Annotated in this window: 209 protein-coding genes, 2 tRNA genes and 6 pseudogenes (2 of these 217 only partly in view); 111 read left to right on the forward strand and 106 right to left on the reverse strand. The window is 56.5% G+C overall.

The features are described from left to right. Positions 1-1,399, reverse strand: the 5' portion of a protein-coding gene (gene gshA / locus ACQE3E_RS10400; protein ID WP_313728096.1) for a glutamate--cysteine ligase. The gene continues 188 nt to the left of window position 1, outside the view; 1,399 of the gene's 1,587 nt are visible here — the first part of the coding sequence; its start codon is at positions 1,397-1,399; the stop codon falls past the left edge of the window. A gap of 199 nt (positions 1,400-1,598) precedes the next feature. Between gshA and recQ the strand changes: the two genes are divergently transcribed. Further along, on the forward strand, positions 1,599-3,773 hold the full coding sequence (gene recQ, locus ACQE3E_RS10405; protein WP_313728095.1) for a DNA helicase RecQ: 2,175 nt from the start codon (positions 1,599-1,601) through the stop codon (positions 3,771-3,773). Here recQ and ACQE3E_RS10410 read toward each other — a convergent pair. The 3 genes from ACQE3E_RS10410 to ACQE3E_RS10420 are packed head-to-tail and all read right to left on the reverse strand — an operon-like array spanning position 3,761 to position 4,945. Further along, entirely contained in the window at positions 3,761-4,204 is a 444-nt protein-coding gene (locus tag ACQE3E_RS10410) for a DUF1249 domain-containing protein (protein WP_071160660.1), read from the reverse strand. The genes recQ and ACQE3E_RS10410 overlap by 13 nt on opposite strands. 1 nt (position 4,205) lies before the next feature. Next, on the reverse strand, positions 4,206-4,610 hold the full coding sequence (locus ACQE3E_RS10415) for a 6-pyruvoyl trahydropterin synthase family protein (RefSeq protein WP_064024828.1): 405 nt from the start codon (positions 4,608-4,610) through the stop codon (positions 4,206-4,208). A gap of 35 nt (positions 4,611-4,645) precedes the next feature. Beyond that, positions 4,646-4,945, reverse strand: coding sequence for a PilZ domain-containing protein (locus ACQE3E_RS10420; protein WP_064024826.1), 300 nt, complete (start codon positions 4,943-4,945; stop codon positions 4,646-4,648). A gap of 238 nt (positions 4,946-5,183) precedes the next feature. Between ACQE3E_RS10420 and ACQE3E_RS10425 the strand changes: the two genes are divergently transcribed. From ACQE3E_RS10425 to ACQE3E_RS10455, 7 genes are all read left to right on the forward strand, one after another. After that, positions 5,184-6,197, forward strand: coding sequence for a tryptophan--tRNA ligase (locus ACQE3E_RS10425; protein WP_313728093.1), 1,014 nt, complete (start codon positions 5,184-5,186; stop codon positions 6,195-6,197). A 41-nt stretch (positions 6,198-6,238) separates the two neighbouring features. Further along, positions 6,239-6,994 (forward strand): YdcF family protein, encoded by a 756-nt coding sequence (locus ACQE3E_RS10430; protein WP_313728092.1) that lies wholly within the window; start codon positions 6,239-6,241, stop codon positions 6,992-6,994. A 73-nt stretch (positions 6,995-7,067) separates the two neighbouring features. Next, the gene (locus ACQE3E_RS10435; RefSeq protein WP_427501603.1) at positions 7,068-8,882 is read left to right on the forward strand and encodes an ABC transporter ATP-binding protein; all 1,815 of its coding nucleotides are present in this window, start codon (positions 7,068-7,070) and stop codon (positions 8,880-8,882) included. 418 nt (positions 8,883-9,300) lie between these two features. Beyond that, positions 9,301-9,531, forward strand: a complete 231-nt coding sequence (locus ACQE3E_RS10440) for a hypothetical protein (RefSeq protein ID WP_313728090.1) — start codon at positions 9,301-9,303, stop codon at positions 9,529-9,531. A 13-nt stretch (positions 9,532-9,544) separates the two neighbouring features. Beyond that, positions 9,545-10,075: an REP-associated tyrosine transposase gene (locus tag ACQE3E_RS10445; RefSeq protein WP_313728089.1), complete on the forward strand. Its 531-nt coding sequence runs from the start codon at positions 9,545-9,547 to the stop codon at positions 10,073-10,075. Positions 10,076-10,176: 101 nt separating this feature from the next. Next, complete coding sequence (locus tag ACQE3E_RS10450) at positions 10,177-10,386, forward strand: type II toxin-antitoxin system VapB family antitoxin (protein ID WP_427501604.1); 210 nt, start codon at positions 10,177-10,179, stop codon at positions 10,384-10,386. Continuing rightward, entirely contained in the window at positions 10,383-10,766 is a 384-nt protein-coding gene (locus ACQE3E_RS10455) for a type II toxin-antitoxin system VapC family toxin (protein ID WP_427501605.1), read from the forward strand. Before ACQE3E_RS10450 ends, ACQE3E_RS10455 begins: the two co-directional genes overlap by 4 nt. Before the next feature lie 27 nt (positions 10,767-10,793). Here the strand turns inward: ACQE3E_RS10455 and ACQE3E_RS10460 are convergent, their stop codons facing one another. The 6 genes from ACQE3E_RS10460 to ACQE3E_RS10485 all read right to left on the reverse strand — a co-directional run bounded on the left by ACQE3E_RS10460 (position 10,794) and on the right by ACQE3E_RS10485 (position 14,043). Next, a complete protein-coding gene (locus tag ACQE3E_RS10460; protein WP_427501606.1) occupies positions 10,794-11,078 on the reverse strand; it encodes a hypothetical protein in 285 nt (94 codons plus the stop codon). 105 nt (positions 11,079-11,183) lie between these two features. Continuing rightward, entirely contained in the window at positions 11,184-11,714 is a 531-nt protein-coding gene (locus ACQE3E_RS10465; protein WP_071160651.1) for a hypothetical protein, read from the reverse strand. A gap of 52 nt (positions 11,715-11,766) precedes the next feature. Next, a complete protein-coding gene (locus ACQE3E_RS10470; protein ID WP_427501607.1) occupies positions 11,767-12,657 on the reverse strand; it encodes a DUF4747 family protein in 891 nt (296 codons plus the stop codon). A gap of 47 nt (positions 12,658-12,704) precedes the next feature. Next, complete coding sequence (locus tag ACQE3E_RS10475) at positions 12,705-13,142, reverse strand: hypothetical protein (protein WP_427501608.1); 438 nt, start codon at positions 13,140-13,142, stop codon at positions 12,705-12,707. Between the two features lie 242 nt (positions 13,143-13,384). After that, positions 13,385-13,780 (reverse strand): type II toxin-antitoxin system VapC family toxin, encoded by a 396-nt coding sequence (locus tag ACQE3E_RS10480; protein WP_427501609.1) that lies wholly within the window; start codon positions 13,778-13,780, stop codon positions 13,385-13,387. After that, positions 13,777-14,043: an AbrB/MazE/SpoVT family DNA-binding domain-containing protein gene (locus ACQE3E_RS10485; protein ID WP_197471828.1), complete on the reverse strand. Its 267-nt coding sequence runs from the start codon at positions 14,041-14,043 to the stop codon at positions 13,777-13,779. Before ACQE3E_RS10485 ends, ACQE3E_RS10480 begins: the two co-directional genes overlap by 4 nt. 174 nt (positions 14,044-14,217) lie before the next feature. On the opposite strand from ACQE3E_RS10485, the gene ACQE3E_RS10490 reads away from it, so the two are divergent. Then, complete coding sequence (locus tag ACQE3E_RS10490; RefSeq protein WP_313728081.1) at positions 14,218-14,382, forward strand: hypothetical protein; 165 nt, start codon at positions 14,218-14,220, stop codon at positions 14,380-14,382. A gap of 217 nt (positions 14,383-14,599) precedes the next feature. On the opposite strand, the gene ACQE3E_RS10495 is transcribed toward ACQE3E_RS10490, so the two are convergent. Both ACQE3E_RS10495 and ACQE3E_RS10500 read right to left on the reverse strand, forming a co-directional pair. Beyond that, positions 14,600-16,906 carry a TOTE conflict system archaeo-eukaryotic primase domain-containing protein gene (locus ACQE3E_RS10495; protein ID WP_409521086.1) on the reverse strand — a complete coding sequence of 769 codons (2,307 nt, stop codon included), beginning with the start codon at positions 16,904-16,906 and terminating at the stop codon, positions 14,600-14,602. Positions 16,907-16,950: 44 nt separating this feature from the next. Beyond that, entirely contained in the window at positions 16,951-17,496 is a 546-nt protein-coding gene (locus ACQE3E_RS10500) for a hypothetical protein (RefSeq protein WP_313728079.1), read from the reverse strand. Positions 17,497-17,730: 234 nt separating this feature from the next. Between ACQE3E_RS10500 and ACQE3E_RS10505 the strand changes: the two genes are divergently transcribed. After that, the gene (locus tag ACQE3E_RS10505) at positions 17,731-17,964 is read left to right on the forward strand and encodes a helix-turn-helix transcriptional regulator (protein WP_313728078.1); all 234 of its coding nucleotides are present in this window, start codon (positions 17,731-17,733) and stop codon (positions 17,962-17,964) included. Beyond that, complete coding sequence (locus tag ACQE3E_RS10510) at positions 17,961-19,223, forward strand: type II toxin-antitoxin system HipA family toxin (RefSeq protein WP_313728077.1); 1,263 nt, start codon at positions 17,961-17,963, stop codon at positions 19,221-19,223. Before ACQE3E_RS10505 ends, ACQE3E_RS10510 begins: the two co-directional genes overlap by 4 nt. Positions 19,224-19,369: 146 nt before the next feature. On the opposite strand, the gene ACQE3E_RS10515 is transcribed toward ACQE3E_RS10510, so the two are convergent. The 3 genes from ACQE3E_RS10515 to sbcB form a co-directional block, all read right to left on the reverse strand. Further along, positions 19,370-19,456 (reverse strand) — tRNA-Leu (locus tag ACQE3E_RS10515). Between the two features lie 88 nt (positions 19,457-19,544). Beyond that, a complete protein-coding gene (locus tag ACQE3E_RS10520; protein WP_313728076.1) occupies positions 19,545-20,726 on the reverse strand; it encodes a pyridoxal phosphate-dependent aminotransferase in 1,182 nt (393 codons plus the stop codon). Positions 20,727-20,809: 83 nt separating this feature from the next. Next, positions 20,810-22,261: an exodeoxyribonuclease I gene (gene sbcB, locus ACQE3E_RS10525; protein ID WP_313728075.1), complete on the reverse strand. Its 1,452-nt coding sequence runs from the start codon at positions 22,259-22,261 to the stop codon at positions 20,810-20,812. A 114-nt stretch (positions 22,262-22,375) separates the two neighbouring features. Here sbcB and ACQE3E_RS10530 point away from each other — a divergent pair, with 114 nt between their 5' ends. From ACQE3E_RS10530 to ACQE3E_RS10540, 3 genes are all read left to right on the forward strand, one after another. Continuing rightward, positions 22,376-22,969, forward strand: coding sequence for an SRPBCC family protein (locus ACQE3E_RS10530; RefSeq protein WP_281023122.1), 594 nt, complete (start codon positions 22,376-22,378; stop codon positions 22,967-22,969). A gap of 87 nt (positions 22,970-23,056) precedes the next feature. Further along, entirely contained in the window at positions 23,057-24,010 is a 954-nt protein-coding gene (locus tag ACQE3E_RS10535) for a YncE family protein (RefSeq protein WP_313728074.1), read from the forward strand. A gap of 62 nt (positions 24,011-24,072) precedes the next feature. Further along, the gene (locus ACQE3E_RS10540) at positions 24,073-24,357 is read left to right on the forward strand and encodes a hypothetical protein (RefSeq protein WP_064029855.1); all 285 of its coding nucleotides are present in this window, start codon (positions 24,073-24,075) and stop codon (positions 24,355-24,357) included. A 128-nt stretch (positions 24,358-24,485) separates the two neighbouring features. Here ACQE3E_RS10540 and ACQE3E_RS10545 read toward each other — a convergent pair whose 3' ends face one another. The 4 genes from ACQE3E_RS10545 to lexA are packed head-to-tail and all read right to left on the reverse strand — an operon-like array spanning position 24,486 to position 30,454. Next, complete coding sequence (locus tag ACQE3E_RS10545) at positions 24,486-27,773, reverse strand: error-prone DNA polymerase (protein ID WP_313728073.1); 3,288 nt, start codon at positions 27,771-27,773, stop codon at positions 24,486-24,488. Further along, entirely contained in the window at positions 27,757-29,238 is a 1,482-nt protein-coding gene (locus ACQE3E_RS10550) for a Y-family DNA polymerase (RefSeq protein ID WP_313728072.1), read from the reverse strand. Before ACQE3E_RS10550 ends, ACQE3E_RS10545 begins: the two co-directional genes overlap by 17 nt. Next, positions 29,238-29,849 (reverse strand): translesion DNA synthesis-associated protein ImuA, encoded by a 612-nt coding sequence (gene imuA / locus ACQE3E_RS10555; RefSeq protein ID WP_313728071.1) that lies wholly within the window; start codon positions 29,847-29,849, stop codon positions 29,238-29,240. Before imuA ends, ACQE3E_RS10550 begins: the two co-directional genes overlap by 1 nt. Further along, positions 29,846-30,454 carry a transcriptional repressor LexA gene (gene lexA, locus ACQE3E_RS10560; protein ID WP_064029881.1) on the reverse strand — a complete coding sequence of 203 codons (609 nt, stop codon included), beginning with the start codon at positions 30,452-30,454 and terminating at the stop codon, positions 29,846-29,848. The genes imuA and lexA overlap by 4 nt, the downstream gene beginning before the upstream one ends. 340 nt (positions 30,455-30,794) lie before the next feature. Between lexA and ACQE3E_RS10565 the strand changes: the two genes are divergently transcribed. After that, positions 30,795-33,407 (forward strand): bifunctional diguanylate cyclase/phosphodiesterase, encoded by a 2,613-nt coding sequence (locus ACQE3E_RS10565; protein ID WP_313728070.1) that lies wholly within the window; start codon positions 30,795-30,797, stop codon positions 33,405-33,407. Between the two features lie 89 nt (positions 33,408-33,496). On the opposite strand, the gene ACQE3E_RS10570 is transcribed toward ACQE3E_RS10565, so the two are convergent. Next, positions 33,497-34,645 (reverse strand): GGDEF domain-containing protein, encoded by a 1,149-nt coding sequence (locus ACQE3E_RS10570; protein WP_313728068.1) that lies wholly within the window; start codon positions 34,643-34,645, stop codon positions 33,497-33,499. Beyond that, on the reverse strand, positions 34,638-35,786 hold the full coding sequence (locus ACQE3E_RS10575) for an FIST N-terminal domain-containing protein (protein WP_427501610.1): 1,149 nt from the start codon (positions 35,784-35,786) through the stop codon (positions 34,638-34,640). The genes ACQE3E_RS10570 and ACQE3E_RS10575 overlap by 8 nt, the downstream gene beginning before the upstream one ends. Positions 35,787-36,220: 434 nt before the next feature. On the opposite strand from ACQE3E_RS10575, the gene ACQE3E_RS10580 reads away from it, so the two are divergent. Then, the gene (locus tag ACQE3E_RS10580; RefSeq protein ID WP_427501611.1) at positions 36,221-36,487 is read left to right on the forward strand and encodes a hypothetical protein; all 267 of its coding nucleotides are present in this window, start codon (positions 36,221-36,223) and stop codon (positions 36,485-36,487) included. A gap of 86 nt (positions 36,488-36,573) precedes the next feature. Here ACQE3E_RS10580 and ACQE3E_RS10585 read toward each other — a convergent pair whose 3' ends face one another. The 4 genes from ACQE3E_RS10585 to ACQE3E_RS10600 form a co-directional block, all read right to left on the reverse strand. Next, positions 36,574-37,053, reverse strand: a complete 480-nt coding sequence (locus tag ACQE3E_RS10585) for a peroxiredoxin (protein WP_071160709.1) — start codon at positions 37,051-37,053, stop codon at positions 36,574-36,576. Positions 37,054-37,276: 223 nt separating this feature from the next. Continuing rightward, positions 37,277-37,954, reverse strand: coding sequence for a ribose-5-phosphate isomerase RpiA (rpiA, locus tag ACQE3E_RS10590; protein WP_427501612.1), 678 nt, complete (start codon positions 37,952-37,954; stop codon positions 37,277-37,279). A 68-nt stretch (positions 37,955-38,022) separates the two neighbouring features. Next, positions 38,023-39,051 (reverse strand): UDP-3-O-(3-hydroxymyristoyl)glucosamine N-acyltransferase, encoded by a 1,029-nt coding sequence (lpxD, locus tag ACQE3E_RS10595; protein WP_071160625.1) that lies wholly within the window; start codon positions 39,049-39,051, stop codon positions 38,023-38,025. Between the two features lie 8 nt (positions 39,052-39,059). Then, on the reverse strand, positions 39,060-41,288 hold the full coding sequence (locus ACQE3E_RS10600) for a spermidine synthase (RefSeq protein WP_313728061.1): 2,229 nt from the start codon (positions 41,286-41,288) through the stop codon (positions 39,060-39,062). A 237-nt stretch (positions 41,289-41,525) separates the two neighbouring features. Between ACQE3E_RS10600 and ACQE3E_RS10605 the strand changes: the two genes are divergently transcribed. Next, positions 41,526-42,971, forward strand: a complete 1,446-nt coding sequence (locus tag ACQE3E_RS10605; RefSeq protein ID WP_313728059.1) for a hypothetical protein — start codon at positions 41,526-41,528, stop codon at positions 42,969-42,971. A gap of 21 nt (positions 42,972-42,992) precedes the next feature. Here the strand turns inward: ACQE3E_RS10605 and ACQE3E_RS10610 are convergent, their stop codons facing one another. Then, positions 42,993-43,628, reverse strand: coding sequence for an NUDIX domain-containing protein (locus tag ACQE3E_RS10610; RefSeq protein WP_313728058.1), 636 nt, complete (start codon positions 43,626-43,628; stop codon positions 42,993-42,995). Beyond that, positions 43,625-44,734, reverse strand: a complete 1,110-nt coding sequence (locus tag ACQE3E_RS10615) for a PQQ-dependent sugar dehydrogenase (RefSeq protein WP_313728057.1) — start codon at positions 44,732-44,734, stop codon at positions 43,625-43,627. The genes ACQE3E_RS10610 and ACQE3E_RS10615 overlap by 4 nt, the downstream gene beginning before the upstream one ends. 113 nt (positions 44,735-44,847) lie before the next feature. Here ACQE3E_RS10615 and htpX point away from each other — a divergent pair, with 113 nt between their 5' ends. Both htpX and ACQE3E_RS10625 read left to right on the forward strand, forming a co-directional pair. Continuing rightward, the gene (gene htpX / locus ACQE3E_RS10620; protein WP_313728056.1) at positions 44,848-45,723 is read left to right on the forward strand and encodes a protease HtpX; all 876 of its coding nucleotides are present in this window, start codon (positions 44,848-44,850) and stop codon (positions 45,721-45,723) included. 40 nt (positions 45,724-45,763) lie between these two features. Next, complete coding sequence (locus ACQE3E_RS10625) at positions 45,764-45,994, forward strand: DUF2835 domain-containing protein (RefSeq protein ID WP_313728055.1); 231 nt, start codon at positions 45,764-45,766, stop codon at positions 45,992-45,994. On the opposite strand, the gene ACQE3E_RS10630 is transcribed toward ACQE3E_RS10625, so the two are convergent. The 7 genes from ACQE3E_RS10630 to ACQE3E_RS10660 all read right to left on the reverse strand — a co-directional run bounded on the left by ACQE3E_RS10630 (position 45,991) and on the right by ACQE3E_RS10660 (position 54,897). Continuing rightward, positions 45,991-46,836, reverse strand: a complete 846-nt coding sequence (locus tag ACQE3E_RS10630; protein WP_313728053.1) for a hypothetical protein — start codon at positions 46,834-46,836, stop codon at positions 45,991-45,993. The two genes, ACQE3E_RS10625 and ACQE3E_RS10630, sit on opposite strands and share 4 nt — an antisense overlap. A gap of 341 nt (positions 46,837-47,177) precedes the next feature. Beyond that, positions 47,178-48,389 (reverse strand): glycolate oxidase subunit GlcF, encoded by a 1,212-nt coding sequence (glcF, locus tag ACQE3E_RS10635; RefSeq protein WP_313728052.1) that lies wholly within the window; start codon positions 48,387-48,389, stop codon positions 47,178-47,180. A gap of 3 nt (positions 48,390-48,392) precedes the next feature. Then, on the reverse strand, positions 48,393-49,448 hold the full coding sequence (gene glcE, locus ACQE3E_RS10640; RefSeq protein ID WP_313728051.1) for a glycolate oxidase subunit GlcE: 1,056 nt from the start codon (positions 49,446-49,448) through the stop codon (positions 48,393-48,395). Then, positions 49,448-50,905: an FAD-linked oxidase C-terminal domain-containing protein gene (locus ACQE3E_RS10645; protein WP_313728050.1), complete on the reverse strand. Its 1,458-nt coding sequence runs from the start codon at positions 50,903-50,905 to the stop codon at positions 49,448-49,450. Before ACQE3E_RS10645 ends, glcE begins: the two co-directional genes overlap by 1 nt. A gap of 222 nt (positions 50,906-51,127) precedes the next feature. Then, positions 51,128-52,894 (reverse strand): tetratricopeptide repeat protein, encoded by a 1,767-nt coding sequence (locus ACQE3E_RS10650; protein WP_313728049.1) that lies wholly within the window; start codon positions 52,892-52,894, stop codon positions 51,128-51,130. Continuing rightward, positions 52,884-54,236 carry a hypothetical protein gene (locus ACQE3E_RS10655; RefSeq protein WP_313728048.1) on the reverse strand — a complete coding sequence of 451 codons (1,353 nt, stop codon included), beginning with the start codon at positions 54,234-54,236 and terminating at the stop codon, positions 52,884-52,886. The genes ACQE3E_RS10650 and ACQE3E_RS10655 overlap by 11 nt, the downstream gene beginning before the upstream one ends. Before the next feature lie 460 nt (positions 54,237-54,696). Beyond that, complete coding sequence (locus ACQE3E_RS10660; protein ID WP_168030604.1) at positions 54,697-54,897, reverse strand: hypothetical protein; 201 nt, start codon at positions 54,895-54,897, stop codon at positions 54,697-54,699. Positions 54,898-55,343: 446 nt separating this feature from the next. On the opposite strand from ACQE3E_RS10660, the gene ACQE3E_RS10665 reads away from it, so the two are divergent. The 3 genes from ACQE3E_RS10665 (at position 55,344) to hflC (ending at position 58,016) form a co-directional block, all read left to right on the forward strand. Beyond that, complete coding sequence (locus ACQE3E_RS10665; RefSeq protein WP_168030605.1) at positions 55,344-55,946, forward strand: hypothetical protein; 603 nt, start codon at positions 55,344-55,346, stop codon at positions 55,944-55,946. Positions 55,947-56,067: 121 nt separating this feature from the next. Further along, the gene (gene hflK, locus ACQE3E_RS10670; RefSeq protein WP_313728046.1) at positions 56,068-57,066 is read left to right on the forward strand and encodes an FtsH protease activity modulator HflK; all 999 of its coding nucleotides are present in this window, start codon (positions 56,068-56,070) and stop codon (positions 57,064-57,066) included. After that, positions 57,063-58,016 (forward strand): protease modulator HflC, encoded by a 954-nt coding sequence (hflC, locus tag ACQE3E_RS10675; protein WP_281023144.1) that lies wholly within the window; start codon positions 57,063-57,065, stop codon positions 58,014-58,016. The genes hflK and hflC overlap by 4 nt, the downstream gene beginning before the upstream one ends. Before the next feature lie 195 nt (positions 58,017-58,211). Here hflC and ACQE3E_RS10680 read toward each other — a convergent pair whose 3' ends face one another. From ACQE3E_RS10680 to ACQE3E_RS10710, 7 genes are all read right to left on the reverse strand, one after another. Then, entirely contained in the window at positions 58,212-58,706 is a 495-nt protein-coding gene (locus ACQE3E_RS10680; RefSeq protein ID WP_313728045.1) for a YchJ family protein, read from the reverse strand. Positions 58,707-58,753: 47 nt separating this feature from the next. Beyond that, positions 58,754-60,253: a B12-binding domain-containing radical SAM protein gene (locus tag ACQE3E_RS10685; protein ID WP_427501613.1), complete on the reverse strand. Its 1,500-nt coding sequence runs from the start codon at positions 60,251-60,253 to the stop codon at positions 58,754-58,756. Between the two features lie 43 nt (positions 60,254-60,296). After that, the gene (locus tag ACQE3E_RS10690) at positions 60,297-61,853 is read right to left on the reverse strand and encodes a B12-binding domain-containing radical SAM protein (RefSeq protein WP_071160607.1); all 1,557 of its coding nucleotides are present in this window, start codon (positions 61,851-61,853) and stop codon (positions 60,297-60,299) included. Then, the gene (locus ACQE3E_RS10695; protein ID WP_313728043.1) at positions 61,850-62,611 is read right to left on the reverse strand and encodes a WecB/TagA/CpsF family glycosyltransferase; all 762 of its coding nucleotides are present in this window, start codon (positions 62,609-62,611) and stop codon (positions 61,850-61,852) included. Before ACQE3E_RS10695 ends, ACQE3E_RS10690 begins: the two co-directional genes overlap by 4 nt. Then, positions 62,604-63,599 (reverse strand): NAD-dependent epimerase/dehydratase family protein, encoded by a 996-nt coding sequence (locus ACQE3E_RS10700; RefSeq protein WP_313728042.1) that lies wholly within the window; start codon positions 63,597-63,599, stop codon positions 62,604-62,606. Before ACQE3E_RS10700 ends, ACQE3E_RS10695 begins: the two co-directional genes overlap by 8 nt. A gap of 357 nt (positions 63,600-63,956) precedes the next feature. Continuing rightward, positions 63,957-64,577 (reverse strand): PIG-L deacetylase family protein, encoded by a 621-nt coding sequence (locus ACQE3E_RS10705; protein ID WP_427501614.1) that lies wholly within the window; start codon positions 64,575-64,577, stop codon positions 63,957-63,959. Beyond that, positions 64,577-65,743: a glycosyltransferase family 4 protein gene (locus tag ACQE3E_RS10710; RefSeq protein ID WP_313728039.1), complete on the reverse strand. Its 1,167-nt coding sequence runs from the start codon at positions 65,741-65,743 to the stop codon at positions 64,577-64,579. The genes ACQE3E_RS10705 and ACQE3E_RS10710 overlap by 1 nt, the downstream gene beginning before the upstream one ends. A gap of 98 nt (positions 65,744-65,841) precedes the next feature. On the opposite strand from ACQE3E_RS10710, the gene ACQE3E_RS10715 reads away from it, so the two are divergent. Together ACQE3E_RS10715 and ACQE3E_RS10720 are read left to right on the forward strand one after the other, a co-directional pair. After that, positions 65,842-67,065 carry a M20 aminoacylase family protein gene (locus ACQE3E_RS10715; protein WP_313728038.1) on the forward strand — a complete coding sequence of 408 codons (1,224 nt, stop codon included), beginning with the start codon at positions 65,842-65,844 and terminating at the stop codon, positions 67,063-67,065. A gap of 29 nt (positions 67,066-67,094) precedes the next feature. Then, on the forward strand, positions 67,095-67,793 hold the full coding sequence (locus tag ACQE3E_RS10720) for an SDR family oxidoreductase (protein WP_313728037.1): 699 nt from the start codon (positions 67,095-67,097) through the stop codon (positions 67,791-67,793). A 75-nt stretch (positions 67,794-67,868) separates the two neighbouring features. Here the strand turns inward: ACQE3E_RS10720 and ACQE3E_RS10725 are convergent, their stop codons facing one another. Next, positions 67,869-68,441 carry a hypothetical protein gene (locus ACQE3E_RS10725; protein ID WP_313728036.1) on the reverse strand — a complete coding sequence of 191 codons (573 nt, stop codon included), beginning with the start codon at positions 68,439-68,441 and terminating at the stop codon, positions 67,869-67,871. Between the two features lie 451 nt (positions 68,442-68,892). On the opposite strand from ACQE3E_RS10725, the gene ACQE3E_RS10730 reads away from it, so the two are divergent. From ACQE3E_RS10730 to ACQE3E_RS10745, 4 genes are all read left to right on the forward strand, one after another. Further along, a complete protein-coding gene (locus ACQE3E_RS10730; protein ID WP_313728035.1) occupies positions 68,893-70,785 on the forward strand; it encodes an SEFIR domain-containing protein in 1,893 nt (630 codons plus the stop codon). Between the two features lie 6 nt (positions 70,786-70,791). Continuing rightward, positions 70,792-71,796, forward strand: coding sequence for a MoxR family ATPase (locus ACQE3E_RS10735; protein WP_313728033.1), 1,005 nt, complete (start codon positions 70,792-70,794; stop codon positions 71,794-71,796). A gap of 194 nt (positions 71,797-71,990) precedes the next feature. Continuing rightward, entirely contained in the window at positions 71,991-74,672 is a 2,682-nt protein-coding gene (locus ACQE3E_RS10740) for a formylglycine-generating enzyme family protein (RefSeq protein ID WP_313728032.1), read from the forward strand. A gap of 48 nt (positions 74,673-74,720) precedes the next feature. Then, positions 74,721-75,545, forward strand: a complete 825-nt coding sequence (locus tag ACQE3E_RS10745; protein ID WP_313728031.1) for a formylglycine-generating enzyme family protein — start codon at positions 74,721-74,723, stop codon at positions 75,543-75,545. A gap of 96 nt (positions 75,546-75,641) precedes the next feature. On the opposite strand, the gene dtd is transcribed toward ACQE3E_RS10745, so the two are convergent. Genes dtd through greB form a run of 4 tightly spaced genes read right to left on the reverse strand, consistent with a single transcriptional unit; the run spans position 75,642 to position 77,175 of the window. Next, positions 75,642-76,097: a D-aminoacyl-tRNA deacylase gene (dtd, locus tag ACQE3E_RS10750; RefSeq protein ID WP_313728030.1), complete on the reverse strand. Its 456-nt coding sequence runs from the start codon at positions 76,095-76,097 to the stop codon at positions 75,642-75,644. Then, entirely contained in the window at positions 76,094-76,507 is a 414-nt protein-coding gene (locus ACQE3E_RS10755; RefSeq protein ID WP_313728029.1) for a gamma-glutamylcyclotransferase family protein, read from the reverse strand. Before ACQE3E_RS10755 ends, dtd begins: the two co-directional genes overlap by 4 nt. Positions 76,508-76,510: 3 nt before the next feature. Beyond that, the gene (locus tag ACQE3E_RS10760; protein ID WP_281023158.1) at positions 76,511-76,678 is read right to left on the reverse strand and encodes a hypothetical protein; all 168 of its coding nucleotides are present in this window, start codon (positions 76,676-76,678) and stop codon (positions 76,511-76,513) included. Positions 76,679-76,683: 5 nt separating this feature from the next. Further along, positions 76,684-77,175, reverse strand: a complete 492-nt coding sequence (gene greB / locus ACQE3E_RS10765) for a transcription elongation factor GreB (protein WP_168030642.1) — start codon at positions 77,173-77,175, stop codon at positions 76,684-76,686. A 61-nt stretch (positions 77,176-77,236) separates the two neighbouring features. On the opposite strand from greB, the gene ACQE3E_RS10770 reads away from it, so the two are divergent. The 5 genes from ACQE3E_RS10770 to ACQE3E_RS10790 all read left to right on the forward strand — a co-directional run bounded on the left by ACQE3E_RS10770 (position 77,237) and on the right by ACQE3E_RS10790 (position 82,481). Next, complete coding sequence (locus ACQE3E_RS10770; protein WP_313728028.1) at positions 77,237-77,713, forward strand: FKBP-type peptidyl-prolyl cis-trans isomerase; 477 nt, start codon at positions 77,237-77,239, stop codon at positions 77,711-77,713. A gap of 246 nt (positions 77,714-77,959) precedes the next feature. Continuing rightward, positions 77,960-79,591, forward strand: a complete 1,632-nt coding sequence (locus ACQE3E_RS10775; RefSeq protein WP_064031793.1) for a methyl-accepting chemotaxis protein — start codon at positions 77,960-77,962, stop codon at positions 79,589-79,591. 117 nt (positions 79,592-79,708) lie between these two features. Then, positions 79,709-80,512, forward strand: a complete 804-nt coding sequence (locus ACQE3E_RS10780) for a ferritin-like domain-containing protein (protein WP_064031809.1) — start codon at positions 79,709-79,711, stop codon at positions 80,510-80,512. Next, positions 80,505-81,680: an NnrS family protein gene (locus ACQE3E_RS10785; RefSeq protein ID WP_064031792.1), complete on the forward strand. Its 1,176-nt coding sequence runs from the start codon at positions 80,505-80,507 to the stop codon at positions 81,678-81,680. Before ACQE3E_RS10780 ends, ACQE3E_RS10785 begins: the two co-directional genes overlap by 8 nt. Positions 81,681-81,755: 75 nt before the next feature. Continuing rightward, positions 81,756-82,481 (forward strand): pseudouridine synthase, encoded by a 726-nt coding sequence (locus ACQE3E_RS10790; protein ID WP_064031791.1) that lies wholly within the window; start codon positions 81,756-81,758, stop codon positions 82,479-82,481. 240 nt (positions 82,482-82,721) lie between these two features. Here ACQE3E_RS10790 and ACQE3E_RS10795 read toward each other — a convergent pair whose 3' ends face one another. From ACQE3E_RS10795 to ACQE3E_RS10810, 4 genes are all read right to left on the reverse strand, one after another. Then, entirely contained in the window at positions 82,722-83,108 is a 387-nt protein-coding gene (locus ACQE3E_RS10795; protein ID WP_064031790.1) for a RidA family protein, read from the reverse strand. 1 nt (position 83,109) lies between these two features. Continuing rightward, positions 83,110-85,293, reverse strand: coding sequence for a RelA/SpoT family protein (locus ACQE3E_RS10800; protein WP_064031789.1), 2,184 nt, complete (start codon positions 85,291-85,293; stop codon positions 83,110-83,112). A 5-nt stretch (positions 85,294-85,298) separates the two neighbouring features. Then, positions 85,299-85,538 (reverse strand): DNA-directed RNA polymerase subunit omega, encoded by a 240-nt coding sequence (gene rpoZ, locus ACQE3E_RS10805; protein ID WP_064031788.1) that lies wholly within the window; start codon positions 85,536-85,538, stop codon positions 85,299-85,301. A gap of 473 nt (positions 85,539-86,011) precedes the next feature. Continuing rightward, positions 86,012-87,463 (reverse strand): M48 family metalloprotease, encoded by a 1,452-nt coding sequence (locus tag ACQE3E_RS10810; protein WP_281023162.1) that lies wholly within the window; start codon positions 87,461-87,463, stop codon positions 86,012-86,014. A 121-nt stretch (positions 87,464-87,584) separates the two neighbouring features. Between ACQE3E_RS10810 and tusD the strand changes: the two genes are divergently transcribed. From tusD to ACQE3E_RS10845, 7 genes are all read left to right on the forward strand, one after another. Next, a complete protein-coding gene (gene tusD / locus ACQE3E_RS10815; RefSeq protein WP_281023163.1) occupies positions 87,585-87,971 on the forward strand; it encodes a sulfurtransferase complex subunit TusD in 387 nt (128 codons plus the stop codon). 5 nt (positions 87,972-87,976) lie between these two features. Beyond that, positions 87,977-88,336, forward strand: coding sequence for a sulfurtransferase complex subunit TusC (gene tusC, locus ACQE3E_RS10820; RefSeq protein WP_168030653.1), 360 nt, complete (start codon positions 87,977-87,979; stop codon positions 88,334-88,336). Between the two features lie 83 nt (positions 88,337-88,419). Next, positions 88,420-89,004, forward strand: a complete 585-nt coding sequence (locus tag ACQE3E_RS10825) for a PilZ domain-containing protein (protein WP_064031785.1) — start codon at positions 88,420-88,422, stop codon at positions 89,002-89,004. 33 nt (positions 89,005-89,037) lie between these two features. Next, positions 89,038-90,027, forward strand: a complete 990-nt coding sequence (birA, locus tag ACQE3E_RS10830) for a bifunctional biotin--[acetyl-CoA-carboxylase] ligase/biotin operon repressor BirA (RefSeq protein ID WP_427501615.1) — start codon at positions 89,038-89,040, stop codon at positions 90,025-90,027. Continuing rightward, positions 90,024-90,758 (forward strand): type III pantothenate kinase, encoded by a 735-nt coding sequence (locus ACQE3E_RS10835; protein ID WP_313728025.1) that lies wholly within the window; start codon positions 90,024-90,026, stop codon positions 90,756-90,758. Before birA ends, ACQE3E_RS10835 begins: the two co-directional genes overlap by 4 nt. A gap of 80 nt (positions 90,759-90,838) precedes the next feature. Next, entirely contained in the window at positions 90,839-91,507 is a 669-nt protein-coding gene (locus tag ACQE3E_RS10840; RefSeq protein ID WP_427501616.1) for a hypothetical protein, read from the forward strand. A gap of 256 nt (positions 91,508-91,763) precedes the next feature. Continuing rightward, the gene (locus ACQE3E_RS10845) at positions 91,764-92,336 is read left to right on the forward strand and encodes a hypothetical protein (RefSeq protein WP_064031782.1); all 573 of its coding nucleotides are present in this window, start codon (positions 91,764-91,766) and stop codon (positions 92,334-92,336) included. A gap of 39 nt (positions 92,337-92,375) precedes the next feature. Here the strand turns inward: ACQE3E_RS10845 and ACQE3E_RS10850 are convergent, their stop codons facing one another. The 4 genes from ACQE3E_RS10850 to dksA are packed head-to-tail and all read right to left on the reverse strand — an operon-like array spanning position 92,376 to position 96,596. Continuing rightward, positions 92,376-93,308 (reverse strand): DMT family transporter, encoded by a 933-nt coding sequence (locus tag ACQE3E_RS10850; RefSeq protein WP_313728022.1) that lies wholly within the window; start codon positions 93,306-93,308, stop codon positions 92,376-92,378. Continuing rightward, entirely contained in the window at positions 93,305-95,245 is a 1,941-nt protein-coding gene (gene acs / locus ACQE3E_RS10855; protein WP_313728021.1) for an acetate--CoA ligase, read from the reverse strand. The genes ACQE3E_RS10850 and acs overlap by 4 nt, the downstream gene beginning before the upstream one ends. 14 nt (positions 95,246-95,259) lie before the next feature. Beyond that, positions 95,260-96,168: a tRNA glutamyl-Q(34) synthetase GluQRS gene (gene gluQRS, locus ACQE3E_RS10860; protein ID WP_313728020.1), complete on the reverse strand. Its 909-nt coding sequence runs from the start codon at positions 96,166-96,168 to the stop codon at positions 95,260-95,262. Beyond that, complete coding sequence (gene dksA / locus ACQE3E_RS10865) at positions 96,165-96,596, reverse strand: RNA polymerase-binding protein DksA (RefSeq protein WP_064031780.1); 432 nt, start codon at positions 96,594-96,596, stop codon at positions 96,165-96,167. The genes gluQRS and dksA overlap by 4 nt, the downstream gene beginning before the upstream one ends. 108 nt (positions 96,597-96,704) lie before the next feature. Here dksA and ACQE3E_RS10870 point away from each other — a divergent pair, with 108 nt between their 5' ends. The 3 genes from ACQE3E_RS10870 to ACQE3E_RS10880 all read left to right on the forward strand — a co-directional run bounded on the left by ACQE3E_RS10870 (position 96,705) and on the right by ACQE3E_RS10880 (position 99,063). After that, complete coding sequence (locus ACQE3E_RS10870; RefSeq protein WP_313728019.1) at positions 96,705-97,865, forward strand: pyridoxal phosphate-dependent aminotransferase; 1,161 nt, start codon at positions 96,705-96,707, stop codon at positions 97,863-97,865. Beyond that, entirely contained in the window at positions 97,856-98,179 is a 324-nt protein-coding gene (locus ACQE3E_RS10875; protein WP_071160583.1) for a rhodanese-like domain-containing protein, read from the forward strand. Before ACQE3E_RS10870 ends, ACQE3E_RS10875 begins: the two co-directional genes overlap by 10 nt. Positions 98,180-98,328: 149 nt before the next feature. Beyond that, on the forward strand, positions 98,329-99,063 hold the full coding sequence (locus ACQE3E_RS10880; RefSeq protein ID WP_064031777.1) for a DUF3581 domain-containing protein: 735 nt from the start codon (positions 98,329-98,331) through the stop codon (positions 99,061-99,063). Positions 99,064-99,119: 56 nt separating this feature from the next. On the opposite strand, the gene ACQE3E_RS10885 is transcribed toward ACQE3E_RS10880, so the two are convergent. The 3 genes from ACQE3E_RS10885 to ACQE3E_RS10895 form a co-directional block, all read right to left on the reverse strand. After that, positions 99,120-100,445 (reverse strand): sensor histidine kinase, encoded by a 1,326-nt coding sequence (locus ACQE3E_RS10885; RefSeq protein WP_313728018.1) that lies wholly within the window; start codon positions 100,443-100,445, stop codon positions 99,120-99,122. Then, positions 100,442-101,107 (reverse strand): response regulator transcription factor, encoded by a 666-nt coding sequence (locus ACQE3E_RS10890; protein WP_064031775.1) that lies wholly within the window; start codon positions 101,105-101,107, stop codon positions 100,442-100,444. Before ACQE3E_RS10890 ends, ACQE3E_RS10885 begins: the two co-directional genes overlap by 4 nt. Positions 101,108-101,662: 555 nt before the next feature. Next, the gene (locus ACQE3E_RS10895) at positions 101,663-101,824 is read right to left on the reverse strand and encodes a hypothetical protein (RefSeq protein ID WP_168030662.1); all 162 of its coding nucleotides are present in this window, start codon (positions 101,822-101,824) and stop codon (positions 101,663-101,665) included. A 200-nt stretch (positions 101,825-102,024) separates the two neighbouring features. Between ACQE3E_RS10895 and ACQE3E_RS10900 the strand changes: the two genes are divergently transcribed. From ACQE3E_RS10900 to ACQE3E_RS10935, 8 genes are all read left to right on the forward strand, one after another. Further along, entirely contained in the window at positions 102,025-102,303 is a 279-nt protein-coding gene (locus tag ACQE3E_RS10900; RefSeq protein ID WP_064031774.1) for a hypothetical protein, read from the forward strand. Between the two features lie 57 nt (positions 102,304-102,360). Beyond that, positions 102,361-103,848 carry a phenylacetate--CoA ligase family protein gene (locus tag ACQE3E_RS10905; RefSeq protein WP_313728017.1) on the forward strand — a complete coding sequence of 496 codons (1,488 nt, stop codon included), beginning with the start codon at positions 102,361-102,363 and terminating at the stop codon, positions 103,846-103,848. A 212-nt stretch (positions 103,849-104,060) separates the two neighbouring features. Next, positions 104,061-105,038 carry a cysteine synthase A gene (gene cysK, locus ACQE3E_RS10910; protein WP_071160580.1) on the forward strand — a complete coding sequence of 326 codons (978 nt, stop codon included), beginning with the start codon at positions 104,061-104,063 and terminating at the stop codon, positions 105,036-105,038. Continuing rightward, positions 105,035-105,973, forward strand: coding sequence for a serine O-acetyltransferase EpsC (gene epsC, locus ACQE3E_RS10915; protein WP_313728015.1), 939 nt, complete (start codon positions 105,035-105,037; stop codon positions 105,971-105,973). The genes cysK and epsC overlap by 4 nt, the downstream gene beginning before the upstream one ends. A gap of 461 nt (positions 105,974-106,434) precedes the next feature. Further along, complete coding sequence (locus ACQE3E_RS10920) at positions 106,435-107,352, forward strand: family 2A encapsulin nanocompartment shell protein (protein ID WP_313728014.1); 918 nt, start codon at positions 106,435-106,437, stop codon at positions 107,350-107,352. Beyond that, on the forward strand, positions 107,339-108,991 hold the full coding sequence (locus ACQE3E_RS10925) for a family 2A encapsulin nanocompartment cargo protein cysteine desulfurase (protein WP_313728013.1): 1,653 nt from the start codon (positions 107,339-107,341) through the stop codon (positions 108,989-108,991). The genes ACQE3E_RS10920 and ACQE3E_RS10925 overlap by 14 nt, the downstream gene beginning before the upstream one ends. A 432-nt stretch (positions 108,992-109,423) precedes the next feature. Continuing rightward, positions 109,424-109,990 (forward strand): BON domain-containing protein, encoded by a 567-nt coding sequence (locus ACQE3E_RS10930; protein ID WP_168030669.1) that lies wholly within the window; start codon positions 109,424-109,426, stop codon positions 109,988-109,990. Continuing rightward, complete coding sequence (locus tag ACQE3E_RS10935; RefSeq protein ID WP_427501617.1) at positions 109,987-111,114, forward strand: DUF1207 domain-containing protein; 1,128 nt, start codon at positions 109,987-109,989, stop codon at positions 111,112-111,114. The genes ACQE3E_RS10930 and ACQE3E_RS10935 overlap by 4 nt, the downstream gene beginning before the upstream one ends. A 198-nt stretch (positions 111,115-111,312) precedes the next feature. On the opposite strand, the gene ACQE3E_RS10940 is transcribed toward ACQE3E_RS10935, so the two are convergent. From ACQE3E_RS10940 to mgtA, 14 genes are all read right to left on the reverse strand, one after another. Continuing rightward, a complete protein-coding gene (locus tag ACQE3E_RS10940; protein ID WP_313728010.1) occupies positions 111,313-111,756 on the reverse strand; it encodes a DUF2383 domain-containing protein in 444 nt (147 codons plus the stop codon). 141 nt (positions 111,757-111,897) lie between these two features. After that, complete coding sequence (locus tag ACQE3E_RS10945; protein WP_313728009.1) at positions 111,898-112,710, reverse strand: Crp/Fnr family transcriptional regulator; 813 nt, start codon at positions 112,708-112,710, stop codon at positions 111,898-111,900. A gap of 154 nt (positions 112,711-112,864) precedes the next feature. Next, on the reverse strand, positions 112,865-113,053 hold the full coding sequence (locus tag ACQE3E_RS10950; protein WP_168030675.1) for a hypothetical protein: 189 nt from the start codon (positions 113,051-113,053) through the stop codon (positions 112,865-112,867). 233 nt (positions 113,054-113,286) lie between these two features. Further along, complete coding sequence (gene gorA / locus ACQE3E_RS10955) at positions 113,287-114,651, reverse strand: glutathione-disulfide reductase (protein WP_313728008.1); 1,365 nt, start codon at positions 114,649-114,651, stop codon at positions 113,287-113,289. Positions 114,652-114,666: 15 nt separating this feature from the next. Beyond that, on the reverse strand, positions 114,667-115,215 hold the full coding sequence (locus ACQE3E_RS10960) for a peroxiredoxin (RefSeq protein WP_175463685.1): 549 nt from the start codon (positions 115,213-115,215) through the stop codon (positions 114,667-114,669). A gap of 93 nt (positions 115,216-115,308) precedes the next feature. Further along, positions 115,309-115,752 (reverse strand): DUF2383 domain-containing protein, encoded by a 444-nt coding sequence (locus tag ACQE3E_RS10965; protein WP_313727944.1) that lies wholly within the window; start codon positions 115,750-115,752, stop codon positions 115,309-115,311. A gap of 46 nt (positions 115,753-115,798) precedes the next feature. Further along, complete coding sequence (locus ACQE3E_RS10970; protein WP_313727943.1) at positions 115,799-116,284, reverse strand: hypothetical protein; 486 nt, start codon at positions 116,282-116,284, stop codon at positions 115,799-115,801. 493 nt (positions 116,285-116,777) lie between these two features. Then, complete coding sequence (locus ACQE3E_RS10975) at positions 116,778-117,599, reverse strand: alpha/beta fold hydrolase (protein ID WP_064031194.1); 822 nt, start codon at positions 117,597-117,599, stop codon at positions 116,778-116,780. Positions 117,600-117,651: 52 nt separating this feature from the next. Further along, positions 117,652-117,828: a hypothetical protein gene (locus ACQE3E_RS10980; protein WP_157197981.1), complete on the reverse strand. Its 177-nt coding sequence runs from the start codon at positions 117,826-117,828 to the stop codon at positions 117,652-117,654. A 16-nt stretch (positions 117,829-117,844) separates the two neighbouring features. Beyond that, entirely contained in the window at positions 117,845-118,228 is a 384-nt protein-coding gene (locus ACQE3E_RS10985) for a four-helix bundle copper-binding protein (protein ID WP_064031195.1), read from the reverse strand. Between the two features lie 183 nt (positions 118,229-118,411). Next, entirely contained in the window at positions 118,412-118,690 is a 279-nt protein-coding gene (locus tag ACQE3E_RS10990; protein ID WP_231883745.1) for a CsbD family protein, read from the reverse strand. A 58-nt stretch (positions 118,691-118,748) separates the two neighbouring features. Continuing rightward, complete coding sequence (locus ACQE3E_RS10995) at positions 118,749-118,931, reverse strand: CsbD family protein (protein WP_064031196.1); 183 nt, start codon at positions 118,929-118,931, stop codon at positions 118,749-118,751. A 163-nt stretch (positions 118,932-119,094) separates the two neighbouring features. Further along, the gene (locus tag ACQE3E_RS11000; protein ID WP_313727942.1) at positions 119,095-119,655 is read right to left on the reverse strand and encodes a PRC-barrel domain-containing protein; all 561 of its coding nucleotides are present in this window, start codon (positions 119,653-119,655) and stop codon (positions 119,095-119,097) included. 205 nt (positions 119,656-119,860) lie between these two features. Continuing rightward, on the reverse strand, positions 119,861-122,437 hold the full coding sequence (gene mgtA / locus ACQE3E_RS11005; protein WP_313727941.1) for a magnesium-translocating P-type ATPase: 2,577 nt from the start codon (positions 122,435-122,437) through the stop codon (positions 119,861-119,863). A 699-nt stretch (positions 122,438-123,136) separates the two neighbouring features. On the opposite strand from mgtA, the gene ACQE3E_RS11010 reads away from it, so the two are divergent. Beyond that, entirely contained in the window at positions 123,137-123,505 is a 369-nt protein-coding gene (locus tag ACQE3E_RS11010; RefSeq protein ID WP_313727940.1) for a DUF4870 family protein, read from the forward strand. 67 nt (positions 123,506-123,572) lie between these two features. On the opposite strand, the gene ACQE3E_RS11015 is transcribed toward ACQE3E_RS11010, so the two are convergent. Further along, a complete protein-coding gene (locus ACQE3E_RS11015) occupies positions 123,573-124,286 on the reverse strand; it encodes a Crp/Fnr family transcriptional regulator (protein ID WP_168030693.1) in 714 nt (237 codons plus the stop codon). A 388-nt stretch (positions 124,287-124,674) separates the two neighbouring features. Here ACQE3E_RS11015 and ACQE3E_RS11020 point away from each other — a divergent pair, with 388 nt between their 5' ends. Beyond that, positions 124,675-125,013 carry a small metal-binding protein SmbP gene (locus ACQE3E_RS11020; protein WP_313727939.1) on the forward strand — a complete coding sequence of 113 codons (339 nt, stop codon included), beginning with the start codon at positions 124,675-124,677 and terminating at the stop codon, positions 125,011-125,013. Positions 125,014-125,141: 128 nt separating this feature from the next. On the opposite strand, the gene ACQE3E_RS11025 is transcribed toward ACQE3E_RS11020, so the two are convergent. Next, positions 125,142-125,879 (reverse strand): Crp/Fnr family transcriptional regulator, encoded by a 738-nt coding sequence (locus ACQE3E_RS11025; protein ID WP_313727938.1) that lies wholly within the window; start codon positions 125,877-125,879, stop codon positions 125,142-125,144. A gap of 493 nt (positions 125,880-126,372) precedes the next feature. Here ACQE3E_RS11025 and shc point away from each other — a divergent pair, with 493 nt between their 5' ends. The 3 genes from shc to ACQE3E_RS11040 all read left to right on the forward strand — a co-directional run bounded on the left by shc (position 126,373) and on the right by ACQE3E_RS11040 (position 130,212). Next, complete coding sequence (gene shc / locus ACQE3E_RS11030) at positions 126,373-128,346, forward strand: squalene--hopene cyclase (RefSeq protein WP_313727937.1); 1,974 nt, start codon at positions 126,373-126,375, stop codon at positions 128,344-128,346. 240 nt (positions 128,347-128,586) lie between these two features. Continuing rightward, positions 128,587-128,823 carry a hypothetical protein gene (locus ACQE3E_RS11035; RefSeq protein ID WP_313727936.1) on the forward strand — a complete coding sequence of 79 codons (237 nt, stop codon included), beginning with the start codon at positions 128,587-128,589 and terminating at the stop codon, positions 128,821-128,823. Positions 128,824-128,898: 75 nt separating this feature from the next. After that, entirely contained in the window at positions 128,899-130,212 is a 1,314-nt protein-coding gene (locus ACQE3E_RS11040; RefSeq protein ID WP_427501618.1) for a YihY/virulence factor BrkB family protein, read from the forward strand. Positions 130,213-130,216: 4 nt separating this feature from the next. On the opposite strand, the gene ACQE3E_RS11045 is transcribed toward ACQE3E_RS11040, so the two are convergent. Beyond that, positions 130,217-130,768 carry a PAS domain S-box protein gene (locus ACQE3E_RS11045; RefSeq protein WP_427501619.1) on the reverse strand — a complete coding sequence of 184 codons (552 nt, stop codon included), beginning with the start codon at positions 130,766-130,768 and terminating at the stop codon, positions 130,217-130,219. A gap of 263 nt (positions 130,769-131,031) precedes the next feature. On the opposite strand from ACQE3E_RS11045, the gene ACQE3E_RS11050 reads away from it, so the two are divergent. The 9 genes from ACQE3E_RS11050 (at position 131,032) to smbP (ending at position 143,376) form a co-directional block, all read left to right on the forward strand. Continuing rightward, complete coding sequence (locus ACQE3E_RS11050; protein WP_427501620.1) at positions 131,032-131,412, forward strand: DUF4398 domain-containing protein; 381 nt, start codon at positions 131,032-131,034, stop codon at positions 131,410-131,412. A gap of 14 nt (positions 131,413-131,426) precedes the next feature. After that, positions 131,427-132,314, forward strand: a complete 888-nt coding sequence (locus ACQE3E_RS11055; RefSeq protein ID WP_427501621.1) for an OmpA family protein — start codon at positions 131,427-131,429, stop codon at positions 132,312-132,314. 113 nt (positions 132,315-132,427) lie between these two features. After that, positions 132,428-132,835: a carboxypeptidase-like regulatory domain-containing protein gene (locus tag ACQE3E_RS11060; RefSeq protein ID WP_313727931.1), complete on the forward strand. Its 408-nt coding sequence runs from the start codon at positions 132,428-132,430 to the stop codon at positions 132,833-132,835. Between the two features lie 83 nt (positions 132,836-132,918). Then, entirely contained in the window at positions 132,919-133,206 is a 288-nt protein-coding gene (locus tag ACQE3E_RS11065) for a hypothetical protein (RefSeq protein ID WP_064031208.1), read from the forward strand. A gap of 143 nt (positions 133,207-133,349) precedes the next feature. Next, complete coding sequence (locus tag ACQE3E_RS11070) at positions 133,350-133,481, forward strand: DUF3096 domain-containing protein (RefSeq protein ID WP_083385865.1); 132 nt, start codon at positions 133,350-133,352, stop codon at positions 133,479-133,481. Positions 133,482-133,662: 181 nt separating this feature from the next. Next, positions 133,663-133,821, forward strand: coding sequence for a DUF3309 family protein (locus ACQE3E_RS11075; protein ID WP_427501622.1), 159 nt, complete (start codon positions 133,663-133,665; stop codon positions 133,819-133,821). 137 nt (positions 133,822-133,958) lie between these two features. Then, positions 133,959-142,649, forward strand: a complete 8,691-nt coding sequence (locus tag ACQE3E_RS11080; protein WP_427501623.1) for a GH36-type glycosyl hydrolase domain-containing protein — start codon at positions 133,959-133,961, stop codon at positions 142,647-142,649. A 153-nt stretch (positions 142,650-142,802) separates the two neighbouring features. Then, positions 142,803-142,994: a hypothetical protein gene (locus tag ACQE3E_RS11085; protein WP_313727929.1), complete on the forward strand. Its 192-nt coding sequence runs from the start codon at positions 142,803-142,805 to the stop codon at positions 142,992-142,994. A 64-nt stretch (positions 142,995-143,058) separates the two neighbouring features. Continuing rightward, entirely contained in the window at positions 143,059-143,376 is a 318-nt protein-coding gene (gene smbP, locus ACQE3E_RS11090) for a small metal-binding protein SmbP (protein WP_313727928.1), read from the forward strand. 386 nt (positions 143,377-143,762) lie between these two features. On the opposite strand, the gene ACQE3E_RS11095 is transcribed toward smbP, so the two are convergent. Continuing rightward, positions 143,763-144,329: a hypothetical protein gene (locus tag ACQE3E_RS11095; RefSeq protein ID WP_064031212.1), complete on the reverse strand. Its 567-nt coding sequence runs from the start codon at positions 144,327-144,329 to the stop codon at positions 143,763-143,765. A gap of 942 nt (positions 144,330-145,271) precedes the next feature. On the opposite strand from ACQE3E_RS11095, the gene ACQE3E_RS11100 reads away from it, so the two are divergent. The 6 genes from ACQE3E_RS11100 (at position 145,272) to ACQE3E_RS11125 (ending at position 153,313) form a co-directional block, all read left to right on the forward strand. Next, a complete protein-coding gene (locus ACQE3E_RS11100) occupies positions 145,272-145,628 on the forward strand; it encodes a hypothetical protein (protein ID WP_427501624.1) in 357 nt (118 codons plus the stop codon). Continuing rightward, a complete protein-coding gene (locus tag ACQE3E_RS11105) occupies positions 145,588-146,730 on the forward strand; it encodes a TonB-dependent receptor plug domain-containing protein (protein ID WP_313727926.1) in 1,143 nt (380 codons plus the stop codon). Before ACQE3E_RS11100 ends, ACQE3E_RS11105 begins: the two co-directional genes overlap by 41 nt. 22 nt (positions 146,731-146,752) lie before the next feature. Beyond that, on the forward strand, positions 146,753-147,373 hold the full coding sequence (locus tag ACQE3E_RS11110; RefSeq protein ID WP_313729444.1) for a TonB-dependent receptor: 621 nt from the start codon (positions 146,753-146,755) through the stop codon (positions 147,371-147,373). A 196-nt stretch (positions 147,374-147,569) separates the two neighbouring features. After that, positions 147,570-149,669 (forward strand): TonB-dependent receptor plug domain-containing protein, encoded by a 2,100-nt coding sequence (locus ACQE3E_RS11115; RefSeq protein WP_313727925.1) that lies wholly within the window; start codon positions 147,570-147,572, stop codon positions 149,667-149,669. Between the two features lie 59 nt (positions 149,670-149,728). Continuing rightward, complete coding sequence (locus ACQE3E_RS11120) at positions 149,729-150,640, forward strand: ABC transporter substrate binding protein (protein WP_427501625.1); 912 nt, start codon at positions 149,729-149,731, stop codon at positions 150,638-150,640. A 12-nt stretch (positions 150,641-150,652) separates the two neighbouring features. Continuing rightward, positions 150,653-153,313 (forward strand): ATP-binding protein, encoded by a 2,661-nt coding sequence (locus ACQE3E_RS11125; RefSeq protein WP_313727924.1) that lies wholly within the window; start codon positions 150,653-150,655, stop codon positions 153,311-153,313. Positions 153,314-153,815: 502 nt separating this feature from the next. Here ACQE3E_RS11125 and ACQE3E_RS11130 read toward each other — a convergent pair. The 4 genes from ACQE3E_RS11130 to ACQE3E_RS11145 are packed head-to-tail and all read right to left on the reverse strand — an operon-like array spanning position 153,816 to position 155,316. Beyond that, positions 153,816-154,292, reverse strand: a complete 477-nt coding sequence (locus ACQE3E_RS11130; RefSeq protein ID WP_313727923.1) for a hypothetical protein — start codon at positions 154,290-154,292, stop codon at positions 153,816-153,818. Continuing rightward, a complete protein-coding gene (locus ACQE3E_RS11135; protein WP_313727922.1) occupies positions 154,292-154,741 on the reverse strand; it encodes a phage holin family protein in 450 nt (149 codons plus the stop codon). The genes ACQE3E_RS11130 and ACQE3E_RS11135 overlap by 1 nt, the downstream gene beginning before the upstream one ends. A gap of 15 nt (positions 154,742-154,756) precedes the next feature. Continuing rightward, positions 154,757-154,987, reverse strand: coding sequence for a DUF883 family protein (locus ACQE3E_RS11140; RefSeq protein WP_064031217.1), 231 nt, complete (start codon positions 154,985-154,987; stop codon positions 154,757-154,759). 14 nt (positions 154,988-155,001) lie between these two features. Further along, a complete protein-coding gene (locus tag ACQE3E_RS11145; protein WP_071157548.1) occupies positions 155,002-155,316 on the reverse strand; it encodes a BON domain-containing protein in 315 nt (104 codons plus the stop codon). A gap of 419 nt (positions 155,317-155,735) precedes the next feature. On the opposite strand from ACQE3E_RS11145, the gene ACQE3E_RS11150 reads away from it, so the two are divergent. The 3 genes from ACQE3E_RS11150 to ACQE3E_RS11160 all read left to right on the forward strand — a co-directional run bounded on the left by ACQE3E_RS11150 (position 155,736) and on the right by ACQE3E_RS11160 (position 159,390). After that, a complete protein-coding gene (locus ACQE3E_RS11150; protein ID WP_313727921.1) occupies positions 155,736-156,791 on the forward strand; it encodes an OmpA family protein in 1,056 nt (351 codons plus the stop codon). A gap of 689 nt (positions 156,792-157,480) precedes the next feature. Then, a complete protein-coding gene (locus tag ACQE3E_RS11155; protein WP_168030730.1) occupies positions 157,481-158,377 on the forward strand; it encodes a hypothetical protein in 897 nt (298 codons plus the stop codon). A gap of 311 nt (positions 158,378-158,688) precedes the next feature. Next, positions 158,689-159,390: a PA14 domain-containing protein gene (locus ACQE3E_RS11160; RefSeq protein ID WP_313727920.1), complete on the forward strand. Its 702-nt coding sequence runs from the start codon at positions 158,689-158,691 to the stop codon at positions 159,388-159,390. Between the two features lie 380 nt (positions 159,391-159,770). Here ACQE3E_RS11160 and ACQE3E_RS11165 read toward each other — a convergent pair whose 3' ends face one another. The 6 genes from ACQE3E_RS11165 to ACQE3E_RS11190 form a co-directional block, all read right to left on the reverse strand. Then, a complete protein-coding gene (locus ACQE3E_RS11165) occupies positions 159,771-159,989 on the reverse strand; it encodes a hypothetical protein (protein ID WP_313727919.1) in 219 nt (72 codons plus the stop codon). Then, complete coding sequence (locus ACQE3E_RS11170; protein WP_313727918.1) at positions 159,986-160,564, reverse strand: zeta toxin family protein; 579 nt, start codon at positions 160,562-160,564, stop codon at positions 159,986-159,988. Before ACQE3E_RS11170 ends, ACQE3E_RS11165 begins: the two co-directional genes overlap by 4 nt. Before the next feature lie 53 nt (positions 160,565-160,617). Beyond that, positions 160,618-163,692 (reverse strand): HD domain-containing protein, encoded by a 3,075-nt coding sequence (locus ACQE3E_RS11175; RefSeq protein WP_313727917.1) that lies wholly within the window; start codon positions 163,690-163,692, stop codon positions 160,618-160,620. 153 nt (positions 163,693-163,845) lie between these two features. Beyond that, a complete protein-coding gene (gene vapC, locus ACQE3E_RS11180) occupies positions 163,846-164,253 on the reverse strand; it encodes a type II toxin-antitoxin system tRNA(fMet)-specific endonuclease VapC (protein WP_427501627.1) in 408 nt (135 codons plus the stop codon). 969 nt (positions 164,254-165,222) lie between these two features. Next, complete coding sequence (locus ACQE3E_RS11185) at positions 165,223-165,678, reverse strand: hypothetical protein (RefSeq protein ID WP_313727915.1); 456 nt, start codon at positions 165,676-165,678, stop codon at positions 165,223-165,225. Between the two features lie 224 nt (positions 165,679-165,902). Beyond that, positions 165,903-166,238, reverse strand: a complete 336-nt coding sequence (locus ACQE3E_RS11190) for a phage integrase N-terminal SAM-like domain-containing protein (protein ID WP_313727914.1) — start codon at positions 166,236-166,238, stop codon at positions 165,903-165,905. A 131-nt stretch (positions 166,239-166,369) separates the two neighbouring features. Here ACQE3E_RS11190 and ACQE3E_RS11195 point away from each other — a divergent pair, with 131 nt between their 5' ends. Continuing rightward, positions 166,370-166,759 carry a hypothetical protein gene (locus ACQE3E_RS11195; protein WP_313727913.1) on the forward strand — a complete coding sequence of 130 codons (390 nt, stop codon included), beginning with the start codon at positions 166,370-166,372 and terminating at the stop codon, positions 166,757-166,759. A gap of 284 nt (positions 166,760-167,043) precedes the next feature. Here ACQE3E_RS11195 and ACQE3E_RS11200 read toward each other — a convergent pair whose 3' ends face one another. Continuing rightward, positions 167,044-167,370, reverse strand: a complete 327-nt coding sequence (locus ACQE3E_RS11200) for a group II intron maturase-specific domain-containing protein (RefSeq protein WP_427501649.1) — start codon at positions 167,368-167,370, stop codon at positions 167,044-167,046. After that, a pseudogene (gene ltrA, locus ACQE3E_RS11205) lies at positions 167,365-168,192 on the reverse strand (group II intron reverse transcriptase/maturase); the annotation flags it as partial. The pseudogene ltrA and the gene ACQE3E_RS11200, both read right to left, overlap by 6 nt. Before the next feature lie 560 nt (positions 168,193-168,752). Here ltrA and ACQE3E_RS11210 point away from each other — a divergent pair. Both ACQE3E_RS11210 and ACQE3E_RS11215 read left to right on the forward strand, forming a co-directional pair. After that, positions 168,753-169,169 carry a hypothetical protein gene (locus ACQE3E_RS11210; protein WP_313727912.1) on the forward strand — a complete coding sequence of 139 codons (417 nt, stop codon included), beginning with the start codon at positions 168,753-168,755 and terminating at the stop codon, positions 169,167-169,169. A 611-nt stretch (positions 169,170-169,780) separates the two neighbouring features. Continuing rightward, on the forward strand, positions 169,781-172,195 hold the full coding sequence (locus ACQE3E_RS11215) for a hypothetical protein (RefSeq protein WP_313727911.1): 2,415 nt from the start codon (positions 169,781-169,783) through the stop codon (positions 172,193-172,195). 57 nt (positions 172,196-172,252) lie between these two features. Here ACQE3E_RS11215 and ACQE3E_RS11220 read toward each other — a convergent pair whose 3' ends face one another. The 4 genes from ACQE3E_RS11220 to ACQE3E_RS11235 form a co-directional block, all read right to left on the reverse strand. Further along, the gene (locus tag ACQE3E_RS11220) at positions 172,253-172,795 is read right to left on the reverse strand and encodes a M15 family metallopeptidase (RefSeq protein WP_313727910.1); all 543 of its coding nucleotides are present in this window, start codon (positions 172,793-172,795) and stop codon (positions 172,253-172,255) included. Between the two features lie 259 nt (positions 172,796-173,054). Further along, positions 173,055-173,480 carry a desulfoferrodoxin family protein gene (locus ACQE3E_RS11225; RefSeq protein ID WP_071159400.1) on the reverse strand — a complete coding sequence of 142 codons (426 nt, stop codon included), beginning with the start codon at positions 173,478-173,480 and terminating at the stop codon, positions 173,055-173,057. Between the two features lie 93 nt (positions 173,481-173,573). Then, complete coding sequence (gene hypD / locus ACQE3E_RS11230) at positions 173,574-174,698, reverse strand: hydrogenase formation protein HypD (RefSeq protein ID WP_313727909.1); 1,125 nt, start codon at positions 174,696-174,698, stop codon at positions 173,574-173,576. Beyond that, positions 174,695-174,922 carry a HypC/HybG/HupF family hydrogenase formation chaperone gene (locus ACQE3E_RS11235; RefSeq protein WP_313727908.1) on the reverse strand — a complete coding sequence of 76 codons (228 nt, stop codon included), beginning with the start codon at positions 174,920-174,922 and terminating at the stop codon, positions 174,695-174,697. Before ACQE3E_RS11235 ends, hypD begins: the two co-directional genes overlap by 4 nt. Before the next feature lie 302 nt (positions 174,923-175,224). Here ACQE3E_RS11235 and ACQE3E_RS11240 point away from each other — a divergent pair. The 5 genes and pseudogenes from ACQE3E_RS11240 to ACQE3E_RS11260 form a co-directional block, all read left to right on the forward strand. After that, a pseudogene (locus ACQE3E_RS11240) lies at positions 175,225-175,656 on the forward strand (FecR domain-containing protein); the annotation flags it as partial. A 192-nt stretch (positions 175,657-175,848) separates the two neighbouring features. Continuing rightward, positions 175,849-178,614 (forward strand): tetratricopeptide repeat protein, encoded by a 2,766-nt coding sequence (locus ACQE3E_RS11245; RefSeq protein ID WP_427501650.1) that lies wholly within the window; start codon positions 175,849-175,851, stop codon positions 178,612-178,614. A gap of 29 nt (positions 178,615-178,643) precedes the next feature. Next, positions 178,644-179,114, forward strand: coding sequence for a hypothetical protein (locus ACQE3E_RS11250; RefSeq protein ID WP_313727906.1), 471 nt, complete (start codon positions 178,644-178,646; stop codon positions 179,112-179,114). Positions 179,115-179,205: 91 nt separating this feature from the next. Next, a complete protein-coding gene (locus ACQE3E_RS11255) occupies positions 179,206-181,356 on the forward strand; it encodes a CHASE2 domain-containing protein (protein ID WP_427501628.1) in 2,151 nt (716 codons plus the stop codon). A gap of 766 nt (positions 181,357-182,122) precedes the next feature. After that, positions 182,123-182,770, forward strand: a complete 648-nt coding sequence (locus ACQE3E_RS11260; RefSeq protein ID WP_427501629.1) for a TonB family protein — start codon at positions 182,123-182,125, stop codon at positions 182,768-182,770. 128 nt (positions 182,771-182,898) lie between these two features. On the opposite strand, the gene ACQE3E_RS11265 is transcribed toward ACQE3E_RS11260, so the two are convergent. Then, positions 182,899-182,985 (reverse strand) — tRNA-Leu (locus ACQE3E_RS11265). A gap of 422 nt (positions 182,986-183,407) precedes the next feature. Here ACQE3E_RS11265 and ACQE3E_RS11270 point away from each other — a divergent pair. From ACQE3E_RS11270 to ACQE3E_RS11285, 4 genes are all read left to right on the forward strand, one after another. Then, the gene (locus tag ACQE3E_RS11270; RefSeq protein WP_064031688.1) at positions 183,408-184,307 is read left to right on the forward strand and encodes a LysR substrate-binding domain-containing protein; all 900 of its coding nucleotides are present in this window, start codon (positions 183,408-183,410) and stop codon (positions 184,305-184,307) included. Positions 184,308-184,508: 201 nt separating this feature from the next. Further along, a complete protein-coding gene (locus ACQE3E_RS11275) occupies positions 184,509-185,015 on the forward strand; it encodes an RNA polymerase sigma factor (RefSeq protein WP_313727903.1) in 507 nt (168 codons plus the stop codon). A 57-nt stretch (positions 185,016-185,072) separates the two neighbouring features. After that, positions 185,073-186,023, forward strand: a complete 951-nt coding sequence (locus ACQE3E_RS11280; protein WP_313727902.1) for a FecR family protein — start codon at positions 185,073-185,075, stop codon at positions 186,021-186,023. Positions 186,024-186,104: 81 nt separating this feature from the next. Beyond that, positions 186,105-188,510, forward strand: coding sequence for a TonB-dependent siderophore receptor (locus ACQE3E_RS11285; protein WP_313727901.1), 2,406 nt, complete (start codon positions 186,105-186,107; stop codon positions 188,508-188,510). 48 nt (positions 188,511-188,558) lie between these two features. Here ACQE3E_RS11285 and ACQE3E_RS11290 read toward each other — a convergent pair whose 3' ends face one another. The 6 genes from ACQE3E_RS11290 to ACQE3E_RS11315 all read right to left on the reverse strand — a co-directional run bounded on the left by ACQE3E_RS11290 (position 188,559) and on the right by ACQE3E_RS11315 (position 195,299). Next, positions 188,559-190,133, reverse strand: coding sequence for a peptide chain release factor 3 (locus tag ACQE3E_RS11290; protein WP_064031684.1), 1,575 nt, complete (start codon positions 190,131-190,133; stop codon positions 188,559-188,561). Positions 190,134-190,414: 281 nt separating this feature from the next. Next, positions 190,415-190,639, reverse strand: a complete 225-nt coding sequence (locus ACQE3E_RS11295) for a FeoC-like transcriptional regulator (RefSeq protein WP_313727899.1) — start codon at positions 190,637-190,639, stop codon at positions 190,415-190,417. After that, entirely contained in the window at positions 190,636-192,942 is a 2,307-nt protein-coding gene (gene feoB / locus ACQE3E_RS11300; protein ID WP_313727898.1) for a Fe(2+) transporter permease subunit FeoB, read from the reverse strand. Before feoB ends, ACQE3E_RS11295 begins: the two co-directional genes overlap by 4 nt. Further along, positions 192,939-193,172 carry a FeoA family protein gene (locus ACQE3E_RS11305; RefSeq protein ID WP_064031681.1) on the reverse strand — a complete coding sequence of 78 codons (234 nt, stop codon included), beginning with the start codon at positions 193,170-193,172 and terminating at the stop codon, positions 192,939-192,941. Before ACQE3E_RS11305 ends, feoB begins: the two co-directional genes overlap by 4 nt. A gap of 83 nt (positions 193,173-193,255) precedes the next feature. Then, positions 193,256-193,714: a hypothetical protein gene (locus ACQE3E_RS11310; RefSeq protein ID WP_313727897.1), complete on the reverse strand. Its 459-nt coding sequence runs from the start codon at positions 193,712-193,714 to the stop codon at positions 193,256-193,258. Beyond that, on the reverse strand, positions 193,695-195,299 hold the full coding sequence (locus ACQE3E_RS11315) for a SulP family inorganic anion transporter (protein WP_313727896.1): 1,605 nt from the start codon (positions 195,297-195,299) through the stop codon (positions 193,695-193,697). Before ACQE3E_RS11315 ends, ACQE3E_RS11310 begins: the two co-directional genes overlap by 20 nt. Positions 195,300-195,640: 341 nt before the next feature. On the opposite strand from ACQE3E_RS11315, the gene ACQE3E_RS11320 reads away from it, so the two are divergent. Both ACQE3E_RS11320 and ACQE3E_RS11325 read left to right on the forward strand, forming a co-directional pair. Continuing rightward, positions 195,641-197,029 carry an OpgC family protein gene (locus ACQE3E_RS11320; protein WP_427501630.1) on the forward strand — a complete coding sequence of 463 codons (1,389 nt, stop codon included), beginning with the start codon at positions 195,641-195,643 and terminating at the stop codon, positions 197,027-197,029. A 552-nt stretch (positions 197,030-197,581) separates the two neighbouring features. Continuing rightward, on the forward strand, positions 197,582-199,219 hold the full coding sequence (locus tag ACQE3E_RS11325) for a glycosyltransferase (RefSeq protein ID WP_427501631.1): 1,638 nt from the start codon (positions 197,582-197,584) through the stop codon (positions 199,217-199,219). Positions 199,220-199,307: 88 nt separating this feature from the next. On the opposite strand, the gene ACQE3E_RS11330 is transcribed toward ACQE3E_RS11325, so the two are convergent. Then, positions 199,308-200,396, reverse strand: coding sequence for an IS5 family transposase (locus ACQE3E_RS11330; protein ID WP_427501641.1), 1,089 nt, complete (start codon positions 200,394-200,396; stop codon positions 199,308-199,310). A gap of 135 nt (positions 200,397-200,531) precedes the next feature. Here ACQE3E_RS11330 and ACQE3E_RS11335 point away from each other — a divergent pair. The 6 genes and pseudogenes from ACQE3E_RS11335 to ACQE3E_RS11360 all read left to right on the forward strand — a co-directional run. Further along, positions 200,532-201,101: pseudogene (locus ACQE3E_RS11335) on the forward strand (HAD family hydrolase); the annotation flags it as partial. A gap of 15 nt (positions 201,102-201,116) precedes the next feature. Next, on the forward strand, positions 201,117-201,968 hold the full coding sequence (locus tag ACQE3E_RS11340; protein ID WP_313727893.1) for an HAD-IIB family hydrolase: 852 nt from the start codon (positions 201,117-201,119) through the stop codon (positions 201,966-201,968). After that, on the forward strand, positions 201,961-202,398 hold the full coding sequence (locus ACQE3E_RS11345) for a hypothetical protein (protein ID WP_313727892.1): 438 nt from the start codon (positions 201,961-201,963) through the stop codon (positions 202,396-202,398). The genes ACQE3E_RS11340 and ACQE3E_RS11345 overlap by 8 nt, the downstream gene beginning before the upstream one ends. A gap of 12 nt (positions 202,399-202,410) precedes the next feature. After that, a pseudogene (locus ACQE3E_RS11350) lies at positions 202,411-202,755 on the forward strand (GGDEF domain-containing protein); the annotation flags it as partial. Between the two features lie 301 nt (positions 202,756-203,056). Further along, on the forward strand, positions 203,057-205,012 hold the full coding sequence (locus ACQE3E_RS11355; RefSeq protein WP_313727891.1) for an alpha-amylase family glycosyl hydrolase: 1,956 nt from the start codon (positions 203,057-203,059) through the stop codon (positions 205,010-205,012). A 179-nt stretch (positions 205,013-205,191) separates the two neighbouring features. Then, a complete protein-coding gene (locus ACQE3E_RS11360) occupies positions 205,192-206,514 on the forward strand; it encodes a glycoside hydrolase family 5 protein (RefSeq protein WP_168030943.1) in 1,323 nt (440 codons plus the stop codon). Positions 206,515-206,576: 62 nt separating this feature from the next. On the opposite strand, the gene ACQE3E_RS11365 is transcribed toward ACQE3E_RS11360, so the two are convergent. The 4 genes and pseudogenes from ACQE3E_RS11365 to ACQE3E_RS11380 form a co-directional block, all read right to left on the reverse strand. Continuing rightward, on the reverse strand, positions 206,577-207,740 hold the full coding sequence (locus ACQE3E_RS11365) for a cation:proton antiporter (RefSeq protein ID WP_064031672.1): 1,164 nt from the start codon (positions 207,738-207,740) through the stop codon (positions 206,577-206,579). 55 nt (positions 207,741-207,795) lie between these two features. Further along, positions 207,796-209,178 (reverse strand): H(+)/Cl(-) exchange transporter ClcA, encoded by a 1,383-nt coding sequence (gene clcA, locus ACQE3E_RS11370; protein WP_231883771.1) that lies wholly within the window; start codon positions 209,176-209,178, stop codon positions 207,796-207,798. A gap of 737 nt (positions 209,179-209,915) precedes the next feature. Further along, positions 209,916-210,398 (reverse strand): HAD family hydrolase, encoded by a 483-nt coding sequence (locus tag ACQE3E_RS11375; protein ID WP_313727890.1) that lies wholly within the window; start codon positions 210,396-210,398, stop codon positions 209,916-209,918. Between the two features lie 571 nt (positions 210,399-210,969). Beyond that, positions 210,970-211,407 (reverse strand): annotated as a pseudogene (locus ACQE3E_RS11380) (glycosyltransferase); the annotation flags it as partial. Between the two features lie 661 nt (positions 211,408-212,068). Between ACQE3E_RS11380 and ACQE3E_RS11385 the strand changes: the two are divergent. The 5 genes and pseudogenes from ACQE3E_RS11385 (at position 212,069) to ACQE3E_RS11405 (ending at position 217,233) form a co-directional block, all read left to right on the forward strand. Then, positions 212,069-212,605: a MarR family winged helix-turn-helix transcriptional regulator gene (locus ACQE3E_RS11385; protein ID WP_064031670.1), complete on the forward strand. Its 537-nt coding sequence runs from the start codon at positions 212,069-212,071 to the stop codon at positions 212,603-212,605. A 95-nt stretch (positions 212,606-212,700) separates the two neighbouring features. Further along, positions 212,701-214,134 (forward strand): annotated as a pseudogene (nhaD, locus tag ACQE3E_RS11390) (sodium:proton antiporter NhaD). Between the two features lie 497 nt (positions 214,135-214,631). Beyond that, on the forward strand, positions 214,632-216,011 hold the full coding sequence (pabB, locus tag ACQE3E_RS11395) for an aminodeoxychorismate synthase component I (protein WP_313727888.1): 1,380 nt from the start codon (positions 214,632-214,634) through the stop codon (positions 216,009-216,011). Next, entirely contained in the window at positions 216,008-216,568 is a 561-nt protein-coding gene (locus tag ACQE3E_RS11400; RefSeq protein WP_313727887.1) for a uridylate kinase, read from the forward strand. The genes pabB and ACQE3E_RS11400 overlap by 4 nt, the downstream gene beginning before the upstream one ends. Beyond that, the gene (locus ACQE3E_RS11405; protein ID WP_064031666.1) at positions 216,565-217,233 is read left to right on the forward strand and encodes a DUF2959 domain-containing protein; all 669 of its coding nucleotides are present in this window, start codon (positions 216,565-216,567) and stop codon (positions 217,231-217,233) included. Before ACQE3E_RS11400 ends, ACQE3E_RS11405 begins: the two co-directional genes overlap by 4 nt. On the opposite strand, the gene ACQE3E_RS11410 is transcribed toward ACQE3E_RS11405, so the two are convergent. After that, positions 217,234-217,668: a DUF6694 family lipoprotein gene (locus ACQE3E_RS11410; protein WP_064031665.1), complete on the reverse strand. Its 435-nt coding sequence runs from the start codon at positions 217,666-217,668 to the stop codon at positions 217,234-217,236. A gap of 111 nt (positions 217,669-217,779) precedes the next feature. On the opposite strand from ACQE3E_RS11410, the gene ACQE3E_RS11415 reads away from it, so the two are divergent. Together ACQE3E_RS11415 and ACQE3E_RS11420 are read left to right on the forward strand one after the other, a co-directional pair. Continuing rightward, positions 217,780-219,516, forward strand: coding sequence for a GTPase domain-containing protein (locus tag ACQE3E_RS11415; protein WP_313727886.1), 1,737 nt, complete (start codon positions 217,780-217,782; stop codon positions 219,514-219,516). Further along, entirely contained in the window at positions 219,497-221,086 is a 1,590-nt protein-coding gene (locus ACQE3E_RS11420; protein ID WP_427501632.1) for a GTPase, read from the forward strand. Before ACQE3E_RS11415 ends, ACQE3E_RS11420 begins: the two co-directional genes overlap by 20 nt. Before the next feature lie 18 nt (positions 221,087-221,104). On the opposite strand, the gene ACQE3E_RS11425 is transcribed toward ACQE3E_RS11420, so the two are convergent. Next, the gene (locus ACQE3E_RS11425) at positions 221,105-222,199 is read right to left on the reverse strand and encodes a 5-(carboxyamino)imidazole ribonucleotide synthase (protein ID WP_313727884.1); all 1,095 of its coding nucleotides are present in this window, start codon (positions 222,197-222,199) and stop codon (positions 221,105-221,107) included. Then, on the reverse strand, positions 222,196-222,693 hold the full coding sequence (gene purE, locus ACQE3E_RS11430; RefSeq protein ID WP_064031661.1) for a 5-(carboxyamino)imidazole ribonucleotide mutase: 498 nt from the start codon (positions 222,691-222,693) through the stop codon (positions 222,196-222,198). The genes ACQE3E_RS11425 and purE overlap by 4 nt, the downstream gene beginning before the upstream one ends. Before the next feature lie 141 nt (positions 222,694-222,834). On the opposite strand from purE, the gene ccmA reads away from it, so the two are divergent. The 10 genes in view from ccmA to hemN are tightly spaced (at most 3 nt apart) and all read left to right on the forward strand, a layout consistent with a single transcriptional unit that may run on beyond the window. Next, positions 222,835-223,467 (forward strand): cytochrome c biogenesis heme-transporting ATPase CcmA, encoded by a 633-nt coding sequence (ccmA, locus tag ACQE3E_RS11435; RefSeq protein WP_064031660.1) that lies wholly within the window; start codon positions 222,835-222,837, stop codon positions 223,465-223,467. Beyond that, complete coding sequence (ccmB, locus tag ACQE3E_RS11440) at positions 223,458-224,132, forward strand: heme exporter protein CcmB (protein ID WP_071156953.1); 675 nt, start codon at positions 223,458-223,460, stop codon at positions 224,130-224,132. The genes ccmA and ccmB overlap by 10 nt, the downstream gene beginning before the upstream one ends. A gap of 3 nt (positions 224,133-224,135) precedes the next feature. Beyond that, a complete protein-coding gene (locus tag ACQE3E_RS11445; protein ID WP_168030926.1) occupies positions 224,136-224,897 on the forward strand; it encodes a heme ABC transporter permease in 762 nt (253 codons plus the stop codon). Continuing rightward, positions 224,894-225,061 carry a heme exporter protein CcmD gene (gene ccmD / locus ACQE3E_RS11450; protein ID WP_168030924.1) on the forward strand — a complete coding sequence of 56 codons (168 nt, stop codon included), beginning with the start codon at positions 224,894-224,896 and terminating at the stop codon, positions 225,059-225,061. The genes ACQE3E_RS11445 and ccmD overlap by 4 nt, the downstream gene beginning before the upstream one ends. Further along, positions 225,058-225,492, forward strand: a complete 435-nt coding sequence (gene ccmE / locus ACQE3E_RS11455; RefSeq protein ID WP_313727882.1) for a cytochrome c maturation protein CcmE — start codon at positions 225,058-225,060, stop codon at positions 225,490-225,492. The genes ccmD and ccmE overlap by 4 nt, the downstream gene beginning before the upstream one ends. Then, positions 225,489-227,435 carry a heme lyase CcmF/NrfE family subunit gene (locus tag ACQE3E_RS11460; protein WP_168030920.1) on the forward strand — a complete coding sequence of 649 codons (1,947 nt, stop codon included), beginning with the start codon at positions 225,489-225,491 and terminating at the stop codon, positions 227,433-227,435. Before ccmE ends, ACQE3E_RS11460 begins: the two co-directional genes overlap by 4 nt. Beyond that, positions 227,432-227,962: a DsbE family thiol:disulfide interchange protein gene (locus ACQE3E_RS11465; protein ID WP_313727881.1), complete on the forward strand. Its 531-nt coding sequence runs from the start codon at positions 227,432-227,434 to the stop codon at positions 227,960-227,962. The genes ACQE3E_RS11460 and ACQE3E_RS11465 overlap by 4 nt, the downstream gene beginning before the upstream one ends. Next, entirely contained in the window at positions 227,959-228,417 is a 459-nt protein-coding gene (locus tag ACQE3E_RS11470) for a cytochrome c-type biogenesis protein (protein ID WP_168030916.1), read from the forward strand. The genes ACQE3E_RS11465 and ACQE3E_RS11470 overlap by 4 nt, the downstream gene beginning before the upstream one ends. Then, positions 228,414-229,619: a c-type cytochrome biogenesis protein CcmI gene (gene ccmI, locus ACQE3E_RS11475; protein WP_313727880.1), complete on the forward strand. Its 1,206-nt coding sequence runs from the start codon at positions 228,414-228,416 to the stop codon at positions 229,617-229,619. Before ACQE3E_RS11470 ends, ccmI begins: the two co-directional genes overlap by 4 nt. Then, positions 229,619-229,737: the 5' portion of an oxygen-independent coproporphyrinogen III oxidase gene (gene hemN / locus ACQE3E_RS11480; RefSeq protein ID WP_313727879.1), read on the forward strand. 1,261 nt of this gene lie beyond the right edge of the window; only the first 119 of its 1,380 coding nucleotides appear in the window; it begins with the start codon at positions 229,619-229,621; its stop codon lies off the right edge, out of view. The genes ccmI and hemN overlap by 1 nt, the downstream gene beginning before the upstream one ends.

Below are 229,737 nucleotides of genomic sequence, written 5' to 3' on the forward strand. Positions count from 1 at the left end.
ATTCCTGGCCGTTCTCGCGCATGCAGGCCAGGATGCGCGCCGACGGCGTCAAGGCCGGATTGTCCACCACCGCCAGTTGCTGTTGCAAGGCCAATTGATAGGGTCTATCCAGGCTGCCTCGGTCCAGCACCGCGCAGATTGCTTGCATCGCGTAGAGAATATCGTGGGCCCATTGTTGCAAGGTCAGGGTTTGGCCGTTGCGGCTCAGCTCCAGTCCGGGGCGGCGGCCTTGATTGGCTACCAACAACTGGTTGCTATTGTTGACCTGAAACTCGTCCGGGCATTGCGGCGGGCTGTCTTGGAGCAGACAGTACAGCAAAAACGCTTCCACGAAGCGGGCGGTGCTTTCGTCGATGCCGATCGGATTCAGCAGATTCAAATCCAGCGAGCGCATTTCCACGTAAAGCACCCCGCGTCGCTTCAGCGCCAGCGTCGGTTTTTCGCCGGATTGGGCGATTTGCTTGGGCCGCATCGTGCTGTAAAACTCGTTCTCGATTTGCAGGATGTTGGCGTTTAGTTGTTGATACTCGCCGTCGACCTTGACGCCGATTTTTTCGTAATCCGGGTAGGGGGTGCTGATCGCGGCCGTCAAACTGTCGACGTAACCGTCCAGCGAGTTGTAGTCGATTTTCAAGCCCGCCTGGTTTTTGCTCTTGTAGCCGATGTCGCTCATTCGCAGCGAGGTGGCGTAGGGATGAAATAGCGTGTGTTCGTCGAATTCCTTGAATTGCTCCATCAACTGCGGGCGGCTTTTAAAGAAGCTTTTGCAGATGGCCGGCGATGCGCCGAACAAGTATAAAATCAGCCAGCCCTGGCGGTGGAAATTGCGGATCAGCCCGAAGTAGGCCTTGGAAATAAACTCTTCCAACGTGGCGCCGTTGCCGGCGTAGCTATATAAGGCCGGCCACAGGGCTTCCGGAACCGAATAATTGAAATGAATGCCGGCGATGGCTTGCATCGTGCGGCCGTAACGGTGCCATAAACCCTTGCGGTATACGTGCTTCATCTTGCCGATATTGGAGCGGCCGTATTCGGCGATCGGGATACTCAAGTCGCCGTCGATACCGCAGGGCATGCTGGTGGCCAGCAACATCTCGTCGCCCAGATGCGGGTAGACGAACTGGTGCAACTGGTGCATGTAATGCAAGGTTTGCTTGATGTCGGAGAACGGCGGCGTGATGAATTCCAGCAGCGCTTCCGAATAATCGGTGGTCAGGTAAGGGTGGGTCAGCGCCGAACCCAAGGCCCGCGGATGCGGGGTTTGGGCAATCACACCGTGTTCGGTAATGCGCAGGCTTTCCTTCTCTATGCCTTTCAGCCCCTGTTTTAGTAGATATTGTTGATCGTTGTCGATCAGGTACTTCAGGCGGTCGGGTAACTCGCAATAGGTGATGTTCATCGAATCAGTGATTAAGCGCCGAGGCGTCTCCAAGAAGCCCGGCATTATATAGGGGGAGGGGGATTTGTTGAAATCGGTCGACCGTTCGGCGCGAATTGCTGTTTGGGATCGGAGGCGCGAGCCGGGCGGCCGCCGGCGCCAACTATGTTTTAATATGGCGATGCTTTCGTTCCGATCTATCCATTTCTAATATCGATTCATGACCGCCAATCCCGCCTTGGACGTCCTGCGCAACGTGTTCGGCTATGCCAGTTTTCGCGGCCCGCAGCAGGCCATCATCGATAGCGTCGTCGCCGGGCAAGATGCGTTGGTGCTGATGCCGACCGGCGGCGGCAAGTCGCTGTGTTACCAGGTGCCGGCCTTGGTCAGGGACGGCGTCGGCATCGTCATTTCGCCGCTGATCGCGTTGATGCAGGATCAAGTCAGCGCCTTGCACCAGCTCGGCGTGCGCGCGGCGTATTTGAATTCGACGCTGGATTTGGAACAGGTTCGCGCCACCGAGCAGGCCTTGCTGAACGGCGAACTGGATTTGCTCTACATCGCCCCGGAACGGTTATCCAATGCCCGAACTCAGGCCTTGTTCGGCCGCTGCCGGATTGCGTTGTTCGCGATCGACGAAGCGCATTGCGTCTCTCAATGGGGCCACGATTTTCGCGCCGATTACCTGCTGCTGTCGGTGTTGCACCAACAATTTCCGCAAGTGCCGCGCATCGCGCTGACCGCCACCGCCGACGAGCGCACCCGCCAGGAAATCATCGTCCGCTTGGGCTTGGAGCAGGCGCGGGTTTTCGTCAGCGGCTTCGACCGGCCCAATATTCGCTACCGCATCGTTCAAAAAGACAATGCCCGCCAGCAACTGTTGAACTTCATCCGCACCGAGCATCCCGGCGATACCGGCATCGTTTATTGCTTGTCGCGCAAAAAAGTCGAGGAAACCGCCGACTGGCTGAATCAGAAAGGTTTGCGGGCGCTGCCCTATCATGCCGGCATGGACCATGCTCTGCGCCAAAAAAACCAGCATCAGTTTTTGATGGAGGATGGCCTGATTATCGTCGCGACCATCGCTTTCGGCATGGGCATAGACAAACCCAACGTGCGCTTTGTCGCTCATCTGGACTTGCCTAAAAGCGTCGAAGCCTACTATCAGGAAACCGGTCGGGCCGGCCGCGACGGCTTACCGGCCAACGCCTGGATGGCTTACGGCTTGCAAGACGTGTTGACGTTACGGCAAATGCTGGCGTCGTCGAATGCCGACGAGGCGCATAAGCGGGTCGAGTACCACAAACTGGATGCGATGTTGGCGTTATGCGAGATGGTCGGCTGCCGGCGCCAGGCGCTGCTGGCCTACTTCGGCGATGTACAGGGATGTACAAGTGTCGTGGAAGGCACGACGCCGGGAGCGACCGACGGTCCTAAGTACTATTGCGGAAACTGTGATACTTGCCTGGAACCGGTGGCGACCTGGGACGGCAGCGTGGCCGCCCAGCAGGCCCTGTCTTGCATTTACCGCACCGGCCAACGCTTCGGCGCGACTTATTTGATCGACGTATTGCTGGGCAAGAGCGACGAGAGGATTCGCAGCAACGGCCACGACCGGCAATCGACCTTCGGTATCGGCAAGGCGCTGGACGAAAAAACTTGGCGTTCGGTGTTTCGCCAGTTGGTCGCCAAGTCCTTGGTCGAAGTCGATTTCGAAGGTCACGGCAGCCTGAAACTAACCGATGCTTGCCGGCCGGTATTGCGCGGCGAACAAACCTTGATGCTGCGCAAGGATGCGCAAACCGCGAAGGTTGGCCGCGATCGCGTTGAAAAGCGCCAACCCGGCGGCGCGGCCGACAGCGCGCTGTGGGAAGCCTTGCGCGCCAAGCGCCGCGAATTGGCCGATGCCCAGGACGTGCCACCCTACATCATTTTCAACGACGCCACCTTGATGGCGATGGTGGAAAACCGGCCGCGCGATCACCAGCAGTTGGCGCGCATCTCCGGCGTCGGTCAGCGCAAATTGGCATTGTACGGCGACGATTTCCTGGCCGTGTTGGCCGAGTTCGACGACCGTCCGGCAGGCGACACCGTTGGGGAAAGTTTGGCCTTGTTCCGCTTGGGCTACAGCGTCGAGCAGGTGGCCGGCCAGCGCGGTCTGACGGCGGAAACCGTTTACAGCCACATGGCTAAGGCCCTGGAAGCGGGGCTCGTCGCGCTGGACGAAGTATTGAGTTTGGGTTCGGCCGAAATCGCCGAAATCGAGCAAGCGATATTGGCTCTGCCGGAGGCGCAACGCAACGCGCTAAAACCGGTTTACGAACAATTGGGTGGGGCTTACGGCTACGGCGTGCTGCGCTGCGTGCGGGCAGCCTTGCAGCGTCAGACGGCGTGAGGCCTGGAATCGAAGCGGTATTCGGTTTTCAGGCAGTGGTCCAGCCACTTTTCCAGGAAGTAATTCAAGCGCCATTTGTAATTCTGGATTTCCAGTAATCGGCCCGGATTGGGGAACACCTGATCGACGGCCGGCCGTTCATGATCGCGGATCGCTTCGGCCAGTTTGGCGTCCAGATAAATGCGGATTTTGACCGCCGGTACCATCAGCTCGCTCAAATGGGTACCGAAGCAATGGCTGAGTTCTATCGTCAAGGTATAGGGATTGCGCTCCAACACTTCCAGATGCAGGGCCGGCTTGTTGCCGGTGATGCCGACCGCGGTCTTATCGAAGGCGCTCAGATTGGGAATCAGCCGGAACAATTTCTGGTAGTTGGATTCGCACAGCTTTTCCAGGCACAGCGAGGTATTGACCGGATGCACCAAGCTCATGTCAGTCTTCCCGGTAGCAGGCGCAGGCGCTGGATGTTTCCCACAGTACCACCTGATCGACGTCGAAGCCGCGTTGCTTGACGTATTGGTAAATCATTTTACTCAGCACTTCGGCGGTCGGATGCTCGTCCAGCGCTAGAAATTGCTCGTTGTGGGCGGTCAGGGCCGGAATCAGCGGATCGTCCTTGTGTAACAGAAAATTGTGGTCCAGCACGTCGTCGATAAAGGTTTCCACGCAGGCCTTGACGTCGGAAAAGTCGCAGACCATGGCTTGTTCGTTCAACTGGGCGGCGCGGATCGAGATACTGGCCTTGACGCTGTGGCCGTGCAGGTTGCGGCACTTGCCCGGATGGTTCATCAGCCGGTGGCCGTAGCAAAAATAAACTTCTTTGGTGATGACGAACATAGATTTGAGTTTACATCCCTGTCGGGGCGAGGGTGTCAGTTGCCCTTGATGCTTTTGATCGAGGCGGCGATTTCATAGCTGGCATCGGCTTGCCGAACGCTACGCACCACCTCGATGAAGGCCGTCATCGGCGGGGTGATCGAGGTTTTCGGGATAATGCTGACTTCCATCGCCGCGCCGATGTCGAAGGACCGTTCCGCGATAAACGACACGCCGGCTCCGCTCAAGGTCAAGCAACGGCCCACCTTGATCTCATCGGAATCCGCCGCCCGGTAAGTGATGTCACAGTCCACATCCATCCGGATGTAATCGCGTTTTTCGTCATGAGTCAGCATGGGCCCTCCGCGTGGTTCCAGCAGTGATAGTAAATAAACCGGATTGAGTGTACATAAAAACGGGCGATTCTGCTTGGCAAATAGCCCTGAGTTCGCGGCCGCGCCCGGCCTTTTTGTCCGGCTTGTGACGGCTCCGACAACCCGGCTAGTAACGGCTTGCCCCGCGTTTTGCGCCTGACGCGGCGGGGCGATTTGTGTAAAATCCCGCCACTTTTCTCGACAGTCTTTAGGCATACGCATGAGCAAATCCATCGTTCTGACCGGCATCACCACCACCGGCACGCCGCATCTGGGCAATTACGCCGGGGCGATTCGGCCGGCCATCCAGGCCAGCAAGGACGAGCAAGTCCGGCCGTTTTATTTTTTGGCCGACTATCACGCGCTGATCAAATGCAGCGAGCCGGCCAGGGTCAAGCAATCCAGCCTGGAAATCGCCGCCACCTGGCTGGCGCTGGGCTTGGATACCGCCAACGCGGTGTTCTACCGCCAATCGGACGTGCCGGAAATCCTGGAACTGACCTGGATGCTGACTTGCGTGACCGCCAAGGGTTTGATGAATCGAGCGCATGCCTATAAAGCCGCCGTCGCCGAAAACGAAGAAACCGAGGGCAACGATCCGGACAAAGGCATCACGATGGGCTTGTTCAGCTACCCGATCCTGATGGCGGCCGACATCTTGATGTTCAACGCCAACAAGGTGCCGGTCGGCAAGGATCAAATCCAGCACATCGAAATGGCCCGCGACATCGCCAGCCGCTTTAATCATATCTACGGCGAGCACTTCGCGTTGCCGGAAGCGGTATTGGACGACAACGCCGCCACCTTGCTGGGCCTGGACGGCCGCAAGATGAGCAAGAGCTACAACAACACGATACCGCTGTTCGAGCCGGAAAAGAAACTGCGCAAGCTGATCAACAAGATCAAGACCAATTCGCTGGAGCCGGGCGAACCCAAGGATACCGAAGGCTGCACGCTGTTCGGTATTTATCAGGCCTTCGCCAATCATCACGAAGTCGAGGCGATACGCCAGCGCTACGCCGAAGGCATAGGCTGGGGCGAAATGAAGCAAGTGCTGTTCGAAAAAATCAACGACGAAATCGCCCCGGCCCGCGAGCGCTACGAAGCCTTGCTGGAAGCGCCCGAGCATATCGAACAGCAATTGCGGGAAGGCGCCGAAAAAGCCAGAGCCATCAGTCGGCCGTTTATCGAACGCTTGCGCGAAGCGGTGGGGATTTCCCGGTTGCACGGCTAAGCGCGGCGTCGGCGGTGGCGGGTTAACGGACACCGGCGCCGATGTCGTTCATCGCGCTCTATATCGCCAAAGCTTTGTTGTTGCCGCCGTTGGGCTTGCTGTTGGCGGCGATCCTGGCGCTGGCCGGCAAACGTAAATCGGGAGGACGCGTGGCGCTGATTTGTCTGATCTTGCTGTTGCTGTTGAGCTTGCCTGCGGTCGTCAACCGGCTGGCGCTGGCTTGGGAACGCTTTCCGCCGTTGGCACGGGATGCTTACGCGCAAGTTCAACCCCAAGCCCTGGTAGTGATCGGCGGCGGCTTGCTGTACGGCGAAAGCGAATACCCCGACGGCGTGACCCTGCATCCGCGCAGCCTGATTCGGGCGCGGTACGCCGCCAAATTGGCGCTGGCCTTGAATCTGCCGGTGTTGGCCTCCGGCGGCGGCAGTCCGGAAGCGCCGGAGATCAGCGAAGCCGGCTTGATGGCGGAGATGCTGGAAAGCGAATACGGCGTCCCACAACCCTGGCGGGAAACCGCCAGCCGCAACACCGCCGAAAATGCCCGCTTCAGTTACGCGCTTTTGCACGAACTCGGCATCGACCGCATCGTGCTGGTGACTCAGGCCTACCACATGCCGCGCGCCGAGCTGGAGTTTCGCAAGGCCGGGTTTAGGGTTGTACCGGCGCCGACCGCCTTCATCGGCCGCGAAGGTCCGTTGACCTGGGCCGATTGGCTGCCGTCGGTTTCGGCGTGGTCGAATGTGTTCTTGCTGGCCCACGAAGCGGTTGGCATGTTCTGGTACCGTTTACGGTACTGATTCGAATCCCGCCAACCGGGCGCGGGTCGGCCGATTCGTTATAATGGCCCTTGCTTCGTTCCCCGTTTCCGTCATGCTCAAATCCCAGTCTCCGTCGGACTTGCGACGTTCCGCCGACGCGCCCGCGCTGCCCACCGGCTTGTTTCGTTTCGTATTGTTTTGTCTGCGGCCGTATCGTTGGTTACTGTTGCTGATGTTGATCCTGGAAACCGGCCAAGCCGCCGGCGGTATCCTGGTGCCTTACGCGGTGAAGGCCTTGATGGATGCGGTGGCCGCCGCGCCACCGGGCGGCGATTGGTGGGCGGTGTTCCGCGACCCCTTGATTCTACTGGCGGCGCTGAATGTCGGCGAAATCGTTTCCAGCCGGGCCAGCGGCGCGGTGCTGATTCTGATCGGTCCGCGTTTGCGCCAGAACACCACCCGGATGTTGTTCGCCTATCTGCAATGCCACGCGCCGCGCTACTTCGCCAACCACTTCGCCGGCGGCCTGGCGCACCGGATCAGCGAAACCGCGATCAGCGTCAATCACACCACTTGGTCCGTCATCTGCGATTTCTGGCCGATCGGCGTGACCTTCGCGGTATCGATCGGCCTGTTGCTCAACGCCCATCAAGGCTTGGGCGGCTACGTCGCCGGCTGGGTCGGCGTGTACGTGCTGATTTCCTATTGGCTGGCGACCCGTTGCCAGCCTTACGCGCAAAACTACGCGGCCACCCGCAGCCTGGTCAACGGCAAGATCGTCGATGCCGTGACCAATATCCTCAACGCCAAGTTGTTCGCCCGCCTCGGCGCCGAGCGCGAATACCTGGACGGCTATCTGGATACCGAATTGAAAACCGCCCGCCGCACCTTCTGGTACATGGAGCGGGTGCGCTGGTTTCAATTCACCGCCGCCGCGATCCTGAAGATCGGCACGATCGCCTATGCCTTGCAGTTGTGGCGGGACGGCGCGATCGGCGTCGGCGACTTCGCGATGGCGACCGGTTTGGCCTTGCTGATCATCAACGACGCCCGCAACCTGAGCCGGCGCTTTCTGGAGTTCTTCGAATACGTCGGCAACGTCGCCAACGGCGTCGAGACCATTGTGCAAAGCCACGAAATCGTCGATGCGCCGGACGCGCAAGCCTTGCAAGTCAGCCAGGGACGGATCGAGTTTCGCCAGGTCTGTTTCGGGTACGAGCCCGAGCGCCGCGTGTTCGATCGGCTTAACGTCACGATAGAACCCGGTCAGCGGGTTGGGCTGGTCGGCTTCTCCGGCTCCGGTAAATCGACGTTCGTCAACCTGATTTTGCGCAACTTCGAGCCGCAATCCGGCCAAATCCTGATCGACGGCCAGGACATAGGCGCGGTGACCCAGGCCTCCTTGCACAGCCAGGTCAGCTTGATCCCGCAAGACCCCAGCCTGTTCCACCGCAGCCTGCGCGAGAATATCGGCTACGGCCAGCCGGGCGCCGACAGCGCAGCCATCGCCGCCGCCGCCCGCCTGGCCCACGCCGATGGCTTCATCGACGCGATGCCGGAAGGCTACGAATCGTTGGTCGGCGAGCGCGGCGTCAAACTCTCCGGCGGCCAGCGTCAACGCATCGCCATCGCCCGCGTCATGCTCAAGGACGCGCCGATTCTGATCCTGGACGAAGCCACCTCCAGCCTGGACTCGGTCACCGAAAAAACCATCCAGGAAAACCTGGAGCGGGTGATGGGCCAGAAAACCGTCATCGCCATCGCCCACCGTCTTTCCACGATCGCCCATCTGGACCGCATCCTGGTGTTCGACCAAGGCCGCATCGTCGAAGACGGCAGCCATCAGGAATTGCTGGACCGGCAAGGCTTTTACCACCGCTTGTGGACGATGCAAGCCGGCGGGTTTTTGCCGGAGGACGTGGTTTAGTTGATTCAAATACAAAGTCCAGAAGGGTAGGCAATGCTGTTCTGCTCACCAGTTCAGCGAAGTAACGTTAACCCCGCGTGGGCACAAAAAAGCGTGCCAACAAGTCTTGGTGTCCGACCAAGGCCGCATCGTCGAAGACGGTAGCCCTGTAGGGTAGGCACGGTCTTTGTGCCCACGTGGAATTCTTCCTGCCCCATCAATTGAAAAAATGTCTCGCTTGATGGGCGCGGAAAATCGGCCCGACGGCGCCAACTTTTTGGTCCACCGCGTGTGATTTTCGACGGTTGGCGCCAACGGCCGGATGGTTGGCGCGTTCCGGTGAGCCGTTGGCGCCAACGGCTGAATTTTCATCGTTCCCACGCTCCGCGTGGGAATGCAGCCCCGGACGCTCGGGCGTTTTTATGAATCAAGGTAAAGCATGGGAAGAAGCCGTTATCTCATCACCGAAGCCGACAAACCCCATTTCATGACTTGCACCGTCGTGGAATGGCTGGCCGTGTTTACCCGCCCGGAAACCGTGCAAATCGTCCTCGACAGTTGGCAATACCGACGCCAACACACAGATTTAAAACTCTACGGTTACGTGGTTTATCATCGTTCCCACGCTCCGCGTGGGAATGCAGCCCCGGACGCTCGGACGTCTTTATGAATCAAGGTAAAGCGTGGGAAGAAGCCGTTATCTTATCACCGAAGCCGACAAACCCCATTTCATGACTTGCACCGTCGTGGAATGGCTGGCCGTGTTTACCCGCCCGGAAACCGTGCAAATCGTCCTCGACAGTTGGCAATACCAACGCCAACAAACAGGTTTAAAACTCTACGGCTACGTGATTTTGGAAAACCATCTGCACTTTATCGCCCAAGCCCCAGAACTCGACAAATGCGTTGCCAGCTTCAAAGCTTATACCGCCCGCCGGATCATCGACCACCTCCAGCAACAACAAGCCGAGCGCCTGCTGCAACGCCTGCATTTTGCCAAAGTCGCACATAAACGGGATCGCGAATACCAGTTCTGGCAAGAGGGCGTACATGCCGAAATGATTTTGAACGAAGCGATGATGCGGCAGAAGCTGGACTACATCCACGCTAACCCGGTCAAGCGCGGTTATGTCAACGTACCGCAGCATTGGCGTTATTCCAGTGCCGCCAACTATGAAGGCTTGGCGGGGGTGATGGAGATAGACGTTTGGTGATGGACGCTGGAGCGTCCGAAGCTGCGTTCCCACGCGGAGCGTGGGAACGATTAAAAATATTTGATACAGTACATCATCAGAATTGATGTCGAGAAAACACCATGAGAACCACCGTAACCATTGACGACACCTTGTATCAAAAAGCCCTGGAAATGGCCGATCCGGACATGGACAAGGCCGAAATCTTCCGGGAAGCGATGAAAACCTTCGTGCGGATTCAGGCCGCCAAACGCTTGGCCGCCTTGGGCGGGAGCCTACCGGAGATGGCCGATATTCCCCGAGAACGCGGCCAAACCGAACCGTCTGCATGATATTGGTCGATACCTCGGTTTGGGTTGATCATTTCAAAAATCGCAACGAAGACCTGGTGCGTTTGCTTGTTTCCGATTCGGCGTTGATTCACCCGCTGATCGTTGCCGAATTGGCTTGCGGTACGCCGCCCGCGCCGAGAACCCAAACCCTGAACAACCTGCGTCAGCTAAGGTATTGCAATCAAGCTGGTTTGCAGGAAGTGGAAGACTTTATCGAACGTGAAGCGCTATATGGCTTGAGTTGCGGGCTAATCGATTTGCAGTTGCTAGCCTCGGTTTTGATCACGCCCGGCGCCAAGCTGTGGACGTTGGACAAGCGGTTGGCGAAACTTGCCGAGCGGTTTGGTGTGGCTTATCAGGCTTCGCCGACTACGAATTGATTTACATGTTCCGTGCGGTTCGTTACCTCACCGCACGCCACGAGCTACGGCTACGTGGTTTTGGAAAACCATCTGCACTTTATCGCCCAAGCCCCGGAACTCGATAAATGCGTTGCCGGCTTCAAAGCTTATACCGCCCGCCGGATCATCGACCACCTCCAGCAACAACAAGCCGAGCGCCTGCTGCAACGCCTGCATTTTGCCAAAGCCGTACATAAACGGGATCGCGAATACCAGTTCTGGCAAGAGGGCGTACATGCCGAAATGATTTTGAACGAAGCAATGATGCGGCAGAAGCTGGACTACATCCACGCCAACCCGGTCAAGCGGTTATGTCAACTTACCGCAGCATTGGCGTTATTCCAGTGCCGCCAACTATCAAGGCTCGGCGGGGTTGATGGAGATCGATGTTTCAAATTATTTATCAGATTTATTTTCTTGATGAAATTCATACCAAGAACAGGTTCTGAACACAGCCATGGTTGCTGCTAGCATGGCTGTTATCGAATACAGAAACGTTAAGTAGCCAACACCATTGCCAAAACAAATGATCCAAAAAAAATACGGCGGAAGATCGGCATGGAAGTCAAAAGACTTCGCTACGATAGCGGACAACAACGCAATAAACTGAACAATAATGAAATGGACAAATGAAGCGCATAAGCTCATATATGGCGTCACATTCCCATCCTCATCTTTTTCAGCAAGGACAGCTCTAAATTTTTCATCGCCAAAACCTAAAAACATCGCAAATCCACCAAGGGAGAAGCCAAGCAGGTTTGGAAGCACAGATATGCTTTGCTCCCACCATTTTTCATTTATCCAAAAATGATTGGTTAAGATCAGCAGCAATAGAGCAAGATGTAAATAGGGCGACTTTATTAGCAATGAAAAGCCGCCATATGAAGCCCAATACCGCTTAAAAATATTAAACGTGCCAGAATACATGATTATACAAAAGTGAATTGTATGTTTTTCATTCTAACATAGAGATAAGTTCTCAATATTTTCTTTTCCAAAATTTATCGCTATGCAATTCTTCGGCTTTATCCTTCAAAGCGCTGTAAGCAGTTTGAGTTTCTTTACTGTATGGTACCCTTATTTTTAAGGGAGACTCTTTTGTGGCCAAAATTACGGGCTTTTCGTGAACATCTCGGCCTTTAGCCTCAACATATCCGTTGGATGCAGCGACGTTAACCAGTATTTTCGTTTCGTTGTCTGGTTCAATAGTGGAGTGCTTGGTTGCAACTAAAGATACATGCATCTTTTTTGCATTTTGCGTCCTTAGTCTCTCTAACAATCTCTTTTCATCTTCTTCATGATCGTCTGGATTTGGCCTTACCAACTCAATATCTAGCTTGTCCAGCCGGTGTAATTTAAATATTTCTTCAACTTTGTTACGGTCTGGTTCTATCGTAACCTCTACAACTCCATATTCGAGCTCAATGTCTATATTGCAAAAAAAATTTTCAAATATTTTTTTTGCAACGTTAACGCCAATCGATGACTCATCGGTTCTGATAGATATATATAAGCGATGGTCGTGTGGAAAGAAAATAAATGGAAATCGTTTTAAGTGAGGTTTTAAGTGTTCAGGAATAATTATTTCATCCAAATCATTTTTTTCAGCTTCTTTATTGCTATTTAAGTTCAACCAAGGCTCATTGGTATCTAACTCGATAAATTTAAATACTTCTCCGTAGTAACATACTTCATCGCTTTCCGGTAACTGATAAAGTCTGCCGAGTATGGCTGATCGATCCCCGTGAGCATGCGCTTTTACTTTTTTTCTGTAAATTTCATTAAATAGTGACGCATACCTTTCGGAATGATGTGGATCATGCAAGGCAATATTCAAAACGCTTAATTCTATGCTGGCTTCTCTTGGCATGTTTTTCCTTAAAGTTGTTATGATTTAGAAGTAAATGATCCTAGAATTTAATAAATACTTATCAGCACGTAGGGGATGCCGGAGCGGCTGTCTTCGCCTTGCTCGGCGCCCATCGCCAATCCTTGTTCGGTGACCAGCCAGCCTTTCAGGCCTTTTTTGATCCAGCCCAATTCGGACAGGATGTAGTTTATTTTGTTGGCGGTAAGATCGAACTGTTGCCCCAGCACGGTGGCGGTCAACAGTTTCGGTGCGTCGGGTTTGGCTGGCGGCGCTTCGATGGCCAAATCTTCAGGCCAGGCGACGTATTGGCCGTACTTGCCGTTAAGATAGACGCCACCGGCGGCACTTCCGGCGTTGGTCAGTTGCCATTTGTCGTCTTTTTTTTCGATCAATCCCAAAGCCGTCAGTTGCCCAAATATCTGTTCCTGGGCGATGCCGCGCAATTTGGCGAGTTGGGTGGTGGAAAGCTGTTTTTCGTCGTTCATCGCGCAAGTCGTTTCGTTAGACCGGGCGAATTGTAGACCAAGGTCGGAGAAGTATGGCGGAGAACCTTAACGATGTGCAGTGCGGGGATGCTGTGTGTTCCAGGCAAGGCCATAAGCCGCAATAACTAACGGGCATTGCCCCGTATTGGGCCATGTTGTTTTGGTGATGTTCTTATTGGACTGACGAGTCGTATCTGCCCGGTTTATTGAAAGGGTATTGCCGTCGGACGTATGTCAGCGCTTCAAATCGGTAAAACCCGCACTTCCGGCGTGATATCGGCGTCGCGCGCGGACTTGCAAAAATCGCGGTCGAAGGTATGCATCACCGCTTTACCGCAAGCCGCCAGATGCAGGGCATCGGCAAAATCGGCGCCTTGTGCGTACCATTCCAGCGCATGACTGACGGCTTCGGCATCCTCGACCACCGTGTTGTCTACTTCCAGCAATGCCGAGAAAAATGCGCTGAGTTGGTCGCGGGTTTTCTTGTAGCGGGCGCGCAGCACCCATTCGGTTTCCAGCAGAACAGTGCGCGAGATAAAAATACTGTCGCTGGCAATCAGTTGCCGAACCACGGCGACCTGTTCCGGATGATCGTCCACCAGCGCCCGTACCAGCAGGTTGGTGTCAAAGGCGATCATGAGGCATCCGAACTGTCTTCTTCGTTGAGGTCTACCGGCTGGCATAAGGCTTCGGTAGATAGCGGCGGCCCGTCATGTTTGAGCATACCAATCAAGTCGGCCAAATTACGGCCGGTTTTCTTCGGCGCCGCTTTCAGCGTAACGCCGGACGCATTGGAAACCAGGGTTAGTTCCGTGCCGGCTTCCCAATGCAGTTCGTCGCGAATTTCCTTGGGGATGACAACCTGGCCCTTGCTGGATAGGGTAATCGTGGCGGTAGACACTGGCATACTCCTTCGAGTAAGACAAAAAGTAAGCCGGATTATCCGCTGGCGACGCCTTGGTGACAAGTTTGGGGTGGTGTCGTCACCTATGGCTGGATTTTGCGGCTCCATGTTGCTTGATGGAAACGGATTTCTACATCGACACCCCGATAATGATCTAGGGAAAACATCTCAATGAATAATCTGCACAATTTTTCAGATCCGTTCCAAGCCTTCCTGGCCGCAGTGTGTACTTGGCTAATTTTCCGTTTTCGTTGGATGGCGTTGGAAAATAAAAAACCCGCGAAGCCAGTAAACTTGCGGGTTTTTGGATTGGGTTACATCCGTTTGGACGCATAAATGGTGCTCAGACCGGACTAGAAATATAGCTAATCATATGAAATAAAACGTAAATTATTTGATAAAAATCGGAAGTACACGATCGAGTACACGATTTTAGGTTTTGCTCTTTGCCTCGGTTTTACCGTCTCCATCAAAGTAGTAAACTTTTTATCAACTTTCGAAAATGCTACGGGTTCAATTCTCAAATGACCAATCGAATTCGAATGCTTGTTGATCAGCTTGGGGCAGCCATTCGGTAGCCCATTGCCCGATATCCGCGTTGACGTTTGTCCCACATACGCAGTAGAGCCGGGTGGCCTGTGTCGACAAAATCGATAATCCGAACATCGGTTTTGGTGGCGTGTTCTCGGTGTAAGCGTCCGGCGTATTGTTGCAGAGTTCCTTTCCATGAGATCGGCATGGCCAGAACCAAGGTATCCAGTGGTGGGTGATCAAAACCTTCACCCACCAATTTACCCGTGGCTAATAAAACCCTCGGAGCATCCGGCGGCAGCCCTTCGAGCTCTGTTATCAAAATTGAGCGTTGCTTTTTCGACATTCGACCATGAAGAACAAAAGGTGGCGGTAAATTGTTGTCCAGCGCTGACAAAATAGCATCCAGATGTTCGGTGCGCTCAGTCAGGACCAGCACTTTTCGCCCATGATCAAAAGCCGCAATGACCTCGCGGGCAATCGCCGCCGTTCGGTCCACATCACTGGCAATGTGACGAAATACATCTTGAATAGCGGATTCCTGAGGCAGATCGATTGTCTTGTACATCATCTGTGGAATAACTTCCAGATCGCTTGGAGCGTTATCTGGCTTGGCGGCTGTGTACCGAATTGGTCCACACTGCATGAAAATTATCGGTTGTTGCCCATCTCGGCGCACTGGAGTGGCAGTCAACCCCAGCACATATTTGGCTTTAACCCGTTTCAATATGGCATCAAATGAAATGGCGCCGATGTGGTGACACTCGTCGACGATCACATGGCCATAATTTTCTACCAATGGATTCACTTCACCTTGACGTGACAAGGATTGCATCACCGCAATATCAATCTTGCCGGTGGGTTTGGCTTTACCGCCGCCAATGGTTCCAACCACACCTTTGCCTACGCCCAGGAAGGATTGCAATCTTTCCTGCCATTGTTTGAGCAGTTCGGTTCGATGGACCAGAATCAGGGTATTGATGCCTCGCCGAGCGATAATCGCGGCCGCAGTCACCGTCTTACCAAATGCGGTAGGCGCACAGAGCACACCCGCGTGGTGTTGCAACATTTCACTGACTGCCAGTTCTTGATCCGATCGCAGAGTACCGGCGAATGCAATGTCGATTGCTTGTCCATCAAAGCGTTCATCCTTTAAATCATAGCGAATACCATTTTCCTTCAATAAATTAAAGGCGCCATCCAGGCAGCCGCGCGGTAATGCAATATGGTTCGGATAGTTTTCGGCACACCCAATGACACGTGGCTTATCCCAAACCGGGAAGCGCATAGCCTGTGCTTTATAAAACTCAGGATTCTGAAAGGCCGCGAGACGTATCAGTCGATTTGCCAAAGGTTGTGGCAGCTCGGATTTCTCAAAATAGATCAGGTTAGCCAGAGTAATAGACAGTGAATCAGGCAACGGCCCGGCAAGTTTGGCATTTTTGCTATCAGACCGCTTCCAAGGTTCTTTGTGATCTTCCTCATCGATAAAAGTGACATCCAATGGATGTGCATTGCCCGTGGCCCGCAAAATAGTTGGCTCAATATCCACGGTAGCCATCGGCAGAATACTGGCTAAAAAGCCCCACTGGTCGGGATAGGGCTGTAAGTGCTTATCGACAAACACGCTAAACCCATTCTCCCGTGGTTTTTTCTGCAAGGGCAATGCGATCAAATTGCCAAAACCACCTTTGGGCATGGTGTCTTGATTAGGAAATAGGCGATCGTAGGAAGTCAGCTTCAGTTGCCGAGTCCGAGAGCAGGTATGGCTGATGATGGCAGTGCCAAGTCGTCTGGCATCACGCGCGGAAACCTTGCTCGCGAAGAAAATCCAAGCATGAGCACCATTGCCGGAACGCGATATTTCCAGTGCTGCCGGTACCCCTAGTTCAGAGCATGACTGGACAAATGCCCGTGCATCTTCCTTCCAATCGGCCTCGTCGAAATCGACTGCCAGAAAATAACAACTGTCGTCAGCCAGCAACGGATAAACACCAATGGTGTGCTCGCCGGAAAGATGGCTATAAATGACAGCATCGGACAAGGCACTCAGTTGCCGAACGCCACAATCTGAGCATTTGATACGAGGCTTGTGACAGACACCGGGCCGCCATTCATTCGCGCAAGCTGGCGAGTAGCCAGATTTGCCGGTGGATTTGCTTTCCCAGCGAACGGGATATACGTCGGACCTGCCGCGAAACAATCGACGAAATAACGCAACTTTTTCGATCGTTGAAAGAGCTGATAATTCCGGTTCAATTGAGACAGTATTGGGTGGAGGTTCTGGCGGTACCTCGCCACTCGATGTTATGCGCTTCGAGTAAAGCAATCAGCCGGGCATTTTCAGCTCGGAGCCATTCCGACGTAATTTGATCAGCCATCAATCCCATACTCGGATAACAAACTTTCCATGTAGTCGCCAACACCCCAGTTATGGCCTTGCTGCGCGACTCGCTCGAGTCGGTCGATTAACGGTGCGCGGTTGATTTCAGGTAGCGCCATGACGTACTTCAGTGCCTGCTCAAATAGTCGCACCAGAGCGTCGAAATACCCTTCATCGTCCATGCCGCAGTAACCCAAGAAAACAAATACTTCTTCGCAATAGAAAATTGACAGTTCGGCCAGTCCTTCAGGTTGACCGACTGCTTTTTTGTAATCAGTAATCGCTTTCTTCGCTTTGGCCACTGAAATAGGTTGATTACGCATGACATCCGGACAAATCCAGCGGGAAATCGTGTCCTTATAGGGTTTAAGAATATCCTCGCCCAACCCGAATCGGGCATGTAGAAACGTTTGATTATCTTTATTGGCTGCGTATAGATCTTGTATCAGACCGATCAGGCCAACACGATCGACGTCAGCCAATTTGGATTTAACGTCGCTCCAGGTTGCTTTGGATTTTTTCTGTTTGCTAGTCATTTGCTGTCGGTTGTTTTCACTTGGTTCGTTTTTGCAATTACCCTAAGTTATATCATCAGCATTCAGCGCTAACCATCAAAGTCAGATAGACTTGACACAGAAAGGGGCTATTTTTCCCGAACGGGAACTTCGATGCTTGTCTCTCGTAAATTCTAAATTAATTTTCCCGTACGGGAAATTAAACTTGAATATTAATTGTTTTCGCCTAATAATTTCCCGAACGGGAAGAACACTATGATCAACATCCAATCGACCCAACAACTTGGCCAAGCGCTACGCTCTGCCCGCAAACAGCTCGGATTAACGCAGTCCGAACTGGCATTGGCGGCAGGCGTTGGCGTTCGCTTTATCGTCGACCTTGAAGCCGGCAAGCCGACTGTACGTCTGGAAACGGTGATGCGAGTGATCGAGGCATTGGGTGGTCAGATCATGCTCGACGGACTGCCGGACATCACCGAAGCACCATGAGCCATTTGCTTGCCGTCTATTTATTCGAACGCCGGGTGGGGGATTTGGCGCTAGTTGAGGGTAGTCTGCAATTTAGCTATAGCGCCGACTGGTTGCAACAAGCCGATGCGATCCCGCTCTCCTGTTCGCTGCCGTTGCAAGTTGAGCCGTTCAACGACGAACAGACGCGACCTTTCTTTGCGGGATTGTTACCGGAAGGCAAATTACGCCAACTGATCGCACGCCAGTTTCAGGTCTCGAAGCAGAACGACTTTGCCTTGCTCGATCATATTGGCGGTGAATGCGCCGGCGCCGTTTCGCTTTTGCCGCCAGACCGATTACCCACTGTATCTGAACCAGCGAACGAGATAGACTGGTTATCCGACTCTGACGTAGTTACCTTGTTGGATGAATTGCCGCAGCGGCCGATGCTGGCTGGTCGCGATGGCTTGCGCCTGTCCTTGGCGGGCGCACAGGATAAGTTGCCGGTGGTGTTTGATGGTCAACGAATAGGCTTGCCCCGCAATGGCGCGCCCAGTACCCACATTCTCAAACCGACCATCGCTGCCGTGAAAGACAGTGTGATCAACGAAGCTTTTTGCATGACCTTGGCCAGAGCAATGCAACTTGATACCGCACAGTCGCAAATTGGCAGCATTGGCGAGCGCCAATTTCTGTTGGTTGAGCGTTACGACAGAACACTGGCTGCAAATGGCCGACGCGTGAGACTGCATCAGGAAGATTTCTGCCAGGCACTTGGCATAGTGCCCGAATTGAAATACCAGAACGAGGGTGGGCCGGGGTTGGATCAGTGCTTTGACTTAGTCCGCCGCGTGACCCGACCGAGTGCGCCGCAGGTGTTGCGTCTGCTGGATGCGGTCATTTTCAATGCTTTGATCGGCAACCACGACGCCCATGCCAAGAACTTTTCTATCTTGTATGCCGACAAGTGCGCCGTTCTGGCGCCGCTCTACGACGTATTGTCAACCGCCGTTTATCCCAGCCTGACGCCCAAGATGGCGATGCAGTTGGGTGGCAAATACAAATTCAGCGAAGTGCAAGCCCGACATTGGGATCGCTTTGCCCAAGCGGCGGGCTTATCGGTAGCGCAAACCCGAAAACGTATCCTCGGCTTGTGCCAACGGCTACCGCTTGTCGCGCGCACTTTGCAAGCATCGGCGGATCATGACTTTGTCGGAAATCCGGCGGTTGAACAAATCGTACAGCTGATAGAGCAACGCGCGGCGCTGACGGTCAGGCGGTTGAATGATAAGACCTAAAGCCAATCGGCTGGCGTTGATTTTGGCATCGCTTCTAAGTGTGTGCTGGACTCGTTTTCGTTGGATGGCGCCGGACAATAAAAAACCCGCTAAGCCAGTAAACTTGCGGGTTTTTGAATTGGGTTGCACCCTGTTGGATGCATAAATGGTGCCTCAGACCGGAATCGAACCGGTACGACCTTTCGGTCGCGAGATTTTAAGTCTCGTGCGTCTACCTATTTCGCCACCGAGGCCCGGTGCTGTCGCGGAGACAGTAGCCGGCGAATTCTAAAGCAAAGCGCCGAATTGTCAACGTAAAGTTGGCCGTCCGGCGCGGCGTGCTCAGACCGCTTGCTTGATGCGGGCCAAAGCGTTTTCCAGATTGGCCATGCTGGTGGCGATCGAGATGCGGATGTGGCCTGGGCAGCCGAAGGCCGAGCCGGGCACCAGCGCGACGCCGGCTTTTTCGATCAGGTATTCGGCGAATTCCAGGTCGTCGTTGATGCCGTCCAGGCGGGCGATCAGCTTGTCCACATTGGGGAAGACGTAAAAAGTACCGTCGGTCGCCAGGCATTCGATGCCGTCTATCGTGTTCAACTCGGCGACGACGAAGTCGTGGCGCTTCTTGAACTCGACCATCATCGCGTCGATGCAGCCTTGATCGCCGTTCAGCGCGGCTTCGGCGGCGACTTGCGAGATCGAGGTCGGGTTGGATGTGCTTTGAGATTGAATGATGCACATTGCATCGATCAAGTTGGCCGGGCCGGCGCAGTAGCCGATCCGCCAGCCGGTCATTGAATAGGCTTTGGAGACGCCGTTCAGCACGATGGTGCGGTCGTAGAAGCCGGGGTGGGCGTTCAGAATGTTGACGAATTCGCCCTTGTTCCACAGGATGTGTTCGTACATGTCGTCGGTGGCGATTAACACGTCCGGGAAATCGACTAACACGTCGCCCAGCGCTTTCAGTTCATCCAAGCTATAGGCGGCGCCGGTCGGGTTGGACGGGCTGTTGATCACCAGCAGACGGGTTTTGGCGGTGATCGCGGCGCGCAACTGGGCAGGCGTGATCTTGAAACCTTGCGATTGGCCGGCTTCGACGATGACCGGCACGCCGTCCGCCAACAGCACCATGTCCGGATAGGATACCCAGTAAGGCGCGGGGATGATGACTTCGTCGCCGGGGTTCAGCAACGCTTGAGCCAGATTGTAAAAACTTTGCTTGCCGCCGCAGGACACCAGGATTTGCTTGGGCTCGTAATCCAGACCGTTGTCGCGCTTGAATTTGGCGATGATGGCTTTCTTCAGGCCGGCGGTGCCGTCCACGGCGGTGTATTTGGTGAAGCCCGAGTTGATCGCATTGATGCCGGCGGTTTTAATGTGTTCCGGCGTGTCGAAGTCCGGTTCGCCGGCGCCCAGGCCGATGATGTCTTTACCGGCGGCGCGCATGGCGGCGGCTCTGGCGGTGATGGCCAGGGTAGGGGACGGTTTGACTGCTTTAACGCGGTCGGACAATGTGATGCTCATGCTTCCTCGGTCGAAATTTACTCAAATGGCCGGCATTATACGGTAATTTGCCGGTTACGCTTGGTTTGGCGCGCTAAAACCGATTATTTTTTAGGGTTTGCCAATTTTGCGGCCAGTTCGTCGGCATACGCCAGCAGTTGCGCCAGTATCGCCGGATCTTGCTTGTCGGTATCGGGCGACAGCGCGGCGATGCTGGCTTTAAAACTTTCCAGCGCGCTGGGCCGGTCGGGCGCCGGTTCCAGCAGGCGCCGCCGGCAATGCGCCGACCAAAGCCCGCGCTCTTCGGCGGTCAGGGTTTCCGGATAATTGCGAGCCCGGTAGCGAAACAGCATTTCCGGCAAGCGGGCATCGTCGAAGCCCGGATCGAAGTCGGCCAGTTCGGCCGGCGGCAATTGGCGGATTCGATTCATCGCGGCTTTGTCGCCGGCACTGAAGAAGCCGCCGCTGTAGATCATCAAGTCCGGATCGTCTGGAGCGTCGGCGTAGTCGCGGCGAAACACCGCGCCCAATTTGTCGGCCAACGGCGGCGCGGCTTGCAGTTGTTGCAGATGTATCTGGCAACGGCCCAAATCCAGTTGAAGTCGCTCGGCGTCGGCCGGCCGGATCACCGACAGCGGCGCCAGCACCGGCGCTTTGTTGACGTGCACGGTTTTCAACGGGATGCGGGTGACGCCCTCCGGTAAGTCGTCGTTGGCAACAAATAGGCGCTCGCGGATTTGTTCGGCCGAAAGATCGAGCAAGGGTCCGGGATCGGCGGACAGATCGTAAACGATGATTTCGTTGGCGTTGACCGGGTGCTGGGCCAGCGCGACGACCACCGCCAGACAGTGGTTGCGAGCCGGGTAGCGGGCGGAAATATGCACCAGCGGCGTGAAACTGCCGAGTTTCAACAAGCCGAGCGCTTGGCTTTTTAGGCGGTGCTCGAACAAGTAGTTGAAAAGCTTGGGTTGGTGTTGCTTAATCAGCTTGGCGACCGCGATCGTGGCGTGGACGTCGGCCAGCGCGTCGTGGGCGTCGGCGTGGCCGATGCCGTTGGCGCGGGTCAGTTCTTCCAAACGAAAGCTGGGAAGGCCGTCGGCGTTGTCGGGCCAGTGAATGCCGTCCGGGCGCAATGCGCGGGCGGCGCGGGCGATGTCGATCAAGTCCCAGCGCGAGTTGCCGTTTTGCCATTCGCGGGCGTAGGGGTCGTAAAAATTGCGGTACAGCAGATTGCGGGTGACTTCGTCGTCGAAACGCAAGGTGTTGTAACCCAGCGCGCAAGTGCCGGGTTGGGCGAGTTGGGCATGGATGCGCGCGGCGAACTCGGCTTCGCATACGCCGCGCTGGCGGGCCACTTGCGGGGTAATGCCGGTGATCAAGCAAGCTTCCGGGTGGGGCAGGTAGTCGTCCGGCGGTCGGCAATAGACCATCAGCGGTTCGCCGACGATATTAAAGTCGTAGTCGGTGCGCAGTCCGGCGAACTGGCACGGCCAGTCGCGGCGCGGATCGGCGCCGAAGGTTTCGTAATCGTGCCAGAAAAAGCTGGGTGCGGTCATGGTGGCTCGGGTGACGGGAAAAATTCCGCAAACTTGCGTTTGCGACGACTAGTCGGCGGATTTTATCTTATAATCGCCGCCTTATTTTTACGCGACCACCATAGGAAACCGTTTATGAAAAAAACCTCGCTACTCGTTTCAGCGGCTCTGATGTTGTTTACCGGCTTGGCCAACGCGCACGGCCCGGTCAGAGCTAAACTGACCGCGACCCTGACCATCGATGCGCCGGCCGCCAAGGTTTGGGACTTAATCAAGAATTACAACGACATGTCCTGGCATCCATCGATTAAGAGCGTCGAAGGCGGCGACAACACCAAAGGTTCGGTGCGTACCTTGCATCTGCAAAGCGGCGGTACCATTAAGGAAGAGTTGAAATCCTACGAAGACGCCAAAATGGCCTACAAATATAAAATCATCGACATGAGTTCGACCGGCACCATTAAACACGCCGGCCAAGACGAGCCGCTGCCGGTGCTGCCGGTCGGCAACTACGCCGCCGAATTGTCGGTGGCCGATAAAGGCGGCAAGGCCGAAATCGAGTGGGTGGCGACTTACTACCGCGCCTACGTCAACAACAATCCGCCGGCCGAGTTGAACGAAGAAGCGGCCGACAAAGCCGTTACCGAAGTATTGACCACCGGTCTGGAAAACGTTTCGCGCAAATTGACCGGCCACGCTGGCAAGGTCGAAATCGAGATGAAACGCTAAACCATGCTCTCAGGATAGAGACGCGCGCTAGCGTCTCTATCGCCTCGGCCGGGTTTCGCTCGGTCCACTTGTTGCTTTCTCGTCATCATGACTCATTTCCGCAAGCCCGTATTGATCGCGACGTTAATGCTGAGTGCCTGGAATGTCCGGGCCGCGCCGGCCGCGTTCATCACCAATCAACTCGACAATTCGGTGTCGGTGATCGATACCGACAAGCAGAGCGTCGTCGAAACCGTCAAGGTGGAAGGCAAGCCGGCCGGCGTCGCGGTGAATTCGGTATTGAAGCAGATTTACATCAGCACGCCGGAAGGCGGCGGTTTCGCGGTGTTGGATAGCGAGCGGCTCAAGGTGCTCAAAGTCGTCAAGGTCGGCGGCGCCTCGCTGGGCATCGCGGCCGACCGCAAGGGCGAGCTGGTGTTCGTGGCCGATTGGTACGAGAACTCGGTCGCGGTTTTCGACGCCAAGACCTTCGCGAAAATTAAGACTATCACGGTCGGCAAATCGCCGTCGGGCATGACGGTCAGTCCCGATAACCGTTGGCTGTACGTGGCCAATCGGATCGACGATTCGATTTCTCAAATCGATCTGGCCAAATTGACGATCCGCAATACCACCAAGGTTGGCGAGCATCCGTTCGGCATCGCGGTGGACGGCAAGGGCAAGCGCTTGTATTCGGCCAATGTCGAGAGCGACGACGTTAGCGTGTTGGACTCCCACAGTTTAAAACGCTTGGCGACGATCAAGGTTGGCTCCCGGCCTTACGCGGTGGCGCTGGCCTTGAACGATAGCCTGCTGTTCGTGACCAACCAGGACGACGGCACGGTCACCGCGATCGACACCGCGACCTTGAAGCCGGTCGCGGTGATCCCGGTCGGCGACAAGCCCGAGGGCATCTGCACCCATCCCAACGACAGTCAGGTCTACGTCGCCAATTGGTTCGATAACAACGTATCGGTCATCGACGCCAAGACGCTCAAAGTGGTCAATACCATTAGCACAGGCGAGGGTAGCCGGGCCTTCGGCGAGTTCTTCAGCCGCTAAGCGTCGTATTTCGCGGCCGCTGTGCTAGACTGCGCGCCGCTTACACCATTTTTGAGAAGGCTATGGCTGAAAACGTTGAAGATTTGACCATCCGTTACGAAGACGGCGGCGTCGAAACCGTGAAGGAACTGGATAAAAAAATATTGAGCAAAGGCGCTTGGGCGACGGTGCTCTACCGCTATCAGGATTGGGAGCCGGCCAAGAATCAATACAGCGCCGACCGCTTCAGCATCCGCCGCTATCAAAAGCGCAACGGCGAGTATCAGCAAAAATCCAAATTCAATATTTCCAGCGAAAAGCAGGCCTTGGAATTGATCGAAGCCTTGCAAGGCTGGCTGAAACCGTAAGCGGTTTTGCCGCCGGACTGAATCGGTTTGGCGGAAATGACGCCGGCGACTTCTCGCCGGCGGTGCTCCGTGTTTTTAACACGCCTCTTCGTCGCCCGGCGCCGCGCCGTCCGCCTTTCGGCAAAGGTTTAGTGAAAATCCCTCGATTTGGCCGCCAGTTCGCTGATCCAGTCGCTCCAATCTTCCAATTTGCCGGCGATCAAATGCAGCACACCGTCCTGTTGCTGGACGATGCCGGCTACGCCCAGCAAGCGCGCCTTTAATAAGGGTTTGCGCTGAGCCAGCGCGGTTTTCGGCCAGACGATCAAGTTGACTTGGCCGGTTTCGTCTTCCAGGGTTACGAAGGTCACGCCGGCGGCGGTCATCGGCCGCTGCCGGCAAATCACCAGACCGGCGACCTGGGCGATGCTGCCGTTGCGGCGCTGCCATAGGCTTTGCGCGGTGATGACCCCTTTCGCGCCTAGCTGTTGTCTCAGCAATGCCAGTGGATGCTCGCGCAAGGTCAGGCCGACGCTGGCGTAATCGGCAATCGTGTCCTGTACCGGCTGCGGGGTTTTTAGCAAGGGCGTGGCTTCGATGATGCGCGGCACGCCGAACACCGGCAAGGGCGCCTCGATGCCGCCGGCCGCCCAGAAGGCTTGATGACGATTGCCGGCCAGCGCTTTCAACGCGTCGGCGGCGGCCAGGGCTTCCAGGTCGCGTTTATCCAGCTTGGCGCGTTCGGCCAGATCGGCTACGTTGTCGAAAACGCGTTCCGCGCGGGCCGTGGCTATCCGCGTAGCGGCGGCGGCCGACAAGCCCTTGACTTGATTGAAGCCCAGTCTTAACGCCGGCGGATTTATTAGTCCGGCTTTATCGTTTATTGGTATGCCGTTCGAGATGCGCTCTTTGGTTGTGTTCATAACAGGCTTGTCGAAACCTGATGTGCTTCGTCCTTCGACAAGCTCAGGGCGAACGGTATTTAACGGCCGGCGGTCGTGTTCCAGTGCGCAATCCCAAGCGCTATGCCGCACATCGACAGCCCGCACCTCGACGCCGTGGCGGCGGGCGTCCTGTACCAGTTGCGCCGGCGCGTAAAAGCCCATCGGCTGGCTGTTCAGCAAGGCGCAGCAAAATGCCGCCGGATGATGGCACTTCAACCAGGCCGACACGTAGGCCAGCAACGCGAAGCTGGCCGAATGCGATTCCGGAAAGCCGTAATCGCCGAAGCCTTTGATTTGTTGAAAGATGCGCTGGGCGAAGTCGTCGCGGTAGCCGCGTTCGCGCATGCCGGCCAGCAATTTCTGCTCGAAAGGCTCCAGGCCGCCCTTGCGCTTCCAGGCTGCCATCGCTCGCCGCAATTCGTCGGCCTCGCCGGGGGTAAAGCCGGCGGCGACCATCGCGATTTGCATGACCTGTTCCTGAAAAATCGGGATGCCCAGCGTGCGCTCCAGCACTTGCTTGATTTCCGGGCTGGGATAGTCGATGGCTTCTTGGCCGTTGCGCCGCGCCAGATAGGGATGGACCATTTCGCCCTGGATCGGGCCGGGGCGGACGATGGCGATTTCGATGACCAAGTCATAGTAATTGGTGGGTTTCAGGCGCGGCAGCATGCTCATCTGCGCTCGCGATTCGACCTGGAACACGCCGATGCTGTCGGCGCGCTGCAGCATTGCGTACACCGCCGGGTCCTCGGCCGGAATGTCGGCCAGGGTCCAGGCGCGGTTTTCGGTTTCTTCCTTGAGGTGGCTAAATTCGATTGGCGAACGAGGATGCGGGTTTGGCGGCGGGCAATATTTCGCCAAATAATGCAAAGTCTTGCGGATCGCGCTGAGCATGCCCAAGGCCAGCACGTCCACTTTCAGCAAGCCCATCGCTTCCAGATCGTCTTTTTCCCACTGAATCACGGTCCGCTCGGCCATCGCCGCATTTTCGACCGGCACCAGCCGGGTCAGCTCGTCGCGGGCGATCACGAAGCCGCCGACATGCTGCGACAAATGCCTTGGAAAACCACGGATTTGCTCGACCAAGGCGCTCAACTGGAGGATCACCGGGCTGGCGGGATCGAAACCGCAATCGCGCAAGGCTTCCGGCATCAGCTTATAGCCGTCCCAGCGATCGACGTTGCCGGCCAGCCGGTCCAGTTGGCCGGCGTTCAAACCCAGCGCCTTGCCGACGTCGCGCACCGCGCTGCGGCTGCGATAGGTAATCACCGTCGCGGCCAGCGCGGCACGGTGGCGGCCGTATTTGCGGTAGATATATTGAATGACTTCCTCGCGGCGCTCGTGCTCGAAATCGACGTCGATGTCCGGCGGCTCGTTGCGTTCCCGCGATAGAAAACGTTCGAACAGCAGATTCATCCGGCCGGGATCGACTTCGGTAATCCCCAGGCAATAGCAAACTGCCGAATTCGCCGCCGAGCCGCGACCTTGGCAAAGAATGTTTTGGCTTTTGGCAAAGGCGACAATGTCGTGGACGGTCAAAAAGTAGGGCTCGTAGGTCAGATCGGCAATCAAGGCCAACTCGTGCTCGACTTGTTGCCTGACCTTGGCCGGCTCGCCGTGCGGCCAACGTTGTTGCAAGCCGGCTTCGGTCAAATGCCTGAGCCACGAGGCCGGCGTGTGGTCGTCCGGCACCAGTTCGCGCGGGTATTCGTAGCGCAGTTCGTCCAGCGAGAAGCGGCAGCGGGCGGCGAGTTTGACGGTTTCGTCCAGCCAGGCGTGCGGATAAATCTCGGCCAGCCGTTGCCAGGGCCTGAGATGGCGCTCGCCGTTAGCAAACAAGGCATAGCCCAGCTCGGTCAATGGCCGGCTAAGGCGGATCGCGGTCAAGGTATCCTGCAAGCGTTGCCGGGAACGGCGGTGCATGTGGACGTCGTTGCAGGCGACGATGGGAATATCCAAACCGCCGGCCAAATTTTCGGCGGCGGCGATCCATTCCCGGTCGCGACCGGACAAAAATAGCCCGGAGCCTAGCCATAGATCGGTGCCGAACAGACTTTGCAGCCAGCGGCCGTCGGCGGATTGCGGGTTTGCCAAGTCCGGCAGCCAGATCGCCAGACAGCGGGCCGGAAAGTGTTGCTGAAAATCGCTGCGGCTCAGCCGGTAGCTGCCTTTGTCGGCTTGACGGCGGGCGACGCTGATCAGATGCGACAAGTTGCCGTAAGCGATGCGGTCGGTTGCTAATAGCAGCAGTTTCAAGCCGTCGTCCAGCCGCAATTCGCTGCCGACGATCAAATCGATGCCGTGCTTTTTGGCCGCCAGATGCGCGCGGACGATGCCGGCCAGCGAACATTCGTCGGTCAAGGCCAGCGCCCGGTAACCCAGGCGGGCGGCTTCGGCGACCAATTCTTCCGGGTGCGAGGCGCCGCGCAAAAAACTGAAATTGGACAAACAATGCAGCTCGGCAAAGCCCGGTGCATCAGCCGAACAGGCCATGACAATACCAACCGCCGTTCGGCTTCAAGTCTTGAAACACCCATAATTTGCGGCCGGCGCGGTCGTGGGCGATGCGGTAATCGCGTTGCACTGGAGCGCCGTCCCACCAGCCCGATGCGAGGCGTTCGCGGTCCGGCGCGAAATGTAGCTCGGCCGGATTTAGCGGCTTGGGGCTGCTCAATAGCCACAGCGGGCGCGGCGGCAGTTCGGCTTGCTCGGCTGCCGGTTCTAGGCCAAGCAGGCCGGCGCGTTCCGGCCGATGTTCGGCGGCGGCTCGCGGATATTGCAAGGCTTGATGGCCGAGCCGGCTTTGCAATTGCTCCAGCGCGCTTTGCCAGTCCTGTTCGCGGATTTCGTCGTCGAACAAACTAAAGCAGCGCGGCTGGAACGGCACGACGGCTTCGCTGAACAATTTGACCGCCAATACCGGCGCCGGCAGCGGCGTGCGTTCCAGTTTTTCCCACAGCAAGCGGGCGCAATGCAGCGGGTCGCGGCTGGCGTGGCGCAAGCTTAATTCGACCGGCGTGGCCGGACGCCGGTAATGCTGCAAGCGCAGTTCGACGGCCTGGACGGCGGCGTCGCGCCGGCGCAGAAACTCGGCCAGTTGCTCGAGCAGTTGTTCGACCGCCGGGAAGAAGTGATCGAGTTTGTCCAGTTCGGTCGGCAGTTCGCGGCCGGCGGCAAAACGCGGCGGGCGGTGGAATTGCCGCAACACCCGCGAATCGCGGCCGGCCAGTGCGTCGAGTCGGCCGAGCAGTTCGGGGCCGTAACGCCGAGCCAAGCCATCGCGCGGCAAGCGCCAGACATCGGCCAGGGTTTGCACGCCGGTCCGCGCCAGACGTTGCAACAGTTTGTCATCGAATCCCGCCGCCGCCAGCGGCAACGGGCCGAGCAGGGAGCGCAGGCCGGCCGCTTGCGTCACCAGGCTTTCCAGTCCCAAACGCGCTAGCACTTCGGCGGCGGCCGGCGACGGCGCCAAGGCCAGTTGCGCGCGATGGCCGGTGCCGGCCAGGGTTTGGCGCAGTTGTTCGCTTAGTGATTCGGCGCCGCCGAACAAACGCAAACAGCTCGACACTTCCAGCAGCAAGGCTTGCGGCAGGTCGCGGCTGATCCACGGGCTAAAGTCCAACCCGGCGTCGGCCAGAAGGTCTAGCGCGATGTGCTCCAATTGCGGGTCGCGGTTTTGTATCTGCAAACCGGGGCAGAGCGCCAGCGCGGCGGCGGGCGTCATGCTGGGTTCGACGCCGGCTAGCCGGGCCGCTTGCGAAACCGCGTACAGCGAGGGCCGGCCCTTGACGGTTTCCTGCAGCGCGCAAGCTAGTCTTGAATCCAGACCGGCGGCAGTCAAGGCCAGATCGGGGAAATAGGCGCACACCCAGAGTTTGGGTCGATGGGCGGCGGGCGCGACTTCGCTGTGCCGGGGCGGTAAATATCTGGGCGCTAGGGCGCGGGCGGTGGCGGCCATCAGATTGCCAACAGCAAATCCAGTTGGCGCAGACTGCCGCGCGCCTTGGTTATCCGCAGTCGCAAGCCGCCGCTTTCGCGCCGCAAGGCCAGTTGCAATGCGGCGTGGCGGGCTTGCGCGGCGTGACCGACCGCGAACAGCACCGCCAGCGCGTTACCGGCCTCGGCGGCTAATTGTAAGCGGCGGGTTTGGTGCGCGGCCAGCGGCCGTTTGGGCCAGGCCAAGGCCATGCCGCAGCCGCCGCTACGGAGTAGGACTTCCAAGGCCCACGGCAGATCGGCGGCTTCGGGGCAGGTGACGACCAGCAATTGCCCGAGCTCGACGCCGGCCTGCTGCAAGCCCGGTGCGTAAGCTTGGTAGGGCGGCGCCAACCAGACGATACGCTGGCCTTGCCGGCTCAAGGCCGCCATCGCCGGCAGCAGCAACGGCAATTCGCCGACGCCGACCTGGGGTAGCTGCCAATGCATTAACGCGCCGCTCGGCCAGCCGCCGCCGGGCAGCAGCGCGTCCAATTCGGCAAAACCGGTGGCGATGCCGTTGGCCAAGTCGGTTTGCAGGCCGCGCCAGATTTGGTCTTGGCCGCGCAGTAGTTGTTCCAGTACCGGCTTCATGGCAAGTCGCGGCGGATCACGCCGACGACCACGCCTTCGATGCTCAGCGTGTCGCGTTCCAGATCGACGGTCAGTACCGCGAAGTCGGGGTTGGCCGGCTCCAAAAAGGCTTTATTGCCGTCCAGGCGCAGGCGTTTGACGGTGGCTTCGTCGCCGATGCGGGCGACGACGATTTGGCCGTTGTCGGCAGTCGGCGTCCGCCGCACCGCCAGCAGGTCGCCGTCGAGGATGCCGGCGTCGCGCATGCTCATGCCATGCACCCGCAACAGGTAGTCGGCGCGGTCGCGAAACAGCTCCGGGCCGAGCCGGCAATAGTCTTCGATATGCTCCTCGGCCAGTATCGGTTTACCGGCGGCGACTCTGCCCACCAGCGGCAGGCCGGCTTCGGCGGCAGGTTTTAACAAACGAATGCCGCGCGACGCCGACGGCACCAGTTCGATCGCGCCCTTGCGCGCCAGGGCCTGTAAGTGGCCGCGGATGCTATTGGTCGAGCGCACGCCGAACGCGGCGGCGATCTCGGCGATGGTCGGCGGAAAGCCGTCCTCGCCGAGGCGGCGCTCGATGAAGTCGAGGATGGTTTGCTGGCGGTCGGTTAATGGTTTCATGCTGTTTTTATATACACTGCTTTTATAAGCAGTATAGTGGTTTTTTATGAACGGATTCAAGTCGGCAAATCGGGTTAGGGGGCGATCGGGATTGGCCGGTATGCTCGAGCCGAGAGCCGAGAGCCGAGAGCCGAGTCGCGGCGGGAAAACGTTTCGGTAGATGCGGATTTCCGGGCGTTTACGCCGGCGTTGTCCAGTTGAGCGGCGACTGCCGGCCCGAGGCACCCATGTCGGGCCGGCGACTTTAAAAGCATAGAGTGGTTGGGGAAATCGACGCTAAAGGCTAAGCTTATGTAAACCGGCAAATCGCGCCCATTTATTTCTCCAACCGTTTTATTGCATGTTTTGTCCGAATAGAAGCCCAAAAAGCCGTACCCTGTTGATGCTGCGCTATTTGGCGATTTTATTGGCTTTGCAAATCGTCGTCGCGTTGGCGCCGTTGCCGGATGGCTGGAAGGGAATCGCCAATTACGCGCCGCTGCATACGCTGTTGGAAACCTTAGCCATCGTCGTGTCGGCGCTGGTGTTCGCGGTCGGCTGGAGCGTTTACCAGCGCGAGCGCTCCGGCAATTTGATGTTGCTGGCGTGTTGTTTTGCCGGTGTCGCGCTGTTGGACGTGCTGCATACCTTGTCGTATCAGGGCATGCCCGATTTTGTGACGCCGAGCGATCCGCAAAAGGCGATCGATTTTTGGCTGGCGGCGCGCGGCTTGGCCGCGCTGGCCTTATGCTCGGTCACCGTTTTACCGAATTGGGACTTACAACGAACCAACGGGCGTTGGTGGATGTTGGCCGGCGTGCTCGCCGCGGTGGCCGGGGCAGCTTGGGTGGTGCTGTTCCACGCCGATTGGGTACCGGAAACCTTCGTGCCTGGCGTCGGCCTGACCGGGTTCAAGCGGATCAGCGAATACGGTTTGATAGCGGTTTATCTGGCGCTGGCCTTGGGTTTGTACCGGCGCGGCCTATATCCGCAGAGTTACGACGTGCAGGGCTTGGCCGGCGCGGCCGTGGTGATGGCGCTCAGCGAAATTTTCTTCACGCTGTATGCCGACGTGACCGACATCTTCAACTTATTCGGCCACCTCTATAAAACCGTTGCCTACGGCATGATTTATCGCGCGGTTTTCATGAATTGCGTCGAAATTCCCTACCACCGTCTTTATCAATCCAAGCAAGCCCTGGCGGCCAGCGAAGCCAAGTTCCACGCCATCATCGATGCATCGCCGATTGCATATTTGTTATACGACGGTCGGAACCATATTGCTTACTTGAACCCGGCTTTCGTCGAAACCTTCGGTTACAGCCGAACTGAGTTGCTGGAATGGGAAGATTGGTGGCGGAAGGCGTTTCCGGATGCCGAATACCGGCGGATGGTCCGGAGCGATTGGGAAGAACGCGCCCAGTTGGTTCTGAGTGGCGGTCACGGGTTTCCGTCGATGGAACTGGACGTCGTCTGCAAAAACGGCGCTAAAAAAATCGTGTTAGTCAATTTGGTGGCATTGAGCGCGGATCTGGCCGGGCATCAGGTCGTCATATTGTCCGACATCACCGAACGGGTCCGGGCGCTCGACGTGATCTGGAAACAAGCCCATTTGGACCCGTTGACCGAATTGCCTAACCGCAGTCTGTTTTTGAGCAAATTGGCGCAAGAGTCGGCGGCGGCCGCCAAATCGGGTTTGCGGATGGCCTTGTTGTTTATCGATTTGGACCGGTTTAAGGACGTCAACGACACGCTGGGCCATTTCATGGGCGATATTTTGTTGCGGGAAGCCGCGCGGCGCCTGCGGCAAGCCTTGCCCGAGGCGTTGACGCTGTCCCGCATCGGTGGCGACGAATTTACCGTGATCATTGGCGGTATGAAGGAAAAACCGGAGGTCGAGGCGATTGCCCGGATCGTGTTACGCGGTCTGGCCGAACCGTTTCGTTTGGGCGACGACACCGTCTATTTGTCGGCCAGTATCGGGATCGCGTTTTATCCGGACGATGCCAGGAAAAGCGACGAGTTGTTGAAAAATGCCGATCAGGCGCTTTACGAAGCCAAAAAGTGCGGCCGGGACCGTTTCAGTTATTTCACCAGCGAATTGCAGCAACGCGCCCAAGTACGCTTGCGCTTATTGAGCGAATTGCACGCGGCCTTGCGCAAAGACCAATTCGAGGTTTACTACCAACCTATCGTCGATATGGCGACGCTAAAAATCGTCAAGGCGGAAGCCTTGTTGCGCTGGCGTCATCCGGCGTTGGGGATGGTGAGCCCGGCCGAATTCATCCCGCTGGCCGAGGAAACCGGCTTGATTGTGGACATTGGCGAATGGGTGTTCGACACCGTGCTGCAACAAGCGGCGATCTGGCGAAGACTTTACCATCCCGAGTTTCAAGTCAGCATCAACAAATCGCCGGTTCAGTTTCTCAGTGCCCGTTACGATTACAAGCGCTGGCCGGAAGATTTAGCGCGGATGGGCATTAGCGGCGCGGCGATGGTCGTCGAAATCACCGAAAGCCTTTTGCTCGACGCCAACGATATCGTGCGCGAACAGCTGCAAGCGTTTCATGCCGCCGGCATTCAGGTGGCCTTGGACGATTTCGGTACCGGCTACTCGTCCTTGACCTATTTGAAGAAATTCGACATCGACTATATCAAGATCGATCAAGCCTTCGTCCGAACTTTGCCCGTGAATGCCAGCGACATGGCGGTTTGCGAGGCCATCGTTGCGATGGCGCATAAATTGGGGATACTGGTGGTCGCGGAAGGCATAGAAACCGGCGAGCAGCTGGCGTTGTTGCAAAAAATCGGCTGCGATTTCGGTCAAGGTTACCACTTCGCCAAGCCGATGCCGGCCGACGGTCTGACGGCGATATTCGAAAAAGCGCCGGGCGAACCGAGCAACTTCGCGGATGCGGCAGGCACCGAATGGCTAGAGCAAACCGCTACCGGAGAATGTGATCGCGAGCCATGAGGGCGCGTTAACGGCCCTGGCTCGACGAGAACAGTGAAGCAGCTGGATTGCAGCCGGCGACGGCGCGGGCCGAATTGAATGGCGTGCGCCTAGATCGGAGCAGGTTCCCAGGACTGGCCGAAGCGCGTGACGCGATTGCGGCCGTTGGCTTTGGATGCGTATAGCGCGCTGTCGGCCGCCTCGATCAATTCGCCGCCGGATTGGGCATCCTCGGGATAGCTGGCGACACCGAAGGAGGCGGTCAGCGCTATCGGCGTGCTTTTCCAGGCCACGCGTTGCTCGGCCAGGCATTGTCTCAGGTACTCGGCGCGCTCGCGGGCCACTTCGACGGGCGTGTCGGGCATCAACAATAAAAACTCTTCGCCGCCGTAACGGCAGATGATGTCGCTAGATCTGGCGTGTTGCCGCATCAGATCGGCCAGATGTTTTAACGCGGCATCGCCGCCGGGATGGCCGTAACGGTCGTTGACCGATTTGAAAAAATCCAGATCGGCAATCACCGCGCTGACCGGATAGCCGTGCCGGGCGGCCAGCGCGATGGTCCGGTCCAGGTTTTCGGCTAAAAACAAACGATTGTAAAGCCCGGTCAGCGCATCGTGTAGGGCTTGGTCGCGCAGCCGCGTTTGCAAGGCCTCGATTTCCCGCTCCGCTCCGAGCCGCTCGGTAATGTCCGCCCAAACCGCGATCAGCGCCGGACGGCCGCCAATATCCAGAGGCGCCTTCCCCGACATTTCGACGTTGATGATCCGACCATCCTTGCGCACGGCCCGAGTCGTAAAGGTCAGTTGCTGGAATTCCCCGTTCAATGCGCGGCGAATCACGTCCAAAACCTGGGGCAAGTCTTCGGCCGGGGTAATGTCGGCCGGACCGAGTTTCAGAATTTCCTCGACGCTATAGCCCAGAATTTCGGCGAATTTCGGGTTGGCGTAGTGAAAGCGTTGGTCGATCGTCATTGAAATGCCGACCAAGGATTGATCGAGCACGCAGTGAAATTTTTGTTCCGCTTCGCTCAGCGCGCGGTTGATGGCCCGGTTTTCTGCCAGCGCCGCTTCCAATTCCTGAGTGCGGCGCCGCACCAAGTCTTCCAGCATCACCGTTGCCTGGACTTGATCGAAATAGGAGTTTCCCAAATCGCCGCTGTGTTCGACCCGGTCCATCAGGACTTGGACGACTTTGTTCAAGCGGGCGATTTCAGCCTGCAAAGCCGGGAGGCTGGGATTGGCGTTTGGGTCAGTCATGTTCGGATGCGGTAGCCGGAGCGCCGATCGCCACGGCCGCGAAGGTTTGGTTGATGTGGATGCCGCGAAACTGTTCGCCGTAGGTGTGAAAGCCGACCACGCGGTTGTCGGTCATCAAGCGGTTCAAGTCATCGAGCTGATCGGCGGCGGCAACTTCCAGTTTTCGCAGGATGCAATCGCAGCCGAGCGTCACCAGCGGCTGGCCAATGACTTGACGGACGCGACCGAAGGCCGCCGCCAAATTTTCCAGCAAGTTTTCGCCTTGAGCGATGCGCAACACCAAGCCTTCCTCGATCGCGCAGTAAAAGGTCAAGCTGCCGTCCGGGTGAGCGCGTTGCAGACCGCGCACGTAATAACTGCCGTCGATCTTGACGACGACCGGATACGCGGCGAACAACGCCGGCGTGAGTTGGTCTAGCGGATAGCCGATCAGTCGCGCGTACTCCTCGGCGGCCGGCAGACCGTTGATTTCGTGGACGGTGCGCCGGCCGATGTCGGCGGCGGTGACCACCATCCTGTGCTCGGACGGTAAGAAGTGTTGAGTCCGGTAAGCGTACACCGGCAGCGTGGTGCTGATTAACAGCATGACCGCGTGGTTCGGGTGGAACGCACCTCCCCAATAAACCCACGTATCCTGAAACCTCAAACCGTCGCCGGCCGAACCGCCGACCAGCGGAATGTTGCCGAGCATCCGTTGAATGTCCAGGGCGACCGGTTCTTCTTTCAGGGACAGACCGTCTATTAACAAAAAGCCGAAACTGTTGGACGAACAGGCGTACGGCGCCAAATCCAATAGCGCGTTCAACCGAGATTGGGCGAAGTCCTTGGTTTGCTCGGCGGACAGACTCCGTAAGTCGCCGAGCAGGCCGCCGACGGCGCCGCACACCGACGCCGAGAAGCCGACGCCGACCAGGCTGCGTTCGCAAAGCCCGGCTGGTCCGATTTCGCCGGCCGTCGTGCAACCGACGACCGGCAGGTCCTTAAACGCCAACGATAATGCGGCTGCCAGCGCAGTTAGGTCGTAATCGGCCGAACAAAAAAATATCACGGCGGCCAGCCGTTCCTGAACCAGGCCGGCATGTAGCTCGTTGACCGCCGTTGTCGGGTCGACGGCACTCGAATGGGCGATACGAATAGGCATGGCTGGGCTGGGCAGGGAGCGATTTCGTGTGTCTGTGATGGCTTACAAGCGAATTTTATCGTATCGCCGCCGACGAAGCTCGATACAGCTATCGAGAGGGCGACGGCTGTCGTAAAAGACCTTGAAATTTTGGGCCGTAAGTCCGTTTATAGGCTAAGGCGAATTCCAGTATAACTCGCTGCGCATTCCGGCCGCCGTAACCGAATGGATAGTTGGAGAAGAGGTTTTTTGGAACTTGCCGTTCCCGAGATCCAGTTGCGGCACGGCGGGGGCGTGCGGACTGGCGCGTTGACGCAGGCGCCAAGTCAAGAGGTCGGCCAAGGGCGCTACAACACCGTGGCCGAAGCGGCGCTCCGAATTGGTAGTCGTTAACGGTTTTTGGGTGGGGTTTTAGCCAAACTAACGCCATCGTTAACGACAAAGAGGTGACGCTGATGTGTGGAAAATTCGGTGGCAACGAAGTGGAAAGCCTGCAAAACATGATGTCGATGGCCGTACAGCTGGTCATCGCGGATACCTTCGATTTGGATGTGGACGACGTTTCTTTGGATAGAGATCTACAAAACGATCTGGGTATGGATGCCGACTTGCGGGATAAGCTGGATAGCTCGATCATGGAAATGTTTAACCAACTTCATCTGGACTTCAACCGTATCAAAACGGTGGCTGACCTGGTAGAGCAAGTCGTCACGCTACATTGAGTTCGCTGCTAGTTCGTAAAAAAGCCGGGGAACCCCGGCTTTTTTTGGGGCAGAAAATGGCCGGAGCGATGGTTCCAAGATGTATCTCAGACGGGCAGGCTTTTGACAATATCCAGTACCGCTTGCGCGTGTCCATCCGGGCTAACGCCGTACATGGCTTCGAGCAACTTGCCGTCCTTGCCGATAATGAAGGTCGAGCGGACGATCTTCCACTTTTTGATGCCGTCTTTTTCGACTTCCTGCCAGGTACCGTAACTGTCGCACAGCGCGCCGTCGGTATCGGCCAATAATTGCACGTTCAGCCCGTATTTGGCGATAAAGGCGCGGTGGCTCTCGCAGTCGTCCTTGCTGACGCCGACGATGACGGTGTTAGCCGCCGCAAACTCAGCGGCGAGCGCGGTGAAGTCGTTGGCTTCTATCGTGCAGCCTGGCGTATCGTCCTTGGGGTAAAAATACAGCACCACAGTCTTTTCGCCCTGGTAATCCGACAGATAGATCATTTTATTGTCTTGATTTACGGCACGGAAAAACGGCGCTTCCTGGTTTTTTTCTAATAATTGCGACATGGGTTTTCTCCTGTTGTACGGGGCGAATTCGAACTGGCGGATTGGATTGGTCCGGCTATCGGGACCAACGCCGGCCGCGCCGGCCGGAAAGCTAATCCCGGCGACCCGCGGCTGGCGGCGATTATGGACCAAGCGCCGGACGGGCTTCTACCACAAAATTGCTGGGACTAAGTGCCGCGGCTGCTTGCCGGCCAAAGGCTAGCCGCGCCGGGCACGCTGGCCGCTAAGCCCAAAGCTCGTCCACTTGTCCGTCGTGGCCGCAAAATACCGCCCCAGTCAGGCCATTGAATATGCCATGTTCGACGATGCCGGGAATGCCGTTCAGCCGTTCGTTCAGGGTTTTGGCGTCCAGCGTGGAATCGAATACCACATCCAACACCAGACTGCCGTATGAGGTGACGACCAAGCCGTCGCCGTTGGCGGTTTGCCGCAAGCTACCGTGGCCGCCGATCGCCGCGACGCTACGTTGTACCAGCTTCCAGGCGAACGGCATCACTTCGATCGGAATCGGAAAGTTCTCGCCGATGCGTTTGACGCGCTTGCTGGCGTCGATCAATACCAGGAACGAATCGCAAGCCTTGGCCAGTAATTTTTCGCGTACCAAATCGTAACCGCGGCCTTTCAGCAGCGTCAGATCTGGAGCGACTTCGTCGGCGCCATCCACGTACAAGTCCAGGTGTTCCAGATGGTCGATCGCGACCAGCGGCAAATCGAGTTGACGGGCCTTGATCGTGCTGACCGTCGAACTGGCCACGGCGGTGAATTTCAGGCCTTCCTGGGTGCGGCGCCGCGCCAGTTCCTCGATGAACAGATTGGCGGTGGAGCCGGTGCCCAGGCCGACGATCATGCCGTTTTGCACGTGTTGAGCAGCATGTTGGGCGACGCGTTGTTTGTCGTTCATGGTTCTGCCTTTGCGATGGTCGAAAAACGGGGTGACGCGAAAACCGGCCGTCAAGTTCCGGGGCCGAATTATTCTTCCAGCTTATGGACTCGGGCTTCCAGCGCTTTGAATTTTTGCAGCAATTCCGGCAGTTTGGCCAGCGCCGCCAATTCCTTCCAGGCGACCTTGCGATCCTTGGCCGGACTGCCGAATACTTGGGCGCCCGGCTCGATGTCGCCGGAGATGCCGCTGCGGGCCATGACCACGGCGCGGGCGCCGATTTTGACGTGATCGGCGACGCCGGTGCTGCCGGCCAGGATCGCGCCGTCTTCTATCGTGCAGGAACCGGAAATGCCGGATTGTCCGCAGATGATGACGTTGCGGCCGACGATGTTGTTATGGCCGAGCTGGACCAAGTTGTCGATTTTGCTGCCGGCGCCGATTCGGGTCGGCCCCAAGGCGCCCCGGTCGATACAGGTGTTGGCGCCGATTTCGACGTGGTCCTCGATTTCGACGTGACCTACATGAGGCACCTTGACGTGTTGGTTGTCGCGGAATTTATAGCCGAATCCGTCGGCGCCGATCACCGCGCCGGCGTGAATAATCACGTGATTGCCGATGACGCTGTTGTCGTAAATCACCGCGTTGGGGTGGATATGGCAGTGTTTGCCGATCGCCACGTGATTGCCGATGCGGGCGCCGGCTTCGACGGTACTGCTGTCGCCGACGCTGCTGTTTTGGCCTATCGTCGCAAACGGACCGACGTGGACGTTGTAACCCAGGGTCGCGGTGTCGGCCAGCACGGCGTGTTCGGACACCTGGCGTTTGAATACCGGCTCGGGATGCAGCAGCTTGACGGCGTTCAGAAAGCTGATTTCCGGATCTTTACAAACCAGCAGGGTCAGGCCGACCGGCATTTCGGCGTCGATCAGGGCTTCGGCGATGAAGCAGGCCGAAGCCTGGGTGTCTTTCAGGTGTTTCTTGTATTTGCCGTCGCTGAGGACGGTGACTTGGTGAGCTTGAGCCGACATGATGTCGGCGGCGGAATGGATGGATTGAGTGGCATCGCCGCCTTGCGCTCGAGCGTCGCAACGACTGGCCAGTTCCGTGATAAGCATGCGTTTTCCTATTTCCAAATGCCAATGATATGAGTGAAGTCGTCGGTCCAGGGTTGCAAGCCGAACGACAGTGGCAATTTCTGCCAATGCCCGAGCCGGCTTTGTTGCAGTTTTGCCAAGCGCTCGGGATGTTTCGCGATCACCACCCAGTCGGTGGCAATCACCAAAGGGACATCGGTTTCCGGCTGAAATTCCTGGAGCAGGCCGGCCAGATGCAGTTGGTTGACGTGATCGGCCAGGACTTTCTTCAGGGCCAAATGACGGTTGGTGATGTGAAATGCCAGCAAACCGTCGTCCTTCAGCTTGCTGAAGTATAGCTGCAAAGCCTCGCGGGTCAGCAAGTGGGTAGGTACCGCGTCGGAACTGAAGGCGTCCATGATCAGCAGGTCGAAGCTGGCGTCGGCTTCCTTGGCCAGCGACAAACGGGCGTCGCCGACAACCATCGCCGCCTGCTTGGCGCAACGTTCCAAGTAATGAAACCAGGTCGGGTCTTGCGCGACCGAAACCACCAGCGGGTCGATTTCGTAGAACGACCAACTTTGGCCTTCCTTGGCGTAGCAGGCCAGCGCGCCGGCGCCCAGGCCGACCGCGCCGATCCGCCAGCGCGGATTTTCGGCGTCGAATTCTGCGAACACCTGGCCGATCGGGCCGGGCCGGCTGTAGTAGGTCAGCGGCGTGGTAATTTGCGCCGGAATCAAGCGTTCGGCGCCGTGTTTGGTGGTGCCGTGGTAAAGTTCGCGGACTTTTTCCGGCTTTTGGTTTTCGTCGGGGATCACGGTATCGCGCACCGACAGCACGCCGAAAAACGTCCGTTCCTGATACAACACGTTCGATGCCATGCCGTGCAGGCCCAGCGTGAACAGCAGCAGTACCGCCGTCAGCGTGCCCAGCGCCAACGGGCTGTGGCGCAACGCGTAACTGATGCCGGCCAGCAGAATCAGCGCGCCGCCGATCAGGTCCAGATAGTCGAACAATTGCTCGGTCGAAAAATAGACGGCCAGCCCGGCAACCAGAATCAGTGCGGGGAACAGCAGTTGCAAGGGCCAGCGGCCGTTCAACAAGCCGGGCCGCAATAGTAGCGCCGCGACGATCATGATCGGGTATTCGTAAACCGCATCGAACAAAAACGGCGCGACGAAGGTGTTGAACAAGCCGCCCAGCATGCCGGCGAAGGACATCACCAGATAAAACCGTGTCAGGAATTGGGGGTGCGGCCGGCTGCGCGCCAATTCGCCGTGGCAGATCATTACCGCCAGGAAAAATGCGATCAGGTGCAGAATCAAATCCAGCCAATACGGCAGCGTGGCTGGATTGATAAAGGAATAGGCGATGAACACCGTCAACGCCGCCGGTTGCGCGGCCAACATCCACGGCCGGATGCGCTCCGCCCAGCTGCCGAACACCAGGATGAACGACAGCAAATACAGGGTTAGCGGGACGATCCACAGCAACGGCACCGCGGCGATGTCGGTGCTGATAAACTGGGTCAGGCCCAGTAACAGGCTGGAAGGTACCAAGGCCAGCGCGGCCCAATGCAGTTGTTGCCAGCGGCTCGGCGGCGTCAGGGTTTCGTCGATACTGGGCGCTTCCAGTTGGTCTTCGGATTGGTTGCGCCAATAGCCGGCGGCGCAGAACAGGATGCAGGCGCACAGCAGCAGATAGCCGCCGCTCCAGACTAGACGCTGGTTCGCCAGGCCGATGTTGGGTTCGATTAAAAACGGATAGCTCAGCAAGGCCAGCAAACTGCCGGCGTTGCTGGCGGCGTACAGATAATACGGATCGCCGCTGCTGCGATGGCCGCAGCGGGAAAACCAACTTTGCAGCAACGGCGCGGTCGCCGAGATCACGAAAAACGGCAGGCCGATCGCCAGAAACAAGGTCCAGACCAACCACCAGGCCGGATTGCCGGCGGTTGGCGGGCTGGGGTTGTCCGGCAGCGCCACCGGCAGCGCGAACACGCTGAAGATCATTAAGGCGGTATGGATCTGAATCTGACGCTGCGCGCCTTGCCGGGCCGTCAGCCAATGCGCGTAGAGGTAGCCGCAGAACAGCAGGGTTTGGTAAAACACCATGCAGGTGTTCCACACCGCAGGCGTGCCGCCGAGCAAGGGCAACAAGAGTTTGCCGAACATCGGCTGCAGCACGAACATCAGCAATGCGCTGATGAATAGCGTCGCGGCGAACGCGATAACCGGCGAAATGAGGTTGGGGCGGGTGGTTTGAGGCGCTGAGTTCATCGTTATTATTGTCGGGGTTGGCCGAACCGGGCGGGGCAATGATAAAGCATTTGCGCCGGCTTGTGGCTCGCGCTTGGACTCCGCTCGACAGGAGACACCGAGCCTGCGCGCGGCTTTTTACCCGAATTTACATTATATTGACTGGGATTTACCGATGCCGTCGGCATACTGTCGTTTACCCGTATTTAAATTTTGGCTGTTGTATGTTGCTATCAAATGAATAGGAAATTCGCTGCGATGAAACCAAATTCACGCCGGTCGATAGGCTGGTTCGAACCCTCCGCGACCGGTTTACGAATCGCGGTTTGCCTGCTGTTGTGTGTGTTACTGGTCGCCTGCGGTTCGCGGCCGTTGCCGCCCAGCCAGGTCGAGCAAGCCGAAAAACTGGAAAAAGTTTTGCTGGACGGCGGCTACCGGCCGGCGCGACGTTTCGAGATCGAAACCGGCCGCGAAGTCTGGCATCGCGATGGCCGCGATTTGGATGTATCGATCACGGTACCCGCCTCACCGGGTCGTTACCCGCTAATCGTGTACCTGCCGGCCTTGGGCGAGGATGCCGGCGGCGGGCGCTTATGGCGCGAATTCTGGGCCAAGGCCGGTTACGCGGTATTTTGCATGCAGCCGGTGGCGATAGGGCAAGCCTTGCGCGAATTAAACCGGCCGCGCGGTGGACCGCGTCCCGGCACCGCCAACGATATGGGCCCGCCGGATGACGAGGACGGCGAGGCAGCGGGGATGTTCGGCGGCTGGTTCGGCGGCGGACCCGATCCGGAAGACGGTACCCAGCCCGACGACGAGGACGACAGCGATCGGCCGGAGGACAAACGCCGTCCGTCCAAAGCCGCCCGTAGCAGCGAATTGCGTTATCTCGGCCACGAATATTTTTCCGTCGAGCATTTGCCCGGTCGAGTCGCCGACTTGGCCTGGGCTTACCAGCAGTTACGGACCCGGGCCGGTTTGGGACAGCGTCTTTACGCGGCCGCCGACGTCGATAAACTGGTGTTGGCCGGATACGATTTGGGCGCGCAAACCGTCAGCGCGGTACTCGGCGAAAATTTCGGCGTTGAGTTGCCGGGGCGGCAAGAGTTGCGGCCCGTGGCCGGGATACTCTTGAGTCCTTCGGTGGATTTGGCGACCGGCAATGTCCGTAGCCGTTTTCAACCAATTGCCTTGCCCCTGCTGGCAGTCACCGGCAGCGAGGATGACGACTCCTATGCCATTGGCGCGGCCGGTGCTCGGCTGTCGGTGTGGGAGCACGCGCGGCCGGGCGGCAAGTACTTGTTGATGCTGACGGAAGCCAGCCATCAATTGCTGGCCGGCGCCGGCATAGGAACTGGCCGGGGCCAGCGCGGCGGTTCGGGCGGCGGACCCGAAATGGGGATGGGTGGCGGTGGGCCAGGCGGTCGGTTATTGCTGAATCCGGTCAATCGCGTCGGCGGCGGTGGGGGCGGCATGGGCGGAGGCGGCGGACCGCCGATGGGCGGCGGCCCCGGCTACGGCTTGCGCGGCGAAGACCTGGAAAAAATGCGGATAGAACGCGCGTACAAACAAGTTGCGGCAGTGCAAAGCGCGAGCACCGCTTTTTTGGATTTGCTCGTCAAAAACGACGAATTCGCCAAAGCCTGGTTGTTGGAGAAATTCAATCCCTGGTTGGGCAAGGCCGGTGTGTTCAAAGGGCGTTAGCGCCAGCCAGGGTGGGCGGGCCTAGGCTGGTTCTGGCTGCTCCCGCTCGGCCGGACTCGCCACCCAGCGCGCCCGCAAGCGGTCGCGGTGCATATACAGCCACTGCAAGGCCAGAATTGGAATTCCGGATTCTATCGAGCCGTCTTCCAGCATATCGAAAGCTTGTTCGGTCTTGACCGCGAAGACGCGGATGTCTTCGTCCTCGTGGTCCAGGCCGTGAACGCCGCCGATGCCGCGGCTATCGACTCGGCCGCAGAACAGGGTAATCAATTCCGACGAGCCGCCCGGCGTCGTGTAGAAACGTTTGACTTCGATCAGATCCAGAATTTCGCAGCCGGCTTCTTCGAGCGCTTCGCGGTAGGCGACGTCCTCGGCGGTTTCGCCGTCCTCGATCGCGCCGGCGACGATTTCGATTTGCCAAGCATGGTTCGGCCTCAGGATGGCGCCGACCCGAAATTGCTCGATCAACACCACTTCATCGCGATCCGGGTCGTAAAGCAAAACCGCCACGCAGTTGCCGCGCCGAAACAACTCGCGTTGCAAGGGCCGGCTCCAGCCGCCCTGATACAGCGTGTGTCTTACGCGGTATTGTTCCAGCCGAAAAAATCCCTCGTAGACGGTTTTGACGTCCAGCACTTCGAATTGATGTTTGCTCATCGGCCGTAGCTCACCCGGTAGATGACGCCGAGCTTGTCGTCGCTAATCAGCAGGCTGCCGTCGCGGCCGACGATAACGTCGTTCGGCCGGCCCAGCACTTCGCCCGACGCGGTCAGCCAACCACTAATAAAGGCTTGTTCGTTATAAGGATGACCGCCGCTGAATTTGACGACGTCGATCTGGTAGCCTTGCGGTTGAGTCCGGTTCCATGAACCGTGTTGGGCGACGAACAATTGCCGGAAATACTGGTCGGGGAACTGTTTGCCGGTGTAAAAGCGCATGCCCAGCGGCGCGATATGGGCTTTGTACTTCCAGGCCGGCGCGATAAAACTGTTGCATTTTTTGTCGCCGGCCAGTTGCGGATCGGGGATGGTGCCGGCGTGGCAGTAAGGGTAGCCGAAGTGTTCGCCGGGCCGGCTCCATTCGTTGAGTTCGTCGGGCGGCAGGTCGTCGCCCAAATAGTCGCGGCCGTTGTCGTTAAAGAACAAATGATTGGTGCGGGTTTCCCAGTCGAAGCCGACCGTGTTGCGAATGCCGCGCGCCAGGATTTCGAAGTCGCTCCCGTCCGGATTCAGGCGGACCAGCGCACCGTAGATCGGCTTGCCGGGATCGCAGATATTGCACGGCGCGCCGACGGCGGTATACAGCTTCCCGTCCGGACCGAAGCGCAGATACTTCCAGCCGTGATGGCGGTCTTCCGGGAAATCGTTGTAGACCACTTCGGGTTTGGGCGGGTTGCTCAAGCGCTGATCGATATTGTCGAAGCGGATGATGCGTTGAATTTCCGCGACGTACAAAGAGCCGTTTTTAAACGCCACGCCGTTCGGCAGGTTTAATTGTTGGGCAATTTGGAATTTTTGCTCGGCCACGCCGTCGCCGTCTCGGTCTTGCACCGCGAATACATTGCCGTCGCGGCTGCCGACGAACACCGTGCCGTTGTCGCCGAGCGCCAATTGCCGGGCATTGGGTACGCCGTCGGCAAAAATGCTAATCTTGAAGCCGGCCGGCAACTTGAGCTGGCTGAGTACCGACTCGTAGCCGCGATCGGCGGCGTGGGCGGCGCCGATCGTCGCCAATACCAGCCATAGCGCTTGGATTATTTTCATTTTTATACCCCAAAATAAACTTTTCGCAGATGGTAACACTCTATAAGCTTGAATTTAATTTTTAGGCGCCCCACATTAATCACCACTCAACAACGATAAAGGAAAGTCACACCATGACGAGAATACTGCTGTTTTTGGCCACCAACGTGGCCATCATGATCGCGATCAGTATCATTTTTAGCGTCCTCGGCCTGAAGGGCGCGTTGGATGCCCAAGGCGTCGACCTGAATCTGGAAGGCTTGCTGGCGATGTCGGCGGTGTTTGGCATGACCGGTTCCGTTATTTCGTTGTTCATGTCCAAATGGTCGGCTAAAAACGCGATGGGCGTGCATGTGATCGATCGTCCGCAAAACCAGACCGAACAATGGCTGCTGGAGGTCGTTTCCCGCCAAGCGCAAAAGGCCGGTATCGGCATGCCCGAAGTGGGTATTTTCGACGCGCCTGAACCCAACGCCTTCGCGACCGGCGCCAACCGCAACGACGCGTTGGTGGCGGTCAGCACCGGCTTGCTGAGAGCGATGAGCTCGGACGAGGTGGAAGCCGTGGTCGGCCACGAGATCAGTCACGTCGCCAACGGCGACATGGTGACGATGGCCTTGATGCAAGGCGTGGTCAACACCTTCGTGTACTTTTTCGCGACCATCATCGGCTACGTCGTCGACCGGGCCGTGTTCAAGACCGAACGCGGCTATGGTCCGGCCTATTACATTACGCAGATGATCGCGCAGATTGCGTTGTCTATCCTGGCGTCGATGCTGGTGATGTGGTTCTCGCGCTATCGCGAGTTCCGGGCCGATGCCGGCGGCGCCAATTTGGCCGGCCGGCAGAAGATGATAGGCGCGTTGCGAGCCTTGCAACGTTCGCACGAGCCGGCGCAGTTGCCGGGCGAACTGGCCGCGTTCGGCATTAACGGCGGCGGGGTGCAGCGCTTGTTCATGAGCCATCCGCCGCTCGAAGAGCGCATCGAAGCCTTGCAAAACATGCGTTAACCGAAGGGAGGCCGCGCCGGCTAGCCGGCGCGGCTTTTTAATGTCCAAGCACCGCTATATCCGCTTCCGTTTAAACCTGAGTTACGATCAATACTTGGCGGTTTACCAGGGCCACGCCAAAACCGTCACCACCTTGAGCGACGACGGCCGCCGGGTGGTATTTCCGGCTGGCAACGTGCAACGCTATCTCACCAAATCCGGCATTCAGGGCCATTTCGAAATGGAACTGACCGAGGCCAATAAGTTCGTTTCAATCAAAAAACTCGCTTAGGCCGAGCGAGCGTAAACCGGTGCCGGCACGTCCGTTGCCTCGAAATGTTCGCCCTGCACCAGACCGAAGCCGGTTTGACGGGCCAGCGCGGCGTTTTGCTTGTCGGCGATGTCGAGCAAAATGCCGCGACCGCCTATCGAGTCGACCACGCCGTTCAATTGCCGCAGTTTCTCCAATAAGCGGCTGTCTCGAATCCGTTCCATTTCGCCGGCCGACAAGCACACGAAGTCGGCGGCGGCTCGGGCCAGTAAATCCAGCGCCGCCTGATCCAGGGTCGGATAATCGAATTTCAACGCAACTCGATAACCGCGCGCTTGATAGTTTTGCAAGCCTTTCAGCAAGGTTTGGTAATAGCGGGCGTAAATCCGGTTCACGGTCAAGACGATGGCGACGTTGCCGGTTTGCAGACCGCATTTGACGATGACTTCCTCGAAATACGCGCCGTGGTCGGTTTTGACACCGAGGATGTGGCGGGGATCGACATCCAGAAACAGAATCTCGTCCAAATGCGCTTCGGGCAAATAATTCAGCATGTGCACCGCGCGCGACAGCCGGTCGAAATTGACGATGCTTTGCGGCGGCGGCTCCGGATTCAGTAGCGCGTCGACCGCGGCCGGCGGCGGGCTTGAAGCCGGATTGGCGCTGATTTGCAGTTGGGCCATGTGGCCGACGCGCTGCGCGCTGCGCAAGGTTTCCCGAACCGGGTTTAATTGGCTTGCCAGTCGAATCGGTCCGAACGAAGCTTCCACCCGGCCGTCCCGCAGCACAAACGGCCGAAATCCGCTGTTGTGTTCCTGTTCCAGCCGGTCGTTGAAATATTCCACCAGTTGCTGTAATGGCATGCTTGTCTCCTGACTAACGGGGCAAAAGGGCGTACTCGACGGGTTCCGTTCGGTGCGAACGACTAGCGCGACCGGCGATGCCGATCCGCATTTAACGGCGTCCGAATCTCTGATGCACCGGTTGAAATGGCGTTTAGCGACACGCCACGGAACCGACAGCGGCCAAGCGTCCATCGAATAGGTGGCTTAGCGTAGCGGCGGTTTTGGATTAAATAAAACGATATGTTTTGATGAGTTCATCTGTATATTCGATAAACTTGGGCGGGCTACCGGGGCCGGTGCGCGCGGCGACCATGCAACATCCAATATCGACGCCAAGACCGGCCGTGGCGTCAGCGGCGCTAGCCCGGCGCGCCGGGGTCCAGCAATTCGATCCAGTGGCGAACCGGAAGCGTCGCCCGCTCGCGCAAGTGCAGCCAGCAGCCGATGTTGGCGGTGACGATGACGTCCGCCGCGCCGGCTTGCAAGGTCGTTAGCTTGGCGTCGCGCAAGCGTTCGGCGATGGCCGGTTGCAGCAGACTGTAGCTGCCAGCCGAGCCGCAGCACAGATCGGCGTCGGCGACCGTCGCCAATTCGAAGCCCAGGCCCTTCAGCAAGGACTCGACGATACCGGGCAGGCCTTGGCCGTGTTGCAGCGTGCAGGGTGAATGCACCGCTACCCGGCAAGTCCGGACCGTCAAGCGGCTCAGGTCTTCTCCGCGCAGCAGCTCGGCGATGTCGCGGGTCTTGGCCGCGACCGCCGCCGCCTTCGCGGCGTAATCCGGGTCGTCGGCCAGCAGTCGGCCGTAGTCCTTGAGCGTGACTCCACAACCGCTAGCCGTGGAGACCACGGCTTCGGCACCGGCTTGCAGTTCGCGCCAACAGCGTTCCACGGTTTCACGCATCATGGTCAGGCCTTCGGCCTGGCAGTCTAAATGATAAGGCAGGGCGCCGCAGCAACCGGCCGGCAGCGAAACTGCGCTGATGCCGAGACTATCCAGCACCCGAGCCGTCGCGGCGTCGATGCGCGGCGCCAAGGCCGGTTGCAGGCAACCTTGCGGGATCAACACCCGCCGTTGATGGCGCGGTGCCGGCCACGTTTCGGCGGCTTGCCGGTCCGGCAGTTTCGCGCGCAGAAATCCGGGTAACCACGGCTTGAGCCGCCGCGCCGCGCCGATTAACCAAGCCGCCCGGCACGGATAGGCCAGCGCCGCGACCAGCCAGCGTCTTAGCCAGCGCTGGCGCCGCGAACGTATGCCTGGTTTAGCCATCAGCTCGCGGCCAATGTCCAACAATTGGCCGTATTCCACACCGGAGGGACAGGCGGTTTCGCAAGACCGGCAAGTCAGGCAACGGTCAAGATGGGTCAGACCGGTGGCGTCGGCCGCGCCGGTTTCCAGCGTTTGCTTGATCAGATAAATCCGGCCGCGCGGCCCGTCCAATTCGTCGCCCAGCAGTCGGTAAGTCGGACAAACCGCATTGCAAAATCCGCAATGCACGCAAGCGCGCAGCAGTTGTTCGGCGACGGCGCCTTGCGGCGTGTATTTCAGCGGTTCGGCGATAACGGTTTGCATCGGCTAAAACGGCATTCGGCCGGGGTTGAACAGGCTGAAGGGATCGAATGCGGTGCGCAAGCGGGATTGCAAGCCGGCCAATGCCGGTTCGGCGTTCAGCCAGGCGGTTTTGTCGGCACCGCGCCAAAGCACGGCGTGCCCGCCGACCGCTCGCGCGGCGGCATGCACCGCCTCGGCGGGCGCCTCGGTTTTTAGCCAGCGTAAGGCGCCGCCCCAATCCAGCAATTGCCGGCCGGGTAGCGCGGGTAACGGTGCCGCCGGCGCGACGCTCAACCGCCATAGGTCGCCGGTTTCGGCGAAGAACGCCAGTGTCTGCTCGCGCAACGCCCGCCAATAGTCGCGGCCGTCGCCAACGATTTCGCCGCCGATTCGGGAGGCGGCGGCCGCGACGGCGGCTTCGGCGCCGCTCAAGCGTACCCGCAACAGGCCGTCATGATGGCTCAGCGCCGACAACGGCAAGGCCTGGCCTTGCAGTCGGCTCATCGTGGCCAAGGCCTGATCCTCGGTGAGATTTTGTTCCAGCGTCAGTTCGGCTTCGGGCATCGGCAACACTCTCAACGAAACGTCCAATAACACCCCCAGTGTACCCAAGGCGCCGACCATCAGCCGGGAAACGTCGAAGCCGGCCACGTTTTTGATGACCTGGCCGCCGAAGTTTAGGGTTTCGGCGCGGCCGTTGACGATGCGACAGCCCAGCATAAAGTCGCGGGCGCTGCCGGTGAACGGGCGACGCGGCCCGGAAAAACCGCAAGCCATCGTACCGCCCACCGTCGCGCGCGTGCCGAATGCCGGCGGCTCGAAGCCGAGTATTTGCCGGCGTTCGGCCAGAAGGTGATTGATTTCGGCCAACGGCGTGCCGGCGCGGGCGGTGATGACCAACTCGCTGGGTTCGTAGGCGATGATGCCGCGATGTTCGGCGAGCGATAACACGGTGTCGGCCGTATCGGCGCCGCCGTAGAAGGCTTTGCTGTTACCACCGACAATGCGTAACGGCCGCCGCTCGGCACCGGTTTGGCGGATTTGCTCGACGACGACATCGCTCATATCCGCGTTCGTCATCAAAACCGCTCCAGTTCCGGATGCGGTAAGCGGCCGCCGTGGACGTGCATCTTGCCCAGTTCCGCGCAACGGTGCAGGGTCGGCACTGCCTTGCCCGGATTCAACAAGCCGTCCGGGTCAAAAGCTTTTTTCAGCGCGTGAAATTGCTCAAGCTCGGCGGCCTGAAACTGCACGCACATCTGCGGCAATTTTTCGTGACCGACGCCGTGTTCGCCGGTGATGGTGCCGCCGACCCGCACGCACAATTCCAGAATGTCGCCGCCCAGCGCCTCGGCCTTGTCGAAGTCACCGGGCCGGCCGGCGTCGTACAAGATCAACGGATGCAGATTGCCGTCGCCGGCGTGAAAAACATTGACCACGCTCAAGCCGTAACGTTGGCCCAGCTCGGCGATTTCGGCCAGTACGGCCGCCAGATGCCGGCGCGGAATGGTGCCGTCCATACAGTAATAATCGCTGGCGATACGGCCCACCGCCGGAAACGCCGCCTTGCGGCCAGCCCAAAACCGCTGGCGCTGGGCGGCGTCGGCGGCCACCCGAATTTCGCTGGCGCCGGCGGCTTTTAGAAGCGCCTCGGCGCGGGCCAAATCGGCGGCGACCTGTTCCGGCTGGCCGTCCAGTTCGCACAGTACGATCGCCGCCGCCTGTACCGGATAGCCGGCGTGGACGAAGGCTTCGGTGGCGCGGATCGCGGCGTTGTCCATCAATTCCAGGCCGGCGGGAATCAGGCCGGCGCCGATAATATCGGCCACCGCCGCGCCGGCCTGCTCGATGGTGGCGAACGCGGCCAGCAATACTTGCACCCGCGGCGGTGTCGGCAACAGGCGTAGCGTGGCCTCGACGACCACGCCCAACAAGCCTTCGGAACCGATCGCCAAGGCCAGCAGATCGTAACCGGCGCCATCCAAACCGCTGCCGCCCAGGGTCAGCAATTCGCCGCCGATCGTCGCCAATTTGATTTGCAGTACGTTATGCACGGTCAGGCCGTATTTCAGGCAATGCACCCCGCCGGCATTTTCGGCGATATTGCCGCCTATGCTGCAAGCGATTTGCGAGGAAGGGTCCGGCGGGTAATACAAACCGTGCGGACGGGCCGCTTCGGAAATAGCCAGATTACGCACGCCGGCTTGCACGGTCGCGGTGCGGTTGATGGGATCGACGCCTAAGATGCGATTGAGTTTGGCTAGCCCCAGCACGATACCACCGGGCACCGGCAGCGCGCCGCCCGACAAACCGGTGCCGGCGCCGCGCGCGACGACCGGGATTTGTTGCTCGTGACATAGCCGCAACACCGCCAGCACCTGTTCGACCGTTTCCGGCAGTACCACCAAGTCGGGTACTTGCGTGTAGGCCGCCAGTGCGTCGCACTCGTAGACTCTCAACAAGGCCGGATCGGCGATGACGTTGGCGTCGCCGAGCAGTTGCCGAAATTGCTTAATCAGTGTTGGGGACAACGACACAATGCGGACCGAAAAGGAAAGTCGTTATCGTACATCAATCGGCGCTATTCATATGCGTTTGGCGGACCTGGGGATCTCGAACGATGCAAGCTGTTTGGGTTCGGGAGTAAAGCGGTTATATTTGCCGACCGGAACCACCTGAAGGCCGTCGGGCGTTGCAGCGTGGGAGCGGCTTTAGCCGCGATCCGAACGGCATAGGCTGTCGAAAGGCCAACGGTGGTATCAATCTGCAGTGTTCAGGGTCTGCAACTCGTTCCTGACCCACAGCAAGTTCTTTTGAAACACTGCATACTGCGGCGCGTCGCGTACTAGCGTTTGCCACAGGGCTTCGGCTTGACGGAAATAGTCGATTGCAGTAGCCGGATCGTTTAGTCGATCTCGACTGAATTGGGCTAAATTGGCGTAGCCATTCGCCAAGCCGCTTTTAAAACTAACATCGCTGGGATAAGTGGAACAGAGTTTTTCGCTTAAATCGCGTCGTTTTTCAAAGTACCTCACAGCCTGTTGCAGATTACCTAACGCATCGAAAGTCTGGCCTAGCTTTTCAAATGCGATCGCCAAGCCATTTTTGAAGCCGACGTTACTGGGATATGAAGCATTCAGTTGTTCAAGTAATTTCTCCTCTTCTTGGAAATACCGCAAAGCCTCAGGCAGATCGCCCAGTGCGGCCTGAGTCTTACCCAGTTTTTCATAGGCAATTGCCAAGCCGCTTTTAAAGCCGACATTGTTCGGATAGTTATCGTTCAGTTGTTCAGCTAAATCGCGTCGCTTTTCGTAGTGGCCCAAAGCCTGATGCAGATCGCCCAAGGCGGAGAGGGTTTGGCCGAGTTTTTCATAGGCAATTGCCAAACCGTTTTTCAAGTCGATATTGCTGGGGTGCTTACCAAACAGTGCCTGAATTAATCCATGAAACATTTGATAAAATTCCAACGCCTTATCTAGATTTCCTAATGCCGTGTAAGTATCCCCCAATTTACAATAGCAACTTGCCAAACCACTTCTGAACTCGACATTGCTGGTATAAACCGCATCGAGTTTTACGCATAATTCGGCAGCCCTTTGGTAGTAAGCCAGTGCCTGCTGCAAATCGCCTATTGAAGTGGAAACGTCACCCAAGCGTTGATAGGTGACGGCTTCGTTAAATTGATCTCCCTGTTGCAGGCTAAACATTAGAGCCTGTTCGAACGCAGCTTTGGCGTGAGGGAAGTCACCACGGATCACGGATAAGTCACCGCGGTATCCAAATACTTGAGCCAAATCCTGATTTGTTGCGATAACCTGCCATTCAGCCAGCGCCTGTTCGGCGATCGCATAGGCGCCGCTATCGATGGCCAGACTAACCAATTGCGGGTATAGGCTGCGTCGGTAGTCGTATTCCCGTTCCGGCGCGTTCGCCAACAGGCTTTGCAGGCGTTTGAGTTCGGCGTCCGGCGCATCCGTGTCTACTCGAATGTCGTCGGTAAAACCGGTTGGCTCCCCGCCGATCATGGCTTCGGTCGGCGGCTGGATTGGTTGGTGTAAATCCAGCATATACGACCGAAACGACCACAAGTCCGGCATTTTTTCCATGAGGCTTTTGGCGTACAGTTCGTGATCCGCGCCTTGGATGCATACGATTAATGCAATCAGGTATTGCGCCAGTTTGTCGCGGCGCAGGTTCAAGCCGGCGCACAAATCGCGGCGGCGCTGGTTGTTTTGCTCGATGTCCGGGCGCTGTTCCGGATTGGCTTGCTGCTTTAACGCGTCTTCAAACTGTTCCAGCAGCAGAAAGCCGGAACCCAGTTGAAAATAGCTTTGCGAAACTTGGCTGTAATCGGTTTGCGCGGTATTAAGGGATAAAAAAGGCCGTTCCGGAAAGCGGCTTTGCAGGTCTTGTTTCAGTTGCTGTAACAAACTGAAATGATTGTAACGGACGATAATGAAACGAAAGGCTTCGGTGCGCAGCAATTTGAATAATGGCCGAGTTTCCTCGTCGTAATTATCCGACATAGTGTTTATACAAGGCCGACTCTTCAATCACCGGGTTTACCCGTTTATAAGTGCCGTCGTTATATTCCAGAATAATCAGTTTTTCCAATAAGTCCTGCCAGGATTCGTCGTAAGCCACCGGAATTTGCGCTTTATTGGCCGCATCGAGTTCCTTGAGTTTGTCCAAGTCGTCCTTGGACAAATATTGCGAGGTTTGCGCGGCCAGTTTTTTGATGCCTTTGTCCAAATCGGCACGGGTAATCCGGTTGCTGTCCTCGTCGGCAAACATATTGGTATATTCCAGCACCCGCAATAGTTCGCGCGGTGAGCCGCCGCCATATAATATGGCCTGGCGCACGGTATCCGGACTATCGAATAACGACCGGTCTATTCGTTTATAAACAAAGGTTTCGAAGCGATGAATGGCTTCTTCAACCAGATCGCCGTTTTTTTCGCGAATTTTGACGAATGGAAACGAGGTGACGGTGCTGAAGGCTTCCAGCAGGCGTTGCCGAGACATCAACTCGATCGGCAAGGTAAATATCGTGTGGACCCGAATGGCGCGGATGCGGTTGGTTTCTTCCAGAACGATTTTACGGCGAATATCGCTGGTCGCGGTTTTTTCCAGGCCGTCGATAATAAACATCACCTCTTGCGCTTTATTGTGCTGGCGTAGCGTCAGATTGACGGTTTCGATAAATTCGTTAAATTTAAATGCAAAGTCGGTGAAATTGTTTTTCAGGGACAAGCGGATTTTTTCGGCGTTTTCCTTGCTGCCGGATAAATTGGCTTTGAGTTTGGAGGTAATTCCCAACAGACCGAGAATATTCGGCGTTTTTGCTTCGACCGCAATTTCGAAACCGGTTTCGGCTTTTATGGCGCGGTTGACTTCCTCGACCCGCTGGGCGAACCAGCCATATAAAATCTCGACGATATCTTCATCGAATATTATTTTGTGCTTTTCAAGCTCCTCGATCAAACGCTCTATCTGATAAATCAAAACGTCCATATATTCCAGATCGTTCATATCCAGACCGACATCCAGATTGCAAGTCACGCAAAAAAAGCCTTGCGGGTGATGCAGGTTTTTGGCGATACGCGCCAACTCCGAGGTCTTTCCGGAACCGCGCATACCGGCCAGAAATAAAATCACTTTATTGCCCTGATTGGCTTCGCGATTGAAGACGTAATTTTTAGGATGGACGTTTAATTGCTTATACAGCAGGCGATCTTCAAAGTCGCCGCGAACATCGGAGAAATCGGTATAAAACTCGTGGTCCGGCTCCAGCGGTACGTCGAATCGCAAGGCGTTATCGACTTCGACTAAACGATGGGCTTTTTTAAAATCCGAGGCATTGTTCATATTGGGATTAAGCGTGGGACGGATTAAACAATCATTGACGGCGCGATTTGCTGGACGCGAATCATCGAAAACCCGCCAACCCGGTCATTTTAGCGCGTTACCAGAAAATTCGGTTGATGCAGGGTGCTTGAATGCTGGGAGTGTTTGCGAAAACCCTCGTCCACCGGTGCCGCCAAACAAGGATCACGCTGTTTACACTCATAGCCGAATCTTGAATCAACCCAGCTTGCCGGCATGATGAGGGTGTCGTAAAAGTCGAAACAGAACCCTCTCCTCGCGGGAGAGGGCAGGGTGAGGGGGATAAAATCAATGCCTTACCTTGTATTTCCCCTCACCCCAACCCCTCTCCCGCAAGGAGAGGGGCTTTCCCTACCCCTATCGATGCTTAACCGGCGGGGGCCTCCCGTGGCTGGGCGATGTAGCGTAATCCAAAAACCGCGCCACGGTCGGACCGGAGGTATCACGGCCCGCCGACTGGCTGGCGTTCCGACGCCAGCCAATAAAGGTAGGTCAGCTCCGCGAGCAAGGTTGTGTCAGCGGAGTCTGCTTGATCGGGTTGGTCGTGGAAGGCATCGGCCAATCGGTATTCGGCGCCGGGCCGACGGTTCGATGCGTTCGGTAAGTAAGGTGGTTTGGAGCGGGTTTCAGTTTCGCGGAACATGGGCGACCTCTGTAGTGGGTGAGCGTGCCGACATTATGCGGCGCTATCCGGTAAAGGAACGCCAAGCAAGGTAAATCCAGGTAAAGCGCTGCAAGCGTCTTGGCTATTGAATAAGCGCAGGCTCGGCCAAACTCGTTCGAAACTCGCGGTCCAGCCGACGGAGGCCCGTAGCCGGGTGCTGATCGGCTACCACTTTACTTTGAAAGTCACCGGACGCCGCAACCCGGTCCGATGTCGGAACGCTGTCAATCGCGGCTAACGCTGCTCCTACACCACTGACTTTCATTTACCGGGGCGATGCAGCGCTTTCATGATAGTTAGTTTTCAAATTCTGGGGGCGCCTGTAAGGTGGCCGGCGCGTAGCTGATAACTGTGCTAGCTTTAAACGTGGTCGGCATTTTCCGGCTAATCACCTGGAGGCTGCTATGTTGCTACATTGGCGACAATTGACAAACTATTATGGCGAAGAACTCAACGCGCATCTGGGGCACTTTCATACGCCCGGACAGACGACGTATGGTTTGTTGTGCTGCCGTTTCGCCCAGGAACACACCCGTTTAATGGCCAGTCAGGGCGAGCATTCCGAGGAACGTTTGCTTCAGAGTTTACTTTGGCGCCAGATCGAGCGGACCGTGCAGGCTTGGTATAGCTTCAACACCGACGAGCGCGCCAAAGCCGTCGTAACCCTGGTATTGAACCGATCTCCCTGCCATTCACGCTGTGTCCCAGCGCTTTTCGACGCGCTCAACCATTTGCAATACAATTTCTCCAAACGTTTTTTCGACCATTGGCGCTTTATATTGGCGTGCCGCGGCGCCTACCAAGGCAAGGTTACCGACGCCGGATTTTACGAGCATTCGACGACTACCCGAGATTTACAGCGGCTGGAGGATGCCGGATGGCAGGTCTGCGTTTTGCAAACCACGACGCCGGTCGGAAACACCTTTGATCTTGGGGAAGGCTTGCCGCCTGGCGGGCAAGCCTTGTTGCAGGGTTTGATGAACGTCAAGAACGTCAGCCGGCCCAGCCTAATCCGTCTTGATGGCTGATGCCGCTAGGACTCGCGCCTTGCGGTGAGTTAGTTGCGTTATGTGCCGAGATTGATTGCATAAACCCACGGGATTAGTCGAATTCTTTCGGCGATTCCGAAATGATTATTGGAGGTCCGCCGTGAACGATGCCAAGGTGATATTCGAGCGTTTTCCCAGCGAATGGCCGGTGCCGCCGTTGGTGTTGGCAGTAGCGGCCGTGCTGCTGATCGGGGCAATGATGTCGTTCTATACGATACCGGCCGAATCCGAAGGCATCGTGCTGCGCTTTGGGCAGTATATCGATAAAGTCCCGTCCGGTTTGCACGCCAAACTGCCGTTCGGCGTCGATCAAGTGATTCCGGTACCGACCCAGCGCCAACAAAAACTGGAGTTCGGTTTCGCGACGCCGGGCTATTCCAACCCCGATCAGGCTGGCGATCAGCCGGCGCTGGAAAAATCGATGGTGACCGGCGATCTGAATTCGGCGTTGGTCGAGTGGATTGTCCAATATCGGATTACCGATCCGGTGAAATATCTGTTCGACGTCCGCGATCCCGGCCAAACCTTGCGCGATTTGTCCGAAGCGGTGATGCGCGAGGTGGTGGGCGACCGTACCGTCGATGAAATCATTACGATAGGCCGACAGGAAATCGAGGAAACGGTGCTGAACCGCACTCGGGAATTGGCCGACCGCTATCAACTCGGCGTGTCGATCAATCAGGTGCAACTGAAAAACGTCAACCCGCCGGTGCCGGTGCAACCGTCCTTCAACGAGGTCAATCGCGCTCAACAGGACCGGGAAAACGCGATCAATCTGGCCAACGGCGAGTACAACAAGGCCGTGCCGAGGGCGCGCGGCGAGGCGGACCAAGCGATTCGCGCCGCCGAAGGTTACCGCTTCAAACGGATCAACGAGGCGGAAGGCGACGTTGCCGCGTTTAACCAGGTGTTGGAACAGTATCTGAAGGCGCCGGAGGTGACGCGCATTCGGATCTACCTGGAAACCTTGGGCGACATACTGCCGCAGGCGCGCCAGCAGATTATCGTCGACGACAGCGTCCAACAAATTCTGCCGATGCTGCCGTTCGCCGAGACCAAGGCGGCGCCGGCCGCCGCCGCGAGCGAGGTGGCGCCATGATGCCGCGCGTGCTGGCGATATTGTTGGCGGTGCTGGGTTTTGTGTCGACCTTTCGGGTCGATCAGACCGAGCAAGTCATCCTGACCCAATTCGGCAGCCCGGTCGGCGAGCCCATCGTCAAGCCCGGCCTGCATTTCAAATTGCCGTTCGTGCAACAAGTCAACAGTTTCGACAAACGCTATCTGGGCTGGGACGGGCCGATGGTGGAAATGTCCACCAAGGACAAGACCTATGTGCAGGTGCATACCTTCGCACGTTGGCGTATCGCCGATCCGTTGCGCTACTACTTGCGTTTGCGCGACGAACGTAGCGCCCAGTCGCGGCTGGAGGACATTCTTGGCGGCGAGACCCGCACCGCGATCGCTCGTCACGAGTTGATCGAAGTGGTGCGTTCGGACAAGGACCGCAAGCCCTTGCAGGACGAGTCCTTCACCGGGCCGTTGACCGGCGAGGGCACGTTGGGCGTGCTGCGTCCGATTCGGGTCGGCCGGGCGGCGATCGAGAAGGATGTGTTCGAGGCTGCCGCGCCGAAATTGGCCGAATTCGGCATCGAGTTGCTGGACGTGCGCTTCAAGCGCATTAACTACAACCAGCAAGTGCTGGAACGGATTCATCAACGCATGATCAGCGAGCGTTTACAAATTGCTCAGCGTTTCCGCTCGGAAGGCGAGGGCGAGGCGGCCCGGATCAAGGGTAACAAGGAACGCGACATCAACGAAATTCAGTCCGCCGCCTATAAGCTGGTGCAACAAATTCAAGGCGAGGCGGACGCCAAGGCCACCGAAATCTATGCGAAAGCTTACGGCCAACGCCCGGAAGCGGCCGAGTTTTACAAGTTCTCGAAAACGATGGAAACCTACCGCAAGGTCATCGACGGCGATGCGAGCCTAGTGCTATCGACCGGCGGCGATTTGTACGGGCTACTGAAACGGCCGGATAAGGGGCGTTAGATTACTCGGGCAGTCCATTGTCGATATGCCCTAAATACCATCCGCCGGGTTTGCCGCTCAACCCGGCCTTTAAAATACCGTTCGCCTGTCGAAGAGCGCGCCAGCCTGAGCTTGGCCGAACGAAATACCCGTGGTCGATTGGGCTGGGCTGATAGACAAAATCCCTCGGCTGAACCCTGCGTGCGGGCGGCGGATTTAGCGGCCGCAGCAACGCTTGAATTTTTTGCCGCTGCCGCAAGCGCAGGGCGCGTTGCGGCCGGTGTCGGTCGTGATGCCGACTCGGCCGGCGGCCTTGATTTTGCCGTCCAGGTAATACCAGCGGCCGCCGGTTTTAACGAAGCGGCTGATTTCGTGCATGAAATGGTCGTTATCGTCCTGGCGGTAAAACGCCTTGAATTCGACGATGCCCTTGGCGTCGAGTTCGCCGCCTTTCTTGGTGTCCACTATCGTCAGACTTTGCCAATTAGCGCTTTCCTTGGAGAAGTCGATGTCGGGCGGCCGGGTTTCGATCGCCCAGGTGTCTAGCAAATAGGCGGCGTTTTGGCCGGCGTAGGCGGTAAAGCGGGAGCGCATCAGCGCGGCGGCGGTTTTGGGTATTTGCCGGCCGTCGTGGAAGGGCTGGCAACAGTCGGCATAGCTCAAGCCGGAGTCGCACAAACAAGTAGAATTCTCAGTGTTCAATGTGATCATGGCCTGATTTTACCCGAGTTTACCGGCGCCGGCCGATGCTCGATGGATCAACCGTTGGCGCGCAGGGCGTTGCGCAATGCGTAATAGGCGCCGCCGGGGTATTTGAGGATCAGTTTGAGGTTGTAGAGCAATTCCTTGGGTACGATCAGCGAGCGCAACGCGAATATCAACAGGCGTTTGCGCAAATAGTCCCGGTAGATGGCTTGCAGCGTCGCCGGATCGAATTCGGCGGTTTTGACTTGGTTGTATTCGGTCGCGATCGAGCCTTCGTGCCAACCTTCGTTGGCGATTTGGTCGTAGACGTCGGTGCCTGGAATCGGAATCAACGGTTGCAGCATCGGCACGACGCCGTAACGGCGGTAACGGTCCAACGCGTAATCGACCGTGGCGCGGATGTCGGCCAGGGTTTCGCCCGGAAAACCGATGATGTAAAAGGCGTGCAAGCGTAAACCCACTTGCCGGCAATAGCGCATCATGTCGTCGACCCGCGCTAGATCGAGGCGTTTGCGGACGATGTCGTCCAGCACCCGCTGCACGCCGGATTCGATGGCGACCGTCAGAAATTGGCAACCGGAGGCCTTGGCCCGGCGGGCTCTGTCCAGGGTCCAGGCGTCGCCGCGCACGCCGTTGGGCGTGTCCCATTTGATGCGCGGCTGGAAGGTGGACATGAAGTCGATGATTTCGTCGTAGCGGCCGGTGTCGTGGACCAGGTTGTCGTCCTCGAAATGAATGAAGTCAACGCCGTATTCGTCCACCAAGTGCCGGATATGACGGCGGGTGTATTCCGGAGAATGGGCGCGAAACTTATAGCCCATCGTGGTTTGTATCGAACAAAACACGCATTTGTGCGGACAGCCGCGGCTGGTAAGCATGCTGATCGGCCGTTTGCCCCATTCGCGAAATCTGGGCGACAGGCCCTTGCGGGCCAGCGCGAAATAACGCGGCATATCGACTAAGTCGTAGGCCGGCAGCGGCAGGGAGTCCAGCGGATCGGTGAAGCCGACCGGCGCGCGCGGGTTGGATCGGAGCAGATCCAGATCGGCCGGGGTCGCGACCACGCCTTGAATCTTCGGCGCGGAGTCGCCGCGCTGCAGAGCGAGTAGTAGTTGGGTAAAACGCTCCTCACCTTCGCCGATCACCGCGTAATCGATGTCGGGACGAGCAATGGCTTCGAGCGGAAACACCGACACATGCGGGCCGCCGATCACAACGGTGGCATTGGGCGCGGCGCGCTTGGCCAACTCGGCGAAGCGGTAGGCGCGGTCGATTTGACTGCTGAACAAGTTTGAGATGCCGATCACATCCGGTGCCGCCGCGCGGATGCGGGCTTCGATGCGCTCGTCGCTGTCGCCGAACAGCCAATAATCGGCTTCGCGCCGAAACGTCGCGCCCAGTCTGGCGTCGTAGATTTCGATCGTGCCTTGCCAGTCGCTTTCCCGCAAATACGCGGCGATCGACAACACCCCTAGCGGCGGGCTGACCGCCGGTCTAGCTTTCATGCCGTCCAAGCGGATCAATTGGTTGGGTAAGCCCAGCAATACTTTCATGGTCGAGGTTTCGCTAAGTTTTCAATGGTGGACGCCGATGCGCTTACCATCGCATCTGCCGGGCCACCGCCGACTCGGGCAGTTCCAATGAATCGCCGCCCAATAGCTGAACGGCGCGGCGGAAACGCTTGTAGACACCGCGTACACCCTGGCCGCGCGCCAAGCGCGACAAATAGCGACACTGCCGCCACAGCCAAGCCGGCTTGCCGAATTTACGCCGCAACCAACGGGTATGCGCGGTGGTGGTGAAGCGTTCCAGGTATTCGCCGGAAAACTCCGGGTAGCGGATCACGCTCATGTTGCTGCCGTCGTATTCTTCCCATTTTGCCGGCCGGAGTCGGTCTTCCTGGATCAGACGGTTGTGAAAGTCGGTGCCGGGGCAGGGGGTCGCCATGCTGAACTGTACCGAATCGATATCCAGTTGGCAGGCGAATTCGAAGGTTTGTTGCATCGAAGCCAGGGTTTCGCCGCTGAGGCCGAACACCACGGTCATGTGGGTTTTGATGCCCAGCCGGGCGGCCTTGTCGATAAGGCCGGTCAGGGGTTGCACCTTTAGCGGTTTCTTGATGGCGCGTAGAATTTCCGGGTCGGCGCTGTCGAGGCCGAATTTCAAGCCGATGCAGCCGGCGGCGGCCATCTCTTCCAGCATTTCGTCGTTCAGCGCGATCGCGTCGCCCATCGCCGACCAGGCAATGTCGAGATTGCGGCGGCGGATTTCGGCGCACAGCTCGCGCACGTGACGCTTGTTGGACGTGAAATTGTCGTCGTCGAAATAGATTTCCCGGACGCCGAAACGGTCGATCAGCCATTGCATTTCATCGACGATGCGGGCCGCGCTGAAATAGCGCTGGGCTTGATTGCGGTACAAAATTTGTATCCACGCGCAAAAGTCGCAGCGGTAAGGACAGCCCCGGCTGGTGTGCATGTAGGCGGTTGGCGTGTGTTGAAACATGCCGTCGTAATACGCCGAAATCGATGGCGCCGAGTTGCGCGGAAACAGATGGCGGGCCGGCGGCGGCAGTTGGTCGAGCGGATCGATCAGCGGCGTGGGCGGATTGGTGTGCGGGGTTTCTCCGTCCGGACGATGAGCCAAGCCGCTCACTTCGGCCAGCGCTTGACCGTCGCGCAAGGCCCGCGCCAAGTTTAAAAAAGTCTGTTCGTATTCGCCGACCAATACGAAATCGATGTGCGGGTGTAGCTTGAGCAAGTCCTCGGCGAACACGCTGACGTGGGCGCCGGCCAGTACGATCTTGGCGGCGGTGGCGGCTTTCAGTCGCTGACAAAAGTTCAGCACATCGTCGATGACCGCGGTATTGGGTTCCAGCAGGATCAGCGCTGGGTGGCTGGCGGCGGCGTCCGCGACAAACGCGTCTTCGGTCAGATTTAACGGTACGCCGTCGATAACCTCGACCTGGAAGCCGTCGCGTTCCAATAGCGCCGCGCTGTAGGCCAAGAAAAACGGAAAGGTGACGTAGCGCGGCCGTTCGTCGGCGCGCTTGAGCAACGTCAATGGAAAACGCATGCCGGACCCGAGCATGTAACGCTCCAAACCGTTGGCAAGCGGGCGTCGAAACGCCGGATTGGCTATCAATACTTTCATGACTGACACTCGCGGGTGGCTGAAAATCGATGTTTAAGCGCATGCCGCACGAACTCGGCGCCGCCGGGATGCACGCGCGGGCGGTAGTGGGGTTCCAGCACGTAGCGGTGCAGCCATTCGCAGCCGATGGCCGACAGCCAGCCCGGCGCCCGAGCCTTGTCGCCGGCATGGACGCTCAAGGTGCCGCCGCCGATGTGCCAGCAAAGCGCTTTCGGACAGGCTAATCGCGCGGCTAACAAAATCCGCTCCGATTTTGGCGATCCGGCGCCGACCAAGACGGCGTCTACCGTTGAATATGGCTGAAGCAAGGCGGGGTAGTCTTCGGCGTTTCGAAAACCGTCGATCATGCCGACGATACGCCAGGCGCCGCCAGCGTCGTTGATTGCGGCCGCCGCTCGCGGTGTTTGTTCGGGCGTGCCGCCGATCAGGACCGCGGTCATGCGTGTTTTGCTATCCTTCCAGGCCAAGGCACGGTCGAACAGACGGGTTGCAACGACGCGCGGCGGGGCCGCACGGTAAAGCAGCCGCGAGGCCACGACGATGCCGATACCGTCTACGCAGACCCAGTCGCAACGGTCCAGAAAGTCTCTAACCGCCGCTTCGCGCTGATATTGATTGTAGACATGGGGGTTGACGAAACCGAGCAGTTTGCCGGTTCGGCCGGGATCTTGCCGCCAGCGGCGCAAGGTTTGGTCTAGTTCGGCCAGCCCGCCGGTTTTGAAGGCTAGATCGCCAAAGCGATACGTCGCTTCAGGCATCGATCAAGCCCGGCGCGGCGGCGGTGCCGAATTCGCCGCTGATCGCGCGATAGTGGTCGAGTATCCGGGCCAGTCCGCCGGCCAGATCGATCGTCGGCCGCCAACCGGTGTCATCGATTACTTTGCGGATGTCGGGTACTTTGTCGAACGCTTCGATGTAATGTTTGCCGTAGAGGCTGACCGGATCGACATGCACGATGTTGGCCTTCGATCCGCACAAGTGTCGAACGGTGTGCGCCAGTTGTTCGATCGAGACGATGTTGCCGGGTTGGCCGACGTTATAGATTTGGTTGTTCCGTCCCAGTGCTTGCACGTGGACAATGCCGTTGACCAAATCGTCGACATGGCAAAACGATCGAATTTGCCGGCCGTCGCCGAACACCTGGATGTCGCGGCCGGCCAGCGCGGCTTCGAAAAACTTGGGGATCACAAAGCCGATCGTCGAACTTTGCCATTCGCCCATCGCGTTGAAGGGGCGGACGACTTTTAGCTCGAAATCGCCGTCGGCGGCCAGATTCAGCAGTAGATGTTCGGCGGTGAGCTTGGCTAGCGCGTATTCCATCCTGGCGCCCCGCTTGCAAGGGACCACTTGCTCGGCGGACTCCCGATGCTGACCGTCTCTGCCGTACACCTCGGAGGATGAAACGTACAGTAGCCGGGAATGTCCTTGCTTGGCGATCCGGCCGACCTTGGCGGCCAAATCCAGAATTTCGGTGGCGATTTTGCCGCTTTTTTCCAGTATGCCCAGCGAGCCGACCGGGCTGGCTAAGTGGTAGATGTCGTCGAATTCGCCGAGGTCGTCCGGTAGCGTACGGAAATCCTGAACCACGATTTCCAGGCGCCCGATCAAACCGGTGTAATCCAGCTTTGTCGAACTGAGATTGTCGACGACGAGTATCCCGGCGTCGGGTTCCAACGCCAATAGGCGTTTGCAAAGATGATAACCGATGAAGCCGAGGCCGCCCGTCACTAAAATGCGCTTCGCCACTGGATTTCCCTCCCGAGACTGCGTTGATATGCATGGTTTTTAGGACTTAAAGCCACGGTCTCGATGATGATGGCATTGGCGACCGACGGCTAACGTCTAGCAGACAATATCATTATGTGCAATTATCAACAATAGGGGAGTGGAAATAGCCGGGCACCGATGTTTGGTTACTTTTCCCCCAAGCGCCGGAACTAGGGCTTCCCGGAACTTTCAATTCCAGATTTTAACGTCGTCTAACCGCTGCTGGCCAACTTTTGACGCGGCAACGCGCGTGCTTGGCTCGACGCTGGAACACCCCCGAATGAGGCTCTCCGTAACCGCCTTCCGGGTGAGCGTTGGGTTCGGCCGGTGGTTGGGTCAGCCCGGATCGACCATGCGTTTGACCCGAAAAGCTTCGGCGTACGGTTTGCCGATGTTGGCGCCGCGTAAGCGGGCTTGGGCTTGTAAGATTTCCGGCGAACGGTGGCCGCGAATCTGCGAGGCATACAGCGCGTAGGCCGCTAATTTGTGCTCGATTTGTATTTCCCGGAAATAGTTGGGTTCGTGCGGCGCGCCGTGAAACCACAGCACGCTGTCGGGCTGCTCGAATATCAATACTTGGCGCGCAAACCAATTGGTATCGTGCGGCCGGGTCGCGACCAGGCCCGCGTCGTAGACCGCGCGATGATCCTGATTGTAGGAAGGTTCCGGCATCAAGACCGTGGTCGGTTTTAGCCGGTTGATGGCGTCTTCCGCAGGTGCTATCAAATCCTGCATCCGGTAGTGGTTGACCGGGAAATCCAGCACTTCCCAGGCAAACCCTAATGCGTCGGCGGCGCGCCGTAGTTCGGCGATGCGTTCCTCTCTGGATACATAGGGCCTATCCTCGGCGCCGAAATGCAAGACGAAACAATCCGGCCCTAAAAACGAAAAGCAGCCGAGCACTTCGTCGTCGATATGCGGAGACAGGATCAAGACTTTAGGATTGGACGCAGACATCAGCAACGTGAATAAAAGGCTTGGCTGGGTGTATTCAGGCAAGCCAGAATGCCGCCGGCAAAACGTTCGGCCATGTTTTCGATGCCGTAGGACTCGGCGCTGGCCAACGCGGCTTGGCGCATATAGTCTAGCCGGGACTCGGAGTCGAGCAAATCGACGACCGCGCCGGCATATTGCTCAACGTCATGCGGCGTCATCAAACCGTTACGCTCGTGGTCGAGATAAACGATTTCCGGACTGTGATTGGGAATATCGCTTGTAATCATCGGCAAGCCGGCGGCGAAGGCGTCCAAAATCGCCAGCCCGACCAGACCCGGACACAGAAACAACCGGGCCAACCGGAAGCACAAGGCCTTGTCGTGGCCGAACGCCGGGCCGAGGTAGTGTACACGGGCATCGGCCGCCGCCGCTTGAAGTATCGGTGCGCGTTGACTACCGTCGCCGACGATCAACATGTGAAAGTCCGGGCGCGCGGCTTGGATCGAGGCGATGGCCCGACAGAAAAAATCCAAGCGCTTGTCGCGGTGCAGCCCGCCGCAGTATAGGCCGACCGGGGCGTCGCCGGGGATCCCGTGCAACTGCCGAAACGCTTGTAATTGTTCGGCGGTGACCGCCGTCAGATCGGCTCGAAACCGGGTCAGGTCGACGCTGTTGTTTAAGGTCGTGATCCGTGCATTGGGAATGCCGTCGGCCAGCAGATATTCGCGGGCCATGTCGGTATAAGCAAACCACCAAGTGCCGAAGCGCGTCAGCCAACGCCGGATTCGTTCCTTGACCGTACGCTCGTGGATCTGCGAACGGCGGTTGTAGACCCAGAATCCCAATTTCGGTCCGCCAAGTTTCGTGGCGATGCACAACAAAAAATTCAACGGATGGCCGTTGGCGTTCAATACGATGACCAGATCGGCTGTTAACGTTTTGCCGAAGATTGCCTGGTGCAGCACCGTTTCGTTCAGCCAATAATTTCGGATCTTTACACCGACTGGCGCCGCCAATTCCACCAAGTCACGTTTCGCGGCTTGCTCCGAGTTGGGATTGCCGTAAACTACTTCGAGCTTGACGCTTTCCCGCGCCAGGTTTTCCGCCAACAGTTCGAATAACCTGAGCCGGTAGTGCGGCATCGTCGGGACGGCAATTACCACGTGGTAGCGGTGCGAGTCTGGCATGATCGGTATTCCGTGACGGAGAAACATAGGGTTCGTCGAACTGATCGGTCGAACCAATCCGACCGCAATAATAATGTTGTTCAACAGAGTCGTAAAACATGAGCGAAAACCTTCCACCCTTAACCGGCACCGTTCCGGAAGGGGCGATACCCGAGATCGTCGCCGCGCTGGACCGGATTCAGGGTTGGCGCCGGGATATTCACGCCCATCCGGAACTGTGTTTCGAGGAGCACCGTACCGCCGAATTGGTGGCGGCGCAGCTAAGCGAATGGGGCATACCGGTGTATCGCGGCTTGGGCAGGACCGGCGTGGTTGGAGTTATCCAATCGGGCAGCGGCGATAGTGCGATCGGCCTGCGGGCCGACATGGATGCTCTGCCGATGCAGGAGCTCAATGGCTTTGCCCACGCCTCGCAATATCCAGGCAAGATGCACGCCTGCGGCCACGACGGCCATACCGCGATGTTGCTGGCCGCCGCGGAATATCTGGCGCGGCACCGCGATTTCGACGGCACGGTGTATTTGATATTCCAACCGGCCGAAGAAGGCGGCGGCGGTGCCGATGCGATGATCAAGGACGGCTTGTTCGAGCGCTTTCCGATGCGGGCGGTGTTCGGCATGCACAATTGGCCGGGCTTGGCGGTCGGCGAGTTCGCGGTCGGCGCGGGTCCGGTAATGGCGTCGATGAGCCGCTTTAAAATCGTCGTGCACGGCAAGGGCTGCCACGCGGCAATGCCGCATTTGGGGCTGGACCCGGTTCCGGTCGCGGCCCAGTTGATTACCGCCTTCCAGACCATACTGACCCGCAACGCCAACCCGCTCGACAGCGGCGTGATTTCGGTGACGATGTTGAACGCCGGCGAGGCCACTAACATCATTGCCGACCGTTGCGAACTGGCCGGTACGGTCAGGACTTTTTCCGCCGACTTGCTGGACTTGATCGAGGCGCGGATGGCGCAATTGGTCGAGCATACTTGTTTGGCCCACGGAATGACCGGCGACTTAGAATTTCAGCGGCTATATCCGGCCACGGTCAACGAACCGGAGGCGGTCGAGCAAGTCAGGCAAGTCATGATTGATATGGTCGGCGAGCGGCGGGTATTGCCGCAGGTGCCGACGATGGGCGCCGAAGATTTCGCATTCATGTTGCAAGTCTTGCCCGGTTGTTATTGCTTTCTGGGTAACGGCGACGGCGATCATCGCAGCGCCGGTCACGGCGCGGGACCTTGCACGCTGCACAACGCCAGTTACGATTTCAACGACGACATACTTGCGCTGGGCGCCAGTTATTGGGTAAGGCTGGCGCAGGCGCAATTGGGCTGACTCTATCGCTTTTAAATTTGGGAGATTTTATGCAAACCGTGTTGATTACCGGTGCCAATCGCGGCTTGGGATTGGAGTTTTGTAGACAGTATTCGGCAGCCGGTTGGCGGGTGCTCGCGGTTTGCCGATGCCCTGACGATGCCGAGGCACTATTGACGCTGGCAGCCGATTCGGATCGAGTGAAAGTGCTGGCGGCGGACATCGCGGACTTTGGGCAAATCGACGCGTTGGCCGCCGAACTACGTGGCACGCCGATCGATGTATTGTTGAACAATGCCGGCGTCTACGGCGACCGAAGCGGCCATGGATTCGGCAATCTGGATTATTCCACCTGGCTCGATACATTGACGATCAACACGCTGGCGCCGGTCAAATTGGCCGAGGCGCTGTTGCCCAATCTGCAAGCGGGACAGCGCAAACTGATCGTCACGGTCAGCAGTCTGATGGGCAGCATGACGGACAACACCAGCGGCGGCAGTATTTTGTATCGGTCCAGCAAGGCCGGCGTCAACGCGGCGATGAAAAGCCTGTCGATCGACTTGGCGCCGCAAAGTATCGGTGTGTTGATTCTACATCCGGGATGGGTCAGAACCGATATGGGCGGACCAAACGCATTGATCGATGCTCACGAAAGCGTTTCCGGCATGATCAACGTTATCGACGGATACACGCCGGCCCAATCCGGTAGCTTTCTGCGTTTTGGCGATGGCAAGGTCATGCCTTGGTAAGGCCGGATCAACGCCCCACAAAAAAGCCGGCTTTCGCCGGCTTTTTTGTGGGTGCGGGTGGTTTGTCGGCTGGCGTTACATGTCGCACTTGTGAGCGTCGCCGCAGCAATCCGCCATGTTACCGCCGTGGGCCGCGCAATGCTCCGTGCCGCATTGATGAGCGGCGGCGCCCTTGTGATGCGCGCAGTGCCCGGTATCGCAGGTTTTCGCGGCGGCCGAAGCGTGGTGGTCGCAATGCTCGGTGTGGCATTGGTGGGCCGGGGCGTTTGCATCTTGGGTGCAGTGTTCGGCGCAGGCTTTGTCTTTTTCAGCGGGATGATCGGCGCAATGTTTGGCGCAATCGTGATGAGGCGCTACATGGCTTTTGCAATGTTTGATGCAGGCTTTGTTTTTCTTGCCCTTGCTTTTGGCGCAATGAGCGATGCAGTCGTGTTCGTCGGTTGCGGCGTGGTGTTTGTCGCAATGTTTGGGTTCGACGGCGGGCGTCGGTGTTGCGACCGGCGCGGGCGCCGCCGCCTCGGTGGCCGCGGCGGGCGCTGCGACAACGGGTTGAGCGTTGGCTTCGGTGGCCGGTTTGCTGGCTTCGCAACCGGTCAATAACGTGGCCGCGGCCAAATTAACCAGCAATACGACATGGCTTATTTTCATTATTTTTTCCCTTTGGTGTGGTGTTAAAAGTGGCGACATTGTAGGCAGGGGAGGCAGAGTTGGCAAATTAAAGTATGTTATTTAACACAGTTTTATTTATGGCGGCGAAATTCCCGGTTGCGGCTACACGGTGCGGCGCGGGAGAGTAGGGGCAGTTTCGTATTGAGGTTATAGGTCTATGCGACTTTCATCCTTTTGCATGTTGTCCAACGCGGCTAAAGCCGCTCACACGCCGATCAGCGATATTCGCCGGGGCAAAAGTGGTCTCGGGCATTGGCTTGCGAATTGGCGCTATTGTCTGAGGATATGGTCGTTTGACGGGCTTTGGGTGGCCGCGAGTCTGGCGGACCAGGACCGATTTTGCTAGCATTCGATCCGAGTCCGCATTAACCGTCAACTCATCCGGCATCGCCGTCGGACCAAGCAAAGACAACCGACAAAGGATTGGTACTTGGATCAACAAACCGCGCCCAAGGTATTCATCAGTTACAGCCATGATTCGCCCGAGCACCGCGCGGATGTGCTGGCTTTGGCCAAGCGGCTGCGTGATGAAAGCATAGATTGCATAATCGATCGCTACGTCAACGGTGCGCCGGCCGAGGGCTGGATACGTTGGATGGAACGGCAAATCGCATGGGCGGATTTTGTGTTGGTAATTTGTACCGAGACTTATCTGAAACGTTTCAAAGGCGACGACAGATTAGGCGGCATAGGCGTGAATATCGAAGGTTTGCTGATCAGCCAAACGCTGTACGATCAATTTCAAAAAAACACCAAGTTTCTGCCGCTGATACCGGACAACGGCAGCATCGATCACGTGCCGCTGATACTCAAAGGCGGCACGACTTATAGAATCCAGGCGGATTATCAAAAGCTCTATCGGGTATTGACCAATCAACCGGCGAACCTGAAGCCGGCCATTGGCCCGCGCGTTGTATTAGCGCCTCAAAATGGTCTTCCCAACGATCATGCAAGGATGATCGCCCCGGATAACGAAACAACTCGGCGTAGGAGTGGCTTCGGCCGCGATTCGGACAACTCCGATACCGGTAGTGCCGACGACTCTCAACGTCAAAACGGCCAGCCGCCGAGAGCGGATCGAATTCTCGAAGCCGCGCAAGCAAACAATCACGGCGTTCCACACCAGCGGCAAGCGCTCATAGACTTGCTGGCCGAGCAATTGCGGCGCCACGATTTACAATCGTTGGTAGCCGATTACGTGGCTCGTATCAATAAGGGTTTCGACACATCCTTTTCCGACGCCGGCACATTACAGGACTGCAAAGACTTCGCGGCCTATTTGGTCAACCAAGCGGACGACGAAGGGCGTCGGCTGCAAGTGTTGCATCTGCTGGATGCCCTACAAGATAGGACCGGTCGCCAGGATGCGGAAGAGTTATTGGCCTATCTGCTACACACATTGGTGCGCAAAGACGAGGCCAACGCCGACGCGATCAACCGCGTACCGTTCAAATTTACCCAAACCCTGGATTTGTTGGCTGCTAGCCGGCACAACCAAGCGACGATTCCCGATTATGCGCATGGCGAATTCAGCAACGGCTGTCGGAAATCCGATATTTTCGATCACAGCCATTATCAACCGCCGAGCGGCACCTGGAACATAGAACGCGAATGCCGGGAAATCGCCAAGGCTTTGTTGCGTAAACTGGCCGATCCGGCCGCGGAAAGCGAAGATGCCATGGGTTTGTTGCTTGGACGCTTGCGCCGGTATGACACATCCCCCAAGGACCGTCCCCTGAAAGGCATTTGCATCGATCAACAGTACTTGGACAAACACCCTTTCAGTAACGCCGATGTCGCCGAATATTTTCTGAAGCAGTTTGGTCGATACCTGCCGGTTTTTGTTTACGGCGACGGCAGGTCCGGCGACGAAAAAGAGTACCTGCACGTCAGCGAAAACGATATTCGCGGCATGTTGTTCGAACATGCAAAAGCCCATCAAAACAGCCAGGCCCCTGAACCAACCACACCACGGGAAACCAACATGAGCAACCAATCCAACACGTTTAATTTCAATAATTACGTGCAGCATAGTCCAGGAACGAACATCACCCAAAGCGTTGATAACCGCATTGAACAAGCCTTGTCCGGCGAACTGGAGCGGCTAAAAACCGCCGCCGACCAGGACGATAGTATCGGCAAAAAACACTATGCCGAAATCGCCGCCGCCGCCGACACGGTCAAGTCCGAAATCGCTAAACCGCAAGCCGATAAGACAGTGCTGGCCGCCGCCGCAAAAACCTTGGAAGGCTTTAAAAATATCGCCAGCATTACCGGCAGCATCGAAAAAATCAGTCAAATCCTTATTCCCCTGCTCAGTTAACAACTCATGACCGACATCAAGCGCCCCGACCCCGTCACCTATTATCTCCCGGCCGTCGGGACATGGCCCGAAAGCCATTATCTGCTCGACGGCCGTTGCCAGGACGCCATCCGCCTGGCCGAGGCCAGCGGCCGGCCGTTGCTGGTGCGCGGTTTGCCGGGTACCGGCAAAAGCGATCTGGCGCGGGCGGCGGCGCAAATGTTCGAGCGCGCCTTCGTCTACGAAGTCGTTACCGCCCGTAGCGAGCCGCAGGAATTGTTGTGGCGTTTCGATGCGGTCGCGCGCTTGGCCGATGCCCAGGCCCGAGAGCCGCGCGCCAAGGACGTCAGCCATTACATAGCCCCCGGCCCGTTATGGTGGTCTATCGATTGGCGGGGCGCTGAACAATGGCTACGCGAACACGAAGTCCACGCGCAGCGGCCGGATGCGGAATTGACCGATCAATCAGGCCAAGCGTTTCGGCAAGCTCAACGCGCAGAAACCAAGGGCTGCGTGTTGCTGTTGGATGAAATCGACAAAGCCGACAGCGAATTACCGAACAGTCTGCTGGAGGTATTGGCCAACAACGGTTTTCGCTTGCCGTGTGCAGACGGTTACGAGGTCAAAGCCCGTCAGCACAAACCATTGATCATCGTCACCACCAACGAAGACCGGGAATTGCCGGCGGCCTTCGTGCGCCGTTGCCTGGTGTTGCCGTTGGCGGCGGATGCCGATTTCAAGCAATGGCTCATCGCTAGGGCGCGCAGCCATTACCGCGATCCCGACGATGCGTCCCAGGCCGGCGACGGCCGGCCGGCGATGGCACAAACCCTCCTCGAGCAAGCCGCGCAACGATTGATGGACGACAGAGCGCAATTGCGCGGCGAAGCCCATTTGCCGGGATTGGCGGAGTACCTGGATTTGTTGCGCGGTCTGGACAGCCTGGCGCGCAACAATCCCGCGCAACAACAACAGTGGTTGGATCGGGTCTGCGACTTTGCCTACCGCAAGAGCGCCTCGCTAAGCGCTTAGGATGTGGTTATAAATAACTCCCCTGTTTCGGGTTACAAGGATTTTCCCGTTCGTCCTGAGCTTGTCGAAGGATGGACGGGAAAATCCGGGCATCCACCGCGCCAAACCGTTCATGCTTCGACTAGGCTCAGCACGAACGGTTTGGCGGGACAAATTCATTTCGGGAAGTTATTTTTAGCGGAATCCTTAGCACCATGCGGATAGACATCGCCAACCAATCCGCGCTCGGCCGCGCCGATTTGCTGCAAATGCTGGCGGACCATAGGCACGCGGACGACGAACGCTTGATGGCGCTGGCGGAGGTGCTGGGTTTCGAGTTTTCGCCGAAAAGCGTCAATGTAGATCCCGGTGTTGGGACTCTGACCGGAACCGGCTTTGAGAGTCACTTAATCTCAGACGGCGGGGCGGCCCGATTACCGCGCGGCCTGTTCCGGCCCATGCATGCCCAACGCTTGGAACTCGTCGCCAGTTCCGAATACTGGCAAAAGCCGGCGGCGGCCACCGACTACGGCGTATTGAGCGATGCCGACCAAGCGCCCTGGAACGCGGACGCGACCGCGCCGCCGTTTCAGCCCTTGGTGCCGTGGACCCGGCTGTGGCCGCGTCTGCATCAAACCGTCAGCCGGCGTCATTCGGCCGGCTTGGACGTGGCCAGCCTGACCCGGCAATTGGCGCAAGCCAAACCGGTCAGCCGCTTGCCTAGGCAAATCCGCCAATGCTGGCCGGCCAAACTGCATTTGATTCTGGATTTTTCCGACCGGCTGACGCCCTACTGGGACGACTGGCGCTGGCTGGCCGGCCATCTGCAGCCATTGTTGAGAGAGCGATTAAGCGTGTCGCTGCTGTACCGCTCGGATGCGGAACGGCTGCATGTTTGGCCGGCGAGCGGCGGCACGCAAACCAGGCCCTGGCCGAGCGCCGACAGCGGCGAAACCCTGTTGATCGCCAGCGATCTGGGCATGCTCGACGCCATCCGGCCCTCGGCCCGGCACCACTGGCAGCGGCGCTTGCAAGGCTTGCGCCGTCAAGACATCGCCTGTTTGATCGCCGCGCCGCTGGCGCACGGCCAATTGGTCGCGGAAACCGCGAATTTAATGCCGTTGCTTCGCCTCGGCCCCGATAACAGTCTGCGGCCTATCGCCAAATTATCGCCGCAGCATCAAGCCGGCGCGCAGGACGACACCGACCCGGCTTACCGGCTATTGCTGATCTGGCTGGCAATGGCGACCCGCGCCGAACCGGCCTTGCTCAGGGCATTGCGGCTTAGTTTGCCGACGCAGGCCGATAACGCCGGCCTGGAAGGCGCGGTCTGGCTGGACGCTCGCTTGAATACCGCCGCCACCGCCTGCGCGGTCAATGAAATCGCGGCGGCCGAGCTGCAACGGCAGTTTTCCGGGCTTGAACCGGCGTTACAGCAACGCTTGCTGGCGTGTCTGCGCGATTACCATGCCGGCTTGCCGCAAATGATTCATCATGAAGAAACCCTAATGTGGTGCGGCCTGGTGAATGCGGAGTCGGCGGTGCCGGAAACCGAGCACGCCCAAAATGCCCGGCGGTTTTTTCGTAAACTCACCCAAAGCCTGCAAACGCCGGATGGCGACCAGTACCAGCCGGCCGAACGGCATTTGCTGCTGAACATCGCAGACCATCATTTGCAGCACGCCGCCGCCAGCCTGGCCGGCGAGGATTACCTGAACCACTTGTCGGTGGCGGTTAGCCGCCACCGGCTTTTGGATCGCCGGCCCTTGCCGGCCGGTTTGAACGGCGCGGATTGGCTGCAACGTCAACCGCCGATAGCCCCGCTAACCGTCGATCTGCTGTGGCGCCACGACGGGACGCTGGCGATGGTGGACCGGCGGCCCCATGCCCCGGCCGAGCCGGGCCGGCAACGTCTGTTAACCCTGAAACTGGATAGACCGGTCGTGCTGTGGTCGCTGCAATCGGCCGGGCACACCCGGCATTATCGGCCGTGGTATTGGTTGCAACAGCCTTTATTGGCCGATCCGCTGTTGCAAGCGGCCGCAACACCATTTAGCCGCGAAAGTGACCAACAACTTTGGCTGCATACCGGCCGCCGGGAAATCGCGATCCAGCCATTCGTCGCGCCGGCTTGGGCCAGCGAATGGGGCGTGGACGGCTACGGTTTGTACGCCGATTTACAGTTCAATACGGTAACGCAGCGTTTCCGCTGGATAGAGCCGGGTAGTCTTTTGATGGGTTCGCCGGCTTCCGAGCCGGAACGATACGATGACGAAACACAGCATTTGGTGACCTTGAGCCAAGGCTACTGGCTGGCCGACACCGCCTGCACCCAGCAGTTCTGGCAAGCGGTAATGGGCGAAAATCCCAGCCATTTTAACGACGATCCGGTCAAGCCGGTCGAAACGGTCAGTTGGCACGACGTACAAACCTTTATCGAACGGTTGAACCGGCAAATCGGCGGACTGCGGGCGCGGTTGCCCAGCGAAGCCGAATGGGAGTACGCCTGCCGGGCCGGCAGCGAAACCCCGTTCAATTTCGGCGACAACATCAGTCCACGACAAGTCAACTACGACAGCAGTCGCCCTTACCATAACGGCGAAAAGGGCGAATACCGGCAAACCACCGTGGCGGTAAAAAGCCTGCCGGCCAATGCCTGGGGTTTGTACGAAATGCACGGCAATGTCTGGGAATGGTGCCGGGACGCCTGGCGGGAGGACTTGGGCAGCGACGATGTCACCGACCCGCTGTTCGATCCAACGGATCGAGGCGTTGTCCGCGTGTTGCGCGGCGGCAGCTGGGACTTTAACGGCAGGCTCGTACGTTCCGCGATCCGTTTCAGGTTCCAGCCTGGCAGCCGTATCATCAGCATTGGTTTCCGTCTTGCCCTAGGTTGAAGGCGCTTCCGGCCGCTACGCTAGCCACCAGTTACTCGAACAGACCGTATGAGCAACGACCACCACTTATTGCCCGCCAACTTTCCGCCGCCTTGGGCCAGCGCCTGGGGCGAAGATGGGTTCGGCTTGTTTGCCGAGTTGCATTATTCAGGCGTCATTCAGCGTTTCCGCTGGCTGTTGCCGGGCAGTTTTTGGATGGGATCGCCGCCGGACGAGCCGGAGCGCGAGCCTTGGGATGACGCTCAAGAAACTTGGCACCGGGTGAGGCTGAGCCAAGGCTACTGGTTGGCCGATACCGCCTGCACCCAAGCATTGTGGCACGCAGTGATGGGCGAGAATCCCAGCCGTTTTAACGACAATCCCGCCAAGCCGGTCGAAACGGTCAGTTGGCTAGACGTACAAATTTTTATCGAATGGTTAAACCGGCAAATCGGCGGATTGCAGGCCCGGTTGCCCAGCGAAGCCGAATGGGAGTACGCCTGCCGGGCCGGCACCGAAACTCCGTTCAGTTTCGGCGATAACATCAGCCCGCGGCAAGTCAACTACAACGGCCAATTCCCGTATGCTGGCGGTGAAGAAGGCGAATACCGGGCAGCCACGGTGGCGGTAAAACACCTGCCGGCCAATCCCTGGGGCTTGTACGAAATGCACGGCAATGTCTGGGAATGGTGCCGGGACGGCTGGCGGGAGGATTTGGGCAGCGACAATGTCACCGATCCGCTGTTCGATCCAACGGATCGAGACGTTGCCCGCGTGTCGCGCGGCGGCTGCTGGAGCGACCGTGGCGGGTTCGTGCGTTCCGCGATCCGTCGCAGAGACCAGCCTGCCGAGCGCTACTACAACTTCTTCGGTTTCCGTCTTGCCCTAGGTTGAAGGCGCTTCGGGCAGGCAGGCACGAGTCCGGACGGACAGCCGGAGCGGAGCGCAGGCGTTCAGCCGGGCGGCGGTAACGGTGGAGCGGGATGATCGTTATCGCTCGGACTTATCCGCGCTGCGTAATGTAAAGGTCACCGGGCCGTCGTTGGTCAGCGAGACTTGCATGTCGGCGCCGAAGCGGCCGAATTGCGCGCCGGGATGGAGGTCGCGCGCGCGACCTTGCAGATAGGCGAACAAGTCGCGGCCCAGTGCCGGCGGCGCGGCGGCGGTAAAGCTGGGCCGGTTGCCGCTATCGGTGTCGGCCGCCAGCGTGAATTGCGGCACCAACAGCAGGCCGCCGCCGATGTCGCGCAGGCTCAGGTTCATCTTGCCCTGGGCGTCGGCGAAGATCCGGTAGCTTAAAATGCGTTCCAGCAGGCGGTCGGCGCTTTTTCGGGTGTCGGGCTTTTCGACGCCGACCAAGGCCAGGATGCCTGGGCCGATCCGGCCGATTTCGATGCCGTCCACGACCACTTCGGCGTGACGGACGCGTTGGATCACGGTAATCATGGATTTAACAGGGTCAGATACTGGCGGTAATCGCCGGATTCGATGCGGGGTAGTCCGTGGGTTGGCCGGTTGTACAAATAGGCCCAGGCCGGGCGGATACGCTGATTTTGGGTGACTTCGACGATTTCGCGGCGGTACTCGCGCGGTTCGGGAAATTCGGCGGAACATTCCTCGTAGGCATCCAGGCGGGCCAACAGCTCGGCATCGCCGCGTAAATCATGAAGTTCGCCGTGGATCAGGTATTGGCCGTCGCCGGCGACAGCGGCCGGGTAGTCGCCGACATCGTAAAGCGCTCCAGTCAAGCTCGCCGGCCCCAAGGCCGCCGCGCCGCTCAAAACATCCTGGTGGGCGGGACCGCAGCCGGCGCGCAGGGTGCCGTAGACGAAAAGCGGGAGATCGGTTTTAGGCATGGCTCAGGTCTCGTAAACCCGGTCCAGCAAGGTTTTGAACCAACGCGGCCGAAACGCGATGATCCAGATCATCAATATTCCGAACAGCGGCACCGGGCCGATGTCCAGCACGGTTAATATGGCGGCGGCGAACAACAACTTGAAACGTAACCAAGCGGCGCGAGCGCTCATGGGCCTTAGTAACGAATTTCGGTAATGTAGTAGCGGGTTTCTTGCTCGGCATGGCGCACCACGACCTCATCGTCCAGCAGCTTTTTCAGCAGCGCGCGGGCCAGTGGCGAATCCAAGCTGATCAAGCCGCCGGACGTGTCGATTTCGTCGGCGCCGACGATGCGATAAGTCATTTCTTCCCCCTCCATTGTTTCCAAGGTGACCCAGGCGCCGAAAAACACTTGGTCTTGGCGGGCGGGTTTTTCGGCGACCACGGTCAGGCCGGGCAGGCGCTTTTGTAGATAATGTATGCGTCTATCGATTTCACGCAGTTCCTTCTTGCGGTAGATGTACTCCGCGTTCTCCGAGCGATCCCCTTCGGCGGCGGCGGCGGCCAGCGCGGCGGTCACGTGCTTGCGCCGTTCCCAAAGTTGTTTCAGCTCGAGCTCCAAGGTTTGATAGCCGGCGGCGGTGATATACGGCGACGATTTAGGGCGGGGAGGTCTCCAGCGCGACATGTATTTTCGGGGAAAAGGTTATATTATGGCGCCTTCAAATTTTTTCCTATCAAGGCGCTTTATGCAGATTACCAATAATACCGCAGTCTCCTTTCATTATACCTTAACCAACCGGGACGGCGAGCAGCTGGACAGTTCGCGCGGCGAAGCACCGTTGGTTTATTTGCACGGCGCCGGCAACATCATCGCCGGCTTGGAAGCGGCGTTGGCCGGCAAGCAAATCGGCGATAAATTCAACGTCACGATAGCGCCCGATCAGGCTTACGGCGAAATTCAAGAAGAAATGAAGCAAGTCGTGTCGAAAACCATGTTCGGCGACATGGAGGTCGAAGTCGGCATGCAATTTCACGCCGACGTCAATTACGGTTCCGGCGTCATCACCGTGACTGAAATCAACGGCGACGACGTCACGATAGACGGCAATCACCCGCTGGCGGGCGAGGCCTTGACCTTTGACGTCGAAGTGGTCGATGTGCGTCCGGCCACCGCCGACGAAATGTCTCACGGCCATGTTCACGGTGCCGGTTGCAGTCACTAAGTCCATCTTCCAGATAGGCGCCGAGCGATAACACGGGCTTGGCGCCAGTATCCGAATCCCGCCGATCGGCCGGGGTACTTGGTACAACGAGTTACCAGTCTCGTGTTCCCGTAACAGTGTCGGTCGGCGGTATTTCCCGGCCGGCTTGATGGCCCTCTATTCAGTCAACGCGCTTCACGAAACCACGCTTTCGCTTGTTGTCTATACTTCCCTGACACTCATCGTCTTGATAAGGGAGAAGCAGATATGTTGGCGAATTTGAAAATTGCCACGTTATTGGCCTGGAGTCTCAGCGGAGTCGTGATTTTGAACGTCGCGATGGTCGGCGTGACGCATTTCAAGAGCAGCGAAGTGGGCGACGGCGCCAAGTTTATCTCGGAGACGGTGTATCCGACCACGGCGCATGCCAACAACATTCGCATGAACGTGTTGCGCAACTGGGCCAATACCCTGTTACTGGGTGAAACCAGCGATCCCGGCGAGATCGAAGCGATTACCCACGAGATGACCGCCAATAGCGCGAGTATCACCGCCAGCTTCGAGTTTTTGAACGCCGCCGTCGCCGATCCGGCGGACAAGCAATTGCTGGCCGAGACCCTCGCCGCTCGTAAAACCTATACCGACAATCGCAAACAGTACGTCGAGTTGGTGAAGTCCGGAATGGCGGACGAGGCCAAGCGGTATCTGGTCAACACGCTACGCGGCAACATTAGCGAATACGTTCGATTGATCGGCAAACTCGGCGACGCCCAGACCGATAAGATGGATAGGCAAATCGCGGACATGTTGGCGCAATTTGCCGGGTTGAAATGGACTAACCTGGGCTTGGGTTTGGTGGTGGTGTTGTTCTCCCTGACCACCGCAGTGTTCATTGTACGCGGGGTGCTCGGCAAGCTGGGCGGCGAAGCGTTCGAGGTCAGCGACATCGCCAGTCAAATCGCCGCCGGCAATTTAAAGGTCAAGATTCCGGTCAAGCCGGGAGATGCCGCTAGCGTGGTCGCGTCGATGGCCAGCATGCGCGATAAATTGCGCGATATTGTCGGTGCGATCGAGCAAGGTTCGCATCGGGCCGCGCTGGCGGCGCATCGATTGGCGGAGACCGCCGATGAAGTATCGAAGGCTTCTTACGTTCAAAGCGAAGCCGCCAACACGACCGCCGCCGCCGTGCAACAGATGACGGCCAGTATCAGCGAAGTCGCCAACAGCGCCAGTTCCGCCCGCGAAATCAGCCGCCAAACCGAGCAAATTTCCAGCGCGGGCCGCGAGGTGATTTTGCGGGCGGCCTCCGGAATGGCCAACATCGCCGCCGCGGTCGCCGATTCGGCCGCGGCTATCGCCAGCCTGGAACAGCAGTCCAATGAAGTGACTGCCATCGTCAACGTGATTCGCGGCATTGCCGATCAAACCAATTTGCTGGCCTTGAATGCCGCGATTGAAGCGGCTCGGGCCGGCGAGCAGGGGCGGGGGTTCGCGGTGGTCGCCGACGAAGTGCGCAAGTTGGCCGAACGCACCTCGCGTTCGACCTTGGAAATCGCCCAAACCATCGCGAAAATCCAAAGCGGCACCCAAAGCGCGGTGACGACGATGTCGGCGGGAGTGGCACAGGTCGATGCCGGCGCGGACTTGGCCAGACAGGCGGGTTTGTCGATCGACGAGATCGAAAATAGCTCCGCGAACGTTGCGCTACACATTCAACAAATCACCGCCGCGATCCATGAGCAAAACATCGCTTGTTCCGAAATTGCCCGTAACGTCGAGCGCATCGCGCAAATGACGGTAGACAACTCGACAGCCGTCCACAAAACCTCGGATGCCGCTCGGGAGTTGGAGGGTATTTCCGGCGCGCTCGAGAAAACCATTGCCTATTTCCACCTCTAACCGTGAATCGTCTGCCGCCGGCGCGCGCCGAGCGTGGTGCTATCCGTTAAAATCTCGCTTCTGACCGCTGTTTCGGCCGATTCCCGGCCTTTGATAACCGGCGGTAACGGAGAGAATTTGGAAAATTTATTCGAGATTGCCGAACATTGTTTATTCGACGGCGATATCGCCGCCAAGTTAAACCACACACGGCGTGCGAAGCAGCTTTGCGATGCCGGGGCGCTGGCCTTTGACGATACCGGCCGAGTTCTGGCGATGGCCGATACCGTATTTCCGGCTCGGCCTATCCTGGCGATGCCGCGCGACATGCCGCGGCGGCGCTTGGATTCCGATGCTGGCAAGGCGGCATTCTTTCATGCGTTGGCGCATATCGAATTCGTCGCGATTTATCTGGCTTGGGACATGGTCTACCGATTTCGCGGCCTGCCGGCCGATTTTTATCGGGATTGGCTGGCCGTCGCCGCCGAGGAGGCCGAACATTTCGAGATGATTCGCGAGCACATGCGCCGCTATTCGGTGGATTACGGCGATTTGCCCGCGCACCGGGGCTTGTGGACGCATGCGGAGGATACCGTCGGCGATGTGCTGGCCCGTCTGGCCGTGGTGCCGCGTTGCATGGAGGCGCGCGGCCTGGATGTGACGCCGGGCATGATCGCGAAGCTTCAGGCATTGGGCGATGTGCCGGGGGTTGCCGTTCTGACGCAGATTTACCAGGATGAAATCGGCCACGTCGAGCGGGGTTCCTATTGGTTCAAGCGCTTGTCGGCCGAACGCGGACTAAATCCGGAACAGCACTACCAAACCTTGTTATTGACGCATTACCAAGGCAAGCCCAAGGGCCCGTTTAACCGAGAAGTGCGTATAATCGCCGGATTCTCGGATCACGAAATCGATTGGCTGGAGGAGCGCTTGCATGAATAACAAACCGGTTTTTGATTATCCGCTGTTCGCGATGGGCTTTCGGGCGTTTTTCGCGTTGGCGGGTTTATCGGCGCTGGCTTTGATTGGGCTTTGGAACGCGATGTCCAACGGCAATCTGCATGTCGACCACTATTTTCCAGGCACGCTCTGGCATGCTCACGAAATGTTGCTGGGCTACACCTCGGCGGTGATCGCCGGATTTTTGTTGACCGCCGTCGCCAACTGGACCTCGCGGCAGACGGTCAGCCCGGATCAATTGGCATCCTTGAGTTTTCTGTGGTTGTACGGCAGGGTGCTGCCGTTTTATTCCGAATGGCTGCCGGACGTGTTAATCGCGGCGGTCGATTGGAGTTTTCTGCCGGCGTTGACTTACTTTGTCGCTCGACCGATCTTACAAACCCGGCAATATCAACACGGGGTGTTCGTCGCGTTGCTACTGCTGATGGCACTGGCGAATGCCTGGATACACGGCGAAGTGCTGGGCTGGTCTGTCGCCGGAGCCGCGCGGGGGCTGAATTTGATGGCGGGACTGGTGGTCGTGATGATTTTAGTGATCGCCGGCCGGGTGTTCCCGTTTTTTACCGAACGGGGTTTGTCGGGGGTCATCTGCATTCGTAGCCCGGCCTTGGACATCGCGGCAATCTTGGCCGGCGCGGCGGTATTTCTATTATTGTTGATCGGCGTTTCCGGTCTGTTTCTGGCGGCGGCGGCGTTTGCGGCAGCGGTTTTGAGCCTGTTGCGCGTCGGCGGTTGGTACAACCCGCGAATCTGGTATGTGCCGCTGCTGTGGGTGTTGTATATCGGCTACGCTTGGGTGATTGTCGGTTTCGTTCTGGTGGCGCTGTCGGCGTTTGAATGGGTGGCGCCCGCCTTGGCCTTGCATGCATTCACGGTTGGCGGGATCGGGATTTTGACCTTGGGCATGATGGCGAGGGTCGCGCTCGGCCACACCGGACGCGCCTTGAAAGCCTCCAACGTGATTGCGATCGCCTTTATCGCCGTCAATCTGGCGGCCTTGTTCCGGGTGCTGGTCCCTGCACTGGTGCCGACCTGGTACGGCGGCCTGGTGATGGCATCAGCCTATTGTTGGCTGGCGGCGTTTTCGCTGTTTGCGTTTTACTATGCGCCAATATTGACCGCGCCGCGCCTGGACGGCCAGCCGGGTTGAGTGTCGGCGCGCAAGGTTCTTCTTAGTTCGCCGCGCTCGAATTAGGCTATATCAACATCGGCCAGCGAATCGTCGATGTCGTTAGAGTGTAATCCGCTAACCGAGCTTTACCGGGACCCGTGGCTGTTGGCCGTACACAAGCCGGCTGGCTTACTGGTGCATCGCAGTCCCATCGATAAGCACGAAACCGAGTTCGCTCTGCAATATGCACGAGCGATGAACGGCGGCGAGCACGTCTACCCGGTGCATCGGCTGGATCGTCCCACTTCCGGTCTATTAGTGTTCGCTCGCGACCCGAGTACCGCGAGTGTCTTAGGCAAAACGCTGATGGCGGGTCAGGTTTCCAAAACCTATCTGGCGATGGTACGCGGCTGGTTGCCGGAACACGGCTTGATCGATCACCCTTTACGCGACGAGCCGGAAGACCGGCGGCGGAAAGGCGAGTCGCAGCCCGAGCGTGAAGCCCGCACCCGTTACCGGCGCCTGGCGACGACGGAAATCCCGGTTGAGATTGAAGGCCATTCGACGAGTCGCTACAGTCTGGTCGAGTTGTGCCCGGAAACCGGTCGAAAGCATCAATTGCGCCGGCATATGAAACATATCAGTCACCCTATCATCGGCGACGCCAATCACGGCCGAGGCCGCCACAACCGTTATTTCGCCGAGCGTTTCGGTCAAGGGCGATTAATGCTCGCGGCCACCGCGTTGGATTTTCCGCACCCGATTACCGGCGAGCGTCTGCATTTGCAGGCTTCGCCCGAACCGAGCTTTTTGCAAGTGCTGTCGGTGTTTCAAACTTAGGGTACGGATCGGCAGGCCTTTGCTGGAGGCATCGACGGTGGCGATCCGATTCCTTGAAAGAGATCGGTAAAACCGAGGTCTCTCGCACCGAATTGTTTCTGGAGTCCTCGCCTGGATTCCTTTGATAAAGCCTGGTCTTGGATTGGCCTAAGCGGAAAGCGTACTGACCGAGGGGAAGGTCCGTGCCTGCAAGTCGGCACCGAGTTCGCGCTCCGGATGTGGTAGCGCGGCGATGAATGATCAGTTAGCCAAGACCATCACGCCATCCATTTCAACACCGACGCCTCTGGGTAGAGAAGCCACGCCGACAGCGGCGCGGGCGGGGTAGGGTTGGCTGAAATATTCGGCCATGATTTCGTTGACGGTGGCGAAGTTGCCGAGGTCGGTCAAAAAGATGTTGAGTTTGACGATGTCGCCGAGATCGCCGCCGGCGGCTTGGGCGACGGCTTGCAGATTATCGAACACGCGGCGGATTTGGACGGCGACGTCGCCTTCGACCACTTGCATCGTGGCCGGGTCGAGAGCGATCTGGCCGGACAGGTAAACGGTATCGCCGACTTTGACGGCTTGAGAATAGGTGCCGATCGCTTGCGGGGCATTCGGGGTGGAGATGATTTCCTTGCTCATGTTAGGCCTTGATGCGGGTGATTTTTAAAACGATGGAAAGTTTTTTCAGTTTGCGGATGATGTTGGCCAGATGGACCCGGTCGCGCACCGCCAGGATCAGCAGGTCGACCGACACTCGATCGTCCTGGCTGACGACGGTGATGTTTTCGATGTTCGAGTCCATCCCTGATATCGTCGAGGCGATCGTCGCTAGCGAACCGCGTTGGTTCAATAACTCGATGCGGATCTCGGCCGGGAATTCGCCGCTGGCTTCCGGGCTCCATTCCACGTCCAGCCAACTGGTTTGTTTTTTTCTGACTTCGTTGCTGTTGCGGCATTCGTGGTGATGAACGACGATGCCCTTGCCAGGATTGAAGAAGCCGATGATCGGATCGCCGGGGATTGGCCGGCAACATTTGGCCAGGCTGACGACAATGCCTTCGGTGCCTTTGATGATCAGCGGCGTACTGGCCTTGGGCACGTTGTCGTGCAGCTTGACCGCGGCGTTGACGTCGGTTTGGGCGATGTGTTTCGCGACCAGGAACGGCATTTTGTTGCCGAGACCGATGTCTTCCAGCAAGTCGTTCAACGAGTGCTTTTTCAAGACTTGCAACACTTGCAGAATTCGGCTGTTATCGACCTGTTCAAGCTGGATGCCGATGCTTTGCAGTTCTTTTTCCAGCAGGCGGCGACCGAGGTTGATCGCTTCCTGTTGTTTGAAGTTCTTCAGATAGGCGCGAATACAACTGCGGGCCTTGGCGGTCGTGACGTAGTTCAGCCACAACGGGTTGGGGCGGGCCCAGGCGGCGGTGATGACTTCGATGGTCATGCCGTTTTCCAACTTGGTTTGCAGCGGTACCAGCTTTTTGTCGATCCGGGCCGAGATGCAGGCGTTGCCGACGTCGGTATGCACCATATAGGCGAAATCGACGATGGTTGCGCCGCGCGGCAGTTTGATGATCTTGCCCTTGGGCGTAAACACGAAGACTTCTTGCGGAAACAGATCGACCTTGAGGTTGTCGATGAACTCCAGCGAATCGCCGGCGGACTTTTGAATTTCCAGCAGATCGCGCAACCATTCGTTGGCGCGCGCCTGTATCGTCTCGCTTTTATCCTTATCCGACTTGTACAGCCAATGCGCGGCGATCCCGGATTCGGACATGCGATGCATGTCGTGGGTGCGGATCTGAATCTCGATCGGCACGCCGTAGGGTCCTATTAAAATCGTGTGCAACGATTGGTAGCCGTTGGCCTTGGGTAGGGCGATATAGTCCTTGAAGCGGCCGGGCACCGGTTTGTAAAGGTTGTGCACGCAGCCCAACGCCCGATAGCAGTCGTCGACTTGGGCGCAATAAATCCGGAAGGCGTAGACATCGAACACATCGGTGAAGGAGATGCGCTTGTTCAGCATTTTTTGGTAAATGCTGGCGATATTTTTTTCGCGGCCCGCCACGGTGGCGCTAAGACTGCTTTCGTTTAAGCGATTTTGGATCGCGTTTTGGATCGTGTCGATGATTTCCTTACGATTGCCGCGCGATTTTTTGACGGCATTGGAAATCACCGAATAACGGTAAGGGTGGAGCGCCTTGAACCCCAGCGATTCAAGCTGATGGCGGATCTCGTTCATCCCGAGTCGGTTGGCGATCGGGGCGTAGATTTCCAGGGTTTCCTTGGCGATCCGGCGTTTCTTGTCGGAGGGCATATTGCCCATGGTCTGCATGTTATGCAGCCGGTCGGCAAGCTTGACGACAATGACGCGCAAATCCTGAGCCATTGCCAGAAACATTTTGCGGACGTTTTCGGCTTGAGCTTCGGCACGCGAGCGGCTATCGATTTTGGACAATTTGGTGACGCCGTCCACCAGTTCGGCGACTTCGACGCCGAATTGCAGACCGAGTTGTTCCTTGCTGATCGGCGTGTCTTCGATGACATCGTGCAGGATCGCCGCCATGATGCCGTGGACATCCATGTGCATGCTCGCCAGCGTGATCGCCACCGAAACCGGATGACAAATATAGGCTTCGCCGCTACGGCGAAATTGTCCGGAATGTGCCGCCGCACCGTAATGGTAGGCGCGGACGACGTCGTTGACTTGGTCGGCATCGAGATAGCCGCGTAGGCCCTCGCAGAGCTGGTGAAGCAGTTTCTCTTCGGGATGCTCTATCGCGGGTAGGGCCGGGGCGGGTTTGGCGGCTGTCTCGGGCATGGACTTTAGATTTCGATATGGGTTTCCGAAACGTAGCCGGCGCGATGCAGACTGTCGACATTGCTTTCGGATACAAAACCGGCTGCGATCTCGCGCAGGGCCACGACGGTATCTTTGTCTTTACCGCGCGGGACGAACTCGTCCGCGCCTTTTTCCAATTGTCTGGCCCGTTTACTGGCCAGTAATACCAGTTTGAAACGGTTTTCGACATTTTCTAAACAATCTTCAACGGTAACGCGTGCCATGTTTTAACCTTGGTGAGTTTTGTGAGGATGCCTGAGCACTGAGGACGGCTCGATCTTAGGGCCGCGGCCCAAGCGGGGCTTCGATTATAAGATAAAAGGCCGACTTAGCCAATTGTCGAACAGAGTCGCGTAGGCGGGGAAATTCGATAGGCAATAAAAAGCCCGCTAACGCGGGCCCGTCCTGTTGTTGTAATTATTGTTGTTATGGTTGTGGACGCCTGTCTCGAAGACAGTTTAGTTAAGCAGTTACACTAATTATTATTGTTGTTCAGCCTTTATACAGGCCGCTTCCCTCCCCCTAAAGCTACGACCGCTTTGGGTCGCATGCACTCCGTAAAAGGTGGGCGAAGTGTAGTGAAAAAAGTTCCGACTGTCCAACAAAAAATGCGCGATTTCGGGATGGTTGTTTTGCCTCGAAATTATTTGAGAATTACAAGGGTTTGCGATAGATAAGTGCCTGTTAACATTGCTGTTTAGCGTTCTGCTTTGCGAGACTCCTCCTCGCTGATGAAGAAATTCAGGCGTTCGTTGAGGATGGCTTGTAGTTGAAAGCTGAGATCGGTTTCTTGTCTGGCGAGTTTGATTTGGGTCATCGCGGCTTCAGTATCGCCGCTGGCGAAATAATATTCGGCCATGTAGCGGTGGGATTCGGCCGGTTGTTTTAAATCGGCATGGATTTGCGCCAGTAGCTCGTAATAGAAGGGTTGCTGTTTTTGATAATCCGACATTGATTGCAAGACTTGTCGCGCTCTCTCGGGCTGGCTGTTTTTGATCAACGCCCGGGTGAGTTCGATTTTGATCGCGTCGTTGCTGGGAAAGCGCTCGCTGGTTTTGCTTAATAGGTTGCTGGCTTTTTGATAGTCGTGGCTGTCCATTGCGGTTCTAGCCAGCGCGAACGGGTATTGCGGTTGATTCGGATATTGGTCGGTCAATTGCTGAAAGATTTCTGAGGCCTGGGCGAATTCTTGAGCGTCCTGGTGGATCAAGCCGATGCCATAGCGCGCTACCGCCCGCTGTTCCGTCGTGCCCTGCAGTTCCAAGGTCGCGAAGTGCTTTAGCGCCGATTTTTTATCGCTCGCGGTGGTGACCATCAGCTTGGCTTTCGTCAATAGGTAGCCGAGCGAGTCGGGAATTTGCCGATAGGCATAGGTTTCAGCCCTGCCGCGGGTGTCGGCGATCCGGCTTTCGGAGACCGGGTGGGTACGTAAAAACTCAGGTACGCCCTTGCCGTAATAGCGAGTCGATTGCATTAGTTTTTCGAAGAATACCGGCATCGCGCGCGGATCGAAATTGGAATCGGCCAACGTCTGCATGCCGACCCGATCGGCTTCTTTTTCGTGTTCGCGGGTAAAATCGATCTGAAACTGAATATTACCGGCCTGGACCGCCATCAGGGCTGCCTGGCCCATGTTCGGCGATTGAGTGGCGACCAGAATGGCCGCTAACGTCGCGGCGACGGTCGGTATCGACATTTTGCTGGCTTTTTCGATCGAGCGGTATAAATGGCGTTGAGTGACGTGGCCGATCTCGTGAGCCATGACCGACGCCAATTCGCTTTCGGATTCGGTCAAAAGTATTAAGCCGGAATTGACGCCGATGTAGCCGCCGGGGCCGGCAAAGGCGTTGATATCCGGTTCCATGACCACGAAAAAATGGAACGGCGTTGCCGGATTGTCGCTGTGCGCCGCCAATTGCCTGCCAATGTTTTGAATGTACTGCTCGATTTCCAGGTCTTGACTGATTTCCGCCTGAGTGTGCAGATTGCGGAAAAATGCCTCGCCGAATTCCCGTTCCTGGACCGGCGAGATCAGCGCGCCCGCGGAATCACCCATGTCCGGTAGTTGCATTTTTTCGATTTCGATGGCTCCGCCAGAGGCGGTTAACAAAGTCAGGCTTAAGCCGAGAATTAGGGCAGTCAATTTCATGAAGGCTGGGACAGCAAACGGCGGTCAAGGGTTCAATCGCGCAAGGATTCGCGGCAAAGTCGTTAGAGCCGTATTAAAATGCGGCGTATGGTTGAATTTGCCCGGTACATTTTACAGCGTGATGAAATTTGCAGTACAGGTTAATGGTAGTCCTTATTTGGCGAATGGCGGTTTGCACGCGTTTCGGTTTGTGGAAGCGGCATTGGCCCAAGGTCACGAGATCGTTCGGGTATTTTTTTATCGGGATGGTGTCTACCACGCGTTCCGCTACGCCAGTCCGCCCGATGATGAGCGAGCACCGGTCGCGGACTGGAGTCGATTGGCGGAACTGAATGGCATCGATTTGGTGGTTTGCATATCGGCGGCGCAGCGGCGCGGCCTGTTATGCGCGGACGAGGCGCGGCGCCAGGGTAAAAACGACGATGATGTGGCGCCCGGTTTTCGGATTGCCGGCTTGGGGCAATGGCTGGAAGCGACTTTGGTCGCGGACCGTTATTTGACGTTCTAATCGCGATGAAAAAACGTTACTTGTTTATGTTGTCCCAGGCCCCGCATTGCGGTAACGGTGTCCAGGAAGCCTTGGACTTGATCTTAACGACCGCCGCATTCGATCAGACCGTTGGTGTGTTGTTCGTCGATGATGGCGTCTGGCAGGTGGCCGCGGGGCAGCGAGCGAGTGGGCTAGGGTTAAAAGATACGGCGGGAATGTTCGAAGCGCTGGCTTTTTATGGGGTCTCCGACGTGTTTGTCGAACATGAATCCCTGATCGAACGCGGTGTGGAGGTCTTTGTGCCGATAATACCTCTGAAGCCGCTTGGGCGCCGCGATTTGCCCGCGCTTTTCAGCGGCTACGATGTGGTCGTGGGCGGCTAAGGTTCACGTTTCCGATCGTGGATACGCTAGAATTGCTGGAATATCGATTGAATCCTATCTAAAAATTTGAGGACAGAGCGGCCATGGCGGACGAAATTACAGAAAAAAGGCGATATTTTCGGGTCAACGACACGATTAACTTGTTGCACAAAGTCATCGACAAAAATCACGTCAAGGTATTGAGCCATGTGTCCGACGATGTGCTCAGCAACTGTTCGCTCGCGTCCGCGTTGGAAGTGCTTAATCAAGAGGCCAGATTATTGGCGCCGAGATTGGAACGGCGCGATCCGGATCTGTTCGAATATTTGAAGTTGCTGGATACCAAAATCAATTTGATCGCCCAGGTGTTGACCAGCCAGTCCGAGCAATTTTCCGAACACGATACCCGGGAAGTCAGCCTGAGCGCCACCGGTTTGGCGTTTAGCAACGAAACGCCGGTGTCGGAAGGTGAAGTTCTGGAACTGAGAATGTTGCTGACGTCCTGCATGGCGGTCATTGTCGCTTACGCCAGAGTCGTGCACTGCAAGGATATTTCGGCGGATAATCCCGAGCGGCCGTACGCGGTTTGCGTGGAATACATCAACATGAAAGAAGACGACAGGGAGTTATTGATCAAGCATGTGGTTAAAAAACAGCTGCAACAACTACGCGATAAAAACGAAACTTGAAACGGCCTGGGCCCTTAGTTGCGGGACGGTTCATTGATTTCTCCGGTCGATAGACAACTCATTGCCCTTTTGGTCGACGGGCGATTTCATTCAGGTACCGAATTGGCGGGAGCGCTCGGCGTCAGTCGCTCGGCGGTCTGGAAGCATTTGCAAGGGTTGAGCGAGCTGGGTATTGAAATATTGGCCGTGTCGGGTAAGGGTTACCGTTTGGCTACACCTATGGATCTGTTGGACAGTGAGCGAATTTTCGCTTATTTGCACCATCGCGCTTCCGGTCTCTTGACTGGATTGGAGGTCCACGGCCTTATTGCTTCCACCAATACCTACTTACACGAACTTGCCGAACAAGGTGTGCCTGGCGGCCTGGTTTGCCTCGCCGAACGCCAAACAGCCGGCAAGGGGCGGCGTGGTCGGCAATGGGTTTCGCCGTTTGGGCGGAATATTTATTTGTCGATACTATGGCGTTTTCAAGGCGGTCCCGCCGCCATCGCCGGACTGAGTCTGGCGCTGGGCGTAGCGACAATCCAAGCGTTGCGTCAGTTGGGCGCTCACGACGTCGGATTGAAATGGCCTAACGACATCTATTGGCGACAGCGGAAATTGGGCGGTATTTTGATTGAAGTTTCCGGTGAAAGCGACGGACCCTGCCATGCGGTGGCCGGACTAGGATTGAATGTCGATATGTCGGCCAAGCAAGGTGAGGCTATCGATCAGGACTGGGCGGATTTGGTGGCGGTCTTGGGCGGCTCCGCTCGTCCCGATCGCAATCGGGTCAGCGGCGTGTTACTAAATCATTGGCTTCCGGTGTTGGCGGAGTTCGAGCAACGTACCCTGGTCGATTACATCGAAGACTGGCGTGAGGTCGATTGCATGGTGGGAAAAACGGTGGATATTTCAATAGGGAACCTTGAGCATCGCGGAACTGTGGCCGGCATCGACGACCAAGGTTTTCTGTTGCTAACGGATGCGAACGGTGAGCTACGCCGCTTCGCGTCCGGCGAGGTGAGTTTTAGCAAATCGTGATTTTATTGGTCGACCTGGGTAACAGCCGTTTGAAATGGGCATTGGCGGTCGACGGTAAGGTCGGCGACCTCCACGCGGTCGATTATCGACAAGCCGGATTCGCAGCTTGGTTACGGCGGCAATGGCAAACATATGCCACACCCGAGTGTATCGGCGTCGCCGCGGTCGGTGCGCCGGCAGTCCTCGACGATGTCCTGAGCGTGGCGCAATCGTTGTGGCCGGGGGTGGCGATTGTGAAGCCGTTATCGACGGCGAGCTCAGCGGGAGTCGTTAATGCTTACCGCTTTCCCGATAAGCTTGGAATTGATCGATGGCTGGCTTTGCTGGCGGCTCGCCGCGATTATCCGGGGCAATGGTGTATCGTTGACTGCGGGACCGCAATCACGTTGGACTTGCTTTCCGAAGATGGCCGGCATCAGGGTGGTCTGATAGCTCCTGGCGTTAGCCTGATGAAGGGGGTATTGGCGTTTGGTACGGAGGTACTGCCGCTGGTCGAACGGCAAGCGGACTTTGGGCTTGGAATGACTACCGAAGCGGCCATCGGTAGTGGTGTGTTGTCCGCTGCAATCGGGTTGATAGAGGCGACTTTGATCAGGCATCCGCATTACCGATTATTAATGTGCGGCGGCGATGCTGAGCTGTTACAGGGGCTTTTGACGGTGGAGGCCGTCGTCGATGTCAAATTAGTATTAAAGGGTTTGCTGATCTGTTGCGAGGCGGGCCGGAGATGAGGTTTTTTTTTCTGCTATTGTGCTTAGCAAATGCTGTGTGGTTTTTTTGGGAGCTGCATTCTGGTGCTTTCAATGCGCCAATGTCCGGCGATTCGACCGCGCCGCCGATACTACTGGTTTCCGAACGCGAGAATGCCCGGCGGGGAGCGGCGATTTCGGCAATCGTCGACCGCTATTCGCAGCGCTCGCTTGCTTCCGCCACCCAAGAGGTTTCAGCGTTTTTCAGCCAACCGCACGATTTGCAAATCACGCAGCGTGATCCCCAAGCGGAGGACAGCAAGGCTCGAGAAAACCGCGACCGTTCCGGCTGTCTGCGAATCGGACCCTTTGCCGATCGCCTGGAGATGAGGCGTTGGCTGGCTGCGAAATCCTTGACAGCGGTCGATTCCTACAGTGACGAATTCACCGTTCCCGGCGATTTTCAAGTGTACTTTCCGCCTGCTAGGGACGCCGAGCAATTACGCATCAACAAAATGATGCTTAGAGCTAAAGGCTTGACGGATTTTTGGCCGATTCCATCCGGCGATTTGAAAAGCGCATTGTCTCTGGGCGTATTCACCGAAAAATCGCGGGCGATTCTTTACCGCGACCAGCTTGTCAAACTGGGTATTGTGGCGGCCGTACGTCAGCGCAACCGCATTCGGCCGGTTTGGTACGCTCTGATCCGGCAAGGTGTTGTCGATAGGCTTCAAGACGATGCCGTTACCGTTACTGATGTGGATTGCCGTTCGCACCGGATTGGTGAATAAACGGCCTGTTGAACACTAACGTGCGAAATTCTGTTGGTTTTTTTTACATAATCGAATCCTAATGTTTTTAAGTTTTTGATTTTTAACATGTTGAATACATGGTATGCATATTGCAGTAATAAAATTGACATGAGCATTTGGCACGAAGTCACTTGCGCATGTCTCTCTTATGATCGGCATTGTGGATCAATATCGGTTCTAGGAAAGGTTGGCTATTAGGATGGCCTTTTGTTAACGTTAACTATGGGGAAAATCAATGAAGATGATTTTATCTTTCAAAAAATGTTTGGCGGTGTGCCTGTTGATGGTTGCCAACGCTGCTTCTGCAAGCGTTGTGTGGGAACCTACCGACGGTGACATCAATTTTATTACCCTTGCTTCTGTGTTGGGTTTTTCGGGTGCAGAATTCGGCATTTTCGAAGATTCCGCCACATCAAGCAGTGCAATGCCTGTTTTGACATTCACTGGCGGCGCTACTGTTAGCTTTGCGGCTGCTAGCGGTTCCGATTGGACCGTGAGCTTGCTCAGCGATCCTAGCGTTACCGGCACATTGAAAGGCTCAAGTCATTTTCAATTTGGTATGAAAACCAGCGGTGGTACTTGGACCAATGTTAAGAAAGGCTTGGAATTGGTTGACAATTCCTACTTGCTGGCGTTCGGTAGCAAACTGCTGACCGACATCGCATTGGTTACCGACATCGCTCCGTCAACCGTCGTTGACGACAATCCAGTCTCTCAAGTTCCGCTGCCGGCTTCCATTTGGATGCTGACCAGCGCATTGTTGGGCTTGTTGTACACTGGCCGCCGTAAATCGGTCGTGAATGCCTAATTAGCTAATTTTTAGGTAGGATTGGAAACCGGGGCCGCGTTAGCGGCCCCGGTTTTTTTTCGCGCGTCGGTTTTTGGATTTTGCAATTCGAACGGGTAGACTGGCACGGTCAGCCCTTTGATGCAGTGCTAATGCCGCCATGATCAGGCTGGTGCCGACGACGGTTTTCATCGTGATCGGTTCGCGGTTGGCCAGATAACCCAGTAATAACGACAATACCGGTGTCATCAGGTTCATCATGGCCACGTCGGTGGCCGGCAGTTGTCCAAGCACGTAGTAATACAAGGCAAATCCCAGCGTCGTTGCCACAACACCGAGATAGACGATCGCATATAGAGTTTGCGGCTGAATTTGTGTCGGTAGGGCGCCGTCGTCCAATATTAGCCAGGTCAACCAGTATAAAGGCACCGAAATCAGCAATCCGCCGGTGATCTGCTGCACCGACGGTAGTTTGGCGTCGATTTGCTTAACCCAGACCGCGCTAGCCGCGTGAATAAAGGTTGCCAGCAATATGCCGAGCGTGCCTTGAATGGCCATTGGATGCAATTCCCTTGCGGAGCTGAACATCACGGCCAAACCAAAAGCGCCTAGGCTGTAAGCCGCTAGTTTTCGCCAACCTAGGCTGCGCTCCTTTAGGTAAGCGGCAGCCATGAACGCCGTTATGAATGGGCCGAGGCCGAAAATGACCGAGATCCAGCCTGACGGTACGAAACGCGCCGACCAATAGGTGATCAACATACTGGCATAAATCTGCATCGAAACGGCTAAATAGGTGCGTAGCGCTAGCCGGTGACAAGGCAAGCCTTTCCGACGCAGTAATAACAGAACCAGCAGGCAGGCCAAACCAATGGACATCCGGCCGGTCGCGCCAAACACGTAGCTGACACCAATGCTGCTCCATTTTATCGCCAGTGGTGTCGTGGTCCAGATCAGGACGACCCCGAAATAGGCTAGCGCGAGCTGTGGCTTCAACTCGGATGCTGTCGGTTGGCGACCAGCTGCTCAACGACAGCCGGATCGGCTAGCGTGGAGGTGTCGCCCAAATCGCTGAACTCGTTGGCGGCAATCTTGCGCAAGATACGTCGCATGATCTTACCGGAGCGCGTTTTGGGCAGTCCCGGCGACCATTGAATCGCATCGGGTAGTGCAATCGCGCTGACTTCTTCGCGGACCAAATTCTTCAGTTCCGCTTTCAGGGTCTCGTTGCCTTCGACGCCGACATTCAAAGTCACGTAAGCGTAAATTCCTTGACCCTTGATTGGGTGCGGAAAACCGACGACCGCCGCTTCGGCGACCTGGTCGTGTAGGACCAGCGCGCTTTCGATTTCGGCAGTGCCCAGGCGGTGGCCGGAAACGTTTAATACGTCGTCGATACGGCCGGTAATCCAGTAATAGCCGTCGGCGTCGCGGCGGGCGCCGTCGCCGGCGAAATAGTAACCGGGAAATTTGCTGAAATAGGTATCGACGAAGCGTTGATGGTCGCCGTAGACGCTACGGGCTTGACCCGGCCATGGAAAGGTCAATACCAGTATGCCTTCCGCTTCGCCGTCCAGCGGATGGCCTTCGGGATCCAAGATGGCCGGTTGAATACCAAAGAACGGGAGGGTTGCCGAACCGGGTTTCAATGCGGTCGCGCCGGGCAGAGGCGTAATCAGAATGCCGCCCGTCTCGGTTTGCCACCAAGTGTCGACGACGGGGCAGCGTTGATCGCCGACTACGCGGTAATACCATTCCCAGGCTTCGGGGTTGATGGGTTCGCCGACGCTGCCCAGTACGCGCAAGGAGTCGCGGCCAGTACGCTGAACGTAGGCATCGCCTTGCGCCATCAGTGCGCGTATCGCGGTCGGCGCGGTATAAAAAATGTTGACCCGGTGCTTATCGATGACTTGCCAGAAGCGATCGGGTTCGGGGTAGGTTGGGACCCCCTCGAACATCAACGTGGTCGCGCCGTTGCAAAGTGGGCCGTACAGTACGTAGGAATGCCCGGTGATCCAGCCTATGTCGGCCGTACACCAATAAACGTCGCCTTCCCGATAGTCGAACACATACTTGTGGGTCATCGCGGCATACAGTAAATAACCGCCGGTTGTGTGCAAAACGCCCTTGGGCAGGCCGGTCGATCCAGATGTATAGAGAATGAACAGCGGATCCTCGGCGTCCATTAACTCCGGCTCGCAGGTCTCGTCGGCACTCTGCATCGCTTCGTGGTAGCAGACGTCGCGGCCGTCGCTCCACGGGATATCGTGACCGGTATGTTTGATGACGACGACGGTTCGCAGGTTCGGGCACTGCTTGGCGGCCTTGTCGACGTTGAGTTTGGAATGGACGATTTTGCCGCCCCGGTAGCTCTCGTCGGCGCAGATCAAAAACCGGCAGTCGGCGTCGAGTATTCGATCGCGCAGGGCGTCGGCGGAGAAGCCGCCGAACACAATGGAATGAATCGCGCCGATCCGGGCGCAGGCCAAAATCACGACGGCGGCCTCGGCGATCATCGGCAGATAAATACAAACCCGGTCGCCTTTACCGACGCCGTGCGATTTCATCACGTTCGCAAATTTGCAAACTTGGTGGTGTAGTTCCCGGTAAGTCAGGGTGCTGTGGTGGCTCGGATCGTCACCTTCCCAGATGATGGCGATTTGGTCGCCGCGAGTGGCTAGATGCCGATCCAGGCAATTGACTGTGACATTCAGCTTGCCGCCGATGAACCACTGAATTTCGCCGCGCGGGTAATCGTGAGCCAGTACGCTATCCCAACGGCGCTCCCAATCCAAAAATTGTTCCGCCTGCTCGGACCAGAAAGCTTCCGGATCGTCTATCGACCGACGATACATTTCATGGTAGCGGACGGTGTCGATATGGGCGCCGGCGGCGATGGCCGGGATCACCGGATACAGTTTCTGGTCGGACATCTTCATCTCCTTTTTTAATAATCGTGGGCGACAGGTTGGCTAATTCGGGCGACGCCGCTGAGTTGCGCCGGTTGCCAATGGCGGATTCCCCAGTCGAGTAAATCCGCGATCGAAGCATTACGCAACGACGGGGGGGGCGCTTGGTTCAGCAAGCATAGCAACCGATATAAGGTGCGAGCGCCCGAGTGGGTGCTGACGGCGGCGGCACGGCTTTGCTTGCTGAGTTTTTGGCCGTTACCGTCGACGATGACGGGGATGTGCGCGTACGTTGGCGGAGCTTGCCCGAATAGCTGGTACAAATAACACTGCCTGGGCGTGGAGTCCAATAAATCGTAACCCCGCACGACATGGTTGACCCCTTGCCGACAATCATCGACGATCACCGCCAATTGATAGGCGAAAATCCGGTCCTTACGTAGGACGACGAAATCGCCGACCTGTTCGGCCAGATTTTGCCGCATCGGCCCTTGCAAGCGATCGATAAAGCGGACGTCTTGGTTCGGGCAGGCGAGCCTCAACGCATGAGCTTGGCTGGGATCGGGATTCTGATTTCGACAATAGCCTGGATAGCGATCCGGCGAGTCGGCCAATTTGGCGCGACTGCAAATGCAGCGATAAATCAGGCCTCGCTCGCGGAGCCGTTCGATCGCGGCGGCGTATTCGTCCAGATGTTGGCTTTGGAAGGCGATTTCGTCATCCCATTGCAGCCCGAACCCGAATAATGTGTCGATGATACGTTCGGCGGCACCGGCTACGTTACGCGGTGTATCGAGATCGTCGATTCGCAGCAACCAGCGACCGCCGTGGCTGCGGGCATCCAGAAAGCTGGCCAGCGCGGTGTAGAGCGAGCCGAGATGAAGTGGGCCGGTGGGCGAGGGCGCGAACCGGCCGATGTAGCGTACCGAATCGGGTTGTGCAATCAACCCAGTTGTTTCTCGCGGATTTCGTCCAGGGTTTTGCAATCGATGCACAGGGTCGCGGTCGGGCGGGCTTCCAGACGGCGGATGCCGATCTCAATGCCGCAGGTTTCGCAATAACCGTAATTGCCGGATTCGATTTCCTTCAAGGCTTCATCGATCTTCTTAATTAATTTGCGCTCTCGGTCGCGGGTGCGCAATTCCAGGCTGAATTCGGATTCCTGGGTCGCTCTATCGTTGGGATCGGGGAAATTGGCGGCTTCGTCCTGCATATGCGTGACCGTGCGGTCAACTTCCTTCATCAGGTCGGATTTCCATTTGTTCAAAATCGCAGCAAAGTGCTTGAGCTGCGCTTCGTTCATGTACTCTTCGCCATCTTTTTCCTCGTAAGGTTTAAAAGAATATTCTGACGTAGCAGGTTGAGAATTGTTCATCCAATGACTCCTGGCGGACTGAAAAAATCGGGGCTTTTTATCAGAATAGCCAGGGGCAAGCAAGAAGTTTGTTATGATGCGGCTCTTTTGGTTTCTGGGTCGGCGGGAATGAAGCAACATATTGCGGAACGGATGCACGGGATCAGCGCGTTTTACGTGATGGAACTTTTGCAGCGCGCCAAGCAATTGGAAGCTCGGGGGCGCGACGTGATTCACATGGAAATCGGCGAGCCCGATTTTCCGACGCCGCCGGCGGTGATCGCTGCCGGGAACCGGTTTCTGCGGACCGGCGAAGTTAAATACACCCCAGCAGCCGGATTACCGGCGCTGCGCGAGGCTATCGCCGATTATTATCATGCGGCCGGTATCAACGTCGATGCCCGGCGAATTTTCGTGACACCAGGTGCTTCCGGTGCGTTTTTGTTGGCTTTCGGTATCAGCATTAATCCTGGCGAGCGGATTCTGATGGCCGATCCTTGCTATCCCTGTAACGATAATTTTGTTCGGCTATTCGGCGGACGTAGCGAATTAATTCCAGTTGGCGCGGACGACGATTACCAGCTCAGTGCCGACCTGATCGCCGAACACTGGGGCGCGGAATGCAAAGGCGCGCTGATTGCGTCGCCGTCGAATCCGACCGGTACCGTGATAGGCCGGGAGGCGCTACGTCAAGCCATCGCCAAGGTTGCCGAGTTGGGCGGTTGCTTTTATTCGGACGAAATCTATCACGGCCTAGTCTACGACGATGCGGTGTCCAGCGCATTGGCCTTTAGCGACAAAGTCTTCGTTATCAACAGTTTCTCCAAGTTTTTCGGCATGACCGGTTGGCGGGTCGGCTGGTTGGTGGTGCCCGAAGAATTTATCGATGCCGCGGAGCGCTTGGCGCAAAACATCTTTATAGCCACCTCGACCCAATCGCAGTATGCCGCGCTGGCGAGCTTTACCCCGGAAAACTTGGCGGAACTCGAAGCGCGGCGGCAGGAGTTTCAGCGGCGCCGCGACTTTCTGTGCGAAAATTTGCCGAAACTAGGGTTTCGCATTGCCCGCAAACCGCAAGGCGCTTTTTACGTCTACGCAGACAGCAGCGATTTGGCGGACGATAGTTTCGAATTCGCCAAAGAGTTGTTGGAAACCCAGGCCGTGGCCGTGACGCCTGGCAGGGATTTTGGCGTTTATCGCGCCGATCGGCACATTCGTTTTGCATATACCGCTTCTGTCGATAGAATGGCCGCCGCGCTGACCCGATTGGAAACCTTTTTATGCCGATAACCCAATATACCCCACAACAACTTAAGCAACGCCTGGAAGCCGAGCCGGCGCCACTACTGCTGGATGTTCGCGAACCCCACGAGTTCGCCTATGCCCGTATCGAAGGCAGCCAGTTGATTCCGTTGCAACAGATTTCGCAACGACTGGACGAGCTGGATACCGAGCGCGATATTGTCGTGATTTGCCATCACGGCATGCGTAGCCAGCAAGCCTGTTTCTTTTTACAACACCATGGCTATAGTCGCCTATACAACTTGCAGGGCGGTATAGACGCTTGGTCGCTGGCATGCGATTCCGGCGTTCCGCGATACTAATAGACACAGAGCGTTATCGGCCGCTGTTGTTTGCGAATGGCTACGATCGCGGCGTTGCTAAGCTCTCCGCGATGGGGGGCTGTATCCGGACGCCGCGGCGTCCGGACTCGCAAGATTTTGATCCGCAATATTAAAAATAAAAAATCGCCATGTTTTTGAAAGAGTTTTATGAAGTTCGCGACGGTGGTATCGCCATCAGCGCCGAGCAGGCCAGCATGTTTGCCAAGGAAGTGGCGCACGACTTTAATCCTTTGCACGATGCCGATGCCAAGCGCTTTTGCGTACCCGGCGATTTATTGTTTTCGCTTGTATTGGAAAAGTACGGGCTCAGCCAGAACATGCACTTTATCTTTTCCGGCATGGTGGGTCACAACGTCCTGTTGAATTTCCCGGAGACCGATGCCGAGCGTTTCGATGTGACCGACAGTCAACAAGATAAGACCTATCTACAAATCGAGCGCTCCGGCGATGTGATCCGTGATCCGAGCCTGATCGAGGCCCTGATCCGCGATTACGTGGCGTTTTCCGGGCAGAATTTTCCGTACGTGCTGGTGCCGCTGCTAGCCAAGGAAAATGTGATGTTCAACATCGACCGGCCGTTGGTCATCTACGAAAGCATGACGCTACATCTGGATTGCATGCAATTCAGCGAGCCGCGTCTGGAAATGTTGGAACCCAAGATGGAGGTCAACGGCAAACGTGCGACGGCTTATCTGCACTTTCAGATCTGCTGCGGTGACGCGGTGGTCGGTTCCGGCTTCAAGAAGCTGGCCGTCAGCGGCTTGCGGGATTACGAAGTCGAGCCGATGCAAGCCTTCGTCGAAGAGTATCTGGCGCGCAAGCACGGATATCTGAGCAATCTCGCGGTTGCCGAGGTTGGCTGAGGTCTGATTACCGGTAGCCGCGAACCGGTGCCGCCCAAACCGCAGCGGTTAAAGATTCAAGTGGGTGGCAGCCTAACCGTGGCCGCCAAACCACCCAGTTCGGCGGATCGGCTCAAGGCCAGGCTGCCGCCGTAGTAGCCGGCAATGTCGTGGACGATGGCTAGTCCCAGCCCGTGGCCGGGTGTGGCTTCGTCCAGGCGCAACCCTCGCTGCACCATTTGCCGCAGTTGCTGCTTGTCGCAACCGGGGCCGTCGTCCGCGATTCGTAACGTCAAACCTTCCCGTTCCGCGACGTCGATGACAATTCGCGATTTGGCCCACTTGCAGGCGTTATCGAGCAGGTTGCCTATCATTTCCAGCATGTCCTCGCGGTCCAGATGCAATAACCGGTCGGGCGCTCGTATCTCGAAAGACAAGGCCTTTTCCGCGTAAATGACCTGCATCAGCTCGCACAGCGCCGTTAATTCCACATGGGGATTGAAGGTCGCGCCGGGTTGGGCGTTTCCGGAAATCCGCGCTCGTTTCAATTCACGGTCTATCCGTTTCAAGATCGTTTGGTTCTGTTGTTCCAACTGTCGTTTCAATTCCGGCAAGTCGCGTAGCGCCGGATTTTCGGCCAGCCGAAACAGCATCGCCAACGGCGTTTTCAAGGCGTGCGCCAGATTGCCGATCGCGGTCCGCGATTGGTGAAGGCGGCGTTCAACCAACATCAATAGCCGGTTGACTTCCTTGACCAGCGGTCGGATTTCGAACGGAACCTCGGCTTCGATCTGACGCTGCTGACCGTGGGCGATGGCCGCCAGTTCGCCGGTAACCGCGCGTAGTGGCCGTAACGATCGTTTAACGTCGGCGGTTTGCAGCGCGATCGCCGCGACCAGCACCGTCAGACTCAATGCCAGATAGCCGATTCGGATCGCGGTGATGTCTCGACCGATGTCGGTCAAGTCCTCGGCGGTACTGATGCTGATGGTGTGGCCGGCTTTGGCGAATCCGCGGCTTAAGACTAATAACAGTTGGTCGTGGGGACCGGACTTGAAATGGAATTGTCTGGTAGTATCGACGGCCATGGCCTCGAAAGGTAGCGTCGTGCCGGCGAGTGAGCGCGAATAAATCGGCTTGCCGTCGATGTGTAGCACGAAATAGTGGCCCGAATAGGCTTGGCCGTAAACCGAGCCGGCGTGGCTGGTATCGAAGCTAGGCTGGCCGTCGGCGTCGAAGTCGAGGGTGTCTAGTATCGAGTCGCTGTCGTGAGTCAGGCGGGTCAACATCTGTTTTTCGGCGACCGAACGTATCACCCAGTCTGCGGCCAGCCAATGCAACGCAAATATCACGCATAAGATAGCCGCTAGCCCGCGATTCAAGCGTAAGCGCAATGAAATCACGCGGTTTGCCCAAATACGTAACCTTGGCCGCGCCGAGTAGCGATCAAATCCTTGCCGAGTTTGCGGCGTAAACGGTTGACGTAGACTTCGATGACATTGCTGTCCGGATCGCCGTCCATTTCATAGACATGCTCCATCAAATCGGTTTTCGTCAAAATTTGGCCGGAATGCAGCATGAAATAGCGTAACAGACGAAACTCCAGCGAGGTTAACTGAGCGGACGGTTGACCTTCCATCGTAACGGTTTGCAATTCTTCATCCAAAGTAACGCCGGCGCAGGTCAGCCCGGTGTTGGTGATTCCATGGCAGCGTTTTAACAACGCCCGGATGCGCGCCTGCAATTCTTCGATGTGAAAGGGCTTGCCCAGGTAATCGTCCGCGCCGGCTTTAAAACCGTCGACTTTTTCGTGCCAGGCGTCGCGCGCGGTCAGCACGATGACCGGCATGGCGTTACCGGCGTCCCGCCATTTCTTAAGGACTGCCAGACCCGACAGCTTGGGCAGCCCCAAATCCAAGACCGCGATGTCGTAATTCTCCGTGGCGCCCAGGAATTCGCCTTGTTCGCCGTCGTAGGCCAAGTCGACCGCGAATCCGGCAATTTCAAGTTCGACCTGGATCGAGCGGGCCAGGTCGGTGTCGTCTTCTATCAGCAGCAGTCTCATCGCAAATGGGCAAACGGTAAAATAGGGATATTGTAGTGCAGCGACGTAGGCAAGGGATTAACACACGCATGACGAAGCGTTTCTAAGCGCCGTGCCTGGCGATGATTTAATCTGTTTTTAATCGCCTATTCAGAACCGGTTTATCTGAATTTGGTCTGATACCTCGCGCTTACCGTGCTTGGCCCAGTCCCTCTGGTCGGCCGGGAGTCGCCGGTGAACACGGTTGCGGACGTTTTAGTGGCGCCCCTTCCGAGTTCCCGTTGCACTTCTGCGTTCGTAGTGCGTTCGGAGCCACTTAATCTCATCGGCTTTGTTTATCGTTCATCGATCGATGGACGACGATTTCTCCTCTAATTTTACTGACCTCGTGTCTGGCATGGTCCGTGGGCGCCGATAGTCTCAGGGTATTCTCGCTACACGGCTTTTCCGCCGAATCAAGGATCGGTATTTTGTCCGCGCAAAAAAAAGCCCCCGTCCACAAGTGACGGAGGCTATGTAGTATTGCTAGCTTCGGAGGGGTTGCTAGCTTAACAACGAGGGAGGTACAACGAGGAACTAAGCACGCAGGTTCCGATGCAAGTCCAGGTTGCTGGACAGCGACGCCGCGCCGAACAGCAGTGTGGAGAAAATGAACTCGCCGGAAACGAAACCGAATACGCCAGCGGTAAAAAACAGGCCGGTTAATACGTCTCTATAAAATAAAAGGGGTTTGTTCATGTCGGACTCCTAAGACAGCATCGGTTGATTCGTGAAGACGGTTCTATGATAACAATTGTGAAAATATTTACAATAATGCTGATAGTGCATGATTTGTTTTTATATAGGAAACAATTGCGGTCTGGCTCGTTAGCGGCCGTGTTGTAGCCTGGAGCATTTACGGCGTATGCTGTCGGCTCACTTGTAGGGAGAATCCCGCGATGAGTCATCACGCCAATGTATTACGAGCTATCTTTCATGATCCCATCAGCGCCAACATCCATTGGCGGGAAGTCGAATCGTTGCTGCATCACTTGGGCGCCACGATAGAGTCCGGCCACGGCGCCAAGTTTCGAGTGGTGTTAAACCAATTCGAAGGTTTTTTGCATCATCCGCACCACGGCGGTGTCTTCGCCAAGCAGGATGTCAAACACGTCCGGGAACTGCTGGAGCGAGCCGGCGTCACCCCTTCCTCTTACGACGAGCAGCACGGGAAGTGACCAGTGCTGTCGTAAACCGATACCCGACATGACCCCCACGAATTGAGCAATCCGACGATGACCGACTTAAATGCCGTTTTTCAACGTTTCCTGACTACGCCGCTGGATGATTTGTTGGGCGGGCAAGACGTCAAGCCCGAGGAGAAATTGCTGGCGCTGTTTCGGCGTTGCGCCGCCGAAGTGCCGGCCTACCGCCAGTTTCTGGCCGAGCGCGGCGTCAGCCCCGAGCAAGTGGTCGACTATGCCGAATACTCCCGCTTACCGTTGATGAGCAAACAAGATTACATGCGGGCCTACCCGCTGGCTCAACGTTGCTTCGGCGGCAGTTTGGCCGGAGCCGACCGGGTCGCGGTATCTTCCGGTTCGACCGGCCAGCCGACGTTCTGGCCGCGCTCCGCCGCTGACGAATTGGATGTGGCCCTGCGTTTCGAGCAGGTCTTCAAGGACAGCTTCGCCGCCGATCGCCGTACGACCCTGGCTGTGGTGTGTTTTGCGCTGGGCAACTGGGTTGGCGGTTTATTCACGACCTCATGCTGCTGGCATTTGGCGCGCAAGGGCTACCCACTAATGGTCGCGACGCCGGGTAACAACAAGGCCGAAATCTTTCGGGTGGTGCGCGAGCTGGCGCCGCAATTCGAGCAAACCGTGTTATTGGGTTATCCGCCTTTCATCAAGGATGTTATCGATGCCGGTAGCGCCGAGGGCATCGTTTGGTCGGACTTCAACCCAAAATTGGTGTTTGCCGGCGAGGTGTTTAGCGAGGAATGGCGGGCCTTGGTCGGCGAACGCATCGGTGCCGAGCGAGCGGAATTCGATTCGGCGTCGCTGTACGGTACCGCCGACGGCGGGGTGTTGGGCAACGAAACACCGCTGAGCATCGCGATTCGGCGCTGGTTGGCCGGTCATCCCGACGAGGCCCGCGCATGGTTCGGCGAGTCGCGCTTGCCGACGCTGGTGCAATACGACCCGGCGAGCCGCTTCTTCGAAGTCGAAGCCGATACCTTGGTGGTATCGGGCGAGAACAGCGTGCCGCTGGTGCGCTACCACATCGCCGACAAAGGCGGCGTCATCCCGTATCGGCAAATCTGGGAGCGCTTGCGTGCCGCCGGTATCGAATCGGTGACCGATCTGGGCTTGCCTAGCGATTTTAAACCGCGCGAGCTGCCGTTCGTGTTCGTGTTCGGCCGGGCGGATTTCACGGTGTCCTATTACGGCGCCAATATTTATCCGGAGAATGTCACGGTAGGATTGGAACAACCGGAGTTGACCGGCTGGTTGACCGGCAAATTCGTGTTGCAAGTCAGGGAAAACGTCGCCGGCGACAGCGAGTTGCAGGTCGCGGTGGAAGTCTTGCCGGATGTCGATCCCGAACACGTTGATGCGGGGCGGGTCGCCGAATCGATCAAAGTCCAGCTATTGCGGCTCAACAGCGAATTCGCTCACTACGCGCCGGCCGAACGGCAAACGCCGATGGTGACCTTGCACCGTTTCGCCGATCCCGAATATTTTCCGGCCGGCGTCAAGCATCGCTACACTCGCAATTAGCAGAATCGCGGCCCTTGTTCATGCCAAAATTAGAACATATCATCGAAATATTAGATAAGCGACGGTTTTTATTAGCAATTTTTCTTGACAATCTGTCGCCTGCAGCCTTAAGTTAACCGGCAAGTCACGTTACGCTGACCGGACCGCCGGAAGCCAGTGCGTCCCGCACGGGGCCGCTGGCTTTTTTGTATCTAAATTTCAAGGATTTAAACATGGCACATTGGTATCCCGACAACTCGCAGTCCATCGGCAACACGCCCCTGGTGCGTTTGAACCGCATCGCCGACGGCGCGCCGGTAACTTTGCTGGCTAAGGTGGAAGGGCGCAACCCGGCTTATTCGGTAAAATGCCGGATCGGCGCGGCGATGATTAACGACGCTCAGCGCCGCGGCGTTTTGGGACCCGGTAAGGAAATCATCGAACCGACCAGCGGTAATACCGGTATCGCGCTGGCCTTCGTCGCGGCGGCGCGCGGCATTCCGTTGACGTTGACAATGCCGGAAACCATGAGTTTGGAACGCCGCAAATTGCTGGTGGCCTACGGCGCCAAACTGATTTTGACCGAAGGCGCCAAAGGCATGAAAGGCGCGATCGCCAAGGCCGAAGAAATCGCCGCGTCCGAACCCGAACGTTATGTGCTGTTGCAACAGTTTAAAAACCCCGCCAATCCCGAAATCCACGAACTGACCACCGGCCCGGAAATCTGGAACGACAGCGACGGCGCGATCGATATTTTCGTGTCGGGGGTCGGCACCGGCGGCACGATTACCGGCGTGTCGCGCTACATCAAGTTAAAGCAAGGCAAGCCCATTCATACCGTGGCCGTCGAACCCGAGGCCAGTCCCATTCTGACGCAGTTCCGCGCCGGGCAGGAATTGCAACCGGCACCGCACAAAATCCAGGGTATAGGCGCCGGTTTCGTGCCGGACGTTCTGGACTTATCGTTGGTGGATCAGATCGAACTGGTCAGCAACGACGACGCTATCGACTATGCGCGCCGCTTGGCCAGAGAAGAGGGCATCCTGGCCGGCATTTCCTGCGGGGCGGCGGTGGCGGCGGCGGTCAGAGTCGCCAAACAGCCGGAAAACGTCGGCAAGACCATTGTCGTGGTATTGCCGGATTCTGGCGAGCGCTACCTGAGTTCGGCACTGTTCGAAGGCTTGTTCGACGCCCAGGGCTCGGCGCTATGAACGAAGCGGCGTTGGCGATTGCCTCTCCCTTTTGGGGAATAGATGATCTGGTCGCGGAACTGCGGGCAATACGTTTGCATTCGCTCAAGGAACGCCATCGCCGGGAACATCCGCCCAAATTGCCGGCCCGCAAGGTGTTGGCGCAAATCGTCGAGCAATTGGGGGCGGTCTTGTTCCCCAACCGTCTCGGCCGCCCGGATCTGACCGACGAAGGCATCGATTATTTCGTCGGTCAGACCCTGGACAGTCTGCTACGGGATTTAAGCCGGCAGATTGCGTTGGAACTGCAATTCGTCGCCGAGCAAAACGGCGAAACCATCGACGTCTGGCGGCGGGCAAGCGAGCTGACCCGTGAGTTTGCGGCCAAACTGCCCGGCGTCCGACTGTTGATCGACAGCGACATCCGCGCCGCCTACGAAGGCGATCCGGCGGCCCGTTGTCCCGACGAAGTGCTGGCCTGTTATCCCGGCATCACCGCCGTGATACACCATCGGGTGGCCCACCTGTTATACGGCTTGGGCTTGCCGCTGGTGGCGCGCATCGTCAGCGAGATCGCGCATTCTGCCACCGGCATCGATATTCATCCCGGCGCGCGAATCGCCGACAGTTTTTTTATCGATCACGGTACCGGCGTCGTGATTGGCGAAACCGCGATCATCGGTCGGCGCGTGCGCTTGTACCAGGCCGTCACGTTGGGCGCCAAGCGCTTTGCCAAGGACGAAAACGGCCTATTGGTCAAGGGTAACGCCCGCCATCCTATCGTCGAGGACGATGTGGTGATTTACGCCGGCGCGACCATTTTGGGGCGAATCACCATAGGCCGGGGTTCGACGATAGGCGGGAATGTCTGGTTGACGCACAGCGTTCCGCCGGGCAGTCAGGTCAGTCAGGCGCAAGTCCGTAGCGAAATGTACGAATCCGGCGCCGGGATTTGAATGAATACGTGCAATGCCTTGAAATTTCAGTGAAATATTTTGACCTTGTCCCGGTCTAGGTCGGGGAGTTGTCAGAACGGCCGATACGCCAACCAAACTTTCTTCGAAAAATATCATACAGCCCGATGTCGTAGAACGCGGAGTAGGCGCGGCTAAAAAATAAGTGATTAGTAACAATGGCTTAGATGAGATTTTTTGTTGCCGAATTGCCGCTGGAATCGAGGTATACGATATTTTTAGATATTCATATCGCGAATAGACATAAGTAAGTTTCGCCATGGACCTGCCAGTATTGACAGGTTTAGTCTGCTATCGGTATCTTGAACTTAAGTCAATCGCTGACCGGACCGCCGGAAGCCAATGCGCTCGTCAGAGCCATTGGCTTTTTTTATGCCTATCGGAAACCCGGTCCAAGCGATAGGCGTTCTCCAAGCCATCAACCAGAACAGTAAGGAAAACCTATGTCGGACATTCATCAAGCCCATACCGCGTTAGGCGACGTCGCCGCGCGCACTTTATCCAACGCGACTAAAACCGTGCCGATGATGGGCACGATCACGCCGCGTTGGCTGGTTCATCTGCTGCCTTGGATCCCGGTCGAAGCGGGTATTTACCGGGTCAACAAAGTCAAAAGCGAGACCAGCATCGCCGTCGATTGCTCGAGTCTGGACGAGAAGGTGCTGCCGCAAACCTTCGTCGATTACGAAGAATGGGGCCGCGAATACCGTCTGAATGCGGTGAACACCGTCTTGGACGTACATACCCGCGTCGCCGATTTATACAGCAGCCCGCACAACCAAATCCATGAGCAATTGAGGCTGACCATCGAAACGGTCAAGGAGCGTCAGGAAAGCGAGTTAATCAACAATACCGAATACGGTTTGCTGAATAACGTCGTCGAGTCGCAAAAAGTCAAGACCCGCAAAGGTTCGCCGACGCCGGACGACTTGGACGAACTGATCGCCAGGGTCTGGAAGGAGCCGGCATTTTTTCTGGCCCACCCGCGCGCGATTGCCGCCTTCGGCCGCGAAGCCACCCGCCGCGGCACGCCGCCGCCGACCTTGTCCTTGTTCGGTTCGCAATTCATCACTTGGCGCGGATTGCCTTTGATCCCGACCGACAAGCTGAAAATCGTCAACGGCAAAACCAACATACTACTGCTGCGCACCGGTGAAAGCCGGCAAGGCGTGGTCGGTTTGTATCAACCGAACCTGACCGACGAACTTAGCATGGGACTGTCGGTGCGTTTCATGGGCATCAACCACAAGGCGATCGCGTCGTATCTGGTCTCGTTGTATTGCTCGCTGGCGATACTGACCGACGACGCGATCGGCGTACTCGAAAACGTCGAAGTGGACAATTACTATGACTACGCCTAATCCGGATCTGGCCGGGCTCGCTCAACAAGCGTTGAACGGCGGTACGGTGCCGGCTGGTTTGCCGGACACCGCCGAATTAAGCCGCTTGGCCAACCTGTACTACAGCGATATGCCGACCGGCGATGGTCAAGCCATCGACAACGTACCGGCCTCGGCGGCGAGTTCGGTGCCTTATCACGCGGTGCCTAACGGTTTCGCGAATCGGCCGGGTATCGATAACAGTGCCGTCGCCGGTCTGGCCGGACCGAGTGCCGGTTTGCCGGGCTTGTCGGGTTTGCAACGCTTGGTGGACACCAGTAGTCGGCCGCCAGCCGGGCCAGGTGCCGGTGCCGGTAGTGCGGCGTTTTATTTTCTCAATGAACTGTCCAGTCTAGCCAGCGCCGCGCAAATCCCCGGCCTGGTTTCGGCTCATCCGCCGTTCGACGTGAACGCGGTACGCCGCGACTTTCCGATTCTGGAGGAGCGGGTCAACGGCTATCCGTTGGCCTGGTTGGACAACGCCGCGACGACCCAAAAACCGCAGTGCGTCATCGATCGGATATCCGAGTTTTATCGCCATGAGAACTCCAATATCCACCGGGCCGCCCACGAACTGGCGGCGCGCGCCACCGACGCCTACGAAGGCGCGCGCGCTACCGTGGCGGGGTTCATTAAGGCGTCGTCGGCTGACGATATCGTGTTCGTGCGCGGTGCTACCGAGGCGATCAATTTGGTCGCGCAAAGTTGGGGTCGGCAATTTATCGGCGAAGGCGATGAGATTGTCATCAGTTGGCTGGAACACCACGCCAACATCGTGCCTTGGCAGCAGTTGTGCCGGGAAACCGGGGCGCTCTTGCGGGTGATTCCGGTCGACGACGACGGTCAGGTGATTCTGGCCGAGTACCAAAAACTGCTGAATGCCAAAACCAAGCTGGTATCGTTCACCCAGGTTTCCAATGCCTTGGGCACCGTGACGCCGGCGGCGGAGATGATAGCGCTGGCTCACCAGGCCGGCGCCAAGGTGTTGTTGGACGGCGCCCAATCGGTGTCGCATTTGCGGGTGGATGTGCAAAGCCTGGATTGCGATTGGCTGGTGTTTTCCGGACACAAGATTTTCGGCCCGACCGGTATCGGCGTGTTGTACGGCAAGCCGGAACTGCTGGCAATCACCCAGCCTTGGCAAGGCGGCGGTAACATGATCGAAGACGTTACGTTCGAGAAAACCGTGTATCAACCGGCGCCTGCCAAATTCGAAGCCGGCACCGGGAATATCGCCGATGCGGTGGGCTTGGGGGCGGCGTTGGAGTATCTGAGTCGGATCGGCATCGAAAACGTCGCCCGCTACGAGCACGAGTTATTGGAATACGGCATGCACATTTTGCGCGGGATTCCCGGTGTGCGTTTGATCGGCACCGCGCCCGACAAAACCAGTGTGCTGTCCTTCGTGATGGCCGGGCACTCCACTCAGGATGTCGGTAAGGCACTGAACGACGCCGGCATCGCGGTCCGCTCCGGCCATCATTGCGCGCAGCCCATCCTGCGTCGCTTTGGCTTGGAAGCCACGGTACGACCGTCGCTGGCGTTTTACAACACCTATGACGAAATCGACCGCTTGGCGGCCGTCCTGAAAAAGCTGCAATGCGCCAAGCGTAGTTTTTAGGGTTCGAACCCGCGAACCCGGCTGCTTCGGCCGGCGTTTGCGTTGTTTGGTTTTCTCCCCGGACTTGGGGCGTTGGAATGGTCATTCCAGCGTTCCCAAGCAACGCCTGTGTGTGATTCCGACCGATCTCAAACCGGTCGGGGCGGTCGAATCCGTTCCGATTTCGCCTTTCCAAGCTCGCCAGGATTCGGCGTTCACCGGGGTGTTTCCGGTTAAGCCAGTCCGGTTCGCGCCAGGCCATGCGCTGGTGCAGCTCGCATTGTTCCGTCCCTATGTTCGTCAACGAACAGACCTCGCCCTCTTGCCTGCCTAGAATCCGAAGCTGTTTCCATCCCTCGATGTGTCGACCGGATGCGAAGTGTCCATCACGCGCCCAAGAGCTCAATAGGCTTTCCAGGTCGCCCGTCACTCGGCTTCTTTTCAGGAACCCATATGAACATTCTATTCAAAGACTCCAATCGGCCCTGGTTCAATCGTTTATTGACCACGGTTTGTTTGTCCGCCGTTGCCGGACTCAGCGCATGCCAGCCGGAAGGGCAGGCGGAAAAGACCGGGCAAAAAATCGATAAGGCGGTGGAAAACGTCGGTCAAAAGATGGAACAAGGCGCGGACAAAGCCGGCGCCTACATCGAGAAATCCGCGCAATCGTCCGAGGATGCGCTGGATAAAGCCAGCAAGCAAATCGATCAAGCCATCAGCAATTCTGAAAAACGCATCGACTCCGCCAAGGAGGCGGTAGTGGACAGCGCTAAAGCCGGCGGCGTCTATCTGGACGACTCGGCCATCACCGCGAAGATCAAGGCCGCGCTGATGAGCGACGAATTACTGAAAGACGCGCGCATCGAAGTGACGACCGTCAACGGCGGCGTGACCTTGAGCGGCGTTTTGGATAACGAGAAGATGGTCGGTAGAGCGATCGGCTTGGCCAATAGCCAGGAACACGTCAAATCGGTGCAAAGTCAACTGGCGGTGACTGCCGGCGAACTCGGTAAGCCATGATGTTGACGCGTAGATTGGTTACATTCACGGGCTGTTGGCTGCTGACCGCGCCATTCGCCAACGCCACGAACGCCGACGACGCTTATATCGCCGGATATGCCGCCGCTGAGTTGAAGTACAAACTACAGCTCGAACCGCCGGCCCTGCCGGTAAAAGACGGGGTTATCACCTTGCCGGCCGCCGGAATGTCGGGCGCGGATCGCGCCCGGGCCGCAAAGGCACTCGCGGAGATTCCGGGCGTCAGCGCCGTCAAAATCGCCGAAACCAGAGAAGTAGATTCCAAAGAGGCAGCCGCGCTGGCCGCGGGTTCAACGACGTCGACGACAGCCGAGAGCTTGGTGTTGCCGACAGGACTGCTACCGACCGGACATTTATTTAAAGGCTTATTAGCCGACCCGCGCTGGGCGCATTTCTCCGCGGCGTACCGTAATTACCAAACCAATAATTTCGACGGCCGGGATATCGCCTCGGTCAGTTTCGGCGAAACCATTCCGTTTTATCGCGCCAACATCGGTAATTCCACGGCGCAATGGGAAGCCGGCTTGCAGGCCGGCGTGTTCAGTGACTTCAATCTGGATGCCTCGTCGTCCGATTTGGTGAATACCGATTTTATCGCCTCGATTTACTCCAGCGCGCGCGCCGGGCAGTTTTCCGCGTTCGGCCGGTTGTACCACCAGAGTTCGCATCTGGGTGATGAATTTTTGCTGCGCAAGGTCAACACTACCTTCGAACGGGTTAACCTGAGTTACGAAGGCGTGGACTTAAAACTGTCCTATGAGCTGCCCTACGGCGTGCGGATCTACGGCGGCGGCGGCGGTTTGTTCCATAGAGAGCCTTCCGAGCTAAAAAAATGGTCCGCGCAATACGGTATCGAGTTTAGAAGTCCGTGGCGACTGGATTTTGCGTCGATGCGCCCGATCATCGCCGCCGACATCAAGAACTACGATCAAAACAACTGGAGTGCCGATATTTCCGCCAGAGCCGGTGTTGAATTCGATAATTCCAAGGTCTTGGGGCGGAAGCTGCAAATATTGGTCGAATATTTCAACGGCTATTCGCCCAGCGGCCAGTTTTATAAAGACAAGGTGGAGTATTTCGGCCTGGGCGCGCATTATCATTTCTAATGCGCTCGGCCAAGACGTTTCGGCTTGGAGGCGGGCGGAAGAAACTATCGCGAGGGCCGGGGCACGCCGCCTTGGGACATTAAGCGCGGATACTCGTGCCGGTTGCGGACGAATAAACACTCGATACTGACCTAGTGACCCCGTAAGAGCATGATGACCGAATCCAGGCCAGGCATTCATGCTCTTGTAACGTTAGAATTAAGCCATCGCCGCTTCCAATAGACTGTCCAAGGCGCGCATATACCGTTGTTGAGCGGGCAATAGACTGTTTGCTATCAGGACGCGAATATCGGGGTGTAGACCATGATCCTGCAAGGCTTTTTCGTAGTCTTCCGTGCCGGTTAATTCGCCTTCGCGCAACACCTTTAGCACAGCTTGCTTACCTAACAAAGTAGCGCAAGCCATGATTATTTTCGCCCAAGCTCCCCACGGCCCCGAGTCTTGGGTTGGCGTGCCGCCGAGTTGTTTGATTTTCCCCCGCAGACTGCAAGCTGCAGCTTTATGTTCTTGAAAAGTCAACATTAAAAAATCGAATTCCCCCAGCGCGGTGTCCTTGCGGAATCTATCCAGGGCTTGTTGATAGGTTTCCAGCGCGGACAATTCATTCTGTAACAAACGATTGATGGATTGAATATCAGACATAACGAGACTCCCAGTCGATGGATGTCGGCGTGGCTAACGCCATCGCCGATCAGTTGATAGTGCCGCTACATTTAATAACAAAACGGTCTCGAAGTCGGTACGCTGCCACACAGCCCGCATTCAGTCGACTCAAGTCGGGCTTTATTCAAAAACGAGGTCGTGCACCGGGCGTTTCGTCGCTTTGGCGGAAGCAATCGGCGGCAATCCGCGCGAAGCGGGTTTATTCACGAAAGCGGGTATTAACCTGGTGAATTCGGCGTTTATCACGTCGTAGCATTCGCAGACTTGTTCCTCCAGGCCGGCTCGACTTAATACCACGAGACGGCCTCTACTGTAATTTATCAAGCCTTTTTGTTGTAATTTCCCGGCGGCATCGGTGATGCTTTCTCGACGAACACCGAGCATGTTGGCGATATGGTCGTGGGTCGCCAACATCTCGTTCGATGCCTGTCTATCAAGAGTCAGAAGCAGCCAACGGCAGAGTTGCTGGTGTATTGAATGATGCCGGTTACAGGCCGCCGCCTGGTTTATCTGGGTCATCAGCGCCTGCGTGTAACGCAGTAGCAAATGCAATAGCGAATTATCGTTAAGCGTCCCACCCGCGGATGCTATTTCTTCGATAAATCGTTGGCGCCGCAGTCTATACCCATAACCGGCGGTGCTAACGACGGCTTGGTGAGGCATGGTTCGACCGCCCATTAATAGGCTAAGGCCAACAAAGCCTTCGTTGCCAATGATGGCAAGCTCGCTGGACGCGCCGTCCGCAATCACGTAAATCTTGGAAACGACACATGTCGTGGGAAAGTAGGCGTAACGCAACTCGCTGCCCGACTCGTAAATGACTTGACCGGCAGGCATTTGAATCGGCTCCAGATCTGTCGCCAATCGTTGGTAAGTCTGTGCCGGAAGCGCCCCCAGCAAGAGATTGATTCGCTGCGAATTGAGTGTGGTCACGCGGTGTCTCCATGGTTTCGAATAAGGTCCACGGTCTGCAGAAACGCGGTTAGGCTATGCTTGAAGGCGCAAACAGCCTGTGCGCCGATCACCAGTCCGGCTCACCCCGGCGGAGTTAAATTCGCGATCAGCATGCCGGCTTGATGAATGTTGCTTAGTAGCCGGGCTGCTTAGGACCTTTTCTAATTTTCTCCCTAAAATTACCTAGTCCGGCTTCCAGTTTGCCGGTTTTTCTATGTGGATTACGTTCAAGTTCTGTGTCGTCATCCGCTAAATAGTTGGCGGTATGTTCGAGTTCAACGTCCGTTTGACGGACGCGAGCGGTTAGTTTGTCTTTGTTCATCTGGACTCCGATCAGTTGGAATTGGTATCAAAGCGCTTAGCGCCGGAATCCGGCGCTGAATCAAACCTTACAAATAATCGGAATTTCTATCCGTTCGGTAGCGAACATAGCTTATTCGTTAGCCAGCGGGGCTGCGTGTCGTGATTATTTACCGGTCGTAGCGCTCGTCCAAATGGCGCGTTTCCGCCGAAATGACCGGAACCACCGGTACATTGAAGCCGTAGTGTTCGGCGTTAGCCAGAGATTGGGTCGGCGAGCGTCCGCAGGTTGACGAACTCTTCGGCGGAAGTTGGGTGCACGCCGATAGTCGAGTCGAAAATAGCCTTGGTCGCGCCGGCACGCAGCGCAATAGCCATGCCTTGGATAATTTCCGGCGCATCGGCGCCTATCATGTGCAGGCCGACTACTCTGTCCGTCACGGGTTCCACGATCATTTTCATCAGGGTGTTTTCGTCCTTACCCGACAGCGTATTTTTGATGGGTGTGAACTCGGTTTTATAAATCGCAATGTCAGAATACTTTTGCCGTGCTTGCGCTTCGGTTAAGCCGACGCTGGCGATATTGGGTTGGGAAAATACCGCAGTGGGGATGTTGTTGTAATCCACCGGGCGGGCGTCCTTGAAATACAAACTATTCACCAGTGCCTCGCCTTCGGCAATCGCGACCGGCGTCAGATTGATCCGATCGGTGACATCTCCTAGCGCATAGACAGACGGCAGATTGGTTTGATAGTCACCATTGACGATGATTGCGCCGTTGGTATCCAGTGCCACGCCAAGTTCTTCCAAGCCGAAACCCGCCGAATTCGGCGTTCTGCCGGTGGCGTACAGCACCAGATCGGTCGTCATGACGTTGCCGTCCAGCAAGCTGACGGCAAAGGCATCGCCATCCTCGGCAATCGCATGCACATCGCTATTCAACAGAATCTTGACGCCTTGCCGCGGCATGGCCGCCCCCAGAAAGTCGCGAATATCCTCGTCAAACCCTTCCAGCAGCTTTTCGGCGCGCTGGCAAACGGTGGTGTCCACCCCCAGGCCGTTCAGAATACTGGCAAATTCGACCGCGATGTAACCGCCGCCCACGATCACGATGCGTTTGGGCAATTTTTTCAGGGAGAACAGTTCGTTCGAGGTAGCGATATGCTGCTTACCGGGAATATCGGGGACAAACGGCCAACCGCCGGTGGCGATCAAGATGCGTTTGGCCGTGCATTGCGTGCCGGCGACCGCGATCGTATGCGCATCGAGCAATTGGGCCTTACCGTTGAAGATAGTCACTCGGGATTGTTGCAAGTGGCTTTGATAAACCGCATGCAAGCGCTCGATTTCGCGGTTTTTGTTGGCGATCAGGCTGGGCCAGTCGAAGGCGGCATTGTTCAGTGTCCAACCGTAACCGGTGGCGGCGGCGAAGTCGTCTTTAAATTGCGAGGCGTAGACCAACAGTTTTTTCGGTACGCAACCCAGGTTGACGCAGGTGCCGCCAAGGTCGCGGACTTCCGCGATCGCCACGCGCGCGCCCCGGTTGGCCGCGGTATTGGCGGCTCGAACACCGCCGGAGCCGGCGCCCACGACGAACAAGTCGTAATCGTAGTCAATCATCCGAGCTCTCGGTACTCATCGAACCGGCCCGTGGGCGCGTTGCCGTTCTGTTAGGTAAGCCAGCATGGTATCCGCGTCGCTTACGGTAAAAGGATCGTCCGGGCAATTATCGATTTGATCCGGTTCGCTGAAGACTTTCAGAATCTTTTTATCGTCGACCAGCATGGAATAGCGCCAGGAGCGGTAGCCAAAACCCACATTGTGCTTTTTGACCAACATGCCGACTGCTTCGGTAAATTCGCCGTTGCCGTCCGGCAGCATTTTCACGTTGACGATGTTTAGATGCAAACCCCATTGGTACATCACGAAGGCATCGTTGACGCTCAGGCAATACACTTCATCAATGCCTTGCGCCAGCAGTTCCCGGTATTTTGCTTCAAAGCCAGGCAAGTGCCGGTTCGAACAGGTCGGTGTAAACGCGCCCGGTAGCGCCAATACCACGATTTTTTTGCCTTTAAAAAGATCGTCGCTGGAGACGTCTTGCCAGCGAAACGGGTTGTCCCCGGCGACACTGTCGTCGCGAACGCGGGTTTTAAAGATTACATCGGGAACGGTAGTCGGCATGTCGGGAACTCCTGTACTGTCAGAGCACGGCATCGAGACAGACGATGCCAGGGTTGGCTCGTTACAACGGTCTGTTCAGACCGGCGCGGTTCGCTAAGCGACCGTCGCACCGTTCATCCGTTCCAACGTCTGGATATGAGCGCGTTGGGCCGGCACCAGTGTCCGCTCGATCAGTTCGCGCGCTTCGGGATCCAGCTTCTGATCCAATAGCGCTTTTCCGTAGTCTTCCAGACCGCTTTTCTCGCCTTCCTGCAATACTGTTAACGCGGTTAGTTTACCGAAGGCATTGGCGCCGCCTTGAACCAATTTGGCCCAGGCCCCCCAAACACCGGAGTTCTTGGCCGGCGTGCCCCCCAGATCTCGAATTTGAGTTTGTAAACTGGAGACGGCGGTCCGGTGGTCGTCGAAAATAGCCCGTAGCCCTTCCGAGTCACCGAGAGCGACGTTTTCCCCCAGTTTATTAAGGACTTGGCTGTAAGTCTCGGTGGCCGCTAGTTCGTCGATCAATAAATGATCTATCGTTTCAATGCCGTGCATTATTAAAATCCCGTGCAGTGGTTATGGATGAGCTGGCAAGGCAGCATCAATTGTTGACCGATACTTCTTCGGATGAAGAAATATCCAGTGCCTCGGCCTGTTGGAAAATCGTGTTCGCGGTATCTCGCGACTCTGAGCTTGCGGTGTTGACGGCTATTAACGTGAGCCCGTCTATGATTTTTTCCCGATAGTGTTCGGCGTGATGCGCGGGAATACCGGCACCTATCAGCGCGGCGTTGATGTCTTCCACACCATCGTTTTCCAACGAACGGCTTAGTTCTATACGAATCGGACCCGCCGTTATGCAGCGGCCCACGCCGGGAATCTCCAAGTTATCGATGCCGTTTATCCACTGCAGATCCAGGCGGTGTTCGTCCGCAGTAGCGGATGTATTACCGACGCTTTGCTGATAACAACATTCTGGGGATAACAAAGAAATGTCGTTGTTGGAGAAACCCGCTACCTTAAGATTATTAACAATCTTCGCGGTTTGGCCGATATCTCGGCTTATACAAAAAATCGGTTTGTACATAATATTCTCAACAGCAGCTGGTTATTTTATTGCTGTATAGCTGAGTATTTATCGCGATTTTATTAATGGCGGTGGTTTTCTAAGAAAAACGCCGTGATCAAAAATAATTTATATACTGGCGGGCATCGAAAACCTTTATCCCACACCCTGGGAATTTAAACTCTGATCGGACAGTGATTGGTTAATCACGCAATACTGTTATTCATGTGATTGACAGTAGCTTGAATTCCGCCGCGAGTCGGTGCGCTACCGCGCATTGGATAAAGCCATTCCGGTTTGTTGTGCTGCAATGGACCTTATCCCGATTAGTCGGTTCCTATAGGGCAAATCCGCGCCGGTCCCAAGAAATCGATGGTGCGTGGGGCGCCAAAGTCCGGATGGCTGACTAAGCGCGAAGCGTCACTAAGGGGTTTCGTATTGCCGCGGTAGCCCGGCCGGTCGGATGCGTTGTCGAAACGATGTGCACGTGCCGGACCGCTTGACATCTCGCGGTTTAGGCGCTTAGAAACTCAAGCAAGTCGCCATTTAACTGGTCTTTATGGGTGTCGGCCAGGCCGTGTGGAGCGCCGGGGTAAATTTTCAAGGACGCATTCTTAATCAATTTCGTCGCGGCAATGGCCGAGGCGGCTATCGGCACAATTTGATCATCGTCGCCGTGAATCAGCAGGGTCGGAATATCGAATGCCTTTAAATCGTCGGTAAAGTCGGTTTCGGCAAATGCCTTGATACTATCCAGTTGGTTTATCAGCCCACCTTGCATGCCTTGAAGCCAAAATGCGTCGCGGATGCCTTGGCTTACTTCGACATCCGGGCGGTTGGCGCCGTAAAAGGGCGCGGTCAGATTCTTGAAAAACTGCGAGCGGTCCGCGCTAACGCCGCTCCGAATATCGTCGAATACCGAGAGCGGCAAACCGATCGGATTATTGTCGGTTTTCAGCATCAGCGGGGTCACAGACCCTACCAGCAAGACCCCCGCGACGCGTTGGCAGCCGTGCCGACCGATATAGCGCGCCACTTCGCCGCCGCCGGTGGAATGACCAACCAAGGTTATACCGCTTAAGTCCAGGTATCCGATGAGTTCCGCCAAGTCGTCGGCGTAGGTTTCCATATTGTTGCCCAACCACGGCTGGTCGGAACGACCATGGCCGCGCCTATCGTGCGCGATGCAGCGGTAGCCGCGCGCCGCCAGATAGACCATCTGATTTTCCCAGTCATCCGCGTTTAACGGCCAGCCGTGACTGAACACCACCGCCGGGCCCGAGCCCCAGTCCTTGTAATAAAGTTTCGTGCCGTCTTTGGTGAGTATCGTGCTCATGGTGGGTGCTCCTTGTGCTACGCGAGGCAATCAGAAAGGTGGTGGGTTTAGCTCAGCAAAAAACCGGATGCAGGCTGGCGCGGCACTGGATTTTGCCGAGCAAGCTTGTGTTGGCGCTGCTGTTGTTGGTCCCCGCGTCTGAAAGTGGGAAGGTGGTTTGCGCAGCCGGCGAACAGGCGGACAAGACCGCCGTGATAATCGCCGCCGACACCGGTAACTTTGGACGCATGACGGGGGTACCGCGTTTAATATTGGGCGCTAAGCATTTGCCGGCAACTGTCGGCACATTGCAGACAGGCCGCGACGCTGTCCTTCATATCGCCGATTTCGGCGCATTCCTTGGCGCAGGCTTCGCAGATTTCGGCGCATTCCTTGGCGCAGGCTTCGCAGATTTCGGCACAAAGTTCGTGCAGGCGCAGCAAAAAGTGCGAGCCGGTCAATTGAAAATTCGCGGTGGTCCGACAGATTTCGGCGCAATTCATCATCAGACGGATATGCTTGGCTTTAACGTGCTTGCCGCCGTTTTCCAGGCAATGGTTCATCGCGGTTTGCAGGCAAATCCGGTGACAGAGCTCGCAGGCTTCAAGGCAGGATTGCATCGCTTGTTCGGAATTGGAAGATTGATGCATGGGGTTCTCCAGCGTGATGGAAATACGGATGCGGCTTCGAGGCCGATCGCTTCGATCTTGTGTCAATGACCAAGCTCGAACGAGCGGAATGTCGGACCAACATCGGTGTCGGAGAGCAGCTAGCCGGTCGATGCCATCGCCGAGGGGACGGGGACGAAACTCGAACCCACTAGCCGCCGTCACTTACTTGCCTTTTTGTATGTCCTGCTTAAGATCGCCGTAGCCTTTTTGGGCTTTGCCGAGATTTTTCTGGACATTGCCTTCCACTTCCATCCCTTTGTCGTCGATGATCTTGCCGGTGACTTCCTTGACCGTACCCTTGGTTTCTTCGATCCGGCCTTCTACCTGATCCTTGTTCATCGGCGCGTCGTCTTCATGGCCGGCGGAGAAGGCGCCCAATGAGCAAACCGTGGCGAGTACGCCTATCCATAATTGGTGGCCCTTGATTTTTGGTGATTTCATGATGGTGCCCTCGAGAGTCGAGTTTCGCTTGGTGACGTCATCGCGACCGCGAGTGCTATCAGTCGTCCGCGGCTTTCTCGATGTCGTTCTTCACATCGCCGATTACCGACTGGACCTTCCCGATATTTTTCTGGACATTGCCTTCCAGCTCCATTTCGTCGTCGTTGATTAGTTTGCCGGCGACTTCTTTCACTTTGCCTTTGGCTTCTTCGACACGGCCTGTTACTTGATCTTTGTTCATGATGATTTCCAATGGTGTTTTAGTCGTATGGGAACGAGTACCGATGTTTTTCAGCACTCACGGCAGACCATACTCGCAACGCCCGGCACGGTCGGTACGTCAACGCACATAGATGTCGGGGGGGCCGATGCATGGAGGGTATCGGCGAATCCGCCGATGGCCGTTACGGTGCCACGCGATAAAACTGACCGAGCGCCTCGCGTTGCTCTTCCCATTTCTCGGAACTTTCCGGCCAATGTCTTTTATCGAAACCGGGTGCCGTTTTTAAGGTCTCCTTATCCAGGTCCAGGATGTAATAATCCCTGGGGCTGGTCCAACGTAGCGCTCGCCAGGGGATGGCAAACAGCTTGTCGCCCATGCCCATCAGGCCGCCGAAGGAAACCACCGCATATACCACTTGACCGTTTTGCGGGTCGATCACCAAGTCCTTGATGTCGCCGAGACTGTCGCCGGTGGTGTTTTTTACCTTGGCGCCGGTAATCTTGCTGGCCCGGCTAATTTGCTGCATCGACTTATTGGCCTCCCGTCCGCGCTCGATCGAGACTTCCTGGTTGGCTTGATTGAGTTCGACCTGTTTTTCATGGACTTCTTCTTGTTTTTTGGTCAGTTCTTGTTGTTTTTCGATGAGGTCTTTTTGTTTGTCTTTAACCTCGTCCGCGTGGACAGGGCTTAGCGCTAGCGCGCTCAGAAACGATAGGGCTACCATGGATAGGACTGTTTTCATAAGATACTCCGGCTTTGAAAATTGATCGGTGCGTTCCAGTTTGGCCGGACGTTTCGTCAGGCTTGCCAAACTCCGCACCGACTTTATTCAATGCGGCGGGCACTGTCGGTACGCTGTCGAACACACTTGCCGTTCGAGGTGGTAGCCGCCAAACAACTGGGCTTGGCAATGCGCCGCCATTTAGCGGACTGCCAAGTTCCGCGGATCAGCGGCGACTGGCCCGGCGCGATTTGCCGTAATTGGCATGCCAGCGATAAAAACCTCGTTTGGCTAGCTCTACCACCAATAAATACGCCACCGCTGTCGCCGCCAGAATGAAATAAAACTGGGCCGGCGGCGGCACGAAGCCGAAATAATGGCCTAGCGGCGTAAACGGCAGGACGGCGCCGATCAGCGCAATCGACAGCGAAGTGGCGACTAGTACCGGATGCGCCCGGCTTTTGAAAGGATTGCCTCGGGTGCGGATGATGAAGATCACCAGGACTTGGGTACACAGCGATTCGACGAACCAACCGGTTTGGAATAAGGCCTCGTCGGCTTTTAATACCGTTAACAGGATGTAAAAGGTCAAAAAATCGAATGCCGAGCTAATCGGACCGATCACCAACATGAAATTGCGGATAAAGTTCATGTCCAGAACCCGAGGTTGGCGCAGTTCTTCGGAATCGACCTGATCCAGCGGAATCGGTACTTCGGACACGTCGTACAGAATGTTGTTGAGCAGAATCTGGGTCGGCAGCATCGGCAGGAAAGGCAAGAATAGCGCGGCGCCGGCCATGCTGAACATATTGCCGAAGTTGGAACTGGTACCCATCATGATGTACTTCAGGATGTTGCCGAAGGTGCGCCGGCCTTCCAGCACGCCGTCATGCAGAACCTGTAAGTCCTGATCCAGTAGAATCATGTCGGCCGCTTCCTTGGCGACGTCGACCGCCGAATCCACCGACAGGCCGACATCCGCCGAATGCAGCGACGGCGCGTCGTTGATGCCGTCGCCCAGATAGCCGACCACATGGCCGCGCGCTTTCAACGCCCGAATCACCCGGTCTTTTTGAGATGGATTCACCCGGCAAAACAGATTGGCTTTTTCGACGCGGATGCGCAAGGCGTGGTCGTCCATTTCGGCGATGTCCTTGCCGGTCAACACGCCGAGCACCGGAATATTTAATTGGGCGCAGACGTGTTGGGTTACCAAATCGCTGTCGCCGGTGACGATCTTTACCGTTACGCCGCTGTCCTTCAATGCCGCCAATGCCGCGCCGGCGCTGGCTTTGGGCGGGTCGAGAAAGCCGGCAAAGCCGGCGAAAATTAGCTCGCTTTCGTCGCTGACCACCGCGTGCGGATGATTTTGCGGCGCTTCTCGCCAAGCGATGCCCAATACCCGGAAGCCTTCTCGCTCCAGTGCATTATGCTGTTCGTGGATGCGGGCTCGACTGGCCGGATCGAGCGGCAGTTGCGCGTCGCTGCCTTGTTGTTCGTAATGGGTGCAAAGGGTGATGATTTCCTCGGAGGCGCCTTTCACGACTAGCAAGCGGCCGTTGCCTTTATCCAGCAACACCGACACCCGCCGCCGCTCGAAATCGAACGGCACTTCGTCGATCTTTCGCCAGGCACTGATATCGATGTTTTGATGAGCCAAAATCGCCTCGTCGAGCGGGCTTTTCAGGCCGGTTTCGAAGAAGCTGTTCAGATAAGCCAGCTCCAGCACTCGCTCACTGGGCTGGCCTTGCGGGTCGACATGCTGTTCCAGTCGGATCTTGGCTTCGGTCAAGGTGCCGGTCTTGTCGGTGCACAGCACGTCCATCGAGCCCAGATTCTGAATGGCCGACAGACGTTTGACGATTACTCGTTTTGCCGCCATATGCATCGCGCCGCGCGACAGCGTCACCGATACCACCATCGGCAGCAGTTCCGGCGTCAAGCCCACCGCCAGCGCCACCGCAAACAGAAAGGATTCCAACCAGGGTTTGCCCAAAAATGCGTTGACCAACAACACGAATAGCACCAGCAGTACCGTCAAGCGCATGATCAGCAAACCGAAACGGTGGGTGCCCACCTCGAAGGCGGTCGGCGGGGGTTGCCGGGTCAGGCTGTCGGCAATCGCGCCGATCGCGGTGGCGGTGCCGGTTTTGATGACGCGCATCTTGGCGCTACCGCTGATGACGGTGGTGCCCATGAATACGGCGTTGTCGGCGTCCTGCAAGTCTGTGGCGTCGGCCGGCAAATCGCCCGGACGTTTTTCGATCGGGTAGGCTTCCCCGGTCAATAGTGCCTGCTTGACGAACAGATCGCAGGCTTCGATTAGCAAGCCGTCCGCCGGCACCATGTCGCCAGCGCAGAGCAGGGCGACATCGCCCGGCACCACGTCGGTCACCGGTACGTCCACAGGTTTGCCGTCGCGCATCACCCGGGCCTTGACCGAAACCGAATGGCGCAGGCTTTCCGCCGCCTTGCCGGCTCGGTGTTCCTGGACAAAATCCAGGGTCACGCTGAACAGCACCATGACGCTGATAATCACGAAATTGGTGATCTCGCCGGTGAACGCCGAAATCGCGCTGGCAACCAGCAGCAGAATCACCAGCGGATTCTTGAAGCGCGATAGAAACTGCAGTAGCAGGGCTTGGCGCTGGCGATCCCGGAACAGGTTGGGGCCGACTTCGGCCAGCTTGGCGCCGGCTTCGACGGCGGATAAGCCCAAGGGCTTGGCGTCCGAAGGGCTGGGCGTCAGCCACCAAGCGGCTTGCTCGGCCGCGGCTGTGGTTGCGGTATTGGTTTTTTTCATAAATCACTCACAAATATTTGCGTGGACGCCGCGCTTGCGTGTTGGCGCTTAGCCGGTCGCTACCGCCTGTCGCCGCTTCAAACCATCGAACTAATCGTAACCAATAGATGTTCGATCGTGCCGTGCTCGCGCTCGCGGATCAGCGCCGCGCCGGTCAGTATGACCGACAGAGTGGTGATGCGAAACCAAGCGTTGAATTTCGATACCTAACGAGGTGTTGTCGCTATCCACGGTTGGATCCCGTGCGCAGAGTATGGCGTTTCAGACGCATGAACCTAAAAAGAGCAGTTTGGCGATGAAAAATCCCGTTCGTCCTGAGCTTGTCGAAGGGCGCGCGGGATTTTTCATTCACCCGTTTGGTGAGTGTATTGCGAGCCGTCCATGCTTCGACGTTGCTCAGCACGAACGGCCCGCAATACACGCCAACTGCCCTTTTTAGGATGAAACGCGTTGGCGTTGTCGCGTAACGCCGCGCGGGGAGCTCAGGCAAGGCTAACCTGTCGGGTGTATTCGGTCTGTGCGCTAGCGTACCAAGCCGGACCGGCGCTGGCCCGAGTCGGCGTGCGCTAGCGCACCGACAACCGAGGATTTAAAGGCTAGATTTCAGAGTGCGAGTTCGGCGTTGCCGAACAGGGTTTCGCCGGGCTATGTCAGCCTTACGGAACGATAGAAGGGTTTTTAACGACGAGGTAAGCCACCATGAACACCACCATCACGCACGACCATCCCTCCGAGGACTTTGCCGCGCTCAAAAAAATCACCGCCACCGTCTACCTGTGCCAGGTGTTGACGTTTGCACTCGCCGGCTTTCCGTTGCTGGCCGGCGTGGCCATCAACTTTTTCTATCGGAACAACGTCAAGGGAACCTGGTTGGAATCGCATTTCAATTGGCAGATTAAAACCGTATGGGTCACCCTGGCCGGCTTTGCGCTGTCCGGTCTGGTATTGATGATCGATATTCAATTGAGTTTGGTGGTCTTGATTCCGACCTTGCTGCTGCTGATCTATCGAATCGTGATCGGTTGGAGCAATTTGACGGCCGATAAGCCGCTGAAAGAACTCAGCTAAGATTCTCGGATTTGGTTTGGCCGACGCCGATTGGCCGATTGGGTGAGGGCGTTGGTCAAGCCGGGCTTCAAGCACCGCCCAAGATGCGCCGGTAGGTTTCGGTCTCGATGCGATAGCAGTCGCAAGCGGCGGCCTCCAGGCCGCTTCTATCCAAAATCGTGATGTCGCCGCGCCGATAGCGAATCAAGGCCTGTTCTTGCAGGGACAGCGCGGCCTTGGTGATGCCGACCCGGCGCACGCCCAAAATATAAGCCAGAAAGATGTGGGTGACGTGAAAGGTGTCGGTATGGGCGCGGTCGTGGGTCATCAGCAACCACCGCGCCAGGCGGGCCTCCACTTGGTGAAACCGGTTGCAAGCCGCCGTTTGCGCCAACTGGCTCATCGAGACGTACAAATAGCGTTTCGTGGCTATTTGCAAGGAATGACTGCGCGCCAACTCCGTCAAAAACGCCGTGGCCGGCATGCGCAACGCGGAACCCGCCCCTTGCACCAGCGCTTGAAATGGCGCGATATCGACATCCAACATCAGTGTAATTCCCAACATGCCTTCGTAGCCGATCAAGCCGACTTCCAAACCGCTACCGTCGCCCATCGGCGTAACCAGCGAAACAAAACCGCCGGTCGGAAAATATACATGCGGTATGCGCGCGCCGGCCAGATACAGCACCTCGGCAAAGGCCAAATGGACCGGTTCGCAGTGGCGTAGTACCAGATTGCGATCGGTCACGGGTAGGGAATCCAACAGCCGGTTGGGAGCGGTAACCGCGAGTATCGTGGACAAAGCGTGCTCCGGGGGTGATTTGAGGACGCCCGATTTTGGGTTCGGGACCGCGAGGGCGGGTGGAGTCGGCGATCTTGGGCGACGGGCCGACAGCTTGGCGGCCAGAATAGCGTTAAGGCCGAGGGTTGTCTGTATGTTAGCGTACGGACCGGCCGATGCGCGGTTTGCGTCGCGAGCAGCCGCCTATGTGCTTTAGCGTACAGACTTCGGCACGGAGCCGCCGTATTCTGGTCGCAGCTGAGGTGAAGCCCAGCGACCGAACGCAGACATCCGGTGACAAGTTTGATCTTCGCGGTTTCAGAGCGCCAGGACGGATTTCGCGAAGGTTCTCATGCCTGACCGATTCGCCGGTGGCGCCAATAACAAACACAACGACACAGGCAAATTTATGAAAATCACACACTATTTAATCGCGTTGCTGCTGACGCTCGCTTCGCTGCAGGCGGCTGCCGCCGGCAGTCCCATGAACGAAAGTTTCACCAAATTGATTGCGCTATCCAACAGCGCGATAGAGGTGGGTAAGGCCGGCAATCAACAGGCCTTCGTCGAGAGCGCCACGGTCGCCTGGGAAGCCTTGAAGCAACAAAACGAGCAAGGCAGCTCGATTCGGCTGCAACGGGCCAACGCCAAACTGAAAGCCGCGATCAAAGCCGGAAAGGCCGGTAACTTGTCGGACGGTATCAGCGAATTGGAACAGGGTATCGTCGAAATGCAGTTGGAAAAATAATCTCGCCGACAGAGCTGCCGAGCGTCGGCATGCCGCTGAATGCAATCAGGAAGCAAAGCCGGCTAACCCCGGCTTTTTTCGGCCCCTCGTGAATGTCGGTCCGGCGGCGGGCTTAGACCGATCCACGCTTAAGCCGGCCGGCAATTCACGGTCTGTTGGTTACTCGGGAGCAGTCTGTCGGACTCGGCTTTCACCACCCGGTAGCATTCGCAAACCCGCTCTTCCAGGCCGGGCCTGTCCAACACGGTAATCCGGCCCCGGCTATAGTGAATCAAGCCGGCTTGCTGCAATTTTCCGGCCGCCTCGGTGACGCCTTCGCGGCGCACGCCCAGCATATTGGCGATCAGTTCCTGAGTCATCGTCAATTCGTTGGACGGCAATCGGTCCAGACTCAACAACAACCAGCGGCACAGCTGTTGGTCCACCGAATGATGGCGGTTGCAGACCGCGGTTTGCGCCATTTGGGTAATCAAGGCTTGGGTGTAGCGCAGCAGCAGGTGCAACATCGCATCGTAGCGATTGAATTCCCGCATCAACAAGTTTCCGCGCAAGCGGTAGGCGTGCCCGGCGCTTTGCACGACCGCCCGATTCGGCATGCTGCCGCCGCCCATGAACATCGCCACGCCGACCATGCCGTCGTTGCCGACCACCGCGATTTCCGCCGAGGCGCCGTTTTCCATCACGTACAGCAAGGAGATGATGCAATTGGTTGGGAAGTAGACATAGCGCAACTCGCCGCCTGATTCGTAAATCACTTCGCCAAGCGGCGTATCGACGAGTTCCATATGCGGCAACAGCCGTTCGTATTCCGCCGGCGGTAGCGCGTTCAGCAAATGGTTCTGTTGCGGATAGTTAAGATCGGTCATCGGCGGCCTGTTTGATGGGCGGATAAATTAAGGGATTCCTTTCGATCGGTTGGTGTAAACGCCCATCGTACAGGAAAATCGAATTTCCCTACGTGCGTTAAAGAACAGAGCGAGCCAGCGGAGTTCTGTTAGGCGCGGCAAACCCGCGCGCCGCGCTAAGTGCGCTAGCGTACAGACTGCGTTCGGGCCGAACCGTAAACTGCATTTTCCCGATGCGGGCGAAAACGGTTTGGCGGTTTCGCCGGCGACGATCGCTAATTGCCGGGTTCCAAGACTATCCGTCGCTTCGCTCGCGCCGAATCCATTCCGGGCTTGGCGCGGAAAGACCGTGTTTCCCGGACTGGCGAGCGGCGTTGCACGGGGCGTAATACTCAAAGTGCCTCAAGCCGCGACAACGTATGTTAGTTGCCGCGGTTTTTTTTGAGGGTCGTCAATCGACCCGAACCTCGCAAACGCCAGCCTCACCAAACCCGAGTATGCAGAGACCGAAATCATGCTGACAGAAAACGTGACAACGCCCGATGCGGAACTTCGCGATGGCTGCTCCGACGGCAAGTCGGCGACCTTGGATCGGGCGATCGCCAACGCCAAACGCCGCTTATTGGCCCTGCAAAATCCGGCCGGCTATTGGGTGTTCGAGCTGGAAGCCGATTGCACCATTCCAGCCGAATACATTCTGATGATGCATTTCATGGCCGAAATCGACCAAGGCCTGGAAGCCAAGATTGCCCATTTTCTGCGCGCTCAAGCCGGCTCGGACGGTAGCTATCCGCTATTCAAGGGCGGCGCCGGCGACCTGAGTTGCACCGTTAAAGTCTATTACGCGTTAAAACTAGCCGGCGACGCGACCGATGCGCCGCACATGCGCCGCGCGCGGCATTGGGTGCTGCGTCACGGCGGCGCGGCCAAGTCCAATGTGTTTACCCGCATCATGCTGGCGATGTTCCGGCAAATTCCGTGGCGGGCCGTACCGTTTATCCCGGTGGAAATCATGTTGCTGCCAAAGTGGTTTCCGTTTCATCTCGACAAGGTGGCGTATTGGTCGCGGACCGTGATGGTGCCGCTCTCGATACTGTGCAGCTACCGAGTCCAGGCCCGCAATCCGCGCGGAATCGACGTCGCCGAATTGTTCTCGACCCCGCCCAACTTGGAAAGAGACTATTTTTCGCAGGTTAAAACGCCGCTGGGCAAAGCGATTTTGCTGCTGGACCGCTGTGGTCGCTTACTGGAGCCGCTGATTCCCGGATTTGTCCGCCGCAAGGCAACCGCCCAAGCCACCGCTTGGTTTACGGCCCGCTTGAATGGATACGACGGCTTGGGTGCGATATTTACCGCGATGGTCAACGCCTACGAAGCGATGGATTACCTGGGTATCCCGGCCGATAACGCCGAACGGCGCATCGCCAGGGCGGCGATCGACGGCTTGCTGGTCGTCAAGGCGGATACGGCGTATTGCCAGCCCTGCGTATCGCCGGTCTGGGATACCGGTCTGGCCGTGTTGGCCTTGCAGGAAGTCGATAGGCATGACCACGAGCCGTCGAGCCGGCGCGCCACCGATACTGCCTTGCGCTGGCTGGCCGGCAAACAATTGCGCGATCAGCCGGGCGATTGGCAAACCCAGCGCCCCGGCCTGGCCGGCGGCGGTTGGGCCTTTCAGTTCGGCAATAGTTATTATCCGGATGTCGACGATACCGCCGTCGTCGCTTATGCGATGAGCCAAGCCGAGGCGCCGGCGTTCGCCGAGCCGATTCGGCGGGCGGCGGACTGGATAGCCGGCATGCAGTCGCGCAACGGCGGTTACGGCGCGTTCGATGCCGACAACGACCATTATTTTTTAAATCAAATTCCGTTTGCCGACCACGGCGCGCTGCTCGATCCGCCCAGCGCCGACGTCAGCGCGCGTTGCATCATGCTGCTGGGTCGGCTCGATGGCGCGCACCCGGAGTATAGCGCCACGATCGCGCGATGCATCGCTTACTTGCGCGCCGAGCAGGAAGCCGATGGTTCCTGGTTCGGGCGCTGGGGTACCAATTATCTGTACGGGACCTGGTCGGTATTGCTCGGTTTCGCGGAAGCGGGCGTCTCCGCCAACGACGCTAGCGTGCGCCGAGCGGTGGCTTGGCTGAAATCCAAGCAGCGCGCCGATGGCGGTTGGGGCGAAAGCAATATCAGCTACCATACTCCGAACAGCCGCGGCGAATTCGATACCAGCACCGCGTTTCATACCGCTCTGGCGGTACTGGCCTTGCTGGCCGCCGACGAAACCGGCGCGCCGGAAGTCGCGGCCGGCGTCGGCTATTTGCTGAACACTCAACAAGCGGACGGCGGATGGCAAGACGACTGTTTTAACGCGCCGGGCTTTCCCAAGTTCTTCTACCTGAAATACCACGGCTACGATAAGTACTTCCCATTGTGGGCCTTGGCGCGCTACCGAAACCGTCAAAACGGTTTGGCCCGCGCCCGCTGAGGTCGAAAAGCGATTCCGCCGGCCCGCCTCCGCCTTGTTGAACCCGATTGTGTGCAGTGCCGTACAGACGCGGAGGCCATCCGATCGCATGCTGAACCCCAATACGTCAAGCCTTGTTATCGACCGCGCCAGCGACTTGCTGTCGCCGTTATTGGAGTGGATACGAAAATGAACGACCGTGAATTTCGCAGTGAACCGCGTCGGTTGTTAGCGGATCGGCGTCTTGCCGACCGACGGAATATGCCCGACCCGTTTGGTTCTGCGGCTTGGATCGAAAACATCGAAAACGCCTATTTGGCTTGGCCCAGGCAAGATAGACGCACCGAAGCCCGGCGTTGCGAAGAACGGCGTGTAGTCGATCGGCGGTTGGGACGGATAACGGGGAACGTCCGTTCGTCGCGGAATTACTCGAAGCAATTGTTGACGCGCGATGAACGGCTGTTGATCGAAAGTCTCTATCTCGGCGACGCGGAATAGTGGGCGATTGCCAGCGATTCCGTTCCGGTCCGGCCGAATCCCAACTCGCGGTTGCGGCAGCCGACAGCCTCGCGCATGAGCGCTTGGATATTTAACGCTATTCGGGCGTGGTTTTGGCGGTTGGCGCCGAAAAAGCCGTCACCCGCGTGGGCCGCGTTCCTGGACGGCGCAAAAATGCTGATGTTGGCCTGGCGGGGCTTTGCCGACGATCTTGGCTCGTTGAGAGCCGCCGCGTTAACCCTGTATACGCTATTTTCGATCGTTCCGATGATTGCGGTGGTATTCGGCATTGCCAAGGGTTTCGGCTTCGACGGCGCGACCGTGCGGCATCTGCTGGGGCGCGGTTTGAACTCGGATGCGTTGGCCGCGCAATTGATCGATTTCGCGGGAAAACTTCTGGAAAGCACGCAGGGCGAATTAGTGGCCGGGATAGGAATAGCCCTACTGTTTTGGACCGTGATTGGCTTGATCGGCAATATCGAGGAAGCGTTTAACGCCATCTGGAAAATCGCGAAGGGCCGAACCACGGCACGCAGATTCGCCGATTATTTAGCGTGGATGTTGTTGGCGCCGGTGGTCTTGATCACCGCCAGCAGTTTGATCGTATTCGTCAAAATCCGGATAAGCTGGCTGATGGCCGAATTGGCGCTGCCGGCGTTCGGCACTTGGCTGATCGTCGGCGCGTTAAGTTTCTCGCCGATCGTGCTGATGAGCGGCTTGTTCGCGGTGCTGTTTATCGTCATGCCGAACACTAACATCAGCTATCGCGCCGGTATCATCGCCGGCATGGTGACCGGCGCCGTGTATTCCTTATCGCAATGGGTCTATTTGAGTTTGCAAATCGGCGTATCGAGCTATAACGCCATTTACGGCAGTTTTGCCGCCTTGCCGTTATTCGTGGTGTGGCTGCAAGGCGGCTGGATGATTGTGTTATACGGGTGCGAGTTGGGGTTTTATATTCAGCATCGCCGGAGCGATCGAAATTGGGTCCTGCCCGCTGGTTTTAGTATTCAGCTGAACAAGCTGATCGCGCTGCACGTCCTGCGCCTGATCGTCAAGAATTTAGCGTCCTTGAATACGCCGTTAAGCGCCGCTCAAATTGCCGAAAGCTTGGCAATTCCGGTCGAAATCGCCGAAGACCTGTTATCCAGGCTGGTCGCCGGCCGGCTGATTGTCGAACTGAAAAGCCGCGACGACGGCGCCCGGACTTACTTGCCGGCCATGGATATCAATGCCTTAACGATAGGCGCGGCACTGACCGCACTCGAACGATGCGGGCAAAACCAATGGCCGGATTGCCGTTTGGAGCCGGCGATCGTCGAAGCCGTCGCTGAGTTCGAGAAAGCCATGACGGCGTCCCCATGCAACCGCTTGCTAAAAGATCTTTAGCCGTTCAGCCGGGCCCGACTTCGGCCAATAAAACAAACAGCTTGGGCGGCGTGTCCGGACGATCGTGGCGCAGACAATCGAGATGGGCCGCGAAGGGCGTGCCGTCGGATCGGATCATCGAAATATCGAAGGCCAGTCGTTTCGCCTTCGGAGAATCCATCAGATAGCGAAAATGCCGGTACCAGTCGTCGCGTTGATCGTCGGCGACCAACTTCGAGAAACGCAAGCCGGTCAACCGGCTCTCCACCGCTCCGAACAGATCGACGCCGGTCAGATTGATGTCGCCGATTTGATCATTGGCGTCGATCACCACATAGGCGCTTGGGGCAAACTCGAACAACGCCTGATAATGATCGTGCAATTCCGCCAGCGCCCGATAGGTGCGCTGCCACTCGTCGTTCTGCATCTCGAGCTCGATTTTATGCACCAGCAGTTCGTGCATCAGCACGTCGGCCGGTTTGGAATCGGCTTTCTCCGGCGACAAACTCACCACCAGGGCTTCGGCCCTGGCTCTGAGCGACTGCCGCCGCTCGACTCCATCCCAAACTTGGTCCATGCCTTACCGACTCCCGCTATTCGCATCGGCGCTTCGCGCCATGTACGCGATTGGGCTTATGTACGTTAGCGAACTGTGTTGAATCGCACAAAGGCGTTTAATCAAGTCCGACGCTTTCCCGAATCGCTCCCATCACCATCCTACCATCCGCGTTAGTACCGAGCGTAAAAATCTCCCAGGCCGACGCGGAGTTCGAAGCAACGGTAGCGCCGGGAAAGCCGGGCAGCGATGCCATTCGATACCTCACTCACCGGACAAAAGTCATGACACCCATCCAATACCCCGGAACCGCCCTCACGTTGGCGAGCCTAGCCATGGCAAGCTTGATTGCCGGATGCGCCAGCGTGCCGCCGCCGACCGAACAATTGGCCGTGTCCAAGGCGGCGCTCAATAGCGCCACTAGTGCCGGCGGCAATGAATACGCGCCGATCTCGCTAAGATCGGCCGTGTTGAAAATGGACGCCGCCGAGCGGGCGATGACGCAGCAGGAATATTTACAGGCCCGCCAACTCGCCGAGCAGGCTCAGGTCGATGCCCAATTGGCCGCCGCCACCGCCCGCGCCGCCAAGGCTCAAAAAGCCGCTAGCGAATTGGGGGAAAGCAATCGCGTGCTGCGCGAAGAAATCGACCGTAAAGCCCAATAATCCCAATGGAGAGAATGATGCAAACCTACCGAATGTTTCCACTGCCGCTGATCACCGCCGCGATTCTGTCCGGCTGCGGCACGGTGCCCAACCCGGCATTGACCGATGCTCATAACGCTTACAACAACGCCCGCGTCAATACCCAAGTCGGCACGCTGGCCGAACTGGAAATGAAGCAAGCCGACGATAGCTTGAAAAAAGCCGATCTGGCCTACGCCGAAGACGACGAGGATGAAGCCGTCAATCACTTTGCCTATGTCGCGACGCAACAGGTGGCCATCGCCCAAGCTACCGCGATCCGCAAAGTCGCCGAAACCGCGGTCAGTAACGCCGAAGGCAAACGTAACCAAGTGCGCTTGGATGCCAGAACCGCCGAAGCCGATGCCGCCAAGCGCCAAGCGGCGCTCAGTCAGCAAACCGTGGATAGACAAAACACCGAATTGGCGGTGGCCGGCGTCAACAGCGAGCGCGATCAGGCGCTGCTGGCTCAACAGGACATCTTGATCAACCAACTGAACGCCAAGAAAACTGCGCGCGGTTTGGTGATCACGCTGGGCGACGTGCTGTTTCGCAGCAATAAAGCACGCTTGCAGAGCGGCGGACTGCGCAACGTCGATAAACTAGCCGACTTTCTGAAACAGTATTCCGGCTACAAGGTCTTGATCGAGGGTTACACCGACAGCAAGGGCAGCGCCGAATTTAACGAAGAACTTTCCGACCGGCGCGCCTACGCGGTGCGCACCGCGTTAGTCGACGGCGGCGTGAACAGCGATCGAATCATGACCCGAGGTTACGGCGAAGAATATCCGGTGGCGGACAACGACACGGCTGCCAACCGGCAATTGAATCGCCGGGTGGAAATCATTTTGTCTGACGAAAACGGCAATCTAGCCAGCCGCTGACAGGTCGAAATGGCCGTCAAATTGCCTCAAGCGAAGACCGGCCGGCACCCGGTCGGCTTCGGTGGCCGGACCGTGTTCCAATCCTTAACGCACCGCTACTCGGAGTCACGATCATGAACAGACCTTATCCGGCCTTAATGTTAGCGTGCTTGCTGTACGCCGTATCCGCCCACGCCGAGTTGATCGAGGAACGCAGTCAAGGTCAGGTCAGCTTTATCAGCGGCGGTATCGGCGAGGACGAGCGAGCGGCCTTGAAAAAGGTCCGCACCGATTACAACCTGGGCCTGCTGTTTTCGACACGAGGCAGCGGCGAGTATTTGAGCGATGTCACGGTCAGGATCAGCGACGGCAACGGCGCAATCGTGCTGGATACCGTTTCCGAAGGCCCGATGCTGTTCGCCAAACTGAAGCCGGGTCGCTATCAGGTCAGTGCCGAGCATGCCGGCCAAGCGATTCGCAAACCGGTCACGGTCGATGCCAAACACCGTTCACCGTTGTCGTTTACGTGGTCGAACCCCTAAATCGAACGGCGAACGGGTCAAGGGCCATTCGATATCGCAGCCGTTGAATTGTCGTTCAAACTCCCATCATCAGCGAGACATCCATGAAAACCAAAAACGAATACATCGAAATATTGGCGACTCAGCTCAGAGAGTGGAGCGCGGATATCGATCAGTTATCCGAAAAAACCGAGAAAGCCGCAGCACTGGTAAAACTGAATTACATCGAGGAACTCAATGCGCTGCGCGCCAAGCAACTGGCCGCCGAAGCAAAAATGACCGAACTGGAGGCGTCCGGTCATGAGGGTTGGGATGCGATGAAACTGACGGCCGACCGGGTGTGGGATGATTTAAGAAGCAGTTTGGCCGATGTCGCCGCCAAACTGAAATAGCGGCGGCAAATTGGCGGCGACCCCGCGAACCGTGGCTGCCCGGCGTCGGTCGCTGAAAGCGCCGCACGTATGTGCGACAGCGTACAGACTCCCGCCGGGGCCGAGCGTTAAGCTGCAAGCTCGACTTTACGCGGAGATAAACGATGCATCCGGCAATTGAACCTGTATTGGCGCTGGTGATTGGCCTATTGATTTTGATGGTGCCTCGGTTTCTGAATTATTTCGTGGCGGTGTATTTGATTGTCGTCGGCGTATTGGGGCTGATACACCGTTGAATTGGCAAAGCGTTTCCGGTTGGCAAGGCTAGATCGTCGGCCGCGCCGGTCTTGGCGAGGATTTACCGAGCCACTTAGCGCCCTGGCAAATCCGCTGGGTAACGGTTAACGCCGCTTGGTTTCCGCGAAAGGTTTTGCCGCGTTATTCCTATCTCAGCCTCGCCTCAATTGGAGAACCATCATGTCGCTCAGCACCATTCTGCTCGTCCTGTTAATCCTGATGTTGTTGGGCGTTATTCCGGTCTGGCCGCATAGCCGGTCGTGGGGATACGGACCCGGTGGCGGCTTAGGCTTGATATTAGTCATCATCCTGATTTTGGTGGTGCTCGGCAGGATTTAGCCTGCCGGTTTTGGTAAACCTTGGGCCCACCGGTATTTGGGTCCAAGCCGTTCTTCGTCTCAATCGTCTGGCGGGAACCCTATCGACCTCGCCGGCCCGGCCGCGCGACCACCCCATTCCACTCGGAGCGATTATTCATGGCCAAACGGCGAGAACAGCGGCGGCATGTCAGAAGCGAACATCCCGGCGGCGAGGAAGCGCCGATTCGTTTCGAATTGTTCAACACGGAACGGCTGGAACAGCATGCGGTCAGTCTGGCGCGCGCCCAAAAAGTCACGCATTTAAAGAAAGGCCGCAAGCTGATTCCGCGCGTTCGGGAGAACGCCTTGGTGTTGTTGGAGGCCTATAAAGCCGTGGCGCGCGCGGTCAAACAACAGCATGCCATCACGCCGGCGGCGGAATGGTTGCTGGACAATTTCCACGTCATCGAAGAGCAGATCAGCGACATTCACGTCGATTTGCCGGAAAGCTATTCGCGGGAATTGCCCAAACTGGCCGAAGGCGTGTTGGCCGGCTATCCGCGGGTATACGGTATCGCCTGGGCCTTGGTGGCCCACACCGACAGCCGGTTTTCGCCGGAATTACTGTCTCTGTTCGTGAATGCTTACCAAAGCGTCGAGCCGCTGACGCTGGGCGAATTGTGGGCCATTCCGATCACGTTGCGGGTGTTACTGGTCGAGAATCTGCGCCGGCTGGCCGTGAACATCATGCGTTCGCAAAACGGCCGGCGCTTGGCCGACCAGTTTGTCGATGAAGTCGAACAAATCGTCGCGCGTAGCGACAGTCCGGAGCCGGCGATTCCGGCCGGCGTGCTGCCGTCCGAGCCGTTGCGGCAAGCGTACGCGGTCCAAATCCTGCAGCGCTCGCACGACCCGCATCCGGCGGTGGCGCTATCCCTGGCATTTCTGACCGACTGGCTCGCCGAACAGGGGCAGAGTCTGGACGACATCGTGCATCAGGAGCATGCCGCGCAAATCGCCGACAATCTGACGGTGCGCAACATCATTACCAGCATGCGGGCGATTTCCGCATTCGAATGGCCGCAATTCGTCGAAGACGTTAGTCTGGTGGACGCTTGTTTGCGCGGACACGCAGGCTATCTGGCGATGGACTTTCTGACCCGCGACCGCTATCGCCATGCGATAGAGGACTTGGCCAAGCGCTCGCCGGCCTCGGAAGTCGAGATTGCCAGACTGGCGATCGCCGAAGTGCAAATTGCAGTTGCCCAGGATAGTGACGACGAACGTCAAACCGAACCGGGGTATTACTTGATCGGCGCCGGCCGTTACCGCTTCGAAACCAAGGTCGGTTATCGGCCGGGCCTGAAACAACGCCTGTTACGCTGTTACGTTAGCCACGCCGGTACCGCCTATGTGGTCAGTCTGGCGGTATTGACCTTGCTGCTGTTGCTGTTGCCGTTGAGCGCATCGGCGAGTGCCGGTTTAACCGGCTGGCAGTTATGCGCGTTGGCGTTGGCGTTCGCGTTTCCGGCTTCGGACATCGCCATCGGCTGGATGAATCATTTTATCGTGGCCGGCTTGCCGCCCAATCACCTGCCGCGCCTGGAACTCAAGGACGGCGTGCCCGAGGCCTTAAGTACCTTCGTGGTGGTGCCGACGTTGTTCGTCAACGCCGCCGGGGTGCTGCAACAAATAGAGCAAATGGAAATTCGCTATCTCGCCAATCCGGACGGCGCGGTGCGCTTTGCGTTGTTGTCGGACTGGGCGGATGCCGAACAGGAAAGTCGGCCGGACGACGCGGCACTGCTGGCGGTGGCGGTCGAGGCCATCGCCGCGTTGAATCTGAAATACGCTCGGCAACGGTTTTATGTGTTTCACCGCAAGCGGCTCTGGAATCCCAGCGAAGGCAAGTGGATGGGTTGGGAACGCAAGCGCGGCAAGCTTCAGGAATTCAATCGCCTGCTGCGCGGTGCGACAGACACCTCGTTTCTGCCGATGGACGGCGCGCCGGCCAGCGCGCCGCCGGGCGTGTGTTACGTCATCACGTTGGATGCCGACACCAAGCTGCCGATGGGCGTGGTCGCGCAACTGGTGGGTGTGGCTGCCCACCCGTTGAATCGGCCGGTATTCGATGCGCGCCGTCAAACCGTCGTCGACGGCTACGGCATTCTGCAACCGCGCGTCACGCCGACCTTGCCGCAACGCCAGGAGCGCTCGATGTTTCACCAGATCTTCGCCGGCGCTTCCGGTACCGATGCTTATGCCAGTTCGGTGTCCGAGCTGTATCAGGACCTGTTCGGCCTGGGTACCTACAGCGGCAAGGGTCTCTACCACGTGGACAGTTTCGCGGCGGCATTGGCCGGACGGGTGCCCGACAATACCCAGCTCAGCCACGATTTGTTCGAGAGCGTCTACGCCCGCTGCGGTTTGGTCAGCGATATCGAGTTTTTCGAGGAATTTCCGTCGCATACCGAGGTGGCCGCTTCGCGCGAACACCGCTGGGTGCGTGGCGATTGGCAGTTGTTGCCCTGGATCTTCGGCGCGCGGGGCAAGGGAATGCCAATGATTGGTCGCTGGAAAATGTTGGACAATCTCCGGCGTTCGCTGTCTGCACCGGCGGCGTTCTCGGCGCTGGTGCTCGGCTGGAGTTTGCCGAACGCGCCGCTGCTGGCCTTGAACGCCTTCGTACTGACCGCGCTGGCCTTTCCGGCGGTGTTGGCGGTAACCGCCGGTTTTAGCGCGCCCCGACGCGGCATTTCGATCGCCACTCATCTGCGCGGCACCGGCGAAAACGTCGCGTGGGCATTGTGCAACAGCCTAGTGGCGCTGACCTTGTTGGCTCAGCAAGCTTGGCTGATGGCCGACGCCATCTCGACCACGCTGGTCAGGCTATTCATTACCCGCCGCAAACTGTTGAAGTGGGTGACGGCCTTACAGGCCAAGGCCGGCGCCGGGCACGCCTTGAAAAATCTGATCCGGCCGTTGAGTCATTCCTCGTCGGTGGTGTTTGGCGCCGGCGCGCTGGTGGTGGTGTTCAATCCGGACGCGATCGTCGCGGCCGCGCCGTTTTTATTGTTGTGGTGGTTGGCGCCGGTGGTGGCGCGGGCCTTGAGTTTGCCGCCGAAAATCGATAGCGCCGAAGTACTGTTGCCGGCCGACAGTGCTCGATTGCGTTGCCACGGCCGGCGCATCTGGCGGTTTTTCACCACCTTCGTGACCGCCGAGGAACACTTTTTACCGCCGGACAATTTTCAGGAAGACCCCCGGCCGGTGATCGCCCATCGCAGTTCGCCGACCAATTTCGGTTTGTATTTGTTGTCGATCGTGGCGGCGCGGGATTTTGGCTGGCTGGGTTTGACCGACGCCATCGAACGGTTGGAGGCCACGGTGGCGACGCTGGCCGGGTTGCCGCGCCTGCACGGCCATTTCTACAACTGGTACGACACCCGCGATTTACAGACGCTGGAGCCGCGCTACGTGTCCACCGTGGATAGCGGCAATCTGGCCGGCCACTTGTTGACGCTGGCTCAGGCCTGCCGGGAAATGGCGAATCGGCCGCTGGACTTGTCCAACGCGTTGATCGGCTTGGCCGATACCCACGCTTTATTGAGCGACGCGTTAGCCAAACTCAGCGACGATCGGCGCACGCTAACCGTGAGCTTGGCGGAGTTGCGCCACAAAGTCGCCGATCTGGGCGAATTGCTCGGCGCGCGCCCCGCCGATGCCGAGGAATGGAGTCGATTGTGGCGGCGCCTGACCGATTGCGTCGGCGCCTTGCACGATCTGGCCAACGCCCATGCCGTCGAGCGCGGTGATAGCCAGGGCAACGAAGTGCTGGTGTGGGCCGGTTTGCTGCGAGACGACATCCGCTCGCATGCGCGTGACGTGGCGACTTTGATGCCGTGGATTCATTTTCTGGCGCGCTACCACCCCGCATCCGACCCGCCAAGCCATCCATTCGATCTGGACACGCCGCTGTGCCATCTGCCGGAGCGCTATGCGCTGTGGGCGAATCGTCAGGCGTGCGACCGCCCGGCGTCGGCGAGTTCCGAGATTACCGCGATGACGGTGTTGCTGCGCCGGGCCGGCGAGCAAGCGGAAACCTTGAGCCAACGCCTCGATCTGCTCGCCGAGCAGTTGGAAAGCTGGTTCCGCGAGATGGACTTTCGATTCTTGTACGACGCCAGTCGCCACATGTTCGCGATCGGCTACCGCGTCGCCCAAGGTGTCATCGATTCCAGTTACTACGATCTATTGGCCTCGGAGGCCCGCTTGGCGAGCATTATCGCGATCGCCAAACGCGACGTGCCGAGCAGTCATTGGTTTCATCTGGGCCGGCGGGTGACGCGGGTCGCTCACGGCACGGTCTTGCTGTCCTGGTCCGGCTCGATGTTCGAATATTTGATGCCGTCGCTGGTGACCTTTACCCCGCGCTACAGCTTGCTGGATCAGACCTGCCGGCTGGTCGTCAAGCGGCAGATCGCCTATGGCCGGGAGCGCGGCGTCCCCTGGGGCGTGTCCGAATCGGCGTTTAACGGCCGAGACGTGTATTTGACCTATCAATACTCGGCGTTCGGCGTGCCCGGCTTGGGCATGAAGCGCGGCTTGGGCGAGGAGCTGGTGATCGCGCCTTACGCGACGGCCTTGGCGGCGATGTATTTGCCGCACGCCGCCGCGGAAAACTTCGCGCGTCTGGAGCAAGAAGGCGGCGTGGGACGCTACGGTTTCTACGAAGCCTTGGACTACACACCGATTCGGCTGGCGGAAGGCCAGCGGGTGGCTCTGGTACGTTGCTATATGGCGCATCATCAAGGCATGTCGCTGGTGGCCTTCGCCAACGTGGTGCACGACGGGACGATGCGCCACCGCTTCCACCGCGCGGCGTTGATTCAGTCCGCGCATTTGCTGCTGCAGGAACGCATTCCGCACGGCGCCGACACCAGCGTGCCGCCGCTGTTGCAAGAGCTGTCCGATGTCAAGGAAACCGTACAGCCGCCGGTGCGGCGCTTGTGTTCGCCGATGTCGGCGGTACCGTCCACTCAACTCCTGTCCAACGGCCGTTACGCGGTCATGATCACCGCCGCCGGCTCCGGCTACAGCCTGTGGCGCAACCAGGCCGTAACCCGTTGGCGGGAAGATCCCACCCGCGACGCCTGGGGTAGTTATCTGTATTTGCGCGATGTCGAAACCGGCAAAGTCTGGTCGGCCGGCTATCAGCCGACGGCGGCCTGCCCGGACCATTACGAGGTGGTGTTTGTCGAGGACAGGGCGCGGATTACCCGCACCGACGGTTTGATCGTCGCCACGCTGGAAATCGTGGTGTCGCCGGAAGACGATGCCGAAATTCGCCGGTTGAGCTTGACCAACAACGGCGCATACTCGCGCGAAATCGAGGTCACCTCGTATGCGGAAATCGTGTTGACCACCCCGGCCGCGGATATTGCCCATCCGGCCTTCTCCAATCTGTTCGTGCAAACCGAATACTGGCCGCAGACCCGTGCCTTACTGGCGCATCGGCGTCCGCGCGCGCCGGACGACGCGCCGGTTTGGGCCGCGCACGTACTGGCCGATCGGCAAAGCGGCGACGGGCTGCAATACGAAACCGACCGGGCCCGTTTTATCGGCCGGGGCCAAACGGCGCGCGCGTCGCTGGCGGTGATGGACGGCAGGCCGTTGAGCAATACGGTGGGCTGCGTATTGGACCCGATATTCAGTCTGCGTACCCGTGTGAAAGTGGCGGCCGGCGCGACCGAGCATCTGACCTTTACCACGCTGGTGGCGGCCTCGCGCCAAGCGGCGGCGGATTTGGCCGACAAATACCACAATCCGGTGGCTTGGGAGCGGGTCTCGGCCTTGGCCTGGACGCACGCGCACGTGCAATTGCACCATTTGCGCACCAAGCCCGATGAAGCGCAATTGTTTCAAATGCTGGCTAACCGCTTGATTTTCGCCGATCCGTCGCTGCGACCGGCCGGTAAGCTGTCGCAGACGAATACGCTGAACGTCGGCGGACTTTGGCGACACGGGATTTCCGGCGACCGGCCCATCGTGTTGTTGCGGGTCGGCGAACCGGAAGAGCGGGGCATCGTCGAGCAATTGTTGCGCGCGCACGAATATTGGCGCATCAAGGGATTGGCCGTGGATTTGCTGATCTTAAACGAGAAGGAAGTGTCCTACGTCGAGGACTTGCAGGCCTTGCTGGAAAATCTGGTGCGGGAGAATCAGGCCCGCGCCGCCGCCGATCAGGGCCAACAGGGCGCGATTTTCGCGTTGCAAGCCAGCGTGCTGTCTCTGGAAGAGCGGCGCTTGTTGCAAACGGCGGCTCGGGCGGTGTTGGTCGGCCATCGCGGCACCTTGGCCGAACAGTTGCTGCGTCATCCGCGGCCGGCCTCGCCGTTCATTGTCCATAGAGCGGCGCGGGCGGTGGAAGTCGCCCCGGTCCTGGCGGTGCCGGACCTGGAGTTCTTCAACGGCCTCGGCGGCTTCGCCGAAGACGGCAGCGAATATGTGATCGTGCTGGATAAAGGCCAGTGGACGCCGGCGCCTTGGATTAACGTGATTGCCAATCCAGGGTTCGGTTTTACCGTTTCGGAGCTGGGTAGCGGTTGCACCTGGGCCGGCAATAGCCGGGAAAACCAATTGGCGCCCTGGTCCAACGATCCGGTCGGCGACGCGCCCGGCGAAGTGTTTTATTTGCGCGACGACGAAACGCAGGAATTATGGACCCCGACCGTGTTGCCGATTCGGGTCGAGAATGCCGGCTATCTGATCAGGCACGGCCAGGGTTACAGCCGCTTCGAGCACGTCTCGCACGGCATCCGTGCCGAACTGCTGCAATTCGTCGATCCGGACGATCCGATCAAGCTGTCGTCGTTGATTCTGACCAACCAGTCCGGCCGCCACCGTCGCCTGACCGTGACGGCCTATCTGGAATGGGTGCTGGGTGCCTCGCGCAGCGTGACGGCACCGCATATCGTCACCGAACTGGACTCGGATACCGGCGCTTTGCTGGCCTATAACCCCTGGGATCCGGAATTCGGTCAACGCGTCGCGTTTGCCGATCTGGCCGGCCGGCAGACGGCTTGGACCGCGAATCGCGGCGAATTCCTCGGTCGTAACGGCAGTTTGGAGGCGCCGGCCGGCTTGTCGAGTCGCAAACCGCTGAAGAACCGGGTCGGCGCCGGCTTGGACCCGTGCGCGGCCTTGCAAACGACGCTGGAAATGGCGCCTAAGCAACGCATCGAGATCGTGTTTTTGCTGGGACAGGGTCGCGACAAAACCCATGCCGTCGAGTTGATCCGCCGCCATCGGGCTTTCGACATGGCAAGCCGCTTCGCCGTGGTGAAGCAAGCTTGGCAAGGCGTTACGCACCAGGTCCAAGTCGAAACGCCGGACCGCGAGCTGGACATTCTATTAAACGGCTGGTTGCTGTATCAGACCCTGAGTTGCCGGATGTGGGCGAGGGCGGCGTTTTATCAGGTGGGCGGCGCCTTCGGTTTCCGCGATCAATTACAGGACGGCATGGCCTTGGCGGTGAGCCGGCCGGATTTGACGCGGGAACATCTGTTGCGCGCCGCCGGCCGCCAGTTCGAGCCGGGCGACGTGCAGCATTGGTGGCATCCGCCCACCGGTCGCGGCGTGCGTACCCGGTTTTCCGACGACCGGGTCTGGTTGCCGTTTGCGGTGCGGCATTATTTGCAGGTCAGTGGCGATACGCCGGTGCTGGATGAATTAATCCCGTTTTTGGAAGGACCGCTGTTGGCGGCCGACCAGGACGACGCGTATTTTCAACCGGGCCAAACCCAGGGTTCGGCCAGTTTGTTCGAGCATTGCGCCCGAGCGTTGGACTTGAGTTTGACGACCGGCGCGCACGGCTTGCCGTTGATCGGCAGCGGCGACTGGAACGACGGCATGAATCGGGTCGGCAATCGGGGCCAGGGCGAGAGCGTCTGGCTGGCCTGGTTCCTGATCGCGTCGCTGTCGGCCTTCGCCGAGATTGCCGAGGCGCGCGGTGAATCCGAACGGGCAGGCCGCTGGCGCGAGCACGCCGAGCGGCTGCAAGTCGCGCTGGAAGCGGAAGCTTGGGACGGCGCCTGGTACCGGCGCGCGTATTTCGACGACGGTTCGCCGCTGGGTTCGGCGACCAACGCCGAATGTCGCATCGATGCCATTGCCCAGAGCTGGGCCGTCATCTCCGGCGCCGCCGAGCCGGAACGGGCGCGGCGGGCGATGGCGTCGGTGCGCGAATATTTGGTGCGTTACGGCGACGACCTGGTGCTGTTGTTCACGCCGCCGTTCGACAAGACCGAACGCGATCCCGGTTATATCAAAAGCTATCCGCCCGGCATTCGCGAGAACGGCGGGCAATATACTCACGCGGCGATTTGGTCGGTGATTGCCTATGCGCTGCTCGGCGACGGCGACCAAGCCGGCGAATTGCTGCGCATGCTTAACCCGATTAAACGCACCGCCAGCCGCACCGGCGTGTATGCCTATAAGGTCGAGCCCTATGTGCTGGCGGCGGACATTTATTCCGAAGCCCCGCATGCCCGGCGCGGCGGTTGGACCTGGTACACCGGCGCGGCCGGCTGGTTCTATCGGGCCGGGTTGGAGACCGTGCTGGGTTTACAACGGCGCGGCGACCGGCTGCTGTTCGCGCCCTGTATTCCGAAAGGTTGGCCTACTTACCGGATGGAGTATCGGCATGGCGACAGCGTTTACGACATCCGCGTGGACAATCCGGACGGCGTTTCGCGCGGCGTGGTCGGTCTGGAGCTGGACGGGGTTGCGCAATCGATCACCGACGGGATTGCGTTGCTCGACGACGGGCAACGGCATCAAGTGTCGGTCGTATTGGGCAACCTATAGCGCTAGCAGAGCTTAGTGGCGCGAGCCATCTGTGCGGCGCCGTACCGACCGGCGCGGGAGAAACCGGTATCTTGATGACTGAGCGTGGAAACTGAATATTCTCCGCTTTGACCCTGGCCAATTCGGCTTGGGTCGGCCATTCAGGAGTTCGACATGAATAAAGTTCCCAACCAACACCCGGCGCAAGCCGACGAAATCATGGTCGTCGAGATTCGCGGTAATCGCCGTCACGACATCGCCGAGGATTACGAAGACGATATGCAGATGACTGCCGGCCGAGACCGGGGCGGGTTTATCCCGGTCAGGCGCAACGCAAAAAAAGCCGAAAAAAGCGACCGTTATTGAGATCGCCGATGTTGATGCCGGAATCGGCGCGCGGCAATGCCTAAACCCATACAAGGAAACCCTTATGAAGATTGTTTCGAACCCATTGATCGGACTCGGCGGCGCCATGCTGTTGAGCGTTTACACCTGCAACGTCCAAGCGGCCGATAGGCACTTCGCGTTGGCGCTGGAGCATGCCAACGCCGCCGACAGTGCCGGCGACGTCAAAAGCATCGTGGATCATGCCGATGAAGCCAAGGTGCATATCATCGTCATAGAGGAGCATATGAAAGCCAGTCTCAAGAGTCTGGATGCGGCGATCGGGCATGCAAAACAAGGCCATGCCGACTTGGCGAAAAAATCCTCGGAAGACGCGGTGTCGCATTTGAACTCCGCTAAATAAGGCCGGACGGTTTTCGATGCCGATGACAACGGCGGGCTAATCCCCGCCGTTTTTTTATGCGTGGCGGATCGTGAGTCGCTGACCTTACCCCGGTATACCAACATATAGCTTTCGCGCTTCAAATTTCGGCACATCCGCTCCCTGTCGCCCGCCGGGTGATGGATAGGGCGAGGGGATAAAAAACCGAAATTTTAAGTGCGATGGCTATAGCGCGCGGTTAGAGGCTTCAGCCGCAAACCAGGGAGTTGCGAGGATAGACGCTTGGGGGAGGCAAGGGAATGGAATGGCGCGATCAGCTCAGCTTATGAGTCAGCGGCGCCGGAAGAGCCAGCCAAAAAAAGGCCGGCGCGAGCATCAAGCTCGCGCCGGCTATCCCTAACTAGAACTTAGGAAACCTTCGATTTAGCTCGGCCGGTGTACAACAAGCCCAGCAAGGCGCTGGTCATCATCCACACCGAAGCGGGTAGCGGTACGGTGGCGGGGCCATCGTCCGTGGCTTTCGAAGGACTAATGTCGAACGCGTACAGAAAGTGCAAATTATCGAATTCCTCCGTGTCGGCGAAAGCCAACATCACCGCATCCGAACCCAAATTGGCGTTGCCGAATGCGGCGCTCCAAACGCCGCCGGACAACATGCCGACTTGGAAATTGCTAGAGCCCAGCAAGGTGCCGGAAGCGGTCGCGGTGCCGATATGGTAATTGGCTCCGCTGGCAACGAACGATACCGCGCCGACACCGGTAAAGGAGAGGACGGGCGCGGCCGCGCCGATCATCGCCGTGTCTTCGAAAATTCCGAAGGTATCGGTCAGCGAAGGGAACGGAAACGATGACGTGCTAAACGACATAAAGTTAACGTCGCCGTCGTTCGGTGCCCAAACGCTAGCGGAACTAGCGCCGGAAACCGCCAATAGGCACGCGGCGAGCGAGGTCTTTAAATAGGGGATCTTTTTCATAGGTATTTCTCGATAGGTTTAAGTGAACAAATTGCCATCCAATGGCGCTTACCCCTCGGCCGGTTTTGCCTGGCAAGACCGGCTTTGACAGAGTTCTTGCGACCATGCATTTCGCGGAGCCTAGCCCCGCTCGGTCTTTGTGTCAGGCGCGCGCCACGGGCAGCCAAGGCAATAGCAACGCGCTGGTTGGATCGTGGACGTTAAGAAAAGGGGTGCCGGTGCACGTGGGCAAGCAAACCTACGCTTCGACGAAGGTGTGGTGGAACTAAGGGTGGGGCGACAGCGGTTTGCTTGCCGCTGATTACCAATACTTGGGAGCGTTGAACCAGCTGTCCGGCAAATCGGAAACATGCAATCCAATGATCGCGATCCGTGCCAAGGATGTGAATTTAATCGGGTTGGGTATTGATTTCGGTAAAGTCATGTTGCCAGTTTAAGCACTTGTAGTGGCTGCGTCGGTACGTTATCCAACATTGCGATCAGCGCGATTCGCCGGCGCGGTCATGTGCCAATTGATGTTTGAGGTACTCGTGCCGACCGCGAATCAGTTGCTGAGGTTGGTCACTTAAAATCGCTTTGAGCCATTTTTAGTTGTCAATCTAGTCGGTTGTCGGGATCGCCTTGTCTGATTGTCGAGAACAACGATGACATAACGCAGTAACCCTACCCCTGCGGGGCTACTTCAGCCGCCAGCGGCGGATGGTACGGCCAGTTTTTCGAACGGACGGTAATTTTTCAAGTGGCTCGGTACTATGATTAAGTAAACCGAATTTTGGAAAATACGCGAAAAGAAATAAAGTAGGGGCGGTTTGAAACTACCCATTTATTGGGTATTGCGAAGTACTCGATCGCACTGAATGATCGGAAGCATGGGCAAGGTAGATTGCGCATTTTTTCAGTAGCGGCAATCGCTTGTGCGCGTCAGGGGGCATGATGAAAAGTTTGACCGTATCTCTTGTGATCGCCGCGCCATTATTGATTTGGGCGACAGTCTCGCTGGCCGCATCCTCTACCGAGGAAGAAGACTTGGCGCAGGTTTACGGCGGCGAGGAAATGGTCAGCATCGCCACTGGCACCAAGCAACCGGTCAGCAAGGCGCCGGCGGTGGCGTCCGTGGTCACCGCGGCGGACATCAAGGCCATGGGCGCGACGGACATCGACGAGGTGTTGGAAACCGCACGTGGCACGCAGCTATCTTGGATACAACCCGATTTATACGTTTCGCGGTGTTTATTCCGGCTTCAACCCGCAGGTGCTGATGTTGATCAACAGCGTCCCCATCACCTCCTACACGGGTGACAGGAACTTGAGTTGGGGCGGCATGCCGGTGCAGGCCATCTCCCGCATCGAAGTGGTACGCGGACCGGGCTCGGCCCTATATGGCGCCGATGCTTTCGCCGGTGTGATCAACATCATCACCAAGACCAAGGACGAGATCAACGGCACGGAAGTAGGCGGGCGAGTCGGCAGTTTCGATACCTATGACGGTTGGGCCTTGCGCGGCGGCGAATGGGCCGGCTTCGACGTGGCCGCAAGCTTGGAATACCACACCTCCGCCGGGCAGAAATCCATTATCGAATCCGATTTGCAGAGCCAATTGGACCAGGCTTTGGGCACCCACGCCTCGCTGGCGCCCGGTCCGGTCAACCTATCGCGCGACAATTTGGACGCGCGTCTGGATTTGTCCCGCGACCATTGGCGCTTCCGCAGCGGCCTGCAGCATCGCGACAATTACGGCAGCGGGGCCGGCGTGATACAGACCCTGGATCCGGTGACCATGATAGGCAGCGATCGCTGGAATGCCGATCTCACCTACCAGAACGCTGACTTCGCCGAGAATTGGGAGATGATGGCGCGACTCAGTTATTTGGATGGCGACCAGCATAATACCGGGGCTTTTCCTCCAGGCGCTCGCTTACCCATAGGTGCCAACGGTCTGATCGATTTCGCCAATCCGGTGCAATACGTCACGTTTGCCAACGGTTTCAGAGGCGTTCCGGAAAACTGGGAACGTCACGCTCGCGCAAACCTTGCCGCCGTTTATCGAGGCTTTTCGGCGCATACCTTGCGTCTGGGTGCCGGCTTCAACTACGACAGCATTTACAAGGTACGGGAGCAGAAAAATTTCGGTCTGGATCCGGTCACGGGAACCCCAATTCCCTTGCTGCCGGGCACCCCGCTGGTGGATGTCTCGAACACACCGTTAGTTTATCTGCCGACCAAGGATCGCACGGACGCGTTTTTCCTGATCCAGGACGAATGGGCATTCGCTAGAGACTGGCAGTTGACTGCCGGTATGCGTTACGACCGCTACTCGGACTTTGGCGAGACGGTCAATCCACGAGCGGCCCTGGTTTGGGAGACCCGTTACGATCTGACCACTAAGCTGATGTACGGGTAGTGCCTTCCGCGCACCGGCCTTCATTGAGCTCTATAACGTCAACAATCCCGGAGCCAACGGTAATCCGCGCCTGAAACCGGAAACCATGGATAGTCTCGAGCTGGCCTTCGACTGTCGCCCCTTGGACAAACTGCGCTTGGGCGTCAATTTCTTCCATTATTGGTGGAAGGATGTTATTCGTTTCGTGCCGGACATCGGCTCAACCAGCATAACGGCCCAAAATACCGGCAGCCAAAACGGCTATGGCGGCGAACTGGAGGCCGAATGGAAAGCCCTAGACACCCTCAAACTGGCGGGAAACTATTCCTACCAAAAGTCCACGGACAGTACTACCCATCAAGATGCCGGCTACGCGCCTCATCATCAGGTTTATCTACGCGCTCAGTGGGAATTTTTGCCCGACTGGCAATTCACCCCCCAGATTAAATGGATCATCGACCGCGATCGGGCCGCCGGCGACAATCGCCCGGCCATGGACGATTACGCCTGGGTCGATTTGACTCTCCGCCGCAAGAATATCCACGATCAATTCGAAGTGGCCTTCTCGGTGCGCAATCTGTTTGATGTGAATGCCCGCGAGCCTAGTCCGGGAGCGGCCATCCCCAGCGACCTGCCCTTGGCGGGGCGGGGAAATCAGAGTTAATTTTTAGCCATAACTATAATTAAACCCAATTTTAGACGTGACACTAAATGAAACATGGCATGGAAGAGTTCAGGGCTAACTACTTAAAACCGGCAATGTGTCAAATTTGATCGGCCAAAAAGGTCGGGTAAAGGCAACGAGGGCACGATCGTTATTTTCCAATTGCGGCACAAATGATTGCTCAAAAGGAGGCGTCATGAAAAATACGGTCGCAAGTCTCGCCGCCACGGTGCCGACATTGCTTTGGATCACGGTCTCGCTGGCCGCGCCGAATGCCGAGGAAGAAGACTTGGCGCTGGTTTACGGCGACAAAAACACCGTCAGTATCGCCACCGGCAGTCCGCAGCCGTTGCAACGCGCACCCTCGACCGCGACGGTGATCACCGCCGAAGACATCGCGGCGATGGGCGCCAAGGATCTGGACGAGGTGCTGGAAACCGTGCCGGGCGTGCATGTCGAGCGGTCCTACATCGAATACACACCGATGTATCAATTTCGCGGCATCGTCGGCAACCCCACCAATCCTCAGGTCTTGATGCTGCAGAACGGCATTTCGATAAATACCCTGTTTCGTGGCGACAGGGGGCAAGCCTGGGGGGGGCTGCCGCTGGACAACATCGCCCGCATCGAGGTGATTCGCGGCCCCGGCTCGGCCCTATATGGCGCCGATGCTTATGCCGGCGTCATCAACATCATCACCAAAACCGCCAAGGACATCGACGGCACCAAAATCGGGGCGCGCGGCGGCTCGTTCGATACCTGGAACACCTGGGCGCAACACGGCGGCAAATGGGGCGAGGTGGATGTCGCGGCCTACGTCAATGTCGGCGCCACCGACGGTTTCAAGAAAACCATCATCGAGGATTCCCAAACGTCGCGCGACCAGTTTTTCGGCACTCATGTCTCCGAAGCGCCGGGGCCGGTCAACACCGGCTACGATAGCGTAGACGCCAACCTCGATCTGGCTTACGACAAATGGCGCTTACGCTCCGGCTATAAGCTGCGAGACAATCTCGGCATGGGGGTCGGTCAGACGGCGACGCTCGATCCCATCGGCACCGAAACCAGCGAACGCATCAACGCCGATTTGTCCTGGAACGACGCGCAATTCGCCAAAAACTGGGGGCTGGGCTTCATGGCCAGTTTCCTGCACTACAAGGAAGATGCCAATAACTATCACATGTTCCCTGCCGGGACCCGACTCGGCCCGTTTAATTATCCGGACGGCATGATAGGCTCGCCGGCGCGCTGGGAGCGGCAAATCCGGATTTCGGCCTTCGCCAACTATACCGGCTTTACCGACCACAACCTGCGCATAGGCTGGGGCCACGACGACCTGAACCTTTATAAAACCCGGACCTTGAAGAATTTCTTTTTATTGCCTAACGGCTTACCCATGCCGACGGGTGCCGTTACCGACTATGGCAGCATCCAACCGCATATTTTGCCCCATACCCGCATCGACGATTATTTTTACCTGCAGGACGAATGGAGTTTCGCCCCGGATTGGACCTTGACCGCAGGGGTGCGCTACGACAGTTATTCCGATTTCGGCGTTACCGTCAATCCGAGACTGGCGATGGTCTGGAACGTCGATCTGGACCTGACTGCCAAATTCCTCTGGGGCCGGGCCTTTCGCGCGCCGTCTTTCAACGAGCAGTACGGCATCAATCCGTCCGGGGGAGGCAATCCCGGTCTGCAACCCGAAACCATGGACACCTACGAGGTCGATATCAGTTGGCAGGCACGCCGCGATACCGAAGTAAACCTGAGCTTTTTTCAATACGATTTGGCTCAGATCATTTCTGCCGTCGCCAATCCAGCGCCGGCGCCAGGACTCGCTTTTCAAAACACCGGCAAACAATATGGTCGCGGACTGGAACTGGAAACTACCTGGGATGCCACCTCTTCATTGAGGCTGACCGGTAATTATTCCTTCCAGACCTCGATCGACGAAACCCACAATCAGGATGCCGGCTACATGCCGCACCACCATGTCTATGCGCGCAGCGACTGGCGTTTCATGCAACCCTGGCTGGCCAGCGTTCAAGTCAACTGGGTGGGCGACCGCAAGCGTGCCTACGGCGACGCCCGGCCGCCGATACGCGATTACACGACCTTCGACCTGACGCTGCGCACCGATAATAGTAAAAAGGGCTGGGATTTCGCGGCGTCGATCCGCAACCTGTTCGATGCCACGGTACTGGAACCCAGCCTGGCGCCGGGCACCTCACTCCCCTATGATTTACCGATGCCTGGGCGTTCGTTTTATCTGCAAGCGACTTTTTCGTTTTGAAGCCGATGACCAGATTCCTCTATAGCCGACGGCGGCACAACGGCTTAATAGCGGCGCTGATGAGTCTTTTACTGCTGACCTCTATCCCAACGGCCGTCGCCTTTCAGACGGGGAAAACAGCCGTTGCGATCATTTATCCCGACATCGCCGAGCCCTACCGCACCGTGTTCGAACAGATTATTAGCGGTATCGATTCCACAACCCAGACTGTCAAATATGCCGTAGCGCCGGACGTGAACATCAATGACCTGAAAAACGGTTTACGCCAACAAAATATCAAGGTGGTCATCGCGCTTGGGCGACAGGGCATGGGCATCGCCGCCAGCCTGGATCGAGACATCGGCGTGGTGATGGGCGGCGTCATCACTGCGCCGGACAATGGCATCCGCGATTTGCCGTTACACAGCCTGTCGCCGGACCCGGCCTTGTTGTTTGAGTTGCTCAAAAAACTGTTGCCAGCCACGCGTCGCGTGTTCGCGGTTTACAACCCAAAGCAAAATGCCTGGCTGATACGCCAGGCAAAAATGTCGGCGCGCAGTCTAGGCTTGGAACTGGTGACGTACGAAGCGCAGGATTTGCATAGCGCGGTGCAAGGTTATCAGGACTTTTTCAACAACGCCGACAGTCGCCAAGATGCGTTGTGGCTACTTCAGGATTCCACCACGGTAGAGGAAAGTTCGGCACTGCCCTTGGTGTTGCAGGAGTCCTGGAACCGGAACCTGGCGGTTTTTTCCAGCAATTTCGGCCATGTCCGGCGCGGGGTGCTGTTCTCGCTTTATCCCGATAATGGCAAAATGGGCGGTCATCTGGCCGATATGGCGTTAAGGTTTCTGGCGTCCGGCGACTACGGAGAGCACGGCGTGATTTTGCTACGGGAGGTGCTGACGGCCATCAACCTACGCACCGCCAAACACCTTGATATCAATACCAGTCGACAGCAAGATTTCGATGTGGCGTTTCCCGATGAATAATCTTCCCGGACCATGAAACCACAGTTCGCTTCTTTCCTGGACAAATACACATTCCAACGCCAGCTTGGCGTTACGATTGCTGTCGGTATTTTTTTGCTGGCATTGTTCGCTTCCGTTGTCGGATCGTGGCTCGGCAATCAACGGGTGCGCGGCAACTTGCTGGATCAGGGGCGGGGTATCACCGCCAGCCTTGCGCGTCAAAGTGCGCTGGCTCTGGTTTACGCTTCCGGCGATAACGCGACGGAAGCCGTCAACACCACCTTGGCGTTTCCCGGCGTCGTCGGCTTGGAAATCCGCGATGCCAACCGGCAAGTATTGTTAAAACGCGGAACGACCGATTCCAGCGAGCTTTTCCAAGCGCCTGCCGCGGCCGATATCGGCAAGGCCGACCCGGCGCAAGCCGTGTTTCTCGACGCCGAAAGCCCAAATTCATGGCGCTTTATCGCGCCGGTGTATTCTCAACCTGCCAGTTCGCCCTTCAATGAAATCGTCGCGCCGGAGTTGCTCGGCGAAGTAATCGTCGTGGTGAGTAAGGCGGCACTGGTGCAGACGACCGCCAGCATTTTCGTCGCCAATCTGACGACATCCTTTTCTTTTGCGCTGCTGTTTCTGGCCTTGATCCGCATGTTGACCAAGCGGATGACGCAACCGCTGATTCGGCTATCGGCGGTCATGAGACGCGCCGAAGCCGGCAAATCGTTGGTACGGGCGGCGCTGACCGGGCCGAAGGATATTGTCGACATGGCCCAAGCGTTCAACGGCATGATGTCGGTACTGGAGGCGCATGCCGCGGAAAATGCCCAAATCTACGCAGAGTTACAGCAAAGCGAAGCCCAATACCGTCGGATCGTGGACACGGCGAACGAGGGCATATGGGTTCTGGGGCCGAACGCCAGAACTACCTTCGCCAATCCTAGAATGGCCGATATGCTCGGCTACACTTGTGAAGAAATGCATGGCCGGCCAATCACAGACTTCATGTTCGAGAAGGATGCGCCGGATCACTTGATAAAAATGGAGAACCGGCGACTAGGTCTTGCGGAGCATTACGAACGCCGCTTCCGCCGTAAAAACGGGCAGGCGGTGTGGACGGTTGTTTCTGCCGCTCCCATTCTTGACGACGAACAGCGCTTTCAGGGTTCTTTTGCGATGTTCACCGACATTACCCAACGCAAACAAGCGGAAGACGAACTGAGACAATACAAGGACCAACTGGAGGAGACAGTACGGCAACGCACGGCGGAGCTGTTGCTGGCGCGCGATGCCGCCGATGCGGCCAACAAGGCCAAGAGTATGTTCCTGGCTAATATGAGCCATGAATTGCGCACCCCCATGAACGCCATTCTCGGCTTTTCCAGCATGATGCGCCGCGACCCGCAACTCAGCAGCCAGCAAGCCGAAAACTTGGAAATCATCAACCGTAGCGGCGAACATCTGTTGAACCTGATCAACGACGTGCTGGAAATGGCCAAGATCGAATCGGGCCGCCTGCAACTGGAAATAGCCCCGTTCGACCTCGGTGCTATGGTGCGGGACGTCGTCGAAATGATGCAAATCCGCGCCAGGGAGAAAGCCTTGCAGCTGCTGCTCGACCAGTCGTCCGAGTTCCCACGCTATATCCGTAGCGACGAAGCGAGGATACGGCAAATTCTCATCAATCTGATCAACAATGCGGTGAAATTCACCGAACACGGCGGCGTGACGATGCGTCTGGGCGCCAAGAACAATGCCCGGTATCATCTGCTGATCGAGGTCGAGGATACAGGTCCCGGTATCGCGCCGGAAGACCGAAGCCGTTTGTTCGAGCCCTTTGTACAACTGGGCGAGGCGGACGCGCAGCACGGTACCGGCCTGGGTTTGGCTATCACCCGCCAACTCGTGCAGATGATGGGCGGCAGTATCAGCGTCGAGAGCAGCGTGGGTAAGGGATCTCTGTTCCGTGTCGATCTACCGGTGGAAACGGCGAGCGGCACCGACATTTTGGGCGCGGAACCCCGGAAACCGGGCGAAGTGGTAGGACTTGCCCCAGGCCAACCCCGATATCGGATCATGATCGTCGAGGATCAGCACGAAAATCGGCTATTGCTCAGCCGGCTGATGACGGGCCTAGGACTGGAAGTCAAAATTGCCGGTAACGGCGCCCAATGTCTGGAACTGTTCCAGTCTTGGCAACCCGATTTGATCTGGATGGATAGGCGCATGCCGGTAATGGACGGTATCGAAACAACGCAGCGACTTCGCCAGTTACCGGACGGCCAGACGGTCAAAATTGTCGCCGTCACCGCCTCGGCGTTCAAGGAACAGCAGCAGGAAATGCTGAACGCCGGCATGGACGACTTCGTGCGTAAACCTTACCGCTTCGAGGAAATCTACGACTGTCTGGCGCGGCAACTGGACATAAAATTCATTTACCACGAGAGTGCGGCCGAAGAGCAGCCCGAGCCAGTCGCTTTAACCGCTATGATGCTGAAGGTTTTGCCGGCTGAATTGTGTAACGATCTGAGAGAGGCGCTGGTGAGCCTGAACATCGAACGCATCTCAGCCATCATCCAACAAATCGGCGAGATCGACCCAAAACTAGGTCTTGCCCTATCCCGGCTTGCGAATGTTTTCGATTACCCGAGCATACTGTCGGCGTTGAACGGGTTAGGGGAGGCTGGCGACCGTAATTGACCGGAATCCTTACTTTCATTGGCGCACCTTTGGGGCCGTCGATAAGGCTTTCGCTTGATTTTTATAACTATTCAGCGCGAAGTAAAAATGCCCTCTCCCAACGGAGCGGGGGGATGAGCACCTCAATGTCAGCTATGCCGTTCGCTGAGCGGCGTCGAAGCGAAATGGCTTCGGCTCCGCTCAGCCACCGCCTTATTTCGGTTCCGTTCATCCAGCGGCTTACATTGACTGTAACCGATTAACTTAACGCCACGGGTAACGACCCTCCCCCAAAACGCCCTCTGAATGGTTACGAATTTTTCACGCTACAGCATTGGATTCGTTGGTCAAGATTGCGGTTACCACCTCAAAAGATCTGCCGCTCGTGACTGGTGGTAACGTCGGTTTTTTCGAACGGATGGTAATTTTGCAAGAGGCTCTAACGTAAAAATTTATGTGGCTTGACGATTTTCTGATGGGGGTTTGTTGGAAACCCTATCGGATAGGATGCTATCGATTGCGACTAGGGACGGGGCGGGGTTGGATCGCTGCTACCCGAGCTTGCGAGCTTATCGGGTGCGGTCGTCGGCATCGAACGCCGAGCTCGGCGCAATGCGGCGCTTGTCCGGATTCGGGATGAGTGCAGGTGCTTTGCCAGCCAGGCGATCGGTAAGGCTTTGTACAAGGCATGGGCCGAGAGCAACAGGCTCAGCGCGGCGCTCAGGGTGGTTCGGCTGTGGGGTTCGCGTTGACCGAGCCGGCCGGATGATGGCGCGGAACTCGGTGGCGCCGGGCAGTGACTCAGTTCGCCGGCGACAAAGCCGATGCCGCCGGCCAACAACAAGCTGGCGGGCGCGGTCATTTGTTTGTACAGGCTGCTGAGTAGCACTGCGCCGTCCGTTTTGATGGAGCGACGCCGCTCGGCCAGTTGCCGTTCGGCATGGCTGATTTGCGCATCCAAAGAGGGGCCGGCGGGTTTGGATAGTGGCCGGAACCGCATCAGCGCAGGTCCCGATCGGTATGTCGTTCGGCCAGGGGCTTGAGACTGCGTTGCGTGGCAGGGAATTGCAAAAAGCGGGCGCGGCGACGGATGATGCCGAACAGGCTCAACGCCAGCACTAAATTGCAGGCGACCGCCAACCAGATGGCGCTGCTGGCCCGCAACTCATGCTCGATTAGCCATTGCACGCCGGCTGCCAGCGAGCCCAGCCAGGCCGCGCTGAGCAGCAAGCCCAGCATGACCGCGGCAATCAACATCGTCACCAGGCTTTGGCCGGCCCGCCGCGTTTCCAGCGCGGCGAGCCGAAAGCGATCGTGATTCAAATCCTGGTATTCCGCCCACAGAGAGCCCATCTGAGCCAGCAAGCCGGCGTCGGCCGGCGATTCGGCGGGCATCGCCGAAAAAGCGCCGGAGTCGTCGCCCGAGTTGGCGGAAGTTTTCGGGGCCATGCCGGGCAGCGCGGTTTAGCGGCTGCTCAACAGACGGCTGAGCAAAAAGCCGCCCGCCACCGCGATGCCCAATGCCGTTACCGGATTGTCGCGGATATAAACCTGGCAGTTTTTTACGATGCGCTGCTCGGCCGTTTTCAGCTGTTCGCCTTTTTGGTCCAGCGTTTCGGCCGCTTGGTTGGAGGCGTTGGCGATCATATCGACCGCTTCGTGGGCGTAATTGGATGCTTTATCGATGGTTTCCATAATGGTTTTCCTGTTTATTTAAGGCGCATGTCGTTCTTGACCGATTCCACGCCCTTGACGCTGCGGGCAATCGATACGGCTTTGTCGATGTCGGACCGCGTGCCGACGAAACCACTCAATTGCACGATGCCCTTGAAGGTTTCCACGTTGATTTGACCCGAACGGAGGTTGGGTTCGTCGAACAGCTGCGCTTTAACCTTGGTCGTGATCACGCTGTCGTCGATGTATTCGCCGGTTCCTTCGTGTTTATTGGTGGACGCGCACCCGGCGCTTAAAAGTAGTGTCAGTGCCACCAGCAGGGCGGAAGCGGATTTAGTCAGTGTTTTCATTGGTATGCACCTAAGAGGAAATGAATCGGGCCGCTTCGAATCGGTTCCGGATGATTCCAACGCCTGGGGTCTGGGTTGGATAGAACGAGTGAAGCCGTGGAGTCACTGTAACCGGGGCGCGTCGGATAGTCGGTGTGCTAGCGAACATAGTTTGCAAGGCGATTGAATGATCGAATGCGTAGGGCGCCGGCCGCCCATGGTTCGGCAAATCCGGCGCTATCTGGCTATGTGCGATACCGCACCGACAGCCGCTCTCTGTTGCGAATAAGCTACTTAACAGCTTTTTTACAACACGGCGCCGTACGCTTCTGTCCGCTCGTGGCAATACCGGACACAGAGCAGCTCGGAGGCCACACCGGTCAGTTTGGCCGGGCGGCGCGGCGAGTTTTGAATCCCCATTTTTACTCAAAGGAACGATTATGCTGAAAAAACACTTACTGCCGTTCGCGCCCTTGGTCGGTTTCGCGATCCTGCCTAGCGTTCACGCGGTGGAGCCCTATCCAGACAACCGCTGGTACGTCGCGCCGTTCGCGACCTTCATCAATAGCGGCGGCGATCGGCGGGCCAGCGACGGTTGGGGCGGTGGGGTCGGTGTCGGTAAAATCATCGATCAGCACTTTAACGTCGAGTTAAAAGGTTTTTATCAAGGCTTTGGCGGGTCGAACGGACCTTGGGATTTGGTCGGCGGCAGCGCCGACCTGCAATATTATTTGTTCCGCGACAAGTTCTCGCCTTACGCGGTTGTTGGCTTGGGCGGCATGAACACCTGCGCGTCCGCCAACTGCGGTATCGGATTCATCGGCGAAGCGGGCGTCGGCGCCAGTTACGAAGTCAACGACCATTTGCTGATACGCAGCGACGTACGTTATCGCTACAACAACAATTTTAATGCCCAGGTGCAACCCGGCACCGACGAATTCCACGACATGACCGTCAATTTAGGCGTGGTGATTCCGTTCGGCGATAAACCCAAATACGCGGCGAAGACCGACACGCGCGCCGCGCCGGCGCCGTTTGCGGTGGCGCCCAAACCCGATTGCAGCACCTTGGATTCCGACGGCGACGGCGTGAACGATTGCCTGGATAAATGTCCCGGCACCATCAAGGGCGCTATCGTCGATGCCAAGGGCTGCGCGGTTCGGCTGATATTGAAAGGTCAGCATTTCAAATACGACTCGGCCGAGCTGAGCTTGAATGCCAAGGAACTGTTGGACGGCGTTGCCAAGGACTTGATCGCGTTTCCGCAGAAAAACGACATCCAGGTGCAAGGCCACGCCAGCAGCGAAGGCAGCGATTCCTACAACATGAAACTGTCGCAACGCCGGGCCCATGCGGTCGTCGACTATTTGAAAATGAAAGGCGTGACCAACAAACTATCCGCGCAAGGTTACGGCGAAACTCAACCGATCGCCGACAACGAGACCGAAGCCGGCAAGGCCGAGAATCGCCGGGTCGAGCTGATCTGGATCGAATAGCGGCGATACCGGTAGTCGCCGGTCCGTGGGGTTCGGGCAATCCGAGCGCCGCGGACCGGCGAGCGCGCGTTGCAACGACCGACGCTAACGGCTTGGGCAAGACCGTCGTGCGGTCTCTAAGCCGAGTCGTTGCCTGGGTGTTGATCTTCAATGCGCGATGGGCGCCTAGCCTCCCGCCGCGTGAACATTCGTCCGTTGCCGACTGGGGCTTCGGCATCGAATCGGTGCCTTGTTTCCCGCTCGAGGCTCGCTTCGTGTATCCTTGTCGCCGCCCTGCCGCTACCTAGTCGAAATTTCCTCGGTCCGGCGCCGCACACAAACCTCGGCGTAGACCAAACGGAACGAAGTCCCCAACTCGACTGTCCATCTTCCTGCGGCGCGTTACTTCTCGGTACGCGCGCGGACCTCGCCACGCCAAATTCGAATTCACCAAACCCAAGGAACCTAAAACGTGTTGGACCCGCAAAACCGAATGTCCAGCCGCCATCGGAGTGATCCGGTCGGGTACGGACTGGAGAATGTCTTAAGACAGGCGGGTGGTGCGCGCTTCGGAAGGCATGTTCCGAATGGCGCCGCCTGCTTCGTTGGGCTCGGTTCGCTACCCGCGTCAAGCGGTCAGTTTCACGATACAGACTTTAAACCGGCGATGTTCCGCTCATTGCCACCCCCTCAATCAGGAGAATCATCCCATGGGCTCATCAAGCCAATACCGTTCCGTCTTTTCCGCCGCGACCAGGCAGGAACGGCTGGATAACTTTGACAATTACTGGACGTTTACCCAACAACACGGTGGGGAGTTATTGGAAGCGGAGCGCGATTTAGCTAAAAAACGCGCACGCTTGCAGTATTTTCAAGAGCACCCGGTGCGCTTGCGCAAACCCTTGTCCGATCCGGACGCGTTTTACCGTAACTATGTAACGATGCAAGACGATCCCCGCGCCTTGGATAGACTCACGTTAATGCTGACGAGTATTTACAAGTTTGCCCGGCATGAATGGGTCGGCATCAAAGCAGCCTGGGAAGTGGTGCCGACGATGGCCGATTCGCACAGTGTCGAGGATAAAATCAGCCGGGTGCATTTGGCCGAGGAATTTTGCCATTGGCGCTTGTTCGACGAAATGCTCAAGACCTGCGGCCTGGACCGCGTGGAATGGGCGCCGTTGAGCCCCGGCAAGGAATGGTTTTATCGCCAGTTTCCGAAATTACCCGGCTATTTAATGGATACCCCGGCCTTCGTTACCGAACTAATGGGTGTGACTTACTATTGCCACTTACACCGTCTGTTCGACGACGTGCTGGCCGAAGAGCCGGAAGTGCGAGACCGTTTAAAGGCTTTACTCGACGAAATCACGATAGACGAGATCGCCCACGTTGGGCAGCGCCGAAACTTTATCGGTCCGATCGGAATTCGGATTTCCCGAATTTTGGTGAAACCGTTTTACAAACTGTTTTTCAACGATATTCCCGAAGTGGCGTTGTTATTCGACGTCGAGCAAATGATAAAACACGGCGAAAGCTTTGATTACAACGATTTGCCGGAGTATATGAGGGCCCGCAGTTGGATACCGTCTTACTGCAAAGCCTAGGGAAGCGCAGAGCAAATCCTTAGTTAGGCCGAATCACCCGCGAAAATGAACCTGCCGGTGTCTTGTAAAGTACACCGGCATTTTGCGCATCAGCCCGAGAATATCCCACGTCGTAAGCCCGCATCGGAAAATCCGCGGATGTTCGCCGGTGAATGGCTGCTCGCGATGAGCGGTTTTGACGGGCTGAATCCGGCGCATTCCATACACCCCCTAAAAACCGTTCTGTTTGTGTTACAAATAAGCGCCCGGTATGGTCACCGGTTTTGGTGGGCAAGTCGTTTATATCGTCCTCTTGGTCTTAGGAGAAATGTATGAAAACTCTGTTTGCTGGTTGTTTGGTGCTCGGATTATTGGCCGGTATCGGTTCCGCCCGTGCCGACGTGGTGTTAACCAGCTCGATTGCGCTACCCAGTCTTTCGGGTAGCGGTTTGAGCGGCAGTTATTATGCTTTTAATTCTTGGCCGGGAAATCTGGCGACTACCGAAACGTTGATTGGCCAGAGCAGTGGTCCGACCGCGACCTTTACCGCGACTTCGATTTGCTTCCCCACTTGCAATACGACCATCGGCGACGATTCGACACTGGCGCAATATCTTGGCGGGAATGCGGTGAACCTGTCGCCGAATAGCGTTAGCAATCTTTCGGACCACGGCCTGGTGTTAACCGGTTACCTTGCGATAGCCGCAGCTGGGTCCTATCAATTCAGCTTGGCGTCCGATGACGGCGCGAGATTGCAGATCGGCGGCACCACCGTTATCGATGCCGATGGCGACCACAGCCTGAGCGGCGGTTCCGCCAACGTCGAATTCACCAACAGCGGCTTGTATGCCTTCAAAGTTCTGGCGTTCGAGGACGGCGGCGTGACCGGGCTGACGGTATTGCAAAACGGCAACAGTTTGTCCGCCAGCCAGCTCTACGCCTCGGCGGTACCGATCCCCGGCGCCGTTTGGCTGTTTGTTTCGGCGATTGGCGGCATCGGTTTGGCTTCGCGCTCCGGGCGCACCAAGACCTGAAGTTCGACCATTTGAAACAGGGATGGCTCTGCAATTAAATGGATTCAAGGTTGCCGGCCCTCGGTGGACGCGGGGCTGGCTCAAGCCTATGCCTGGCTAGCGCTTTTCGCGCGCTTTGGCGCGGTTTATCCGGCGGCGTCCAGCTCGACCTGATACGGCCGTCGAGCACCTGCCTCGGAGCGCCAACTCGTTTAATCGCTGCAATACCTCGGGCTTGCCAATGTTGCCGGCGTCGATAATCTGGTCGCGCCTTGCAAAACTGCCAGCACTTCCGGTCGCAGCAGGCCGTGGGTGTCGGAGATGATGCCGACGCGGTGGGACACAAAGGCGACGGTTAGGATGAGAGGGCATCAAAACGGAATCATTCCAAAATTGGTCTTTTACCCATCGGTTCGACTAGACTGCGTTGTGTTGCTCGGTACTTGCTTCAAGTGCTCTGGCGCATCGTCGCCAATGGCGAACGGCGCCTCGCCGTCCCATTGCACCACGTATTGACCGAGACGCCGCTTGCGCTCCAGGGTTTTATTGACGGCAAGTTGCAGGCAATTCAACATCGCCTGGGTGTCCGAGTTTAGGGTGGATTTGGATGGTTCGCTCATGATTGGGCCTGCTGTTGTAACAAAGCAAAAAAATCGGGGCTCAGTATTTCGCGGTTCATGCCGGATTGTTGGAAAACCAGTTCCGGGGTGTCTCCGCTGTTCATGAAACAGCGAGTTTTATCGGCTTTCGGTGCGAAAATGTGCAACAAATTGTACAGGCTACGCGGAAAGCGTCGTGCAATATCCGCTTCGGGGATATTGTGGCCACCGTGGGCGACCCGTTCCGCTACTCGCAGGCGTGACATTTCGGCACTGGGCAAGGCCAGATAAATCAATTCCACCCGCCACCCTTCAGATTGCAAACGGTCTATCAGTTTCAAATAACCGCGCCCGGCCAGCGTGGTTTCAAATGCAAAATCTTGGCGCGCTGCAATGCAATCCTCGATCTCGCGCAGAAACAAACGACTGGCGGCCAGCAAATGTTGTTCCGGCGCCAGCGGCGACAGGCCTGCGGCGATCAAATCGGCGTTGACGAAACGCCGGCAGCCCGCCACCGAAGGCAGGTATTCCAGCGCGAAAGTGGTTTTGCCCGCGCCGTTGGGACCGGCGATTATCCAGCAGGTTTGCACTGTCATTTGTTACTCAAATTTTAGGTTATTACGTTCCAGCTCTTTAAATAGGCCAAATGTCACGCGTAAAGCCAATCTTTAAAATGTTTGTCGGTTATTTCAATAATGCCTTTGCCTTTTAACCAAATCTTATAAGGTGGTTTCAATTCCGAGTCTTGATATTTCGACCAATCAACTGCGAAATATTTATGTGCGGAGATTTTCATCCAACGGTCAGGTTTGTCTAAAGTCCTATCCTGTTCGTTAGAACAAACCAAATCGGTTATACAGCGAACGAAAGTATTTGAAAATTCAGAAAGCGGGTTGTTGCTTGGTGTTTTTAGGCATTCTTTAACTAAAGGGTGAGCATTATTTGCCGTCTTCACAGGCGATTGAACGGTGATTAAATTATTCACGATACCTTCATAGCGTAAGGTTTGTATATACATCATCTCGCCAGTAATTGCTTTTGACACTGCAGTTATCAATTCATCATCTGGCCGACAAATATTCAATACAATCTGATCATTAAGTAGTGACAAACAACAGCATGAAAGCACGAAAGTGTTAAGTTGAGATTGTAAGTTTGGATTTTGAACGCCTCTCTTTTCCCATTCAATAATGGATGGAGGGAACTCAATGTGCTGATTTTCTATAGTTTTAAATTTCCAGTTTTCATGGTCGTCGGATATGGTCAAAGCCGCAATTTCTGGCATTCGTTTCCAGGAGATATTTTCTCGACTATACAAAGGTATGGATACGTTTTGCCAAAGAGATTTCAAAGGAATGTAATGAGCCGCGCCATTGTGAACTACTAGAAGTTTCCAGAATGTTTCGCTGGATAAACCCTTTGGAAAGTACTCGTTTATTAGTTTTAACCATATTCTTCCGGCTGACAGATACACAATGTTGCTGAGTGACTTCCATTTTGGAGGGCGGGTTAAACCTCCAGCTTGGTCAATGGGTTCCCTAGCTGGAGTAATTTCCGGCTTTAAATTCCCCCTAACATCCAATGAATAAGGATTACACTCGATATGAGTTGGTCTCCAGCCTAGATTCATTTTAACTTCTAAATCATCCTGCCATTGTGGTCTTCCAGCTGTTCCACAAAGTAAAATACCATCAATAGATATTTGGGACTGCTCTCTATGATTAAGCTCAAAAGACTTACCTTGATATACAAGCGATAAAAACTCTTGATTGTGTTTAGGTAAAATTTGCCATGTAGCATATTTGTTTTCTAATGTTGGTAGCCCGGCGTCGTCAATTAAAAATGATTCGTGAATACAACCGCTTAGGCACTTATCAATTTCGTAAAAGTCTTGTTCTATAGTAATATACGAGTCCTTAGGCACGCCGGCTTTTTTCATTAAGGTGGGCAAATATGATGGAGTGGTTGGAATTTCGATAACCTCCTTTAATTCTTCAATTTCGCATTTGCCCCATATTGGGAATTCAGTGCCCACAGCGAAATGCTTAAGTACTGTGGCTAACTTAACATTGTCTGCCCATCTATCCAGGAAAGACGGCTTTTTACGGGAAGTGATAGTTACTGTTGTGCCAATTTCTTGCGAATCCAAGCCATTTCTGATGATGATTAAACCACCCAGTCCATTGATTTCGATGACTAATGGCTTGCCCCAGCTTTTTCCTTGACCATAGTCGCGGCGGGTTTCGATTCTGATTCGATCACCCAGCATAAAACAGGACATAAATCCAATGCCAAATTGTGAGCACGGGTCAAAATCAATGCCTTTTTTCCTGAAAGCCACCCGTTCTCGTTCATAATCCGGTGAACGGTAAAAGCTGCGCCCGGCTTTGGTAAAGAAGCGTGTGACGATATTTTCATCCATCCCCGCACCGTTATCTTTGCATTGGACGATTTCATAGCCGTTGTCATCCAGTGTGTGTAAAAAATCTACCCGCCCTTTGTTCCAATCCGTATCAGCAGAGGCAAATAGGGCCTTTCTGTAACGGAGTGCGTCCAATGAGTTTTGCAACAATTCTCTGATGCAAATATATGGTCGGTTATAAAGTTTATCGGTCATCAATAGCTTGATGATCTCATTGCGGGATAAACTGATTTCAAGGTCATGACAGATATAGCTGTTGTTTTTAGGTTTTATCCGTGAGCGGTCAGTACTTGAGGGTAAAGGAAGCTTGTAGCGTTGGAATTCCGCAGGGAATGATCGGCATAAGTTTTGGCATTCACTGAGTTCTTTATCAACCCAATCCATAAATTTGAAAGCGGCAGCTTGATACGCAGGATGAGCGTATTCGGCGGTATAACGAACCATATTTTCATTGATTTCCCAGCCTGTGATTACACGGTGTTTTTCCCATTCACGTAGGCTAATCCCAGATGAAAAATGGATGGTTCGAAACAAAACATCCGGCGTCCGGTCCGCATCAAAATCTAAAATATCTGCCAATCGCAATACGATTGCTATAAATGGCTCATTGATTTTAGTTAAGCCAATTTGTTGATCGTAAAGGTAGCCATTAGCGGGCGTTAATGTATGCGTATGAGAATAATGTGATTCGCACAATTTTGCTAAAATACTAGACAAGTTAATGCCATAAATTTCTAAACGGTTGTCTATGGAAAATGTGTCAATAACATAGTCGTATGATCTTTTAGCATGAGTTTCGCGTAGATAATCTGTTAGCATCGCAGCTTCGAGCTCGGATAATAGTCCCGCCAAACGGGTATTTTCATCATTTGTTATTTCTGTGTTTTGTAATTGCTCTTGGATCTCTTTTTGGTTGGGGTAATCGACGTACCAATTCTCACGAAAAAGTAGAAACTTTGGGTCTGAAGATAACTTTCTGTATTCCACTTCAGTCATTACCATCCCCTGGTCATGATAGTAAGCGGTTAAAATCAAAAGACACAGCTCAATAGAGTTTAATTCATCAACTGTTTCTCCCAATACCATTGCCATAATTTCAACGACACGCAGAAAATGGCTTTCATCGTGCAGTGTATATTGAGGCGATGCCGTTGGCATTGCCTTCATTCTGTCTGCGGCGTCTTCACAAATAGTCGGTATTATCTCAATGAGAGATTTCGAATTTTTATCATTTAAAGATTGAAGTTTTTTCCATAGGGTTGTTTCTTCAATTCTTTTGATATTGATTACTTTACTTGACATATTTTGATTTCATTTACTAATATCCAGGCTACTAAGTGAATACCAAATCTTGGTTGCTATATCGTGCCTAGGGTCGTGAGATGGATCGCTGTTCGCTTATTCACCGTACATTATTTGGTTACCTAGCAGGCGCTTGCTAAGCATCATAAGCAATTAATTTACCCAATTCTCAACCCGCAATCCCGGAACCCCGAGAAATTCGAGTTCATTGTTAGTCACCAGTATGCAGTCTTGTGATCGGGCATGAGCGGCCAGCCACAAGTCGTTGTTGCCTATCGGCTGGCCGGTTTTGTGAAGTTCGGCGCGGATTTGTCCGTAGTGCTCGCCGGCTGGTTCGGGCAAGTCGTAGACCGGAATCAGGCCGGTCAATTCTTCAATGGCCGCAATCGCGCGCTTCCGCGCCTGGCTTTTCTCGGCGCGGAAGCGCAATTCGGCCAGGGTAATCACCGACATAGCCAGTTCGCTGGCGGAGTGGCGGGCGAATCGCTCGCGCACGGCGGGTGGGCGATATTTGGCGATATAGATGCAGATGTTGGTATCGAGCAGGTAATGAGGGTCCATCAAAACGCTTCGCGCTATTGGGGTTGGCTGTCGTCGCGGCCTTCGGCCATGAAGTCTTCGGGTAAGGTCGAATATCGCTGCCGCGTTGATGGGGGGCGCGCAACACGACTTCGGCGCCGCGACGAAAGATTTCCACGCGGTCGGCGTTAAACCTAAAAAGAGCAGTTTGGCGATGAAAAATCCCGTTCGTCCTGAGCTTGTCGAAGGGCGCGCGGGATTTTTCATTCACCCGTTTGGTGAGTGTATTGCGAGCCGTCCATGCTTCGACGTTGCTCAGCACGAACGGCCCGCAATACACGCCAACTGCCCTTTTTAGGTTAAAGCGAAATTCCTTGGGTAAGCGCACGGCCTGGCTGTTGCCGGATTGAAAAATACGGGCGTAGGTCATCGTCGTAGTCCGTGAATGTCGTTACGGCGAGTGTATACGTATTACGCAAATCAAATCCAGTAACCGGTGAATTTGCCTGCTTTACGGTCCGAGATAGCGATGCGTTTGCCGTGGTTTTTAAACACCTTCGGCATGCTGGCGCAGTTTGGCGGCTTTTGGCAATAACGCATTTGTGCCGGTACAAACGTACTGGGTCGGCATGATCGATGCGATGCCAACTTCGCAAGCTTCAGAGCCTTGCGCACAAGTGAATTAGAGTCGCGCGCAAGCTTATTTGCCTTGCGGGCAAGGTTTTTTTCGTTGCGCGCTAGCCAAATAAGCGTGTGGTTGGAGTTTAATGCCTTGCGCTCAAGGCTTTTAGGCTTACGCCCATAGAAAATTGCCTTGCCCGCAAAGTCATATACCTTGCGGGCAAGGCTTGGAACCTTGCGAGTGGTGCGAATAAGCTTGCGGGGGTAGCGGCAAAGCTTGCGAGCCTTGCCTTTATCTATTCCGCTATGGGCTGGAGCTTGGTTGGTGTGCCGGAAGGCCGAGCCGGGCGGCTGACCTACTTATCTTGTTTAGCCGACAGGCTGGCCGGCTTAGGTTTTTGGCTTGGCGCCGCGGTTAAATCGAACCGACACGGCCTGCCGCAGCGTTTCCAATCCCGCGCCTTTACCGGCGATTTTCAACGAAGCGTAAGCATCCAGACTAAAACTATAAATATCGCTGCCCAGCGCCATGTCGGTATCTTCGGCTCTGCTCAATAAATCGCGCAGCCGATGCAGGCGAGGGCGGAGTCTATCGAGCGTCGCCAGATCGGCTTCCGCCGAGGCGGTATCCAGATCGGGCGGAATGGCCGACGTATTTTGGCTGGACACCGTCAGCGTCTGACGGCAGAACGCTTCGGTTTTATCGCCCATCTTGGGGATGGCGCGACGTTCTTCCGGGGTTAAGACCAGAAAGCCGGCGAAGCGGTCTTCCAATGTCTTCAGGGCGGCATCTATATCGCTCAAATCATTATCGGAAAGGCTTAAAGAAATCAGATGTTGGTTCATGTCGGGCTCCTTTGGGCATAGCTGATACGGCGGACGATGGGGCAGTGCGCAGATGAAAAGCGTAGGCTAAATTCAGAAACACGCGCTACATTGTTTACTAGAGCGCTAACAGGCGTTGGATGGCATCCGAGTGCCAAGCGCTGGCTGGCAACCGGCGTTCTTTGTTACAGAGCCTGCGATTGTTGAAATCGGACGGCGGTAGCCGACTAAAATGGGTTGATAGACTATTGAGAGGCCGCCGATCGGCGAAGCTCGGCCATGCCATCCAACCAAGGCCATTGCACCGCCAGCACGTCGCGATACAAAAACAGAATGGCCGACAAAGCCTGATTTTGCGTGGAACTGGAGACATGCCGCTTGGTTGCCAGATAGGTCAAGAACCGTTCGACTTCGGCCGCGCCCATCTTCGTCGGATGACGCTTGGCGTTAAACAAAATAAATTGCTTAATCCAGGACACGTAGGTATCCTCGGTACTCAGGCCGTAGTGCTTGAAACGAATTTTATCGCGTACCTGATCCAGTCGTTTTTTTGGCGGTGCCGATGTCGTATTTGTTTCCATAACGTGTCCCGTTTGCCCGAGCGAATTCTTTCACAAACAATAACTTGCCATCATGAAAAAAGGATTGTACGACATTATGCCCTGGATTATGGGACAAGCGATGTCGTATACATTACGTTGGGCGTCATGCCATGTATGAACTAACCGGCACGGACAAGATTTGGAATCGCGCATGTCAAGGTGGAGGGGAATCTCCTCGCCCCGGCGACACTGCTTTGGCTGGGTTGCTGCTCTTTCACGGCCCGACCATGAATGGCGGAGTCCTTCACGCAGTCGAATGCCTTTCCGCAGAGCAACTCGTTGCCGCCCAAGCCGGTTACATGTACTTGGGCTTTGGAGGTATCGCCGACATTATTGGCGCTGCTCAAAAGGCTATTCGCCAAGGCGATGACTTGGAGCCTCTTGAGGCTGAGTTCGATCAACGCTATTGGGCTCTGGTCCCAGACGATGGGGTGTTGGTTGAGAGCTTCGAGCGGCGCCAACAGCAACACCCGCTGGATTATTCACCGATTGTCGAATAACTAAATGCCCTCGTTTGCTGAAATCACGCCCAATCGGGTAAGGGCGAGTATCTCTCCCGCCCTCCCCACACCACCTAGCATGCGGGTCCGCTACTCAAGCGGTTGAAACAGGGTAATGAAAACGTACCCACTGGTCTTTGATCGACACCAAGCCCTGCGCTTTTAACCACTCGTTGTTCATCGCCATTTGCGTGATCGGTGTCCGCGACATGGCGTAAGGCCCTTTCGAGCTGACGCCGGTTTTAATCGCTTCCTTTAAGCTGACGCCCAGACTGACCAGATGGCTAATCTTGGTGCGCGGCCACCGCCACTGTTTGATCGCCAAGGATGGCGTGAATGCAGATATTGCAGGAGCATATATCTGTCCAGTAGCAGCAGCGCATGCGCCGCCTTAGCCACTCATCCAATTCAGGGATTGGCCGGTAATATTCCGATAACGCAAAGTAGTTCATCCTGCCCACGATATAGCGGCGCAATTCGCGGTAGCGGTAAGCCAGGCTGACGCTCCACGAACGTCCCGTGAGTTGTTTGATGCGATGTTTGAAGCGGTGTAGCGCTTTGTCGCTCCAGACGATTTTGTTGCCTCGGAAGCAAAACCCGAGAAACTCCAATTCGTTGCTGGTACAGATACGGCTTTTGTTGAGATTGACATGCAGCTTCAACCGTTGCTCCAGAAAGCGTGTGACGTTGGCTTGCACCCGCTGCGCCGCCCGCAGGCTACGCACGCAGATGACAAAGTCGTCGGCGTAACGGGCAAACCGATGGCCGCACTGGTGCAGGTAAACGTCCAACTCGTGCAACACGATATTAGCCAGCAACGGCGATAGCGGACCGCCTTGGGGAACGCCCTTAGTGGTCGCTTGCCATTGGCCGTTTTCGATAACGCCGGCGCGCAAATAACGACCGATCAGTTGCAGCACCCGCTTGTCGCTAATGCGTTTACTGAGAAGTCACATCAACACGTCGTGACTGACGTTGTCGAAGAAGGCGGCCAAATCGATGTCCACCACCATCCGGTATTTCGCCCGGATATAGTCGCGCACTTGCCGGATGGCTTGGTGGGCGTTACGTCCGGGACGGAAGCCGTAGCTGTTGTGGCTGAACTCGCGTTCGAAGTGCGGCGCGAGTTGTTGCGCGATGGCTTGCTGGATGACACGGTCGGTGATTGTGGGAATGCCCAAAGGCCGTTTATCGCCGTTGGGTTTGGGTATCCACACCCGCCGGACCGGGTCCGGTTGGTAGTCACCGCTCATCAATTGCGTCTTGATGGTCGGCCAGTGTTGTTGCGCCCAGGCGGGAAAATCCGCCACGGCAATCGCATCAACCCCAGCCGCGCCCTTGTTCGCCTTCACGCGCTTCCAGGCACGTTGCAGGTTGTCGCGGGCGACGATGGTTTCCAGTAGTGGTTGTTCCAAGGCGTGCACGGTTGTCATACGCCGGTAGTCACTTCCCGCAGGTCGCGGGCTCCGTCAATACCGAGTTTGGCAAGGCGCTGCCTTGTCCTGTTTCTTTGGTCCTTCGCGCTGACGGCACTCCCGCCGCCAAGACTACTATGACCGCTGCTGACTTCTGAAACGTCACACATCGCATTGCTACGATACGCGCTGCTCTTGACGAGCCGCTGGCGCCTCAGATATCCCCAGATAAGAACATGAACTGTCACGACACCACCGCCGGATTTACTGTACAGCGCGAATTCGTGGCCTTCGTTGTCCTGTGCCAACTCGGCCCTGCTGCTCAGCCTTATATCCGATTTCTGTTCGTCGGCTCGTCGTTTTGCACTTAGGCTTCCTTCAGACAATCCCTCACGGTCTTGCCTTTGCCATCGGCTAGTCGTTATGATCGCTAACATGATTAACGTTGAATTCTCCGACAGGGGACTTACACCCCATAAGTTCATGCCCATGCTGGGCGTACACCCATCAATCCACCGGACGCTGCGCGATGAAGTCGCGCAACGCCGGTGATTTCAAACGTTAGGCACTCAAATCACATGGGCATATCCGCCGGAAAACTAATCCTCGTCGCAACATGGATCTCGATTGTCTTCGGCTATTTGTATTTCCTACAGAAGGTTTACGATAACCCCCAATTCAAGAGCTTCCATCTTTTTGTCTTTCTAGCGATCGCCGGCAACTTGGCATACGACGGACTGAAGGCGCTGCTCAGATACGACCCTCTTCACCCGAGCAACACCTGGAAAATTGTCCGGTTTGTTGCCGGCTTTGTTGCATCGTTGGCTGGGTCGGTGGCATCTTTGCTAATCGGCGCAGAGTTGGTCGTTTACGGTTGTCTCAGCAACTCAGCCGGACAAATCGTTGCGGGCCTTGGCTTTCTCATCTGCATTGCTTTCGGTATGTGGTTGCTCGCCCAAGCCGAAACCTATTTCAAGGTGTCAAATCGTGCCTAATCCTGCGGTCAACACGGACCTCGCGCGAAAAGCCGCGCGAGGCCGGTTACCTTCACGTTGGGCGTCTCTGACCGCCAAGGATGATCGATGACTGGACTCGATCTGTTTCCATGCTTCTGGTTGTCTCTGCAGTAATGCTCGGCATATTGGTTCCCAGAGGACCAATAGAGACAAGAAACTTCTCTCACATTCCGCCGTTGGTTCTCGGCACCTTCAACTCATTCCTTACGCTCGGCTCATTCCGGTTCATCGGAATTTAATCCTTCGTTCAGTTTCAATTTAACTCGCTTGTTGTAGGGTTTTATAGGTTTCGGTCAATTCGGTTGGTGAAACCGCCATGCAAGCGTCGTCTGGCAAGATTGCATTTCTCGCCGGGTTGACGCTGGCATTGTCGCCGGATTTGAGTTCGCTAACGATATCGGGGTACCGCGCGGAGTTTCGAGTTCGATTAGGAAGATATGTGCATCGCCGACGTTAGCGATACCGTAACCGAGCCGGTTAATCGGGCGGAGAACGGACCGAAAGTCGCTGTCTAGGTCCGGTTTTAAAGATCAAGAGACTCGTTTAAGAGTCCATCATTTGTCACTTAGGCTTCGCGGCCGGAGGTCACCATGGGTATTCGTTACGTTAGTTTGAATGTGTTGCTGATGCTGATCGGCTGTGTGCTGGCCGGGCGCGTGAGCGCATTGGACATTTCGTCGGCCGCGTTAAGCTTGAGCGCAGGGCAATCGAGCGCGGTTTCGATTGACGAGCGGCGCGGCAAAGTGACGGTTAAATCGAGCAATGCTTCGGTTGCCAGCGCCAAATATGGCGATGAGCGCGTCAACATTAAAGCGCGCAAGGCGGGCAACGCGACGATTACCGTCAAGGACGGCAACGGCGCGCAATCGATAGCCGTCACGGTATCCGCCGCGCCGGTATTGACCATATCGCCCAGCGAGCTGGAAATTGGAGTCGGCGACACCGCGACGATCAACGTCGCCAATCCGAACGGGAAGGTGAGCGTCAAGTCGTCCAAGGCCGCTGTCGCCAGCGCGGTTTACGGTAACGCTGTCGTCACGGTTAAAGGCTTGAAGACCGGCGACACTACGGTAACCGTCAAGGATGCCAAATCCAATAAAAAGGCCAAGATTAAGGTGGTGTCGCGGTCTAGCAGTTCGTTAAGCGTCAGTCCCGGCAATATCTCGCTGAATGTCGGTGCCACCGCCAATATCACGGTCGGCAATGCCAGCGGTAACGTCAGTGCTGTAACCGGGGATGCTTCGGTCGCCGGCGTTAGTTACAGCAACGGTATCGCGGTGGTGACCGGGGTGAAGGCCGGCGCCACCACGATCACGATTCGGGATAGCAAGACCGAGAAATCGGTCGCGGTGACCGTATTGAATGCCACGGTCTCCGGCGAGTATTCGCTGATGGCCTGGAACGATTTGGGCATGCACTGCATGGACGGCACCGACTTCTCGGTGTTTTCCATCCTGCCGCCTTACAATACGCTCCATGCGCAACTCAAGAATAAAAGCGGCAAGCTGGTGAGCACCAATGTCACGCTGACCTACGAAGCGGTTGCCGATACGAGTGGTTCGATCAATACCAGCAGTGCCGACAAAACCAACTTTTGGTCATGGGTGGACGACTTGTTCGGCCTAAGTCCGGCGGAGAATGTGGGTGTGAACCTGGACGGCCTGGCTAGCGGCATGCCGATGGCGGGTAATAAAACGCCTTCGTTGACGCCAGCGCCGATGACCTACAACGCCGCCTACGCTTGGTTCGAGGCCGAAGGTATTCCGGTGACGCCGTTCGACGATGCCGGAAATAAAAACTTTTATCCGACCGTCAAGGTGGTTGCCAAGGATACCGCAAGCGGCACGATTCTGGCCACGACGACGACGACGTTGCCGGTCAGCGACGAAATGACTTGCAAGGGATGCCATGCATCCACCGATGCCAACGATCCGGCGCGTAGTAATGCCAAACCGGCCGGCGGCTGGGTTTTCGACAACGACGCCGAAAAAGACTGGAAACGCAATATTCTGAAGTTACACGACGATCGGCATAAAGCCGGCGCGGCGTTTCAAGCCGCCGCCGCTAGTGTCGGTTACTCCGCCAGCGGCTTGTTGCCTCAAGTGGACGATAATCACAAACCGGTGTTGTGCGTCGCTTGTCATGCCAGTAACGCCTATTTCGACAAGGAAAACAAAGTCAGCGTGATGGGCGGAATTGCAGGTATCGCGCCATTTACCCAAGCTCTGCATCTTAAGCATGCCGGCGATTCGGTACTCGATCCGATCAGTCAAACGCCGCTGAACAGCATCGCGAATCGCGAATCCTGCTATCAATGCCACCCCGGTTCGAAAACCCAATGTCTACGTGGCGCGATGGGTAAAGCCGTCGACAGCAGCGGCAATTCGCTGATGAGCTGCCAAAGTTGCCACGGCGATTTGAAAGCGGTGGGCAGCAGCGCTCGACAAGGTTGGTTCGAGGAGCCTACCTGCGAGTCTTGCCACAACAGTGCCGCGACAGGTAGACGGGCCACGACCGGCGTTGACGCCAACGGCAAGGTCATCGTGCCGGCCGACCACACGTTTGCGACGAATGCCAATACGCCGGTGCCGGGTTTGAATCTGTATCGGTTCAGCAAGGGTCACGGCGGCTTGCAGTGCGAGGCATGCCACGGTGCCACGCATGCCGAGTACCCGTCCAGTCACGCCGACGAAAATCTGCAAAGCATCGCCTTGCAAGGCCATGCCGGTCCGATTGCCGAGTGCAGCGCATGTCATACCACGGTGCCGAATACGGCGAACGGCGGTCCACACGGTATGCACACCACCGGCAATGCCTGGGTCCATCAGCACGAAGATGCCGGCAAAAGCGGTTGCAGCTATTGTCACGGTACGACGAGCGCCGGGACGCCGCTGAGCGAAGTCAAGGTGGCGAAAACCATTAACGCGGGCGAGTTCGGCACTAAAAATTGGCCGGCCGGGTATCGGGTTAGTTGCTACAGCTGTCACAACGGTCCTAATCCCTAGGGCGCTACTGGCGTCGCGGAGGCCGGCCGGGATGACGGCCGGCCTCAATAGTATTGACTACGGCATCCGGTAGCACCAATGCCAAGGTTCGTAGATATATCCGTAGCGATTGCCGCGCGGGAACGACAGCGTGAATCCAAATCGGCCGGCGTGCTTGGACAGCCAGGCGAAGGCGGCGGTGTTTTCGAAGTCTTCGTCCAGGCCGGGGCAGCCGGGCGTGCCAACGTCTACCGCGCAGCCGCTATGGTGCTCGCTATAACCGGGTGGGGCCAATATTTTAAGAACGACTTCCAGCGTCCGACTTTGCGCTAACTGGCGGCGGATCAGTTGCGCTTGAAAATCCAGCCCTCGAAAGCCGGATAGCAATCTTAGTTCCACGCCATCATCGGTCGCGGCCGTTTGCAGGATCGTCCAGGCCGCGGCGGCCTCCGGGCCTAATTGAAACGGCTTGGCGGCGCCAGGCGACATCACATCCACCAAGCGCTCCGGTTCTCGCCACAACTGCAGCCCGCGCGCGTCGGGCAAGTCAGCGGGAATGCCCAGCTCTAAAAAAATCGCCCTAACACGGCTGATGTAGGAGTCGGTCGAGTCGTCTTCCATGTTCGATAGTTGCCGGGATTTAGCCTAAATGTTGAGTCGGTATAGTGCTTGGGCTGGGGCTGGGGCGCGGCCTTGATGGCTGGTCGAGGTAACCGTAGCCGATAATTCCTTGAACGGATACCCCCAAATCTCCCCTCCGGTTTGCGATCGAGCTTGCCCAACCCGAACAGCAATGGGCCGAAAATACTCATCGGACTGCCATGTTTATTGGTATGGCGCGCTACCGACGTATATCTGGCCGGTAGCTGTGCCGTTAAAATCAGACCTCCGCGCCGTTCAACCAGGTGTCGTGCTTGTTGCATACGCTGAGTGCGTAGAGCGCGCCGCTGTAGCCTTCCAGCGGAAAGGTCGAAACCGGTACTGTGTCCTTGGCCGGATCCAGCATATGTTCGGCGAGGAATTTAAAGTTTTTGTCGAGCAGTATGTGTTTGACGATGTAGTGCTCGTAGCCTTTCATTTCGTGCGGTGTGGTGACTTTAACCAGCGTTTTGCCGCCATCCTTGCTGATCTCGATGACCGGCAGGTGGGTAGCGGCTTTGCCGGCCCAACGACCTTGCGACTCTTGGGTATAGAACAGCTCGCCCTGCGGCGTGGGTAGTTTGGTTTCGGCGTGACCTAGCGCGGGGACGGCGAGGCCGGCGACCGAAGCGGCGGTACTCAGTTTTAGAAAATCGCGACGTTCCATAGTGGGCTTCCTGTGTGAGTGGCTGAGTGAAATGTCGGTGAGAACCGACGGAGATACAACGATAATCGATAAACTCGAAGCGGTAAAACGGATTTAGTCTGCCGCGACTGATTCGCCGCGCAAGCGACCGTACGACCAGTAGGCCGCGCATGCGCCTTCCGACGACACCATGCACGACCCCATCGGGTTCTCGGGCGTGCAGACGGTGCCGAGCAGTTTGCAATCTTGCGGTTTTTTGGCGCCGCGCAGGATCGCCGGGCATTCGCAGCCTTTGACGTCGCTGGCGCGAATTTCCGGTATCGGATAGCGTCGTTCGGCGTCGAATTCGCCGAATTCGGCGCGGATTTGCAAGGCGCTGTCGGCGATCAATCCCAGGCCGCGCCATTCGAAGGTCGAGCGCGGCTCGAACACTTCGGCGCTCAAGGTTTGCGCCTTGAGGTTCCCTTCGCGGCTGACGGCTCGGCTATATTCGTTTTCGACGGCGTGCCGGCCGGCGTTGAGTTGGCGGACCAGCATCAGCGCCGATTGCATCACGTCCAGTGGCTCGAAGCCGGCGATCACAATCGGTTTATCGTATTGCTCGGCAAAGACCTCGTAAGGCCGGCTACCGATCACGCTACTGACGTGCGAAGGGCCGAGAAAGGCATCGATCGCTACCGGCTGCGGCGCGTCCAAAATCGCCCGCATCGCCGCCGGCGTCAGCACGTGGTTACAGAACACCGAGAAATTGGCTAGGCCCTCGGCCCGCGCTTGTTGGATCGCGACCGCGGTCGGCGGCGTGGTGGTCTCGAAGCCGATCGCAAAAAACACCACCGGCCGGCGCGGATTCTCCCGAGCGATTCGCAACGCATCTTGCGTCGAATACACCATCCGGATATCGCCGCCGGCGGCTTTGGCTTTCAGCAGGCTGTTACGGCCGCTGGCCGGCACGCGCATTAAGTCGGCGTAGGTGCAAAGGATGACATCGTGTTGTTCGACCAACTGAATGGCGTTATCGATACGGCCGGTTGGCAGTACGCAAACCGGGCAACCCGGACCGTGCACGAACTCGACGTTGGCGGGCATCAAATCTTGAACGCCGTAACGAAAAATGGCGTGGGTGTGGCCTCCGCAAAATTCCATCAATCGGTAATGCCGCCCTGGATCGACGGTTGCGGCAATCGCACCGGCCAATTGCTTGGCCAAGTCTTGTTGGCGGAATTCGTCGATGTATTTCATGACGCGGTCAGACCAGCCTCGGCAAATAATGCCAATGTTTTCAGAGCCTCGGCTTCGTCGATTTTGTTTAGCGCATAGCCTACATGCACCAGGACGTAGTCTCCGACCGCGACGTCATCGACCAAGGCCAGCGACACTTCCACTTTGACGCCGTCCACGGATGCCGTTGCCATCTGTTGATCGGATTGGATTTCTATGATCTGGGCGGGTAGAGCTAGGCACATGGTGAGTTTGAACGACAGACTAGTTAAAAAAATATAGCCGGCTAGAGCGGCTATTTGCAACGGGTATTTTGCCGACAATCGCCGGATTTAGCGAGAAACGCGATATAAGAATTCATTGAGTTTTTGGCCGTAAGGGTTTGTGTTGGCGCGAGCTACTGGCAAAAAGTTCCGTACTTTCATCTGATTTTAATCTTGAAAGTGAATTAATACCTTGATATTGCGACTCATATCACACTATGATCGGTCAACAACAATAATTCACCAAATCCGGATCCACTATGCGTGCTTTGATTTTGCTAATCATGGCCTTATTCGCGGGAGAAAGTTATTCCGAGACTGAAATTGCCGGCGCCGAATGCGAAGAGGCACGGGCGGCTCGCTTAGTTTCGTTGCAAGGGTCGGTTTCGGTCGAGTTCAATCACCGATGGCGCGCCGCCGTATTGGACGAGCGCCTGTGCGAGGGTAGTCGGGTCAAGGTCGAGGCGAATAGCCGTGTTTCTCTACAACTCCCCAATGATGAAATCTTACGCCTGGATAAAGAGACGGTTCTGTCCTTAAACGGTATCAGTCAGGATCAACCGACGGTATTGGATTTGGTGAAAGGCTTTGTCCATTTTCTGAGTCGTACGCCCAAACGACTGACCGTGACCACGCCGATTGCCAATGCCGGTCCGGAAGGCACCGAGTTCGCGTTGCGTGTCGACGACACCCAAGCCGCGCTCTGGGTTTACGAGGGCGGCGTCCGCTTCTTTAACGCTCAAGGCAGCGTCAGTTTACAGCCGGGTCAAAGCGCGGAAGCCGGCCTGGGCCAGGCACCTCGCGCGGTCATCGACTTGCGGCCCGCCGACGCGGTCAGCTGGGCGCTCTATTACCCGCCGCTGGTCTCGGCCAATCCGTCGTCGCTGTCTCCGTCATTGCAGTCCGCGTTGCTGGATTATCGGCAAGGCCGCATCGACGCCGCCTTAAAAAACCTGGACGCGTTGCCGGAGACTCGGGACAGTTTGAAAATTAGGGCGGCGTTGCGCCTGATCGTCGGCCGGGTTGAGGCGGCCAAGCAGGATGTCGCGGCGCTATTGGCCGCCGATCCGGACGACGCCGATGCGCTGGCCTTGCAATCGGTGGCCGCGTTGACCCTGAATGCCAAGGACGATGCATTGACACTGGCTCGGCGCGCGGTGGCTGCAAGTCCGCAATCCGTGCCGGCCCAGAGCGCGTTGTCTTATGCGGAACAGAGCCGCTTCGAGCTGAGCAACGCCTTGCAAGCCGCCGCGCGCGCCACCGAATTGGCGCCGGACGATGCGTTGGCGTGGGCGCGCCGCGCCGAACTGGAAATGGCCAATGGCTTGACCGACGCCAGTCTGGTTTCGGCGCAAAAGGCGTCCGCGCTGGACCCGAACCTGGAGCGCACTCAAAGCGTGATCGGTTTTGCCGAACTGGCGCGCGTTAACATCGATGCCGCTAGGCAGCACTTCGAAACCGCCGTGAAGTTGGATTCGACGTCGCCATTGGCCCGCCTGGGGCTGGGCTTGGCGAAGATTCGAGCCGGCGAACTGGAAGAGGGCCGCGCGGACCTGGAGATCGCCGCGACGCTGGACCCCGGCAATTCGCTGATCCGCAGCTATCTCGGCAAAGCCTATTACGAAGAACGCCGCGATCCGCTGGCCCGCGATCAGTTCGACTTGGCTAAACAGCGCGATCCCAAAGACCCCACGCCTTACTTCTACGACGCGATTCGCAAGCAAACCACCAATCGTCCGGTAGAAGCCTTGCACGACATGCAGCAAGCGATTGAGCTGAATGACAATCGGGCGGTGTATAGGTCGGAGTTGCAGTTGGACCAGGATTCAGCGGCGCGAACGGCAAATATGGCAAGGATCTACAACGATTTGGGGTTTGGTAGGGTAGCTCTGAAAGAGGCTTGGAAGTCGCTAGGACGCGATGCCACGAATCCGTCAGCGCATCGGTTTTTATCTGATACCTATCGCGAACCTCGCTTTCGAGTTGCTCGAGCCAGCGAATTGTTACAAGCCCAGTTACTGCAACCCATCAACATTACCCCGGTACAGCCGCAATTGACCGATGAAAACATCGGTTTTTTGAATAACACCGGGTCGGGGTCTATATCGAACAATGAATACGATCCTCTATATACCTCAAATGGGGCTCATTTAGTCCTTAACGGTGCATACGGCAGTAGAAACACCAAATCCGATACGGCGGTGGTATCGGGTGTTTACGATCATTTGTCGATGAGTTTCGGGCAATTCCATTATCAGACCGATGGATTCAGGGAAAATGACGATTATCGGCAAGATGTATATGACGTCTTTGCCCAATACGCTTTAACCGAGCGATTTAATATCCAGTTAGAGCTGAAGAGCGAAGACATTCGTTCTGGCGATGTGCCGTTGCGATTAGACGGTTATCATGCCCAAAATCTAAGGCAAGCGATTGAGCAAGATACGGCCAGAGTGGGCGCGCATTATAAAATTGATAACAAGCAAGACCTCGTATTCTCGTCTTTTTACACCACGAGAAACGATGTCTCGACTGATTTTGCCTTTGTGCAGGGTGCCACGCCGTCGACCAGCTTTAACAAGTCAACTTTCGTGGGTTCCGAGAACAACAATTTTCAGACCGAGTTTCAATATCTATACAATACGCAAAAGCTCGATATTCTGTCAGGTGTCGGCTATTTGGCTTCGCAGTCCGATGATCTGATTAAAAGTTTATCAAGGCGCGCGGTGTTCCCTTTTGATGTAAGACGAAATAAAAGGTTTACCTATTTTATTCCTGGGCAGAGTGCCGAAAGTTATTTTAATTGGTACGGCTATTCGAAGCAGCGGCTTTTACCAGGTGTATTGTCCACGCTTGGTCTGAGTTTGGACTTATATAGGGACACGCATGTTGAGCTGCATCAGCTAAACCCGAAGCTCGGTTTGACGTGGGAGCCAATCAACGACTTGCTATTGCGAGGAGCATTTTTTAGAACGCTCAAAAGACCTCTCGCCGCAAATCAAACTATCGAACCTACCCAGGTTGCTGGCTTTAATCAATTCTACGATGGTATTAATGGAAGCTCGGCGTGGCAATATTCGGTTGGATTGGATTACAAGTTCAACCGTTTTATATATGCCGGTGGAGAGGCGATCTGGCGGGATATTTCGCAAATTCAGTCGTCATTTTCAAGCAATGTTTTTACTCGGCAAAATCGAGACGAGCAATCGTATATAGCTTACGTGTATGCCACGCCCACGGATATGCTTTCGTTAAAAGCGGAATATCGATATTTGCGTTTTGATTCAAGTTTTATTGTCAACCAAAGCGCCTCTTCGGATCCAAGTGCTGTTGCCACTCATCAGGTACCGATTTCTTTAAACATTTATCATCCTAACGGTATATACGGCCGTTTTACCGCCACTTGGGTAAACCAGCAAGTGAATTATGTGACCGATCTTGACATCGCGCCGGCAGGCACATCGCCGATTACTAAGAAGTATGAGGATTTTTGGACATTTGATGCATCGGTCGGATTTAGAATGCCGAAACGCCTTGGAACGGTAAGTTTCGAAGTAAGAAACCTATTCGATAACAGGTTCGGATTTCAGAGTGAGTTCGATGCCAGTGGTCCTCAGCTCAGCACCTTTATCCCCGAACGGCAAATGTTTGCTAAATTGACACTATTTTATTGATTTTAACTGAGATGGAATGGAGAGTAATAATGAAAAATAGATATTTAATGTTTGGAGCTTTTCTTGTCGTTAGCCTTGTTTCGCTAGCTTCGTGCTCGATGAGCGAGAGGATTGCTAGCCTGACTAAGAAAAATGTGCCGATGGCAAGCGGCGTCGATTTTAAATCCAACCGCTTTGTGGTAGTAAATTCCTTGGACGGTAAGGAAGTAGCCTCTTGTGGAGATAGTGAAATACCTTCAGGTCGCGACGTTTACAAGAATAATGAAAGCGGTAAAGGTGACAGTTGCGGTGTTAAAATCATCCAAGTCGATGACGCTGTATTAAACGCATTGAAAGTTACCGCACCAGTTGAAGGGCGCATATCAAAAGACGGAAAAGAAGTAAATGCTAAGTTTTTCGTATCGGTTTTAGCAATCTACGAAGGTTCCGTGTGTACTGTTTATTACAATAACGGAAAAAAATATAAAGTATGCGTTCCTGAAGACTCAGCAGAGTGGTAGGCGTATTTATCTCTGATTGGTACACGATTTTTCGTTTACTGCTATTTAGGAGGTGGTTAGTTTGTAACGAGAAAGTGTTGTACTTTTACAAATGCGATTTTTAATTTTCTCGATTTTATCGTTTGGCATAGCGGTAGCTATTAATTTTTGCTTTGGTAAATTTACGTATATTGGTGATGGTTATTTTTATCGGATAAGAGGAAACGTGCCGCTTAGTTCGAAGTTGCTCGTGGTTGCCATGGACGAAACCTCCGAAGCTGAGCTAGGCGTCGGCAATGATTTAACTCGCTGGCGCCGCTACCACGCCGGATTGATTCGGGAGTTGCATCGCCAGGGCGCGGCGTTGGTTGTGTTTGATTTGCAGTTCATTCGTCCCGATCCCGAGGTCGATTCCGACCTCGCGGACGCGATGCGAGAAGCCGGCAATATTCTTGCCAGCGACTGCATACAGATGTTTCGGCGGGGGAGCGAGGACTTTTTCGGGCGGGAAGAGTGCTCCGAAAGCAATAAGGATTCGGCCCTTTCAAAAACCGGCGGCGCGGGTGGTGAGTTGGCGGAGCCACTCGTGGCGCTAAGAAGAATTTCCGCCAATCCAAGGTTGGAGCCCGCGCTTCTAGGTCACGCCCCGTTTGTGTTGGCCAACGATGCCGAAGACGCGACGATACGAGAAACGTGGTTGTATCTGGACGGTTTGGGGGAAATGCCAAGTTTGCCGGTCGTGGCGTGGGCGGCGTATCTGGATCGGATGCAAGGGTTCGAACAGTCCAAACCTTGGGACGCTTCTTACATGGATTGGCTCGCCGAGCTACGCCGAACCTGTTTGGCGGCGAACGGTGACCGCGCCAGCCAGAAAGTCGATCAGCGGCTAGCCGGCATAGTTTGCGGCGACGAATCTAGGTTCATCAATTTTTACGGGCCGCCGCAAACCTTGCGGATGGAGTCCTACAGTCAGGTATTACAAGGCAAGGTGAGAGACTTGCGCGACAAAGTGGTCTTTGTCGGCAAAGCCAATCGGCAATACGCGGCCGGCAAGACCGATTTCTTTCAAACCCCATTGACCGATGCCCGTACCGGTAAGATGGCCGGCGTGGAGATCATGGCGACGGTGTTTGCCAATTTGCTGGAAGACCGCTTTATCCGAACGCCGCTGCCTCACGGCGCGGTCTATGCCGGATTCGCTCTGATGTTGGCATTGTTGCTGTCAGTCTTACCCGCTTGGACGGGCTATGCGGCTACCGCGTTGTTTGCTGTGAGTTACATACTGACGGCGGTTTGGTTGTTCGCTCGTCACGCCGTTTGGTTGCCTGTGATTACGCCTTTGTTTGTGATGCTGCCGACAGCATGGTTGACCAGTTTGGTCATGGCGCGCCGCGAGTTGTTGATTGAGCGACGGCGCATGCTGGCCTTTGTGCGTCGCGTTTTTCCGCAGTGGGCCGGCGCGTTGCCGCTGGCCGAGCCGGGTAGCCGAAAGGTCGCTTCCGCAACTACGACTCACCGAGAAGTCCGCGGCGTATGCCTGGCAACCGACATCGAAGGCTATACCGCGCTCGCGGCGGGTCGTAGCGCGGAACAGATGTGGGAGTTATTGAACGCCTATTACCAAGTGCTCGGTCGTCCGGTCGGCGCGCGCGGCGGCGCGGTCGCGGACGTGACGGGCGATTCGATGATGGCGGTTTGGTTCGAGTTATCCGAATCCGAACGGCACACCGCCGCGTGTCTGGCCGCGCTGGACATGCAGGCGGCGGTCACGCAATTTAATCAGACCTCGGGGCTGGAGCCCATTCGTACCCGAATCGGCTTGTACGTCGGTGAAATGATCCTGGGCGGACTGGAAAGCGGTCAGGTGAATCATTACCGAGCGATAGGCGATACCGTGAACACTGCATCGCGTATTCAGGGGATCAACAAATTCTTGGGTACTCAAATACTCGCGTGTCGGGAATTGGTCGATACCACTGCCATCGCTTACCGGGCGGTTGGGCGGTTTCGGGTGGTTGGGCGTGCCGAACCGGTCGATCTGGCGGAGATCGTGGCCCCCGAAATGGGACCGATTGATGGCGGTTTCGCGGTCGCGCTTTCGGCGTTTCAGCGAGGAGACTGGCAAGTGGCGATCGATGGATTTCAATCCATCCTTAAAGGTGCCGCCGATGGTCCGGCGAATTTCTATTTGGCGCTGGCCCAAGGCTATCAGAATCAACCACCGATCGATTGGGATGGCGTTGTTACCCTGGATGCTAAGTAAGAGATTGCTTTCATCGTTAACGAAACCGGTACGCAATCTTCCGCTCATAGTCCTTTTTCTCCCTGTTTGGCGGCACGATCTAAAACGCTAGGCCGATCTGAAGTGCCTGCTGTAGTTTGCTCCGCTTGGCGCCCAGCACCGTCAAAAGCCATGCTGGGCCGCTAGTTTGCGTAAACCTTTTCCTCTCGTTCCGATTTAAAGCCCAAATCCGGAATCTCTAGTTCATCTCGTCCTTCCGTTTTGATTAGTCATCAGTGTATTGAAAGGGCTTGTCGTCACCGTATCGTGGTGAGTAGGGCATATCCCCTGATCTATCGTTAAATAACACAGTTAAATTATTTTGCGGTTGGGCAATCACAGCAAATACGCGGGTTTCCGAAAAGGCGCGGTATTTGCTTTATAGCAAGAATGCTAAGTCTTAATTGCCGTAAAAATTCGTCGTGCCACAGGCGAAATTGGCCGCGCCAGTCTAGCCGGATTAGCGGCGCGGAGGAATTTTTGGGGAAAAACGTCCGGCATGATTGTTTGATTTCGCTGGTTTCGGTCGGCGTGTTCGTAGGGTTTATCGATAACAACGAATTATTTTAATTTCCGTATGTTCCGATTTCCGACCAGTATTCTCGAAAAGCCTTCCGCTCGATTCTCCTCGGGGCGAGCGCCGTCACCCTCCTTCGTGGAGGACTCGCGCCGAGGGACCGTCGCGCCGGTATTCACAACTCCTCGGATTAAAATACCCGGAGCAGGAAAATCCCGAAATCGTGACGTATTGTTCGCAATCGCCGTCACGGTTTCCGGGATTCACTTGCTAGGCGTGAAGTGCTTGTTTGTTCCTGAGCAACGTTCTCCGGAACCTGAGCCGCTGGCCATCCAGGTTTCAACGATTACGATCCCCGCTACTAAACAGACGCCCGTACCGCCGGCTAAACCGCCGCAAGCTTCAAAGCCTCCGCGTAAGCGTGTGCAACCCAAACCGAAATTAATAAAAACCGAACAAGCGCGAGCCGCTGATTTTTCCGAGCTCGAACAATTGTTGAAGCAACAATTGCAGCCTGTAAGCGATGTGTTACCCGCGCCTAATCAACCTGAGAAGCCCGTGTTCGTAAACGAGGCTCAGCCGTATACCGAGGCTTATATGAGCGCGGCGTACGATAAAAATCCTAAGCCAGACTATCCGTCGGTAGCCAGGAGTCGCGGTTGGCAAGGCAGGGTCGTGTTAAAAGTTCTGGTCAGCGAAGCAGGGCAAGTGGAAACGATCGGTATTGAACAAAGCAGCGGTCATGAGACTTTGGACGAAGCTGCACTAGAAGCTGTAAAGAATTGGCAGTTTGTTCCGGCCAAGCGAGGGGAGATCAACGAGGCGTGCTCAGTGCTTGTGCCGATTATTTTTAGTCTTAAAGACCAAGAGAACGCTTAATACAATGGAGGCGACGCTGTGGTCTAGCGTATAAAATCGGTTTTTGGATATTAGCTACAAGAACCGTAGCAAAGCTCTATCGAAAGGAATGGATATAAAACTTCACACCATATTTCACTGAGAAATGATGGTGCCGAGGAGAGGACTTGAACCTCCACAGGGTTACCCCTACTAGCACCTGAAGCTAGCGCGTCTACCAATTTCACCACCTCGGCTTAACTTGGCTGGCAAGTTAAGTGCGCATTATATTGTCAAATTAAGTATCTGTCAACTAATTCCCGTCTATTATATTTTTCGATCAAGTTCCAAGTGGATTCGTTCTGGCTTCAGGATGAATGAGCCACTTCGGGGAAGGCGACAATTCCTATCACGTCATGCTGAAAAGGGGTAATGCCGGGCTAGCCGCAAAAAAACGGCGGACCGAGGTCCGCCATAAGACATCCGTGTCGCTAGGAGGAGATTGCCCGGCGTTTTACATGCGACGAATCCGGATTAGATGTCGATGTTGGCGCCGGAAACCCCTAAAATGAAGCGATAGCTTTCGATGCGGCCGCCGATTTTACGGACGCCTACCGAACGCACGATCAGTATAGTGGGATTTTCCGAAATTGCTTGACGTTAGAACAAGGTTAGCTGCATGAATCTAAACCAACTTGAGTTATTGCGCACGCTGCATGAAACCGGCTTCAATCTGAGCCGGGCGGCGGATAAGATGCACGTGGTGCAATCGGCGGTAAGCAGGCAATTACAATTATTCGAAGCCGAGTTGGGTTCGCCATTATTTGCCCGGCAGGGTAAAAAGTTGATCGGTCTAACGCCGTTGGGCGAGCGCATTATGGCGGAAGTGGATTTGATTAATCAGGCCAAGAAAAATATCCAACTGATTGCCGACGATTTCCTCGACAGCAGTAGCGGCACGCTGCATATAGCAACTACCCATACTCAGGCCAAGTATCTGCTGCCTGGGCCGATTGCCCGGTTTCGCCTCCGTTACCCGGGCATTAAGATTTACATGGTGCAATCGTCACCCGACAATCTGATCGATTTACTCCACCAGCACAAGGCGGATATTGCGATTTGTACCGAAAGACTGGCGGAAGACGACAAATTGGTGGTCAAGCCCTGTTATCACTGGCACCATGTTGCGGTGGTGCCTAAAGGCCATCCGTTGGCCGAAGGCGACATCACCTTGCAACGACTGTCGGCCGAACCTATTTTGACCTATACGCCGGGGTTTACCGGACGGTCGGCGATCGAGAAAGCCTTCGTTGACGCGCATTTGCCGTTGGACATCAACTTGGCCGCGGCCGACTCCGACGTCATCAAGACTTACGTGCGGCTGGGCATGGGAGTCGGTATCATCGCCGGCACGTCCTACGAGCCCGTCAAGGACGCGGATTTGGTGGCTCGCAGTCTGATGGATTTGATCCCGAGTTCGACCACTAAGATTGCGTATTTGCGGCAATTGTATTTGCCGTCGTATTGTCAGTATTTCATAGACGAGTTACTGGCGGAGGCCGCGACCAAATCCGATTGAGGGTGGGTTATAGAGGGTCGGTTATATCTATTAAACTTTGTTAAATAACTCGGATAAGATGAGTGAAATGCCGCATTCCGCGTTAAGAGCATGCGGTTAGAGCGCGGTGTTTTCGACTCAAGGCATTGATTGCGCGGGACTGACAATAAAACGGCATCGAATTTGTTGTTAGGGGCCAACTCTCTTTCCCTGCCGTTTTCGATGACTGATACCCTGGATATTCAGCACTTGATCGTCCGCTACGACGCAGAGCTGCGGCGCGTCATGTTCAGGCGCTGCGGTTGCTGGGACATGGCGGCCGACATCGTTCAAGAAACCTATCAGCGCATGCTGAGCGGCGACCTATGGCGTGCGGCCGACAATCCGCGAGCGCTAATGCATCGGATCGCGGCCAATCTTGCGACCGATTACGAGCGGCGCGATGCGGTGCGCGACCGATACTTGGCTAAATCCGACGAATTACCGGATTGGGTAGCGGAGATCGAAGCGCGCCAGCCGGACCGTCTGTTAGCGGCCCGCCAACGCCTGGGGCGCTTGGCGGCTGCAGTGGAAGGCTTACCACCGAAATGCCGAAGAGTCTTCGAGATGCGAAAATTCGAAGAGTTGAGTCAGGCGGAAATCGCCGAGCGTTTGGGCATTTCGCGTAACATGGTCGAAAAACATCTGCGCAATGCCTTGCTGGCGCTGCAGCAAGTCGATGATGATTAGTGTTCCCGGTGTTGCCGCTTATCGCCTATTGAATTTCGGGTTTTAACCTTTCTAACCATGCCCGCACCCGCCCAAAACTCCGCGACAATTCGTGAACAGGCTGCCGATTGGTGGGCGCGTCTGGATGGCGGAAGCATGGACGAAAACGAGCTTAAGGAATTTCAGCGCTGGTTGAATGCGTCTTTGGAGCATCGTTTGGCCTATAGCGAACTTGAAAATTTGTGGGGCGAACTGGATGGTTTGGCAAAGGTTGAGACGTCGGTGGCGCCGAAGTCGAAACCGCCGGCTAAGCGGGCTCTCGCTCCGCTGATTTTCGGATTGGCGTTGGCCGCAAGCTTGGCGGCGATCTGGCTCAGTCCTTACTTACAACTCTGGAACGCCGATTTGCAGACCGGTCGCGGCGAGATTCGCAGCTTCACGCTCAGTGACGGTTCCACGGTGCATTTGAACAGCGCATCCGCCGTCGATGTTCAAATCGATGAAACGCACCGCGAGTTGCGCTTGCTGCGGGGCGAGGCAGCGTTCGAAGTCAGTCCGGACCGTAACCGGCCGTTTCGAGTATACGCAGCCGGCGGCAGCGTCACCGCGTTGGGCACCGCGTTCAACGTCAAATTGGCCGAGGAGGGCGCCGAAGTCACGGTGACCGAACACCGCGTGCGAGTCGAACTCGGCAACGGCCGACAAACAACTGAGATCGAGGAAGGTTTGGCGGCCAGTTATGACGCTGAGCATGGACTGAGTCAAGCAAAAGCGGCCGACATCGGCGCCGCGACCGCTTGGCGCCGCCACCGATTGGTTTTTCAGAATCGTCCGCTCGACGAAGTCGTCGCCGAACTGGCTCATTATTACCCCGGCGTCTTGCTGATTCAGGACGCCGACCTTCGCCAACGCCGGGTCAACGGTGTGTTTCGGATCGACGATCCACTCGCCGCGATTGCCGCGCTGGAAACCGCGCTGCAATTGCATACTACCCGCTTCGGCGACTATCTGATTTTGCTGCATCGTTAAAAAATTTCCCGACCTCCTGTTTTGGCTGACTAGTGCGTCATAGCTGTTACTAAACGTTAAAACACTTGGAGAGGGAACACAATGTCAGTGCACGATACCTTTAAAACCGCCAGCGTGCTGTTGGTTGTCGGCTCGGCGGTAGCCGGAGGCGCCGTTGCCGAATCAGCGGTCCGGGAATACCGGATCGCGGCGGGGCCGCTTGCGGTTGCGTTGAATCAACTGGCCGAAGTCGGCGGCCTGCAACTGATTTACGATGCCGAAATCGCCAACGGTTTACGCAGCGGCGGATTATCCGGTCAATTTTCGCCGGAGGCGGCATTGTCAAAGCTGTTGTCCGGAAGCGGCTTGACTTACCATTTGACCGCCGACGGCAACGTGCTGATTCAACGCCAGGCGCTCAACCAGCGCGATGAGCCGACTGCGTTACCGGCGATTAACGTCGTCGGTAAATCCAGCAATCCGTTTTTCGAGGGCGAAGATCCTTATAACACCGACTATAACCGCCACAATGCCACCACCGCGACCAAGACCGACACGCCGTTGATGCAGACGCCGCTGTCGGTCAAAGTCGTGCCGAATGCGGTACTGAAAGACCAACAGGCCATCACGATCGATCAGGCGCTGAGAAATGTCAGCGGCGTCAGCAACGGCTTGGGCGGCAGCGGCACTTTCTTCATCCGGGGTTTCGGCAGTTATATTAACTATCGCGACGGGGTGTTGAGTCAGGGCGAGTACGCTCACACCGAGGATTTGGAAAACGTGGAACGGGTGGAAGTGCTGAAGGGCCCCGGCTCCATACTTTACGGTCGGACCGAACCCGGCGGCATCGTCAACTTCGTCACCAAGCAACCGCTGGATACACCGTATTACAGCCTGCGCCAGCAATTCGGTTCGTTCGACATGTACCGTACCAGCGTCGACGCGACCGGGCCGCTGAACGCCGATAAGACGCTCGCCTACCGTTTCAATCTGGGATATCAAAGCAACCATACCTTTCAGGAATTCGGCGGCAACGAACGCTTGATGGTCGCGCCGACCTTGCGCTGGAATATCAGCGACAACACGGTGTCCACGATTAAGCTCGAATATAGCGACATCAAGGAATTCGGCAATGGCACGGTACCAGTAATGGGTAATCGACCCGCGCCAATCGCTCGCGAGCGGAATCTGGGCGATGCCTGGAACTATCAGCAAGACGAATACGTGATGCTGGCGCTGCACACCGAGCACGCCTTCAACGACCGCTGGAGTCTAAGGCACCGCTTCAATTTCAAGAATTACAATCTGACCATGTCGGCGATTCACGGATCGGTCGCCGATCCGGCGACCGGCGATGTCGGCCGGGCATTTTTCGGCCAGAATACCGACGGTCAGGACTATCAGTACAATTTTTTCAATGCGCTGGAATTGAACGGTAAATTCGATACGGCGTTTTTGAAGCACAATCTGCTGATTGGCGGCGACTACTACCGCACCGATTATCGGGTTTCGATGGCCGGATTCGGGTTTAACGGCGATTTGTACGACACCAGCAATATCTACCGGCCGACTCACCGCGCCACTCCGCCGACACTGTTGCCGACCGACGTGACCTATTCGAACTCAACCGTACCCTGGTTCGGCTTGTACGCCCAGGACCAAATCGAATTGCCTTACCATTTTCATGTGATGGCCGGCCTGCGCTATGACAATGCCAATGTGATTTACAGCAGCTACGGGGAGTTTGGTTCGGGCCAGTCGCCCGAACAAACGTCGGAGCGGGTATCGCCGCGCGGCGGCGTGGTCTGGCAACCGATACCGGAGTTTTCGCTGTACGGCAGTTACACCGAAAATTTCGGGGCGCCGAATTTTTGGGGGCGCGACGGTAAGCCGCTACCGGCGCAAACCGCCGACCAATGGGAAGTCGGTGCAAAAACCGAATTGTTCGACGGCCGTTTCAGCGCGACGCTGGCTTACTACGACTTGACCAAGCGCAACGCACCTATCGCGACTTATCTGGCCTTATCGCGCGCGGTGGGCGAAGCGGAAACCCGCGGCATCGAATTCGACGTCAGCGGGGAGATCGTTCCTGGCTGGAATGTGATCGGCGCCTATTCCTACATGCCGTTCGCCAAAAGCATCAAGGACGAAACCGATCCGACCGTGGTCGGCAACCGCTTGAACAACGCGCCCAAGCACAACGGCAGTCTGTGGACGACCTACGAGTTTCAGCAAGGCGAGTATTTGAAGGGACTGAAATTCGGTGCCGGCATGCAGGCCGTCAGTCAACGGGAAATCGGTTATTACGAGGGCGCTCAGGCGCCGGGCTACGTGACGATGAATCTGATGACCAGCAAGGCTTGGCAGGTCGGTAAAACCAAACTGACCGCACAGCTCAATGTCGACAACTTGCTGGATAAAACCTATTACCAGTCGATTTACAGCTACGGTCCGACCTATTACGGCAATCCGCGTACCTTCATGGGGGCGGTGAAAATCGAGTATTAAGCGGAAATCGGCCAGCCGGGCGGGTTCGCTGCCCGGCTGGTTGGTGCATTAAAGTTCTCTGGTGGCGCTGAAATGAATGTCCGGCCAGCGTTCTTCGGTCAGTTGTAGGTTGACCCGGCTGGTCGCCAGATACACCAAATAACCGCCGCCGTCCTCGGCCAGATTTTCGAAAGCCTTGTTTTTAAACTCTTCCAGCTTTGCCGGATTGTTCGAGCTGACCCAGCGCACGGTGTTGATCGGCGAAGCGTCGTAGACGCATTCGACATTGTATTCGTGCTTCAAACGGTGGGCGGTCACGTCGAACTGCAGAATACCCACCGCGCCCAGAATTAAGTCGTTGTTTTTAAGCGGTTTGAATAGCTGGGTCGCGCCTTCCTCGGTCAATTGCACCAAACCTTTTTGCAGCGCCTTAGCCCGCAAGGGATCCTTCAACACCACGCGGCGGAACAGTTCCGGCGCGAAGTAGGGGATGCCGCCGAATTTCAAGTTTTCGCCCTGGGTGAAGGTGTCGCCGACCTGAATGGTGCCGTGGTTATGCAAGCCGATGATGTCGCCGGGATAGGCTTCCTCGACGTTTTTGCGGCTGTCGGCTTGAAAGGTGATCGCATTGGCAACCTGGATGCTCTTGCCGATCCGCACGTGGTGCATCTTCATGCCTTTGTCGAACTTGCCAGAGCTGATGCGCATGAAGGCAACCCGGTCGCGGTGAGCCGGGTCCATATTGGCCTGGATCTTGAACACGAAACCGGTGAATTTATCTTCGCTCGGCTCCACCAAGCGTTGCTCGGCTTGGCGCGGACGCGGCGGCGGCGCGTATTCGGCGAAGGCGTCCAGCAATTCGACGATGCCGAAGTTGTTGATCGCCGATCCGAAAAACACCGGCGTCTGCTCGCCGCGCAAATATTTGGCGTGGTCGAATTCGTGGCTGGCGCCCTTGACCAGATCGATTTCGTCGCGCAATTCGTCAGCCTGCAGGCCGAGCAACTCGTCCAAATGCGGATTGTTCAAGCCCTTGATCAGCGTGGAATCGGCGATCTTGCCGCCGTGCTGCGGGTTGAACAGCAAAATCTCATCTTTGTATAGCTGATAAACGCCCTTGAAACGTTTGCCCATGCCGATAGGCCAGGTCATCGGCGCGCATTCGATCTTCAACACGCTTTCCACTTCATCCAATAGCTCGATCGGCTCGCGACCCTCGCGGTCCAGCTTGTTGATGAAGGTCAGGATAGGCGTATCGCGCAAGCGGCAGACTTCCATCAGCTTGATGGTCCTGTCCTCGACACCCTTGGCGACGTCGATGACCATCAGCGCCGAATCGACCGCGGTCAGCGTGCGGTAAGTGTCTTCCGAGAAGTCTTCGTGGCCCGGCGTATCCAGCAGATTGACGATGGCGCCGTTGTGTTCGAACTGCATCACCGACGTGGTGACCGAAATGCCTCGTTCCTTTTCCATCTCCATCCAGTCCGAAGTCGCATGCCGCGCCGCCTTGCGGCCCTTGACCGAGCCGGCCAGCTGAATGGCGCCGCCGAACAGCAGCAGTTTTTCGGTGATGGTGGTTTTGCCGGCGTCGGGGTGGGAGATGATGGCAAAAGTGCGTCTACGCTTGTATTCGGTGGCTTGCATGCGGTTTTAGGTCGGAAAAATCAATAACGTTCGCTGGAGGTCGTGCGACACAGTGGCCAGAAACCTCCGCGCGTAACAGCGTATTGTATCTTAATTTGCAGCAAGCCCGGTTCGAGCGCGGCGGTTTCGACGCTGAGAGGCCGTGAAATGTGACGTTTGCTCGGGATTCGGTTTCCGTTTGACTGGCGCTTAGCCGGGTGTCGGCAGCGACGCGGAAGATGCGGAGAATCAGGCGGCGAGCGCGTTCTGAGCGCGGTACGCTATGCGCGCGCGAGGCAAGTTCAGTCTACCCATTCGTAAATTTCGGTCAGTAACGGATCGCATTTGCAGCAACTGCCGCTAGCACAGTTCGAGCCGTTGCCGCTCAGTCTGACCTTGCCTTTACTGATCCATTTGCCCAGCATGCCGCGTATTGCGTCGGCGTCCATATGGAAATGCAGGACCATGTCGTTCAGCGTGGCGCGTTGCCGTTGCTGTAAATAACCGCGTAGGTCGGACAAGATCATGGCAGGACTCCTTCGGTTTGGTGATTGCCGACATAGCGCAGGCCGGCCAATATGCCCAGAAAGATCAGTGTCAGCCCGGACAACCAGCTTAACGTGGCTTGCGGATGCTGGTCGTATGTCATGATTTGGTAAAACAACGTCGCGGAAAGATAGGCGATGAAGGTAGTCCAGCATACGGTAAACAGCGCCCACCCGCCGTTGGTTTCTTTGTAGATCGCCGCCGTCGCGGCCACGCAGGGCGCGTAAAGCAGGATGAATACCAAGTAGGCGAAGGCGCCGATTTTGCCGTCGAAATGACTTTGCATGACCGCGAAGGTATCCAGTTTAACCTGTTGTTTCTCGGCGGCTTCGGCTTGGTCGGCACTGGTCGCGATACCGAGGCCCAGCGGGTCCAGCAAGCGATCGGCGACCGCGGCCAAATTGTCCGGGACGGTTTGCAGCGCTTCGCGCAATGCGGTGCCGAGGTCGAATTCTGTTGCTTCGCTGTCGCTAGAGCCGGCCGCCATTTGGCTGTAGAGAGCGTCCAAGGTGCCGACCACGGCTTCCTTGGCCAGTACGCCGGTAAAAATGCCGACCGTCGCGGGCCAGTTGTCTTCTGCGATGCCGAGCGGGCCAAACAGCGGCGTCAGCGATTTGCCGATACCGCTCAATATCGATTGGTCGCTGTTTTCGCGGCCGAAACTGCCGTCGCTGCCGAGCGAGTTCAACACGTTCAGCACCAGAACCATCGGCACGATGATTTTGCCGGCATTGACGATGAAGGTTTTCAGGCGCTCCCAGGTTTTGGTGTAAATGCCTTGCAGCGTAGGCAGGTGATACGCGGGCAGTTCCATCAGAAACGGGGTGGGGGCACCGCGCAACAAGGTATGGCGCATGATCAAGCCAGTAACGACCGCGACCGCGATACCGAACAAGTAAAGTCCGAAGACCAGATTTTGGCCGCCGACCGGAAAAAACGCGGCGGCAAACAGCGCATACACCGGCAGCCGGGCGCCGCAAGACATGAACGGGTTCATCAGATTGGTCAGAATCCGGTCGCGTTGGTTGTCCAGCGTCCGGGTGGCGATAATGGCCGGCACGTTGCAACCGAAACCGACGATCATCGGTACGAAGGATTTACCGGGCAGACCTAGGATGCACATAAAACGGTCCATCACGAAAGCTGCTCTGGACATGTAGCCGGAGTCTTCCAACGCGGATAGAAAAATGAACAGAAAGCCGACGATGGGGATGAAGGTCGACACGACTTGGATGCCGCCACCGATGCCGTTGCAAATCAAAACCACCAACCAGGCCGGCCACTGCCAGCCGGTGAGTCGCGCGCCGAGGCCGTCCACCAGCAACGCACCGACCGCTTTATCGAAAAAATCGACAAAGGCGCTGCCGATGTTGATCGTGAACATAAACATCGCGTACATCACCAGTAGAAACACCGGGATGCCAAGAAAACGATTGAGCACCACGCTGTCGATTTTGTCGGTGGTACTGCGCGAGACTTCGTTGAGTTTGCAAACCGCGGCCTGCACCAGTTGATTGACTAGACCGTAGCGCGCGTCGGCGGCGAGGATGTCGATTTCGTCGCCGGTTTCGGCTTCGATCCGCTCGCGTAGCCGATTGACCAAGGGCAACATATCGGGGCCGGCGAAGCGTTTTGCCAGCGTGTCGTTTTCCAACAGCCGCAATGCCAACCAGCGGCTGTCGCATTCCGGATGAATCGGCAATTGGGCTTGCAATTCGGCGACCGCGCTTTCCAGTTCGGCTTGGTATTGGACTTGCAGGTTCGGGGTTGGCGCATCGAGACAGGCCGCGCTGACGATGTCGCGCAACTCTTTGATGCCGCTGCCGGACGCGGCGGTGACCGGCACCACGGGGCAGCCCAGGCGATGGCTCAGTGTTTCAATGTCAATTTTGATGCCGCGTTTCTTGACCGCGTCCATCATATTCAACACGACGATCATCGGTACTCGCATCTCCAGCAGTTGCGAGGTCAGATACAGGTTGCGTTCGATATTGGCGGCGTCGATGATGTTAATGACTAAGTGCGCCTGACGAGACGCGACATAGTCGCGCGCGACTTTTTCGTCGAGAGAGATACTGTCGTCGTCGGATTCCAGAGAGTAGGTGCCCGGCAAATCCACGAGTTCGATGCACTTACCTTGGTGGCGGTATTCGCCGGTCTTTTTCTCGACCGTCACGCCGGGCCAGTTGCCGACTTGTTGGCGCGAGCCGGTCAGCACGTTAAATAGCGTGGTCTTGCCGCAATTGGGATTACCGACGACGCCGACGATGAAATCCGCGCTCATAATTTCTCGATCAATAATACCGAGGCTTCGTTTTTGCGGAGCGACAGCGAGAAGCCGCGAATTTTAATCTCGACCGGGTCGCCCATCGGCGCGAAGCGGGTAATGGTAAATTCAGTGCCCGGCGTCAAGCCCATGGCCAGAAGCTTTTTGCGGTAGACCCCGCCTGATTGGTCAAATCCGACGATGCGGCCCGTATCGCCGGCCGCGAGCGCTTTCAGATAGGTCGACATATTATAAGCTTATTAATAACTGTTCTCATTAAGCCGCAATATAACACACGGTCACGGCAATGTAACAAGCGGATGTCGATAATTCAGATTAACTTACGGGCCGCGGTCTTGGGCGCCGAGAAAATGGCCGAAATGTCCTTGACGAATTCCAGGCTGGCGCCACGCCGGCGGTCCGCCACTCGTTTATCCGCCAACGCCTGTGTGGCTTGGTAAGTCTGGCGGCGATCATTGTGCCAATTGCGATTGTGATATTCCCTCACCAATACCAACTTGTTCTTAAAGCGTTGGCCCTTCAAGGATTTGATGGCTCTCAAGCCGACCTTGTCCGAGTCGATATGAACCAAACCATGGTATTCCAGCGTGTGGGTGGTTTTATCCAGAATGACCAGGATTTCCGCTTTCAGAATGCGCCCTCCGCCGAACAAAAAACGTCGTTTCAAGGCTGGAGCCACGTAGGCTTCCAGTTCCGATAAATGCGTGCTGGCCGGCACGTTACGGATAAACAATATCATCGCTAGCGTTTCACGATGGCTTTCGGACACGGGCCGACAGTTCGGCTCGCCCCAGCGGCTCGGTGGCGGACAGGCCGCGGATTTCGCATCGTCCGCCTTGCGCGATGTAATCTTCCCGGTACTGAGCGATGAATTCCATGACGGTATGATCGATCAACTCGGCTTCGGAAAGGTCGAAGATCAGCGCTCGGCCGTCTTGGATTTCGGTCAGCCAGCTTTTCAGGGCTAGAAAGTTCGAGAACAAGGCCGCGCCGCTGACCTTGACGGTCCAGGTGCCGTCCGTTGCGGTTTCGATATGGTAAGACATCGACAGCAAGCGGCGTAGCGAGACTCCGCGTCCGACATGCAAGGCCACTTTCGCGGCGATACCGGCCAACACGCCGGCCAACAAATTGCTGACCAGAATCGCGGCGATCGTCAGTAGAAATAACAGCGACTGTTCTTTTCCCAAGTCCATGCTTTTCGCGAAGGCTTTCGGCGACGCCAAGCGGAAACCGGTGTAGACCAACAACGCCGCCAGCGACGCCAACGGTATCGTCGCGATCACGCTCGGAAACAGCGCGACGAAGACCAAAAGGCAGACGCCATGGCAAAAATTGGCCCAGCTGGTTTGCGCCCCGGCCTCGATATTCGCCGAACTGCGGACGATTTCGGCGATCATCGGCAGGCCGCCCATGAGTCCGGACAAGGTATTGGCGATGCCGATCGCTCGCAATTCGCGGTTCAAGTCCGAGTAACGACGCAATGGGTCCAACTTGTCGACGGCGGCGGCGCTCAACAGGCTTTCCAGGCTGCCAACCAGGCAAATCGAAATCACGCTTTGCCAAAATGCCAAGCTGGCGATTTTGCCGAAGTCCGGCCAACTGAAGGCCTGGCTGAAATCGGCCGGAATATTCACCAGAAAATCGCTGACGACATCGACATCCTCGGGCATGCGGAAGTCGAGCGGCGCCGGGTGGGCGAGACCGAACACCCGTGCCAGTAAAATCCCGGAGGCGATCACGACGATGGGTGCAGGCAATTTATGCAGCCAGCCATGCTTAAGGTGCGGCCATCCGATCAGGATAGCGATGCCGGCCAGCGCGATCAGTCCGATTTGCGGTACAAAAAAGATTAGTTGGCGGGGTAGTTCGCCGATTCCCGTCAAAATATCGGGCGCGTGGTTTTGCACGCCGGCCATCACCGGCAACTGCTTGGCGATGATAATGATGCCGATCGCCGCCAACATACCGTGAATGACCGACGCGGGAAACAGAGCCGCGTAACGGCCGGCCTTCAAATAACCCAGCGCGATTTGCAACAAACCGGCGCAAACGATGGCCGCCAAGGTGTAACGGTACCCGGCCGCCGGATCGCCGTCGCCCAAGCTGGCCGCCGCATCGAGGATCACCACGATCAACCCGGCCGCCGGCCCGGTAATCGTCAGCGGGGCCCCGCCGATCCGCGATACCAGCAAGCCGCCCACGATCGCCGAAATAACCCCGGACAGCGGCGGAAAACCGGAAGCCAGGGCGATGCCGAGGCAAAGCGGAAGCGCGATCAAAAACACTTGAAAGCCGGCGCTGATGTCGGCCGGCCAATGATTGCGGCTGCCTGCCGCGGTTGGTGTGGTCATGAGTTCTCCATGCGATAAATGGCGGTGAGCGTGGGCGGCGCGAACCGCTGGCGCCGTTCAGTGGGGGATGATAACCACAATTGCGGTCGGGCCGCACGTTTGAATCGATTTCGGACTGGAGTCCATCTACAACGGCATTTACGCCCAACCGATCGGCCCCCGGCAAGACTGGGGGTATTGACTATCGAGGTGTTGCACTTTTGTTTTGAATCCGCCTCCCACAAAAAAGCCGCCGGCCCTGTCGGGAACGGAGGCTGAATGTCTAAAGTCGAGTACGATAAAATGATCGAATCGAAATACTTCGCTAGTCTACTCGTTTTTTATCGAATCACAGGGGCTTTATGGGATTGCCAAACCAATCACTGCCAACAAGGAATATCCAGCTGGACTTTTTTAGGGGCTTGGCGTTGCTGGTGATATTCATCAACCACATGCCCGATAACCCATGGTTTTGGTATACCCCATCTCGCTTTAGCCTCTGCGACGCCGCCGATGTGTTTGTATTCCTATCAGGTTTTGCTTCCGCGTTGGCTTATGGCCGCTGCTTCGAACGCGCTGGACTTTGGCTAGGGTCGATTCGCATCTTGCTCCGTTGCGTACAGATTTATAGCGCGCATCTCGCGTCATTCGTTTTGCTGGCCTTGATTTGCGTGATTGGTAGTCGTTGGGTGCCTGAAATGAATGACATTCAACGTCTGAATATCGTCTATTTTTTCGAGTCGACCGAACAAGCACTCTACGACTTGTTTACCTTGGCCTATGTGCCTAACTATTTCGACATTCTGCCCATGTACCTGGTGATGATGGCGTGGCTGCCAATTTTTTGGGCTTTATCGCGCTTGCATGTCGCCGTGGCCTTGGGTTGCTCGCTGGGATTGTATTGGGCAAGCTGGCAATATGGCTGGGAACTGACCGCCAACCCATCGACCGGCCGCCCCTGGTACTTCAATCCCATGAATTGGCAATTGATGTTTTTCACCGGCTTTGCTTTCGGTGCCGGCTGGCTAAGCGTCGGCGTCAGGCATCGGTGGTTGGCGGGCTTGTGCCTTTCGTTGGTATTGCTGTCCATTCCGTTGGGACATGAAGCCACCTACACTAAAGTCTTATTCTGGGGCGAACTGCGCGCAAAATTAGAGCCGTGGCTAAACAAAAGCCACCTCGGCTTGTTGCGTTGGGTGCACTTACTCGCGCTGGCTTACCTGATGCACCGACTATGCAACTGGCGTCCGCAATGGCTGTCGACTGCATTGCCTCTTGCCATCGCTACGATGGGGCAACAATCCTTACCCATTTTTCTAACCTCGATGGTGTTGTCTTACGCCGGCGGCATCGTTCTGGACCAGTTCGGTCGAGAAACGCCTATGGCCGTAGCATTGGTCAACTTGGGCGGTATGGCGTTGTTGCTCCTAATCGGGCAAGTGATGGCTTGGCTGGATACCAAGCCCTGGAAGTACTTAACGTCCGAGGGTCTGCCGCAACGCGAATTTCACGGTGCCTCGGGGCCGTTCGAGGGGCGTTATCGCTGGGCCGGCCAAGTATTGGCGCTGCCTTTCCTGATTGGTCTGGCGGTACTTCCGGCATTATTAATAAATCGACAACACCTTGGGCCAGTCGGTTCTGATCTGGTCGCTCAGACAACGATTCCTAAGGACCAGTCAATACAACCCGTCGAAGTCCTCGTGCCAGAAACTGAGGCCGATAAGCTGATCGATAGTCGGCAGAAGCTTTAACGGTCTATCGACTCATGGAAGCCCACACTGTCCATCAATTTTTCCTTCAGTTGATGATTATTTTGCTGACCACTCGACTGTTGGGCGAATTGTTTACACGCCTACAAAGTCCGGCTGTAGTGGGTGAGTGACTGGCTGGGGTGATCCTAGGTCCTAGTTTATTGGCATGGCTGGAGTCGAGTCAGGTCGTCAAGTTACTGGCCGAGAGCGGCAGCATTTTACGGTCGTTCTAAGTGGGCTTGGATACCGACATCCGCCAACTGTCTGTTCGAGATCGCGATTTTCGGAAAACTTATTGATGCGTGATTTCCGAGTAGCGATGGGTCGGTGCATTTGGCGATAGCAATTATCATGATTCCGCGCGGAGAATTGGGGAGGAACTGGGGGATAATGATATATGCGCCGCATTGGTCATTGCCATAGCCATGACATTTCTGTCAGCTAACTTGTTGAAGAGTTATTACCGCTACATTAACTAAGCCCGTTGCTCTATTTAGGTAAGCATTAGTCTTGGGCGACGCGATAGACGCATGCCGTTCATGGAGCAAAACCATGCAGGAATATGAAAAATCCGAATCCTTGTACATCGTCTTGATCAGCATACACGGCTTGATCCGCGGTCACGATCTGGAACTGGGGCGCGACGCCGATACCGGCGGACAGACCAAATACGTCGTGGAACTGGCCAAGGCGTTGGCAAAACAGCCGAATGTCGAGCAGGTGGATTTGGTGACGCGGCGGATCGTCGACGTTGAAGTCGGCGGCGATTACGCCGAAGCCGTCGAGGCATTGGCTGAAAACGCGCAAATCGTTCGTATCGATGCCGGCCCGGAAGGCTACATCCGCAAGGAAGAGCTCTGGGATCACCTCGACAGCTTTGCCGATAATCTGTTGAGTTGGCTACATGGACAACCGCGCTGGCCGAATGTGTTGCACAGCCATTATGCCGACGCCGGCTATGTTGGCGTGCGGCTTTCGCATCTGACGGGGTTGCCGTTGATTCACACCGGCCATTCCCTGGGACGCGACAAGTGCCGCAGGTTGCTGGCGCGGGGTCTGACAATGGAGGAGATCGAGCAGCGTTACCACATTTCGCGGCGCATCAATGCCGAAGAGGAGACGCTGAGCAATGCCGATTTGATCATCACCAGTACCGGTAACGAAATCGAAGACCAATACGAACTTTACGATTGCTACACGCCGGAAAAGATGGCCGTCATACCGCCCGGTACGGATCTCGACCAATTTCACCCGCCCGCCGCCAGTAATGCTAGCTCCGCGTTTGCAGCGTCGCTCAAGAATTTCCTGTCTCAACCGGATATGCCGATGATATTGGCGTTGTCGCGACCGGACGAACGGAAAAACATCGTCACCTTATTGGAAGCCTACGGCGAATCGCCGCGTTTACAGGCTAAAGCCAATCTGGTGATCGTCGCCGGCAATCGCGACGACATTCGGGAGATGGACGACGGAGCGCAGGGCGTGTTGACCGAGTTGTTACTGGTAATGGATTGTTATGACCTGTACGGTCGGGTCGCCCTACCCAAGCACCACAAGGCGGACGACGTCGCGGACATTTATCGTCTGGCGGCGGCGTCCAAGGGGGTGTTTATTAATCCCGCTTTGACCGAACCCTTCGGTTTGACGCTGTTGGAAGCGGCCACCAGCGGCCTGCCGCTGGTGGCCACCGAAAACGGCGGTCCGGTCGACATCATCGGCAACTGCCAAAACGGTTTGTTGGTCGATCCGCTGGACAAAACCGCGATCGCCGAGGCCTTGCTGAGCATACTCGACAATGACGAGTACTGGCGGACCTTATCGGCTAACGGCCTGGCGAATGTCGTCCGTCATTACTCGTGGGAAGCGCATGCCCAAGCCTATCTCCAAAAAGTGCCGCCGTTGTTGCAGCATTTCGAACGTCTGCCAAAGACACCGCTGGTCGCCACAACCGGCCGGCTGCGGTCGCAGGCTATTTTTACCGCGCTGGATAATACGTTACTGGGGGACGACGAGGGACTGGCGCAATTCGTCAGCCTGATTCGCAAAAAGCGAAAAAAATGCCTGTTCGGCATTGCTACCGGACGACGGCTGGATTCAGTTTTAGCCATTTTTAACAGGCTGTTGAAATTTGCCGATATACCTTCGGTTTCGACGCCATTTTCCGAAGCACCGGGTGGTCTGGAAGCCTGATTGGGCCTCAAAAACCGGTTTTAGCCGGTTATATTCACCCCGAAGGGGGTCAATTCCGCCTTTGGGCGGATTTCAGGCGTACTAGCGCCTAGGCGGTCGTGTAACGCCAGCCGAAAATGGCGCCCATCCGCGTTAGGTTATAGGCCGCAAACGTAAAAATCGTTTGCGCGGCGACTTTCTTCAAACCCCGGAACTTGGTTTGCCGTAGCGGACCGACGGTCTTGGCCCAGCCGAAGACCTCTTCGATCCGCTTGCGGATTTTGAGGCTTTTGCGGTAGCCGTCGTGTCGGGTGGTGCGGCCGTCGATGGCCGAGCCTTTGTCCTTGCTGGCGACATGCGGGGTCACCTTGCGCTGGCGTAGATTGGCGACAAAGTCTTGGGTGTCATAGTTTTTATCGGCACCCAAGGTCGCGCCCGGCTTGTGGATCGTACGCTTGACCATGGTTTGAGCCGCTTCGCGTTCCGCTGTTCCCTTGGCCTGAGTGACTTCGACATCGACCACCAGGCCGTTACGGTTTTCCATCAAAGCATGACCAAGAAATGCCAACTGCGATTTGTCGCCCTCGCTCTTTTTGTACAGCCGCGCATCGGGATCGGTACGTGATACGTGAGTCTCGTTACTGCGCTTCTCGCCCTTGAAGTTGACCGTGGGATTACGGCCGCCGTCTTCCGGCGGCGGGGTCGAGCCGTCTTTTTTGACGAAACTCTTGTGCGAGGCCCAGGCCTGAATCAGCGTACCGTCCACGGAAAAATGTTCGTCGGACAGCAACTTTTGCCAGTCCGCCAAGGCCAACACCCGTTCGAAAAACAAACGACTGATGCGCTCGTTCAGCAAGCGGTCGCGGTTGGCGCTGAAGGTGGAGTGGTCCCACACGGCGTCATCCATGGTCAAGCCGACGAACCAGCGGTAAAGCAGATTGAAGTCGATATGCTCCACTAACTGCCGCTCCGAGCGGATGGACAACAAGACTTGCAGCAGGCTGGCGCGTAACAGGCGCTCCGGCGGAATGGAATCCCGGCCGCGACGGGCGTAGAGCGCATCGAACTCGTCATCCAATGTGGCCAGCAACAGATCGACCACTTTGCGCAGCTTGCGGAGCGGATGTTTTTTTGGAATCCGTTCTTCCAGGGTTCGGTAACTGAACAGTTCTTCTTGGGTAATGTCGGCGCCGCGCATGGATTCGATGGAATATGTGGAAAACAAAAGCATTTTACCATGAATAACAATGTGTTACGAATATATCCAGCACCTAACTCAACGAATCAATGCGGCTTGCGGGGGAGATAAAATCAACAGCCTGTTAAGAAACATCGTATTCCAGTACCGGATATTCTGATTACCAGCCTCGGTACCGAAGTCTATTTCACGCCGCAACTGATCGCGGACATAGCCTGGAGCTACCATATCGACCATCTGTGGACGCCCCAGGTCTTACGCCGGGTACTAGGCACGCTACCCGGCTTGACGCCGCAACCCAAGCGAGAACAGAGCCGCTTCAAGATTTCCTATTATTACGATAGCGAGCTTGCGCCGCCGATGGAAGAGATTCTGACTTTGTTGCGCCAAAAGGAACTGTCGGTGAATCCCACGCTGTCGTTCGGGCAATTCTTGGACATCGTGCCGGCTCGCGCTTCCAAGGGACAGGCATTGCGTTATGTCGCGCGGCAATGGGATATTCCCCTGGAGCGCATCCTGGCGACGGGCGGTTCCGGCGGCGATTCCGATATGGTGGCGGGCAATACGCTGGGGGTCGTGGTGGCCAACCGCCACCGCGAGGAATTGTCGAATTTATCTGACATGGAACAGGTCTATTTCGCCGAACACTCCAACGCCTGGGGCATACTGGAAGCCATCGAACATTACGATTTTTTCCATCTTTAGCGGAGCGCCAGCGCCATGATGAATCGTCTTCTGATTTGTACCGACTTGGATCGCACCTTGCTGCCTAACGGTAGTCAACCGGAGTCGTCCGGGGCGAGAGCGGCTTTCGCGCGACTGGTTTCCCGCCCCGAAGTGACTTTGGCCTATGTGAGCGGCCGGCATCGCGAATTGGTGGAAGACGCGATCCGTGAGTACGGTTTGCCATTAGCCGATTGGGTGATTGGCGACGTCGGCACCACGATCTATAAAACCAGCCCCGGAGAATGGGAACCTTGGGTCGCTTGGGAAGAGGATATCGCCGGCGACTGGCGCGGTCTGACGGCGAAGGATCTTCGGCCTTTGTTTGACGATTTGCCGAATTTGCGCTTGCAGGAAGAGGCGAAGCAAAACCGTTTCAAGCTCAGCTACTATCTGACCACGCTCGGCGATATAGAAGCCTTGCGCCAGGAAATGGCGAACCGACTGCACGCACGAAATCTGGCGGCCAGCCTGATTTACAGCGTGGACGAAGCCGCAGCCGCCGGATTGCTGGATGTGTTGCCCGCCCATGCCACGAAACTACATGCCGTGGAGTTCTTGATGCAGCACCAGAATTTCGATGTAGGCAATACGGTATTTGCGGGCGACAGCGGCAACGATCTGCCCGTGCTAATCAGTGGCATTAATGCGATTCTGGTTGCCAACGCGCATGGCGATGTCGTCGCGCAATCCACGGCGCTCGCCGAGCAAAATGGAACCGGTGCCAGGTTGTATTTGGCTAAGGGAAATTTTTTAGGCATGAACGGCAACTACAGTGCGGGAATTCTTGAGGGCGTTTCGCACTTTTTCCCTTGCACGCGGGGTTGGATGGAACAAGCTAATGAGTAATTGGCGCTTTATCCAAAACGACAACAAAACCCCCATTATTTGGTTAATTATTAGTTTTTTAATCAATATTGGTATCGGTATTATTGATTTTAAACTAGGCAGGGAATTCAGTTTCTCAATATTCTACTTAATACCCATCGTATTGGTCACCTTGGCATTTGGTAGGCAGGTGGGTTTAGTATTCTGTGTCTTTGCTACCGGAACCTGGTTTACTGTCGATCAACTGAACAACGCTTCATACTCGCATCCGATGATTGGCTATTGGAATGCCATCATGCGCTTTGGCTTCTTTGTAATGATTACCTGGCTTTTACCTGTATTACAAGAGCTGGAGCGCGAAAAACAAATTTCTCGCATGGACTATTTGACCGGCATTGCCAACCGTCGCTATTTTTTTGAGTTACTGCAAGCCGAGCTTAATCGTTCTTGACGCTATAAACATGTATTCACGATTGCGTATATCGACCTCGATGGATTTAAATGGGTAAACGATCAATATGGGCACTTGATTGGTGACAGGCTTCTATGTGCTTTCGTAAGTCGGGCAAAAAACATGTTGCGTAATACCGATCTCATGGCACGATTGGGCGGTGATGAATTTATATTGTTGTTGCCCGAAATGGGGCAAGATGCTGCAAAGTTTACCGTTGAAAAAATTCAGGCCGGATTATTGAACGAGATGCGTAAAAATAAATGGCCAGTCACTTTTTCCATCGGTGTATTAAGCTACCAAAGCGGCGAAATTTCGGCCGATGAGTTAGTAAAACGCGCAGATAAATTAACCTAAAAAGAGCAGTTTGGCGATGAAAAATCCCGTTCGTCCTGAGCTTGTCGAAGGGCGCGCGGGATTTTTCATTCACCCGTTTGGTGAGTGTATTGCGAGCCGTCCATGCTTCGACGTTGCTCAGCACGAACGGCCCGCAATACACGCCAACTGCCCTTTTTAGGATTAATGTATACAGTAAAAAACAATAGCAAGAACGCAATCGCATATGGGGTTTTTGACTAATAGAATATTTACCGATAGCGTGGCAACCTGATTTATTAGTAGGTTTTTACATCATCCCAACCATGGATTCCGTAACGACATGTATGAACAAGTCTCCCATTCGCTATTGAACGCCATTCTGGATGATCTGAAACCGGAGATTCGTCGCCAGGACCTTCGACACTTTTACACCCGGCTAGGCGCCAATTTTTATGCGATTTATTCGCTATTTTTCACGCTGTACGGTCAGCGGGAGGATTTTAAACCGCAAATGCTGCGGTTGGTGGAAACCATGGCCAAGGGCTATATCGATCGGTCCGCCGAGTTGGAGCGCATCGACATGGAGCGCGAACAGGATCACAACTGGTTCCTGTCGCAGAAATGGGTCGGCATGGCCTTGTATACCAACGGCTTCGCGGAAAATCTGGCCGATCTGGTAAGCAAGACGCCTTATTTCCAGGAACTCGGCATCAATTTGGTGCATATCATGCCGATTCTGATGTGTCCCGCGGGCAAGAGCGACGGTGGCTATGCGGTCAGTGATTTTAGACAGATCGACGACAGGCTGGGCGATCTGAATGATCTGCGGCGAGTGGCCAAGGAGTTCAAAAAACGCGAAATCCTGCTGGTACTGGACATCGTGATGAATCACACCTCCGATGAGCACGAATGGGCCAGAAAGGCAATCATGGGGGATGAGCGCTATCAGGATTACTACTTTGTCTTCGATAACCGGGAAATTCCCGATATGTTCGAGCAGACCATGCCGCAAATTTTCCCGGAATCGGCCCCAGGCAACTTCATCTGGAATGAGAAGATGCAGAAATGGGTGATGACCGTATTTAACGATTACCAGTGGGACCTGAACTATAGCAATCCCGAAGTATTTATCGAAATGCTGGATATCATCCTGTTTTGGGCCAATCAGGGGGTGGACATCCTACGTTTGGATGCCGTCGCCTTCCTGTGGAAAAAAATAGGTTCTACCTGCCAGAACGAGCGCAACGCTCATTTGATTCTGCAGTTGATGAAGGATTGCTGTCAGGTTACCGCGCCGGGTGTGCTGTTCATCGCCGAAGCGATTGTCACGCCGCTCGAAGTCATCAAATATTTTGGCGAGGATGCGATCATCGCCAAGGAGTGCGAAATTGCTTACAACGCTACTTTGATGGCCTTGCTATGGGATGCTATAGCCACTCAAAATGCCAAACTGCTCTGTCAAGGGATAAAAAACTTGCCGGCGAAACTGGAGCGCGCCACTTGGTTGAATTATGTGCGCTGCCACGACGATATCGGCTTTGGCTTCGACGACAACGATATTCGCGCCGCGGGATACGACCCTCACGCACATCGGCAATTTCTAGTCGATTATTTCAGCGGTCAATTCGAAGGATCTCCGGCCAGAGGCATGGTGTTCATGCGTAACGAAACCACGGGCGACGCCCGTATCAGCGGTTCGCTGGCTTCCCTGACGGGGCTGGAAGCGGGCCGGGAAAACAATGACCAGGGCTTGATCGATTCCGCAATCCAAAAGATTCTGTTATTGCAGAGCCTGATATTGTCCTTCGGCGGTATTCCATTGCTATACAACGGTGACGCGCTCGGCGTCATCAACGATTACAGTTACCGCGACGACCCCGGTAAAAGCGACGACAACCGCTGGATACATCGACCCAAGATTAATTGGGACAGGGCCGAATTGCGCAAAAAACAAGGCACCACCGAATTTGTCCTGTTCAATGCAATGAAGAAAATGATCGCGATCCGTAAGGAAATCTCCGCGTTCGCCGACTTCAACAACCGGGAACTGGTCGACGTCGATAACGCGCATTTATTGTGTTTCATTCGTTTCGATCACCTGCGTCCTTCCGAGCGGGTGATAGTCGTCGCCAATTTCGATGCCAATCCGCAATACCTGGATCTTTACTTGCTCAAAAGCAAAGGCATCAATCCCTACGGGCAATTCGTCGATGTTTACAGCGGCGGCAAGCCGGAGCAATACGACAGACGGGTCGTATTGCAGGGTTTTCAGTTCTATTGGTTGTCGGAAATATAAGGTGCTAGTTAAGTCGGCTTCGAATATTTCATCACCATATCGAGTATATTGACCGAGCAGGCTGAAGGCGTTCTTCACAATACTGTCGACGCTTTACCGATTGTTCGACGATGGAAAATCCTAAGCTTGTTTTGTCCTGCAACCCCTGTACCGAGACCACGTTATTTAAAGTGATATTTATGAAACCGAAACCTGTTAGTCACCCAAGCGTACTGAGATTGTCCGCGTTACTCTGGACAATCGTGATGGGTTCTCCTTCATGCTACGCCGCTTCGGATTTTCTTAAAGTGGATGGAGCGGATATCAAAGATAACTATGGATTGGGTCGAAAGGTTCATTTATACGGCACTAATCTGGGCGGTTGGAGGGGGCATGAACCTTGGATGTCCCCGTTAGCTGGGGCATCAAATGAATGGGATGCGCGAAGTGTTCTAACCGAGCGTTTTGGCAAGGATGCCGTGTGGGAACTTTACAATTCTTACTGGGATACTTGGATCACGGAACAGGATTTCAAGAACATCGCAGAAGCCGGTCTCAACTGTATCCGTTTGCCGGTATATGCGTTTAACCATATGGATGATGAGGGCAATTGGAGGCGGGACGATACAGGCGCCATTGATTTATCCAGAATCGAGTGGACCGTCAACAAAGCTCGGGAATATGGGCTTTACACAGTACTTGATCTTCACGGAGCGCCAGGATCGCAGAACGGAGCCCATCACTCAGGCCGGCAAAACGGCGCTTTGCTGTATTCTACCCCGCTCTATCAGAATCAACTGGTTGAGCTTTGGGAAACGCTCGCCACGCGCTTTAAGGATAATGCCGCCGTGGCGGGGTATGACCTACTGAATGAACCTTCCGAGACGTTTCCCGGCCGGATGGGATCTGGGGTGGTTAGCCTTTACAACCGTCTGTATCATGCCATCCGAGCGATTGATCCAGACCATATCATTATTATGGAAGCTATTTGGTGGTGGAACACGCTGCCCAATCCCCAAGAGAAAAACTGGGAGAACGTCGTCTATTCCTTGCATTATTACCAATGGCAAAACAATAACGATTTCACGGTGATGAAAAACGCTGTGGATGGGTGGATACAAGACGCGCGGAAATGGGGCACCGAATATAACGTGCCGCATTTTATTGGAGAATTCACACTATTCGAAAATGCCGAATCATGGGATTACGGACTTCAGCAATTTACAGAAACCGGCAGCCATTGGACCACTTGGTCTTATAAGGTAGTAGGTCGTAATAACTGGGGTATGTACAACACAACTGAACAAAATAGCAATGTTGCCAATATTGCCACGGATGATTTCAACACGATCAAACACAAATGGAGTCAGTGGAACACGCCGGAATATTTTTCACCCAACCCGACAGTTATCAACGCCATGAAAAAAGCTACCTTAGGCAGAAACCTGAAGCGGCCCACGCAAACTGTCACCGCTAAATCAGAGAATCAGGCGGAACAAGATATTGTTGGCATGGCTAATTAAGTGTCAATGTAACGGCTGACGCTTGAAACTGGTTTGGTTGGCAATTGTACGGGCATAGGACTTTACGAATGCTGTCTTATTCTTTCGGCCAGTAGAGGAAACAGCAAAACGGAAATCATCCCGGCACTGACCAGAACGGCTGCTCGATCCGGGGCCATCAGGCCGGACGAGACCCCGATTTCGGAGATAATGACGATCATGGGCAGGCCTGTCGCGGAATAGAGTGCAAAAGGCAATCTGTCGTTTGACGCTAAAACTGGGTAGTAAAGGATTACCGGCACGCCACGAATTAGAATCAACAAACCCAATAGGCAGATGATCTGGACTGGAACCAGCGGATTCGCCCACAGTGCGCTGACGTCAAATTTCATGCCGGCGACGATAAAGAAAATGGGGATTAAGAAACCATAACCGATGGCATCCAGTTTCTGCCGAAGAATCATGCCGCCTTCGCCTTTGCTGGCAAGGCCCACCACCATGCCGGCCGCGAATGCGCCGACCACCACATTCAACCCAAACTCGCCGGCTAAAACCACCAGTAGGGCCTGGAGCGCAATACAGATTCTCACCGGCAGTTGGCCACTACTTTGCATGGTTTGGGCCAGGAGATCGATTAAAGTGGAGGAACGGGCGTTGATCGCCGTATCCGCTATCACAAAAGTAATCCCCACAAAGGCCAAGATGAAAACGGTATGCAAAAAGGTACTATGGGTCGGGATGATCAGCATGGAGACCACCATCAGCGGGCCGAATTCACCCATTGCCGCCGCCGACAGCAGCATTTTGCCGAAGTCCGTATTCAGAATGCCTTCATCTCGCAGAATCGGGGCCAATACGCCGAGTGCGGTGGTCGATAAGGCTACCGCTGCTAAAAGCGGCGGTGCCTGAATCAGGCCGATGGCATGCACGACGGACATGCAAGCCATGGCCACCGTAAACGAAAGAAACCACCCGCCAATGGCCAGCGTCAAGGGTTTGCCTTGAATTTCGCCGAGATTGATTTCCATGCCCACCATGAACAGCAAAAACGTCAAGCCCAGCTCACCTAGCATACCGACTAAACCGTCTGGTGATACCCAGTTGAAAATATGAGGGCCGATTATCATGCCAAGAAGCATTTCCGTCGCCACGACTGGCATGCGGAAGCGTGTTGGAATTCTGGCAAGCAAGGGAGAGAAAGCCGCCGCCAAGGCGATGACAAATAATGCGATACGGTAAGATTCCATAACTGTGTCTCCTAAGAGGTGCTGGCTAGAATATCAGGCGGTTTCAGTGAAATTATTACTGAATTCGTTTTTGTCGCAATTCGTTTTCCAACAAGGCTTCATAAACGGGAGGACATCCTAACCAATTCACGATGAGCAAAGCGGTAAAACAGGCGATGAATAGCGGCAAAATCAATGCGTAATCACTGGTCATCTCGATGATTAACACGATGCCCGTTAAAGGCGCTTGTACCACTCCGCTAAAATATGCAGCCATCCCGATAACGGCAAATAGCCTAGGATCTGCATTTAATTCGGGAAAAAACAATTGTGTGGTCGCACCGACACCCCAACCCAGCAATGCGCCCAAAACCAAGATCGGCATAAAAATCCCCCCGGCCGCGCCCGAGCAGGAACTACCGATAGTCAACACGAATCGGCTGACAAAGAATAGCGCTATCGTTCCCAGTGTGAGTTCCCGGCCTACGAGAATTTCATTCACAAAATCATAGCCGCCGCCCAATAATTCGGGCGCATACCAAGCTGTGGCTGTCAGCCAGGTTGCCAAAGTCAGCCACCACATCGTTTTCGGCCAAACACTCAGGGTAATCAATCGTTGTCCCCGCAACAAGGCATGCGTGAACAAACTACCCAATAGGGCGGATAGTAAACCCAAAGGAACGAATGCAATAAGAAGACTCAGCGGCGGAGCGGTGAAATTAACGAAATGAAAGGCGGGTTGTTGGCCGAGCGCCGCGCGGCACACCATATCCGCTGTCAGACAGGCCATGGCGGCGGTCACGAATTCGAGCGAAGAGCATCGCCGTTCAAGTTCTTCCAATACAAAGGTCAAGCCGGAGAGAGGGGCGTTGAATGCCGCCGTGAGTCCGGCGCCGCCGCCGGCAGCAATCAATATCGTATGCTCGGGGTTACCGTTTTTAGGCCAGATATTGGCTAGCCCTTGCCCTATGGAACTTCCCATATGTACACAGGGACCGGCGCGACCAACGACAAGGCCGCCAATGCCGCCAATGACCATGCTGATAAACTTGGTAATCAGCACCCGAAACCAGCGGAAATGCCGGTGCCCAATCAATACGCCCTTAATGTGGGGGATGCCGCTGCCGCTTGCCTCGGGTGCAAATTGTCTGACGATTCCGGCGGAGATGATCAGGGTGATTAACGCTAATCCCAGAATCATTCCAACGCCGAAGTCGGGGTTCTGATGTGATAAGTCTAAAAACTTTTTTCGAAATGCTTCTGCGCTATTCATTGCTATATGGAATGCTACCGAAGTTGCGCCGGTCGTCAATCCGAGCACAAGCGCTTGGGGTATCAAATGGTTCCGCTGCCGATTAAATTCTACCTTTGAAGCGGATTGGTGTTCTGATGGATCACGTTGCAACAAATTTCCCCCGGAGGCAGGTGATTGGCCTTCACAATCGACGATTACAGCCAAGTTACGTTTCCCGACAAAGTAAGCGATTTGAAATCGCCAGCCATATATTCGGTGCAGCCTTACCAAACGAACCGACAATGGCTAGAGCTTCACCGAATACCTTTCTTTCTTAACGCATTCAGTCGCTTTAATCTATTGGGTCATTTGCGTTACTGACCGCATTCTAGTGATGAGGTAATGTTGAAGAAAACAATGTTTGTAGAAACGCATTGTTGCAAAGAGGGGCAGGTTCTAACGGGTTGATTTCTCGATAACATTGTTTGCGACAGGAGGCCGCTAAGCGCGAATCGTTGCAGTTAGACGATTCGCGATTTGTGAGGGTATCCTTACAAGAGGATATTTTGCCGCCTATTTGGGAGTATTGGGATGTCGACCCAAGCGACCTTGGTTGTAATAATAAATGTCTGAGCAAGACACTCTATTCGGATCCGTTTGGAAATCGTGTCCGCGGATACTTCTGGTTGAATTTTCAGAGCTTACAATGTATGAGCGGGACTTAAGGCACTGTATAACCGCTTGCCTTGTACTTTCAGCAAACCGCTTCGATTGGCTCGATTGAGCGCCTGGCTCCGGATTGTGTTGCTCGCAACCGAAGATACATAGCAAACTGACAATAAATATCACAGCTGTGCAACGCGTGAAGCTCATAAAAACCCCAATGGCCCTGACGATGTTTGTATTAGTCGAGTAATCACGACACGGAGTGCGCGATTAAAAATGACTAAACCCGGATGCCGTTACGCTTCGATACTTTCCGACGCCTCATGCGTTAACAACTCCACTAAGTCGTTGAATTCACTTATAAGCGTGATTCCAGGCTCCTCAAGTAGTTTAGGCGACTTGGGATCGATGACGAAGGCGTTATCTGCTAGCCGCAACATTTCCAAATCATTAAGGTTATCGCCGACAGCCCAAATCAGTTCGAGCGGGGGTTGTGATTTATCTGTCAAGAAGCATCGCATCGCGTTGCTTTTACAAATCGGGGTAACTGAATTGACGTCGTCGGGCAAGAAAGCCGGATTGATTTGTAACTGGCCGTTGCAGACCTCCCCATCGAAAGTCAGGGTATGAGCCAGCGCGAAATCAGCAAATATGCGACGTCTTATAATATCGGCAGCAACAAAATAGCTGTCGCTGACGACACCGACCATGAAACCGGCTCGTCTTGCCTGCTTGACGAATTCGATGACGCCTGGACGGATTTCCAGCGTACGAGCCACCTGTTCGAATTGCTGCTTGTGAATGGAAGCGAAACAACTCGGCAATCCGCTCGCTGCGGGTTATAGCATCGTCGTGAGGCGTATCCAGTAGTTGCACCAAAGCCGCTTCGTTTCCGGTGTTGCGCGCCAGTTCCAGCGCAAATCGCGATGGGGTTACCGTGCCGTCCATGTCCAGCAAAAGTAAGCATCGGCGTCCCCTGCGAAGAGACAGCACATAATCGATACCGGCAGCCACTTGGCGTTGGTTCTCGTACATGGCAGTGACCTGTTCCACATGCAGGCGTCCAGCTTTTTTGGCGCGGTCGAAAATGGCGCGGCTGACCTCGTTGGCCATCAGCGATAAATCTTGCAGCGGCTGGCTATCATGTTCCAACAAGCCAATGTCAACTTCCGCCAGCTTGGCGCCGGCCAAATGAGCGTCAAGCAACAGACCGGCATCGACACCATAATCATCTTCGAATCTAATGGTTTGCAACAGGCGTTTGCGTGCGGCAATGATTCCGCCCAACGGCTGAGCCAGATGCGCCAGTTCGGGGAAGAACACTTTCAGCATCGGTTTGGCGGTGAGTTCGGTAACCCGGCCGCCACCGCGTCCGAAGCGGGCTTTGACGAAGTCCGCCCCCTCGTTAAGCAGCGGCAAGCAGAGGCTGGTGACGATGCCGGGACGTAAATTGGTCAGATCGCCGTCCAGATAAACGACCAAATCATGAGTAGCCGCCGCCGCGCCGTCGCGCATCGAGACGCCTTTGCCCAACATGCTACTGGTCATGACCTTGGCACCGGCCTCTCTCGCCAGCATCGCTGTATCGTCGATGGAGCTATCGTCGACGACAATCACTTCGGCGGTAGCCGAATCTGCCATGGCGTAAGCAACGACTTCCTGGATGCGTTTGGCTTCGTTCAAAGCCGGTATCACGACGGTCGCACAGGCGTTCGAATCGCGTTGTTGATGAGTCCGTCTGTTTTTCTTTCTCTTGACGAATACCCAGTGTCGATATTTCGATTTCATGCGCTATTCCTAGTCATTTGCAGTCCCGAAGTCGGTCCCACGGTTTCAAGTGGGCCCAATTCTGCGAGTTTCGGCTGCTAAGGTGACATCCCGGATAGTTGGAATGTTTGTCGGCTTACGCCGTTGTCGACGAAGATTGATCGATAGGGACTGGGGTGTTTTGACCGCAACACGATGCCAGCAATATGACAGAGGAGAGCCAAACCAGGCAAATCAACAATCTAACGTAAATATTTGAAAACATTTTAATTTCGTCATTTTGGCGCTTTGTTTGGGTATCGCTGTTGGACAGAGAGCGTCTAGCGGTCGTGAAAGCGTCTTTGGTAATTCCGTTACTTGTAAGCAGTATGCGTCGGAGGCAAGTTAAGGAGCGGATTTCGTTGCGCTGTCAATTTTTGAAACCACATCAAACCATTCCAAGGCAGGTAATCCGCTCTTAGACTTGCCGAGAGCATTATAATAACCCAATAATGTTGACGCAAACATTGTTTGTGTCAACATATATATCGAGACGCCGATCTGCCAGATCTTCCGCATACTGTACGGAGCCAGCGGAAAAATTCTGAGTTCGTTATGCCCGAATCAAGCGGGCCACATTGGCTGTCAGGTGGGTAATAATGTTTTTGACACCTTAATTTTGCCGACTATAAACCGTAACCCCATGAACAAATCAGCACTGCCAACCACCAACACCGACGGCTCCAAACAATGGCCACATGAAGTCTTGAAACAATTTCGAATGATTTTTAAGGCCGTTCAGCAACACTCCCAATGGGTAGAAACGCATTGCGGCGTTACCAGCGCTCAACTGTGGGCACTCTGGGAGTTATCAAAAAATCCGGGATTGAAAGTCACCGAACTAGCTAAAGCGATGTCGATCCATCATTCCACCGCCAGCAATATGCTCGACAAACTGGCCAAGAAGGGATTAATCATGCGGGAGCGCGTTAGTCAGGACCAACGGGTTGTTACCGTGATGTTGACTCAGGACGGTATTGAACTGTTAAACCAAGTAAGCTCGCCGCCGCAGGGCATTTTGCAACATGCACTATTTGCCTTGCCGGAAAATGTTCTGAAGTCTCTGGCCAAGAATCTCGATGTGCTTGTTAAAGAAATGCAAATTAAGGACGACGAAGCCGCGATGCAGCCTATTAATCCGCTGCCTAAAAAATCGCCTTCAGCCAAAAATCAAGGGTGAACGTTTAGGCCAACCCAAGCATGTTGCGGGTATGGACAATGAGAACGTGATCGACTCAAAAAGTCGATCGTTGAACGACAGAAATGGAAGAATGTATGAACGAACTAAACAAGTTTTTGCTTGGCTCATTAGCAGCTGCCGGACTAATGTTATTTTCAACCAACGTGCTTGCTGAAACTTTTTCTCAAGCCCTGGATTTGAGCGGACATTGGGTCGGATACCTCTGTGTAGGCCTGTTTGCGATCGCGTACCTCTTTGTGGTCCTTGAAGAAGTATTGGAATTACGAAAATCCAAGCCTATGATGTTGGCGGCGGCGCTGATATGGGTGGCGATTGCCCTGGTTTATAAGAACCAAGGCTTATCGTCGGTCGCCGAAACGGCGATTCGGCACGATGTTTTGGACTACGGCGAGTTATTACTATTCCTGATTGTTTCCATCGCTTACATCAATGCGATGGAAGAGAGACGCGTCTTCGACAGCCTGCGGGCTTGGTTGGTTAATCGGGGTTCGAGTTATCGTCAGTTGTTTTGGGTTACAGGGGGCTTGGCTTTTTTCATTTCCTCGGTGTCCAATGACATGACTACCGCGATGTTGATGTGCGCGGTGGTCGCAAGGACAACCCAAAATTCGTCGGCGTATCCTGTGTCAATACCGTGGTGGCTGCCAATGCAGGTGGGGCGTTTTGCCCGTTCGGCGACATCACCACCTTGATGGTCTGGCAAAAGGGCATCATCGAATTCTGGACCTTCTTCAAATTGTTTGTGCCCTCGGTGGTTAACTTCCTGATCCCCGCCGCGATCATGCATTTCGCGATTCCCAAAACCCAGCCAGCGCCTATTCATGCCAAGGTCGTCACTCGCCGTGGCGCTAAACGTATCGTAGTGTTATTTCTGCTCACCGTACTCACGGCGGTGACTTTCCAAAACAGCCTGCAACTGCCGGCGGCGGTCGGCATGATGGCCGGTCTGACTTATCTGCAATTGTTCGGCTATTTCCTGCACGTCACCCATCGCGACGAGCCGGAACTAGGGCTGGATCCAATGTCCGGCGAGGAAGTCAAGGGTAGCGCCGATGCAGATAGTTTGCGCTTTGACGTCTTTCATCATCTGGCGCGCATGGAATGGGATACCCTGCTGTTTTTCTATGGTGTCGTGCTGTGTGTGGGCGGTATGAACTTCCTCGGCTACCTACACTATTTGTCCGGTTTTCTCTATGGTGAACTGGGTGCTACCCCAGCCAACATACTGGTTGGCGTTATTTCCGCGCTGATCGACAATTATCCCGGTTATGTTCGCCATCCTGGCCATGCATCCCGAAGTGTCGGAAGGCCAATGGTTGTTGGTAACGCTGACCGCCGGTGTTGGTGGCAGTCTGCTCTCGGTTGGCTCTGCCGCGGGCGTGGCCTTGATGGGCCAAGCCAAGGGCGCGTACACATTCCTAACTCATCTGAAATGGGCGCCGGTGATTGCGCTAGGTTATTTTGGCGGTATCGGTGCGCACTTTTTAATGAATGCCGAGCTGTTTTGATCGCATAGAGTGCTTTAACTAGTCGCAACATCATTAGGCAATAAAAGTGAAATAAACTGTTCGAAAATTTTTCGATTATTTCTTGGTGGGGAGGGGGGGCGAAGTCTGGCGATCGTTCAAATCGTCTTTTCCATTGAGCGTGAGTTTCCCAAGCTGTTCTCGGAAACGACGACTTCTCCTGCCCGGTTGCGAAGATCGGCGGACGCGGAAGAGAGCGCGCTTCGGCTCCCTCCGAAATGGCGGTAAAGCCCCGAGATCGGCAACATTCGCGCAAGGCGTTTCTGATTCGACTTGCGAAAGCGAGGGTCGATTCTCCCGAGCGATTAAGCTTTTTCAGATATCACGCAGTTGCCGGCTTTCCAGGCCGTATTCGGCTCGATCCATTCGGCGCTGCGTGCCGGGTTGGTCTAAACCTTCCCGCTGGTATAAAATCACGTCCTTTGCCGATTCGGTCGTTATGATCGGTTTTGGTGCTTCATCGAGAATTCCCCCGTTTAATGCCCCCAATTCAGCCCGTTAAAATACGCCTGCCGTATGTTTCGGATAGTGCAGCGCTATTTGCGCCATGGGCCGACCGGCCCTGGGCGATGTTTCTGGATAGCGGCCGGCCCGCCGATTCGCAAGGTCGCTTCGATATCCTCGCCGCCGAGCCGGAAGCCACCCTGCAGACGTTCGGAGAACTTACCCGGATCAGCCGTGGCGGCGAAATTCGCTACAGTGCCGACGATCCATTCGATCTGTTGAAGGTGGAGCTGGGTGAGCATCAGCCTGGAATCGAGGGCTTGCCGTTCTGCGGCGGGGCTATCGGGTATTTAGGTTACGATCTGGCCCGTCGTATCGAGCGCTTGCCGGCCGCGGCCCGAGATTGCGAAAACCTGCCGGAATTGGCGGTTGGGATTTATCGGTGGGCTGTCGTCGTCGACCATGAATCGCAAGCCAGTTGGTTGACCGGATGCGGTTTGAGCGATGCGGAAATTCTTGACTTGACGGTTCGGTTCAGCCGGATGCCGGAACCGGAACCGGAACCGGAGACCGGCTTTGAAATCTTAAGCGAGCCGCGCTCCAATATGACCGCGTCTGACTATGCTCAGGCCCTCGCGAAAATCAAACACTACCTGAAGGAAGGCGATTGCTACCAAATCAATCTGGCGCAACGTTTCGAGAGCACGTGCCGAGGTCGGCCTTGGACCGCTTATCGGGCCTTGCGGCAAATCAATCCGGCACCGTTTAGCGCGTATTTAAATACGCCGGACGCGCAAGTGCTCAGTTCTTCTCCCGAGCGTTTCTTGCGAGTCAACGGCGGCTGCGTGGAAACCAAGCCGATCAAAGGGACTCGTCCGCGCGGCCACGATGCCGATGAAGATCGGGCTCGGATGGCCGAGTTGCTCAATAGTCCGAAAGACCGCGCCGAGAATGTGATGATTGTCGATCTGTTGCGCAACGACTTGGGTAAAAGCTGCCAAAAAGGTTCGGTCAGCGTGCCGACGTTGTTCGAGATCGAGAGCTATGCCACCGTGCATCATTTGGTCAGTACCGTGACCGGCCGGTTGGCCGAAGATCAGCAGGCGATCGATCTGTTGCGGAGTTGCTTTCCCGGCGGATCGATTACCGGCGCGCCCAAGGTGCGTGCTATGGAAATCATTGAAGAGCTGGAGCCGCATCGGCGTGGCGTGTATTGCGGCGCGATCGGTTATATCGGTTTTAACGGCGACATGGATACCAATATCGCGATTCGCACGCTGGTCCACAATCGCGACACGATACGCTTCTGGGCGGGCGGCGGCATTGTTAACGACTCGCGCATGGAAGAAGAATATCAGGAGTGCTTCGATAAGGCGGCGGCCTTGCTAAAAGTGTTGGAGAAATTTCGGCGATGACACGGGTCGTCAAGCTGGGCGGCAGTTTGCTGAGCGCCGGCGCATTGCCGGCTTGCTTGGATGCGCTCGGCGAATGGGGCGAATTGCTGGTCATCGTACCGGGCGGCGGCGAGTTTGCCGATCAGGTGCGCCGGTCCCAAGCAATCCGGAACTTCGACGATGTTACCGCGCATCGCATGGCACTCTTGGCGATGCGGCAAATGGGTTGGTTGATGCACGCTCGCCGTCCGCAATTTCAGCCCGCCGATTCGGTCGCGGCCCTCGCGGAAGTTTTGTCCGCAAAACGGTCGGCCATCTGGATGCCTGATCACGCCGAGTTGGATGCCGCCGGCGTCGAAGCCAGTTGGGAAGTGACCTCGGACAGTCTGGCCGCTTGGTTGGCCGGCCGCTTGGGCGCCGACGAATTGATCTTGGTCAAGTCGGCCGAAGTCGCCGACGACACGGACATCGGCCGATTGATCGGCCAGGGTATAGTGGATTCGGCGTTCGGCCGCTACAGTCGCGACGCCGGGTATCGAATCCGCGTCATTCACCAAGCGTCATTTATCAACGCATGATTCATTTCATCCGATCTCTACTGAACAAGCGCTTGCGCAAGGCCTATTACCAAAGCCGGGAATCGCTGTTGGGTCATCAAAAACGCGATATCGTCGTGACCCAAGTCGAACAGGCGTGCGTGGGCTTAAAAGAGAGCCGCGATCAATTTGTCGATGCTCTGGACAAATTCAAAAGCATCGTCAATCTGCCGGAACATTCGCTGGAACAGCGCTACCAGCAACTCAAACGCCGTTACGATTTGTGTCGGAGCAAGGCCGACCAAGTCAGTCAGCGAATTCAAGCGGTTGAGGAAATCAGCGAAGCCTTGTTCGCGGAATGGGAGTCGGAATTGCTGCTATATAGCAATCGGGTTTTGCGTTCCCGCAGTCAGCAGCAATTGAAAAAATCCCGGCAACAATATGCGCGGCTACTCAAATCGCTACAAAATGCGGAAAGCCGGATGCAGCCGGTGTTGGCGGCGTTTCAGGATCAAGTGTTGTTCCTGAAACACAATCTGAATGCCCATGCCATTGCCGCGCTGCGTCACGAGTTTGTCGAAATGGGTCTGGATATTTCCCGGTTGATCGACGTGATGGAAAAGACGATAGGCGAGGCCAGCCAGTTCGTTGCGGTGCTCGTCGAGCAAAAACAACTGCCGGCACCGGCCTCGATATCCAAACGATAATTACATCGAGTGCATTTTGTAATCCACGCGGTGAGGGTACTGCTTATCACGCGGATCGGGGGCTTTTTTCCGGTTTTGATCGATACGTTCTTGCGAATATTGGGCAATCATCTGATCCCAGTTGGCGTATTCTTCGTAATCCTTGCTGCCGGCTGCCTTGCGTTTGGCAAATAGCTCCTTACCCTTTTCGATCAACTGTTCCGGCGTTTTGCCGTCGATCTCGTTCAAAAACTCGCCGTTATCGCGGATTTCGTCGCGCAGGGTCCAAAAAGACACTTCGAATTCGATGCGTTGGTCGAGCGGCAGTTTTTCCTTGATATGGCTGATCGAACGGTTGACGGTTTTCATGCTGCTACCGTTGATCTGGTTGCTTTTGTTGCAACCGCTCGCCACGGCGCCCAGCAATAAAACGAAAAGAATCGACGCGATTTTCATGATGTAGCCCCCCAACGGCTAAATGAACAAACCCGGATTTTGTATTTATAATGGTTCCGGTTACCCAACAAACTTATTTACTCGGAAATTTTAACGGCACAAGCTTACCACATGCTGGAATTTATCCAACACCTCAAACAGCGCTATCAGATCGTGCTAGGTCGGATGGATAAACGAAGTCCTCGTTATCTGGATTACCAGCAACGCGCCGACCAGCTGCTGTTCGCCGAGGCTTTTATCCGGAAGGGACGCCTGATTGCGGAGCATCCGGATTTGCCGATGCAGATCGCGGTGATCGGGCCGACCCAGTCCGGTAAAAGCTCCACCGTGAACTTGCTGCTGAATAGTCATCAAGCCGGCGTCAGCCCTTTAGCGGGTTACACCGTGCAGGCCCAGGGCTTCTGTCATGCGGTGTCCGCCGAGGCCATGCCGGGTTTGCAAGCCTACTTCGGTCGTTTCGAGCGGGTGGCGGTCGGCGAGTTGGCGCCGGGCCGCTTGGATTGTTACGCGATCGGCACCAGTCCGTTACGTTCGCCGTTATTACCGCCCTGTGTATGCTGGGACACGCCCGACTTCGACTCCATCGATGCCGCCGACTACCGCGAGGGCCTGGTGCGAGCCATCGCACTGGCGGACGCGGTGATTTTGTTGGTCAGCAAGGAAAAATACGCGGATCAGTCGGTCTGGGACATCATGAGCATTTTGGAGTCGCTGCGGCAGCCGACTTTGATCGTCGTCAACAAGTTGGGCGAAGGTCAGGAAGCCGCCATTATCGACTCGCTGGCCGAAAAATGGCGCGCCGCGCGCCGCGACCCGGTACCGAATGTCGTGCCGCTGCATTTTCGAAGATTGCCGGACCAGCCGAGTTGGCCGAGGGCTGCGGAGCAGGCGGTATTGGAACTGGTTAAATCGGTCTCGCGCCGTAAACACAGTCAATACCAACAACAGCTTTTGACGCGTTTCTGGCCGCACTGGCTGGAGCCGGTGTATGCCGAGCATCAATCGCAACGTCACTGGCGGACGCTGGTCGATCAGTGTCTGGCGCGGGCACTCAAGGACTATCAACGCGATTATCTGAACCATCCGCATCATTACGAAACCTTTCAACAGGCCGTATTGAACCTGTTGACCTTGCTGGAAATCCCCGGTTTGGCGGGATTGTTGGCCAAAACCCGCCGGGCGATGACTTGGCCGATGCGCAAATTGTTCGGTTCAAAATCCGCTGCCGTCAGCGCCAGCCAGGAGATCGCTGTGTTAACGCAGATCGGCGATCACGTGATGATCCAATTGGCGGACCGCCTGCTGGAAATCGCCGAAACCGAAGCGGACGATGCCCGCTGGTGGAAGGAAACCAGCGGCGCGTTGCGGCAACAGCGCGGCGACATTTCCAGCGCTTATCAACGGGCGGTGCTGAATTACCACGGCAATTTTCAGCAAGACGTCGAAGCCGCCGCCCAGCGCCTGTATCGCAAATTGCAAGAACAGCCGCTGATTCTCAACAGTTTGCGCGCCACGCGGGCGACCACCGACGCCGGTGCGGTGCTATTGACTATCCAGGCCGGCGGCATTGGTCTGCATGATTTGGTGCTGATGCCGTTGATGCTGACCGCGACCTCGCTGCTGGCGGAAAGTACGCTGGGCGGTTATATGGCGCGCGTCGAGGCGGATTTAAAGCAACATCAACTCCATACCGTCAACGCCGCGCTGTTCGAGCACTGTTTGCAACGGCGTCTTTATGCGCTGCCTGGGCAAATTGCCAGCAACAGTCGGTTCGATATCGACGAAACCGAATGTCGGCAAGCCGAACAAGCCTTGCAAGATAAAAAGCATGGATTACGAATACTCTGAATTACTTGGTCGCGCTCGCCGGTGGAGCGAAGCGGCCGTCGCGGCGCAGCGCCTGCCGCTCGAACAGGCGGACTGGTTGGCGCAACTGGATAGCCCAATCGCGTCCAGCTTGTTCCCGCAAGCCCAAGGCGACGCAGGCCGGCCGATGATCGTTGCCTTCATGGGGGGGACCGGTGTCGGCAAAAGCAGTTTGCTGAATCGATTGGCGGGCCGGGCGATCGCCAAGGCCGGCATCGAAAGGCCGACCTCGCGCGAGGTCACGCTGTATCATCACCGCGGCCTGACATTGAATGAACTGCCCGACGGGTTGCCGTTGGACCGGATTAAGATCGATCACCACGACGACGACGCGCGGCGCCATATTGCTTGGATAGACATGCCCGATTTCGACAGTGTCGAAGCCGCCAACCAAAAACTGGTGCTGAATTGGCTGCCGCATATCGATGTGCTGCTGTACGTAGTCAGTCCCGAGCGCTATCGCGACGGCAAGGCCTGGCGCCTGTTATTGGCCGAGGGCGCCAAGCATGCCTGGTTGTTCGTGATGAATCAGTGGGATCGCGGCCAAGCGGCGCAATACGAGGACTTGCGGCGCCAACTGGCGTTGGCGGGTTTTGCCGATCCCTTGCTGTTTCGCACTAGTTGCGTGCAACCGGACGGTGACGAATTTCCGGCGTTGCTGGTCAAACTGGCGGAACTGGCGGGTGGTCATGCGATGCAGCAAATGCAGCGTCGCGGCGAACGCCAGCGAAAACAAGCGTTGTCGACGACCTTGCGTCGCTTGGAAACGCTGTTGGCCGAACGCGATTACCCGGCTCTGCAACGGCAATTGGAAACGCGCTGGCAGCGCGCGGAAACCGACCTCTCTGCCGGACTGGCCTGGCCGCTGACGCAACTGGCCAAGGCACGGGCCGAACCGGGCGGTCAAGCCGGCGATATTAAGCTTTGGGACGATTGGGCGCAGACGCTGTTCGGCGATTTGTTGGACGACGTGGCGCTGCAAGCGTCGCAAGGTGGCATTCCACCCCGGCCGTTGCGCGCGGCACTACAAGATTTGCGCGACACGGCAGGCGCCAAGGTGGTCGCGCAAACCGAACTGGCCGGCCGGATGGCGCTGCTGAATCCCGGCAGTCGCCCGCGGCGGATAGTTTTGCGGATCGCCACGGTCGCCGCGACCGCGTTACCGCTGGCGGCGATGGCCGCCGTGGGATACCAGGTCTACTGCGGTTACTACCGAGGCGCGACCGGCCTCGGCGCGTATTTGGGCAGCGACTTCGCGATACATAGCGGCTTGCTAATCGGTTTAAGTTGGTTGATCCCTTATTTTTTGCAACGGCAATTGCAACCGTCGCTGCAAAAAGCCGCCCAACGCGGCCTGCAAAAAGGCTTGCAACAAGCCTTAGCCGGCTTGTGGGCGGAAATCAGCGCGAGCTTGCGGCGCGAACAACAGGAAAATCAGCGGCTTTTGGAACAGCTTGGCGAAATCGCCCAGGATTGCGCGCCGGGCGAGGAAGAACATATCGCCAAACAGAGCCTGCTGGGCAGGGCCTTGCCGGATCGCGAACCGGCGTGATCGCCTGGTTTCGACGACTCAGGAGTCGTCTGTGGCCAGCGCCAAATCGGCCAATTGTTGTAAGGCCGCCCGATAGCAGTCGGCGGAATCCGCTCTGACCGTCGCGTGCGCGACCTTGCGGCCCTTGCGCGGCGCCTTATCGTAGAGGTGCAAATGAGCGTTGGGGATATCGAGCACTTGCGCGTCGCCGGCGACGCCGCCGATAAAATTCACCATGCCGGCGTGACCTCTGGCGCGGGTCGAACCCAGCGGCAAATCCAGAATCGCCCGCAAGTGATTTTCGAATTGGCTGGTTTCCGCGCCTTCGATGGTCCAGTGGCCGGAGTTGTGTACCCGAGGGGCGAATTCGTTCGCCAGCAATTCGTTGCCGACCGCAAATAACTCCAAGGCCACCACGCCGACGTAATCGAGTTTTTCCAATAAGCGGGTCACGTAATCTTCAGCCAAGGTCTGCAATGGATCGTCGCTACGGCATTCGGCGATACGCAGGATGCCGCCGCGATGCCGGTTTTCGGACAGCGGGTAAAACGCGATGGCGCCCGTCGGGCGGCGGGCGGCGATGATCGACACTTCGCGCTCGAAACCGACGAAGCCTTCGACGATGGAGGGTGCCTCCTGCATCGCCAACCAAGCAGTTTCGAGTTGTTCGGCCGAATGGATCAAGACTTGGCCCTTGCCGTCGTAACCCATGCGCCGACTCTTCAAAATCGCCGGGTAACCGATGTCGGCCACGGCCCTAACCAAATCGTCCAGGCAGTCCACGGGCGCGAACGGCGCGGTGCGCATGCCCAAATCCCGGAAAAAATTCTTTTCCAGCAGCCTGTCCTGGGCTACGGCCAGCGCGCCGGCCGGCGGGTAAACCGTGGTGTGGCTGGATAGATATTCGGCGACGTGAGCCGGCACGTTCTCGAACTCGTAAGTGACGATGTCGGCTTTTTCGGCCAGTTGCGCCAGCAAGGCCGGGTCGTCGTAGGCGCCCAGCAAATGTTCGCTCAAGCCGCCGGCGCCGGCGTTGGTGTCGGGATCGAGCACGACGAATTGCAAGCCGAGCGGATAGCCGGCCAGCGCGATCATCCGGGCGAGTTGGCCGCCACCCAAGATACCGATTTTCATCCGGCCACCTGTCTCGGGTCGGGCGTGGCGATCACGCTGTCGGTTTGTTGGCGGCGATAGGCGTCCAACGCCGGCCGGTATTGCGAGTGTTTATTGCTGATAATCGCCGCGGCCAACAGTGCGGCATTGATCGCACCGGCCTTGCCGATCGCCAACGTGCCGACCGGAATGCCGGCCGGCATTTGCACGATGGACAATAGCGAATCCATGCCGTTGAGCGCCTTGGACTGCACTGGGACGCCGAGTACCGGCAGCGCGGTTTTGGCGGCGGTCATGCCCGGCAGGTGGGCGGCGCCGCCGGCGCCGGCGATAATGACTTCCAGGCCCTTGGCCTCGGCGGACTCGGCATACTGAAACAATTTGTCGGGCGTGCGATGGGCGGATACCACTTCGACCTCGTGCGGAATGTCCAGATGTTCCAGGGTTTGCGCGGCATGTTGCATGGTTTCCCAATCCGACGTGGAACCCATGATGATGCCTATCAATGCAGTCATGCAAAATCTCCGGTGCTTGCAATCAATCAAGGCGGGCGATTATCGCACAATCGGGCGTTTTTCCGTGCCGGCGAATTGCGGATTCCGGTGGCCTTAATGTTAAGATAGCGCCCCTCGTAAACCTGGAGCCTTGCGCCGAACATGGAAAATTCGCAAACCGTCATGCTGGAAGCCCGGGGATTGGCGTGTTCGCGCGACGATCGCCTGCTGTTTTCCGGTTTGAGTTTCGAATTGGCGGCCGGGCAGGCATTGCTGTTGGAGGGCGCCAACGGTTGCGGCAAGACTTCGCTATTGCGGATTCTTTGCGGTTTTCGCGAACCGGACGCCGGCGATATTTTTTGGACCGGCGAGCGTCTGGAAGAGGGCGCCTACCATCGCGACATGGCCTACGTCGGCCACGCCGACGGTACCAAGAAGGAATTGACCGTGTTGGAAAACCTGCGTTTTGCGTTGGCGATGAAGGCCGATGGTGCCTATCGGATAGACGACGCCCTGGCAAAAGTCCAACTGGCCGGTTTCGACGATAACCCGGTGCACACTTTGTCGGCGGGGCAAAAACGCCGTTTGTCGCTGGCGCGCTTGTTGATCACCGCCAATCGGTTGTGGATACTCGACGAGCCTTTTACGTCGTTAGATCGTCAGGGCATACGCTTAATCGAATCGCTGATCGCGGAACACGTCGCCGGCGGCGGCTTGGCGGTATTGACCTCGCACCACGATCTCAGGCTGCCCGACATCGAATTGAAAACCATCCATCTGCAAGCATGCCATTGATTCAAGCTTTCTGGGCCATCGTCCGCCGGGATTTGATGCTGGCCTTTCGACGCCGCGCCGAAATGGCCAATCCGTTAATGTTCTTTGTGTTGGTGGTGACCTTATTTCCTTTGGCGATCGGCGCCCAGCCGAATTTATTGCAAGCGGTGGCGCCTGGCGTGATTTGGGTCTCGGCGCTATTGGCAACCCTGCTGTCGCTGGACGGCTTGTTTCGCAGCGACTTCGAGGACGGCTCGCTGGAGCAAATGCTGATCAGTCCGCAACCGCTCTCGGTATTGGTGCTGGGCAAAATCGCCGCGCACTGGCTGGTTACCGGTTTGCCGTTGTTGCTGGTGGCGCCGTTGCTGGCGGTGTTTTTGGGCCTGCCGGAACGGGCGATGGGAACTTTGTGGCTGAGCTTGATCATAGCTACTCCATTATTGAGTCTAATCGGCGCGGTTGGCGTGGCTCTGACTGTCGGTTTGCGGCGCGGCGGCATGCTGTTGTCGTTGTTGGTGTTGCCGTTGTACGTGCCGGTGCTGATTTTTGCCAGCGGCGCGGTAGACCGGGCCGCCGGCGGTTTGCCGGTTTCGGCGCAATTGAATATTTTGTTGGCGATGTTGTTGGCGGCCCTCGTGTTAGTCCCGCTGCCGACCGCCGCCGCGTTAAAAATGAGTGTGAATTGAGTAATGTCCGTGATTCCAGCGCCGGTTAGCCGGTTTTTTCATCGAACCTCGTCGCCGCCGCATTTTTATGCGTTGGCCGACCGCTTCATTCCGTGGCTGACCGCGATCTTTCTGGTGTTGTTGGGTGCCGGCCTTTACGGTGGCTTGATACTGGCGCCCACGGATTATCAACAAGGCGAGAGTTACCGCATCATGTATATACACGTGCCGGCCGCTTGGATGTCCTTATTCATCTATGTGCTGATGGCGGTCATGGGTGCCATCGCGCTGGTTTGGCGCATGAAATTGGCGGAAGTGATGTTGATCGGCAGCGCGCCGATTGGCGCCGGTTTTACCTTTGTGGCGTTGGTCACCGGCTCGTTGTGGGGCAAACCGATGTGGGGCACCTGGTGGGTTTGGGATGCGCGATTGACGTCGGAGTTGATCCTGCTGTTTCTTTATTTGGGCTTGATCGGCTTGTACGGCGCGATCGAAGACAAACGCAGCGCGGCCCGCGCCGTTTCGATCCTAGCCTTGGTCGGCGTCGTCAATATTCCGATCATTCATTATTCGGTGGAATGGTGGAATACCTTGCACCAACCGGCGACGGTCGGCAAGATGGGTAAACCGTCCATCCATATTTCGATGTTGATTCCGCTGTTACTGATGGCGGTGGCTTTCAAGTTTTATTATCTGATTGCGGTGTTGCAAGCCGCCAAACTCGAATTGCTAAAGCGCGAGCCCAATTCGCAATGGGTTAGGGCCTTGATGGAGAAGCAATCATGACGTTGCAAAGCTTTTTGGAGATGGGCGGTTATGCCTGGTATGTCTGGCCGTCCTACGGCATCACCTTCGTGGTGTTGCTGATCAATGTGTTGTGGCCCATCGTGCAGCGCAAGCAGTTTTTCCGCCAGTTGTGGCTCAAGCAAAAACGCGGTCAACAACGATGAAACCGATTCGAAAACAACGCTTGCTGCTGATCGGTTTGATGTTGGCGGGACTGGGTTTGGCCGCCACTTTCGCGCTGAAAGCCTTCAACGAAAATCTGATGTATTTTTTCTCGACCTCGGACGTCAAGGCCGGCAAGGCGCCGGATAATGCCGCGTTCCGCTTGGGTGGCATGGTGGTCAAGGGCAGCGTCGAACGACCGGGCAAGGATTTGCTGGTGCGCTTCAAACTCAGCGATTTTAGCCAGGAAGTCGTCGTCGAATACAGCGGCATCTTGCCCGACCTGTTTCGGGAAGGGCAGGGCATCGTCGCCAAGGGCCGACTGGACCCGAATGGCGTATTCGTCGCCGAGGAAGTGTTGGCCAAGCACGACGAAAACTATATGCCGCCGGAAGTGGCCGGTAGCTTGAACAAACCGGCGGGGCAACGATGATTCCGGAAATCGGCCATTTTTCATTGATACTGGCGCTGGGCATGGCGATCGTGCTGGGCCTGCTGCCGATTGTCGGCGCCGGCCGTAACATCGCCGGTTGGGTGCATGTCGCCAAACCGGCGGCCTTCGGACAACTGCTGTTCATGGCGTTGGCCTACGCTTGTCTGACTTATAGCTTTGTTGTGCACGATTTTAGCGTCGCCTACGTCGCGCAAAACTCCAATACCGCATTGCCGTTTTTGTACTTGATCTCCGGGGTGTGGGGCGCTCACGAAGGCTCGTTGTTGCTTTGGGCCTTGACCTTGGCGATTTGGACCGGCTTGGTCGCGGCTTTTAGCGCCAAGATTCCCGATACCACGCGCGCTAGGGTGTTGGGCGTGATGGGCTTGGTCAGCATCGGTTTTCTGTTGTTTCTATTGTTGACCTCCAATCCGTTCGACCGGTTGTTCCCGGCCCCGGCCGAAGGCCGCGACCTAAATCCGCTATTGCAGGACCCAGGCTTGGCGGTGCATCCGCCGATGTTGTACATGGGCTATGTCGGTTTCTCGGTGGCGTTTGCGTTTTCGATTGCCGCGTTGTTGGAGGGGCGATTGGACGCCGCCTGGGCGCGTTGGTCGAGGCCGTGGACTAACGTTGCCTGGATGTTTCTGACGCTGGGCATCACCCTGGGCAGTTGGTGGGCCTATTACGAGCTGGGGTGGGGAGGCTGGTGGTTTTGGGACCCGGTCGAGAATGCCTCCTTCATGCCCTGGCTGGTCGGTACCGCGCTGATTCACTCTTTGGCCGCCACCGAAAAACGCGGTGTGTTCAAAACCTGGACTGTGTTGTTGGCGATTTTCGCGTTTTCGTTGAGCTTGCTCGGTACCTTTTTGGTTCGGTCCGGAGTGTTGACCTCGGTGCATGCCTTTGCCAGCGATCCGGCCCGCGGCGTGTTCATTTTGGTGTTTTTGGCGACCGTCGTCGGTGGCTCCTTGTTGTTGTATGCCATCAAGGCCCCCAACGTGAAAAGCTCGGCGAGCTTCGATTGGGTGTCCAGGGAAACCGTGTTGTTGGTCAATAACGTGCTGTTGGTGGTGACCGCAGCCAGCATTCTGCTGGGTACCTTGTATCCGCTGGTGATCGACGCGCTCGGCTTGGGTAAGCTGTCGGTTGGTCCGCCGTATTTCAACGCGGTGTTCATTCCGCTGATGGCGCCGCTAGCATTGGTGGTCGGCTTGGGGGTTTTGCTGCGCTGGAAATCCGACGACTTCAAGAGCTTGACCGTTAAGCTGCGCGGCTTGGCGGCGGCATGTCTGCTATTGGCCGTTGCCGCCCCGCTGGCGATGCCATTCTATTCCTGGGCGGCGGCAGTGGGCAGCGCCCTGGCGCTGTGGACCTTAGCGGTGTCGGGTGCCGCTTTCCAACACCGCATCCAAACCTGGTCCTGGGAGCGTTTGAAACAAATTCCGGCCGGTTTTTACGGCATGACGGTGGCCCATTTGGGTATCGCCGTATTCGCGATCGGCATCACCTATACCTCGGTGTACAGCATCGAACGCGACGTGCGTTTGGCGCCGGAAGAAACCCTGGATTTGTTCGGCTACGTGTTTCAGTTCCATGGGGTCAAACAGACTCAGGGTCCAAATTATCAAGCCGAGCAAGGCTTTCTGACCGTCAGCCACGAAGGCCAAATCGTCGCCGAATTGGCGCCGCAAAAGCGGGTTTATCGTGTCCAAAAAATGCCGATGACCGAAGCCGCAATCGATGCCGGCGTGTTTCGCGATCTGTTCGTCGCGTTGGGCGAGCCCTTGGACCAGCAGGGAGCCTGGAGTTTGCGGGTTTATTATAAGGCCTTCATCCGTTGGATTTGGATGGGCGGCGTGTTAATGGCAGTGGGCGGCTTATTGGCGGCCTGCGACCGTCGCTATCGCATGGCGGGTATCAAGAGTCAGGAGAGCCGATGAAATACGTTTTACCGCTATTGCTGTTCATTGGCTTATCGGTATTTTTGGCGATCGGTTTGAAACTGAATCCTCGGGAAATTCCGTCGCCGCTGATCGACAAACCGGCACCGGCATTCAACTTGCCGGTATTGGCCGAGCCAAGTAAGACCCTGACTCCCAATGATTTGAAAGGCAAGGTTTGGTTGCTGAACGTTTGGGCGTCGTGGTGCATTTCCTGCCGCGAAGAACATCCGCTGCTGGTCGAGCTGGCCAAGCAAAACCGAGTCACGCTGATTGGATTAAATTACAAGGACGAAGCCCAGGCCGCCGGACTTTGGCTGGGCAAACACGGTAACCCTTATAACGCCAGCGTCATGGACAGCGACGGCCGCATCGGCATCGACTACGGCGTTTACGGTGTGCCGGAAACCTTCGTAATCGACAAGCGCGGCGTCGTGAGGCATAAACACACCGGACCGATTCAACCGGCCGATCTCGAACAAGTGTTATTGCCGATGATAGAACGTCTGGAAGGGGAGCCTTCATGAAACGCGCTGCCCTGCTGAGTCTGATGCTGATGGCCTCAACGGCCTTCGCCGCCGTGGAGTATCGGGATTTTTCCCAACCCGAGCAAGAACAGGTCTATCAGACCTTGATTTCGGAATTACGCTGCCTGGTTTGCCAAAATCAAACTATCGCCGATTCCAACGCCGATTTGGCCAAGGATTTGCGCGAACAGGTTTATCAAATGCTGCGCCAGGGTAAATCCCGCGCCGATGTGGTCAATTTCATGACCGAGCGTTACGGCGATTTCGTGATGTACAAACCCGCTTTCAATCTTAAAACCGTATTGCTTTGGCTAGGGCCTGCGTTATTCCTGGGTGGTGGTTTGATCACGGTAATACTGGTGGCGCGCCGCAAGCGGACCGGGCGAGCAACCGAACTTGACGCCGCGCAAAAAGCCCGGTTGCAAAAACTATTGGGCGAGGGCGAAGACGCGTGACGACTGAATTCTGGCTTTGGATAGCCGCGCTTTGCGCCGTGGCGCTAGCGATTTTGCTGCCACCGTTGTTCCGAAGAGCGCCGATTTCATCGGCCGACGGCGCGCAACGCAACACCGACATCGCTCGCCAACAACTGGCCGAACTCAAGCAACAATTGCAAAGCGGCGCGTTGTCCCCGACGCAGTACGAAGCCCAATACAATGATTTGCAGTTGTCCGTGCTCGACACCTTGGACGACCAAGGCCGGGGGGCCGCGATTGGCTCTGCCGGTCGCTGGATTGCCGTGCCGATTGCAATATTGCTGCCGGTGGGCGGCTTGTTGTTGTACGGCATGCTCGGCGAACCCGAGGCGATGAAGAAGGCCGAATGGCAAGCAACCAATCAAAAGCTGGCCGACAACGTGCAGACCATGGTGCAGCGCTTGGTTGATCGCTTGCAACAACATCCGGACGATCTGGAAGGCTGGATGATGCTGGGCCGATCCTTTGTATACATGCAGGAGTATCAAAAAGCGGCCGAGGCCTTCGGCGAGCTTAATCGGCGCAAGCCGGGCGATCCGGCGGTGATGCTGCGCTACGCCGACGCCTTGTCGATGGCCCGCAACGGCCGGCTGAGCGGCGAACCGGCCGACTTGGTCTTCAAGGCCCTGGAGCAAGTCCCGGAAGATCACACCGCGCTGTGGCTGGCCGGGATGGCCAAGGCGGAGGCCGGCGATTTTCGCGGGGCCATCGCTTATTGGCAAAAGCTTTCTAAATTATTGCCGGCCGATGACGAGGCTCAACAACAGTTGGCCAATATGATGCGGATGGCCGAAGCGGAAATGATCAAAGCGCCGCCTTCGAACGCAGCATCCGCGCCGAACGTCGAAATTTCGGTGCGCGCGTCATTGGCGAACGGCCGGACCGCGCCGGCGGACAGCACGGTATTTATCTACGCCCAAGCGGCCAACGGCCCAAAAATGCCGTTGGCTATCGTCCGCAAGCAGGTCGCCGACTTGCCGATTGACGTGGTGTTAAACGACAGCATGGCGATGCAACCGCAATTGCATTTGGCCGACTTTCCGAAATTGCGCATCGTTGCCAGAGTCTCCAAGTCCGGCAATGCGATGCCGGCCGCCGGCGACTTGATCGGCAGCGCCGAACTGAACTTGGCCGATGCCAACCGGCGGGTCAATGTCACCATCGACCAAGAAGTGAAGTAATGGATCAATCCATCCAATTCGACCTGGACCTGATTCACCGCTACGACAAATCCGGTCCGCGCTATACCTCGTATCCGACCGCGTTGGAATTGCACGAGGGTTTTGGCGAGGCGGAATA

Origin of the sequence: Methylomonas sp. MED-D, assembly GCF_050276835.1 — a bacterium.
Classification (GTDB): domain Bacteria; phylum Pseudomonadota; class Gammaproteobacteria; order Methylococcales; family Methylomonadaceae; genus Methylomonas; species Methylomonas koyamae_A.

Excerpts from the sequence above, each read along its gene's own strand:
- recQ (WP_313728095.1), top strand. The coding sequence starts at position 1,599 with ATGACCGCCAATCCCGCCTTGGACGTCCTGCGCAACGTGTTCGGCTAT.
- ACQE3E_RS10410 (WP_071160660.1), bottom strand. The coding sequence starts at position 4,204 with ATGAGCTTGGTGCATCCGGTCAATACCTCGCTGTGCCTGGAAAAGCTG.
- ACQE3E_RS10415 (WP_064024828.1), bottom strand. The coding sequence starts at position 4,610 with ATGTTCGTCATCACCAAAGAAGTTTATTTTTGCTACGGCCACCGGCTG.
- ACQE3E_RS10420 (WP_064024826.1), bottom strand. The coding sequence starts at position 4,945 with ATGCTGACTCATGACGAAAAACGCGATTACATCCGGATGGATGTGGAC.
- ACQE3E_RS10425 (WP_313728093.1), top strand. The coding sequence starts at position 5,184 with ATGAGCAAATCCATCGTTCTGACCGGCATCACCACCACCGGCACGCCG.
- ACQE3E_RS10430 (WP_313728092.1), top strand. The coding sequence starts at position 6,239 with ATGTCGTTCATCGCGCTCTATATCGCCAAAGCTTTGTTGTTGCCGCCG.
- ACQE3E_RS10435 (WP_427501603.1), top strand. The coding sequence starts at position 7,068 with ATGCTCAAATCCCAGTCTCCGTCGGACTTGCGACGTTCCGCCGACGCG.
- ACQE3E_RS10440 (WP_313728090.1), top strand. The coding sequence starts at position 9,301 with ATGGGAAGAAGCCGTTATCTCATCACCGAAGCCGACAAACCCCATTTC.
- ACQE3E_RS10450 (WP_427501604.1), top strand. The coding sequence starts at position 10,177 with ATGAGAACCACCGTAACCATTGACGACACCTTGTATCAAAAAGCCCTG.
- ACQE3E_RS10455 (WP_427501605.1), top strand. The coding sequence starts at position 10,383 with ATGATATTGGTCGATACCTCGGTTTGGGTTGATCATTTCAAAAATCGC.
- ACQE3E_RS10465 (WP_071160651.1), bottom strand. The coding sequence starts at position 11,714 with ATGTATTCTGGCACGTTTAATATTTTTAAGCGGTATTGGGCTTCATAT.
- ACQE3E_RS10470 (WP_427501607.1), bottom strand. The coding sequence starts at position 12,657 with ATGCCAAGAGAAGCCAGCATAGAATTAAGCGTTTTGAATATTGCCTTG.
- ACQE3E_RS10475 (WP_427501608.1), bottom strand. The coding sequence starts at position 13,142 with ATGAACGACGAAAAACAGCTTTCCACCACCCAACTCGCCAAATTGCGC.
- ACQE3E_RS10480 (WP_427501609.1), bottom strand. The coding sequence starts at position 13,780 with ATGATCGCCTTTGACACCAACCTGCTGGTACGGGCGCTGGTGGACGAT.
- ACQE3E_RS10490 (WP_313728081.1), top strand. The coding sequence starts at position 14,218 with ATGAATAATCTGCACAATTTTTCAGATCCGTTCCAAGCCTTCCTGGCC.
- ACQE3E_RS10500 (WP_313728079.1), bottom strand. The coding sequence starts at position 17,496 with ATGACTAGCAAACAGAAAAAATCCAAAGCAACCTGGAGCGACGTTAAA.
- ACQE3E_RS10505 (WP_313728078.1), top strand. The coding sequence starts at position 17,731 with ATGATCAACATCCAATCGACCCAACAACTTGGCCAAGCGCTACGCTCT.
- ACQE3E_RS10510 (WP_313728077.1), top strand. The coding sequence starts at position 17,961 with ATGAGCCATTTGCTTGCCGTCTATTTATTCGAACGCCGGGTGGGGGAT.
- ACQE3E_RS10520 (WP_313728076.1), bottom strand. The coding sequence starts at position 20,726 with ATGAGCATCACATTGTCCGACCGCGTTAAAGCAGTCAAACCGTCCCCT.
- sbcB (WP_313728075.1), bottom strand. The coding sequence starts at position 22,261 with ATGACCGCACCCAGCTTTTTCTGGCACGATTACGAAACCTTCGGCGCC.
- ACQE3E_RS10530 (WP_281023122.1), top strand. The coding sequence starts at position 22,376 with ATGAAAAAAACCTCGCTACTCGTTTCAGCGGCTCTGATGTTGTTTACC.
- ACQE3E_RS10535 (WP_313728074.1), top strand. The coding sequence starts at position 23,057 with ATGACTCATTTCCGCAAGCCCGTATTGATCGCGACGTTAATGCTGAGT.
- ACQE3E_RS10540 (WP_064029855.1), top strand. The coding sequence starts at position 24,073 with ATGGCTGAAAACGTTGAAGATTTGACCATCCGTTACGAAGACGGCGGC.
- ACQE3E_RS10545 (WP_313728073.1), bottom strand. The coding sequence starts at position 27,773 with ATGGCCTGTTCGGCTGATGCACCGGGCTTTGCCGAGCTGCATTGTTTG.
- ACQE3E_RS10550 (WP_313728072.1), bottom strand. The coding sequence starts at position 29,238 with ATGGCCGCCACCGCCCGCGCCCTAGCGCCCAGATATTTACCGCCCCGG.
- imuA (WP_313728071.1), bottom strand. The coding sequence starts at position 29,849 with ATGAAGCCGGTACTGGAACAACTACTGCGCGGCCAAGACCAAATCTGG.
- lexA (WP_064029881.1), bottom strand. The coding sequence starts at position 30,454 with ATGAAACCATTAACCGACCGCCAGCAAACCATCCTCGACTTCATCGAG.
- ACQE3E_RS10565 (WP_313728070.1), top strand. The coding sequence starts at position 30,795 with ATGTTTTGTCCGAATAGAAGCCCAAAAAGCCGTACCCTGTTGATGCTG.
- ACQE3E_RS10570 (WP_313728068.1), bottom strand. The coding sequence starts at position 34,645 with ATGACTGACCCAAACGCCAATCCCAGCCTCCCGGCTTTGCAGGCTGAA.
- ACQE3E_RS10575 (WP_427501610.1), bottom strand. The coding sequence starts at position 35,786 with ATGCCTATTCGTATCGCCCATTCGAGTGCCGTCGACCCGACAACGGCG.
- ACQE3E_RS10580 (WP_427501611.1), top strand. The coding sequence starts at position 36,221 with ATGTGTGGAAAATTCGGTGGCAACGAAGTGGAAAGCCTGCAAAACATG.
- ACQE3E_RS10585 (WP_071160709.1), bottom strand. The coding sequence starts at position 37,053 with ATGTCGCAATTATTAGAAAAAAACCAGGAAGCGCCGTTTTTCCGTGCC.
- rpiA (WP_427501612.1), bottom strand. The coding sequence starts at position 37,954 with ATGAACGACAAACAACGCGTCGCCCAACATGCTGCTCAACACGTGCAA.
- lpxD (WP_071160625.1), bottom strand. The coding sequence starts at position 39,051 with ATGCTTATCACGGAACTGGCCAGTCGTTGCGACGCTCGAGCGCAAGGC.
- ACQE3E_RS10600 (WP_313728061.1), bottom strand. The coding sequence starts at position 41,288 with ATGAACTCAGCGCCTCAAACCACCCGCCCCAACCTCATTTCGCCGGTT.
- ACQE3E_RS10605 (WP_313728059.1), top strand. The coding sequence starts at position 41,526 with ATGAAACCAAATTCACGCCGGTCGATAGGCTGGTTCGAACCCTCCGCG.
- ACQE3E_RS10610 (WP_313728058.1), bottom strand. The coding sequence starts at position 43,628 with ATGAGCAAACATCAATTCGAAGTGCTGGACGTCAAAACCGTCTACGAG.
- ACQE3E_RS10615 (WP_313728057.1), bottom strand. The coding sequence starts at position 44,734 with ATGAAAATAATCCAAGCGCTATGGCTGGTATTGGCGACGATCGGCGCC.
- htpX (WP_313728056.1), top strand. The coding sequence starts at position 44,848 with ATGACGAGAATACTGCTGTTTTTGGCCACCAACGTGGCCATCATGATC.
- ACQE3E_RS10625 (WP_313728055.1), top strand. The coding sequence starts at position 45,764 with ATGTCCAAGCACCGCTATATCCGCTTCCGTTTAAACCTGAGTTACGAT.
- ACQE3E_RS10630 (WP_313728053.1), bottom strand. The coding sequence starts at position 46,836 with ATGCCATTACAGCAACTGGTGGAATATTTCAACGACCGGCTGGAACAG.
- glcF (WP_313728052.1), bottom strand. The coding sequence starts at position 48,389 with ATGCAAACCGTTATCGCCGAACCGCTGAAATACACGCCGCAAGGCGCC.
- glcE (WP_313728051.1), bottom strand. The coding sequence starts at position 49,448 with ATGACGAACGCGGATATGAGCGATGTCGTCGTCGAGCAAATCCGCCAA.
- ACQE3E_RS10650 (WP_313728049.1), bottom strand. The coding sequence starts at position 52,894 with ATGTCGGATAATTACGACGAGGAAACTCGGCCATTATTCAAATTGCTG.
- ACQE3E_RS10655 (WP_313728048.1), bottom strand. The coding sequence starts at position 54,236 with ATGAACAATGCCTCGGATTTTAAAAAAGCCCATCGTTTAGTCGAAGTC.
- ACQE3E_RS10660 (WP_168030604.1), bottom strand. The coding sequence starts at position 54,897 with ATGTTCCGCGAAACTGAAACCCGCTCCAAACCACCTTACTTACCGAAC.
- hflC (WP_281023144.1), top strand. The coding sequence starts at position 57,063 with ATGATGCCGCGCGTGCTGGCGATATTGTTGGCGGTGCTGGGTTTTGTG.
- ACQE3E_RS10680 (WP_313728045.1), bottom strand. The coding sequence starts at position 58,706 with ATGATCACATTGAACACTGAGAATTCTACTTGTTTGTGCGACTCCGGC.
- ACQE3E_RS10685 (WP_427501613.1), bottom strand. The coding sequence starts at position 60,253 with ATGAAAGTATTGCTGGGCTTACCCAACCAATTGATCCGCTTGGACGGC.
- ACQE3E_RS10690 (WP_071160607.1), bottom strand. The coding sequence starts at position 61,853 with ATGAAAGTATTGATAGCCAATCCGGCGTTTCGACGCCCGCTTGCCAAC.
- ACQE3E_RS10695 (WP_313728043.1), bottom strand. The coding sequence starts at position 62,611 with ATGCCTGAAGCGACGTATCGCTTTGGCGATCTAGCCTTCAAAACCGGC.
- ACQE3E_RS10705 (WP_427501614.1), bottom strand. The coding sequence starts at position 64,577 with ATGTCTGCGTCCAATCCTAAAGTCTTGATCCTGTCTCCGCATATCGAC.
- ACQE3E_RS10710 (WP_313728039.1), bottom strand. The coding sequence starts at position 65,743 with ATGCCAGACTCGCACCGCTACCACGTGGTAATTGCCGTCCCGACGATG.
- ACQE3E_RS10715 (WP_313728038.1), top strand. The coding sequence starts at position 65,842 with ATGAGCGAAAACCTTCCACCCTTAACCGGCACCGTTCCGGAAGGGGCG.
- ACQE3E_RS10720 (WP_313728037.1), top strand. The coding sequence starts at position 67,095 with ATGCAAACCGTGTTGATTACCGGTGCCAATCGCGGCTTGGGATTGGAG.
- ACQE3E_RS10725 (WP_313728036.1), bottom strand. The coding sequence starts at position 68,441 with ATGAAAATAAGCCATGTCGTATTGCTGGTTAATTTGGCCGCGGCCACG.
- ACQE3E_RS10735 (WP_313728033.1), top strand. The coding sequence starts at position 70,792 with ATGACCGACATCAAGCGCCCCGACCCCGTCACCTATTATCTCCCGGCC.
- ACQE3E_RS10740 (WP_313728032.1), top strand. The coding sequence starts at position 71,991 with ATGCGGATAGACATCGCCAACCAATCCGCGCTCGGCCGCGCCGATTTG.
- ACQE3E_RS10745 (WP_313728031.1), top strand. The coding sequence starts at position 74,721 with ATGAGCAACGACCACCACTTATTGCCCGCCAACTTTCCGCCGCCTTGG.
- dtd (WP_313728030.1), bottom strand. The coding sequence starts at position 76,097 with ATGATTACCGTGATCCAACGCGTCCGTCACGCCGAAGTGGTCGTGGAC.
- ACQE3E_RS10755 (WP_313728029.1), bottom strand. The coding sequence starts at position 76,507 with ATGCCTAAAACCGATCTCCCGCTTTTCGTCTACGGCACCCTGCGCGCC.
- ACQE3E_RS10760 (WP_281023158.1), bottom strand. The coding sequence starts at position 76,678 with ATGAGCGCTCGCGCCGCTTGGTTACGTTTCAAGTTGTTGTTCGCCGCC.
- greB (WP_168030642.1), bottom strand. The coding sequence starts at position 77,175 with ATGTCGCGCTGGAGACCTCCCCGCCCTAAATCGTCGCCGTATATCACC.
- ACQE3E_RS10770 (WP_313728028.1), top strand. The coding sequence starts at position 77,237 with ATGCAGATTACCAATAATACCGCAGTCTCCTTTCATTATACCTTAACC.
- ACQE3E_RS10775 (WP_064031793.1), top strand. The coding sequence starts at position 77,960 with ATGTTGGCGAATTTGAAAATTGCCACGTTATTGGCCTGGAGTCTCAGC.
- ACQE3E_RS10785 (WP_064031792.1), top strand. The coding sequence starts at position 80,505 with ATGAATAACAAACCGGTTTTTGATTATCCGCTGTTCGCGATGGGCTTT.
- ACQE3E_RS10790 (WP_064031791.1), top strand. The coding sequence starts at position 81,756 with ATGTCGTTAGAGTGTAATCCGCTAACCGAGCTTTACCGGGACCCGTGG.
- ACQE3E_RS10795 (WP_064031790.1), bottom strand. The coding sequence starts at position 83,108 with ATGAGCAAGGAAATCATCTCCACCCCGAATGCCCCGCAAGCGATCGGC.
- ACQE3E_RS10800 (WP_064031789.1), bottom strand. The coding sequence starts at position 85,293 with ATGCCCGAGACAGCCGCCAAACCCGCCCCGGCCCTACCCGCGATAGAG.
- rpoZ (WP_064031788.1), bottom strand. The coding sequence starts at position 85,538 with ATGGCACGCGTTACCGTTGAAGATTGTTTAGAAAATGTCGAAAACCGT.
- ACQE3E_RS10810 (WP_281023162.1), bottom strand. The coding sequence starts at position 87,463 with ATGAAATTGACTGCCCTAATTCTCGGCTTAAGCCTGACTTTGTTAACC.
- tusD (WP_281023163.1), top strand. The coding sequence starts at position 87,585 with ATGAAATTTGCAGTACAGGTTAATGGTAGTCCTTATTTGGCGAATGGC.
- tusC (WP_168030653.1), top strand. The coding sequence starts at position 87,977 with ATGAAAAAACGTTACTTGTTTATGTTGTCCCAGGCCCCGCATTGCGGT.
- ACQE3E_RS10825 (WP_064031785.1), top strand. The coding sequence starts at position 88,420 with ATGGCGGACGAAATTACAGAAAAAAGGCGATATTTTCGGGTCAACGAC.
- ACQE3E_RS10840 (WP_427501616.1), top strand. The coding sequence starts at position 90,839 with ATGTCCGGCGATTCGACCGCGCCGCCGATACTACTGGTTTCCGAACGC.
- ACQE3E_RS10845 (WP_064031782.1), top strand. The coding sequence starts at position 91,764 with ATGAAGATGATTTTATCTTTCAAAAAATGTTTGGCGGTGTGCCTGTTG.
- acs (WP_313728021.1), bottom strand. The coding sequence starts at position 95,245 with ATGTCCGACCAGAAACTGTATCCGGTGATCCCGGCCATCGCCGCCGGC.
- dksA (WP_064031780.1), bottom strand. The coding sequence starts at position 96,596 with ATGAACAATTCTCAACCTGCTACGTCAGAATATTCTTTTAAACCTTAC.
- ACQE3E_RS10870 (WP_313728019.1), top strand. The coding sequence starts at position 96,705 with ATGAAGCAACATATTGCGGAACGGATGCACGGGATCAGCGCGTTTTAC.
- ACQE3E_RS10875 (WP_071160583.1), top strand. The coding sequence starts at position 97,856 with ATGCCGATAACCCAATATACCCCACAACAACTTAAGCAACGCCTGGAA.
- ACQE3E_RS10880 (WP_064031777.1), top strand. The coding sequence starts at position 98,329 with ATGTTTTTGAAAGAGTTTTATGAAGTTCGCGACGGTGGTATCGCCATC.
- ACQE3E_RS10890 (WP_064031775.1), bottom strand. The coding sequence starts at position 101,107 with ATGAGACTGCTGCTGATAGAAGACGACACCGACCTGGCCCGCTCGATC.
- ACQE3E_RS10895 (WP_168030662.1), bottom strand. The coding sequence starts at position 101,824 with ATGAACAAACCCCTTTTATTTTATAGAGACGTATTAACCGGCCTGTTT.
- ACQE3E_RS10900 (WP_064031774.1), top strand. The coding sequence starts at position 102,025 with ATGAGTCATCACGCCAATGTATTACGAGCTATCTTTCATGATCCCATC.
- ACQE3E_RS10905 (WP_313728017.1), top strand. The coding sequence starts at position 102,361 with ATGACCGACTTAAATGCCGTTTTTCAACGTTTCCTGACTACGCCGCTG.
- cysK (WP_071160580.1), top strand. The coding sequence starts at position 104,061 with ATGGCACATTGGTATCCCGACAACTCGCAGTCCATCGGCAACACGCCC.
- epsC (WP_313728015.1), top strand. The coding sequence starts at position 105,035 with ATGAACGAAGCGGCGTTGGCGATTGCCTCTCCCTTTTGGGGAATAGAT.
- ACQE3E_RS10920 (WP_313728014.1), top strand. The coding sequence starts at position 106,435 with ATGTCGGACATTCATCAAGCCCATACCGCGTTAGGCGACGTCGCCGCG.
- ACQE3E_RS10925 (WP_313728013.1), top strand. The coding sequence starts at position 107,339 with ATGACTACGCCTAATCCGGATCTGGCCGGGCTCGCTCAACAAGCGTTG.
- ACQE3E_RS10930 (WP_168030669.1), top strand. The coding sequence starts at position 109,424 with ATGAACATTCTATTCAAAGACTCCAATCGGCCCTGGTTCAATCGTTTA.
- ACQE3E_RS10935 (WP_427501617.1), top strand. The coding sequence starts at position 109,987 with ATGATGTTGACGCGTAGATTGGTTACATTCACGGGCTGTTGGCTGCTG.
- ACQE3E_RS10940 (WP_313728010.1), bottom strand. The coding sequence starts at position 111,756 with ATGTCTGATATTCAATCCATCAATCGTTTGTTACAGAATGAATTGTCC.
- ACQE3E_RS10950 (WP_168030675.1), bottom strand. The coding sequence starts at position 113,053 with ATGAACAAAGACAAACTAACCGCTCGCGTCCGTCAAACGGACGTTGAA.
- gorA (WP_313728008.1), bottom strand. The coding sequence starts at position 114,651 with ATGATTGACTACGATTACGACTTGTTCGTCGTGGGCGCCGGCTCCGGC.
- ACQE3E_RS10960 (WP_175463685.1), bottom strand. The coding sequence starts at position 115,215 with ATGCCGACTACCGTTCCCGATGTAATCTTTAAAACCCGCGTTCGCGAC.
- ACQE3E_RS10965 (WP_313727944.1), bottom strand. The coding sequence starts at position 115,752 with ATGCACGGCATTGAAACGATAGATCATTTATTGATCGACGAACTAGCG.
- ACQE3E_RS10970 (WP_313727943.1), bottom strand. The coding sequence starts at position 116,284 with ATGTACAAACCGATTTTTTGTATAAGCCGAGATATCGGCCAAACCGCG.
- ACQE3E_RS10975 (WP_064031194.1), bottom strand. The coding sequence starts at position 117,599 with ATGAGCACGATACTCACCAAAGACGGCACGAAACTTTATTACAAGGAC.
- ACQE3E_RS10980 (WP_157197981.1), bottom strand. The coding sequence starts at position 117,828 with ATGCGTCCAAAGTTACCGGTGTCGGCGGCGATTATCACGGCGGTCTTG.
- ACQE3E_RS10985 (WP_064031195.1), bottom strand. The coding sequence starts at position 118,228 with ATGCATCAATCTTCCAATTCCGAACAAGCGATGCAATCCTGCCTTGAA.
- ACQE3E_RS10990 (WP_231883745.1), bottom strand. The coding sequence starts at position 118,690 with ATGAAATCACCAAAAATCAAGGGCCACCAATTATGGATAGGCGTACTC.
- ACQE3E_RS10995 (WP_064031196.1), bottom strand. The coding sequence starts at position 118,931 with ATGAACAAAGATCAAGTAACAGGCCGTGTCGAAGAAGCCAAAGGCAAA.
- ACQE3E_RS11000 (WP_313727942.1), bottom strand. The coding sequence starts at position 119,655 with ATGAAAACAGTCCTATCCATGGTAGCCCTATCGTTTCTGAGCGCGCTA.
- mgtA (WP_313727941.1), bottom strand. The coding sequence starts at position 122,437 with ATGAAAAAAACCAATACCGCAACCACAGCCGCGGCCGAGCAAGCCGCT.
- ACQE3E_RS11010 (WP_313727940.1), top strand. The coding sequence starts at position 123,137 with ATGAACACCACCATCACGCACGACCATCCCTCCGAGGACTTTGCCGCG.
- ACQE3E_RS11020 (WP_313727939.1), top strand. The coding sequence starts at position 124,675 with ATGAAAATCACACACTATTTAATCGCGTTGCTGCTGACGCTCGCTTCG.
- ACQE3E_RS11025 (WP_313727938.1), bottom strand. The coding sequence starts at position 125,879 with ATGACCGATCTTAACTATCCGCAACAGAACCATTTGCTGAACGCGCTA.
- shc (WP_313727937.1), top strand. The coding sequence starts at position 126,373 with ATGCTGACAGAAAACGTGACAACGCCCGATGCGGAACTTCGCGATGGC.
- ACQE3E_RS11035 (WP_313727936.1), top strand. The coding sequence starts at position 128,587 with ATGCCCGACCCGTTTGGTTCTGCGGCTTGGATCGAAAACATCGAAAAC.
- ACQE3E_RS11040 (WP_427501618.1), top strand. The coding sequence starts at position 128,899 with ATGAGCGCTTGGATATTTAACGCTATTCGGGCGTGGTTTTGGCGGTTG.
- ACQE3E_RS11045 (WP_427501619.1), bottom strand. The coding sequence starts at position 130,768 with ATGGACCAAGTTTGGGATGGAGTCGAGCGGCGGCAGTCGCTCAGAGCC.
- ACQE3E_RS11050 (WP_427501620.1), top strand. The coding sequence starts at position 131,032 with ATGACACCCATCCAATACCCCGGAACCGCCCTCACGTTGGCGAGCCTA.
- ACQE3E_RS11055 (WP_427501621.1), top strand. The coding sequence starts at position 131,427 with ATGATGCAAACCTACCGAATGTTTCCACTGCCGCTGATCACCGCCGCG.
- ACQE3E_RS11060 (WP_313727931.1), top strand. The coding sequence starts at position 132,428 with ATGAACAGACCTTATCCGGCCTTAATGTTAGCGTGCTTGCTGTACGCC.
- ACQE3E_RS11065 (WP_064031208.1), top strand. The coding sequence starts at position 132,919 with ATGAAAACCAAAAACGAATACATCGAAATATTGGCGACTCAGCTCAGA.
- ACQE3E_RS11070 (WP_083385865.1), top strand. The coding sequence starts at position 133,350 with ATGCATCCGGCAATTGAACCTGTATTGGCGCTGGTGATTGGCCTATTG.
- ACQE3E_RS11075 (WP_427501622.1), top strand. The coding sequence starts at position 133,663 with ATGTCGCTCAGCACCATTCTGCTCGTCCTGTTAATCCTGATGTTGTTG.
- ACQE3E_RS11080 (WP_427501623.1), top strand. The coding sequence starts at position 133,959 with ATGGCCAAACGGCGAGAACAGCGGCGGCATGTCAGAAGCGAACATCCC.
- ACQE3E_RS11085 (WP_313727929.1), top strand. The coding sequence starts at position 142,803 with ATGAATAAAGTTCCCAACCAACACCCGGCGCAAGCCGACGAAATCATG.
- smbP (WP_313727928.1), top strand. The coding sequence starts at position 143,059 with ATGAAGATTGTTTCGAACCCATTGATCGGACTCGGCGGCGCCATGCTG.
- ACQE3E_RS11095 (WP_064031212.1), bottom strand. The coding sequence starts at position 144,329 with ATGAAAAAGATCCCCTATTTAAAGACCTCGCTCGCCGCGTGCCTATTG.
- ACQE3E_RS11105 (WP_313727926.1), top strand. The coding sequence starts at position 145,588 with ATGTTGATCAACAGCGTCCCCATCACCTCCTACACGGGTGACAGGAAC.
- ACQE3E_RS11115 (WP_313727925.1), top strand. The coding sequence starts at position 147,570 with ATGAAAAATACGGTCGCAAGTCTCGCCGCCACGGTGCCGACATTGCTT.
- ACQE3E_RS11120 (WP_427501625.1), top strand. The coding sequence starts at position 149,729 with ATGAGTCTTTTACTGCTGACCTCTATCCCAACGGCCGTCGCCTTTCAG.
- ACQE3E_RS11125 (WP_313727924.1), top strand. The coding sequence starts at position 150,653 with ATGAAACCACAGTTCGCTTCTTTCCTGGACAAATACACATTCCAACGC.
- ACQE3E_RS11130 (WP_313727923.1), bottom strand. The coding sequence starts at position 154,292 with ATGCGGTTCCGGCCACTATCCAAACCCGCCGGCCCCTCTTTGGATGCG.
- ACQE3E_RS11135 (WP_313727922.1), bottom strand. The coding sequence starts at position 154,741 with ATGGCCCCGAAAACTTCCGCCAACTCGGGCGACGACTCCGGCGCTTTT.
- ACQE3E_RS11140 (WP_064031217.1), bottom strand. The coding sequence starts at position 154,987 with ATGGAAACCATCGATAAAGCATCCAATTACGCCCACGAAGCGGTCGAT.
- ACQE3E_RS11145 (WP_071157548.1), bottom strand. The coding sequence starts at position 155,316 with ATGAAAACACTGACTAAATCCGCTTCCGCCCTGCTGGTGGCACTGACA.
- ACQE3E_RS11150 (WP_313727921.1), top strand. The coding sequence starts at position 155,736 with ATGCTGAAAAAACACTTACTGCCGTTCGCGCCCTTGGTCGGTTTCGCG.
- ACQE3E_RS11155 (WP_168030730.1), top strand. The coding sequence starts at position 157,481 with ATGGGCTCATCAAGCCAATACCGTTCCGTCTTTTCCGCCGCGACCAGG.
- ACQE3E_RS11160 (WP_313727920.1), top strand. The coding sequence starts at position 158,689 with ATGAAAACTCTGTTTGCTGGTTGTTTGGTGCTCGGATTATTGGCCGGT.
- ACQE3E_RS11165 (WP_313727919.1), bottom strand. The coding sequence starts at position 159,989 with ATGAGCGAACCATCCAAATCCACCCTAAACTCGGACACCCAGGCGATG.
- ACQE3E_RS11170 (WP_313727918.1), bottom strand. The coding sequence starts at position 160,564 with ATGACAGTGCAAACCTGCTGGATAATCGCCGGTCCCAACGGCGCGGGC.
- ACQE3E_RS11175 (WP_313727917.1), bottom strand. The coding sequence starts at position 163,692 with ATGTCAAGTAAAGTAATCAATATCAAAAGAATTGAAGAAACAACCCTA.
- vapC (WP_427501627.1), bottom strand. The coding sequence starts at position 164,253 with ATGGACCCTCATTACCTGCTCGATACCAACATCTGCATCTATATCGCC.
- ACQE3E_RS11185 (WP_313727915.1), bottom strand. The coding sequence starts at position 165,678 with ATGAACCAACATCTGATTTCTTTAAGCCTTTCCGATAATGATTTGAGC.
- ACQE3E_RS11190 (WP_313727914.1), bottom strand. The coding sequence starts at position 166,238 with ATGGAAACAAATACGACATCGGCACCGCCAAAAAAACGACTGGATCAG.
- ACQE3E_RS11195 (WP_313727913.1), top strand. The coding sequence starts at position 166,370 with ATGTATGAACTAACCGGCACGGACAAGATTTGGAATCGCGCATGTCAA.
- ACQE3E_RS11210 (WP_313727912.1), top strand. The coding sequence starts at position 168,753 with ATGGGCATATCCGCCGGAAAACTAATCCTCGTCGCAACATGGATCTCG.
- ACQE3E_RS11215 (WP_313727911.1), top strand. The coding sequence starts at position 169,781 with ATGGGTATTCGTTACGTTAGTTTGAATGTGTTGCTGATGCTGATCGGC.
- ACQE3E_RS11220 (WP_313727910.1), bottom strand. The coding sequence starts at position 172,795 with ATGGAAGACGACTCGACCGACTCCTACATCAGCCGTGTTAGGGCGATT.
- ACQE3E_RS11225 (WP_071159400.1), bottom strand. The coding sequence starts at position 173,480 with ATGGAACGTCGCGATTTTCTAAAACTGAGTACCGCCGCTTCGGTCGCC.
- hypD (WP_313727909.1), bottom strand. The coding sequence starts at position 174,698 with ATGAAATACATCGACGAATTCCGCCAACAAGACTTGGCCAAGCAATTG.
- ACQE3E_RS11235 (WP_313727908.1), bottom strand. The coding sequence starts at position 174,922 with ATGTGCCTAGCTCTACCCGCCCAGATCATAGAAATCCAATCCGATCAA.
- ACQE3E_RS11250 (WP_313727906.1), top strand. The coding sequence starts at position 178,644 with ATGAAAAATAGATATTTAATGTTTGGAGCTTTTCTTGTCGTTAGCCTT.
- ACQE3E_RS11255 (WP_427501628.1), top strand. The coding sequence starts at position 179,206 with ATGCGATTTTTAATTTTCTCGATTTTATCGTTTGGCATAGCGGTAGCT.
- ACQE3E_RS11270 (WP_064031688.1), top strand. The coding sequence starts at position 183,408 with ATGAATCTAAACCAACTTGAGTTATTGCGCACGCTGCATGAAACCGGC.
- ACQE3E_RS11275 (WP_313727903.1), top strand. The coding sequence starts at position 184,509 with ATGACTGATACCCTGGATATTCAGCACTTGATCGTCCGCTACGACGCA.
- ACQE3E_RS11280 (WP_313727902.1), top strand. The coding sequence starts at position 185,073 with ATGCCCGCACCCGCCCAAAACTCCGCGACAATTCGTGAACAGGCTGCC.
- ACQE3E_RS11285 (WP_313727901.1), top strand. The coding sequence starts at position 186,105 with ATGTCAGTGCACGATACCTTTAAAACCGCCAGCGTGCTGTTGGTTGTC.
- ACQE3E_RS11290 (WP_064031684.1), bottom strand. The coding sequence starts at position 190,133 with ATGCAAGCCACCGAATACAAGCGTAGACGCACTTTTGCCATCATCTCC.
- ACQE3E_RS11295 (WP_313727899.1), bottom strand. The coding sequence starts at position 190,639 with ATGATCTTGTCCGACCTACGCGGTTATTTACAGCAACGGCAACGCGCC.
- feoB (WP_313727898.1), bottom strand. The coding sequence starts at position 192,942 with ATGAGCGCGGATTTCATCGTCGGCGTCGTCGGTAATCCCAATTGCGGC.
- ACQE3E_RS11305 (WP_064031681.1), bottom strand. The coding sequence starts at position 193,172 with ATGTCGACCTATCTGAAAGCGCTCGCGGCCGGCGATACGGGCCGCATC.
- ACQE3E_RS11315 (WP_313727896.1), bottom strand. The coding sequence starts at position 195,299 with ATGACCACACCAACCGCGGCAGGCAGCCGCAATCATTGGCCGGCCGAC.
- ACQE3E_RS11320 (WP_427501630.1), top strand. The coding sequence starts at position 195,641 with ATGGGATTGCCAAACCAATCACTGCCAACAAGGAATATCCAGCTGGAC.
- ACQE3E_RS11325 (WP_427501631.1), top strand. The coding sequence starts at position 197,582 with ATGCAGGAATATGAAAAATCCGAATCCTTGTACATCGTCTTGATCAGC.
- ACQE3E_RS11330 (WP_427501641.1), bottom strand. The coding sequence starts at position 200,396 with ATGCGCGGCGCCGACATTACCCAAGAAGAACTGTTCAGTTACCGAACC.
- ACQE3E_RS11340 (WP_313727893.1), top strand. The coding sequence starts at position 201,117 with ATGATGAATCGTCTTCTGATTTGTACCGACTTGGATCGCACCTTGCTG.
- ACQE3E_RS11345 (WP_313727892.1), top strand. The coding sequence starts at position 201,961 with ATGAGTAATTGGCGCTTTATCCAAAACGACAACAAAACCCCCATTATT.
- ACQE3E_RS11355 (WP_313727891.1), top strand. The coding sequence starts at position 203,057 with ATGTATGAACAAGTCTCCCATTCGCTATTGAACGCCATTCTGGATGAT.
- ACQE3E_RS11360 (WP_168030943.1), top strand. The coding sequence starts at position 205,192 with ATGAAACCGAAACCTGTTAGTCACCCAAGCGTACTGAGATTGTCCGCG.
- ACQE3E_RS11365 (WP_064031672.1), bottom strand. The coding sequence starts at position 207,740 with ATGGAATCTTACCGTATCGCATTATTTGTCATCGCCTTGGCGGCGGCT.
- ACQE3E_RS11385 (WP_064031670.1), top strand. The coding sequence starts at position 212,069 with ATGAACAAATCAGCACTGCCAACCACCAACACCGACGGCTCCAAACAA.
- pabB (WP_313727888.1), top strand. The coding sequence starts at position 214,632 with ATGCCCCCAATTCAGCCCGTTAAAATACGCCTGCCGTATGTTTCGGAT.
- ACQE3E_RS11400 (WP_313727887.1), top strand. The coding sequence starts at position 216,008 with ATGACACGGGTCGTCAAGCTGGGCGGCAGTTTGCTGAGCGCCGGCGCA.
- ACQE3E_RS11405 (WP_064031666.1), top strand. The coding sequence starts at position 216,565 with ATGATTCATTTCATCCGATCTCTACTGAACAAGCGCTTGCGCAAGGCC.
- ACQE3E_RS11410 (WP_064031665.1), bottom strand. The coding sequence starts at position 217,668 with ATGAAAATCGCGTCGATTCTTTTCGTTTTATTGCTGGGCGCCGTGGCG.
- ACQE3E_RS11415 (WP_313727886.1), top strand. The coding sequence starts at position 217,780 with ATGCTGGAATTTATCCAACACCTCAAACAGCGCTATCAGATCGTGCTA.
- ACQE3E_RS11420 (WP_427501632.1), top strand. The coding sequence starts at position 219,497 with ATGGATTACGAATACTCTGAATTACTTGGTCGCGCTCGCCGGTGGAGC.
- ACQE3E_RS11425 (WP_313727884.1), bottom strand. The coding sequence starts at position 222,199 with ATGAAAATCGGTATCTTGGGTGGCGGCCAACTCGCCCGGATGATCGCG.
- purE (WP_064031661.1), bottom strand. The coding sequence starts at position 222,693 with ATGACTGCATTGATAGGCATCATCATGGGTTCCACGTCGGATTGGGAA.
- ccmA (WP_064031660.1), top strand. The coding sequence starts at position 222,835 with ATGGAAAATTCGCAAACCGTCATGCTGGAAGCCCGGGGATTGGCGTGT.
- ccmB (WP_071156953.1), top strand. The coding sequence starts at position 223,458 with ATGCCATTGATTCAAGCTTTCTGGGCCATCGTCCGCCGGGATTTGATG.
- ACQE3E_RS11445 (WP_168030926.1), top strand. The coding sequence starts at position 224,136 with ATGTCCGTGATTCCAGCGCCGGTTAGCCGGTTTTTTCATCGAACCTCG.
- ccmD (WP_168030924.1), top strand. The coding sequence starts at position 224,894 with ATGACGTTGCAAAGCTTTTTGGAGATGGGCGGTTATGCCTGGTATGTC.
- ccmE (WP_313727882.1), top strand. The coding sequence starts at position 225,058 with ATGAAACCGATTCGAAAACAACGCTTGCTGCTGATCGGTTTGATGTTG.
- ACQE3E_RS11460 (WP_168030920.1), top strand. The coding sequence starts at position 225,489 with ATGATTCCGGAAATCGGCCATTTTTCATTGATACTGGCGCTGGGCATG.
- ACQE3E_RS11465 (WP_313727881.1), top strand. The coding sequence starts at position 227,432 with ATGAAATACGTTTTACCGCTATTGCTGTTCATTGGCTTATCGGTATTT.
- ACQE3E_RS11470 (WP_168030916.1), top strand. The coding sequence starts at position 227,959 with ATGAAACGCGCTGCCCTGCTGAGTCTGATGCTGATGGCCTCAACGGCC.